Raw genomic sequence first — 230,686 nt, 5'->3', positions numbered from 1 at the left:
TAAGCTCTGGGCAGTGCCTTTTTCATGTTCACGTGAGTAATCACTAACGTTCAGCATCATGGTGCTGTAAATACCCAGGAATAGCATGGTAGCGCCCCAGAATGGCATGCCCCAGGAGCCTTCCATGGTGAGCAGGCTGGCAGAGAGTTCATCCCCGTAGCGCTGAACCGTGGCATAGAACATATACATCAAGGAAAGCAGAATGAAGGCGCTACCAATGTTTTCCAGCCACTTGATGCCCTGAAAGCCCATCACAGACAGGCCAATCTGTAAAAACTGGAAGGTAACGAAGAAGAAAATCAGGTTGTCGAAGCCAAACAGGGTGGCGGATACCATGTTCAGAGCGCCGGCACCAATCCAGCTTTGAAAGCCATACCAGACGATGGCTGGCACGGCACGCACCAGCCCCGGCAATCGCGTGCCAGCGAAACCAAACGCACTGCGCGCCTGGACCATAAAAGGAATGCCGTACTTATAGCCCGCAGCGCCATTTAGCGCGAGAGCAATGCCGATCACAAAACAGCCAATGGCAATCGCCAGCGTGGCTTGCAGAAGATTAAGCGTACCGACCACACTGGACCCCATGGCAAAAGTGCCGATGGAAACGCAGCCGCCGAACCAGGCAAGAAAATAGGATGCCCGTCCCATGATGCGGGTTTGTTGGGGAGCCAGAGACTCTTCCCCGGGCGCTTTACTGGATGCAATCTCCGACCCATTTATAGCCGCATCGGAAGCCGCCAGGTTGGATGGTGTGGAGTGAGTCATGAGGTTTTCCTCGCAAGAGATTATGGTTGTCTTCCGGTCTGCCTGACCGGGAATGCTTGCGGCTGGCGTGCTCTTTAAGCGTTTGTATAAATTATTGTTAATTTTGTTTTGCAGCTAATGCGCCTCTCAGCGCTTGGGTTGCCAATTGGAAAAATGCTCAAAGTGTCCGGTGAAACGTTTGGGGCGAGGGAAATCCAGGTCACCAAATTTGCTGGTACCCAATCCAAGGCCAACCAGTGCTTCGGCAAGTTTGACCGCCGCGGTGACGCCTTCTATCACGGGCAGCCCTACCTCGTTTGAGATTTTGCCGGTCAGGTCGGCCATGCCGCCACAACCCAGTACGATGGCCCCGATATTGTCCTCGTCACGGGCGCGCTTACATTCGGCAATCAGGCGTTTCAGTGCGGCATCGCTGTCGTCTTCAAGGTCCAGAACGGGAATTTCCGCTGCTCGAATGCGTCGGCAGTGATGGGAAAAACCGTATTGCTCCAGGAGATGTTCGGCAATGATTCCTGTGCGCCCTAACGTGGTGACGATTGAAAACCGTGTGCTAATCAGTGTGGCCATATGAAAAGCAGCTTCTGCAATGCCGATGACAGGGGCGCGGGTGAGCTCTCGTGCTGCCAGTAATCCAGGGTCACCAAAGCAGGCAATCACATAGGCATCTGTGTCATCGCGTTCGCCCGCCATAATTTCTTCAGCCACGCCAACCGCGCTGATTGCCTCATCGAAATGACCCTCGATAGATACCGGGCCAGCGCTTGGTTGAGTGGCAATAACCTGGGTGCCGGGAGCCGCAATATTTTTTGCGGCATCACCAATGGTCTGGGTCATGCCGCGTGTCGTGTTGGGATTGATGATGCGTAGCTTCATGACGTTCTCAAGTTGGTAGAATGTGTCTTGAAAAATATCTTGTATACAAAATAGATAGCTTTGATGTGCAAATCAAGCCTTTGAGCTGCTAGTGATATACCGAGAAAACACATGAAAAATACATTAGATTTATGTTTTTGATTGATTTTTTGACATTGGCATAAACGTCGATGGAGGCTGTTTAAAATAGTTTATTTTTTGATTTGTATACAAAGATGTCGCTATATTGACGCTATCCGGCAAGCGTTGACTCAGCAAAACGCTGGGCGCCACGTTTTTATAGAAGTGGTGGTCTGAGGGAATCGGATTGCCGCACAAGCTTGATTATCTAACCTGTTGAGAGTTCTCGTTATGTCTACACACCTTTCCTCACAATACCCTCGTGATTTGGTGGGTTACGGTCGTCAGCCGCCTCACGCAAAATGGCCGGGAAAAGCAAAAATTGCCGTTCAGTTTGTACTGAATTACGAAGAAGGCGGTGAGAATTGCATCCTGCACGGCGATGCAGGTTCAGAGCAGTTTCTTTCTGAGATTATCGGTGCTGCCAGTTACCCGGATCGCCACCTAAGCATGGAATCGATCTACGAATATGGCGCCAGGGCAGGTGTGTGGAGGATTCTGCGTGAATTCGAAAAGCGTGATCTGCCGCTGACGGTGTTTGGTGTCGCGATGGCGCTGGAACGTAATCCGGACGTTGCGCAGGCATTCAAAGCGCTGGGTCACGAGGTTGCCTGCCATGGCTATCGCTGGATTCATTACCAGGAAACACCTGAATCGGTTGAGCGTGAGCATCTGCAAAAAGCCATGGAGATTTTTCAACGCCTTTACGGGGAAAAGCCGGCAGGTTGGTACACCGGACGTGATAGCCCGAATACGCGACGGCTGGTGGTGGATGCGGGCAGTTTTCTTTACGACAGTGATTACTACGGCGACGATTTACCCTTCTGGACACAAGTCGCGGATAGCCAGGGGCGACATCACGATCACCTGATCGTGCCTTACACGCTGGATACCAATGATATGCGTTTTGCCGCGCCTCAAGGCTTCAACACGGCCGATCATTTCTTTACGTATCTGCGTGATGCCTTTGATGTGCTTTACGCCGAAGGGGAAGATTCCCCGAAAATGCTGTCAGTTGGCATGCATTGCCGACTGCTTGGTCGCCCAGGCCGTTTTCGTGCTTTGCAGCGTTTTTTGGACTATATCGAAACCCATGACCATGTCTGGGTTGCCCGGCGAGTTGATATTGCTCGCCACTGGGCTGAACATCATCCCGCTCCTGCTCGTTAATAGGCTGATTCATGAATACCTCTTCTTATTACGCTGCTGTTGGCGGACATCCGCCGCAAACCCAGTTGACCGCCGACCGGGCAGTGTTCACTGACGCTTACGCCCTGATTCCCAAAGGCGTGATGCGTGATATCGTCACCAGCTATTTACCCTTCTGGGACAAAACCCGTCTCTGGGTACTGGCTCGGCCATTATCCGGGTTTGCAGAAACCTTTTCGCAATACATCATGGAAGTGCAGCCAATGGGCGGCAGCCAACAGCCCGAGCTGGACCCGAGAGCAGAAGGCGTGCTGTTTGTTGTTGAGGGGGAGTTGACACTGACGTTAGCAGGGCAGCCGCATGTCATGGGGCCGGGAGGCTATGCCTATCTGCCGCCAGGCAGTGATTGGCAGGTGCTGAATGCGTCTGAAACGCCTGTGCGGTTTCATTGGATACGTAAAGCCTATGCCTTTGTTCAAGGGCTTGATGTACCCGCCGCGTTTGTGACCAATGAGCAGGAGATTGCCCCTATCGAAATGCCGGGTACGGAAGGACGTTGGGCAACGACGCGCTTTGTGGACCCCACTGACGTACGCCATGATATGCACGTCAACATTGTGACCTTTCAGCCCGGTGGCGTGATTCCATTTGCTGAAACCCATGTCATGGAACATGGCCTTTACGTGTTGGAAGGCAAGGCGGTTTATCACCTGAATCAACAGTGGGTAGAAGTGGAGGCGGGGGACTTCATGTGGCTACGTGCCTTCTGCCCGCAGGCCTGTTATGCCGGTGGCCCTGGGCCGTTTCGCTACTTGCTGTATAAAGACGTAAACCGTCATGCAGCGCTAACTTTGTAAACGTGCGTGTGTTTTATGAGGAAACGTCAACTATTACCAGGAATTCACCATGCTTGAACTGACAGCACAACCGCTGACGGCCGAGGCCTTTGCGCCTTTTGGCGACGTGATGGATGCCCGCACATCAGCATCATTTCCGATTAACGCCGGTCGCACCCAGCGTCATCACGACCTCGCCAAGGTGGAAACCCTGGGCGAAAATGCCTGCACGCTGATGAGTATTTTTGTCAGCCAGCCTGTCACTTTGCCGCTGGAGTTGACGTTTCTAGAGCGCCACCCTCAAGGCAGTCAAGCGTTTATGCCATTGCACCGGGAGCGGTTTATTATCGTGGTGGCACCGCCGGGTGAGAATATTCATCCTGAAGAAGTGCGTGCTTTCGTGACTGATGGTCGGCAGGGCGTCAATTATCGTGCGGGCACGTGGCACGCTATCCAATCGATGCTTGAGCGTGAAGGCGAGTTTCTGGTGGTAGATCGCGGGGGAGACGGTAATAATTGTGACGAGTTTCCGCTTGATATCAGGGTGATACTTGGCGAATAACTTGCGCTAACGGCATACGGTTGTCATCTTTCTTAGATTAACTCTCGACTGAACGAGCAAAATACATACAGCGCGCCTTGCGTGCTAGGAGACCGGCATGTCCCGAACAAACCGCTTGCAAGACCTTCTCAAAATGCTTCGCCACCACGCTGATCCTGTTGGTGGTTCAGATCTTGCCAACGCCCTGGGCGTACCCTTGAGTGCGCTTTACAAAGATATCGCTGCCCTCCGGGCAGTGGGGGTTGAGGTGGTCAATGAACCGGGTAAAGGCTATCTGCTGCCGCCGGGTGTTCAATTACCACCGCCTGCGCTGCGGGAGCCCACTTCCGTGCCCTCCGCTGATCTGGTCTTCTACACGAACCCTCTTTCGCGGGGTGGCATCGTACACTGGATGTTGGAAGAAATCGGCGTTCCTTACCGCCTGGTTGTGCTGGAGTACGGTACGGCGATGCAGTCGCCGGATTATCTGGCAATCAATCCGATGGGCAAGGTGCCTGCGATTTGTCACGGCGAACAGGTGATCACTGAAACGGCGGCTATCTGCGCTTATCTCGCCGATGTCTTCCCTGAAGCCGGGTTGGCGCCACCGCTAGCGGAGCGAGGGGAGTACTACCGTTGGCTATTTTTTGCCGCAGGCCCCCTGGAGGCCGCTGCCGCGCTGGAAAGCCTGGGCTTCCATCCCACGGCTGAGCAGCGAATGCGATTGGGCTCGGGCGATTATATGTCGGTCATCGATACGCTGGCAGCAGCCGTCAGGGGACGCGATTACATTGCAGGAGATAAATTCAGCGCCGCTGATATATACGTCGGTTCCCATATCGGTTGGGGGTTGCAGATGGGGACTCTGCCCTGGCGCCCTGAGTTTGAAAGTTATTGGGCCGGGTTGCAGAGCCGTCCGGCGAGACAGCAATGTGACATCTTTATCCAGCAGGCACTGGCACAGTAACGGCGCTCACTCATGGCAGTGCTCAATGTGTCTGTCATGATTAACGGCTAAGACACTCTCCCGATTGATGATTTAGGAAACATTATGAACGCACTGCATTACTCCTCGATTCGACGTACCAAAATTGTGGCGACATTAGGGCCAGCCAGTGATCGAGACGGTGTGCTTGACGCCATGTTGGCAGCGGGAGTGGATGTCGTGCGGCTTAATTTTTCCCATGGCAGCGCGGCAGACCACCAGCGTCGCTTGCAGGCGGTACGCGAAGCCGCTGCCCGCCTTGGCCGCAGTGTGGCCGCGCTGGGTGATCTTCAGGGGCCGAAAATCCGTATCGCACGCTTCAGTGAAGGCGCGGTCATGCTCAAGGAAGGTCAACCATTCATTCTGGATATGATGCTGGACAGTGACGCCGGTGATGCGCAGCGCGTGGGGTGTGATTACAAGACACTGGCCGATGATGTCACGACAGGTGACCGCTTGCTGCTTGATGATGGCCGCCTGGTGCTGGACGTGACAGGCGTTGAAGGCAAGCAGGTACACACCCGTGTGGTGGTCGGTGGCAAGCTTTCCAATAATAAGGGCATTAACAAGCAGGGCGGCGGCTTGTCGGCACCGGCACTGACGGAAAAAGACAAGGAAGACCTTAAAACCGCCGTGGCGATTGGCGTGGATTATCTTGCGATTTCCTTTCCGCGCTCAGCGGCAGATATGCACGAGGCTCGCGAGCTGTTAGGGGAAGCTGGCGCTGAAATTGGCCTGGTGGCAAAAATGGAACGTGCCGAGGCCGTGGCTGACGAGGCCACGATGGACGCAATTATTGAAGCCTCCCAGGCGGTGATGGTGGCGCGTGGCGATTTGGGCGTGGAAATTGGTGATGCCAAGCTGGTCGGTATTCAAAAGCAACTGATTAAACGTGCGCGCACCCTCAATCGTGCGGTCATTACCGCAACACAGATGATGGAAAGCATGATTAACGCGCCGTTGCCGACGCGTGCTGAGGTGTTTGATGTTGCCAACGCCGTGCTCGATAGCAGCGATGCCGTCATGCTCTCTGCGGAAACCGCTGCTGGCGATTATCCGGTGGAAACCGTCGAGGCAATGGCACGGGTTTGTCTGGGTGCCGAGCGGGAAAAAATCGCCCAGGAGTCCGGCCACCGTATTCACGAAGGCTTTGCTCGCGCCGATGAAACTATCGCGCTTTCCGCCATGTACGCCGCCAATCACATGCAGGGGGTAACTGCAATCGCCTGCATGACCGCGTCTGGCTACACGCCGTTAATTGCCTCGCGGATCCGCTCCGGCTTGCCGATTGTCGGTCTGGCTCACAACCCGATTGGGCAACGCCGTATGGCGCTGTATCGCGGCGTTGTTTCGTTGCCTTTTGATACCTCGGAAATGACCGCGACCGAACTGAATGATCGCGCCTTGTCATTGCTGGTGGCACAAGGAATTGTCGCGCTGGGGGATCATGTCATCCTCACCCGTGGTGACCATATGAATGCCCATGGTGGCACTAACACCATGAAAGTCATGACCATTACTGAGCAGCACCTTCGTTGATACGTATTGAGGAAGCGGCCATGCATGTAACCCGTAGAACCTTTCTGAAAGCCGCCCTGGCGTTGCCATTGGCGGTGGCAGTACCGCTTTCCTGGCATTTGCCAGCGATGGCGACGCCCGAGGAAAAACGCCTTGAGCGTATTGCGCTGGCCGTGCATACCCCCCAAGGGCCACACCGTCTTGATGTGGAAGTGGCTGACACTGCGCCTCTGCGTCAGCGAGGTTTGATGGGTCGTGCGAGCATGGAGGAAGATCATGGCATGCTGTTCATGTACTCCCGCGAACAGTCTGCACGAAGCGGTTTCTGGATGTACCAGACATTAATTCCCCTGGATATTGCATTTATCAACAACGCTGGCGCCATTGTGGCGATAAAAACCATGCTGCCGTGTGAATCTGCTTCATCAAGCGATTGCCGAACGTATTCTCCTGGCGAGCCGTATCATGCGGCGCTGGAAGTCAATGCCGGTTACTTTGCTGAGCGTGGAATTCGGGTAGGCGATTGTGTCGCGATAGCAGGCGTCGATGGCCACTGCGTAAACGGAGTACCCTGACACGTTTGGATAGCTGTCTTTCGGGCGTGAAGTCCTTACAATGAATTGCAATTGTTTCAGAATATTGACTCGTACGGTGCAAAAAGGCGGTATGAGTCATATCAACGCCGCTCAACAATACAACTGATAAAACAAAAAGGATCCATCATGACGCTGACACGCAACATGGCGCATTTGACTGCTGGCCTCGCTGGCGCGGTATTTCTGGCGAGCGCGCTCTCTGCTCAAGCAAGAGAACTCTCGGTTTCTACCGTATTATCGGACGCTTTCCCATGGGGTCAGGCCGCTGAGAAGTGGGCGGAACTGGTTGAGGAAGGCAGCGACGGTGAACTGACGCTTCGCGTTTACCCAAACTCCCAGCTGGTTTCCGGTGACCAGACCCGTGAATTTTCCGCCATGCGTTCAGGATTGATTGACGCCGCGGTGGGCTCGACCATCAATTGGTCGCCACAGGTGCCTGAACTCAATCTGTTCTCACTGCCGTTTTTTATTCCTGATGAAGCGGCGGTGGATGCAGTAACGGGTGGAGACGCGGGCACAATGGTGTTTGAAGCGATTGAATCTCGTGGCGTTGTGCCGCTGGCCTGGGGCGAAAATGGTTTTCGTCAGGTATCCAACTCGAAAGGGCCAATTAGCGAACCCAGCGATTTGGACGGGCTGAAAATTCGTGTTGTTGGCTCACCCTTATTCCAGGATACCTTTTCCGCTCTGGATGCTGACCCGACACAAATGAGCTGGACGGATGCTCAGCCAGCGCTGACAACAGGGGCGGTCGACGGTCAGGAAAACCCTCTTTCGGTCTTTGATGTGGCACGGATCGACCAGGTGGGCCAGGAATACCTGACGCTCTGGAACTACATGAATGATCCCCTTATTTTTGCGGTTAACCAGAATGTCTGGCAGTCCTTGAGCGATGAGCATCAGACGCTGCTGCGGGAAGCTGCGGTTGAGGCAGGTGCCTGGGAAATTGCCATGACCCGCGAACAAGAGTCCGAGCGTCTGGCCGCTATTCAGGAACGTGGTGTCACCGTCACTGAGCTTACGGATGCGCAGTATCAGAGTTTTGTGGATGCCACGCAGTCTGTTTATGAAAAGTGGGTGCCGCGTATTGGTGAAGAACTGGTTGAGGCTGCTCAGGAAGCCGTTGATGCGCGTTAAGCGTTGATGCGTATCAGGTTGGATAGATTGATGACCGGCCCAGGTGGCCGGTCATCCTGTTAATAAGGTGAGGTCGTCATGAAAGAAACACCTGATGCGCGCCCTGAACGCTGGCTGGGGGCGTTGGCGCTGGTGGTGATTGCACTGATCAGCCTGGGTAATGTGGTCACCCGTTACCTGACCGGTGGGTCATTTTCGTTTACCGAAGAGTTTTCTGTCTTTTTGCTGGTTGTGTTGACCTTTGCTGGCGCTTCCGTCGCGCTGCGGCGTAATCGTCACATTCGCATCAGCCTGCTGGAACGCCATCTTCCCGCACGGTTTCGGTCGCTGCTGATCGGGTTTCAGGCCCTGTGTGGTGCGGTGGTGTTGGGGTTGATTGTCTGGTTTGGTGGACAGCTGGCCTGGCAGGAATATCAATGGGAATCCCTGTCGCCAGGGCTTGGCTTACCGCAGTGGTGGTATCTGGTCTGGCTGCCTTTCCTGGCCTTTGCCATGTTGGTGCGCCTGGTTCAGCAAACCCACGATCGTTTGAAGGGGAAATGGCACGATGAGCCCTGATATATGGATGATTCTGGCCTTTGCAGGGCTGCTTATTGCAGGCGTGCCGGTGGCCTTTTCGCTCGGTCTGGCGGGAGCGGTGGGGATTGTGGTTGGGCTATCGCCCGACATGCTGGCCACCATGGGCACCAATACCTATAACAGCATTGCCAAGTATCCGTTGATTGCGATTCCGCTGTTTATTCTGACGGGGTTGATCTTCGAACGTGCCGGTGTCGCACTGCGCCTGGTGCGCTTTGCTCAAGCGCTGATCGGGCCGCGTCATGGTGGGTTGGCGTTGGTCGCCGTGCTGGTCTGCATGATGATGGGCGGGATGAGCGGTTCTGGCCCTGCCGATGCGGCTGCCGTGGCGATGGTCATGCTGCCGAGCATGACCAAGGCGGGTTACCCGAAGCCGTTTTCGGCGACGTTGATAGCAGCGTCAGCTTCCACGGCCATTCTGATTCCTCCTTCTGTGGCGTTGATTCTGTATTCCATTGTCGTGCCCGGCGTTGACCTGCGCGCCTTGTTTGCGGCAGGACTGTTCCCCGGCATTCTGGCCGGAATGGCGCTATTGGTGCCGGCGCTGCTGGTTTCACGCCAGCGTGGTTGGGAAGGAGGAGTGGCCAGCGCTGACAACACAGAGCGGCTGAGCATCCGCACGACGTTCAGGCAAGCCTTGCCCGCACTGTTTGCACCCGTCATCATCCTGGGGGGCTTGCGTTCAGGGCTTTTTACGCCGACTGAAGCCGCGGTGGTGGCGGTTGCCTATGGCGCAGCGGTGGGCTTGTTTCTAACCCGTGAAATGACGCTCAAGGACTTGTGGGAATTATTGGGGGAAGCGGCGATCATCTCCGGCGTTGTGATGCTGATTATTGCGCTGGCCGGTATTTTTGCCTGGGCAGGGACCATGTTAGGAACCTTCCGTCATCTGGCGGAGTGGATTATCGGGCTCACCGACAACGGTGTGCTGTTACTGGTGTTCGTCATGCTGGCTGTATTGGTGGCCGGCATGTTGCTGGATGCGATTTCGATTTATCTGATCATGATGCCGATTCTGATTCCTGTCATGCAGCATTTCGAGTGGAACCCTGTCTGGTTTGGCATCCTGTTGGCGATGAATATTGCCATTGGGCAATTTACCCCTCCCGTTGCCGTTAATCTGATGGTGACCACGGAAGTGGCCAAGGTGCGGCTGGAGCATACCATTGGCTGGGCACTACTGTTTGTTCTGGCGATGGCAAGTGCGTTGGCTCTGGTTGCCATTTTTCCGGGCATAGCGTTATGGCTGCCGACCGTACTGGGCTACAACGTCTGAGCGGGAGTCCTTCGCGGAGATGAGTGGTTTCTTGCTTGGTGTTTTGGTTATTAGTATATTTCTATTGGTTATTTCTTCTTGAGTAAGGGGTGTTGATGTTTTTTCCTCCTCGTTATGCGCGTTGGGTGTTTGCCGTTCTGATGTCAATTTATATGGTGACGTTGATGACGCTGGTGATTACCTGGGCTAACACGGGTTTGTCGGAAGGCTTCCTGGGACGTTGGTGGCGGGCTTTTTATATCGCCTGGCCGATTGCATTCACGCTAATTCTGATCGGAGCGCCACAGCTGCAAAAAGTGACGGCCAGACTGCTCAAAAAACCATAGGAATAGCCTTGGGTTGCTGAGAACCGTTGAATCCTGCCTGTTGAACAGACACCTTTCCAAAAAAGTATCGGCATGGTGAGGGCATTTTTGTATCAAATATAGAAAGTATTTGAAAAAACAGGCATCTATGCCATGCTAACTTTAGGTAGACGGCTGATGTGCTGATCTTGAAAAGCCGATAGGCGTCACCGGTGTCGTGTGTTCTTAAGGACAAGTTCTGATAGGTAAGTTCTGATAGACAAGTTCTGATAGACAAGTTCTGATAGATAGAATGACAGCATCAGACATCACGTGCGCCTTAAATTAACGCTTACTAAACGCTCTAAACCGCTAGACTCATTGGAACCACACGTAATTTTGCTTTAAGTATTGATAAATGTTTTGTTTGTTAATGCTTCAAAATTCGCCAATGGGTGTTTTTTCGTTACAGTAGTGTTTGTTGGCTGGAAACGCTGACATTGTTGATCCACTGTCTTGAAGTAACAGGTTTGTACCGGCTGGTTAACAGCTGAGCATTAATAATAATGGCCCTGCCAGTGTCTTTAGCCATTGAGCAGCGTCAGATGCATAACGCAGATAACATCAAGATAAAGAGGTAATTATATGAATCGTCACGTATTTTCTACTGCAGCATTTTCCGGTGCATTGGTTGCAGCGGCGACTTTTGCTTCGCCAGCGGTCGCTCAGGAAGAAAACTTCATCACCATTGGTACGGGTGGTCAGACGGGTGTTTATTACGTTGTCGGCCAGTCAGTATGCCGCTTGGTCAACCGTGGTAGTGACGAGCACAACATCCGTTGTAATGCCCCCTCCACAGGCGGGTCGGTCGCTAACGTCAACGGTATCAAATCTGGCGAGCTGGATATGGGCGTTGCTCAGTCTGACGTGCAGTATCAGGCTTACAACGGCACCGGCAACTTTGAAGGTGATGCTTACGAAGACCTGCGTGCGGTCTTCCGTATCCACGGCGAGCCTCTAACACTGCTGGCGCGTGCGGATGCCGGTATCGAAACACTCGATGATCTGGCAGGCAAGCGTGTCAACATCGGTAATCCTGGTTCTGGTCAGCGCAACACCATGGAAGTCGTCATGGAAGCCAAAGGTTGGGATCGTGATACCTTCTCACTGGTTTCCGAGCTGGATGCTGCTGAACAGGCGGCTGCGCTGTCTGACAACAACATCGATGCCATGGTCTACGTCGTGGGTCACCCTAATGGTTCCATTCAGGAAGCCACTACCACGGTTGATGCGCACCTGATTCCGCTCAACGATGAAGATATCGATGGCATTGTTGAGGAATTCCCCTACTACGCCAAGTCTGTGATTGCAGGCGGTCTTTACAAGAACAACCCGGATGACGTGGAAACCTTCGGTGTAGCTGCCACGCTGGTCACAACGGCGGAAACATCCGAAGAAGCTGTCTACCAAACGGTTAAGGCTGTTTTCGATGACTTTGATCGTTTCAAGCGTCTGCATCCAGCCTTTGAAAACCTTGATCCGCAGGACATGGTCACTCAAGGCCTGTCTGCGCCGCTGCATGAAGGTGCCGCACGTTATTACCGTGAGCAGGGCTGGATTGAGTGATTTGTCAATAAGCAGTTGCTAATTAAAATTAGCGAGCATTAATAGCTGAATAAACGAAGTAACTGCCTCAGTGGAAGTGATGCGCGGCCTCCCTGTGGGGCCGCGCATTGTGTTTGAGTGCCTTAAGGCATTGAATTAACAAGACGTTATGTCTTCTACTTATAGCAGGGCATGCTTATGACAGAGAACGACAAGTCCCCCGGTGCGGCTGTTGATCTTGATGATATGGTCGCCTCGTCCGACTCCGGGGCACGTAAGCCCAAGGGTATCCCGGGCAAGCTGCTAGTGAGCATTGCGGCCGTCTGGTCGCTGTTTCAGCTTTGGATCGCCTCACCGCTGCCTTATATGGTGGGGTTCGGAGTATTCAACGCAACCCAGTCTCGCTCTATTCACTTGGCCTTTGCACTCTTTCTGGCCTATATGGCCTATCCTGCGCTTAAACGCTCACCGCGTGACCGTATTCCAATTCAGGACTGGGTACTTGCCAGCGTCGCTGCGTTTTGCGGTGCTTACATGTTCCTTTTCTATGAAGGTCTATCAACACGCCCTGGCGCTCCTTTGCTTCAGGATGTGGTGGTTGGCGTCACCGGGATTTTGCTATTGCTTGAAGCCACGCGTCGAGCGCTGGGCCCACCCTTGATGATTGTTGCTTCCGTTTTTCTGATTTACTCGTTGGCAGGGCCTTACATGCCAGGGCTGCTTGCCCATGGTGGTGTCAGCCTGTTCGGGTTGATTAACCATCAGTGGCTGACCACGCAGGGTGTTTTTGGTATTGCGCTGGGGGTTTCAACCAGCTTTGTGTTCCTGTTCGTTCTGTTTGGTGCCTTACTGGATAAAGCTGGCGCGGGTAACTATTTTATCAAGGTCGCCTTTTCCATGTTGGGGCACTATAAAGGAGGACCAGCCAAGGCGGCGGTAGTGGCCTCTGGCATGACAGGTCTGATTTCCGGTTCTTCCATCGCCAATGTGGTAACCACCGGTACTTTCACCATTCCAATGATGAAGCGGGTAGGTTTTTCTTCGGAAAAAGCGGGTGCCGTTGAAGTGGCGTCATCAGTGAATGGTCAGATCATGCCACCGGTCATGGGCGCTGCTGCATTCTTGATGGTGGAGTATGTCGGTATTTCCTATGTGGAAGTTATCAAGCATGCCTTCCTGCCTGCGCTGATTTCCTACATCGCCCTGATTTATATCGTTCATCTTGAAGCATTGAAAGCCAATATGCAGGGGCTGGAAACCAGTAATCCGCCCAAGCCGCTGGTGCGTAAGGCGATTGGCTTCCTGGGTGGCTTGCTCATGATGATGATTACCGGGCTGGTGGTCTATTACGGCCTGGGTTGGCTAAAGCCCGCGCTGGGTGATGCCGCACCCTGGGTGATCGCAGTAGGTATTGCTGGCGTTTATATCGCCTTGCTTAAACTGGCAGCCGGTTATCCGGAGCTGGAACTCGACGATCCTAATGAACCGATCTACAAACTCCCCCAGACACGCCCGACGGTCATGGTGGGTCTGCAGTACATCCTGCCGGTTATCGTGCTTGTCTGGTGTCTGATGGTGGAGCGACTTTCCCCCGGGCTTTCGGCGTTCTGGGCGACGGTTCTGATGGTCTTCATCATGCTCACCCAGCGTCCGATTATCGCGATCTTCCGTGGTCATGGCGATATGAAAGCCGATCTGCGTGAAGGCGCGCTCGATTTGTGGAATGGCCTTGTCACCGGTGCGCGCAACATGATCGGCATCGGTATTGCGACCGCGACGGCAGGTATTATTGTGGGTGCCGTATCGCAGACGGGGGTAGGCCTGGTACTGGCGGATGTGGTGGAAACCATTTCGATGGGTAATCTGCTGCTGATCCTGTTCTTTACCGCTATCCTCAGCCTTATTCTGGGGATGGGTCTGCCAACCACGGCTAACTACATTGTGGTTTCCGCGCTGTTGGCGCCGGTCATCATCCAGTTGGGGCAGCAGAATGGCTTGCTTGTGCCGCTGATCGCGGTGCATCTCTTTGTGTTCTATTTCGGGATCATGGCGGATGTGACACCCCCGGTGGGGTTGGCATCCTTTGCAGCGGCAGCCGTATCCGGCGGTGACCCGATACGCACCGGTTTCCAAGCGTTCTATTATAGCTTGCGGACAGCCGCTTTGCCGTTCCTGTTTATCTTTAACACAGACCTGCTGCTGATTGATGTGACCTGGCTACAGGGGATAGTGATATTTATTATCGCCACCATCGCCATGCTGATATTTGCCGCCGCGACTCAAGGCTTCATGATTACCCGCAGCCGTTGGTATGAGTCCATTCTGTTGCTGTTGGTGGCCTTTGCACTGTTCCGCCCTGGTTTCTTCATGGATATGCTTCATGATCCCTATCGTTCTGTGCCACCGTCTGAGTTCGTTCAGGCGCTGGGTAATGTTGATGAAGGCTCAACCTTGCGTATACAGATTGAAGGGCTTGATGATTTTGGCGATCCGATGACGACCTATATGCAAGTGCCGGTGCCTGAGGGTGAAACAGGCCAGGAGCGCCTGGACAACATGGGCTTGACGCTGCTGGTTGATGGCGATAGAACCATTGTGGATATGGTGGCCTATGGCAGCCAGGCATCTGATATCGGCTTTGACTTTGATCAGGAAATCATTGAAGTGCTGGCCCCTGTCGAACGCTGGACGAAAGAGCTGATGTGGATTCCGGCATTTCTGGTATTTGGCTTTGTGGTCATGCTTCAGCGCCGTCGGCGTTCGAAGACTGAATCACAGACCGCAACGGCATAGGAGACGTACTTATGTACAAGAAAATTTTATTGCCGGTTGACCTGAATGCAGAAGAATCCTGGCAGAAGTCTTTGCCGACGGCGATAACGCTGTGTGAAACCTTTGGGGCTTCCCTGCATGTGGTGACGGTGTTGCCGGAATTTAACATGCCAATGGTGGGCGCTTATTTTCCCAAGGATTTCTCCAAAAAAGCGCATGAAGCGATATCAGACGCGCAGCATGCCTTTATTGAAGAGAAGATTCCCAAGGAAATTCCTACCCAGAGTGTGATTGTTGATGGCTCCCCCTGGGAGGCCATCATCAAGGTCGGCAAAAAACTGGATGTTGATCTCATCATCATGGCGTCACACAACAAACGTAAGTTTGTGGACTACGTGCTCGGTCCTAACGCCGAGCATGTGGTTCATCATGCCAAAATGTCGGTCATGATTGTGCGTTAGGCGGGGCATCATTTTTTGATGCATCATTCCGTCTCGATACTGTGATACGTCAAGGTAAGACCCTCAAAACCCCAGTCGCCTGACTGGGGTTTTCTTATTCGATTGAGCAGGTTGGGTGGTGCTATTTGACTGACCTGACCCGTGAGATGACGTATTCTGATGGTATACAAGTTTGAAAATGACGTTTGGAAGGGGGGCTTGCCGTGAAAGGAAAGTTATGGATAGCCAGCGTATGGCTGTTGGGTGCCCTTCAGGCGAATGCGGGTGGCACCGAAGAAACGCTTCCTGCGCCGGAAGGGCCGGTGATTCTTAAAGTGTGTGGCAATGTAGGGCGCACCAATGTAGGGGATGAGGCGCATTTTGATAGTGCGATGATCAGTGCATTGCCTCAGCACCATTTTTCGACGGGTACACCATGGACGGATCAGTCTTCTGACTTCAGCGGACCCCTGGTACGTGAACTGCTTGATTATTTGCAAGTGGACAGTGAAGAGGTGCATGTCTCCGCCTTGAATGGCTACGAAGCACATATTCCGGTTCAGGATTTCATGGATTATGATGTTCTGCTGGCCTTTAAGCGTGACGGAAAGGCCATTCCCATTCGTGAGTATGGTCCACTCTGGGTGCTGTATCCTTTCGATCACGATGCTGAGCTGCTGAGCGAAACCTTTCGTTTTCGCGCTGTCTGGCAGGTCATGCAAATAGAAGCGCTTTAACGCAGTGTCTTCTCCTAAGCGTCGTCTTTTACGCTATCCACGACGGATTAAATTTGTCGCTATCGTCTCGGTGATGCTGTTTGCCTCTGCGCTAATGGTGGCGGCATTAACGACCTGGCGTCAGGACAGCTTGACGCAGAGCCTACGCGAAGACACCACCTGGGTAGTCTACAAGCTTGACCGCGACACGGTTCAATTGCTCAATGCGTTGCTGGTCGCAAGCCAGGAATCAATAACGCCGGATGAACAGGATTTTATTAATCTGCGCTTTGAGCTGCTCTATAGTCGCATCAACGTGCTGACCAATGGTGAGGTCAGCCGCTTGCTGAGGCAAATTCCCCAGGTACCGATGCTGATAAGTGATATCCAGGAGCAGCTTGATGCTCTGGATGACTTGATTGTGCCTCATGGGGCGCAGGGGCTTTTGGCGTTAACGGATATTCAGTCAAGGCTGCAGGCGCTGGCACGCCTTACCGAACGCCTGATGATTGCCATCAATGGACATTTAGCTGAAGCCGCGACGCAGGAGCGTGCTCAACTGAGTGCTTTGTACCGCCTTCTGATATCGCTGCTGGTGGGTATGAGTTTTTCTGCCTTGCTGGTCGTGGTGTTTCTGGTGCGCGAGATGCGTGAAAACGTGGAAGCACGCCGCGAGCAGGAGTTACTTGGCGACCAGCTGGAAGAAGTCGCGAAACAGGCGCAATCCGCCAATCAGGCCAAGTCGGATTTTCTGGCGATCGTCAGCCATGAAATTCGCACGCCGCTCAATGGGGTGCTGGGGATGAGCGAGCTGCTCTGTCAGCCTCAACAACAAGATTTCCAGCAACAGGGTTTCCAACAACACGACGTGCAGGACTACGCACGGACGATTCATGACAGTGCCACTCAGTTGCTCAACATGCTCAACGAAATTCTGGATTTTTCCAAAATTGAAGCAGGGTATCTGACGCTGGAAGAAAGCCCCGTCGAGCTCGAGGCACTGATGAGCGGCGTGATTGCTCTGTATGAACCCCGTGCACAAGCGAAGGGCATTACCCTGCAGATGCAAATTGATGCCGACGTGCCCGCCTGGGTCATGCTTGATGCCTATCGGGTTCGTCAGGTGCTATTGAATCTGGTCGCCAACGCACTCAAATTCACGGAGCGCGGACGCGTTCTGCTGAGCCTGAGCGCCAAGGAAGATGGTTTACTTTTTAATGTCACCGACACCGGGGATGGCATTTCTATCGCCCAACAGCAGCGGCTGTTTGAACCCTTCCAGCAAGCTGATACCTCGGTAACGCGACGCTACGGCGGGACCGGGCTTGGATTGGCAATTTGTAAACGCTTGTGCGAGGCGATGCAGGGGCGTATCGGGGTGGAGAGTCAACCTGGAAGGGGAAGTCGGTTCTGGATGACGTTGCCTCGGGTGGATGCTGAACCTCAGGCGGACAGCGTTACGCCTGACATCAGTGATTTCAGCCATAGTTCGGTCTTACTCGTGGAAGATGATGTCGTCAATCAAAGAGTCGCGGTCGGCATGCTCAAACGCCTGGGCTGCCAGGTAAGTGTCGCCGAGAATGCACGCCAGACAGTGGCCCTGGTGAGACAGCAAGTTTTTGATGTCATTCTGATGGATATCCAGCTGCCTGATAAAGATGGCCTTAGCCTGACACGGGAGGTTCGTGAACTGGCGGGCTGGCTGTCAAAGGTGCCCATTATTGCCATGACCGCAGGTGGAGGCATTGATGACCGGCCACGCTGCCTTGATGCGGGAATGAATGATTACCTGACCAAGCCGCTGACGCTGAATACGTTAAGTCAACTTATGGGGCGTTATATTGGCGTTGAGCAATCGTCTGAAACGCTAACCAGCATGCCATCAAGCTTCACAGAGCATCTGATCGATACCCATGTACTGCAACAGCTGGAAATAACCCTTGATCCACCCGCCGTCACTGAGCTGGTTGCGTTGTTTTTGCATCATGCCTCGCGCTACCTTGAGCAGATAGGAGAAGCCATGAAAGCAGAACCAATTAATGTGACCGATGTTCAGCGGCTGGCTCATCAACTGCGTGGTGAAGCTTCCAGCGTCGGTGCCTTTGAAATGGCCAAAGCTGCGCATGCCGTTCAGCAGTCAGCGATACACGAGCCCGTTCTGATGGATCACTGGCTCGTCCTCGAACAGGTGGCGCAACGCACCTTTGATGCGTTTAAGGCATGGCAATGACATCGCGCTTTCCAGAAAGCGTCGCCCCTGCCAACGGGATTATCACAGCCGCTAGCGACTCTCATGAAGCGACACTGGCGGTTGCTCATCTGGCAGCGGAAATGAAGCATGTCTCCCTCGGAGGAGTGCTGTTTTTCTGTAGTGCCGAGTATGATCTGGATGCGCTGGGCGAGGCATTATCGGATGCCTTTACGGATATCCCGGTGTGTGGCTGCACCACTGCTGGGGAAATAACCCCGTCGGGTTACGGGCGTGGCTGTATCGTGGCGATTGGTTTTGACCGCCGAGTCTTCAGCATGGTGCCTGCTCTGGTGGAAGATCTGGTCGGTTTTGACCTGCCTCGCGCCCAGCAGCTGGTCGATTCATTATTGGAACGCTGTCGCCCGCAAGCGGTAGCGCCGCTAAACGAACACAGTTTTGTGCTGACGCTGCTGGATGGTCTTTCCAGTCGTGAGGAGCAGGTGCTTGCCACGCTGGATGCCGCCCTGGGGCGAATCCCCAGCTTCGGGGGCTCTGCTGGTGATGATAACCATCTCACTCATACCCATGTTTTTGCTGAAGGTGCTTTTCATACTCAGGCGGCGGTCATGCTGATGATCAATACGCGCCTGCCATTTGATGTGTTTTCTACCCATCATTTAACGCCACGCGCTGAAAAATTCGTCGTGACGGCAGCCGACCGGGAAAAGCGCCGGGTAATAGAACTCAACGGCGTGCCAGCCGCGACCCTGTATGCCGATTGGGTCGGCGTGCCGGTCGCGTCGCTAACATCAGAACTGTTTGCCCGTTATCCCTTGGCCGTGCGCCTGGGAGAGCAACATTTTGTGCGCTCCATTCAGCGTGCCAATCCGGATGGCAGTCTGAGTTTCTACTGTGCCGTGGAAAATGGCATCGTACTCAGCGCCATGCGTCCGTCACCGCTGTTAGTGGATCTGGAAAACATGCTGGCCAGCGTCACGCAGCGGTTAGGGCCGCCCTCCTTGATGATTGGCTGTGACTGTTTTCTACGCCGTATGGAGCTGGAAGCGCTGGGTCAGCTGGAGCCAGCATCCGCGTTATTGCGGCAGGCACAGGTAGTCGGTTTTAACACCTATGGTGAGCAACACCATGGCATGCACGTGAATCAGACGTTTACGGGGGTGGCATTTGGTGCTCTTTCAACTTGATGACAGCCAGGCCGCCAGCAGTGACCCAGAGGCCCTGGCGGAAGAAAACCGCCGTCTGCGACGCGTTTGCCAGGCGCTGATTGAGCGCGTGGAATCAGGTGGTGCGGCCAACGGTGCGCCCTATGCGGCGTTCGAGCATGCGGTGCTGCTGGCCGAGCAGGTGCGTGAACGCACCGATGCCTTACATCGCGCCCTGGATGAACTCAGTCAGGTCAATGCGCAGCTGCGGGAAGCCCACACCCAGGCAGAAGCCGCCAACCAATCGAAAAGCAAATTTCTGGCGGCGGTGAGTCATGATCTGCTGCAGCCGCTGAATGCGGCGCGGCTGTTCGCCAGTGCGCTGGAAACTCATGCGCTGGCGGATGACGCCCAGTCACTGGTGGGGAATATAGGCCGCTCACTCAAAGATGTGGAATCGTTGCTCGGCACGCTGGTGGACATGTCACGCCTGGATGCCGGTGTACTGCATGCCGATAAGGCACCATTTCGCGTTAATACCCTGCTGGATGCGCTGGCAGAAGAGTATCGCCAGGTGGCGAGTGTCCGCGGGTTGACGCTAAATTACGTGACCTGTTCGGTTGTGGTGGAATCGGATCTGTCGCTACTGGCGCGGGTGATCAGAAATTTCCTTAGCAACGCGGTGCGCTATACCGAGCAAGGCAGCATTCTGTTGGGCTGTCGGCGGCGTAAAGACGGGCTTGAAATCATGGTGGTTGACACCGGCCCTGGTATTGACGAACAGCAGCGTGAGCGCATATTTCAGGAGTTCCAGCGGGCCGCCAAGGGTCATGAGCAGCACAGCCGTGGGCTAGGATTAGGGTTGGCGATTGTCGATCGGATCAGCACCATGCTGTCTCATCCGGTGACGTTAGTCTCTGCGCCGGGAAAAGGTGCCTGCTTCTCTGTGACGGTGCCTTATGGGCAGCAATCGCCACGCCTGGCGGGGCCGTATCTGGCGGGGTCGCTATTGGCGGCAGACGCTGATTTTGCTCATCTGGTGGTGTGGGTGATTGATGATGACCCTGCCATTCTGGAAGGCATGCAGGCGCTGTTAGGGCAGTGGGGCTGCCGCGTGCGGGCGGCAGCAACCGTTACTGCGCTGGAGGCGACCAGTGATGGTGAGCAACCTCACGCGCTGTTGGTGGACTACCATCTTGGCCAGCAGCGTGAAAACGGCCTGACCTTAGCCAAGCGGATGGAAAGACGCTATCCGGGGCTTACAACGGTCATTATTACGGCTAACCACGATGCCGAGATCAGTCGTCAAACCCGAGAGGCTGGCATGCACTGCCTGCTCAAGCCATTGAAACCCTTACGGTTGCGCATGCTGCTGACGACGTTGTTGACGTAGCGATTCCAGGTCCGTGCTACCCGCCATCACCACCGCATGCACGCGGCTGGTCGCGCCCAGTTTGCGCAAAATGGCTGACACATGGGTCTTGACCGTGGTTTCTGCGATATAAAGCTCGCGGGCTATTTCCTTATTGGAGCTTCCACGCCCCATATAGAAGAGTACATCCAGCTGTTTGTCGGTCAACTGGAGCACTGGGCTGTTGATAGCTGGGGAGGGCGTTTCGCTCGCAGGGGGCGTGTCGTGGTTGGGACGCCGCATGATGTCAGAAGGCAGATAGATTTGCCCGCCAAGAATCTGCTCCAACGCATTGAGCAGCGCATCACGCGAGGTTGATTTGGGGATGTAACCGACGGCGCCTAATGCCAGCGCATCAAGCACGTGCTGACGCGTCTGGCTGGCAGAAATAATCGCTACCGGCAAACCGGGATGTTGCTCACGAACCTGCTGCAGCCCTTCCAGGCCCTGAGCATCCGGCAGGCTGAGATCAAGCAGTAACAGGTCCAGTTCGGGAAGCTGCTCGGCCTTCGCCAGCGCGGCCATCAGCGAGTCCGCCTCGTGTAGCTGGCAGTCCGCCAGCCCACCCAGAATCACCGCCTGCAGCGCCTCACGAAACAGCGGATGGTCATCAGCAACCAGCAGTGAAACCATGCGAACTCCTACCAATGAATGAGGGTGACTACTGCCAAAGGGCGATGTTGTTGGCACCCTGCATGACTAACACTGTAAATGCACCTTTAATAATCATAATACTCAGGAGCATTCCAATGATCTACGCCAACCCCGGCGCTGCCGGTTCCGTTATCACTTTTGAAAAGCGTTATGGTAACTATATTGGCGGTGAGTTTGTCGCGCCAGTCAAAGGGCAGTATTTTGACAATGTCAGCCCGGTTAATGGCCAGGTATTCTGCGAAATTCCCCGCTCGACTCAGGAAGATATCGACCTGGCGCTGGATGCGGCCCATGCCGCCGCACCGGCTTGGGGGAAAACCTCTGCCACCGAACGCAGCAATATCCTGCTGAAAATCGCCGACCGTATGGAGCAGAACCTTGAAGCCCTGGCGGTCGCCGATACCTGGGACAACGGTAAAGCCGTTCGCGAAACGCTGAACGCCGACTTGCCGCTGGCTGTTGACCACTTCCGCTACTTCGCAGGGTGTATTCGCGCCCAGGAAGGCACCGCTGCCGATATTGATGCCAACACCGTAGCCTATCACTTCCATGAGCCGCTAGGCGTGGTGGGTCAGATTATCCCGTGGAATTTCCCGATCCTGATGGCTGTGTGGAAGCTGGCGCCAGCGCTGGCCGCCGGTAACTGCGTGATACTCAAGCCTGCTGAGCAAACACCGGCCTCGATTCTGGAAGTGGCCAAACTGGTGGGCGATCTGCTGCCGCCGGGGGTGTTGAATATCGTCAATGGTTTCGGCCCTGAAGCCGGTCAGGCACTGGCCGCCAGCAAGCGCATTGCCAAAATTGCCTTTACAGGGTCAACGCCGGTAGGCTCGCATATCCTCAAATGTGCCGCTGAAAATATTATCCCCTCCACCGTGGAACTGGGCGGCAAGTCTCCCAATATCTATTTCGCCGATGTCATGAACGCGGAACCCGAGTTCATCGATAAATGTGTCGAAGGCCTGGTGCTGGCGTTCTTCAACCAGGGGGAAGTCTGTACTTGCCCATCACGTGCCCTGGTTCAGGAGTCCATGTACGACGAGTTCATGGCCAAGGTGCTTGAGCGTACCAAGTCAATCAAACGCGGCAACCCGCTGGATACGGATGTGCAGGTGGGGGCTCAGGTATCTCAGGAGCAGTTCGACAAGATCATGTCATACATGGATATCGCGCGTGATGAAGGCGCAGAGTTCCTGACCGGCGGCGACAAGGAAACGCTGGATGACAGCATCAACGACGGCTTTTATATCCAGCCGACCCTGCTCAAGGGTGACAACAAGATGCGTGTCTTCCAGGAAGAAATCTTTGGCCCCGTGGTGTCGGTGACTACGTTCAAAGACGAAGCCGAAGCGCTGGAAATTGCCAATGACACCGAATTTGGCTTGGGTGCTGGCGTGTGGAGCCGTGATATGAATGTTGCTTTCCGTATGGGGCGTGGCATTCAGGCGGGGCGTGTATGGACCAATTGCTACCATCAGTATCCGGCACACGCGGCGTTCGGTGGTTATAAGAAATCCGGTGTTGGGCGTGAAACCCACAAGGTCGCCCTTGAACACTATCAGCAAACCAAGAACCTGCTGGTCAGCTACGACATCAATCCGCTGGGCTTTTTCTAAGCCATCTTTTCCTAACGAGTAAAGACGCAAGCAAAAAAAATCCCGGCCCCCGATATGCGAAAACATCAGGGGCCGGGATTATTGCTTTATGGAAAACGCTCAATGTTGCGGATATTACGTCTGCTGAGAGTCTTCCGGCGGTTCACCAATGGTACCGGGCATAGCCTGAACGTGGCCCATCTGCTGGCCTGCCAGGGTGAGGAAGTGGATGTGGCGTTCATATTCAGCCACCAGATCACCAATCACCTGACCCCGAGTGTAGCCGTTGAGGTCCTTGTCCTGGCCACCTTCAGCAAGATACACATCCAGCCGCACGTAGAAGTCGTCATCCACCGGTAAAAAGCTCGGCGTGCGCATACGCAGCGGGCAAACCTGATAGACAAAGCTTGCCGAGCCTTCCAGCTCTACCTGAAGCGTCAGGCGGGGCAGTGACTCACCTTCCAGGGTTTCTTCTGTCACGTTGGCGGTTTGGCCACGGCTTTCAAGCTCCTGGGCAAACTGGGTCATGGCCGGAAGAATGGAGTGCTCAATCGTGGCGGCAGCCCCGGCGCGGTTGGACGTGTCCAATGCGCGGTCAAGCCGTTCACGCCAGTCACCGCCAGGTGCGCTACCGGCGATCATGCGGCGAGCATCCGCTTTGCTGCCTTCCAGCTTGAGGGCTTTATACATGCCTATCATGATGGCAAAAATCACCACCGAGAATGGCAGGGCGGTTATCACCACGGCACTTTGCAGGGCATTCAACCCCCCCGCCATCAATAGCGCGATAGTGATCAGACCAATCACGGCTGCCCAGAAAATACGTAATTTGATGGGTGCATCATGGTTAACGTCAGACAGAATCGAGGTGAAATTAGCTAATACCAGCGCGCCGGAGTCAGCAGAGGTAATGAAGAATACGATACCCAGAACGGTAACCACGGCCGCCGAAATTGTCACATAAGGGTAGTGCTCCAACAGGGTATACATGGTGGTTTGCGGCGTGTTGAGTGCCTGCTCGCCAAGTTCGGCAATGCCATGGTTGGCGACTAAATCAATGCCGCTGTTACCGAAGATCGACATCCAGACCATCATGAACGCCAGCGGGATGAACAAGGCACCGGCAACAAACTGACGAATGGTACGTCCACGGGAAATGCGTGCCAGGAAAAGGCCAACAAACGGTGTCCAGGCAATCCACCAGCCCCAGAAGAAGATCGTCCACCACATTTTCCATTCCTGAGCACCTTCATCCGCATAGGCATAGGTATCAAAACTGGCGGCGACAAAGCCTGAGAAGTAATCACCTGCGTTATTGACGACTTTATCCAGCAGCATCAGGGTGTTGCCGTTGAACAGCACAAACAGCATCAGGCCCAGCGCCAACAGCATGTTGAATTCGGATAAGCGACGGATACCTTTGTCGACACCGCTGACCACGGAGATCGTCGCCAGTATCACCACCATCACGATCAGGATGATTTGTACGCTCAGATTTTCCGGCACGTCGAACATATGGTTCAGGCCGTAATTCAGCTGCAACACGCCAATCCCCAGGCTGGTGGCAATCCCGAATACGGTGGAAATCACGGCGGTAATATCGACAGCGTTGCCGATTGGGCCATGAATACGCTTGCCCAGCAGTGGATATAAAGCGCTGCGAATCGCCAGCGGCAGACGGTGACGGTAGCTGAAGTAGGCCAGCGCCATACCCATCAACACGTAAAGGCCCCAGCCGGAAAGCCCCCAATGCAGATAGGTTTGGACGACGGCATTACGCATGGCCGCCTGGCTTTCCGGGGTCAGATCCGGCGGTGCCAGGTAATGGGCCACGGGCTCAGCAACACTGAAGAACAGAAGATCAATGCCGATACCGGCAGCAAACAGCATCGCCGACCAGGAGAGTAGCGAAAACTCCGGCCGGGAATGGTCTGGCCCGAGGCGAATACTGCCAAAACGGGACATGCCGATCATCACCACAAACACCAGGTAAGCCACAATCGCCAGCATGTAATACCAGCCAAAGGTCTTGCTTACCCAGGCGAGGCCTGCATTAAAAAAAGCGCCTGCCTGTTCGGTAAACAGCAGGGTCAGGACAAGAAACACGAGGATACCCGCCACGCTGCCGTGGAAAACGACAGGATTCAAGCGGTCTCGCGAAGGAAGGTCTGAATTTTGATGCGCCATAAAGACGATCTCCTTGGGTCGCGGTTCAGGGTGAATGTTCTTATTTTGAATGAACGTTCAAATAAAATACGCGGTTTACGCCAAGGCTTCAAGGTAGATAAGGACATTCACAGGTGAAGGTATGCGGGATTGCGTCACGACCAGACATAAAAACGCCCGGAAAACCGGGCGTTGGGAGAATATAGTAAAATATTGGCCGTCTTCGTTAAATCAACGCTTGGCCGCTCAATAGGTTACTCGTCGTTGCTCTCAGGATTCGTATCGTCCTGACCTTGACCCTGATGTCCGCGCTGGCCACGTTTTTCGTGAAATTCCTGGCGCATTTCGTGCATGGTGGCTTCAAGCGCCTGCTGTTCTTCGTCGCTTAAAATTTCATGCACGCGCGCCTGATGCTCTTCGCGCACCTCGCGCATGGCGTTGTAATGCGCTTCCTGCGCTTCATCCAGCTGCATCTGCTTTTCCTCGCTGATACCTGCACGCTGATACAGTTCTGCACGACGTTCTTGCATGCGTTCCTGCATCTGTTCGGCTTTGTTACCGCGCTCGCCACCCTGATGTCCGTGCTGATCCGCCTGAGCGGTAAAGGCCAATGGCACCAGTGTCACTGCCAGCAGTGCAGGCGCCAACGAACGACGTATCGTATGAGAAAGCGTTGAGGTCAATGATGATGTTTGCATGGGGACTCTCCTGTTGAAAGGGGGCGACAAAATGACAACGGCCCCTGGACACCTGAACAATCGCAGCAGGCCGTGCAAAGGGTTTGCACACAGTGTGCAACAAACGTGACTTTAACAAGGCGTCAGGTCAGACTGTGCGAATGGGGAGGGAGCTTACTCAAGGAGTCATATCATGAAGTTTGCGAAACCGCCGCGCGTTCCATCCGCAACCAGCCACCAGGCTCGCTTTACCTTAAACGCTTTGCTTAAGCCGCTCGGCCGTTATACCGGGCTGGGAATGGTCACCGCCTTTCTGATCGGTTGTGGCGGGATTCATCAGGCAAGCCAAGGCGAACCCGCATTAACCCGCAAGGCCCTGCATGAACCGATGGATTTTACCCGCCAGCTTGCCCAGCGTTACTCGCCCGATGAGTGGCCGCAGGTGCTGCGCGCGGATGTTTACCTGCCTGAGCCAGACGGCGCGTTGCGCCCGGCAGCGCTGGTCGTGCACGGCGGCGGTTGGCGCAATCGCGGGCCGGAGGATATGACCGATATTGCCGAGCAGCTGGCGGCACAGGGTTATGTGACGATTAATATCGAACACCGCTTTGCGCCGCAGTATCGCTTCCCGGCGCAGCTGCATGATTTACAGCAGGCCATGGCCTGGATTCATGCCAATGCCGATGACTGGCAGGTGGATACCCAGCGCATTGTTGGCGTGGGCTTTTCCTCCGGGGCCCATCTGGTCAGCCTGTTGGCCCTGGCGGGAGCGGATGGCCCTCTGGCCGAACCTCATGGTGGTGAGCACGCGCAGCTGGCAGCGGTGATGGCGGGAGGGCTGCCAAGCGATCTGCTCAAGTTTGATGATGGCCGCCTGGTGGTGCAGTTTATCGGCGGCACCCGTGCCGAGAAGCCTGACGCTTACAGGTTGGCTTCCCCTGCCCGCCAGATCACGCCGGATGCCCCGCCATTTTTTGTCTACCACGGCCGCTGGGATCAGCTGGTGCCGGTTGACCACGCCACGGATTTTTATGCGCAATTAAAAACACAAGGCGTGGAAAGCGAGCTTTATCTGCTACGTGGGCGTGGCCATTTTGCCAGCTTTGTGCTGGACGGAGAGGCCGTTGACGCTGGGATTGCCTTTCTCAATCAGCAGGTCAATCCGCATTGAAGAGCGTTACCCCAACGGCTGGTATTTGTAACCTACGCCATAGACCGAGCGGATGATTTCCTTGTCAGGCAGAGTATCGGCGATTTTGCGACGCAGTTTCTTGATATGGCTGTCGACGGTACGCTCGGAAACGATGCGGTTATCGCGGTACATGTGATCCATCAGCTGTTCGCGGGTAAAAATCCGCCCTGGTGCTGCCATCATGACGCGCAAAAGCTGAAACTCCACTGCTGTCAGGCCCAGGTCTTCGTCATTGACCAACGCCTGCCAGCCATCTTCATTGAGCGTCAAAAAGGCCGCGTCAGCGGTGCTCCCGGGCGTAGCACCAGGAGAAGTGGCAGGCGGCCCGCGGCGCAAAACGGCCTTCACCCGCGCGACCACTTCCCGAGGGCTGAACGGTTTGCAGATGTAGTCATCGGCGCCCAGCTCCAGCCCCAGCAAACGGTCAACTTCTTCCACTCTTGCGGTCACCATGATGATCGCTATCTGCGGGTAGTGCTGACGAATCTCTCGACACAGTGTCAGGCCGTCCTTGCCGGGCAGCATCAGGTCCAGCAGGACGAGCGCCGGTGAATGCTGGCTCAGCCAGGGCATAACGTCATTGCCGTTTTCCAGGCTGTTGGTCGTAAATCCGTCTGCCTGAAGGTAATCCGCCATCAGGCGGGCTATCTTGGGTTCATCTTCGACAATCAGTAAGCGGTTGTCATCTGCCATGGGAGTGCCTTCTTGAAAGAGGATTAATCGGCCTGCAATAGCGGTAACGTCAGCCGCCAGCGTAATCCGCCCAGTGGGGAGGTGCTGGCTTCCAGATGCCCGCCATGGGCATGTGCCAGCGCCTTGGCAATCGATAGGCCCAGCCCACTGCCACCGCTGGAGCGGCTGCGTGACCCTTCTACCCGATAAAGACGCTCGGTCAGGCGGTGAAGTTCACTGTCAGGCACTCCCGGTGCACTATCTTCCCATGTCAGTTGTGCCTGTTGCGGGTCACGTTTCAGGGTAATGCGCAGCTGACCGGGGGCCTCGGTGTAGGCGCAGCTGTTATCCAGCAGGTTGTTCCACAGCTGGCGCAGGCGCTGGGCGTCCCCACGGATCATGATGCCAGCCTCTATCCGGCATTCCAGCGTGAGGCCTGACGTTTCCAGCCAATGGCGGGCATCGTCCAGGCGATGTTGCAGGTTATCGCTCAGGTCCAGCGGGGCCAGCTGGATGTCGAGAGCGCCTGCATCACTTTGTGAAAGTAACCGCAAATCCGTTACCAGGCGTTCCAGCTGAGCGACTTCCTGGCCCAGTGAACCGAGGTTTTCCTGGCTCAACGGGCGAATGCCATCCTGCATGGCCTCAATTTCACCGCGCAGCACGGCCAATGGGGTACGCAGTTCATGGGCGGTGTCCGATACCCAGCGGGCGCGGGCTTCACGGTTGGCCTCAAGGGTGGCGGCCAGCACGTTGAAATCGCTGGCCAGGCGCGATAACTCATCGCGACCGCGCTCCGCAAGGCGGGTGTGGTAATGCCCTTGGGTAAGGCGCTGGGTGGCGACTGCCAGTGCTCGGGCACGGCGGCCCAGCCACCAGGAGAGCCCACCTGCCAGCAGTAACGAGGCAATGCCCAGTGACACAACAATAATCATCAGATTACGTTGCTGGCGTTCCAGAAAACGGTTTTCCATGCGCTCCATTATCTGGCGGGGCGGCCGATAACCCAGGGTGCCGATCGACTGGCCGTTCACCTCAAGGGGTAACCATTGCCAGTCGTCCGAGACGTGCTCGCGTTCGGGCTGAATGATGTAATGCCCCGTTGTGTCGCGCAGTACAAAGTCCCGCGCTTCGCCCAGCGGTGAGGGGCGTTCGCGATGGGAACGCCCCAGGGCGTGGCGCACCACGGCTGGCCAGCGCGAGGGCTCGCTGGCCAGCCATTCCCAGCCCTGATGATACCGCCAACGGTTCTGTAGCCCGTCGGCCAGCACAGTGGCACGATTTTGCTGAGCCTGGCTCAGATAATCCAGAAAGCCGCGATCAATGCTATGCGAAACGGCCAGGAAGACGCCTGCGGAAATGGCCACGTTAACGCTTAAAATAATCGCAAACAGTTTGACGCCCAGTCGCGAGGTCGGGCGCAGTGCGGCGATGGATTTCATGAGCTCACCTCGGCATTGGCGGTGGGGCGTTGCAGGCGTTCACGCAGGTTTTCCAGCCCCAGATAAAGGCAAGGCACGAGTATCAGCAGAATCAAGGTGGCAAACAACATGCCAAAGCCCAGTGAAATGGCCATGGGAATCATGAAACGTGCCTGACGGGAGGTTTCCAGCATCATCGGCGCCAGCCCCAGAAAGGTGGTCAGCGTGGTCATCATGATCGGCCTCAGGCGACGGGTGGCGGCAGCCACAATTGCCTCGCGTGCCGCCATGCCTTCACGGCGTTTGCGGTTGGCATAGTCAATCAGCACCAGGGCATCGTTGATCACCACGCCGGATAGCGCCAGCATGCCGAGCAGGCTGATGATCGACAGGCCAAAACCCAGAATGATATGCCCGCCAATCGCGCCCACGATACCGAACGGAATGGCGGCCAGCACCAGCAACGGCTGGGAGTAACTACGAAACGGAATGGCCATTAAGGCGTAAAGCGCGGCCAGCATCAGCCACATGGCGGTTCGCAGGGTGGCAAGGTTGTCGGCGGTATCCTGCTGGCGGCCACCCAGGCCGATTTCCAGCCCGCTGAATTGTGCCTGCAACCCCGGGAAGACGTCTTCGCGTAGGGTCGCCAGTACCTGGTTGATGGCCACATCGCTTTCGCTGTCAGCGGTGACGGTGATGATTCGCCGTCCATCGATACGCTGGATGCTGCTGGAGGCCTGGCTCAGGGAGATATCTGCCACGCGGGAAAGCGGAACGCTCAGCCCATCGGGTGTGCGTACCGGCAACCGGTAAAGCTCTTCAAGGCTGTCGCGGGCATCAGGGGGCAGGCGAACGTCAACGCTGACTTCGCTGCGCCCGATAAACTGCTCTAACGCCGTGGCACCCTGCAAGGGCCCGCGCAGGGAACGCGCCAGGTCGCTGCCGGTCAGCCCCAAGGCTCGGCCTTCGCTGGAAAGGCGCATTTCCAGCTGAGGCTTGCCATCGCCCAGGCCACTGTCGATATCGATCAGGCCGTAATTGCCCAGCGTCACGGCAAGCTGTGCGGCGGCGCTTTCGAGCACCTGAGTGTTGGGATGGGAAAGCCGTAGACTGAGTGCCGCCCCGCTACCCGGGCCACCCACATCGGATTCAAAACGCACCGACTCAGCGCCTGCCAGTTCACCGCTCAGCTCACGCCAGGCAGGAGCAATCCGTGAGGGAGGCCAGTCCTTGAGGCTTTCCGGGGCAATGTCCAGGCGCACGCTAAGGCTCGCGCCATCCAGTTGGGTGCGGGTGCTGGTGAAGCTTAGCCCTTCTTCGCGCTCGTCGAGGGTGTTGGCCGCATCCAGCAGCTGTTGGCTGAGGGAGCGGCCTAGCGCCATCGGGCTGCCAATCGGTACGCTAACGCTGGCCTGTACCTGATCAGACTCCACGCGTGGCATGAGAGAAAAGCCCATTCGGCCGCTCATTGCCCAGGCGAGGGTGACGGCGAGAACCACGGCACTGATGGAAATCGTCAGCATCCGTTGGTTCAGCGCACCTTGCAGGAAAGGCTCGAAGCGCTGATAGATAAAATGCTTCAACCCCGCCTGCATGCGCTGGCGCAGTCGATCCAGCCAACCGGCAGAGGTTTTTTTGTTGACCCGACTATGGGCCAGATGATTGGGCAGAATAAACAGCGCTTCGACCCAGGAAATCAAAAAGACAGTGATTACCACCATGGGCACAGTGGCAAAAATGATCCCGAGGAAACCGGGCAGAAACAGCAACGGCATGAAAGCGACGATGTTGGATAAAATCGCAAAGGTCAGCGGGGTGGCAATTTCACGGGCCCCCAGAACGGCGGCATCACGCAGGGGGTAGCCTTGCTCGCGGTAGCTGTAGATATTCTCGCCGACCATAATGGCATCATCCACCACGATGCCGAGGGCGATGATAAACGCGAACATCGAAATCAGGTTCAGCGAAACGCCGATCCAGGGCAGGAACAGCAGCGCACCCAGAAAGGCAATCGGAATACCCAGCGTTACCCAGAAGGCCAGCCGTGCCTGAAGAAACAGCGCCATCAACACCATGACCAACGCCAGCCCCAGCCAGGCATTCTTGAGCAGCAGATCCAGACGACCCTGGTAGACCTCCGAGCTATCGCGGGAAACGTCGAGGCTGACTCCTTGCGGCAGGTTGGTTCGCAGGCGTTCAAGCTCGCCCTGAACCACGCTGGAAAGCCCGGTGGGCGTCTGATTGCCAACCTGATAGACATTGACGGAAAGGGCGGGAACCCCGTTATACAGAACTTCGCGGCTGGTGTCGGCAAACCCCGCCTGCACCCTGGCAATATCTCCCAGCCGGACCGGTGCACCCTGGGTGCTGGTGATGACCGCTGACTCGGCAAACGACGGCGCATCATCTCGCCGCCCCTGATAGCGGATCAGCCACTCGCCTTCGCGGGTGGTCAACTGGCCGCTGGCCAGGTCAAGGGCTTCCTGGCCAATAATGGTGGCCAGTGTCTGGTGATCGATTCCATAACGCTGGATGGCTTCGTCATCCAGCAGCACCTGAATTTCACGCGCTCGGTTGCCGGAAAGCTCCACCCGTGAAATACCCTGAGCGGCAAGGAGTTCGGCGCGAACATTTTCGGCCGCATCGTGAAGGGCACCCAGCCCAACATTACCGTAGACCTGCAGGCTAAGTACGCTACGCGACCCGCCTGCCAGGGTAAAGCGTGGTGGGTCGGCGGCGTCCGGCAGCAGGGTGATGGCGTTGACTGCCTGCTGAATGTCCTGATAGACCCGCATGATGTCCACGCCATCAGTAAGTTCCGCGCGTACCTGGCCGCTGTTTTCGCTGGCGGTGGCGGTCAGCTCATCGATACCCTCGACATCGGCAAGTGCCGCTTCAACGGGAAGCAGAATGCTTTGCTCGATGTCTTCAGGCGTGGCACCTGGGTAGCTGATGCTGACATTGACCACTTCCATCTCGAAGTTGGGAAACAACTCCTTCTTGATGCTCAGTGATGCCAGCAGGCCACCCGCAATCAATATAATCATCAGCAAGTTAGGGGCGACACCATGGTCGACCATCCAGGCAAGCGGGCCACGACGGTTCATTGTGTTGCCTCGCCGAGTCGCACGGTTTGCCCTGCACGGGGCTGCGCCAGCCCGGCCACAACGACCCGTTGGCCGTCTTCCAGCCCACTTCGCACTAACACCGTCTCTTCGCCACGATGGGCCAGCTGTACTTTTTGCTGCTGTAGCTGATTGTCGTCATCCACCCACCAGACAATATCCCCCGGATGTAATGCCGCGGGCGGCAGGGCAATCAGTGTTTCCCGAGGCGTCGGGCGCAGCTCGGCGCGAACCACATCGCCCAAACGCAGAGCCGGGCCTTGGCTTTCCAGTGCCAGCGGGTCATTCACGGCAATCAATAGCTGCGCTTGCAGGCCGTTTTCTTCAAGGCTCGGCAGTAAGGCGAGCAGTTGCCCGGCACGCTTTTCGTCCTCTGGCCAGCCTCGGCTGGTCAGGGTGACGTCGTCGCCAACGGTAAGCCAGGCTAACTGATCACCCGGCAGCGATGCCCGTATCCAGAACTGCTCCACGCCAATCAGGCTGATGACTTCACTGCCCTGGCTAAGCAGGCTGCCCGCACCGACAAGCCGCGCTTGAACCATGGCACGCCAGGGCGCACGCAGGGTGGCGCGCTCCAGATTAAGCGCTGCCTGATCGCGGACGACCCGTGCCTGGGTAAGTTGCGCCTGAACCTGACGTAACTGCGGTTCGCGAAGGACCAGCGCACGGCGCTCCGCCGAGAGCTGGCGACCAAAGGACTCATATTCGCTACGTGCCCGCTGCTGCTCCGCCTGCTCAAGGGCGAGCTGTGCCTGGGCATTGGCCAGCTGAGCCTCGGCATCTTCCAGTGCCAGGCGCAGATCGGCCTGATCAATACTGGCTAGGGTAGCGCCTTTCTCGACCACGCTACCGGGTACGACATTATCGGCAAAATGCTCAAGCGTTCCTGACACACGGCTGGCAATGTTGGCCTGCTGTTCCGCCTCAACGCGGCCGAAGGCGTGCAGCACCGGTGCCTGCAGGCTTGCCTCAACGCGCTCCACCTCAACACGAGGCGGCGTTGGCTCGGCGGGCGGGCGGCGCTCAACACGGGGCGGCTCATTGAGCAACCACCAGGCAAGCCCGAAACCGCCGATCAGCACCAGCAGAGCAATCAGTATTCCAGGGCGAAAACGGCCCTGTTGGCGCGAAAGGCGCAGGCGAGCAGGAGGCATAGGCGTGATAACTTCCGTGATTCAAAATAACGTCAGGCGAAAAAACCATAAAGATAACATGCCACCAGCATGCGCGACGCAGACGCAACCAATCGACACGCAATGTGCAAAGAGTGTGGAAGGTCAGCAAGAAGATTAAGATAGCTCAGCGGCTTGGCATTATTATGTAAGTTGCAACACCGAGTCTGTCAGGGATTGAACCACTTAAGGAGAAGTATGTGAGAGCGATTGGTAATTTGCTTTGGTTTTTGTTGGGTGGCGTCTTCATGGGGCTCATGTGGTGGCTGATTGGGTTAATTGCCTTCATAACCATTGTGGGGATCCCCTGGGGGCGAGCCTGCTTTGTGATAGGAACGTTTTCTTTTTTCCCCTTTGGTCAGGAAGCGATCAACCGCAACGAGTTAACCCAGAAAGACGACCTGGGTACCAGTGGGCTTGGCTTGCTGGGGAATATCATCTGGTTCATTTTTGCGGGTTTTTGGCTGGCATTAGGCCATGTGGCATCGGCGATAGTGTGCTTTGTCACCATTATCGGCATTCCTTTCAGTATTCAACACCTCAAGTTGGCGGGTATTGCGCTCTTTCCCATCGGTAAAACCATTGTATCGAAAGAAGTCGCGGCTGCAGCAAGGGCAGCGAATTCGGAAAAAACGCTGGAAGACAGGCGCAGCGACTAACGGACATACACAATCCCTACGCGAAAGCGAGGGAATGCACTGCGGCACATGGCGCAATATTAACTTAGCTGCTAGTCTCATTTTGAAACATAGTAGTGAAAGGAGCCACCATGATGCAGGACGCGACGAACAAACACCTTCCAGCTTGCTCGGCACACCCAGGCCAACGTTTTTATGGGCGCAAGTTGGTGGGGAAGTGGTTTGGGAGATGACTGCTTGCGACGCTGAGCGGTCATTCTTGGCAATACAACAGGAGCGCGAATTTTGGCCATACGGCCTAATGGAAATTAATAGGCAAAAGTATCATAGGCTTGGAGTATCTGGCAGGCTGCATTTGCCGGGAAAAGTGTCAGCACGATTGTTCAATCATAAAACGCGCTGTCTAGTACCTGTTAACTGTGCAGATGCAGGATGAAATTGCGACTTTAGGAAGGAATCTTAAATGGATGCTGAGATATTTTTTCTATTAGCTGGCGTGTGGGTGCTTGGTGGATTGGGCATAATGTTTTCTCTACTTAAAGCTAAACCGGTCAATCTCTTATTCGGCGGAATAGTGCTGCTTCTATATGGATCTTTGGCCGCCATAGGTGCAAGCATGAACGGTGGGCATATGAATTTTCCAGCGCTCGAAATGGCGGGCAATCTCTTGACCGTCTTTTTCTCAGTGATCAGCAGCGTCATGATTGGTTCAGCTTGGGCTGAATTGCGTGCTCGTTATCATGCCAGTTAACAAGGTGCAGCATCGCGGCCGCCGGACGCCCTTTCCGTGTATCCTTCGTCGCCACTCCAGGGTCGCCGCTGTGCTTCGGCGTCAGCATAACAAGCCATAAATCTAAGGAGGAATTAATGGAGAATTTTAAAGCGTCAGTTCAGTACAACGATTTAAAAGGTAGCGCAGCAGCTGATAATGCTGATATGACTGATGCAACCAAGTGGTTGAAAATAAACGGTTATATCAATGATGAATTTGTTGTTGGTGTTTCTATGTGGGTTGGCGAAAACCATGGAACACACAAAGACCCAGTAAGCGTTAAATTCTTAGTCGCTGAATTGATTGGTTACGAGAATATCCCAGAAATGCTTCAAGCCTCTGGAGAACCAGTCGAGGTCAAAGAAATTCGCGTGAATATGAATATCGCTGACTTCTTAGCACTATTTAAGCGATTAGAAATCACTCTCTCAAATGGCGGGTTGTTAGAAGGCAAGACCTACACATCGAATTAAAGGAAATGATAACAAGGCTAGTCAGAGATAGCTTAACCGCCTAGAGTTAGACATATGAGATAAACCTTTAAGGATAGGTGTGATGTACCCAGTCTACGAAATTGACAGAGAGCAGGCAGAAAAGATAATCAATGTAGAAGAAGGATTTCTGAACGACGTAAAGGCAAAAGAAATCAAACCGGCTAAGCTCTCAGAAACAATCTCTGCGTTTGCAAATGCCGGCGGAGGAGATGTCTATATTGGAATTTCTGAAACTGGGGAAGAGAAAAGTAGAGAGTGGAAGGGATTTGGCGATGTAGAAGCTGCAAACGATATTATTCAAACATTGTTTCAAGCACATTACTTTGGAAACCATTTGTTTTTTGAATATTACAAATGTCTTGGTTTAGAAGGCTATGTGCTGCATATTGCGGTGAAAAAGGTAAAGGAAGTAGTCAGGTCAAGCAAAGGTGAGGTTTTTGTTCGCTTGAATGCCGGAAAAGCAAAAATTATCACAGATGATCAATTAAGGCAGCTTGAACTTGATAAGGGTATTGTTACTTTCGAAGATGAGTGGGTGAACGTTGATTTAGCGAAGATAGAAAATAGTATTTCAATTATTAACTTTATGATGAACGTTGTGCCTAGTGCCGAGCCTTTGTCCTATTTGAATAATAAGGAGCTAATTAGGGAAGGTCAGTGTAAAGTTTGTGGTGTTCTTCTTTTCTGTGATGAGCCTGCAGTTTACCTTCCTAAAAGATGCAGCGTTAAAATAATGCGATATCGGACGAAAGATGAGGATATCGGAAGAGAGTTTCTTGACGGAGTGCCGCTAACAATTGAAGGTGATAGTTATACTGTAATCTATTCTTCAGTTGAAGAAACTGTGAAAATTGTTGAAAATATTCAGCGGCTTGGGCCAAAAGGTATGGAACCCATTATATACCCAAATGAAACTCTACATGAGATAATAACTAATGCTGTTTTGCACAGAGACTATAGTGTTGCTACAGATGTTCAAGTGAGAATCTTTGACAACCGTATCGAAGTCGAGAGCCCCGGAAGGCTTCCTGGTCATGTAACTACGAAAAATATTTTGGATGCACAAGCTTCTCGGAACCCAATGCTGGTTAGTTTAATTAATAAATTTCCGAACCCTCCCAACCAAGATGTCGGTGAAGGTTTAAACACAGCATTCAGTGCAATGGAAGCACTGAGATTGAAGCCTCCCTTTGTAAATGAGAAGGAGAACTCAGTGTTGGTTGTTATACCTCATGAATCCTTGGCATCACCTGAAGAGTTAGTGCTGGAATATTTAGAGGATAATGAGGAAATTACCAATCGTATTGCTCGTGATATTACTGGAATAAAAAGTGAAAACACTATGAAAAATGTTTTCCTTCGTTTAAAAGATAGAGAATTAATTGAGCCGATACCTGGACGAAAAGGAGCGGCATCGGCATGGCGCTCGAAAACAGTTTAACAATAGGCTGCACTGCGAAAATTGCTTCACCGCTCTGCGACTCAAAACTGAAGCATGAGTCGATCATTATATTATGTATTATTAAAGTGCAAATCTTGGCCGATAGCGGCCAAGTCATTTGCATTGATGAAGATCCTTTCCATTTGTTACGGCGATGAGCTTACCGTGTAGATAAATCGTTAATCTTAAAAAGAGGCGAGTTGGCCAAGCATGAGGCTGAGCAAACCGCAGTATAGTGGGGCACTGATCCGTCATTCCCGAGTGGGGTAATCGGGAATCCATCTTGACCTTTCTTGCCAATTCCTGAAAACCAAGATCAACATGGATTCCCGCTAAAAGCATGCGGGAATGACGCGGTGGCGGGTCGTGTGGGAATAACCGATCACAAGCATAGAGGGGACGTGATTTTGCCCCACCCTCCTATCTACTAACATTCTAATCATTAGTATTAATTTATCGCGCCCTTCCATATACTAATCTGACTAAAATTAGTAACAGAGGTGGTCTCGATGAAGGTACCTGTCTCTCCACCACCCAAAGAAAGGCTGCTTGAGCTGCTTAAAAGTGGTGATATTGCGAAAATAGCGTTGCTATTCGGTGGCACGGTGGGGCCGACAGACAGCAAGGGGCGTTACCTGCACTGGGACAAGCTCAGGCATCTGGCGATGCCAGAAGGCTATGATGCCGAGCTTTACTGGCTGGCCATGCGCCACGCGCGTGAGAGCATTTCAAAAGATCTACCCTTCAAAGACAAGCAGGGGGCGCCCTTTCGGTTTTGCGTACCGGATATCGTCATGCGCGACATTCTCTGGATAAGCGAAAATGCCACGGGCGCTATCCAGGCGGACAGCCGCATCTCAGACCCGCAAACAAAGCAAACCTACCTGATCAATTCGCTGATTGAAGAGGCGATTAGCTCCAGCCAACTGGAAGGCGCTGCAACCACCCGCCAGGTGGCCAAGGATATGCTGCGTTCAGGCAGAGCCCCAAAGGATCATTCAGAAAAAATGATTCGTAATAACTACAATGCCATGCGCTTTATTCGCGAGTACAAGGATGAAACGCTCACGAAATCAATGATCTGTGAACTGCATAGAATAGTAACAGAAGATACGTTACCTGCTGGAGACGAAGATAAAGCAGGTGTTCTTCGCGGGCAGGATGACGATATCAGGGTTTACTCACTGGATGACAAGCTGCTACATACGCCGCCAGCCTATCAACAGCTTGATGACCGTATTCAACAGCTATGTGACTTTGTTAATTCAGAAAATGACAGCGAGACGAGTTTTATACCGCCTGTTATCAAGGCCATTGTTGTCCACTTCATGATTGGCTATGACCACCCCTTTGTGGATGGTAATGGTAGAACGGCGCGAGCGCTTTTCTATTGGGTGATGGCGAAGGAAGGGTATTGGTTGATGGAGTATATCTCCATCTCCCGGGTGTTGAAGCAGGCGCCGGCACAGTACATGGCGGCTTATCTGCACACAGAAACGGATGGTAATGATGTGACCTATTTCATTATCCATCAGCTTGAAGTGATCAAAAAATCGATTGCTGACCTGCATCGCTATCTTGCAGATAAAGCAGGCGAGGTCAGAGAGACTGAAAAAATTCTCAGGAAATCAAAACTCAACGGACTACTTAACCACCGTCAACTGGGGCTTTTAAAAAATGCGCTGGATAATCCAGGCATGGAATACACGATCAAGTCCCACCAAAATGCGCATGGCATCGCGTATCAGACGGCACGCACCGACTTGCTGGCGCTAGCAGACAAATACCATCTACTGAAAAAATACAAAATCGGTAAAAAAGACGTTTTTATCGCGCCTGCTAATATGTTGAATCTGATAAAAAAATGATGGAAGGCTGTACACAATGGCAAGCATGGATGACGGGGCGGCACGCGGGATTGATGGAGGCACGCCAGTCGGCTGATGTTCGCCTGATAGGCGTTGGATATTTCGTCCGCTCGCCACTCACCCCGAGACGGGCCGGGTCAAAAACTGGATAATGGCGCCATTCGCCAATGCAATGGCGCACCTCATTCATTTATCCGGGTATCCGCATGGAAATTAAAGTCAATTATCTCGATAACCTGCGTCTGGAAGCCAAGTTTGATGACTTCAGCGTTATCTCTGATCAGCCGATTCGCTATAAGGGCGATGGCTCGGCACCGGGGCCGTTTGATTACTTTCTGGCGTCGTCTGCCATGTGTGCGGCGTATTTCGTCAAGGTCTACTGTAACGCTCGGGATATCCCCACCGAGAATATCCGTCTTTCCCAGAACAACATTGTCGACCCGGAAAACCGCTACAAGCAGATCTTCAAGATCCAGATCGAGCTGCCGGAGGATATTTCCGAGAAAGACCGCCAGGGCATGCTGCGCTCGATAGATCGCTGCACGGTCAAAAAGGTCGTACAGACCGGGCCTGAGTTTGTGATTGAAACGGTCGAAAATATTGATGAAGACGCCCAGGCACTGTTGATGGGCGCGCCGGATGGCCAGTCGCGTACCTATATTGAAGGTAAGGACAAGCCGCTGGAAGACACTATCGCCACCATGAGCGGCTTGCTGGCCGACCTGGGCATGAAGATCGAGATTGCCTCGTGGCGCAATATCGTGCCCAACGTGTGGTCGTTGCACATCCGCGATGCGGCCTCACCGATGTGCTTTACTAACGGCAAGGGCGCGACCAAGGAAGCGGCCCTGTGTTCGGCGTTGGGCGAGTTTATCGAGCGCCTGAGCTGTAACTTTTTCTATAACGACCAGTACTTCGGGCCGGACATCGCTGCCAGTGAGTTTGTGCACTACCCCAACGAGCGGTGGTTCCAGCCAGGGCCGAATGACGAGCTGCCGGCGGAAATTCTGGATGAGCACTGCCTGGCGATCTATAACCCGGAAGGGGAGCTGTGCGGTTCGCACCTGATTGATACCAATTCCGGCCGGGCCGATCGCGGCATTGTCTCATTGCCCTTTGTTCGTCAGTCCGACGGCGAGACGGTGTACTTCCCCTCCAACCTGATCGAGAACCTGTTCCTCAGCAATGGTATGAGCGCTGGTAACACCCTGGCCGAAGCCGAGGTGCAGTGTCTTTCAGAGATTTTCGAGCGGGCGGTCAAGCGTGAAATCATCGAGCAGGAAATGACCCTGCCGGACGTGCCGCCCGAGGTGCTGGCGCGTTACCCGGGCATTGTGGAAGGTATTGAGGCGCTTGAGGCTCAGGGCTTCCCGGTGCTGGTCAAGGATGCCTCGCTGGGCGGGCAGTTCCCGGTCATGTGCGTCACTCTGATGAACCCGCGTACTGGCGGTGTGTTTGCCTCCTTTGGCGCGCATCCGAGCTTTGAAGTAGCCCTGGAACGTAGCCTGACCGAACTGCTGCAAGGGCGCAGTTTTGAAGGCCTGAATGATTTGCCGCTGCCGACGTTCAACTCACAGACCGTCAGCGAGCCGAACAACTTTGTCGAGCACTTTATTGACTCCGTTGGCGTGGTGTCCTGGCGTTTCTTCAGCGCCCAGGCGGATTTCGACTTCTGCGAGTGGGATTTCTCCGGCACCACTCAGGAAGAAGCCGATACGCTGTTCGGCATTTTTGAAGATCTTGAGGCAGAGGTCTATGTGGCCGTGCATGAAGACCTCGGCGCGCCGGTCTGCCGTATTCTGGTGCCGGGGTATTCCGAGGTTTATCCGCTGGAAGACCTGGTCATGGATAACACCAACAAGGCGCTGGTGTTTCGTGACGATATCCTCAATCTGCATCGTCTGGATGATGAGCAGCTGGCGGCACTGCTGGAGCGCTTGGAAGACAGCGAAGTGGATGAGCATAGTGACATCATCACCCTGATTGGTGTCGAGTTTGACGAAAACACGGTGTGGGGCCAGCTGACCCTGCTGGAGCTTAAGCTGTTGATCCATCTGGCGCTTCAGGAACATGAAGCGGCGCTGGAGTACGTACAGATGTTCCTGCAGTACAACGACAACACCGTTGAGCGCGGGCTTTTCTACCAGGCGGTGAACGCCGTGCTGGAAATTGTCCTCGATGACGAGCTGGACCTGGATAACTACCTGCCGAACCTGACACGTATGTTTGGCGAAACCACCATGATCGCCGTGGTTGGCTCGGTTGCGGGTGAGGTGCGTTTCCATGGCCTTGAACCTACGAGCATGGCGCTGGAAGGGCTGGAGCGCCACCAGCGCCTGATCGAAAGCTACCAAAAGCTCCACGCCGCGCGGGCAGCACGGGCCAGCTGATGCCTGACTCTGGGTAGCTGTGTTGAGGCCGTCAAGAAGAACATACCCGCGCATATCCTGAAGTCTATTCGTGAGGTGCTGGAAAATGAGTGATGAGATTCTGAGCGCTGAGGAACTTGGCAACAAACTGCTGCAGTCTGTTCAAGAGATGAAAGCAGGCAATGCCGCGCGCATTAGTCGTGTAGAGCCAAACGAGGTCGCGGAGGCGCGTAGCAAGACGGGGCTTACACAGTTGGAGTTTGCCAGGGTGCTGCACATTTCGCCGCGTACCTTGCAGGAGTGGGAGCAGGGGCGGCGTCAGCCTTCCGGGCCTGCAAAGGCGCTTATCGAAATTGCGTTTCGCCATCCTGAGGTGATTCAGGAAGATCTGGCACTGAGGGGTTAAAAACCTCAGCAGGACTGTTATCCATGGAAATCCCCGCTCCTAACCAAAGAACCAGTAGCACACCAGAATGGCGGTGATGATGCCTGCAGCATCGGCAAACAGGGCGCAGCCGAGGCCGTGGCGTATGCGGCTGATGCCGACCGCGCCAAAGTAAACGGCCAACACGTAGAAGGTGGTTTCGGTGCTGCCCTGCATGGTGGCGGCGAGCAGGCCGGGGAAGCTGTCGACGCCGAAGGTGTTCATGGTTTCGATCATCATGGCGCGGGCGCCGCTACCGGAAAGCGGTTTGACGAAGGCCGTGGGCAGGGCATCGACAAAACGGGTGTCTCCGCCCAGGCCTTCCACCATCCAGCGAATCACCTCAAGCCCGGCATCCAGCACGCCGCTGGCGCGCAGTACACCGACCGCCACCAGCATGGCAATCAGGTAGGGCAGCAGGGTGATGGTAAAACTGACACCTTCCTTGGCCCCCTCGATAAAGGCATCGTAAACCCTGACGCCGCGCAGCGCGGCCACACATAAAAACAGCATGACAATGCTGAAAAGGGTCAGGTTACCGACCAGGGTGGAAGCGGCCGCCAGTGCCTGTGCCGACATGCCTGCCAAGGTGGTCAGCAATATCCCCAGCGCCAGGGCGGCGGCCAGCAGATAGGCGAGAATCACCGGTTGCCAGAGCTTGATGCGTTGAACAATGGCTACAGCAATAAGCCCCGCCAGGCTGGAGGCGGTGGTCGCCAGCAGAATAGGCAGGAACACCAGAGTCGGGTCCTCGGCACCCTGCTGGGCGCGGTACATGAAGATGGTCACCGGCAAGAGCGTCAGTGAGGACGTATTGAGTACCAGAAACAGAATCTGGGCGTTGCTGGCGGTTTCTCGGCTGGGGTTGAGTTCCTGCAGGGAATGCATCGCCTTGATGCCGATGGGGGTGGCGGCGTTGTCCAGGCCGAGGATATTGGCGGCAAAGTTCATGCTGATTAGCCCCATGGCGGGGTGGCCGGGGGGAACGTCCGGCATCAGACGGCTGAACAGCGGATCAAGCGCCCGGCCTAACAGGCGTATCAGCCCGGCTTTTTCGGCAATCGCCAGAAACCCCAGCCACAACGTCATGGTGCCTATCAGCACCAGAATAATATCTACACTGATCCGCGCCATATCAAACAGGGCTTCGACCAGGCGCGCGAAGATTTCATGGTCGCCACCCACCAGCCACTGCCACAGGGAAGCAGCAAACGCCGCGATAAAAAAGCTTAACCAGATGCCGTTTAACATGGTGCCGACGCGTCCTTGCATGAGGTGAGCAGAGTCATTAAGCATCCATGCTAAGACATTTGCCCCCTCACGTTCACCCTGAGAGTGACAAAAAGAACAGAATCAGCGGTGGGGAAAGCAGTGACAGAATAAAACCGCTTACCACCGCGACGGGGACACAGGCAACGCCGCCGTGCTGTTGAATTACCGGCAGAGTGAAATCCATGGAGGTAGCGCCTCCGTAGCCAATCGCCAGTGCGGTATGACGGTGAATGACCAGTGGAATCAGGATAAAAGCCAGCAGCTCGCGGGTCAGGTCGTTAAAAAATGCCACACCGCCCATCAGCGGGCCAAGCTGGTCGCCAATTAGAATCGCCGAGAGTGAATACCAGCCGAAGCCAGCGGCCATGGCAAGCCCTTCATTCCAGTTCAATGATAACAGCGGCGCGGCCACCAGGCCGGCTAATAGCGAGCTGGCCCCAAGTGTTAACGCGATCGCCAGCCCCATACGGTTAAGCAGAATTTGCTTTAGAGGCATGCCGGAGTTGCGAAGCTGGCAACCAATCAGCGCCAGAAGCGCATACAGCACCCATTCCGCCAGGCGGTCGGCTGTATCAAACAATCCCTCCCCAACGGAAGGGCCAAGCAGTAATCCGAGCACCACGCCTGCCATCACCACGCCAACCAGTAGCAGTGAGCCCTGCATGGCGGCCAGTTTGCTGGTGGGGGCGTTTTTCACCACAGGAGAGATACCGGCCTTGAGCTTTAGGCGCTGTGATAGCCACCAGAGGGCTGACAGGTTGAACAGCGTGGTGATGGTGAACAGTAGCAGCGCGTTACCGCCCAGCGCAGAGAGTTGAGAGGAAAGGTTCTCAAGTCCGGCCAGGCTGATCCCCATCAGCAGCAGAATGGCGTACACGGAGCCGTTAACGGCGTGATTGATCACTGTCTGCCAGCGTACCTCGCGCACGGGCACCAGGTAACCGAGCAACAGCGGCAATAAAACGATAATAAGTCCGGAGAGCATAAATCAGTCTATGAGGTCACCGAGCGAATCCAGCCGGGTGAGGGTGATATGGGTATTGCGCTTACCGTCTTTCCGGTAGAGCGCTTCGAGAATCAGGCCGGGATAGTCCGCATGAAAACTGATGCGCAACTGGCGGTCAGGTTTTTCGCTATCAAAAAGCATGACAGAACGAGCGTCAAATTCACCGGCAGGTACGCGAAGGCGGGTGGTATCGTCCATGTAGTACTGGAAATGCTCGTCGCGACCACGGTGATCGGCAAAATATACATCGCAGGGCGCTAGAGCCGTACATGTCTCACTACCGGCCCGTCTGGCCAGATCAATAATCGCGGTTTGACGATCCAGCGAGGCAAGGTCGCTTTCCCTGAGCTGGTAGCTGTCACCAATTCCGAGTACTGAGTAGTTGCTATCGTACATCAGCGAATGTGTCGCTGTTTCGTCAGTATGAAAGCGACTGCGCTCTTGCCCGCGTGCAACAGTGATCGAGAAACGCATGTCGCTAAGCCAGTGATGCCCTTCATTTGTCAGGCTGTGTTTGATCGTCGCGCCAGGCCAGCCGCGCACATCGAGGCGGTATTGGGCTTCAAAGGGTATCAGTGGCCGCAATTGGGAGTTCTCCGGCGTATTTCCCATTGCCGCGCCGGGTGCTGTGGCGAGTGCTGCTGGTAGCAACAGCCGGGTCGCGTAAGTGGGTAGCGTTTTCCAATAACGTGAGAACGTAAGCTTGATAGCTTTCATTGCGTGCGTGTCCCTGAGTGATAATCACATCCTGTTGTGAGCCCGGCAGGTGCAACTAGGTTCCTGAAAACCGGTCTCTGAAAATCTGGTTCTTTGAAAAACGCTTGCTGAGCACGTCAGTTCAGGCCTGCTTTCAGCCCCACGGGAGTATAGCGCCAGCCGGGTTGCCCGTCAGTAGCCTTCTTCAGGGTTGATGGTCGTCACCGTCTCGCCTGCTTCAAATGCCCGTATTGTGTCGATGACCTGATCTATTGCTTCGTTCAGCGGCGTAGGGGCTGAAATATGAGGCGTTACGATAACGCGAGGGTGGCGCCATAGTGGACTGTCTTCCGCCAGCGGCTCTTCGGGGAATACATCAAGCAGCGCGCCGCGTAGTCGGCCCGGTGCGGTGTTACTACCCAGGGCGTCGAGCAGGGCATCATGTTCTATCAAGGTGCCACGGCCGGGGTTGATCAGGCTAGCACCTTCGGGTAGTAGCGCTAAGTTGTCGGCGTTAATTAACCTGCGGGTGGCGGCCGTGTCAGGTAGCAGAGTGACCAGCGTCTGAGAGTGACGTAATACCTCCGTTAAGCCCTCTTCACCGTGGTAGCAGGTGACGCCATCAATCTGCTTGGCGGAACGGCTCCAGCCGAGCACGTTAAAGCCATCGTCACTGAGCGCTTGCGCCACATGACTGCCGATGGCTCCCAGCCCCAGAACGCCAATCGGCCAGTCGGCTTTGTCCGGCACATCATGGGGCTGCCAGTGAGCATTGGCCTGCTGAGTCAGGTAATGGTCAAAACTGCGCAGGAAATGCAGGACGCCATAGCGCACATAGTCTGCCATCAGATCGCCCATTCCAGCATCGCGAAGTTTGACGATAGGCACATCACGAGGCAGCCCAGGCGTGCGCAACAGGTAATCCACACCGGCCCCCAGGTTGATGATGGCTTTTAATTGCTTCTGTTCTCTCAGCAGCGGCTCGGTGGGTTTCCAGGCCGCCAGATAGTCGGCATTTACACGCTCTTCTGGCGGGGCATCACTGGTAAGAACCTGAGCGTTTGAAAAGGCGCTGGCAAGTGCGCTGCGCCATTGCTCGGCAGCCTCGATATGGACGACAATTTTCATGTGTTCTCCCATTTCACTGTTAACGATGGTTTCCGTTTCATGACTTAAGCGATTTTTTGTCATAAAGGCTTTGACCCGCAACCGCAGTGGGGTGCTAGTATCGCTTTAAGACGACATTGGCGGGCCTACTGCGGGGGTGGCCAGGTCGATCCGGTGGTCCGAGAAAGCGACGAAAGTCGCTTTTTCGGTTCTTGGTGATCCCTTTGATGACGAGTTGCCCGATGACGACTCAGGTTTCCCTGCCCTTCACACGTGAAGAGTACGCTAATCGACTTTGGAAGGTGCGCGCTGACATGGCGGGCCGCGGTATTGACGTTCTTATCGTCAGTGATCCTTCCAATATGGCCTGGTTGACTGGCTATGATGGCTGGTCCTTTTATGTGCATCAGTGTGTGCTCGTTGGTCTTGAAGGCGAGCCCGTCTGGTACGGTCGCCGCATGGATGCAAACGGCGCGCTGCGCACCTGCTGGATTGATCCGGACAATATAACTTACTACCCGGATCACTATGTTCAAAACCCGGATATGCACCCGATGGAGTATCTCGCTCAGTCAATCATGCCGGATCGTGGTTGGCATGAAGGCGTCGTCGGGATGGAAATGGACAACTACTATTTTTCCGCCAAAGCCTACCTGAGCCTGCTGCGTGAGCTACCGCATGCGCGCTTTATGGATGCTAACGGCCTGGTGAACTGGTGTCGGGCGATCAAGTCACCTCAGGAAGTGGCTTACATGCGCTGTGCGGCAAAAATTGTCGAGGGCATGCATTCGCGTATTCTGGAAATGATTGAGCCAGGTTTGCCAAAGAGCAAGCTGGTGTCCGAGATATATCGTGTGGGTATCGAAGGTTATATCGATGACAACGGCAAGGTGTTCGGCGGGGATTATCCTGCCATTGTTCCCATGCTACCCACCGGAAAGGACGCAGCAGCCCCTCACCTGACCTGGGACGATACGCCGTTTCGCGAAGGTGAAGGCACTTTCTTCGAGATCGCCGGTGTTTATAAGCGCTATCATGCGCCGATGTCGCGGACGATTTTTCTTGGCACACCTCCCAAGGACTTTTTGCGGGCAGAGTCGGCGCTGCTGGAAGGTATCGAAAATGGCCTGGCGGTGGCCAAACCTGGCAATCGCACTGCTGATATCGCCATGGCGCTGGGTGCGGCGATGGATAAATATGGCTTTGACCGTGGCGGTGCCCGCTGCGGGTATCCGATCGGGATTTCCTACCCGCCAGACTGGGGTGAGCGTACCATGAGCTTACGCCCTTCAGATGTCACCGAGCTGAAACCTGGCATGACCTTTCATTTTATGCCTGGGCTCTGGGTGGAAGACTGGGGGTTGGAAATCACGGAAAGTATCCTGATCACCGAAGACGGGTGTGAAACGCTGGCGAATTTCCCGCGCCAGCTGTTCGTCAAATAATGAGCGGTTAGTGAAATCTAAAACGCTGCTGTCACTCGACACAATGACTGACGCTGGCCACTGAGTTAGCATTCGTCGAAATTGTTAAAATATGGTTCAGAGAATAAGGAAACCTTATGAGCATGCGTCCCAGTCCGATTTCTGCCACCGTGGATTTTGATGCCGAAGGTGTCCAGCACGGTTTTTTGAAGCTGCCCATTTCCACCGATGAATCTGCCTGGGGAGCGGTGATGATTCCGCTGACCGTGGTGAAAAACGGTGACGGCCCTACCGCCCTGTTGACTGGCGGCAATCACGGCGATGAATACGAAGGCATTACCTCTTTGCTCAAGCTGTCTTCCACGCTGAAAGCCGAAGACGTCAGTGGTCGTGTGATCATTGTGCCCTGCATGAACACGCCCGCCGTGATGGCCGGTAAACGTACGTCTGGAATGGATAGCGGCAATCTTAATCGCAGCTTCCCCGGCGACCCTAACGGCGGGGTGACCGAACAGATTGCGGACTATTTCACTCGTGTGCTGGTGCCCATGAGTGACGTGGTGCTGGATCTGCATTCCGGTGGGCGCACCCTGGATATTCTGCCGTTTGGTGCCTCCCACGTGCTGGACGATAAGGATCAGCAGCAGGCGGCGCTGGAAGGTGCTAAAGCCTTTGGTGCGCCCTATGCCATGGTCATGTTCGAGCTTGACGCAGAAAAACTCTTTGATACAGCCTGCGAACGTCAGGGCAAAGTGTTTGTTGCGACGGAGCTGGGCGGTGGCGGCACCTCTACGCCGGAAAGTATGGCGATTACCGAGCGTGGCGTACGTAACTTCCTGATTCACTATGGTTTGGTAGCAGGCGAGGTTGAGATGCCTGCGGGAGGCCAGCAATACCTGGACATGCCGGATGCCAGTTGCTATGTGCAAAGCCAGCATTCTGGCGTGCTAGAGCTTGCGGTGGCGCTGGGCGACGCCGTTAAAAAAGGCCAGCCAATTGCGCATGTTTATGATATGACGCGCAGCGGTACGGCTCCTGTGACTTATTACGCAGAGCGTGATGGTGTGCTGATGGCACGACGCGCCCCGGCACTGATCAACATGGGGGATACTCTTGCAGTGATCGCCGACGTGGTGGAGACTCTTGACGCCTAAGCGCGACAGGCAACCACCATGATGAAACTTGACCGATACGATCTGAAAATTCTGGAAATTCTTTCGCGCGATGGGAGGATCACCAAATCCAAACTGGCCGACGCCATCAATCTCTCGGTGAGCCCCTGCTGGGAGCGGGTAAAGCGGCTCGAAAAGGCCGGTGTTATTCAGGGCTACAGCGCACGGATTGATACCCAGGTGCTGGTGCCACGCAATGCCGTCTGGATGCAGCTTGAGTTAAAAAAGCACGATGCTGAGAGCTTCGCCTGTTTTGAAGCGCTGGTCATGGAAACCACAGAGGTCACCGAGTGTATTGCGGTAGGTGGCGGGGTGGATTACCTGGTTAAGTTTGAGGTGCTTTCAATCGACAGCTACCAACGATTGATTGATCGTTGGCTGGTCTCGGACGTTGGCATTGAGCGCTATTTTACCTATATAGTGACGAAGCTAGTCAAAAAGTCCGAGCCTGATATCGGGCCCAAGGATTTTTTGTAACTTTTACGTTTGTCAGTAATTTTTACGTCTGTCAGTAACTTTTACGCCTGTAAATAGTTTTTAATGGTTTATCCATGTGTATGGTCAACGCCAATTCAGCGTTGCGTTGGCTTAACATACGGAAATACACTCACCAATTGCTTAGTGGAGTTCGAACAACCAAGTCTGCCCGCTAAGCTAAAACAGTCAGATCGCCTGACGCAGAGAGAAGCTAATGTCTTATTTCACCATTGCCGGTGTTCAAATGCATGCCCTGCACCACGGCGACAATACCGAAGCCATGCGTCATCGAGTTGACGCCTTGATGAACCGTTTTCCGCAGGTTCAGATGGTGCTTTTCAGTGAATTAATGCCAATGGGGGCTTCGCCACTCAATGCTCAGGTATTACCCAGTGATACCGAAGCAATGTTTTGTGAGCTGGCAGCCAAGCACCGCATCTGGCTAATTCCTGGCTCAATGTTTGAGCAGGTCGGTGAGCATATTTACAACACCCTGGTTGTGATCAACCCGCTTGGGCAGATCGTGACACGCTATCGCAAGATGTTTCCTTTCCGTCCCTATGAAGCCGGTGTTGAAAGCGGCACTGAATTTGTGGTCTTCGATGTGCCCAACATTGGCCGTTTCGGCGTGTCGATCTGTTATGACATGTGGTTCCCTGAAACCACCCGAACGCTGGCTTCCATGGGCGCAGAGGTGATTCTTCACCCCACCATGACAGATACCATTGATCGGGATATCGAACTTTCCATTGCTCGCACCAATGCGGCGATCAACCAATGCTACTTCTTTGATATCAATGGTGCAGGCGCACTAGGTAATGGCCGTTCCATCGTTGTCGGGCCTTCGGGTGATGTGATTCACCAGGCCGGTATCGGAGAAGAAGCCATGCCGATCGAGATTGACCTTAACCGTGTGCGCCGCGAGCGGGAAACGGGGTTGCGTGGATTAGGCCAGCCGCTCAAGAGTTTCCGGGACCGTGATGTCGATTTCTCGCTTTATCGTAGCGAAAACGGTTCTTCGCCTTTTCTGGATACGCTTGGGCCACTGGTAAAACCGGTACGCAACGACCAAGACACCTTCTAGGAGGCTTTAGAACTTGACTGATCGCCACGAGAAGACTGGTGATTCTCCCCCCAGATGGATGAATCCATTCAGGCGAATCATGCGCTATTTAGCACAACGATTAACCCGCACTGGCTTACCGTGGCCTTCAGTGCCCGTCACACAAGGAGCGAAAACAATGACTAAAATCACTTCCATTGCAGATGTTCGTCGTCACTTTCTTAACAACAAGGAACCGATTTACTTCATTTCCGCGACCAACTTCAACCTTCTCGGTATCGGTGACTGGGTCGGTGGTTTCCGTCACATCAACTACATTGACTGCTTTGAAGGCAAGCAGCGCAATGTGTTTGTGCCCAAGGAAAAGTTTCCGCGCGATTTTGAAAGTATTGAAGACATCAACAACTATCTGCTCGAACACAAGGAAGTGATCGACTTCATTCAATCACGCGCCGACGGCGGAAACGCCGGTGTGGCGGCGTTTTTGATGTTTGACGAGCACACCGAAGAAATCTGCAAACAGTTAGGTCTGCGGATTGCTTTTCCGCCGGATTCGCTACGTCGCCGGATGGATAACAAGATTGAAACCGTGCGCATTGGCAACAAGGCGGGCGTGCCAAGTGTCCCTAATGTGTTGACCAAGGTCGGCAGCTATCAGGAACTGCTGGAAGTGAGCAAGGAGCTGGGTAGCGATCTGGTAGTACAGACGGCTTTCGGTGATTCCGGCCATACCACCTACTTTATCTCCAGCGAAGAAGACTACTACAAGCACGCCGAAGAGATCGAAGCTGAATCCGAAGTTAAAATCATGAAGCGCATAAACTGTCGTGGTTCGGCAATTGAAGCTTGTGCTACCCGCTGCGGTACCGTGGTTGGCCCCTTGATGACTGAGCTTGTGGGTTTCAAATCCCTGACGCCCTATAAAGGCGGCTGGTGTGGCAACGAGATGTTTGTGGATGCCTTCAGCCCGGAAGTCAGCGATCTGGCACGTGAATACACCTTTAAATTCGGTGAAGCACTGCGCGAAGAAGGGTATCGCGGCTACTTTGAACTCGACTTCCTGATCGACACAGACACGAATGAAGTCTATCTGGGCGAGCTTAATCCCCGAGTTACGGGCGCAAGCTCCCTGACCAACGTGGCGGCTTTTGCTCACTCTGATGTGCCACTGTTCCTGTTCCACTTGCTGGAATTCTCGGATGTCGACTTCGATCTGGATATCGATGACATCAACGAGCGTTGGGCACACCCTGAAAGCATTGATAGCTGGAGCCAGCTGGTCATCAAGCACACTGATGAAAGTGTTGACCTGTTGACACAGGCACCCAGCACGGGCGTCTGGCGCATGCATGAAGGCGGCGAGATCACCTACGATCACTACAGTTATCACCCGCATGCCGCAGAAAACGAGAGCGAAGCCTTCTTTTTGCGCATCAGTGGGGCGGGTGATTTCCGCTATGAAGGCGCGGATCTTGGTATCCTGATTACCCGAGGCCGGTTGATGGACGATGACTTCCAGCTGAACGAGCGTGCCAAAGCTTGGATCAATGGCATTCGTCAGCAATACACCGGACAGGCGTTGCAAGACCCCGTGGTGGAGGAGGTTGCCGTTAGCCATGCCATCGGCGGTGGCAACTTCAAAATACTGTGATGAATGGCAAACTGGGCAAAGGCCGGGCGCCAGTTGTCGAGTCGGAAAAGGCGCTGACGTTTCGAACCGTGCATGAAGAAGTGGCGGGAAGTAAATGGCAGTCGCTTTTTCATTACCACTGGCCTGCCTATGAAGCCTGGTATCTGGCGGAAGGTGAGCGCGAGCGTCCATCGTATCTGGAATGCCACAACGCCTTGCGCCACCATATGCCAGAGCTTCTGGATACCTACCGTGCCTTGTGCACGCTGGCCGGTGGTGGTGATCTGGCATCACGCCTGCTGAGCCTGTACCGCCCACCGCCGTATATTACCGGCTGCTCTCAGGCCGTGCTGGCAAGTCCGACCTCGACGGTGCTGGCGCGCAACTACGATTATCCACCGGAGCTGTGCGAAGGCACTATTCTCTATACCCGCTGGAATCAGCGTCGTGTGATTGCGATGACTGACTGCCTATGGGGTGTGCTGGATGGCATGAATGATTCAGGGCTTGCCGTGTCGCTGGCCTTTGGGGGGCGCAAAGTGGTTGGGGATGGTTTTGGTGCTCCGATCATCCTGCGCTATATTCTGGAGTTCTGCGATACTGTGCCTGAAGCATCGGCAGTACTGTCCCGAGTGCCGACTCACATGGCTTATAACATCACGGTGGCAGACGCCAGTGGACGCTATGTGACAGCCATGATTGCACCAGACCGTGCCGCCAGCATTCGACGGGTGGCGGTGGCAACCAATCATCAGAAGAAAATTGAGTGGTATGCCCACGCGCTGGCCTCTGAAACCCTGATTCGCGAGCGTCAACTGTCAATTCTGGTAGATGATGACGCCACGACCGACGAACGGCTGGTGTCGGCTTTTTCTGCGCCGCCTCTGTTTCGTCACGATTACCGGCGTGGTCTGGGTACCGTGTATACAGCGGTCTATCGTCCGAACGAAGGGCTTACCCAGTTTCTCTGGCCCGGAAAAGTGCTGGATTTACGCTTTGATATGTTTGTTGAAGAACAATTTATTGTGCGCTATGGCGTACGCGGCCTGAATAGCTGATCAGCACTGCCGACGCAACCAGTGCATTTTCAGATAAATACCGACAAAGGATGGGTGTCGTCATGCAAGATAATAGTCCCACTGAAACGCCTTACACCGCCCTGGGTTTTTATCACAAAATTTCCCAACTTCGCGCCGATACCTGGAATGCACTCAAGCGTGACTTGGGCATCCTGACCCGCCTTGAAGACGAAAGTCGCGCCAAGAATCTGATCAAGTCCATCGATATCAAGCTGACACGCCTTGAGATTATTGAGGACTATCACGCGTTTCCGTCGAAAGAAGACTTTCGCTATCTGTGGACGCTCTTCAACCGCGGCGAATACTCGGTGTTGGATAAAATTATCAAACGTCTGGTTCGCGCCTTGATCAGTGAGTCTTACCGGCGGCGCCATGTGGATCTCTCCGAGACCGATGCCGGTGCGGAAGATATGGAAAATCGTGATGCGCTCAGTCAGCTTCGTCGAGGGCATCCTGCTTCTAACAGTTCCGCACAGCCGTATTTTGAACTCTTGATCGTCGATAACCTTTCCAACCAGGAAGAGGAGGTGGTGCGTGAAGCGTTTCATAATATGCGCCGCCCCGAGGACCGGTTTGTCTATGACGTGGTAACGGTGAAAAGCTTTGAAGATGCCTTGATCGCCGTTCTGGTCAATCCCAATATTCAGGCGTGTCTGATCCGTTATGAATTTCCCTATAAATCAAAATATAACCTGAGTGCGCTGCGCAATTATCTGGAAGGTCTTTCGGAGAAGGAGCTGGAACATCAGTCCGAAGCCGAGCGTAGTATTCTTCTCAGCTCGATGATTCATGAGCTGCGGCCTGAAATCGACCAGTTCCTGGTCACCAGCGGCGATGTTGAAGCCACCGCCAGCCGGGATATCAAGCATTTCAACCGCATTTTCTATCGTGAAACGGATTACATCGAACAGCACCACACGATTCTGCGGGCGATTGATAATCGCTACCGCACACCGTTTTTCGATGCCCTGCGTGAATACAGTAAAAAGCCCACCGGTGTCTTCCACGCCATGCCGATTTCACGTGGTAAATCGGTGACCCGCTCCCACTGGGCGGGGCACATGATCGACTTCTACGGCATCAATATTTTCCTGGCTGAAACCTCAGCGACTTCCGGCGGGCTTGATTCCCTCCTGCAGCCGTTTGGGCCGATCAAGAAAGCCCAGGAATATGCGGCTCGTGCCTTTGGCGCGCGGCGCAGTTTCTTTGTTACCAACGGGACCTCAACCGCCAACAAGATTGTCGTGCAGGCGCTGATCAAACCCAAAGACATTGTGTTGGTGGACCGGGACTGCCACAAATCACATCACTACGGTATGGTGCTGTCTGGCGCTCATGTCAGTTATCTGGATTCCTATCCGCTGGATGACTACTCCATGTACGGTGCCGTGCCGCTACGTGAAATCAAGAAAACACTGCTTGCCTACAAGCGTTCCGGTGAGCTGCACAAAGTCAAAATGCTGCTGCTGACCAACTGCACCTTTGATGGCATTGTGTATAACGTGCGTCGGGTCATGGAAGAATGTCTGGCAATCAAACCGGATCTGGTCTTTTTGTGGGATGAAGCCTGGTTTGCCTTTGCCGGTTTCAACCCCACCTATCGACCGCGCACCGCCATGAACTCGGCGCGTACGCTGCGTAACCGTTACCGTAGCGAGAGTTATCGCGAGGAATATGCGGCCTGGAAGGCTGAGTTTGACCTGCTTGACCCGGATGATGATGCCACCTGGCTGGATCGGCGCCTGATGCCAGACCCGGATGCCGTTCGCATTCGCACCTATGCCACTCACTCAACGCACAAGACGCTGACGTCCCTGCGTCAGGGTTCGATGATTCACGTATGGGATCAGGATTTCCGCCAGAAGGTCGAGGCGTCTTTCCACGAAGCCTATATGACGCATACTTCGACGTCACCCAACTATCAGATTGTGGCGTCACTGGATGTGGGACGTATGCAGGCCGAGATGGAAGGCTTCGAGCTGGTACATGCGCAGGTCGAGACGGCACTTTCGCTACGTGAACAGCTCTATAATAACCCCTTGCTGCAGAAGTATTTCCGGGTGCTCAAAAACAGCGATATGGTGCCGGAAGCCTATCGAGAATCCGGGGTCGAGTCCTATTACGATCCGGTGATCGGCTGGAACCAGATGGAGGAAGCCTGGGCACGCGATGAGTTTGTGGTTGACCCAACCCGCATCACCATTGCGATTGGTAATACCGGCGTTGACGGCGATACCTTCAAGAATGAGTACCTGATGAACAAGTACGGTATTCAGATCAACAAAACCTCACGCAACACCGTGCTGTTTATGACCAATATCGGCACCACGCGCGGGGCGATCGCCTACTTGCTGGATGTACTGATCAAGCTGGCCAAGGAGTTCGAGTACCGTCTGGAAGACAGCAGCCGCCCTGAGCGCAAGATCATTGAGCATCAGGTGGATTCCCTGAACAATGACCTGCCGCCGCTGCCGGATTTCAGCCGCTTCCACGATGCTTTCCGGCCTAATCCCGAAACGCCTCAAGGCGATATCCGGTGTGCCTATTTTCTCAGCTACGATGAAGAAAATACCGAGTACCTGCGCTTTGACAATGGCAAATTGCAGGCGCAGATGCGTGACGGGCGGGATGTCGTGTCAGCCAGCTTCGTGATTCCCTATCCACCAGGATTTCCGGTTCTGGTGCCAGGGCAGGTGATCAGTGAAGAAATCCTGTATTTCCTGCAAGCGTTGGACGTTACCGAGATTCATGGTTATCGGCCAGAGCTGGGGCTGGTAGTCTTTACCGAGGAAGCGTTAATCAATCCGGTGGAAGGCTAGAAAAACCGCGTTGCCAAAAAAAACCACACTCAAAGCAGGCTAGACAAAAAAAGTGCCGGAATAATCCGGCGCTTTCAAAAACACTTCGTGCACGATCTCCCTTATTCTAGACGCACTGCAACAGCCCAGCTTACTGCTGGGCTGTTTATTTACATTGCAACAGGTTGTCGCTCAGGGTGAGCTTCAATCAGGGGAGGTGCCTATGACCACACTATCGACCACGCTGACCAAGCGTCTGGAAGATCCGCGTTTATTCCGTCAGTACGCTTATATTGATGGTAAGTGGACACACGGTCATCGCGAAGAAGCTGTCACTAACCCGGCAACGGGAGAAGTGCTGGGCCATATCCCGCTGCTTGATGCGAACCAGATTACCGCCGCTGTCGACGCCGCTGAAGCCGCCTTTGTACATTGGCGTGCGCTACGTGCTGATGAGCGCTGTGAGCGCTTACTGGCCTGGTATGACCTGATTCAGGCCAACCGTGAAGACCTCGCCACCATCATGACGCTGGAACAGGGCAAGCCGATGCCGGATGCCCGTGGTGAAGTGGAATACGGTGCCAGCTTTGTGCGCTGGTTTGCAGAAGAAGGCAAGCGTACCTACGGCGAGACGATCCCTAGCCATATTCCCAATGCGTCGCTGGGTACGATTAAAGAACCGGTGGGCATTGCCGCGCTGATTACCCCGTGGAATTTCCCGCTGGCGATGATTACCCGCAAAGCGGCAGCGGCATTAGCGGCCGGTTGCCCGGTGATTGTCAAACCGGCTAACGAAACGCCGTTTTCCGCGTTGGCCCTGGCAGAACTGTCTGAACGTGCCGGTATCCCGAAAGGTATTTTCAACGTTGTGCTGGGCGAGCCGCCGGAAGTTTCCAAAATTCTGTGTGCTGAGCCACGTATTAAGGCATTATCATTTACCGGTTCCACCCGTGTTGGCCGTCTGTTGATGGAGCAGAGTGCGGGCACCGTCAAGCGTCTTTCGCTGGAACTCGGCGGCAATGCGCCCTTTATTGTCGGTCCGGATATGGACCCGAAGGAAGCCGCGTACGCTGCTGTTGATGCCAAGTTCCAGACCTCGGGTCAGGACTGCCTCGCTGCCAACCGCATCCTGGTGCATGAGTCGATTCACGACGAGTTTGTTGAACAGTTTGCAGAACGCATGGCGGCGCTAAGTGTCGGAGACGGCATGGAAAGCGAAGTCGATCTCGGTCCGCTGATTCACCGTCAGGCGGTAGAAAAAGCTACCACGATTGTTGATGATGCCATCGCGCGTGGGGCGACCCTGGTAGCAGGTGACCAGAGCCAGGCTCCAGGAGAAAACTTCTTCATGCCGGTCATGCTTACCAATGTTACCGCTGACATGCAGGTATGGCGCGAAGAAAACTTTGCTCCTGTCGCTGGCATTACTGCCTACGGCAGCGATGATGAAGTCATCGAAATGGCCAACGATACCGAGTACGGCCTGGCCGCTTATGTCTATACCCACGATATACGGCGTATCTGGAAGTTGATGCGCGCCCTGGAGTACGGCATGGTCAGCGTCAACTCAGTGAAAATGACCGGGCCGCCTGTGCCTTTCGGCGGGGTCAAGCAATCCGGCCTCGGTCGTGAAGGTGGCGCGACGGGTATCGAAGAATACCTGGAAACTAAATACTACTGCCTGGGCGCCCTGGGTTCCGTATCAGGTAGCTAATCGCCCTGTATTTACAGAGACCGTACGTTATAAACCGTACGTGACATAAAAGCACCACCTGTGTGGTGCTTTATAACGAATCGTTGAAACACGAACACGCCCCCGGCAAACGCCACGGATGGGGTGAGTTATCAGCACAGAGAGAACACTATGAGCTTGCATCAGGATTTGATCGAACGTGACCGTAAGGTGACTTTTCACGCCTCTACCCACCTGCGTGATTTCGCCCAGGGCGATATGCCGGGCCGTGTCATCACCGGCGGTAAAGGCATCAACATCGTGGACAAGGACGGCCGTGAGTTCATTGACGGTTTCGCTGGCCTTTACTGCGTCAACATCGGCTATGGCCGTACGGAAGTTGCCGAAGCGATCTACAAGCAGGCGCTGGAAATTTCCTACTATCACACCTATGTAGGCCACTCCAACGAGCCGCAGATCGAACTTTCCGAGCGCATCATCAAGGCAGCGGGCATGAACATGTCCAAGGTCTACTACGGCATGTCCGGGTCTGATGCCAACGAAACGCAGCTCAAAATCGTGCGTTATTACAACAACGTGCTGGGTCGTCCGCAGAAGAAGAAAATCATCTCGCGTATGCGTGGCTATCATGGTTCCGGCATCGCTTCCGGTTCACTGACCGGCCTGAAAGCGTTTCATGACAAGTTCGATCTGCCGATTGAAACCATTCGTCATACAGAAGCGCCGTATTACTACCATCGTGCCGCTGAACAGCACGGCATGACCGAGCGTGAATTCTCCGCGTTCTGCGCGGAAAAGCTCGAAACCATGATTCTGGAAGAAGGTCCGGACACCGTCGCGGCCTTTATCGGTGAGCCAGTGCTGGGTACTGGTGGTATCGTGCCGCCGCCGGAAGGCTACTGGGATGCGATTCAAGCCGTACTGGTCAAGTACGACATCCTGTTGATTGCGGATGAAGTGGTCTGTGGCTTTGGCCGTACCGGCTCTGAATTCGGCAGCCACCACTACAACATGAAGCCCGATCTGGTCACCATCGCGAAAGGCTTGACCAGTGCTTATCAGCCGCTTTCCGGTGTGATCGTGGGTGATCGCGTATGGAAAGTGCTTGAGCAGGGCACCGGCGAATTCGGCCCGATCGGTCACGGCTGGACCTATTCCGGTCATGCACTGGGCTGTGCCGCTGGCATCGCTAACCTGGACATCATCGAGCGTGAAAATCTGGTCGGTAACGCGGCAGATACTGGCGCTTATTTCCAGCAGCAACTCAAAGCGACCTTCGAAGGTCATCCGCTGATTGGTGATGTTCGCGGTGTTGGCCTGATGGCTGCGCTTGAGTTCTCACCCGATGCCAAACAGCGCCTACACTTCGATCCGGCGCTGAAAGTCGGCCCGCGGGTGTCCGCTGCCGCTATGGAAGAGAATCTGATTGCGCGTGCCATGCCGCAAGGCGATATCCTCGGCTTTGCGCCGCCGCTAACCATCAACCGTGCAGAGGTGGACGAGGTGATCCGTCGTGCCAAGCGCGCTGTGGATAACGTGGCTGATGAGCTGGTGCGTTCAGGGGATCTCAAAGAAGGTCATAAAGCGTCTGAAATGGCTGTTTAAGTTAAGATTTTTCCTGACGTGATAACGCCGTTGCCTGTTTCGACAAGCAACGGCGTTTTTGTTTGTGAGCACCTTGGCTATGCTGTAAAAATGGGTGATATCGCTTTATAGCAGGAGACAATCAACATGCATCCCGTGATGGCTTTTGATGTGTACGGCACCTTGATTGATACTCAAGGGGTCACCACAGAGCTTGAAAAACGCCTGGCAGAGCCTGAAAAAGCGGTAGAGTTCGCTCGCCGTTGGCGCGATAAACAACTGGAGTACAGTTTTCGACATACCGTGATGGGGCATTATGTGCCCTTTGCGGAATGTACCCGTGAAGCGCTGGAGTTTACCAACCGTGCCCTGCAAGCCGGATTGAGCGAGAACGCCTGCGATCATCTGATGGCAGTGTATGCCGAACTCCCCGCTTTTCCCGATGCGGCGCCGGCACTGGAACGCCTGAAAGCGGCCGATATCCGCTGCGTTGCCTTTTCCAACGGTACCCACAACGCGGTTAGCCAGCTACTGAAGCGAGCCAATCTGAGCACCTATATGGATGACATCATCAGTGTCGACGATGTTAAGCGTTTCAAGCCCGACCCTGCCGTCTATGCTCACTTGCGCACCCGGCTGGAAACCCGCCCCGAACATACGTGGCTGATTTCGAGTAACGCCTTTGATGTCATCGGTGCTGCCCACGCTGGTTTGCGCAGCGCCTGGGTACGCCGTCATGCCGATGCGCCTTTTGACCCTTGGGGAATCGAACCGGATATGACCGTGGTTGATCTCCAGGCACTGGCGGAACATCTATTGGCCTAGTGTTGCCAAACGGAAAGCACTTTCCGGTGCAAGAGTGAACATGGCCTGTTGTTTGCGCCATGATATTAATTAATAAAGACAACGTCAGGAGACGTCGATGTCCGTTTTTTCATTACGTAAAGTGTTGTTCGCTACGGGGTTGCTCGGCTGTGCAGCGTTTGCCCAGGCTGATGAGACAGAAAACTACGGTATTGAACACGTTATGTCAGATAGCGCCTTTGGGGCCGTTGTGGAGCGTCTGGAAAACACCCTGGATGAAAAAGGGCTGACGCTGATGACGACCGTTGACCACGCGGCCAATGCCGCCAACATCGACATGACGTTGGCACCGACGACACTGTTTATTTTTGGCAACCCCAAGGTGGGTACACCGATGATGCAGTGTCATGGCAGTGTGGGTATGGATCTGCCACAAAAAATGCTGGTACGTGAGACGGATGAAGGTGTGCGGATTGAGTGGAACGATCCACATTTCCTGGCCCAGCGCCATGGCCTGGAAAACTGTGATCTACCGCTGGATAAAGTATCGGGCCTGCTGCGTACTGTGGCAGAAACGGCCGCTGAAGAGTAAGCTATTAACCTTGTTTTCCCCTTCATGACAAGGCGTTGAAATGTCGAAAAAGATCTATTGTATTGCAAGCTTTAAACCCAAGCCCGGTAAAGAAGAAGCGGTTTTCCAGGCGTTGCAGGCGCTAGAGCCGAATACACATCGCGAAGATGCCTGCCTGCATTACACAGTCACCCGTCAAATCGATAATCCTTTTGCTCAAGGGACCAGCTACCCGATTGTTTTTCATGAAATATGGGCAAGCCGGGAAGAGTTTGAGGCCCACTGCCAGCGTAGCGAGATTCAGGCCTTTTTTGCTAAGCATGTGGAAGCCGAAGACGGTGATATCGAAGATGCCAACGTATGTGTTTACACAGATGAGCCGTCGAACTTTGATGCTCCCAAGGTGTGAACGGCAGGTCATCCAACCTGAATCGTACGTGTAGAATGGCCATCAGTATTTAACAACAGTATTTAAAAAACGGAGCGAGCATGACTGAAAAGAAAATGAACGTCGAAAGCTTTAATCTGGATCATACCAAAGTTAGGGCTCCTTATATCCGGCTGGCTGATATCAAGGAAGGTCAGAACGGCGACCGTATCCATAAGTACGATTTGCGTATCTGTCAGCCTAATAAAGGCCACATGGAAATGCCTGCGCTGCATTCGCTTGAACACCTGCTGGCGGAACTGTCGCGCAACCACTCCGACAAGGTAGTAGATATCAGCCCCATGGGCTGCCAGACCGGCTTCTATATCGCCATGATCAACCACGATGATTACGACGATGTGGTCAACATGGTAGAGCAGACCCTCAAGGACATTCTTGAAGCCACTGACGTACCGGCCTGTAATGAAATGCAATGTGGCTGGGCCGCAAGCCACAGTCTGGAAGGGGCTCAGGAGCTGGCGCGTGCGCTTCTGGATAAGCGCAGCGAATGGACAGAAGTTTTCTGATACCGGCAAGTGAGATGACTGTCATCAAAACGCCTCCCGCGAGTTATAACGCGGGAGGCGTTTTTTTAGCGTGCTTCAAAACACGGCTTCAAAAAAGAGATTTATAAACAGGGCTTCACAAACAGAGCTTAAGATTGACGGCAAACTGTGCGGTGGTTGCCTGTACGTTCCGGCGAGTCAATAACTGCTCGGACCTGCAAAACTCGTCTATAGTAAGGTGAATCGTAATTTGCTGTGAAAGTGGCCGCTAAATTGCCTGCTCAACACTCTTTTCGCTTCAAGGATATCTTTCATGGCGAATGCCCATTCAATATATTCTCCTGTCTCTGCCAGCGCATCCGGCCATCAGCATCACGGCCCATGCTGCTGTGGTTCTCCTGTGCTTCAGCGCTTTCACAACCGGGTGATGGCGGAAATCACCCGGCGACAGATGCTGGGCGGCACCGCCGCTGTGATGGCCATGTTTGCGGGCTTGCATACACCTTTTGCCATTGGTCAGCAGGCGGAGCCGCGCGATGGCCCCATGCTGCTGACCAATCTACAGCTGTTTGATGGCAATGGTGGTGCGCTTCAGCATGATGTGGCGGTACGCATAGAAGACGGCAAAATCGCTGCTATCCTGCCTGCAGGCAGCGAAGCCGAAGGCGCCGATGTGATCGACTGCGGCGGGCGTGTGCTGATGCCCGGCCTGATTGATGCTCACTGGCACACCACGCTGGCCGCCATTTCACAGGTTGAAGCCATGACGGCAGATATTGGCTATGTGCATCTGGTGGCCGCTCGCGAAGCCGAGCGCACCCTGATGCGCGGCGTTACCTCAGTGCGCGATGTCGGCGGGCCGTCGTTTGCGCTCAAACGTGCCATTGATAACGGTGTGGCAGTAGGGCCACGAATTTTTCCGGCTGGCGCGATGATCTCCCAAACTTCGGGTCATGGGGATTTCCGTATGCGCCATGAAGTGCCGCGTGGCACGACAACGCCCCTTAGCGAAGCTGAACGCCAGGGCGTTGCCATGATTGCTGACGGTGAAGTGGAGGTCTTACGGCGAACCCGTGAGCAGTTGATGCTTGGCGCTTCTCAGATCAAGCTGATGGCCGGTGGCGGTGTGGCATCCTCTTACGACCCTTTGGATAGTACCCAGTTTACGGAACGCGAATTGCGTGCTGCCGTCGAAGCGGCTGATGACTGGGGCACTTATGTCATGGTGCATGTCTATACCCCGAAGGGCATACAGCGGGCGCTGCGTGCTGGCGTAAAATCGATTGAACATGGCCAGTTAGCCGACGAAGACAGCGTAAGAATGATGGCTGATCATGATGCCTGGTGGAGCCTGCAGCCTTTCCTGCAGGACGAGGATTCCAACGTTTACCCGGATGCGGAACGTCATGAATCCCAGCGAAAAGTCGCTGAAGGCACGGTGCGTGCTTATGAAATGGCCCAGCGTTTCAATGTGAAGACGGCCTGGGGAACGGATATTCTCTTTAACCCCAGAAACACGCCCAACCAGTTACGCCACCTGGCGAAGCTGACGCGTTTTTACGACCCATTGACGGCGCTCTCCATGGCGACAGGCCGCAACGGCGAACTGCTGTCGCTTTCCGGGCCACGCAGTCCTTATCCGGGTGTCCTGGGCAAGATCGAACCCGGTGCCCTGGCGGATGTATTGCTGGTGGATGGTAACCCAAGCCAAGGGTTGGATTTTCTCAATGATCCTGAACGTAACCTGACCATGATCATGAAAGCAGGGCGGATCTATAAGGATCAACGTTAAGGTTAAGAAAACAATCACTGCACAAGGAGGTGCTAATAATGAGGTGGTGTTCAACAGCGCAAAGCAAGGCTGCGAAGGTAAAAAAACGCCTGTTTGCTCGAGGTACGGCAGGCAGAGGCTTAATCTGTATTTTTATTTTTCCGCTGTTGTTTGCGGCGATTTGGAGTATTGGCGATTCACTGCAATTCTATAATCTGCTGATGGGTATCCTGACGATGTTCCTCCTCTTGCCGGATAACTTTGGAAAAGGGAATCGTTCCGCTGTGCTCAACGGCCCGTATTGGGTGTTGCGACGCATTCAGTGGGTGCTGGGCCTGGGAGCCATTCTATGGATAGCAGGAGCCTGGGAAGGCTCTGCATTACGTCTGGAAAGCTGGGATGGGTGGCCTTTTATACCTGCAATGATGTTCATCATTCTCGCCTGGTCATTGATGTTCGGCTGGTGGCGCTTTGATACTCGCCCTGTGATCAGGCGCTGGTTGATCCGCCGCACTCTGATATGGCTGTCAGTTCCTGTATGCGCCGGTTTGGTGTTGGGGGGCTTGCGTGGCGACGGAATTGTGCCGGTGCTGGGGTGTGTTTTTATATTGACGGGAGCCTGGACTAATCTGCTTTTGCCGTTCTCGCTACCACGCCAAGGAACTACACAGGCAGGGCGCAAGGTATTGATCCTGGCTGAAGTGGTCTCAATGGCGGTGTTTGCAGGCGTGGTGGTGATGCTGATTGGCCCTGAGACGCGTTATGGCTACAGTATTCTGACCATGGTGGCGGTTGTGCTGTTGATTGGCGCCTGGTGTTTGGCATCGGGCTCGCGCGATTCTAGCGCCTGAGAGCCCGACTCTTTATGCATGAGGCTTGTGCATGAAGGGTATTTATTGCTGATTGATCGATTTTTTTGGCCCATGGTATCTGCTTCATGGAATTTTTGTACATGATGCGAAGGAATGCTTCTGCGATCCACCGAATCATCTATATTGGGTTAAGTGGATATTAAAAAAATAATAAAATTTCATTATTTATCACTTAAATAACAAGCGAATTGATATAAGCGTGACTCCTCCTGAAGGCAAATGCTTGGCGAATAGCGTTAGTGGCTGACAACTGAAAAAGGAATCATTCAATTATTTCAAAGCATTGATGGTATTAGCCTTGGTTGAGAAGGTTCTACTGGCGAAAAAATCGACGTATACCCAGCAAGATCAGGGATCGATAACAATAACGGAGTACTGCCATGAACAATTCTGCAACAGATGCAGTGAAAGATACGACCACAGCGGCAACTGCAACACCTGAATCTGACGCCAGCTCAAGCGGCGATGGAAATTCTTCCACCGAGACCATAACCAAGATCTATATCAACACCATTGATATGCAGCGTCCCAAAGCATGGCTACTTGCCGGTGTGGAAGATTTTCGCCACGCGCCTGTTGTCAGTCTGGTCTATGGTCTGTTTTGGGTAGGTCTAAGCCTTGCTGTGACGGTGGGCGCTGTTCAAATGGGATTCTGGCATGTGCTGTTACCATTGATTGCTGGTTTCATGTTCATTGGTCCGCTGGTGGCGGTCGGCACTTACGGCATTAGTCAGGCGCTTGAACACGGAAAGACCCCGCATCTTGGGCATGCATTGGGTAGCTGGCGACCCCATTTCGGTCAACTGGCCATGATGGGGCTGATGATGATGATCTTCTTTCTGGCCTGGATCCGCCTGGCGACACTGCTTTTCGCGCTGTTTTTCGGCATGAATGTGCCAAATGTCGATACCATCTATCTGGCTCTGTTCACAACGACTCAAGGAATCAGCATGTTGGTCGTTGGTACGCTGATTGGAGGCGTGCTGGCCTTTGGTGCCTTCACGATCAGTGTTGTGGCCATCCCCACCCTTATGGATCGCGACCTCACCTTCATGGAAGGTATTGAGGCCAGCATTCGGAGTGTTGCCAATAATTTTCGGCCAATGTTGCTATGGGCCGCCATTCTTACCGGCTGTGTCATCGCTGGCGTGTTGACCTTCTTTATCGGGTTGGCACTGGTGCTGCCGGTTCTCGGTTATGCCAGCTGGCATGCCTATGAAGATCTAGTGCGCTATGACAAAGCTGAAAATACGCAACGCTGAGTTTTTCAGGGCGCTCATGGAGCGCCCATTAGCGCAATAGTAACAAACCAAACCTACCTCACTTCTTCATCAGTTTTATACAGACTGGCCGCATTTCCTTATGCATAACAATAAAGGGGAGGGATGAATGGGCCACCTCATTCGCACCGTTGTCAGTGCCGTGCTGCTGCTACTTACAGGTTTTGCACAGGCGTCGTCAGTTAATACCTCATCCGGCTGGAATATGCCGATTGGGGTGACAGAAATCAGCCGGGAAGTTTATGGGCTACACATGATCATTTTCTGGATCTGTGTCGCCATTGCCGTGGTTGTGTTTGGTGTCATGTTTTACTCACTGATTGCCTATCGGAAATCCAAAGGCGCTAAAGCCGCCCATTTCCACGAAAACACCTTGATCGAGGTGATCTGGACGGCTGTTCCCATGGTTATCCTTGTGTTGATGGCCGTACCCGCAACCGCCACGCTGAAAAAAATGTATGACACCTCGCAAGCTGATATCGACATATTAGTGACGGGATATCAATGGCGCTGGCGTTACGAGTATATCGAAAGCGATATTGGCTTCTTCAGTAACATGTCGACCCCAAGAGAGCAGATCGATGGAACACAGGCCAAGGGGGATAATTACCTGCTGGAAGTGGATGACGCCATGGTGGTACCAACCGGCCAGAGAATTCGCCTGCTATTAACGGCGAATGATGTTATCCACTCCTGGTGGGTGCCTGATCTGGCGGTCAAGAAAGACGCCATTCCAGGGTTTATCAATGAGACCTGGTTCGAAGTGGATGAACCAGGGGTCTATCGTGGGCAGTGCGCTGAGCTATGCGGCAGCGGACACGGCATGATGCCCATCGAGGTCAGAGCGGTTTCGCCGGAAGATTATGCCATCTGGATGGAAAACCAGCGTGAAGCGGCGGCCTCTGAAGCTGCTGGCTCTGACCGTGAATGGGCAATGAATGAACTGATGGAGCGTGGCGAGGCAACTTATAAAACCTATTGTACTGCTTGTCATCAGCCGGATGGTCAAGGGGTGCCGCCGATGTTCCCGGCACTGGCAGGGGAAGGCATTTCAGTAGACCCCAATGCACTGGAAGACCATAAATCTATCGTTTTGTATGGCAAGACAGGCACCGCCATGTCGGCGTTTGGTGACACGCTTTCAGCGGCTGAAATCGCGGCGGTCATTACCTATGAGCGCAACGCCTGGGGTAACGAGACAGGTGACATGGTGCAGCCATCTGCCATTAAAGCCATGCTGGAATCACAATAATAAGAGGTCAATGTTATGGCGTCTGATACATCGCAAGCGCATGTCCAGCAAAGTGCCAGTGGGGTCGCACACAGTGGCGGTGAGTCACATACAAGCCATGGGCCGACGGGCATTTTGCGCTGGGTCGTTACCACCAATCACAAAGAAATCGGATCTCTGTATCTGCTGTTTTCACTGCTGATGCTGTTTATTGGTGGCGCGCTGGCACTGATTATCCGTACCGAACTCTTTCAGCCGGGCCTGCAGTTTATTCAGCCTGAATTCTTCAACCAGATGACCACCATGCATGGTCTGATCATGGTGTTTGGCGCGATCATGCCAGCCTTTGTCGGTTTGGCTAACTGGATGATTCCCATGCAGATCGGCGCGCCCGATATGGCGTTGCCACGATTGAATAACTTCAGTTTCTGGTTACTGCCGGTAGCGTTCGGCATCCTGCTCTCTACCCTGTTCATGGAAGGGGGCGGGCCGAACTTCGGCTGGACGTTCTATGCGCCGCTGTCGACGACGTATGCGCCGCCCTCCACCAATTTCTTCATTATCTCGATACACCTGGCCGGTATCAGCTCGATTCTGGGGGCAATCAATATCATTGCTACCATCCTGAATCTGCGCACGCCCGGGATGCGTCTGATGGACATGTCGCTGTTTGTCTGGACCTGGCTGATCACCGCGTTTCTGCTGATTGCGGTGATGCCAGTGCTGGCGGGTGTTGTCACCATGATGCTGATGGATATCAACTTTGGCACCAGCTTCTTCAATGCGGCTGGCGGGGGAGACCCGGTGCTGTTCCAGCATCTGTTCTGGTTCTTTGGTCACCCGGAAGTGTACATCATGATTCTGCCCGCGTTTGGCATCGTGTCGCTCATCGTGCCGACTTTTGCCCGTAAACGTCTGTTCGGCTACGCCTCCATGGTCTACGCGACGGCGGCCATTGCGTTACTGTCTTTCCTGGTGTGGGCTCACCATATGTTTCTGGTCGGGTTGCCGCTCACGGGTGAGCTGTTCTTCATGTATTCGACCATGCTTATCGCCGTGCCAACCGGGGTGAAAATCTTCAACTGGATCGCTACTCTGTTCAGAGGGTCGATTTCATTTGAAGTCCCCATGCTGTTTTCACTGGGCTTTATTGTCATGTTCACTATTGGCGGTCTGTCCGGGGTCATGCTGGCGATTGTGCCCGCCGATTTCCAGTATCACGATACCTACTTTGTCGTGGCGCATTTCCATTATGTACTGGTGCCTGGTGCGCTGTTTGCCATTATGGCCGCTGCCTATTACTGGATGCCGAAATGGACGGGTCATTATGCCGACGAAACCCTGGGTAAATGGCATTTCTGGCTGTCGGTAATCGGTGTCAACCTGACCTTTTTCCCAATGCACTTTTCCGGCCTGGCCGGTATGCCCCGTCGTATACCGGATTACGCACTGCAGTTTGCCGATTTCAATATGCTGTCATCGATTGGCGGTTTTATGTTCGGGTTCTCTCAGCTGATTTTTGTCTGGGTATTGATCAAAGCCATACGGGGTGGAAAAAAAGCCCATGCTCATGCCTGGGAAGGCGCAGAAGGCCTGGAGTGGACGGTACCCAGCCCGGCGCCGCTGCATACTTTTGATACACCGCCGCCTTTTGATCCACCCACTGAATCGCCAAGCCGACACTAGTCGGTATTGAGCAGGAGGTTGCGATGAGTACAACAGAAAAACAGGCGGGTGTTCGAAAAACGGTCGGGAAAACGCTTTTGGCGCTGGTGGCCATGGTGGGGTTTACGCTGGCGCTTATTCCCTTGTACGACGTTTTCTGTGAGGTCACTGGGCTGAATGGAAAAACAGCAAATTCGGCTCAGGTGGTTAGCGCCGAAGACGTGGACGAATCGCGCGAAATACGCGTTCAACTGGTCACCCGGGCAGGTAGTGGGCTGGCCTGGCAGCTCAAGGCACTGGATCCGATCATCACAGTTCATCCAGGAGAAATTACGCAGGCCCAATTCCGCTTTACCAACCTTGGTGATGTCACCAGCTCCGGTAAGGCGGTGCCTAGCGTCACGCCATCGGAAGGTGCTCAGCACTTTCGTAAAGTGGAGTGTTTCTGTTTCCAGGAGCAGTCGTTAATGGCAGGCGAGTCTTTGCAGTTGCCGTTAGTGTTTCAGATCGACCCTGATTTACCCGATCACATCACAACATTAACACTGGCTTATTCCCTTTATCCGATTGAAGACGAACCAACCGTAGCCCTGGGAGGCATGCATGACTAGCCAATATTATGTTCCCCCGACAAGTAAATGGCCGATTATTGCTGTGCTGGTGATGGCTGTCCTGGCCATTGGTGCCGGTTCATTATTGAGTTATGGAACCGGCTTACCGCTCTTGCTGGCGGGGCTTGTGGGCATCGCTCTGGTCATGTTCGGCTGGTTTCGCGATGTGGTCAAAGAATCCATGGGCGGCTTGTACGACAGTCAGATGGACCGTTCTTTTCGCCAGGGAATGGCCTGGTTCATTTTTTCGGAAGTGATGTTTTTTGCCGCTTTTTTTGGTGCCCTTTTTTATGTCCGGGTCTTCGCCTTACCCTGGCTGGATGGCGAGGGGGCGAAAGGCGTGACGGCACTTCTCTGGCCTGACTTTACCGCCAGTTGGCCGTTAATGCAGACGCCAGACCCGAGTATTGGTGGCCCTCGTGAAGTGGTGAACCCATGGACGCTGCCGTTGATCAATACGTTATTGCTAGTGACATCCAGTGTGACCCTGACCATTGCCCATCATGCCCTGAAAGCGGGCGAACCCGGCAAACTGCGCAAATGGCTGATAGTCACCCTGTTGCTTGGGCTGGTTTTTCTGGTCATCCAGGGCATTGAGTATGTGGAAGCCTGGAATCATCTCGGGCTGACCTTGCAGGCAGGCATCTATGGGTCGACCTTCTTCATGTTGACAGGGTTTCACGGCCTGCACGTCACCATTGGCGCCATCATTCTGGCCGTGCTGCTGATCCGCGTCCTGCGCGGTCACTTTAGTGCTGACAACCACTTTGCCTTTGAAGCAGGTGCCTGGTACTGGCACTTTGTCGATGTGGTATGGATCGGGCTGTTTCTGTTTGTTTATGTGTTCTGATCGCGTGAAAAATCAGGTGAGAATGCCCTGTGAAAACCCATAGATCAGCAGCAGCATTAACAAAACCGCCAGAGAAATCCGCAGTTTCAGTGAGGTCAGAGTGCGTTTGGAGGTGGACGCATCCTTGAGCAGAAAGCCGGCACCCGCTGCGAGACTAATCAACATGGCAATAAAGGTGATGGCTATCAGGAGCTTTAGCATGGCGAACTCCGAAGCGCTAACGCGCAGGGATGAAGAGACACTCAGTCGACCAAATAACACGCGACAGGTCAAACGACTTATTAGCCTGATGTTATGGTGGGGATTCTGGATGACGCTGATAGTGGTCGGTGTGGCGCTGGCATATTGGCAATGGCAGCGGGCCGATGAGAAAACGCAACTGCTCGAAAACTGGGCGGTTACTGCCGAGTTGCATAACCCTGTGGTAGCGCCTGACAACCTGGCCAACGTGAGCCTGACAGGCCATTTTCTGGCCGAAGAAACCCTATGGCTGGATAACCGGATTCTGGACGGTCAGGTGGGCGTTGCTGTTTTGACCCCCTTTGTCGCAGACACAGGACACTGGTGGCTGATTCAGCGTGGTTTTATTCCCACCGACGTTGATCGGCGTATTGAGCCTGAAGTGAGTACGCCGTCCGGCAGGGCGCTTGAAGTGAGTGGCCGCTGGCAGGAAACACAGGACAATCTGGTGTTTGGCGACAATCGTGAAGGTAACCGTCTGCAATCCATTGATTTAAGCCCCTGGCATCATCTTTCTCAGCCATCCTTTGAAGGGGTAATACATCAGGAAGCGGGTGATGGCCATCTGGCAGATTGGTGGAAACCCAGCCAGATGCCGCCACAACGGCATATCGCCTACGCGGTTCAGTGGCTTTGTCTGGCGTTGCTGGCTCTGGTGGTCGCGGTGATAGGACACCGGGTGCTTTACCGTAAAAACAATGGGCAGGAAAGCTTATGAAAAAGCGGCTTCAATTGATTCTCTTGATCATTGTCCTGGGTGCCCCGATGCCGGTTGCCTGGGCGATGCTGCACTGGCAAATTGGCATACCGGATACCCATGTTGCCAAGGGAGAACTGGACCATCAGCTTCCGCCCTTGAGCGCGTGGCCGTTAGAGTGGCAGGACAGTGATCGCTGGTCATTGGCCTGGAGCGCTCCTGATCAATGTAATGCTGATTGTCAGGCTCAGGCGGATAAATGGTGGCGCATGCACCGCGCGCTGGGGCGCGATGCCATCCGTGTGCAGCGCCTGCGCTTAACCGGCCAGGATCAGAAGGTTTTACCAGGGGAAAGCCGTCTGTTATGGCAGGAAACCCGGCCAACGTGGGTCGAAGACTTTCAAGTCTGGTTAGTGGACCCGCAAGGCATCGTGGTGACCCGTTATCCGGCGTTTGCCGAGGTGGGGGACGTGCATAAAGACCTGGAGCGTTTGCTAAAACGTAACCCGGAATGATATTCCTGCTATTGTGATTCTTATAACAGCACTCGTAATAACGCTCATAATATCAAGTTCGTAATAACACGCTCATAATAACAAGAAGGAATGGCGCATGGGGCGAGCAGGTGAGGCCGTTACACCTCGTGACCGTAAGGTGGTTCAGCGTGCCCAGTGGCTGGCTGCACTCGGTGTAGGGTTTACGTTCATTGTCATACTGGTCGGGGTATGGACGCGTCTGGTGGATGCTGGCCTGGGCTGCCCGGACTGGCCAGGTTGCTATGGCGCGCTGGTCGTGCCCGACGCACAACGGGCGGCGGGCTTTGCCCCAGATGCCCCTCTGGATGTGTTTAAAGCCTGGATGGAAATGTTTCATCGCTATATCGCCTCCGGGTTGGGGCTGGTGGCGTTGGCTCTTGCCTGGCTGGGATGGAGAAACCGGCATATTTCTGGTTATCCGGTGTTGGCCAGCGCTGTCCTGCTGGGTGTTATCTGCCTGCAGGGCGCTTTTGGCGCCTGGACCGTCACCCTCAAACTCTGGCCACAGGTGGTAACGCTGCACTTGCTGGGCGGTTTTAGTGTGTTAATGATTTTTTTCTGGCTTTATAACCGGCTAAAAGCCTGCCGCGACGGTAAACAGCCTGACGTACGCCCGCCTGGTCTCTGGTGGTTGGTGATGCTGCTATTGGTCGCTCAGGTAGCTCTGGGAGGCTGGACATCGAGTAACTATGCAGGCGTTGCCTGTCTCGGATTTCCCACCTGCAACACGCAGTGGTGGCCAGCTGGCATGGACTTCAACGAAGGCTTCCATCTTACCCAGGAAGTCGGCCCCAATTACCTCTATGGCCAGTTGCATGCGGATGCCCGCACTGCGATTCACTTCACTCACCGCCTGGGAGCCCTGATGTTGGGGCTGGGGCTGATTGTTCTGACATTACATTACAAACACCATGCGCAGGCGCGCCCCTGGCTGCTTGCCGCATTGGGAACCTATCTGGTGCAAGTGTCACTGGGCATTATTCTGGTAATGAATGCGTTGCCTCTCTCCGTGGCCTTGCTGCACACCGCAGGGGCTGCCCTGCTGATGTTGCTGCTATTGCGCAGCGGCTGGTTGCTTGGCAGTCATCACGCCGCTTTACAGGATTTTTCGGACAGGAAGGTGGTGCATGCGTAATACACAATGGGTCATACAGCCGAAGCAGGAACTGACGGCATCTCTTGGCCTGGCCAAGGATTACTTTGAACTCGGCAAACCCCGCGTTGTTCTGGTCATGCTGGTCTGTGCGGCTGTTGGCATGGCGCTGGCTGTACCAGGTATACCGAACATGCAGCAGGCCATCACCGGCCTTGTGGGTATCGGGTTGGCGGCGATGGGGGCGGCCGCCTTCAATCACCTGCTGGATCGACGCCTGGATAAACTGATGCTGAGAACATCGCGGCGCCCTGTTGCTGAAGGGAGGGTTCGTGATTGGCAAGCGGCGGGCTATGCCACCTTCCTGTCGTTTGCCGGGCTGGCGCTTTTATGGCTGGAAGTGAATCCGCTGACCGCCGTACTGACCGCCTTGGCTTTACTCGGTTATGCGGTGGTTTACACCGCCTTTCTGAAGCATGCTACCCCGCAAAATATCACGATTGGGGGGCTCGCTGGGGCATCTCCACCCCTGCTGGGCTGGGCTGCCATGACAGGCCAGCTCCACCCGGATGCCTTTCTGCTGGTGCTAATCATTTTTGCCTGGACGCCGCCGCATTTCTGGGCACTGGCCATCCATAAGCGTGAGGAATATGCCGCTGCGGGGGTTCCCATGCTGCCGGTCACCCACGGTAACGATTTTACCCGTCTGCAACTCTGGTTATACGGATGGCTGACGGTCGCGGCCACGCTTCTGCCTTTCGCCACAGGGATGAGTGGCTGGATCTATCTGCTGGGCGTCATGCTTCTCAACGCTCAGTTTATGTACTGGAACTGGAAAGTCTGGCGGGGTAAAGATCCTAAAGCGCCGCTGGGAGCCTTCTGGTACTCCATCCGCTATATCATGTATCTCTTCGGGTGGTTGTTGCTCGACCATTATCTTCTACTAATGGGCTAGACAATTATGCCGCGACGTTATTGGTACGTTACCGTTGTACTGGTGCTGGCACTGAGTGGTGCGGGGGTCTGGGGAATGCAACATCTCAACCCCGAACGCCGCCTGCCGGACGCTTTGATATTGTCCAGCCTGCATGGCCAACCGGTTAATCTGACGGATTTTCAGGGCCAGCCGGTGATCGTCAGCTTCTGGGCCACCTGGTGTACCTTCTGTCGGCGCGAAATGCCAATGCTGGAAACCTACGCCCAGCACGAAGGCCTGACACTGGTGTTGATCAACCAGGGGGAAACGGTCAACGCCATTAATGACTACATGAAGAGCGCAGGCGTAACGTTTGACAATATCCTGCTGGACCCCCGCTTTGCCGCCCGGCAGGCCATGGAAGTACGCGGAATACCCACCACGCTGTTTTACGATGCCGAAGGGCGCTTGATCACGGCACATGAGGGCGAACTGCACGAGGAACAGTTAGTGCAGTTCGTGCAAAAGTACGTCAATTAAGCCATCACTGTGACACTTGCCGACATGGGTGAGGTGATGAATACCACTGGCACTGCACTACCGCTCAGGCCCTGATGTTGCGCCCATTTACGTATCAGGTAAAGTAAAGCCATTCTTATGCAAGACAGGCCCTCAGGATTGCCAGGGTGTCAATCAACAAGGTGTTCTGGGCACCTCAGCACACCGTCAACAAAGTCATGGATTATGACCCAAGAACTCGTTTCCCAGTTGCAACAAAGTTACAACAGCGTGCCCTATGACTCACGTCCTTTCCAGCAATCGGCACCAGAGCACCTGCATGCCCTGGCCTGCCTGTTCGGGCTGGATGCCCCTGAGCCAGCAAAAGCCCGTGTGCTGGAAATCGGCTGTTCGGAAGGCGGAAATATCCTGCCGTTTGCTGCCCGTTACCCAGACGCCGAGGTGGTCGGGATTGACCTTTCGGACGTTCAGATAACGGCCGGGCAGGCGCGCCTGAAGGAAGCTGGCCTCACCAACATGCGCTTGCAGGCGGCCAATATCGAAGATATCAGCAAGGACGCCAAACCCTACGACTACATCATCTGTCACGGCGTTTTTAGCTGGGTACCCGCTTCTGTGCAGCAAGCGATTTTGCGCGTCTGCTCGGAAAACCTCAGTGACAATGGTATTGCCTATATCAGTTACAACACCTACCCGGGCTGGAAAACCAAGGAAATCATCCGCGATGCCATGCTGCTGCGTGGCGCCGAGCGCACCACGCCAGAAGAAAAGCTCTCCTATGCCGTGGGAATGGTTGATTTTCTCCAGCAGGTCAGCCCGGAAGGCAGCGTGATGCGCCAGGTGCTGAATGAAAACGCTGACATGATCCGCCAGGGAAAACCCAGCTACCTGCTCCATGAGTTTCTTGAACCCTGCAATCAGCCCCTTTACTTCAAGGATCTTCTGGCAATGGCGGGAGAGCATGGCCTTGGGTATCTGGCGGAAGCCGAGCCAAATAGCATGTTCCTGAGCAACTATGCCCCCTCTATTGCCAAGCCATTAAGCAAGGAAGTAAAGAATCAGGAGCAGTTGGAACAGTATCTGGACTTCGTGCATAACCGCGCGTTTCGGCAAACGCTGTTGGTGCGCAAACCCAACCAGGCCAAAATCCGCTACGCTGTGGGAGCTGAACAACTGAAAAAACTCCATGTCGCGGGCCTGTTTTTTGAGCAGAATATTGACCATCAAATCAATCAAACCAAGGTATACACAGACTGGCGGGGCGGTAACCTTACCCCAGTCAATGCGTTGGAATATGCCTTTATGGAAGCGATTTCGAAAGCCTACCCGGCCACGCTCAACGTTAGCCAACTGGCGGCTGCGCTGAAAGAAAGCGGCCAACTGTCTGCCGGAGAAGACGCCGAGGCCGTTGCGCTGGCATTGCTGGAAATCTACGTTATCCGCGGCCATGTGCGGCTGCGCGCCGACGACCAGACGGCCATGACGAAGCTGGCGAAAACTTCAGCCATTGCCGCCAATCTCGACGCTGAAAACCAGCAATGGCAATGGCAAGCCAGCGCTGTGCGTCATTCCAGCGGTTGGGTAGCCACGCCCTGGCATGAAGCGTTGCCACTCGGACCGCTGGCACTTGTGCTGGCGGAAACGCTGGACACCCCGTGCCGTTTCGCCGACTTATATCAGCGCGGTTTGGAGGCGATAAAAGAAGGCGAAATTACCCTGATGGAGAAAGGCCAACCCGTTAATACGGCGGCAGATGCCGAAGAAACCGCGCAACGGCTTAAGGAAGTCCTGGTCAGTATGTTGAATAACCTTTATCGCGCAGGCGTTTTAGAAATGGTTAACGCCGACTAATGCATTGAGGCGGATGCATTTAATGCAATGCGCCGCTCGTTTCTCTCAGCTTGACAGTGAAAGGCAAGCTAACAAGCTTGATAGGCATCGACGAGCGGTCTGTTACACCGGCCTTGGCGCAAACATGATAATCGCCATGCCGGTCAGGGCTACGGCCGAACCCAGCAGATCCCAGCCGGTAGGGCGCACACCATCCACTGCCCACAACCACACAATCGCCATAAAGATATACACCCCGCCATACGCCGCATAAACCCGCCCTGATTCCGTAGGGTGCAGCGACAGCAACCACGCAAACGCTGCCAGGCAGAGTGCCCCCGGCACCAACAGCCAGATGGTTTTACCCTCCCGCAGCCACAGGTAAGGCAGATAACAGCCCAGAATCTCCATCAAGGCAGTGACCAGAAACAGCCCGAGGGTTTTAAGGTCTATTGGCAATGGTGTGACTTCTCTTTAAATAGTAGTGATAAAGGCTCTAGGCTTAGTACAGAAAATTATATTCTTAATGTCTGTGTGTTTTGGCGTTTAGCCGTCCGTGTGCTGGGAAAGAAAAACTCGTAACTGTTGATGTAAGGACGCAATATCTCATAGTACTCTGAGGATACACCCTCGTAATGCAATTGGATGGCTCCCGCAAGCATGTCGGCAAATTGGATACCAAGTTCTGATTTACTGTCCGCTTGTCTGACACCCAGCTCAGTTGTGGACTGGCCTGCGACCTTTCGCTCAAAAATTGCTCCCTGGAGATAAATATGCAGCGGATGGCCTGCATTAGGAGAAATACCGCGAGGGTCTGGAATCAACGTAACCTGACGATGCCTACATAGCGGTTCTAATAGAAGCACTTTTATAAGGTAGTTATAGAGCATGGCATCATCATGCCTGAGCCGTTCAAATACCCCCTCTTTTGCTAGAATAAGGGATTGGTACTCAATGGAAGGGTGCTTATGACAGATGTTAGCAGCTCTTTCACAGAACTCAGTACGAAGACTCCGGGGCATATCCACCCACTTTAATTCTTCTTTTGGAGGCCACTTAGCTCTTTTTTTAATATCCTTCACCGTCCGGCAAAGATACTTGTTTGTTTCCAAGCTAGTGAATGCGCTGGCAATGGTTAGATGTTTTGATGACCCGCCTTGACCAAAAGGCGCGTCAAATTTCCAGCCTAAGTCTCCGCTTTCATCAAGATATATCAAACGCTGCATGGATGGAATCTAGCGTTAGGAACATAAAAAAAGCCACTGTTACTTACAGTACAGTGGCTTAAAGTTGGGTGCGAACCCTGGGGCCGGCGCACATATCAGTACGCTTACGATGCTTGCGCTGTCGCGGTTGTCCAGGCCTTACTCGCACTTATTCATGATGGCTTAGCCTGAATATTTCGTCAAGCTAAACTACCAACGTCTTTGTGCTAATCATGGTTGAGCGTTACCACCATCACCTCACCAATCGCCATTGTTCGTTTTCCTGCTGGGCCTGGCCGAGGGCGGCCAGCGCTGAGAGCACTTCGCTTACACCCTTAACCGGTTTGCGTTTGAACTGGGCGGCCAGGCTTTCCGCGCTGTGGGGGCTGGCGGCAAGCATATCGCGCAGCAGGGTGACCTGGGTGGCGAGGTCTTTGGGCCAGCTGGCTTTGGTTTTGTCGGCGGTTGGGGCGGCGTCCGCTGTTGCCGCGTTGGCCATTTCGGTTTGGGTGGGGGCGGCTTCTTCGGGGGCCTGATATGCCGGGCGCAGCCAGCGCACCTTGCCCTGGGCTTCTTCGGCGGCGCGCTGTTTGTTCAGCGCGACTAACCGCATCAAGAGTTCCTCTTCGGCTTCGGCCTGGGCAGCGGGTTTGTCCGGCAGCGGGGTGGTGGCACCGGGCAGGCCCACCAGTTGTTCGGCGAGGTCATCCCAGCCGTAGGCGCTGAACACGGCGCGGTCGAGCTGGTCGTGGTCATCCAGCAGGGTGCTGACCAGCCCTTGCTGGTTAATGGTTTGGTCTTTGGCGTTGAGGGCTTCACCGGCGCGGAGTTTTTCCATCACGTTATAGATGCCGGTCAGGGTGAGCGTTGGGTGCTCGGCCTGCTGGCGCTTGCGGTGGGTGTCGATCTGCTCGGCAAGCGCGCCGATCTGCGCCGCCTGTTTGTCGGTAAGATCAGGGAAGGGGAATTTTGTAAAGCATTCAGTGTGATTATAAGTTGCATCATTGCCTGCACCTAGCCAACCCCCAGCAGAATTTGCCCAGCAAACATGTAGACGTGAAGATATAACTCCCAAGTCTTTAGCAGAGTCCACGCCGAGTGTTATCAGTTTACTTTCAGGAACCACGTCTGAGGAGGCAAATTGAAACAAGCGATGCTTAGCGGTTCTTACACTTAAAATGAAGCGGGTTAGGTCAGCTACTGACTTTCGCATCAAAATGTTGTTTTCACCAAAGATCCACCAATTTCTTCGGTATGATGCTCTTTTATTCTGTTCTCTTTCAGGCTTCACCTTCTCTAAAATCCATTGATAAATAGCTGGATAAAACTCGCGAGTTTCATCAACTGTAAGGCCAAATAAATCAATAACCATCATATCTCTTGATCGCTGAGCAAGGTCGCGACCATTTTTGAAAGGTCGAACTACTTTTTTTATGTTGGAATTTTCTGGATAACCAAGTTGATTTGCTTCTTCTTTGCTTACAATGAATCCGCTACCCATTAGCTGGACACCTCTTGATGCAATCGCTGAGTTTGCGAGCAACGGCTTTGCCCCTGCCACATCTGCGCCAATCGTTAAATCCGCAAAGACTTTACCTTCACGGCGGGTAAGCGAAACGCTGCGGGCTTCGCGGTGTTCGTCGCTGCTTTCCTGAGTCACTTGCTGCAGCAGCCCCGGCGCTTCGCCCGCGCGGCCTACCGTCATGGCGATGCGTACGGCGGCACCGTCGTTGCCATCCACCCAGGGGTGGTCAGGGATCGCAAAGGTCAGCGAGAGCGGCTTTTTGGCATCATTCAGGTGGGGTTCCAGCACCCGGCGGTTAAAGGTCTGGCGCAGGCTGTTGGTGGTGATAAACCCAAACTGCTGGGCGCTGCCGCTGCGCACCATTTCGGCGGCGATATGCCACCAGTACATCACAAAATCCGCTGATTCCGGCACCTGGCCTTTAAACACCTGACGCACGGCATCCACATAGCCATCGCCCAGGGCGCGGCGCATGGTGGAGGCGCCAATAAACGGCGGGTTGCCGATGATGTAGTCGGCTTCGGGCCATTCGGTGCGCCTGGGGTTGTGGTAGCGGTACACCGGAGTGCGGGCAGCTTCATCCGGTATCAGCTCGCCGGTGGCGGGGCTTTTCTTCATGCTGATGCCGTCCCAGATGGTCACCGGCTGGCCTGCGTTATCCAGCAGCGCTTCGCGGTGTTCAAACTCGATCAGCGCATCGCGGTGTTCAATGTTGTGGAAGTCTTTAAGAATCGGCTCGGGTAAATCCAGGCTGCCGTTGATGCGGTAGTGCCACTGCAGGTAACCAATCCACAGCACGATTTCGGCAATGGCGGCGGCGCGTGGGTTAATTTCCATGCCTAAAAATTGCTGGGGCGAGACGGTAAAGCCTTCGGCTTCCAGAGAACTCTGGCCGCCGCTTAAGTCGGTAATCAGGTTGAGCACTTCCCCTTCCAGGCGCTTCATGTGCTCCAGCGCGACATACAGAAAGTTGGCGCTGCCGCAGGCCGGGTCCAGCACCCGCACCTGGCAGAGCTTGTGGTGAAAAGCGCGCAGGCTTTCCAGCGCTTTATCGGTTTTGCCTTTCTGGTTGTGGGCTTCCGCAACCACCTGGGCGGTGGCCCATTCGCGGCGCAGCGGGTCAATCAGGGTGGGCATTACCAGGCGTTCGACGTAGGCGCGGGGCGTGTAGTGGGCGCCCAGCTTGTGGCGTTCGCGGGGGTCCAGGGCGCGTTCCAGCAGGGTGCCGAAAATCGCCGGTTCGACAAAGCGCCAGTCGGCCTTGGCGGCATCAATCAGCAGTTGAATCTGCTCGGCGTTGAGCGGGATGGGGTCGATGCCTTTAAACAGGCCGCCGTTAAAGCGCATCACTTTGGCGGTTAACACGCCGCTGAAACCGCCGCTGTTCATGCTTTCCCATAGCGAGCCGATGGCATCGGCAAAGTGCTCGGGGCTTTCCTTCATGCGCTCCAGAAAGGCAGTAAAGCTGCCCTTGGGCAAAAGCTCCACGTCTTCACTGAACATGGTGAACAGGCAGCGCTTCAAAAAGTGCGCCACCCGGTCAACCTCAAAACCGTCGGCTTCCAGCGTTTTGGCCAGCGTCGCCAGCTTGGCGCTTACCGCTCGGGTCACGCGGGCGGCGTACTGGCTGGGGTCGAGGGTGTCCGGCGCTTCCCATAGCGCTTTCAGGCGCTGTTGTATCTCGGGCTGGCGCAGGTCGTCGAGCTTGATGCGGTAGTTGCGCGGGTCGGGGAAGGGCACATAGGTGCCGCCGGAGCGGGAAAATTCCGAATACAGCGCCAGGGTGCGGCCCACATCGGTCACCACGATAAACGGCGGGCGGCCTTCCTTGGCGGGCAGGGCGCGCACGTACTGGTCGGCCTGGTTATAGGCGGCCTGCATGGCTTTATCCCAGCCTTTGGTTTCCAGCCCCTTGCCGGTCTGCTTGGCCTCCAGTACAAAAGCGCCGCGCTTGTAGAGGTCAATAAAGCCGCGATTCTCGCTGCCGTCCGGGCTTTGAATATCCACCCGGCGCTCAAAGGTGTAGGCGTTTTCGCGGTTGTCCTTGCTGGCTGGCTCCGGCGTGGGAAGTGCCAGCAGGGCGCAAAGCTCGGAAAGGAACAGCTGATAGTTGGCTTTCTCGGTGCCGGTGGTGCCCTTCCAGCGGGTGATAAAGGTCTCAACGGCATCTGGCGTGGCAACCGCAGCGTGTGAATCGAACATCAACAAGCATCCTTTCCGGCAGGTTTTAGGCTGGAATAAATGGTAGCACGCTGGAACACGTCGTGGGTGAGAGGCGGGGGATTACCAATAAAAATGATAACAATGATCATTTACATTGGTTTTTTGTTTATCTACAATATTTCTGTTGTAAAGTTCATAAATCAACAAATATTTTCCACTGGCCCAACGCTAGCTTTGTGGCCTGCAGAAGCCAGTTTGTCTTAGCAAGGGAGCTAATAATGAGTTTTTGTCAGAAAAAAGCGCTTAATAAAGCATTGGAAAAAGTATCCCCGACATCAAAAATGTTTGTGCTAGGACGCAATGTGCTGACAGCAGGGGCATGTATGCTGACTGCGCTCAATGTTCAGGCTCAGGGGCAGCAAGCAGATGCAGTGCCAGCGGCTGAGTTGGGTACCGTTACGGTGACAGGGTATCGCGGTACTTTTATGGAAAGCGTCAAGTACCAACGCCCTGTTCAGGAAACACCGCGTATTGTCACTGTATTAACCAGTGATCTGCTGAGCGACCAGAACGTGACAGAGCTGCGTGATGCCATGCGCAACGTCTCTGGTATCAGCCTGCAGGCGGGCGAAGGTAACCCACCCGGCGGAGACCAGCTGAAAATTCGCGGCTTTAATGCGCGTGATGATATCAACGTTAATGGTATGCGCGATCTGGGTAACTATTTCCGCGATCCCTTCTATGTGGATCAAATTGAAGTTATCAAAGGCCCTAATTCATCTTTCTCCGGGCGTGGTTCTGCGGGTGGTACGGTTAATTTCGCAACTAAACAACCCATGATGGAAGACCGTAACCGTGTCGAAGCATCGGCGGGTACGGATGAGTTGATTCGCGTTACGGGGGATTTTAACCGACGCATCGATGACAATAGTGCGCTGCGCCTTAACATGATGACCCACAGCCAGGATGTTCCGGGGCGGGATGTCGTCAATCAGGAGCGTCATGGCTTTTATGGTGCTTATGCATGGGGCCTGACTGGTGATACGCAGGTGGATGTTGATTTTCTGCACACCCGTCAGAACAATCTGGAAGATAAAGGCCTGCCGATTGACCGGGCTGGCTTTAGTGGCGATACAGCGGAACTAACGGAAAGAGGCGGCGAGCGCACGCCGGGCGGGCAGCGTGCTCCCGATGGCTACTATACCGGTGAAATTCCTCCCGGCATCGACTACAGCAATTTTTATGGTCACAAAGATGACTATCAGAACATTGATGTTGATCAGCTCGGTGTGGCGATTGAACATCGATTCAGTAACAGCGTTGCATTACGCAATCAATTCCGAGCGAGTCGGGTAGAAAACGATTCGATTACGTCATCACCCCGTTTGATTGTGCCGGAAGCGGCTCGCGGCAGCGGTGATTTTTCTCAGATGCAAGTACGAGGTGATCTAAAGCCACGCGATCAGACGGATACTTCGTTCTTTAATCAGACGGACCTTTTGCTTTCTTTTGATACCGGTCAGGTGAGCCATGATCTGGTGTTGGGTGCTGAAGCGGGTTACGTTGATATCGAAAACGTTCGTCGCCCAGATGTTAAAGGGCCAGCGACTGATCTTTATAACCCTGAACTGCGTACGCGACCCGAAGCGCCTTACGATGGTACAAGCCATCGCCTGGAATCCGAGCAGTTTGGTCTTTACGCATTGAATACCATGGCGCTTTCACCCAAATGGGATCTGCACAGTGGCGTGCGCTGGGACAATGTTGAATCGACCGCGACCGATTATGGTTGGGATGATCCGATTGGGCCAGCGTCGCGTACGGATAGCGTATGGAGCGGTAACCTGGGTCTGGTATTCAAGCCGACGCAGAATGGCAGTATTTATGCCTCTGTCGGCTCGGCGTTTGACGTGACCGGGACTTTCGACCGCGGATTGGTTCAGTTAGCGGGCGGTGGCAGTGCCCTGGAAAATAATCGCGAAGACATCATTGATGAAGATGCGTTTAATACTGACCCGGAAAAAACCATTGCTTACGAGCTGGGAACCAAATGGAATGTTGCAGACAACCTGTTGATAAGTGCTGCTTTATTCCGCACGGATAAAACCAATGCACGTACCCCCGCTCAAGGTGGTGGTGATCTTTTGGATGTGCTTGATGGTGAACAGCGTGTAGAAGGGCTTGAAGTCGGCGCGATGGGTAGCCTGACGCCAGGTTGGGATCTTTATACAAGCTATACGTACATGGATTCCGAGGTGATCAGTTCCAATAACCCGTGGGAAGTTGGTTCACGGCTCGGTGGTACGCCTGAGCACACCTTCAACTTCTGGAGCGACTATGACGTTACTGCGCGGTGGAGTATCGGCGGGGGAATGGAGTACGTCGCCAGTCAGGTAAATAATGTGGCTTCTAAACCTGGCTCTCGCCGTCGTCAGGTAGAAATCGACAGTTACGCTGTGTTTCATGCGTCAACGGCATACCGTTTTACCGACCAGCTGCAGTTAAGAGTGAATGCCTTTAATCTGGCAGATAAAGAGTATATTTCACAACTGGCAGAAGGTGGAGCGCAAGGCATTCCCGGCCCGGGGCGGCATGCTATTGCAACACTACGCTACGATTTTTAAGAGCTGACGTTATGATTGTAAGCTTTGAAAACGTTCTGACACCTGATGAAATAACGCTGATGCGTCGTCAGTTATATAGTGCTGAATGGGCCAGGGGCATTAGTGCTGGCCCCCAGGCCAGACAGGTGAAAAAGAATCTGCAGATTCCTGAAAGCGCACAAGTGTTACAGGATTTGCGGGCGCAGGTAATGCGTGCATTAAACCGCACGCCGGATGTCATGAGTGCGGTATTGCCATTTAAGATTATTCCGCCGAACTTCAATCGCTATACCGTTGAAGATAATCATTATGGCAAACATATCGACAGCACACTGCGTCCATTGCCGGATGGTAGTTATCTGCGTACTGATGTATCCGCCACCCTGTTTCTCTCTGACCCAGAGGAATATGAAGGCGGCGAACTGAAAATCATCGATACCTTTGGTGAACAGACGGTCAAGCTGCCTGCGGGCAGCCTGATCACCTATCCTTCAGGCTCTTTACATGAAGTAACCCCGGTAACCAAAGGCGAGCGTATGGGTTGCTATATGTTTATGCAGAGCCTGATACGGGATACGGAAAAACGTCGCTTGTTATATGAAATGGATAACTCGTTACGGCACTTGCGTGCAGAGTATGGAGAGGCCAATGCGCAATTGGTAACACTGACGGGAAGCTACAATAACCTGGTCAGAATGTGGTCTGAGTGTTGAGAGATTAACTCGCTATCACTGTTAACTCGATCTTATGCCGGTGTATAACGCACCGGCTTTTTTGTGTTGAGCACAAAGCGCATGATCAAACTGACTTGGCCGATTGATTTTGCCTGCGTTTCCCCCTATAACCTTCTTAGGTTTTACTCTTCATTCTTTTCTAATGGACGCTTATGTTCCTGCTTGTTCTGACCGCGACGCTGTCGATTGGCTTTTCCTTTGTGTGCTCGATTCTTGAGGCAGCGCTGCTATCGATTACGCCCAGCTATATTGCCAAACTTAAGGAAGAGCAGCCTGCGCTGCACGCTTCCCTAGCGGCGTTGAAAGCCAACATCGACCGCCCGCTGGCATCCATCCTCACGCTGAATACCATCGCTCACACCGTAGGCGCTACCGCCGTTGGTGCTCAAGCCGCCGTGGTGTTTGGTGAAGCGTCCATCGGGATTGTTTCAGCGGTGATGACAATGCTGATTCTGATTCTTTCAGAGATCATTCCCAAAACTATCGGCGCTACTTATTGGCGCGGCCTGGCGCCTATGCTGCCCAAGGTGCTCAAACCGATGATCGTGATGCTGTTGCCGTTTATCTGGCTGTCTGAGCAGATCACACGGCGATTGGGTAAATCCGAGCATGATGTGGACCTGCGCGATGAAATCAAGGTGCTGGCCCGCGTGGGGCTGGAGGAAAAGGTGCTGGATGCCGATGAATCGCGCACCATCACCAATATGCTTAACCTGCATGAAATTCCGGTCAGCAAGGTAATGACCCCGAGAACCGTGTGCGAAACCGTGCCGCCGCACATGACCGTGGCTGAATTCGAGGTAGCCTATGCTAATGCATCCTTTACGCGTTTCCCGGTCATGGACAACGGTGAGCAGGCGTTTGGCTACGTGCATAAGGCGGATATGTACCCGGCGGATGAAGACCAGATCATGAAGGAACTGATGCATCCGATTGCCAGTGTGGATGTTTCCCACAATGTTGAGCAGGTATTTGCCGCCATGTTAAGCGACCGCCTGCACATGCGGGTGATCTATGACGAACACGGCACCTTTGTTGGCCTGATTACCCTGGAAGATATCATCGAAACCATCCTTGGCCAGGATATCGTTGATGAAACCGACCGCGTGGATAACCTGCGCAACTACGCCAAGAAACAATGGCTCAAGCGCATCAAACATGCACGGGGTGAGGGTGTAGACGAAGAGAGGTAGATAGTCGTCAGTATCGTCTCAAGGCCTTAGCGCCAGCAGCTGCGTCTGCCCGGCGGTCACCGTTTGCAGTTGGGCGGCATAGGTGCTGGCGATGACCTCAGGGGTGAGTACCTGTGATGGCGTTCCCTGGGCGATGCGTCTGCCCTGGTGCAGGAGCCACACACGGTCGGCGAAGAGGCTGGCCAGGTTAAGATCGTGAAGTACGCAGACCACGGCCATGCGGTGGTGAATGGCCCAGCGGCGCAGTTGGCGCATCAGGCGTTGCTGCTGGCCGATATCCAGGGCGCTGGTGGGTTCATCAAGCAGCAGCAGGCTGCCATCTCTGGTGGTTTCCGTGCGACGAGACAGTAGCTGGCAGGCGCCGCGGGCAATCATTACCCGTTGGCGTTCACCGCCGGAGAGCGATAGTACCGAACGCTTGGCCAGGTGAATCAGGTCCAGGTCATCCAGCACTTCCGCCAGCAGCGCGGGGCCTGGCGCGCTGCCCAGGCTAACCAGTTCCTCCACCTGCCAGGCAAAGCCGGGGATTTCCTGTTGTGCGACCAGAGCGCGGCGGGTGGCCAGGGCGTCGATCTTCCATTGGCTGAGATGTGTACCATCCAGGGTGATATGCCCAAGCTCACAGGGACGAAAGCCGGAGAGCAGGCTCAACAGGGTACTTTTGCCCGCGCCGTTGGGGCCAACAATGGCAAGCAGCTGACCCGGTTCCACCGTGCCATCCAGAGGGTGCAGGGCAGGCACCGCCTTCAGGCCCGCTTGATGAAGTGTCAGCATGTGGCGGGTGAAACATCTACTACGGGTTCGGAAGCAGCAAGTTCTGGCGCCGGAAGTGCGGATACCGAAGCTACAAGTACTTATAATTTATCTAATTTTCATGAGGCTGATGTTGAAGGTGGTGGTGATGGTGGCGGTGAGTAATTCCTGATTGGTTGACTAGAGTAGGGTGCGGGCCTTGCTGGTGCTGCGCCCTACTCTTTGTGTTTAGAGCTAAATTGTTGTGGGTGGCGTTTTCAGTAAGTATGAGCCTGTCTTGTGCTGTGGTTTCTGCGTGTTTTCGCAACAGCTTTTTGTGATAAATCGATGGCTGATCATGATTTCTGTTGTGAGCCTAGAGGTCTTCAAAAAGTTAGGTGAAAAGGGCGCTCTGTAAAAAGCCAGCCGATCGCGAAGTAACTTTATCCTTTTTCAAGAGCTTGGATGATCGCCATGAATGTTGAAACCAAGGGCTCAGGTCAGTTCCCCAGTTCAGTGGTGGTTGCTTCTGCTCGTCGTCAGTCTGGACAGGTAATGCCAATGACAGCCGTACTGATCGTTGCGGTGCTGTTGGCTTTATGGACGATGTTCGATTCCGGTCAGGTGATGACCGAAAAAATAAAACTGCAGAACACGGCAGACAATGTTGCTTACAGCAGTTCTGCGTTAGTCGCCCGTGATCTCAATTTCTCGGCATATACGACCCGTGCCATGGTGGCTAACCAAGTGGCTATTGGGCAGATGGTGGGGGTGAGTTCTTGGGCAACTATGATGGAGCGGCTCGGGCAAAGCCTTGGGGTGTTTGGCAAAGTGGCCGGTTTTGTGCCAGTTGTAGGCACAGCCATTACCGCTATAACACAAGCCATCCAAAATGCTACCAGTTTTCTTTCTACAGCAGTTGATACTGTAACAAAGACAGTTATTCCATTTAATGACGCAGTCAATTTGGCGCTTTCGAAAAGTCAGTTTCTGCATCGTTCAGCAACTATCGCCGCGCTACCCAACTTTACAAAATCCGTCATGGCGGCTAACGACCCTGAAGCTGAACTGCTGACTGATGGGCTGGGGGAAACAGCCCAAGCGGTTGTTGAGTGGGCGGACGATATAGGGCGCTATGCTGGAAACGATGCCCGTGTGATTGACGCATTTAGCAGTGACGAAGATATCGCGGCGACTGCACGTGTTAATGAATTTGCAAATGTTACCAATGCCTCTAGAGATGTATTTTCCAGTGAGCGCTCCTATGAAATGGGATTTCCTTTAAGTGGTGATATTTTCCTTGGGTCTTGGGAAACCCGTAAACGGGGTGGTTCTGATTTCAAAGCGACTCCAAAGGTGGACGGTAGCTATGACTGGGACTGGTCGGCGATGGATACCGTCTCACTCGATGTGCGTTTTGAAATAGGCTCGGGCATTTTTTCGACATGTGTTTTATGTTTTGACGTGCCACTTGGCTGGGGAGGTGCCCATGCCTTGGAAAAATCTGGATCCTATTACGATTATGAGTCAGGCGACGACTGGGGCGGTGCCTGGGACAATGACAATGCGGCAGAACTGGCGGCGGGTTTGAATAGTCATGACAACCTAAGCAATACGAATGGCATACCTGAATTTTATGCGTTTCGGGATGAGAGTCGCTCTCACATGTCTGGCCCCAGTATGGTGTTGCTGTTTCGCAAGAGTGTTGATGCCATTTCACTGACTGAAGACCTGGGTGCAACCGGTGATAATCCGCTCAATACCGGTACCGCAGGTGGTTGGTTGGCAGCCGCCGCCAAGGGGCAGCCGTATTACGCACGGCCGACCGATGTTCAGCAGTTTGCCCGCCGCGACGGCAATGTAGAATATGGCAATTTATATAACCCCTTCTGGCAGCCGCGGCTGGGCAAGCTGTCGGATGCCGAGAAATCCGCCGTCGCAGCAATCTCGGGAGTTTTCTGATAAAGGTGATGTTAATGGCATATTTACGCTATCAACGCCATTTTATGGCGCTTCTGTTGGGCCTTTGGTTGCCTATGGCTGCCAGTGCAAACGATGCTGATTTGATTCCTGACCACTGGCAGGCAGAACATTGCCCAAAACACGTGCCGGAAGGGAAAAACCCTTATATGGAGATGAACGGCGCGCATATCGACTCGGTGTTGGCAGGGGATGGTGGGCTGCTTGAGCAAGAAGAATTGGACGCTAATGTAGCATTTATGAACCGTTATCAAACGTGCCTTTCGGTGGTGTCGTTGGTGGCAATGTCGGCATACAGATCACGAGATGCATTGTTAGAAACACATGGTGTGACACAAGCCCAGTTGGAGTATTACAGCCTGCCAGCCTTAATTGAGCGTTATAAAGAAATCTTCGGCGGGTCCGAACCCGTGTTTGAATTACTAACAGAGCTTTTTACCGAATCTTATACCGAAAAAATGGCCTATATGGATAGCGAAAAAAGTTCTCATATTCTGTATGACAAGTACTTCTGCGAGTGTATGAAGATCCCTATCTCAGAATTCAAAAAACTATAGCGCAGAAACAAGATGGCCCGGAGCGCTCAATCGCGGGCAGGCTAAAAAGAGAAGGAACCAGGGATGGAAAAGGAACTCTTGCCAGGAAGCAAGGCGCCAGGTGCTAGCCAGTTGCAGGGCCACCGTGCGCCTCTCAAAGTGCCGCGGATCGCCCGCCAGGGTGGTGCGGGTACCGTCGAATATTTGCTATTGACCGGGGTCACCGTTGCTGCACTTCTGACACCTTTTGGCGAGGAAGGCGAAAGCATTCAGCAGCGTCTGATGAATGCGATCCGTGATCAGCAGGAAGCCTTCCACTACGCCGCCAGGCTACCGGCCATGCCCACCCTGGATGCCGAAGGTAATATCATTGGCAGCGATGAACCACTCAACGGTGGGCCCTTTGATCAAGCACCTACCGAAGACGAGGCGTCTGACTCGGATGAAGAGCTCGGCGCCGCAGAGGAAAGTGAATCCCCTGATTCTGGTGAAGACAGCGAAGTTGTTGAAGATGTCCTGAAGGCTGCAGTGATAGCTGCTGGTGGGTGGGAGGCTGTTAAAGCAGCCTCGCAGTATATCTGTGGCCAGATGATGGATGAAAATCCGATCTGGACGCGTGAGGATTTGTTGGGCTACCAGGCAGCTGATGCCGCCTATCATCGAGACCTTCCTGGCGGTGCCTCTTATAATAAGTCGAAGGACAGCTTTGCTCAGGTAGGGGTTGAATACCCTAAAATAACTGAGCTTGATGGTTTTTCTGCCACCCTGTACAAGATGGACGGCACTTATGTTCTGGCATTTCGTGGCAGCGATGATTTTAGAAATGACTTCGGTAAAGCCAATATACCGCAAGGCCTATGGGGCAATGCCACCCAGTACGATCATGCGGTAGAGTTGGCTAGTGAATTAAAAGAATGGCTTGGTGAAGACTTTCTGATTGCTGGGCACTCTTTGGGAGGTGGGCTGGCCGCGGCAGCGGCTTACGAAACAGGTATGGATGCCATTACCTTCAATGCCGCCGGCCTGCATGATAACTACAAGAAGGGGATTGTTGATGAATTGCTGCCATTCCCAGATTTAGAGGCCACCAGCAACAAGGAGCCAGGGCATATACGTCACCATTATATCCGTGGTGAAGTCTTGACAGTGCTTCAGAAAATACCGGGCACACCAACTGCAGGCGGCACACAGATTGCCCACTCGGCACCCTGTGATATGTTGCCACTTGAAAGGCATGGGCTAGATGCTTTCAGCCCACCGGCCCAGCCGGGGCCAGAGCGGCCATGGCGGCTGGAAGACAGTGCCGCCACCCTACACAATGAAACCTTTATGGATAATCTTGAATTATGGGGCGAAAAATGACGTTATTAAAAACAGGCATATTGATGATGGCTCTCTCGTTAACCTTGGGCTGCTCGGCGCTGAAGGCGAACAGTTTAACAAGCGCTGTTGAGAGCGGGCCTGATCGCGACTTAATGAAGGCAGTCATCGCAGGGGATAAGAATGCCATGGATAGGGCCTTGCGCCAGGGGGCTGATCCCAACTTCGGGGTGCCAAACCCCGAGTATCCTGATATTGATAAGGTGTATGTACTTGAGCTGGCATATGAAAACTACCCGGAGACCACCGAGTATTTACACACCTTGCTGGAAGCCGGAGCTGAACCGAACTTGCCTGTGACTGAAGAGGATAACACCCTTCTATTCAAACCATTATCAGATACCTATCTGGAACATATCAAGCTGCTGATCGAATATGGTGCGGATGTCAACTACCGCAATACCGAGTACAACTCGACGGCTCTGTTAGGGATGTTTTTTTCAAAAAGTCATGCAGCGGCGACGGTGATGATTGAGGCGGGGGCCGACCCTACTCTTGAAAATAAGTTTGGCCGCTCTCTTATGTTGGCACTTGACAGCATTAAAGAAAGGGGGGGAGCTTCAGATTATAGTACACCTGATTTTTGGAAGCTGATTGATGCGTTAAAGGATAAGGGGTATATCGACCCTGGTGACCCGTATTGGCAGCGTTAAGGAAAACGTATGAAGCTATGGAAATTAGGCATACTGATGATGGCTCTCTCGTTAACCATGGGCTGCTCGGCGCTGAAGGCGAACAGTTTAACAAGCGCTGTTGAGAGCGGGCCTGATCGCGACTTAATGAAGGCAGTCATCGCAGGGGATAAGAATGCCATGGATAGTGCCTTGCGGCAGGGAGCTAACCCCAATTTCGGGGTGCCAAACCCCGACTATCCTGATATGGATAAGGTTTATGTGCTTGAACTGGCGTATGAAAACTACCCAGAGTCCACCGCGTATTTACGCACCTTGCTGGAAGCGGGAGCCGATCCGAACTTGCCAGTAAGTGGTGAAGATAACACTCTCCTATTTAACCCGCTATCAGATACCTATCTGGAGCATATCAAACTGCTGATTGAATACGGCGCTGATGTTAATTACCGCAATACCGAGTACAGCTCGACGGCGTTAAGGAGAATGCTGACCTCAAGAAGTCATGCAGCAGCGACGGTGATGATTGAGGCGGGGGCTGACCCAACCCTTAAAGATAAATTTGGCAAATCGCTCATGTCAGCACTTGATGCCATTAAAGAAATTCAAATTACTAAAGAAAACGACATAATTGCTAGGTATAGCTCAGCCGATTTTTGGAAGCTGATCGATGCGCTAAGAGACAGGGGCTATATCGACCCAAATGACCCGTTTTGGCAGCGTTAAGGAAAACGTATGAAGCTATGGAAATTAGGCATACTGATGATGGCTCTCTCGTTAACCATGGGCTGCTCGGCGCTGAAGGCGGTTCAAGCGTTTGTGATCGGGCCTGAGAGGTTATTTCGATGGCTCATGACACAAAAGTGCTGAAATGCCGGGCACCACGTACTCAGCAGGGACAGGCGCTGACAGAGTTTATCATCGTCAGCGTCTTTCTACTGGTGCCTTTATTTTAATAAATGCGCCATAGACGTGGACCTTGGTTACCGTGAAAGAATAGTGAGTATTATACGAGAAAATACGGCACGTGAAGCATATGTTGAGAAAGAGTTAACTGAAAAATCGCTGTCTTGCTTGTTACCAACGCCGGGTGATCTTCCGTTTCCAAGCAAATAAGCTTTTAGATATTTCAAGGTGAGTAAAATGAAGCTTTTACTAAAAATTATTACGAATAAAGTATGCGGTATCTTAGTTGCTGGTGTCATCACATTAGTGATGTCACCATCCGTTGTAATGGGGGCTTCCACCGTGTTTCAGGCTAATCTGGAAAGAACCGGGGTGTATGAGGATATAGGCCCAGAAAAAACACCAGCACTTGTTTGGAAGTTTGATGCGGGTGCGCCTGTAATCAGTACGCCGTTAGTTGATAATGGAATGGTGTATTTTGTTGATTTTGAAGATGGTATTTATGCATTGAATCAAGCTGATGGCTCTGTGGTATGGGAAAAAGAAATTGATGGGCAGCCCAGTTATCAGATTGCTATTTCTGAAGATTCTCTATTGGTAGGCGTGTACCAACCAGACGATTTTAATGGTCACTTACTTGCCCTGGATCGTTTGACGGGCGAAGAGCATTGGCGGTTTGAAATGGACTATTCAGAGTATGCAGTAAGAATGACAACTCCCACAGTTTATGGGGATACAGTGTTATTGACCTCAGATGCCGGTTATTTGGTGGCTCTGGATGTAGCAACGGGTGAGTCATTTTGGGGATTTGCTGTAGATGGCAATGGAGCGCAGCCAATTATATCAGATGACGTTGTGTATTATCGTGATGGATCACAAACACTTTATGCACTTCAACTAGACTCTGGAGAAGAGATATGGCGAATACCTTCACCTATTGATTATGATATTTCTTATGGTACTCCATCAGTAAACGGGTGCTGTGTTTTTGCGATTGTTAGAAATGATGAAACTGCGTTGGTAAGAAAAATTGATAAGAAAAGTGGAGAGCTGGTTGCTGAATTTGTACATGATTTTTCTGTGACGTCTTCGGTGAGTTTAGCGGATGGTGTTGTGTTTTTTGGTGACGATGGCGATGGCAAGGCAGGCTCACATGGCCATATGAATACCTTGGATATGGAAGCAAGAGAATTGATCTGGCGATTTAAAACAGAAGGCTTTATGAGAGGTCCCGCTTCTATCGCTGGAAATACGGTGTACTTTGGTAGTGCAGATACCTACTTATATGCCGTTGATCGTCATACGGGTGATCTCAAGTGGCGCTACAAGACTGACGGCATTGTCAACTCAGCCCCTGCCATCGTCGACGGCCGGGTATATTTTGGAAGCCTGGACGGGCATGTGTATGTATTGGAATAGCCTCTACGCCCTAGTTGCTGGTGTCATCACATTAGCAATGTCGCCATCCATCGTGCTGGGTTCTTCCACCATGTTTCAGGCGAACCTGGAAAGAACCGGCGTGTATGAGGATATAGGCCCGGAAGAGGCTCCGGAACTTGTTTGGAAGTTTGATGCGGGTGCGCCTGTAATCAGTACACCATTAGTTGATAATGGAATGGTGTATTTTGTTGATGTCGAAAATGGTGTGTATGCTCTTAATCAAGATCATGGCACAGTGATATGGGAAAAAAAAGTTGATGGTAAACCTAGTTTTCAGATTTCTCTTTCTGAAGATACTCTATTAGTAGGGGTGTACCAAGCAGATGACTTTAATGGGCACTTGCTTGCCTTAGACCGTTTGACAGGTGAAGAGCGCTGGCGGTTTGAAATGGACTATACAATAAGAATAACTACTCCGACAGTTTATGAAGATAAAGTATTATTGACTTCTTCTGCTGATTATTTGGTTGCTCTGGATTTAGCAACGGGCGAGGGTGTTTGGGGGGTTGCTATAGATGGCAGTGGAGCGCAGCCTGTGATTTCTGATGATGTTGTGTATTATCAGGATAATTCACAAACACTCTATGCGCTTAAGTTAGACTCTGCAGAAGAAGTTTGGCAAATGCCTCAGTCCCTTTATTACAGTTTTAATCGTGCTACACCAGCTGTAAATGATTGCTGCATTTTTGTGATAAATAGAGGTGACGGAGTTGCGATGGTAAGAAAGATTAACAAACATAGTGGAGAGTTGATTGCTGAGTTTATGCATGAGTTTTCTGTTTCATCTTCCGTTAGTTTAGCGGATGGGGTGGTGTTCTTTGGTGACGATGGTGATGGCAAGGCGGGCTCTCACGGCCATATGAATGCTTTGGACATGGAAGCAGGAGAATTGATCTGGCGATTTGAAACAGAAGGCTTTATGCGCGGCCCCGCTTCTATCGCTGGAAATACGGTGTACTTTGGTAGTGCAGATACCTACTTATATGCCGTTGATCGTCATACGGGTGATCTCAAGTGGCGCTACAAGACTGACGGCATTGTCAACTCAGCCCCTGCCATCGTCGACGGCCGGGTATATTTTGGAAGCCTGGACGGGCATGTGTATGTATTGGAATAGCCTCTACGCCCTAGTTGCTGGTGTCATCACATTAGTGGTGTCACCATCCGTTGTAATGGGTGCTTCCACCATGTTTCAGGCCAATCTGGAAAGAACTGGCGTTTATGAGGATATAGGACCAGAAGAAACGCCCACGCTTGCTTGGAAATTTGATGCGGGTGCGCCTGTAATCAGTACACCATTAGTTGATAATGGAATGGTGTATTTTGTTGATGTCGAAAATGGTGTGTATGCGCTTGATCAAGATGATGGCAAAGTGATATGGGGAAAAAAATTGATGGTAAGCCCAGTCTTCAGGTGACTCTTTCTGGACATGCTTTATTAGTAGGCGTGTTTCAATCAGGTGGCTTTAATGGGCACTTGCTTGCATTGGATCGTTCGACAGGTGAAGAGCGCTGGCGGTTTGAAATGGACTATTCTGTGAGGATGGCCACCCCTACAGTTTATGGTGATAACGTGCTATTGACCTCAGATGCCGGTTATTTAGTGGCGCTGGATGTAGCAACGGGTAAGCCATTTTGGGGAATTGCTATAAATGGTGTCGGAACTCAGCCTATGGTATCTAATGATTTTGTGTATTATCAGGATGGTTCGCAAGCACTCTATGCGCTTCAACTAGACTCTGAAGAAGCAGTTTGGCAAATGCCCTCACCGCTTGATTACGGTTTCTCTTACGGTGCTCCAGCAATCAATGATTGCTGCGTTTTTGCAATATTTAGAGATCGTGACCATGCTGTGATAAGAAAGGTTGATAAACATAGTGGAGAGCTGGTTGCTGAATTTATACATGATTTTTCTGTTACGTCTGCAGTTAGTTTAGCGGATGGAGTGGTGTTTTTTGGTGACGATGGTGATGGTAAGGCTGGCTCTCACGGCCATATGAATGCTTTGGACATGGAAGCGGGAGAATTGATCTGGCGATTTGAAACAGAAGGCTTTATGCGCGGCCCCGCTTCTATCGCTGGAAATACGGTGTACTTTGGTAGTGCAGATACCTACTTATATGCCGTTGATCGTCAAACGGGTGATCTCAAGTGGCGCTACAAGACTGACGGCATTGTCAACTCAGCCCCTGCCATCGTCGACGGCCGGGTATATTTTGGAAGCTTGGACGGACATGTGTATGTATTGGAATAGCCTCAATCTTCGTTGAGACAAAGTTACTCGCCGTTTTTACCAGATGATTTACAGCAGCGTGATAAATGCATATGTGTCCAGCAGAGACGTTGGCTCAATAACTTAAAGAGAAACACGGATGAAAAAGAAGTCGTTGCAGGGAAGCAACGCGCCGGGTGGCAGCAAACCACCTGAGCGTAATGTATTGGTCAATCCTCGTCGGTTTTACCGGCAGAAAGGTGCCGGAACCGTTGAGTACATGCTGCTCACCGGTTTAATGGTCGCTGCCCTGTTAACCCCCTTTGGTGAAGAAGGCGAGAGCGTTCAGCAGCGCCTGATGAATGCCATCCGTGATCAGCAGGAGGCTTTCCACTACGCCGCCAGGCTACCGCACATGCCCACCCTGGATGCTGAAGGCAACATAGTGGGCAGCGATGAACCGCTCAACGGCGGCCCGTTTGATCAACGTTTGCCAGGTGGAGAGACGGGCACCAGCTCTAATGTCGGCGGTGCAGGAAACGGCGCTAGTAATGGTGGCCCTTACGGCGGCGATGGCCCCTACGGCGGTGGCGAATCTTCCTCTAACGGCATCTGGGGTAGCGATGGAATAGAAGGGCAAGGCCAGTCCTCCGTAGAAGGAGGATTTTCAGGGCCGTCGATTGAAGATATCTTGCAGCAGGCCGATCAATCAGCACTTGATGACAAAGCCCAGTTTATGCAGTGCCGCCAGGAGCGGGTGGTGGCTGCTCAGCAAGAAGCCAACCGCATGCCCGCCAACTCCGCTCAGCAAACCGAATTGCAGGCAACGGCTGAGCGGCTAAGGGCGAATACTGTCGCCCAAGAGCATTACGGGCTGTTTGAACACCTGCATAGCCCTGGTCAACCGGCCCCGGCAGGGTGGCAGGAGGTGGGCAATAGCCAGGCATCACTTAATCAAGCGAAACTGTCGCCTAGCCGCCTGACGTCCAAGCAGAGTGACTTTCGGGCAGGTATGTACACACCCGACCGAGACGTGTTGGGTGGGGATTTTTCTCCCACGCTAAAGGCCACAGGCTCAAGAGCTTCCAATAAGAACTGGCATAACACGGTGCAGCACGCCACTCGCTCTCAGCCGGATGATCACGAACGGATTGTTCAATTAGGCACTAAGGTGCATATGGCTCGCCCTTCACAAGCAACCGGCGGGGCGGGGATTACGCCCTTGACCAGGGGGCTGAGCGCTAGTGCGATTGAAGGCGATGATGCCAATGGCAAGGCAGGATATAGCGTTTTAGGGGCTGACTTAAGCGATCTGGTAGGGGCGGAATCTTCAGATAGCTCTCCGTGCTCTGATATAGCCCCAGGTGATATGGATGACCCACAAGGATCGCCACAGCAATGCCAAGGCAGTTGGGAGCATATTGAAGCGGTGACGGGTTATGGTGAGTCAGAGACAGCACGAGACGTGACCGGTTCATTGGTGAGGCTGCGGGCGGCAGATGCTCGTGCCGCACTCCATGTTATTTCGTTTCACTATGAAGTCACGTATACCAATATTGATGAGAACGGCGATCCGATAGCTGGTGTTTATCCCATTCACTCAGGTGAATTTAGCACCTTCCCAGCAGGCTTTGGCACCAGTAAGGTTTTCAACAATACTTCACCGTCAGACTGGACGGTTTCAATACTTAATCAACAAAAAGCATGTGACAACTGCGGGGAGCCACAAATCCGTGTTCAACAATGTATTGAATAAAGCGCCCATTATGCTGGCGGCATTCACCTTACTCGGATGCAGCCAGGAAGAAGAGAAATACTACCGGGCTGACTGTATTGTCAGGATCAATATAGATTGGTTCGGATATGATACTGAAAGAAGGCTAAAAGTACAAAACCATGTTTTGCCAGAAGCAGCATTTGCCTATCACCAAACCCTTGGTTTTGATAGTCCTGTATCAGGACCAAATGCCTCGGTTAAAGGAGAGCAACGAGAGTATTATTACCTACAGTTTAAAGGCATGTGCGATAGGCGTTACGAGTTTGCTGAGAACATTATCACGTATTTTGAAGATAATTTTGATGATGTGCCGCCAATGGAAGTGGATCCGGGCCGCTTTGAGCCGGGAAGAGACACAATAGAGTCGTGGGGCCCTTCATGGATAGATGGTAAGCCTGGCTACCAGCCACAGTAAGCATGCGACAACTGCGTGAAGCCACAAATCTGGAAGGTGTTCAAAACTCTGTGTCACGCTAACCACCGACCATCAACAAGGAGCTTTACCCAGATGGAACTACTCCCCGTACGATCACGCTGTCTGATGATTGCCTTGCTGTTCGCCGTGAGTTTAGTGATGGTCGGCTGGCCAGTAGGTGCGCTTGCCGACGACCGCACCTATCCCGCCAGCGAGTTTTTCAGCGGCCCGCCGCTTGAAATGGCTGAGGCCATTGAACGTAATGACATGGCTGCCTTGCGCCAGGGTGCCGAGCAGGGCGTTGACCTTCACGCCCGAACCAGATCACCCTGATGTGGTTTGCGATGCTGAAACAGAACCCCGCTGCTGTTTGATGCCATCACTATGGGCACTCTGGATCACGTCAAACTACTGGTAGAAAGGGGCGCCGATATCCACTACCGCACCCATAACGGCACCGGTTACAGCCCCTTTGCTCACAGCGCCACAGGCACCAAGCCGGATATTGCCATCTACCTTCTTGAACAAGGTTCAGAACCCAATTTTCGTATGAATAATGGGGTCACCACGGCCTGGATCGTTCACTATAAGCTGCATAATCTGCAACCAGATGACGATCGCAATCAGTTTATCCAGCTACGCGATAGGATGATGGAACGCGGCGTAGACTTCCCGCCACCTCCCCCGGTTGAAGTGCGCGAACAAATGCGGGCGCAAGGCTTAACACCGGTTGTCCCAACGGCCTTTGGGTATGAGCGCTGATCCAGCGGATGCTGAGGTGCGGTAAATGGAACTTATCTAACATAAAGAGAAACACGGATGAAAAAGAAAGCGTTGCAGGGAAGCAACGCGCTGAGTGGCAGCAAGTCACCTGCGCGCAGGTTGGTGGTCAACTCCCGCCGCCAGAAAGGGGCTGGCACTGTTGAGTACATGCTGCTCACCGGTTTAATGGTCGCTGCCCTGTTAACCCCCTTTGGTGAAGAAGGCGAAAGCGTTCAGCAGCGCCTGATGAATGCCATCCGTGATCAGCAGGAGGCTTTCCACTACGCCGCCAGGCTACCGCACATGCCCACCCTGGATGCTGAAGGCAATATAGTGGGCAGCGATGAACCGCTCAACGGCGGGCCGTTTGATCAACGTTTGCCAGGTGGAGAGACGGGCACCAGCTCTAATGTCGGCGGTGCAGGAAACGGCGCTAGTAATGGTGGCCCGTACGGCGGCGATGGCCCCTACGGCGGTGGCGAATCTTCCTCTAACGGCATCTGGGGTAGCGATGGAATAGAAGGGCAAGGCCAGTCCTCCGTAGAAGGAGGATTTTCAGGGCCGTCGATTGAAGATATCTTGCAGCAGGCCGATCAATCAGCGCTTGATGACAAAGCCCAGTTTATGCAATGCCGCCAGGAGCGGGTGGTGGCTGCTCAGCAAGAAGCCAACCGCATGCCCGCCAACTCCGCTCAGCAAACCGAATTGCAGGCAACGGCTGAGCGGCTAAGGGCGAATACCGTCGCCCAAGAGCATTACGGGCTGTTTGAACACCTGCATAGCCCTGGTCAACCGGCCCCGGCAGGGTGGCAGGAGGTGGGCAATAGCCAGGCATCACTTAATCAAGCGAAACTGTCGCCTAGCCGCCTGACGTCGAAGCAGAGTGACTTTCGGGCAGGTATGTACACACCCGACCCGGACGTGTTGGGCGGGGATTTTTCTCCCACGCTAAAGGCCACAGGCTCAAGAGCTTCCAATAAGAACTGGCATAACACGGTGCAGCACGCCACTCGCTCTCAGCCGGATGATCACGAACGGATTGTTCAATTAGGCACTAAGGTGCATATGGCTCGCCCTTCACAAGCAACCGGCGGGGCGGGGATTACGCCCTTGACCAGGGGGCTGAGCGCTAGTGCGATTGAAGGCGATGATGCCAATGGCAAGGCAGGATATAGCGTTTTAGGGGCTGACTTAAGCGATCTGGTAGGGGCGGAGTCTTCAGATGACTCACCGTGCTCTGATATTGCCCCGGATGATATAGATGACCCACAAGGGTCGCCACAGCAATGCCAAGGCAGTTGGGAGCCTATTGACTCGGTAATTGGGTATGGTAAGTCAGTGTCTGCAGAAGGCGTGACCGGCTCATTGGTGAGACTGCGGGCGGCAGATGCTCGAGCAGCGCTCCATGTTAATTCGTTCCACTATGAAGTGACATTTACCTATATTGATGAGAACGGCGATCCTATATATGGCGTTTATCCCGTTCACTCTGGTGTATTGACCACCTTTCCTGGTGGCTTCGGCAGCAGTAAGATTTTCAACAATACTTCACCGTCAGACTGGACGGTTTCGATACTTAACCAACAAAAAGCATGCGACAACTGCGGGGAGCCACAAATCCGTGTTCAACAATGTATTGAATAAAGCACTCATTATAATGGCGGCATTCACCTTGCTCGGATGTGGCCAGGAAGAAGAGAAATACTACCGGGCTGACTGTATTGTCAGGATCAATATAGATTGGTCCGGGTACGATGTTGAAAGAAGAATTAGAGTGCAAAATGACGTCTTCATGGAAGCTGCATATGCATACCATAAAACGCTTGGTTTTAGTAGCCCCATCCCAGGCCCAAGTAGTTCATTCAAAGGAAAAGGGCGAAAATTCTATTACCTTCAGTTTGCAGGAATGTGCGACCAGCGTTACGAATTCGCTGAGAACATTATTACGTATTTTGAAGAGCACTTTAATGATGTGCCGCCAATGGAAGTAGATCCAGAGCGCTTTGAGCCTGGAAGAAATACGATAACGGTACACGGTGATTCGTGGATAGATGGTAAGCCTGGCTACCAGCCAGAGTAAGCATACGACAACTGCGGGGAGCCACAAATCCAGAGGGTGTTCAAAACTCTGTGCCATGCTAACCACCCATCAACAAGGAGCTTTGCCCAGATGGAACTACTCCCCGTGCGATCACGCTGCCTGACGATTGCTTTGCTGTTCGCTGTGAGTTTACTCGCTGTCGGCTGGCCAGTAGTTGCGCTTGCCGACGACCGCGCCTACCCCGCCAGCGAGTTTTTCAGCGGCCCGCCGCTTGAGATGGCTGAGGCCATTGAACGCAATGACATGGATGCCTTGCGCCAGGGTGCCGAACAGGGCGTTGACCTTCACGCCCGTGGCAACAACCAGATCACCCTGATGTGGTTTGCGATGCTGAAACAGAACCCCGATGCGGTGCGTACCCTGGTGGAACTCGGCGTGCATCCTGATGCGGGGTCAGTTGAAGGAGGTGGCGCACGCACGCCGCTGGGTCTTGCTCTGGGGTCACCGGATACGCGTTTTCTGGAGGCCATGCTGGACGGCGGACTATCGCCCAATGAGGGCACCGAAGACGACAACCCGCTGCTGTTTGATGCCATCACCATGGGCACTCTGGATCACGTCAAACTACTGGTAGAAAGGGGCGCCGATATTCACTACCGCACCCATAACGGCACCGGTTACAGCTCCTTTGCTCACAGCACCACAGGCACCAAGCCGGATATCGCCCTCTATCTTCTTGAACAGGGTTCAGAGCCCAATTTTCGAATGAATAATGGGGTCACCACGGCCTGGATCGTTCACTATAAGCTGCATAATCTGCAACCAGATGACGATCGCAGTCAGTTTATCCAGCTGCGCGATAAGATGATCGAACGCGGCGTAGACTTCCCGCCACCTCCCCCGGTTGAAGTGCGCGAACAAATGCGGGCGGAAGGCTTAACACCGGTTGTCCCTACGGCCTTTGGGTATGAGCGCTGATCCAGCTGATGCTAAGGCCTGGTAAATGGAACTTATCTAACATAAAGAGAAACACGGATGAAAAAGAAGTCGTTGCAGGGAAGCAACGCGCCGGGTGGCAGTAAACCACCTGAGCGTAATGTATTGGTCAATCCTCGTCGGTTTTACCGGCAGAAAGGTGCCGGAACTGTTGAGTACATGCTGCTCACCGGTTTAATGGTCGCTGCCCTGTTAACCCCCTTTGGTGAAGAAGGCGAAAGCGTTCAGCAGCGTCTGATGAATGCCATCCGTGATCAGCAGGAGGCTTTCCACTACGCCGCCAGGCTACCACACATGCCCACCCTGGATGCTGAAGGCAATATAGTGGGCAGCGATGAACCGCTCAACGGCGGCCCGTTTGATCAACGTTTGCCAGGTGGAGAGACGGGCACCAGCTCTAATGCCGGCGGTGCAGGAAACGGCGCTAGTAATGGTGGCCCTTACGGCGATAGCCCCTACGGCGGTGGTGAATCTTCCTCTAACGGCATCTGGGGTAGCGATGGAATAGAAGGGCAAGGCCAGTCCTCCGTAGAAGGAGGATTTTCAGGGCCGTCGATTGAAGATATCTTGCAGCAGGCCGATCAATCAGCGCTTGATGACAAAGCCCAGTTTATGCAGTGCCGCCAGGAGCGGGTGGTGGCTGCTCAGCAAGAAGCCAACCGCATGCCCGCCAACTCCGCTCAGCAAACCGAATTGCAGGCAACGGCTGAGCGGCTAAGGGCGAATACCGTCGCCCAAGAGCATTACGGGCTGTTTGAACACCTGCATAGCCCTGGTCAACCGGCCCCGGCAGGGTGGCAGGATGTGGGCAATAGCCAGGCATCACTTAATCAAGCGAAACTGTCGCCTAGCCGCCTGACGTCCAAGCAGAGTGACTTTCGGGCAGGTATGTACACACCCGACCGAGACGTGTTGGGTGGGGATTTCTCGCCCACGCTTAAGTCTACCGGCTTCCCAGAGGCCACTAAGGGGTGGCTCAACGGGGCGCAGCAAGCTAACCGCTTTCAGCCGGATGCTTACGACCGGCATGTGCAATTAACGTCTAAGATGCGGGTAGCAAGCCCTTCCCAGGTGGCCGGTGGCGCCGGGGTAACACCTCTGACCAGCGGCCTGAGTGCTACGGCGATTGAGCGCGAGAAAACACCAGTGGTGCATAGCGTTTTAGGCGCAGATTTCAGCAACCTTGCAGGGTCTGATATGCCAACAGACCCGACAGCAAATGCCCTTGCGGGAGATTCGTCCGCTAACTCGCCGTGCTTTGAGGATGGTGTGGTTGAGGTGAGTCAAAGCACCAGCACGGCCGGGCTTTCCGCGCGTAGCAGGCCTGGTGCAGAGCGCATTCAAGAGATCGACCAACAGCTTGAGCGCGATGGGGAAGCCCTCTCGGAATCTGAGCGCCAGGCGTTGGAAGAAGAGCGGCAAGCGATCTTTACCTTACGCCGATCGCGCAATGAGGCCTTGGAAACCGCCTGTCACTATTGGGCTGGCAGTCGCGAAGCGTGTCAATTTGAGCGTTCATTACTTTATTATGAATTTCTGACCTGGGGGGAACCTAATGATCTTGACGGTGAGATCTTTCATTACTACCGCCATACAGCGACCTTGTGGGGAGATGGCGAACAAGACCGCATAACGAGCATTGCTCGTCAAGCGCTGACCGATATTGTGATCGACACGGTGACCGCTCCCTTGGTGATTGGGAGGTTAGTCGGTCAAGCCTACGCGATGGATGACGAAGAATTCCGAGCGATCCTGCGCGAGATGGGCGACGAGATCAAAGCGTTTAAGGACAACCCTGCAGCATACATCAGCGAGAGCATCCGAGAACAATTCGCCTATGCGGATGCCCTGGAGCAAGCCGGGCAGCGAGATGAAGCCGACCTTGTGCGTATGCGGGTCATACTGCAAAACCACCCGGTGATCTTTGGTATGCAGGCGGCCTCGGGCGTTGGCGCAGTCAAACTAGCAGCGGATCTGCCGACATGGCTGATTAGGGTGGTAAAAAGGCGGGGGAGTGCCGAAGCGGATGGCAATGATGGTGATAGGAATGATGGTGATGGGAGTGATGGTGATGGGAATGAAGCACTGTCCAACGTTCCGGGCCGAGTTCAGTCACGTATTAATCTTGCAACCGGCGACAGCAGTAGTGGATGGATACATGTGGTGGGCAGGCACTTCAATCCTGACAGAAATGCAAGCCAGTTTACCGTTTCGCAGAGCGATCTGAGAACCACGCTTCAAAGTCCAGAGGTTGTGAACACACCTGTTACGAGGACATTGGACAGTGCGGAGCATGGTACCTTATATGTCCGAGAGATTGATTTAGGTCGCGCAATTGGAACCGACAAATTCAATAGCTTCCAGACAACTTCCACAATGACGGTTATGACGGATAGGTTCGGAAACTTGGTTACAGCAACCCCGGGGAGTGTCAGATGAAATTGATCGGCAGTGCAGTTGAAGAAGAGTACAGAAAGGAACTGAAGGAAGGGGCTCGGTATCTTCTGGAAGAAGGAGGGAATCCTAGATTGCTAAGCTTGCTTCATCGAGAGATCGGTACCGTTGAAAGCGCTTATTTTTTGAGTGGCTACAAGCTCTCAGACTATCATACCTGTAACTTGCTGGTGAATGGTGCCACTGTTTGTCACATAGAAATGTCTGATGACCGGATTGAGGCTTTTGATACGATCAGTGTCTCCGAGTACAAAAAGGGCCTGAAGAAGCAAAGTCAGATTAAATTGGAGGTCGCGTTAGAACTAGCTGCTTTTAAATGACCTTGCTCTGCCGCATAATCCGCTTCTTTATCGTGCTGCTATTCGCGGTATTCTGGTCGTTCTCAGCCTTTGCTGTGCAGGATGATTGGTCACGAATTAGCTATCATGTTGTGGCGCTGCAGCAAGGCGGACAAACTCCTGATCTGGCGTTTGCCGCCCGAGCACTATAGACAACCAGTGTAAATCTCACGTATACCGGCACTTGGTTCGCGCAGGCGGGCAAGGTGCACGTTTTCGATGGTGCGGAAATAAGTGTCGCCTCTCTGGCTCGTATCGGCGATTTTGTTGCCCCAAATAGGGCACAGCTGATCGATGATCTAGCGGCGAGAGTAATCAAGATCACCCCCGAAAAAGTTGTCGACATCCGCAACATAAATGGACGGACAGTTTGGCTGGAAACGGGGATTCAAATGCTGGGCTGCGCCACATTGTTGGTGAACACGGTTCTGAACTCGCCCAGCAAGGCATCTCAGAGGCGGAGATACCCGGTGTGCTCTTCACTGCTTTAGCGCAACATCGTCGTTGATGGCGTCCGGCTACAGTATAACGCTTTCAAATTGCCAGATGGCACCGTGAATATAGGACGGATTCATGAGGGAAATTGATCCAAAAGAGGAAGGGCTTATTGCTTTTTTGGCGCTAATCGGTGGTGTACAGCTTTCTTTGCCTGCTAAACAGCGTGTTTGGGTCGTGAACCCTGGGATGGGATCGATCCGCGCTGATTATTGTCTTGCGGGCTGTCGCGTACGCTCCGTTGCTTCCTACGAGTTTGAGGATGACGACGGGGTTCCCATTGTTGCCACTTTGCTCCTCACAGAAGATGGACGTTTCGGAGAGCTCGATTTTTGGAAAGTGAATGATGGACCCATCACGAGCTGGCCAGTCGTTCCTTCCTCATGATTCTACGGCTTCAAACTTTCCTGACGGGTCTTCTGCGCTGCCGTTGGCAGCGCTTCTGGCTTTTGTACCTGTGGGCGCAAAACCCGCGTCGGGGGGGCAGCTTTTGAGCCAGTCGCGTCGGGGCATAAGGCCGATATCCCATTGGCTGCATCGGGAGATTTTGACTACTACGCCAATATCGCGCCGGAGTGCTGCAAGAAAACAATCAATCAGCGCGTGATGACAAAGCCCAGCTTATGCAGTGCCGCCAGGAGCGGGTGGTGGCTGCTCAGCAAAAAGCCAACCGCATGCCCGCCAACTCCGCTCAGCAAACCGAATTGCAGGCAACGGCTGAGCGGCTAAGGGCGAATACTGTCGCCCAAGAGCATTACGGGCTGTTTGAACACCTGCATAGCCCTGGTCAACCGGCCCCGGCAGGGTGGCAGGATGTGGGCAATAGCCAGGCATCACTTAATCAAGCGAAACTGTCGCCTAGCCGTTTGACGTCGAAGCAGAGTGACTTTCGGGCAGGTATGTACACGCCTAACCGGGGCGTGTTAGGTGGGGATTTTTCTCCCACGCTAACGGCCACGGGCTCTCCCTCTTCCAGCGAGGGTTGGCTCAACAGTGCACAGCAAGCTAACCGCTTTCAGCCGGATGCTTACGACCGTAGTGTTCAAATAGCTGCTAAGGTGCAGGTAGCAAGTCCTTCACAAGTAACTGGTGGGGTTGGTGTTACGCCTCTGACCAGTGGCCTAAGCGCTACTGCGACTGAAGGCGATGATGCAAATGTCACGGCAGGGCATAGCGTTTTAGGCGTTGACTTAAGTGACCTGGCTGGGTTGGGTACCACCATTAATCAGTCTTGTTCAACCACTGATATGAACGACAGCCACGTCGGGCTGGAAGGAGAAGAAAGTGCACAAGAGGGAATACCTATTACTGATGCAGAGCGAGCACTCGCTGAAGAAGGTAAATACGTAGAGTTCTGGCGCTCTCGTCATCAGGCGGGTGATCCCGTTGCCAGAACGGCATTGATTGGCTGGAAGGACCCTGAGTTTGAAGATGCAAGTTCAGTAGATCGGTTTTTAGCAGCGTATACATGGTGGAGACTAGAATCGTATATATCTGATAATGGACTTGGCGTGTCAATGGAGCAACTAGCAAAGGAATTGGTTAATGCTCACGTCGCTTTCGTTGATAAGGATAAGAAGGGAATACCCAACCTTTTAAGCCCGAAACAAGTGGCGAACTATCACCATGGGGTTTTTCGTCACTACGGTATTCCTGATCGACTTTTCGGAGGCACTCATGAAATTGTTTTTGTTCATGTTCCTGCCGAAGGTGGTGTGTGGGTCCAGCCCATTTTTGATGCTGCTTCTTATAGCGGCTTGTGGTGTAAAGGCTGCGATACTACACCTTGAGGGAAAGTTAAATGATTAGATTATTAGTAATGTTTGTGTTGTTTTTTGGGTTGCTGGGTTGTGATCAGCCGGTAGCTGAGAAAGAAAATAATGCCAAAGAAGTGACATTAGGAGATGCAGTGTTATCGATACCTCATAACTATTTTTTGTCTGTTTCTTCAGCATTGATACCTGAAGAGGGGATGGATGAAAATAGTGGCGTGTTAATAGGTGTTCCATATGAAGATGTAGGGTTGCCACCAGAGTCGGTCGCTGGCTTACCCCAACGATTGACCATTTTAATGTATCCTTTCAGTGATCAGGTTAATCCATCGGCTTTAAAAGCCTGGAACGGTACAGGAAGATTTGATGACCGTATTGTTGAGTTTGATGAACAGGTGGGTCTTTATAGGGTCTACCCGAAAATTGCTCACCCTCGCTCTTGGGAATACTTTAAAAAATCCCCATTAGACGGTGGTGATTATGTAACAAGCTGGGTAGCAGGCTGTAGGTTAGGGCAATTGGCGGAGAATGGTAATGACCTTAAAAATGTATTTTGTTCGGTGTCTAGTCGTTATAAAACGATTGACAGTGAAATTAGTTTAAGAGGTGATCATATCAAGAACTTAGGTTCTATCAAAGATGAGTATCATCGCTTATTATCAAGTTGGGAATAAGCATGAGCTACCGTGGATAAATGAATAGTCTTTCGCTGTTACTAGTTTGCTAATATCAGCATACTCGGCGCATCACTGCTTACCAACAAGGAGCTTCACCTAGATGGAACTACTCCCCGTGCGATCACGCTGCCTGACGATTGCTTTGCTGTTCGCTGTGAGTTTACTCGCTGTCGACTGGCCAGTAGTTGCGCTTGCCGACGACCGCGCCTATCCCGCCAGCGAGTTTTTCACCGGCCCGCCGCTTGAAATGGCTGAGGCCATTGAACGCAATGACATGGCGGCCTTGCGCCAGGGTGCCGAACAGGGCGTTGACCTTCACGCCCGTGGCAACAACCAGATCACCCTGATGTGGTTTGCGATGCTGAAACAGAACCCCGATGCGGTGCGTACCCTGGTGGAACTCGGCGTGCATCCTGATGCGGGGTCAGTTGAAGGAGGTGGCGCACGCACGCCGCTGGGTCTTGCTCTGGGGTCACCGGATACGCGTTTTCTGGAGGCCATGCTGGACGGCGGACTATCGCCCAATGAGGGCACCGAAGACGACAACCCGCTGCTGTTTGATGCCATCACCATGGGCACTCTGGATCACGTCAAACTACTGGTAGAAAGGGGCGCCGATATTCACTACCGCACCCATAACGGCACCGGTTACAGCTCCTTTGCTCACAGCACCACAGGCACCAAGCCGGATATCGCCCTCTATCTTCTTGAACAGGGTTCAGAGCCCAATTTTCGAATGAATAATGGGGTCACCACGGCCTGGATCGTTCACTATAAGCTGCATAATCTGCAACCAGATGACGATCGCAGTCAGTTTATCCAGCTGCGCGATAAGATGATCGAACGCGGCGTAGACTTCCCGCCACCTCCCCCGGTTGAAGTGCGCGAACAAATGCGGGCGGAAGGCTTAACACCGGTTGTCCCTACGGCCTTTGGGTATGAGCGCTGATCCAGCTGATGCTAAGGCCTGGTAAATGGAACTTATCTAACATAAAGAGAAACACGGATGAAAAAGAAGTCGTTGCAGGGAAGCAACGCGCCGGGTGGCAGTAAACCACCTGAGCGTAATGTATTGGTCAATCCTCGTCGGTTTTACCGGCAGAAAGGTGCCGGAACTGTTGAGTACATGCTGCTCACCGGTTTAATGGTCGCTGCCCTGTTAACCCCCTTTGGTGAAGAAGGCGAGAGCGTTCAGCAGCGCCTGATGAATGCCATCCGTGATCAGCAGGAGGCTTTCCACTACGCCGCCAGGCTACCGCACATGCCCACCCTGGATGCTGAAGGCAACATAGTGGGCAGCGATGAACCGCTCAACGGCGGCCCGTTTGATCAACGTTTGCCAGGTGGAGAGACGGGCACCAGCTCTAATGTCGGCGGTGCAGGAAACGGCGCTAGTAATGGTGGCCCTTACGGCGGCGATGGCCCCTACGGCGGTGGCGAATCTTCCTCTAACGGCATCTGGGGTAGCGATGGAATAGAAGGGCAAGGCCAGTCCTCCGTAGAAGGAGGATTTTCAGGGCCGTCGATTGAAGATATCTTGCAGCAGGCCGATCAATCAGCACTTGATGACAAAGCCTAGTTTATGCAGTGCCGCCAGGAGCGGGTGGTGGCTGCTCAGCAAGAAGCCAACCGCATGCCCGCCAACTCCGCTCAGCAAACCGAATTGCAGGCAACGGCTGAGCGGCTAAGGGCGAATACTGTCGCCCAAGAGCATTACGGGCTGTTTGAACACCTGCATAGCCCTGGTCAACCGGCCCCGGCAGGGTGGCAGGAGGTGGGCAATAGCCAGGCATCACTTAATCAAGCGAAACTGTCGCCTAGCCGCCTGACGTCCAAGCAGAGTGACTTTCGGGCAGGTATGTACACACCCGACCGAGGCGTGTTGGGTGGGGATTTTTCTCCCACGCTTAAGTCTACCGGCTTCCCAGAGGCCACCAAGGGCTGGCTCAACGGGGCGCAGCAAGCTAACCGCTTTCAGCCGGATGCTTACGACCGGCATGTTCAATTAACGTCTAAGATGCGGGTAGCAAGCCCTTCCCAGGTGGCCGGTGGCGCCGGGGTAACACCTCTGACCAACGGCCTGAGTGCTACTGCGGTTGAGCGCGAGAAAACACCAGTGGTGCATAGCGTTTTAGGCGCAGATTTCAGCAACCTTGCAGGGTCTGATATGCCAACAGACCCGACAGCAAGTGCCCTTGCGGGAGACTCGTCCGCTAACTCGCCGTGCTTTGAGGATGGTGTGGTTGAGGTGAGTCAAAGCACCAGCACGGCCGGGCTTTCCGCGCGTAGCAGGCCTGGTGCAGAGCGCATTCAAGAGATCGACCAACAGCTTGAGCGCGATGGGGAAGCCCTCTCGGAATCTGAGCGCCAGGCGTTGGAAGAAGAGCGGCAGGCGATCTTTACCTTACGCCGATCGCGCAATGAGGCCTTGGAAACCGCCTGTCACTATTGGGCTGGCAGTCGCGAAGCGTGTCAATTTGAGCGTTCATTGCTTTATTATGAATTTCTGACCTGGGGGGATCTTGATAATAGTGACCGTGATATCTTTCATTACTACCACCATACAGCGACCCAGTGGGGAAATGGCGAAAGAGACCGCATAACGAGCATTGCTCGTCAAGCGCTGAGCGATATTGTGATCGACACGGTGACCGCTCCCGTGGTGATTGGGGTGGTAGCCGGTCAAGCCCTGATGGGTGACGAAGAATCTCAAGCGATCCTGCACGAGATGGGCGACGAGGTCAAAGCGTTTTTTACGACGACTCCTGCAGCCCACTTAGCCCACATCAGCGAGAGCAACCGAGAACAACTCGCCCATGCGGATGCCCTGGAGCAAGCCGGGCAGCGAGACGAAGCTGACCTTGTGCGCATGCGGGTCGTACTGGAAAATCAGACAATGGTCTTTGGCGCAGGCGGCGTAGCAGCGAGCCTGCCGAAGTTTGTGCGTAAGGTGGTAGGCAGGCAGACCACGAGGCTACTTCAAACCAGAAGCGCTGAAGCGGTAAATGAAACAATGATCGCGGCTGGAAATAAACCGGCTTGGCTGAAAGGAACACAAGTAAACACTGAAATCGTTCCAAGCGGAACTCGGTATCAGATGGTAGTTAATGCAGGACAAGCCCAAGCTTTGATGGAAGGAAAACCAGCGTTTGGTGGCTTTGCGACTCCGGAAAATATTCCAAGTCAGGAATTTGCACGCGATAAGCTTGTGATTTTGGAAGAGTTTAAGCCAGATGTTTCATATGCGATTACAGTCGAGACGACCGCAGCCCAAAAATTAAATAGCGGGTTTACTGGACCACTGGGAAATTATAGTGGCGGAGTTAGGCAGGTAGAATTCTTGGATCAACGATCCCTGAAAATGATTGGTAACCCAAAACTATTGCCTTTGGAGTAGTGGAATGACTTCTATAACTAATTTCAAGAAAATACGTAGAGACGGCAAGGTGATAGATGAGGCTATGACAGCTGCTCAAATGATTTCATTAGGTTGGAATCCAGAAAAAGTAATAGAGCTAGAGTGGGATGCTGACGGCAGGCGATTGATCTTCAAATGCAAACATGGGTTGCTCGCTGTCGTCGTGCCAAATAGACGAACTATTGCAGTATTGAAGGAGAATGATGATTCGGACTCAAATAATTCGTTGCTCTTTTTGGATGCCAGTGGTCGAGAGAAATTCAGAGTTAACAATCAAGTTATGGTCGGTGAAAAGGAAGTGAGTGGAACATTCTGTTGGTTTGAGCCATCTCGAGATAGTTCGCCTGATGTTATTGGCGTCACGTTTCGACTAGATGAAGATCAGTCAATGGTGCAAGTTGATATTGATGCAAATACAGGCGGTTCTGTTGGGGTTTACCGTATTAGATGAAGGTGTTGTTCCAAACAAAACGCCATTGATTAAAAGTCTGTGTCACGCTAACCACCGACCACCAACAAGGAGCTTTACCCAGATGGAACTACTCCCCGTACGATCACGCTGCCTGATGATTGCCTTGCTACTCGCTGTGAGTTTAGTGATGGTCGGCTGGCCAGTAGGGTCGTTTGCCGATGACCGCGCCTATCCCGCCAGCGAGTTTTTCAGCGGCCCGCCGCTTGAAATGGCTGAGGCCATTGAACGTAATGACATGGCTGCCTTGCGCCAGGGTGCCGAACAGGGCGTTGACCTTCACGCCCGTGCCAACAACCAGATCACCCTGATGTGGTTTGCGATGCTGAAACAGAACCCCGATGCGGTGCGTACCCTGGTGGAACTCGGCGTGCATCCTGATGCGGGGTCAGTTGAAGGAGGCGGTGCACGTACGCCGCTGGGCCTTGCCCTGGGGTCACCGGATACGCGTTTTCTGGAAGCCATGCTGGACGGTGGCCTGTCACCCAATGAGGGTGCTGAAGACGACAACCCGCTGCTGTTTGATGCCATCACAATGGGCACGCTGGATCACGTCAAACTACTGGTAAAAAGGGGCGCTGATCTGCATTTCCGCACCCACAACGGCACCGGTTACAGCCCCTTTGCTCACAGCACCACAGGCACCAAGCCGGATATCGCCCTCTATCTTCTTGAACAAGGTTCAGAACCCAATTTTCGAATGAATAATGGGGTCACCACGGCCTGGATCGTTCACTATAAGCTGAATAATCTGCAACCAGATGATGATCGCAGTCAGTTTATCCAGCTGCGCGATAAGATGATCGAACGCGGCTTAGACTTCCCGCCACCTCCCCCGGTGGAGGAGCGCGAGCAAATGCGGGCGGAAGGCTTAACACCGGTTGTCCCTACGGCCTTTGGGTATGAGCGCTGATCCAGCTGATGCTGAGGTGCGGTAAATGGAACTTATCTAACATAAATGCTGACAGGGGAGGCGGTCTCTGCCCTGTCGACGTCACCCCCCTGTTTGGGGAATCTTCCTTCTGCTAGCTTTCCTGTAATGGCCTCAAGGCCTTAACGCCAATAGCTGCGTCTGCCCGGCGGTCACCGTTTGCAGTTGGGCGGCATAGGTGCTGGCGATGACCTCAGGGGTGAGTACCTGTGATGGCGTTCCCTGGGCGATGCGTCTGCCCTGGTGCAGAAGCCACACACGGTCGGCGAAGAGGCTGGCAAGGTTAAGATCGTGAAGTACGCAGACCACGGCCATGCGGTGGTGAATGGCCCAGCGGCGCAGTTGGCGCATCAGGCGTTGCTGCTGGCCGATATCCAGGGCGCTGGTGGGTTCATCAAGCAGCAGCAGGCCGCCATCTCTGGTGGTTTCCGTGCGACGAGACAGCAGCTGGCAGGCGCCACGGGCAATCATTACCCGTTGGCGTTCACCGCCGGAGAGCGATAGTACCGAACGCTTGGCGAGGTGAATCAGGTCCAAGTCATCCAGCACTTCCGCCAGCAGCGCGGGGCCTGGCGCGCTACCCAGGCTAACCAGTTCCTCCACCTGCCAGGCAAAGCCAGGGATTTCCTGTTGTGCGACCAGAGCGCGGCGGCTGGCAAGGGCGTCGATCTTCCATTGGCTGAGATGTGTACCATCCAGGGTGATATGCCCAAGCTCACAGGGGCGAAAGCCGGAGAGCAGGCTCAACAGGGTACTTTTGCCCGCGCCGTTGGGGCCAACAATGGCAAGCAGCTGCCCCGGTTCCACCGTGCCATCCAGAGGGTGCAGGGCGGGCACCGTCTTCAGGCCCGCTTGATGAAGTGTCAGCATGTGGCGCTCCGGCGCATCAGTAGATACAGGAAATAGGGGCCGCCGAGCAGGCTGGTCAGCAGGCCAACGGGAATCTCGGCAGGCATGGCCAGGGTTCGCGCCAGCGTATCGGCAATGACCAATAACAGGGCGCCACCCAGCATGGAGGCGGGAATCAGCAGACGGTGCCCCGGCCCGAGCCATAACCGCAGGCAGTGGGGGACGAGTAACCCCAGAAACCCGATCACGCCGGTCAGTGCGACGCTTAACCCGACACCTAATGACGTGGCGATGATGATGCGCCGCTTGAGGCGTGGGGTGTCCAGCCCTGCGGCGTGTGCCGTGGCCTCGCCGAGTTGAAGGAGGTCAAGCTCCCCGGCGCTGCGCCATAGCCACCAGAGCCCCAGCGGAATCAGCAGCAGCGCCAGGCCGACGGTTCGCCAGAGTGCGCCGGTTAAGGTGCCCATGCCCCAGAGGCTGATCTGGCGCAGCTGTTCATCACTGGCGATAAATGCCAGTACGCCGCCAGCGGCGCCGGCCAGGGTGTTAATCGCCAGGCCTGCCAGCAGTAATGTCATCACCGCTCCGCTACCGCCACCCTGACGCCGGGCGATGGCAAAGACAATAACGCACACTGCCAACGCGCCCAGAAACCCGGCGATAAACTGGCCATAGAGGCTGACACCCGCCCGAGGCAGTGCGATGCCTTGCAGCACCACAATCCACAGCGCGACAAATAACCCGGCGCCGCTGGCCAGGCCCAGCAGGGTCGGGTCGGCAAGAGGGTTGCGGAACAGGCCCTGCATGGCCGCACCGCTACTCGCCAGCATGGCCCCCACCAGCACACCGAGTAACAGGCGAGGCAGACGCAGCTGCCACCAGGCCTGTTGGGCAATGGGTTCAAGCCCGCCACTGATCAGTGCCCAGGGGGAGACGCCAAGCGCGCCGGTAGAAGCCCCTGCCAGTAAAGCGACAATCAGTGCCAGCGAAAGCCCTACCAGAATCCGCGTCTGACGGCTTGGCGAGCCTGGGCGTCGGTAACGGCTCAGCGACAGGGTATTCATAAGGAGGGACCCTCTTCTGCGATGAGCAAGCGGTTCAGCTCAGCACGCAGCTCAAGCAGTTGTTCCGGGGCGCGGGGGCCAAACCCGAGCAGCGCCTGGTCGTCAATTAATACCAGTTGCCGTTGCTTTCCGGCGGGTGTCAGTGCCATACCGGGCAACGCCCATAACGCTTCTTCACCGCCGATGGCTTCCAACCCCCGCTGAGAGGCGATGATCAGCGCCGGTGCCTGACGAACCAGCGCTTCGGCACCCACCGCCTGGTAGCCCTGCATATCGGCAAAGGCGTTGTTAAGCCCGACGGCTTCAAGCATGGCATGCGCACCGGTGCCAACTCCCGCCAGGCGTGGAGTAACGCCACTGTGACTGAGTAAAAAAGCGGCCTGGGTGGCGGGCAGTGCGGGCTGGTTGGCGAGCGTGTTCAGCTGTTGCTCAATGCGCTTTGCCAGCGCTTCCCCTGAGGCTGGCTGGCCGATCCGTCGGGCCACGTCGCGCACTTTACCTGCAATGGCATTGAGTTGGTGGGGGCTGGGGATGATATCCAACCTGACGCCCACTGCGTCCAGTTGTTCCAGCACTTCATCAGGGCCTGCGTACTGGTTGGTCAGGATTCGCGTGGGGGAGAGCGATAACACGCTTTCCGCTGATAGCTGGCGCAGGTAACCCACTGAAGGCAGTTCGGCCACCGGCGGCGGATATAGGCTGGTGTCATCACGAGCGACCAGAGGGGCGTCAGCGTCCAGTTCTGCGACAATAGCGGCGATATCACCGCCGATGGCTATCCAGCGTTCATCGGCGTGTGCATCTGGCACGCTGGCACACAGCCAGCTGATCACCACCAGTTTCCAGGGGCGCTTCATGCCACGGCCTCCTGACGTGAAAGCCCCGCCAGTAGGTCGCGCCATGGCTGGCGTTCACGGCGGCCTTCCTGGCGTTCGGCGTAAATCTGCAGGATCAGATCGCCTTCTTCATCAAAGGCTTCCACGCTGGTGACACCACCGTCGCGGTTAGGTTTTTCCACCACCCACAGCGATGCTATCTGCGTGTCGTTTAAATGTAGCGTAAAGGTATCGCCAAACAGGTTCAGCCAGCCACCGGCGCGCAACGGGGTCGGCAGGGTGCCGGTACGAATCTGCACGCAGCCCTGGCTGGCCACAAACAGCATCAATGGCAGCACTTGTTGGCTGGCCTGGCGCAGCAGGGTCTCCAGCGCATGGGTGGGTAGGGCGTGAGTGTAGTGGCCACGCATCAGCGTATTGGCTTCCAGGCGGCGTAGATGGTGGCGTTTGAGTAATCCAAAGAACTGGTGAACGTCCTTCATGGCGGCCCATTCGCTGGCCAGTGTCGGGGCGTCAGGTAATGGGCGCGTCACTTGGGGCGAGCGCTGCGTAAAAGCGGGAACATCGTCACTGCTCTGTTGGTAGAGCGTTTCCCAGCTATCGGGCGGTGCCAGGGTTTGCGGGTTGGCCTTATGGGCAAACACCTTGTGCATGGCCTGGCCGTGCTGGTTGAAAATCTGCAGGCTCCAGCGTGCAGCGGGTGTGTCTGTTTCATCGGGCGTGTCGTTTTTATCGGGCATCAGATCACGAATCAGACATGCCCAGTACCAGTGGCTATAGATCAGGCGCAGATCAAGGCCACCGGGGTCGAGCAACAGCCCGGCATGCTGGCCACCGCTGAGGGTCGGGTAGGTGCCGTTCTGCTCAAGCACGGCCAATGATGAGCGGGTCAGGCATTTCACCTCCCCCAGGGTAGAGAAGCGTTCAGCCAGCGCGTTGGGCGTCAGGGGCAGCGTCCAGACATCGCGGCCAACTCTGGCGGCCTGCAGTTCTCCTTCACTGATGCCCAACTGCTCGGCAATACGGATGGCGTTCAAACGCGGATTGGCAAGACGTGCGGCATCAAAGGCTTCCAGAATCGCGATGTGTTGGCTTGATGGTGTCATGCTGAATCTCCTGATCGGGGTGGTTATTACCATTGCCAATGGATGCTGGTGAGCAGGCTGCGGCCATCGCCAAGGCTGCCATCCGGGCGGTACCAGACTTTGTCGGCGACGTTGGCGAGTCTCAGTGCGGCTTCAAGCTGCGGCATGACCTGCCAGCTCAGGTGAAGGTCGTGGCGCCCATAGCCGGATAGACGTTCCTCGCCACCGGCTTTTTCGTAAGCATTCGCGAAGCGGCCCTGCCAGCCCAGGCGAATGTCGTCACCGGTAAGGGCAAGGCTGCCGCCCAGAGTGAGTTCCAGCGGTGTCTGGCTGCCCAGCGGGTCGCCAGTGTTACGGTCCTTGCCGGAAACTTCCGAGAGGCCTAACTGGGTTTGCCAGGGCTGATCCAGCGGCTGCCAGCTGACGCGGGCATCAAACCCCCATAGCTGAGCGCGACTGACATTGACGGCCTGGGTGGTGCCGGCCTGCAGGTCGACGTTGGAATCGATGAAGTCATCAGCGCGGGTATCAAAGTAGCTGGCACGTAGTTGCCAGTCCGGTAACTGCCAGACAAGGCCACTTTCCCAGCTGTAACTGGTTTCCGGTTCAAGCGCGGGGTTAGGTACCCAGAAGTTATCCGGCATGCAGCGCCCAGGCCCCATGCAGAAACCGCCGAAATGACGCTCGTTGGCGTACAGTTCCGACAGTGATGGGGCGCGAAAGGCTTGGGCATAGCCGGAGTAAAGCATCAGGCCATTATTGGGGCGCCAAGCCAGACGAATACGCGGTGAGGTGCGGTCATGGACGCTATTTTGCTGGTCTTGACCGCTGGCATCGTAGCGGTCATAGCGGGCACCCAGGCCAAGGTCGAATTCACCACCACCGCCATCGCTCATAAAGCGCCCAGCCGTGAAGGTGTTATCCAGGTACAGCGCCTGGGTGTCGATATCGGCGCTGGGAAAGCCGTTAGCATTTCCCGACGGGCGCTGGCGGGCCTGCTCCAGTTCAGCGCCGAATACCAGCGTCTGGCTCAGCCAGCCATGCTCAAGGCGGTGATAACCATCGCTCTGCAGGCCAATGCGTTCCAGCTCACGGTTGGCTTGCGGGTCGTCAATCTGCTGGCTGCTCAGGCTGGCGCGGGTGGTGATTTGTGTGTCAGCACCGGGCGACCAACGGTGCCCCAGTTGCGCGTTATGGCTTTCCACCTCGCGCGAGCGTAACGGGTTACTCTCGGAACTCTGCAGCTGCTGCGGGTTGGCGGGCTGAGTGCTGTCTTCGTGGTAGTACTGCCACTGGGTAAACCAGCGATGCTGAGCGTTAGGTTCCCAGCCGCCCTTTAGCAGCAGGCTATCCAAGCGGGCATCGTCTTCGGCCTCCTGGCCCCCGGCACGACGAATATCGCCGGATTCACTGCGCCCCAGCGAGATCAGGCCATCCCACTGGCCATTGGGGTTCTGGCGCTTGCCGAATGCGGTGACCGCAGCACGGCCTTCTTTGCTGGCCGTCGCGCCGCCCAGTGAAAAACGCATGCCCTGTTGTTCACTTGGTGCAAGCAGATCCTCGGCATCCACGCTGGTGAAACTCACCACCCCGCCCATGGCATTACTGCCATACAGGCTGGATAACGCACCGCGGGCAACCTGCACTTCCTGAATCAAACCAGGATCCAGGAAAAAGTTACCCACATGACCCGTATTAATGTCCTGGCGAACACCGTCCAGGCGAACCAGCACGCCATCACGGCTGAAACCACGCAAGCTCAGCGTCTGGCCATTGCGTCGCCCCTGACCGCCAACATGCAGGCCGGGCTGCTGGCTGAAAATATCTTCGATCCGGCTTGCCGTCGCTAACGCCGGATCATCGCGGTCGATCACATCAATCATCAAGGGCGCTCGCGTGATATCGGTCGGGGCGCGGGTGCCGGTAACCGTGATCGCTTTCAGTTGGCGCTGTTCGAATAGTTGGCGCTGTTCGAATAGTTGGCGCTGTTCGAATAGTTGGCGCTGTTCGACATCGGTGTGGGGAGGTGTTGTCCCGTTCTGGCTGGTGGTTTGTGCGTGCAGCGGGCTGCTGAGGGCGCATAGCATCAGCGTGGTGAACGGAGTTAACAGATGAGTGGAAAATGCTGTCGTTTTCATGGGCCAGGGTTCCAACCTTCAGGAGGCGATATCGCTTCGCTGGCTGGGCCGCAGGGCCTGGCTGGCTAATGCATGAAATGTGTGATCAGGCTGTCAGAATCAGTTTGCCGCTTTTGGTGCGACGTAAGAGGTAGCGTTTTTGCTGGTGAATAATCACCAATTGTCCGGCGTCCCCCAATAGCTGCTCGCTGTGGGCTTCGTTGGCTGGCATCTCGCCGTCAACAGGCGCACCCGGTTTGTTTGCAGCAGTAGCGCCAAAGAGGGTTTCAGAGGAGTCTTTCATTGCAGATGATATTTCACCTCTTTAAGTAATGATAAGCATTATCATTAAATTTACCAGAGGAATGCAACAAGTGCAATAAGTGATAGCGTTTCAGAAAGGATGGCGGTAGAGGATGTTACCGGGGCTCAGCCTGTGTGTAACGCCAGCGTTCAGCTGGCGCTGGTTAATAAAGTCAGGCAACCCCGTCAGGCGGGGTCGATGGTCATTAACAGGCGTGTTTCACCTTCTGTCATGGCGGGGCTGCGGTGCACCAGGCCGTGTTCCTCACAGCCTTCCCAGCCGCTTCCCTTGATCAGGGCAATATCACCCGCCGCCAGGCGTTGAATGGCGCTATCGTCGGTGACAATTTCCGGGCGGTTCGGGTTAGGGGCGCCCAATCCAGCACGGTTCACTGCGTATTCTGGAAGCCATTCACTGCCGGGGCCGTGGTAGGTCGTCACCATGCGTACCGGCAGATTATCGCAGTGAAAACGCGGGCACATGGCACTGTTGAGCAAGCGCAAGCGAATCCCGACGGTTTCGGTATCGAACAGGAAGGCGATGGCCTCAGCAATGGTCGCCATATCCTCCAGCAGCGGCGTGGCGGCCTCCGGCGCGGGCAGCTGGCGGCGCAGGTCTGCCGTGAAGGTTTCATCCGGGCTGCCTAGCCAGCTGTATTGCCAGGGGCGCTGTGTCTGGCATTGGGCCTGGGCGCTCAAGGCAATGTCGGCAGGAAGGTGGCGTTGAAGAATGGCAATGTTGCAGGCATCTTCAAAAATACGCGGCAAAACGCTGATATCCGTATCAGCGGCGGCATGTTCCGGCAGAATAGGTTGAAAGGCAGCAAGAGGCGGCATGAAAAGCTCCTGAAGATTATGGATCGCTAAGCAGTCGGGTAATGAGATATCATATGTTATGTTATAACGTTCAATAAGGCTAAGGGTCAATCCATGTCACCATCAGAAGTACAGGAAAAAGCACAGGAAAAGGTACAGGAAAAAGCACAGGCAAGCGTTCAGGTTCAACAAACAGATACCGAGTTAAGCGAAGCCGATATTCGGGCGATGCCTGAGACGGATTATATGAATGCCGCGCAGCTGGCCTTTTTTCGTCAGCGTTTAATGGCGGAACGCGCCGAGCTGGGAGAGCACTTAAGGGAAGTGAAAGCTGCTATTGCTTTTCATAAGCGTGAAAAACCGCGCTGGCTGCCTTTAAGGCGGCCAGCGCGGTTTTATAATTGAGTTGAATGAGGTACTGTATTACTTGCGTTTATTGATTATGATTCCTTTCCTTATAGAATTGATTAGTAAGAGCTTAGGTACCTGTCCAGATGTTGAGAGCCACTTCATCTTTCCATTAATGGCAGATCGTTACGGCATGCCTTTAGTAATGATCACCCCCGCCACCACCGGTTTCACGCTTTAAATCCGCTATATCAAAATTAGTTGTATGTTTACTAATGGAGTCACTTCCACTGTTTAAAAAGTCCTGGTCGGATTGACGGTCACCTTTGTCGTACATGAATTCTTTGAGTGAATAGCTAGCAGGGCCTGATGTCCTCTCTGACGAGGCCTGAATGATATTTCCCACTGAGCGGTCTTGATTAATCTCAATAGAACTATTTGCAAAGGCGACAGGGCTAGCAGCAAGTGCCATTAATACACCCAGTACACTGATTTTTTTAATTGCATTGGTAAATAACATGATTATCTCCTTTCCTTTATGGATGCTGCTAAATCCCGCTACGCCAACAAGGCGTTTTATTTCGCAGCAATGTGTCTCAAGGTAATAGTGTTTTGGCAGACACATTCATTACACTTTTTTTTAGGTTATTGAACGATAAGAAGCTAATGTCGGAGAATAAAGAAGCCAGCTCAAAGGTTGACCTTTAACAGAGGTTGCTATGTAAAGCAGACAACACGAATTTCTTGACATCTTGGCCAAAAAATGGGGCGCAAGCTTGCACTGCGCCCCTTTCCATTAATGGCAGATCGTTACGGCATACCTTTAGTAATGATCACCGCCACCACCACCGGTTTCACGCTTTAAATCCGCTATATCAAAATTAGTTGTATGTTTACTAATGGAATCACTTCCACTGTTTAAAAAGTCCTGGTCGGATTGACGGTCACCTTTGTCGTACATGAGTTCTTTGAGTGAATAGCTAGCAGGGCCTGATGTCCTCTCTGACGAGGCCTGGATGATATTTCCTACTGAGCGGTCTTGATTAATCTCAATAGAACTATTTGCAAAGGCGGTAGGGCTAGCAGCAAGTGCCATTAATATACCCAGCACACTGATTTTTTTAATTGCATTGGTAAGTAACATGATTATCTCCTTTCCTTTATGGATGCTGCTAAATACCGCTACGCCAACAAGGCGTTTTATTTCGCAGCAATGTGTCTCAAGGTAATAGTGTTCTGGCAGGCACATTCATTACACTTTTTTTTAGGTTATTGAGCGATTAACGCTTAGCTTTGGGTAATTCATCTATCTGGTGTCGTGAAGCGACTATATTCAGGTCGTGGCTTTTGAGATATTGGCTGTCTTCCACGGCGTTATCTCGGCTTTCCGCCGATCAAGAGAATCGTGTCTGGTAAGGTACTTCAGCAGGCTGAGTTCTATTAGGGCGCCGATAAGGCGCCCTTTAACGTTGTGCTGGGGTGACGCTTAACACTTACTCCCAGGCGGGGAAGGGGTCGGGGAGCTGGCGCCAGGCTTCCATGCCGTCGAGCACTTGTTCCTCACTGAGCAGGCAGTTGTCCAGCGCTTCTATCATGCGTGTTTTATCCATATTCTGGCCGATAAACACCAGTTCCTGGCGCATATCACCGAAGGGCTCCTGCCATTTTTCCATGATGTAGCCCCGGTATTCCGGATCGTCCGGCCAGTTGGCCTCGGGGATCGCCTTCCAGAATACGCCTGCTGGTGAGTAGTGGGCGATACCGCCAGCCTGGCTCCATTGCCCGGCAATCTGCGGGCGGGTGGCCAGCCAGAAAAACCCTTTGGAGCGTAATAGCCCTTCGCCGAACCAGTCGGCATGCAGCAGGTCGTGGAATTTCTGCGGGTCAAAGGGGCGACGGGCATGATAGGCGAAGCTTGCAATGCCGTATTCTTCGGTTTCCGGCACATGCTCACCGCGCATTTCCTTGAGCCAGCCGGGGGCGAGTTGCGCCCGTTCAAAACTGAACCGGCCAGTATCCAGCACTTTATCCAGTGACACCTGGCCCTGGGTGATCGGCACGATCTCGGCCTCGGGGTTAAGCGAACGCAGAATGGCGTTCAGCGCGGCCAGCTCGTTTTCGTTGATCAGGTCGGTCTTGCTGACCAGCAGCACATCACAGAATTCGATCTGGTCGACCAGGAGGTCCGCGACGTTGCGCTCGTCGTCCTCACCCAGGCTTTCACCGGCCTCGGCCAGGCTTTGGGCTTCGCGGTACTGGGCCAGGAAATTGGCACCATCGACCACGGTGACCATGGTATCCAGCCGGGCGACCTGGGAAAGGCTCTGGCCATCTTCGCCTTCAAAGGTAAAGGTCTCCGCCACTGGCAGCGGCTCCGAAATTCCGGTGGATTCGATCACCAGATAATCGAATTTACCGTCCCTGGCCAGCTGGTTGACTTCAATCAGCAGGTCTTCGCGCAGGGTGCAGCAGATGCAGCCGTTGCTCATTTCCACCAGCTTTTCTTCACGGCGGTTCAGGGATACATCCTGCTCGCTTTCAGCATTGCCGCGCAGCATGGCGGCGTCAATGTTGATTTCACTCATGTCATTGACGATCACGGCGACGCGGCGACCTTCGCGGTTGGCGAGGATATGATTGAGCACCGTGGTTTTACCGGCCCCCAGAAAACCGGAAAGCACCGTAACGGGAAGTGGGTTAACGAGATCGGTCATGGCATTGGAACCTTATAATAATAAACGTGATATGAAGCGGTTGTGCGCGTTCAGCGTTGGCGGGCCAGGCGTTGCCAGCCTTGGGAAGCCAGGGTGCTGAGCACAAAAAACATCGCGGCCAGGCTGACGATGGTGGGGCCTGTCGGGGTATCAAAGGTGTAGGCAGCGCGAAGCCCGCCGGTGGTGGCAGCCATGGCAATCACGGCGGCGATCAAGGCCATCTGTTCGGGGGTGCGGCTGAAGGGGCGCGCCGTTGCAGCGGGAATGATCAGCAGGGCAGCAATCAGAAGCGCGCCGACCACCTTAAGCGCCACGGCCACCACAATGGCAAGGGCGATGGTCAGGACCAGCTGTTCACGGCGTGGGTTAATGTGGCTGGCATAGGCCAGTTCTTCATTCAGTGTGGCGGTTAACAGCGCCTGCCAGCGCCATACCATCAGGCCGATGACCAGCATGGCCCCGGACCAGATAACCACCAGATCGGTTTTCCCTACGGCGAGAATGTCACCAAACAGATAGGCATGCAGGTCGATTCGCACGCCTGCAACAAAGGAAACAGCCACTAAGCCGATGGCCAGAGCGGAGTGAGCCATCACACCCAGCAAGGTGTCCATGGCATAGCCTTTGCCACTCAGTGTCGAGACGCTGATGGCCATCAGCAAGGCGATAGAGACAACGCCAGCAAAGATCGAAATATTCCACAAAAGGGCCAGGGCTACCCCCAGAATGGCGGCGTGAGCCGTGGCATCACCAAAGTAGGCCATCCGTCGCCAGATGACAAAACACCCTAGCGGCGCGGCGGCCAACCCAACGCCCAGCCCGGCCAGTGCGGCACGCCACATAAAATCATCCAGCATGGCGTAGCGTCTCCTTATCGTGATGTTCTGCGTGTTGATGGCGATAAAAGGCCAGGGTACTGGCGGTTTGATCGCCGAAAAGCTCATGGTACTGGGGCGATGATGCGACTTTGTCAGGCTGCCCCTCACAGCAGATATGCCCGTTCAGGCAGATAACATGGTCGGCCGCGCGCATCACGACATGCAGGTCATGGCTGACCATCAAGACGGCACATTGAGAGCGCTGGCGGATCTGTTCAATGCGCTGATAGAAATCGGCCACGCCACGGTGATCCAGCCCCTGAGTGGCTTCATCAAGCAGGAGTAGTGACGGGCGGGTCAGCAATGCGCGGGCCAGCAGAACACGCTGAAGCTGGCCGCCGGAAAGGTGGTTCATGGCAGCATTTAACAGATGCCCGGCACCCGCCTGTTCCAGCGCCTCGGCAATGTCGCGGCTGGCATGCCGTCTGGGCAGGTTAACGAAGCGGCGTACCGTCATTGGCAGGGTGGGGTCCAGATGCAAGCGCTGGGGGACATAACCGATCCTGATGTCAGGGGCACGTATAATTCGCCCGGCCGCTGGTTTGATGGCCCCCACCAGCGTCTTGACCAGGGTGGATTTACCGGAGCCGTTGGGCCCGATCAGCGTGACAATCCGACCGCGCTCAAGCACTAGATTGATATTATCCAGCACGCGCTGTTTCCCGAAACGAACCCCTAGCTGCTCTGCCTGCAGCAGTGGGGAAGCTGGTGTCGTTGAATAGTCCGTCACTGAAACAAGCGGTTCTGGCGCGGTAAAACGCGTGGGCATGTTGGCCTCCGGGTTGCTTTATTGTTATGTTATAACATATGTTGCATGGGTGCCAAGTGCTGAACGACACAATGAAATGAAACCGCTTAAAAGGAGTGCTTTTAATGAAAAAACCGCTTGTCCGTATGACGTTGCCGTTACTGGTGGGATTTCCATTGGCTGCGCTGGCCGATGTGCCGAAAGTTGCCGTGGATCTTCCTCCGGTGCATTCGTTGGTTAGCAAGGTGATGGGTGACCTGGGAGAGCCTGAGCTGTTCATGCAGCAGGGTGCGTCTCCGCATGGTTATTCGCTGCGCCCTTCGGAAGCAGAAACGCTGGATAATGCTGAACTTGTGGTTTGGGTCAGCGATGACCTGGTGCCCTGGTTAGCCAGCCCGCTGGCCTCGTTAGCCTCAGAGGCTGAGCACCTGGAGCTGATGGCGCTGGAAGAGACACAGGTATTGCAATATCGCGATAAGTCGACCTCAGTTCATGATCACGACGATCACGACGATCACGACGATCACGACGATCACGACGATCACGACGATCACGACGACCATGGCCACGACGACCACGGCCATGATGATCACGGCCATAGTCACGAAGGGGAAGACCCGCACGGCTGGCTTGATCCGGAGAACGCACGTCTCTGGCTGGATGCCATTGCTCGCCGGTTAAGCATGCTGGACCCGGAGAATGCCGACCAGTATCAGACCAACGCAACCCAGGCCAAAGCTGACTTGCTGGATTTGCAAAATGAACTCGAACAGCAGCTAACCGCGCAGCCAGCGCCGCGGTTTGTGGTGTTCCATGATGCCTACCAGTATTTCGAACATCGCTTCAAGGTGCCGTCGGAAGGCGCCATTTCCTTGGGCGATGCTTCCAAGCCCAGCCCGGCGCGTATCGAAGCGCTTCAGCAGCATGTACAGGAAAACGCCATTCAATGCGTGTTTAGCGAGCCTCAATTCAACCCGGATATGGTAGAAATTGTGTTTGGTGACACGCCTGCCATGATGGGTGTGATTGACCCCTTGGGTGTTGAATTGCCGATTGGCCCAACACTTTACGACCAGCTATTGCGCCAGCTTGCCAACTCGCTTGAAGCCTGCAGCGCACAGCAGGGGTAAGAAGCGTGCGTTAGTAGAAATAAAGCAGTAACAACATAACAGGGCGGCCCTTAACGGTGCCGCCCTGTTGGTTTATTTCATCCTGATATCAAAACGCATGCCGGATCAGTGCATGATGGATTAGTGATTGTGCCCGGCGTGGCTACCAAAGGTTGCATTGAATTGCAGCATGCCCACCCAGCTTTCTTCCTCACCTGCATAATCTTCCTGAGTGACCTGAGCGCGCAGGAACATATCCTCGCGCAGGTGCCAGGTTAGCTGGCCGCTGTGCCGCCAGCTAACATCTTCCGACACGATAGCGGTGGGGTGAGTGCCCATCACATGGTTGCTCATGCCCAGAGCTTCACTACGCAGGCCGATTTCCCAGCTTGGCGCGACGCCATAGGTGGTTTCCAGATAAGCGCCATCCTGTTTCTCGGTATAGGCATCCCGTGCATGAAAGTGGTCGTCATGCTGAACGTGTTCACGCAGGTCACGCTCGGTATAAAAGTACTCGCTCCCCAGTTGCCAGTCGCCCTGCACACCCGGTTGGCCACCATCTCGCAGGTAGCGGGCATCTAGCCCGGCAAACCAGTTGTCGCCTTCGGCGCTGTGGGCATGGTGACCATGGTCATCCACACGCACGAACTGGCGGTTATAGCCCGCCGAAGCCCCCAGGTTAAGGGTCTGGCCCGCGCCGATATCAGGCTGGAATTTGGCAAAAACGGTGCTGACACGTGGGCCGCTTTCGCGTTCTTCATAACCGCCTTCGCTAAACTGACTGAAACCTTCGCCTTCTCCCTGGAAAAGCTCGGTGCCGATTTGTACATCAGGTGCCGGCGCCCAGCTGAGCTGTATGCCCGTATCCAGCAGGCCGTGCTCGTCGAGGATATGCTGGTTGACCAGCGGGCGTTCGATAAAGTCCCAGGCATGCGGGTGGCGGCTATTCATATAACCCACGTCAGATAAAAACTTACCGGCTTTAAGCGTCAGGTTAGCGGGCAGTTGGCGCGTGCTGAGGTAGGCTTCTTCCAGGGTGATGTCGTCTTCGCTCAGCGAAACCACGGCCGTACCATCCAGATAGTGGCTACTGCCTTGCAGAACGACTTCCGAATGCCCCAGATTAAAGCCACCTTCCAGTGCATGAGCGTGGCCTGCGTGTCCATGCTCGCCATGCCCGTGGTCATTGTGCCCGCCGTGGCCAAAACCGGCAGGCGAATGCGCTTCACCGGAAAAGCGGTTGTGGTAGATGCCTTCCAGCGTCAGGGAAATATCCAGCTCGAAATCCTGTGCTTTGTGGCCGTTGTCAGCATGTTCTGTCGCATGGTTGTGATTGCTGTGGTCATGATCGTGACCAGAATGATCATGTTGGTGGTCAGCGGCCCAGGCAGGGGTGGCCATCAGTACGGCAGCAGCGATAGGGGCGAGGGTTAACAAACGGCGAGACATGCAGAACTCCTGAAAATGTCAGAATGCGAATGGAAGGGAAGTTGTTGAGAGCACAAAATGTTATGTAATAACATATCATTAATCAAGTGGTCAGATGATATTTGTGTCGAACGCGATGTGCCAGGGAGTCACGACAGCCATCTCCTTTTTATGCTGGAAAATAGTCGTGCTGGGTATAAGGTCATGCGTTGCTGTGCCATTCTTGGAGTGAATGCGTTGTTTTCTTCAGGAGTTTTGCCATGCAAAAACGTCATGTTGATATTGCTGTTATCGGGGCGGGCAGTGCCGGGTTGAGCGCCTGGCATGCGGCACGCAAGCATAAGGATGATGTGTTGTTGATTGAGGCGGGCGAATACGGCACGACTTGCGCCCGCGTGGGGTGTATGCCCTCCAAACTGCTGATTGCGGCTGCCGATGCCGCTCATCGTGCCCGTCACGCTGACATCTTTGGTGTCAAAGTCAGCGAGGTTGAGATTGACGGAAAGGCGGTCATGGCAAGAGTCAAACGTGACCGTGACCGCTTTGTGGATAGCGTGCTGAAATCCATGCAGCGTATCCCTGAAGACCAGCGCCTGCGCGGCCATGCGCGGTTTGTGCAACCGCATACATTACAGGTGGATGAGCATACCCAGGTCATTGCCAATGCCATCGTGATTGCCACCGGTTCGCGGGCGACCTGGCCGGGTATGTTTGAAGCCGCTGAAGACCGTTTGATCATCAATGATGATGTGTTCGATTGGGATACGCTGCCTGAATCAGTCGCTGTCTTCGGCCCTGGGGTCATCGGGCTGGAGCTGGGCCAGGCGCTTAGCCGTCTGGGCGTGCGCACGCGTACTTTCGGTGTGGGTGGGGCCGTTGGGCCGCTGCAGTCAGATAAGGTACGCGAGGTTGCGGATAACCTGTTCAACGCCGAGTTCTACCTTGATCCGGATGCGGACGTGCAAAAGATCGAACGTAGTGCCGAGGGTGTGACACTGACTTTTGTTGAGCGTGGCACTGGCAAGGTGCTGACCGAAACGTTTGATTACCTGCTGGCCGCCACTGGTCGGCAACCGAATGTTGATCAGCTGAATATTGAAAACGCTAGCATTAAGGTTAGTGAGCGCGGCGTGCCGAGCTTTAACCGCTTTACCCTGCAATGCGCCAACCAGGATGGCAGCCCTAGCCATATCTTTATTGCCGGTGATGCCAACCAGGCCGTACCGCTGCTGCACGAAGCCATTACCGAAGGCCAGATAGCCGCACGTAATGCCGCTAATCTTGACGATATAAAAGCAGGGAGGCGCAATGTGCCCTTAGCGATTGTGTTCACCGAGCCACAAATGGCAAGCGTAGGGGAAAGTCGCGCAGCATTGGAAGCGCGCTACGGCGGCTGCGATGGCATCGCTGAAGGAGGCGTGTCCTTTGATGACCAGGGTCGTGCGCGTGTCATGGGGGAAAATCACGGCTATCTGGCACTTTATGCGGAACACGGCAGTGGGCAGTTTCTGGGCGCTGAGCTGCTGGGGCCAAGGGTTGAGCATATGGCGCACCTGCTGGCCTGGGCGTTGGAACAGAAAATGACGGTCAGCGAAATGCTCGCGATGCCGTTTTATCACCCGGTGCTGGAAGAAGGGTTACGCTCCGGGCTGCGTGATTTGAACGCCAATCTTCAGCAGGGGCCAGCCATCAGCTCCCGCTGTATGGAATGTGGGCCGGGTGACTGATCGCTTCTGCTCATAGAAGTGAAAAATTGTCGCATTCGCATTAACTAACGCTTCTCATTTGCGCAAATGGTTGCTATGGTCTGTTAACGATAATCGTTATCAAACGTAGGCGCTAATTGTTTACGCAACGATATGCTGACGTATCGATATGTTTAAGTACTGGCATGTATAGGTACTGAAATGTGTGAGTACTGAAATGTGTAGGCACTGAAATATGTAAGTATCAGCATCGGATTAGCGCCTCTACCTATCCAGGCCCAAAGAGGAATGTGTAATGAAGCGTACAACCAAATATTTGCTAAGCGGGCTTTTGCTAGCCGGTTCGATGACCAGCGGTATGGCAATGGCCGATAACCATGATCACGAACGTGCTGAACATTTTGAAGGCAAGCCCTCGGAAACCCTGCAGGAAGCCGTCACCAATTTCTCACAAGGCAATCAACAGCTGGCCGAACTGTTGGCTTCTGACGAGTTGACCAACGAACAGATGGGTGAGTTACACTTGCTGACCTATACGATTGAAAACGCCTTGCAGAAGATTGATACCGAGGTTGAGGCCATGGCCGTTTCACTGGAAGAGGTGCACCTTGGCTCGGAAACCCTCGACCAGCAGCGTGTGGCGGAAAACGGCGCAGAATATCTGGAAGCCGCTCAAACGCTGGTCAAGTAACCACCGCGTTACCTAAAAACCTGTTCTCCCATCACGTTCTCTCGCCGTCGCCCTTAGGTGGCGGCGTTTTCTTTTCATGAGTGTAAAGGCTATAGGTGAACAGGTTATAGATGAACAGATTATAGGTGGACAGGATTTTGAGAGGTTAACTTGCAGGGCAGTCAAGTGGTGTCGGGTCGGCAGAAAAAGTCAGGGTGCTGAACCAGGCGGTGGCGTCGCCTCCGGCGTTATCGCCATCGCTCATTAGCGCAACGCCATTGATGCTGTCCGGGCGTTCTCCAAATAGCTGCTGGTAGTCGTCACGCACATGGCGCACTTCTGCCACCCAGCGCCCCAGGTTTTCCTGGCCGCCTTGCAAAGCGAGAAGTTGCGCGCGCTCGGTAAAGGCATTGGGCCAGGTACTGCCCGCGGGCTGGTTGGATGACCAAACGTAGTTGACAGATTCCACCTGCCACGGCAGCAGGCCCGTCTTGCGGGCGACATAGACGCGGGCGGGATAGTCATCACCGGCCTTGGTGGTTTCATCCAATCCGGCGTAAAGAGAATCTACCTGCCAGCACCATTTTAGATAAGGCGTTTCAGTCAGATTGATGTCGCGCTCCAGATACAGAGCGGATGCCTGACCATTCGCGCGGGCCTGTAATACCGCTTGCCCGTCTTTCTCGATCACCTGATAGTCGGTTTCGCCTTCAAAGCTGCGGGTCGGCCAGTTTTCCATATGAAAAGGCGAAAAGCGGGCGTCATCGGCACTTAATGCCGGGGCGGCGATAATGGTTAGGCAAGGCAACAGCAGCCAATGGCGCACAGATACACATGGGGAAGAGAGAAATGGCATAGCTAGCTTCTTGATGAAGGAGGTGGGGTATCGTTGGTGTCTTCTGTCTCTGGCAACTCGTCACCCAGACGATGAAGAAGCTCGAACTGTGCTTCACAACGCTTACAGGCACTGCACATCAGAGTGTGCATACGTAATTGCAGCTGTTCACGGCGAGTGAGCGAGCGGTCAAGCTTGAGCGACATCAGCTTGGTGGCCTCGCGGCACATGATCATCATAGTGGCCCCTTGGTAACGTTGCATTCAGGATACTTCACCGCACAAGACGGCTTATGAATCCGCCAGCCAACCTTTTTCGATGCATTGGCGAAGACGCAAACGCGCCCGATGCAGGATGACCCAACAGTTAGTTTCCGTTACGCCAATTTCCTTACAGATGTCATCCGTCGACAGGCCCATGAATTCTCGCAGGGTAAAAACGCGGGCAATGGTTTCCGGCAGAGCGATTATGCAGGCATCAAGGGCTTTCCAGAATTGACGGTTTTCCAGCACCTGATCCGGTTCGCCCCAGGGTTGCGGGCGTGATGCCGCCTGCCAGCGGCCATTGGCCTGAAAAGGCGCTTCCTGAAACAGCGCATCCAGGGCTTCATCCTGGGTCTGGTCATCATCAAAATGCCCGCTGACAAATCGTTTCTGCTGGCGGAAACGCTCCAGAATCTTGTTTTTCAGGATGCCGAAGACCCAGGTTTCAAACGCTGAACGGCCTTCAAAATCCGTCTGCTTTTCAATCGCTACCACATAAGTGTCCTGCACGACATCTTCGGCGGCAGAGTTGTCACGCAACTGCAGTCGGGCAAACGCCAGTAGCCTTGGGCGCATCGCGGTCAGATGCTCCATGGGCGATGCTGTGACTTTGGTCATGGGGTGTCACTCTCCTTGTAAACCCGCTGGCTCTGCAGCGGGTAGCTTGCATGTCAGGCGCTGGGTGCTTCCCAGGCTAGCGGAGCGAGCTCTTCATTGAGCGGCGTTTCAGCCAGGTGATTAGTGTAGTTGGAAAGTGTTTTCAGCGCACAGGCAATAATCAACTCCAAGGCTTGCTGCTGAGCGTATCCAGCACTTATGAAAGCGTCCAGTTCTTCCTGGTCAGCCCAGCCGCGTGTGGTATTCAAATGGCGGGCAAAGCTCACCAGCGCGGCCAGTTTCGGGTCGTTGGGAGACTGGCGGTTGCGTAAATCTTCCACCAGGGCGTCGTCGGCACCGGCCTGCTTGATGCCACCGGTATGGGCGGCTACACAGAAGTTACAGTGGTTATCGGCGCTGATGGCCAACAACGCCGCTTGCTGCTCCACAGGCGACAGGCTGCTTTTGGCCAGAATGCCATCCAATGTCAGATAGGCCTCCAGCAAGGCGGGTGACTCTGCCATTTTAGCGAATAGATTCGGCACAAAGCCCATTTTCTGCTTAGCGGCTGTCAGGTTGGCCTGGGCTTCGGCAGGTGCAGTTTCAAGGGTATGTAGTGTGAATTGCGTCATTTTTTTACCTTTTTTTAGCGATATTGTACTTACCTTTTTGATTGTGGAACATTCAGTACAAAAATGGCAAATCCGTTGATGGATCGGCCTGGAGGAAAAAACAAATCCGCGCTGTTAGCCGTGGAAAAAACAGTTAATGAGATATGAAAAACCGGCAAAGAATATAAGGGGAGTGTAAGGAATGCCTTAAGACGCTCACTGAAGGAGGATTGCCAAGTGTAATCATATTAAGTGGCTACGCAGATGCCTAGTAGTGTATGTGCTTAGCAAAAAAGAATAAAACCATAAAGAACAGGTGGTTATTATGTCACTAAACAATCAGAAACGCCGCGATATGTTGAGCAGGCTAGGTCGTCAAGTACGTTATACCGCGCCAGCGTTAGCATTGATTGCCAGCGGTGCAGCGCTGGATGCGGTAGCGGATGATTCGTTCGTTTATGCCGAGATGGCTCACGCACCGGAGTCTCTGCTGTTGGCCAGCCATCATGGCGAAGGCCAGGCAGAGGGTGAAGCTGAGGCAGAAGGTGAAGCTGAGGCAGAGGGTGAAGCTGAGGCAGAGGGTGAAGCTGAGGCAGAGGGTGAAGCTGAGGCAGAGGGTGAAGCTGAGGCAGAGAGTGAAGCTGAGGCAGAGGGTGAAGCTGAGGCAGAAGGCGAAGCTCAGGCAGAAGGCGGTGCACCTTCTGGCGAACGCACTGCTCTGGTGAAACGACCGGATAATTATACGCCGGGTTACTCAGCCTCAGGCGATAACGCTGACGCGATGATAGAGCGCGGTAAAGCGCTGTTTAATGACCCTTCCTTGAGTGCCAACGGGCTTTCCTGTTCAACCTGCCATGGTGCAGATGGCCAATCGGGCTATCAGGGAACCTTCGATCAGGCCTACCCACATAGCGTTCATATGGGGCTGAATCAGTTCGGGATGGAAAGCGTTCATGCCGACGAAATGGTTCAGATCTGCATGGTCGCCCCGATGGGAAGCGAGCCGCTGGCGTGGGATTCTGAAGAAATTGCCTCGCTGTCAGCCTTTGTGGTGGACGCTCAGGCGCGTTATGCAGAGGAAAACTGAAGAACGGGGCTGCCTAAACACCTTGTAAACCGCCTTGCCAGGTTAAAGCCTGGCAAGGCGGTTTTCTTTCAAGGGGTCGCTTTCAGGGCATCCTGGCCAATTTCAAGAAACAGCTCATCAAGCTCTGTGGCTATCTGCGTCAGCTCGCCGGTATTGGCGTTGATGTAAGGGGAAAATACGGCGCTGGGCTCTTTCCAGGCGAGGGTAGCGCTACCATCAGCATCTTCTGTGACATAAAAACGCAGCGGCGCTTCAATCATGGCCGGAACGCTCTGGCGCAGAATGTTTACCGCATAATCGTTGCGGAACACACCGATAACGCGGTTGCCGGGGAGTTCAATACCGCGCTGCGCGGCGGCGTCAGTCGGCCCAGCTTCGGTGACAATAAACATGTTGGCTTCACTGACCGCACTGCGCAGCTGTTCAAGGAGCTGCGTATAGCTGTGTTCGCTGGGCATCACCTGCCAGCCGCTTTCAGGCCAGTCATCGGCCATGGCGGGGGTGGACAACAAGATGCCCGCGCCAAGGAAAAGTGGGGCTAACAGTCGTGTTCGATTCAGCGTGTAGCCTAGGGGGAAAGACATACGGCGTCTCCTGTCCTGGTGAAGGCGGTGAGATACCGCCAGGGAATATCAGAAGACTTGGTGTTGGCGGTAAGAGATACCTTACACTCGATACTTTACACCCAAACGAAAAATTGCTGTGGGGCGCAAATCAAACCGCCGTTAAGACGCTTGCTGGGTTTGCCAGTAGCGCAAAGTTGACGGGTGAACGCCAAAGTGCTCAGGCAGTGCAATATTCTGGTGGGCGCATAGCAGGCTGATCAACGCCATGTGATGAATGCTATGGCTGGTCAGAAATGCCAGCTCTCGGCCCAGGCTGCTGGGCAGGGCAGTGGTGTCTTGCCCGCTGGGTATATCAAGTGGGTAGTGAAGCGTCAGTGCAGTATTGGCCGGTAGGTCAGCGATGGTAGCCAGCCCGTTATCAAGGTCTTGCAGGCGAGCCAGTGCAGCCTGTGGGTCGGTTTCCAGAGCAATTTCTCGAACGCGCTGTTCGTAATCCATGCTAGCGTTGGCGTTAAAATGGTTCAGCAGTGTCTGGTAATGTTCAAGAATATGCCGCACATGTTTGCCCACTGACTGGGTCGCATGAGGTGCGCTGAGTTGCTGATAGGCGGCAGGTGGCAGGTTTTCGAGCAGCGCTGCCAGTTGGCCAAGGGCCTGACGGTTTTCTTCGGTCAGTGTGCGGGCATCGGGCTGTGCAGCAGACATGATGTTCAACCTCGGTCATCACTGTGCCAGCGCATGGGCTGGCACAGTGCGTTGTCAGTTAAAAAAAGGCGGTTTAGCCAGCTTCCGGGCTACCTTCGGCGCTGCCTTCACCCTCTCCTTCGCCTTCTCCTTCGCCTTCTCCTTCACCCTCATCTTCGTGCTCTCCTTCGCCTTCGGCCTGATGAGCTTCAGCCAGCATGTGCGGTGCATCTTCGAACTGGCTATAACCGCTTTGTGATTCATCAGCGTGGACCTGCATGGCCAGGCCGCTGGCAGCAAGTGCCAGCGCCGGTGCCGTATAGGCGAACTGACGGCCAAGACGGCTTAACAGGCGACGTTTGCTTTCTTGTTGAGACATGATGTTTTCCTCTTTATTTTCGGTCGATCTGAGTGGTGCAATGCCATAAAGCTTTATGGCACGGTTAAGCGCCCGTGGGCGCGGTTTCCGTCCACCTCAGGGTGGCAGGAAAGTGAAGATGGCGCTGTGGTGCCCAATGCTTGCTGGCAGGCGTCATCAAAAGCGGCCGGGTCGCTGGCGCAGGCAATGTGTGGCAGCGGCTGACAGATCTCATGTAGCAGGCTTAGCGCCTGCGCCTCCAGCGCATGGCGTTGGCCCTGATAAGTGCAGGGCAAACATTCGCTCAGGGTGGTAAACGCTGTGTTCGTCGAAGCGGCGTTTTGACTTTCTGCCGTCAGCGTCACCAAAGCCTCTGGCTGACATTCTTTTATCGCTGCATAAGGCGCGTGTTTAACCGGCAAATTCAGCGGCTCCAGACCAGCGGAAGCTGCCGGGTTAAGGCGAATACCGCGGGTAACAGTCGCGCCATGGCGGTTGGCAAAATCCGCCAAAAGGGCAAGCTGGTCATCGTCCTGACTGATTCGCACCGCTATCTGCTGGTTGGCGATTGTGACGACGGCGAGATCGATGATCACGGCGTGTTCGCCAGCGGCCTGATTGAGCAGGCACTGTTCAATGGCTGACCGGATTTCATTGAAGTGCAGGCGCGAGCGCAGCAGCTTGCTGTCATCGGCCAGACAGTAGCCGTTGGCACTGGCCAGAACATGCAGCCTTTGATCGGCAGTATCTGGCGTTTTATGGGGCTTCAGTGGTGTGAAGTCCGCCTGCAGCTGGTCGGCCACGGCACCCTGCGGTGCAGTGATCCGCCAATCGCATTGATCAATGTTTAGCCATAGCGTTTGCTGCGCTGGCGTTCGCTCAGCGTCGGCTTGTAAAGGCTCGGGTGAGGTGCTGTCCTGAGGGGCCAGCAGGCCATATTGCTGCCACACGGCCAGCGTTGCCCACACGTCCTGCTCAACGTGTTCACGCGGGGTATCGGTCATGGTCAGCAATTGTTCAATAACGGCGTTAATCGGTTGCCCGTCGCCTAGCAGCAGCCAGATCAGCGCTGCGCTATCGTTGAGTTGGATAAACTGTCCGCTGTCATGTTGGTAGAGTGCCAGCTGGTCGTTATCGAATAACTCGCTGACGCGATGTGGGCGCACGCTAACAAGCCGCTCAGGTGTGAGCTGACTGTCGGCAGAGCTGGGTAGGCCGACAAAGGGGGTATAGTCGCTGAGGGCACTGGGGTAAAGCGTTGCAAAGTTACCCGTGCGCTGATGCTCGGCGCTGAGCGCGGCGGCATCAAAGTGAGTGGGTGCCTGTTCCAGCTTGTCCAGACCCAGGAGCTGAATCATGTCGCGGATCAAGTCCCCCTTGACCTGTTCTTCGACGATGCCGCCATGCTCTGGTCGAGCGCACACGCCCAATGACGGGCTGAGGTTGCACTCCAGAATCCAGGGCTTGAGCTGATCATCCACCAGGCAATCAAGCCCGATCAGCTCGTAGCAGCCCAATGGGTCGGCGCCGTTTTCACGGCTGCGTGCTCGCATGGCATCTACGCCGCTAAGGGCGGTCAGGGTCGCCAGATCCTCAAGCTTGTCGAACAGTGCCTGATCATCATGGCCCTGTTCTTTAAGCCATTGGCGATAGCGCTCGAAATCAATGAACTCGACCGGCACTTCGGCCGCCTGATTGCGAGCATTGATATCCGGGTTGGTCAGCTGGCTGTAGACGTTGTCGATATCGTCCGGGTCCCAGGGGGCTGATGCCAGTTTGGCAAACCCCTGGCGATACAGGTAGATACGTAATGGGTCAATCCCGGCAATCAGCATATACAGGCGCAGTACATATTTGTGGCCACGGATAGTATGCGGGTTACCAACATATTCCTGCACCAGCCAGTTCGTTGCCAACGGTGCCTGAGTAGGGTCGCTTATCACGCGAATGCCCTGGCCTTTTGAAGCGTTGGTAGGCTTGAGAATCCAGCGCTTCTGCGGGTTGGCGGCCGCGTCTTCGACCATTGCCGGATAGTCATGAGGCATTTCATAAGCCCGTGGGAAAAATTCCAGCCGCTGAGCGTAGGTGTGATCTTCTCCGTAGTGGGCGATGATGCGTTTACGCATCCGGCTCAGACTGTCGTGCAGGCGACTCTTGACGGTTAGCGCCGCATTGCCGGGGATATGGTTCATCCTGCGTTGCGGCGACGTAGCTTGAAACGCCGCTTTTGGAGGCATACCCGTGACCCAGGCCGCTTGCCAGTCTGTGTCATCGCCTTCCTGCCAGCCGCTGGCTTCAAGCGTGGTGCGAAAAAAATGGTCCTGCTCGGCATGGCGTTGCCCGCTCAACCAGAACTTCAGTGAGGTGGGTGAAGGTGATGTCATCGGGTAGCCTCGTGTTAGCCGTATAAAAGACTGTGTTCAAAAAACTGTGTTTTAAAACCTGTGTTCTAAAAACCGTGCTCGAAAAGCCAATTAATGTAATGGCTTTGTGTTGGCGGTCCGTTTTTCCTTACAAAAAAATTCTACGCCGGTTGAATACCGTTATAGACGGGCTGGTGCCGCACGGCAAACCAGTTAATCGTCAGCTGTTGCTATATCCATATATCAAAAAAGAACTTTAATGTCGCTTATATATGCCACAATATTCTATTAAATGTAGATCATTCTTTAATAATTGTGCGTATCCCAACCGCGTGGCGCCTTACAGGCGTTCGGAGGAAATATGAACCGTACTATCATCAGTCTGGCGGCTATTTTCAGTTTTGCCACCCAGGCACAAGCCCATGAAATGACGCCGCTGGTAGACGCCAGCTGGCTGAATGAGCACCTGGATGCCGATAATCTGGTGGTGCTGGATGTGCGTTCTTCGATTGACGATGGCGGAGATGCCGACAGCTTTCGTGCAGAGCGTATTCCTGGTAGCCGATATTCGAGCTACACCGAGGCAGGTTGGCGGGAAACTCGCGACGATGTGCCGGGGTTAATGCCAGCGGTGGATGCGCTGGAAACCTTGATTGGTGGATTGGGCATTGGCAACGACAGCCAGGTGGTCATTGTGCCTGCAGGCACGGGAGCCACGGATTTCGGCAGTGCGGCCCGGGTTTACTGGACGTTCAGAATGCTTGGCCATGAGGATGTCGCGATTCTTGATGGTGGTTTTGCTGGTTGGCAGCAGCAGGGTTTTGATGTGGTCAGCGGTGAGCCTGCCAAGCCTGAGGGTGTTGATTTCAGCGCCTCGCTTCAGGAGGCGTTGTTTGCTTCCAGTGAAGACGTAAAAGCAGCCATTGATTCGCCAACTCAGCTGGTCGATGCGCGTCCGGCAGGTTTTTATACGGCAGATACCCAGTCCTCGGCGACGCTTGCTGCCGGCACCATTCCCACGGCGGTGAACCTGGAACATCAGAAGTACATCAGCGAGCGCGATGGTGCCTACTATCTGGAAGAAACGCCGCTGCTGGAACGTATTGATGAGCTGGGCTTAGACGCTGACACGCCCACTATTGCGTTTTGCAATACCGGTCACTGGGCCGCCATTGGCTGGTTTATGCTTCAGGAAGTGGCAGGGTTTGAAAACACCTCCATGTACGATGGTTCCATGGCAGAGTGGACGCGCCAAAACGAGTTGCCGTTGCAAGTGGCCGGTGGCAGTGTGACCACGGTAGGTGAACAGGTTAATTGATATTGGTTATACATTGCGCAGGGACGCGCTGCCTTCTAAGATGCCCGTATGACCCTAGGACGACCTCTTTCCCATCATCCTGATACTGCCCTTGCGGCGGCCATGCAGACCTTCTGGCAGTCAGGCTATCACCATGCCTCGCTGAAGGTTCTGCTGTCTGCCATGAAGGTGTCCCGCAGCACGCTCTATCATTCCTTCGGTAATAAAGAAGCCTTGTTTCTGGCAGCGCTTGAGCGTTATCGGCAGCGCCAGCTGGCGCACCTGGCGGATATGCGCGCAGAAGCATCATCACCCTGGGCGTTTATTGAGCAGCTATTGTACAGCGTTGCAGAGAATGCCGAAGGTGAACAGGCAGCATTGGGGTGTCTGATTTTTAACTCGGCGACGGAACTGGGTGGTGAAGATTCGGTGCCTGCGCGGGCGGCAAACGAAAGCGTTGAAATGATTACGCAGTTTTTCTGCCGAGTGGTAGAAGACGCCCAACAGGAAGGAACGATACCCGCCGACCGGGAACCGCTTGGCGCTGCACGCTTTATTGTTCAATCCATCTCTGGCCTGCGCCTGTTGCTGAAAACGGGTATCAGTCAGGCGCAAGCCAGGGATGTGGTGACTTACATGCTCAAGGGGTTGCGTTGATCAAGCGCTAACAACTTCGACCAGCGCCTCGGCAAAGGTATCCGTGGTGCCGCTGCCACCCATATCCGGCGTGACCATATCCTGGCGGGTTTCCAGTACCGTGCGAATGCCCTGACGAATGGCCATGCCTTTTTCGACCATGCCCAGGTGATCCAGCATCTGCGCGGCTGCCAGAAGCAGAGCGCAAGGGTTCGCAATCTTCATGCCTGCAATGTCAGGTGCTGAGCCGTGAACCGCCTCGAAAATTGCCGCGTTCTCACCAATGTTGGCACCGGGTGCCAAACCAAGACCGCCCACCAGGCCCGCGCACAGGTCGGACAGAATATCGCCGAACAGGTTAGTGGTGACAACGACATCAAACTGATGCGGGTTCATCACCAGCTGCATGCAGGCGTTATCAACGATCATTTCCTGGAATTCGATCTCGGGGTATTCCTTGGCGACTTCCCGTGCTACGTCCAGGAACAGGCCAGAGCTGGTTTTGATGATGTTGGCTTTGTGTACGGCGGTGACTTTCTTGCGACCGTTATTTTTCGCCAGCTCAAACGCATAGCGAACGATCCGCTCTGACCCTTTGCGAGTGACCTTGATCACCGAAATGCCGGTGTTGCCATCATCAGTAAATTCCTGGCCGTCCGACAGATAGGCGCCTTCGGTATTCTCGCGCACGGTAATCATGTCGATATCGTCGTAGCGCGAACGTGTGCCGGGGAAGCTGACAGCAGGCCGCACGTTGGCATACAGATCAAAGTGCCGACGCATCAGGACGTTGATCGAGGAGAAGCCTTTACCGATCGGCGTGGTCAGCGGGCCTTTCAGGGCAATACCTAAACGCTCAATGGTATCCAGAGATTCCTGAGGAACCAGGGTGCCGTGGGCTTCCAGAGCGGCTAAGCCAGCATCAATAAACTGATAGTCCAGACCGCAGTCGAGTGCATCCAGCACGCGCAGTGTGGCGTCCATGATCTCCGGGCCGATACCGTCGCCCTTGATGACCGCGATAGACTGGCTCATAGTTTGCTCCTTTCAGGAAATGATGAAGAATTCGGCGGGGTGTGCCGAACCTTTTGGATAGACCGAATTTCTCTTGTGAATCGATTTTACGTCAAAAGGTGGTAAAACGTCACCCTGCCAAGGGTGTAAACTTCCGGCTTATCAGCGTTTGAACGTTAACCATAAGGCTATAAATGAACACAACGCTCTCACGTCGTCAGCAAGGGCTTTTAATGACCGCTGGCGGCGCCCTGATCATTTCTCCTGATGCGCTTTTAATCAAACTGATCAACTTGCCGGACAGCGATATCCTGCTGTGGCGAGGGTTGCTCACGGCAATAGGGTTTGCGCTGATTGTCTGGCTACGCCAACAGCGGGGCTTTTTCCGTGCCTATTACCGTTGCGGTTGGGTCGGCGTTGGGGTGGCGGTGCTGTTCAGCCTGTCGACTTTCGGGTTTGTGCTCGGTAATCAATACACCAAGGGCGGTAATGTCTTGATGATTCTGGCCGGCGCGCCCTTGATTGCCGCTGCGCTGTCACGGGTGTTTCTGCATGAACGTCTGCCGTTGCGAACCTGGCTGGCTATTGGCCTGTGTTTGCTGGGCACCTCGCTGATTGTGCTGGATGATACGGGGGTGGGGTCATGGAAAGGCAATGCTTTTGCCCTTTTGGCCGCCACCGCCCTGGCGGCGAATTTTACCCTCTGTCGGGTGCGCCCGGGCGTGGATATGAGCCCGATGCTGACCCTGGCCGGATTAATTGTGGCGCTGGTTGCCTTTGTCTCTGCCAGCCTGGGAGCGGGGCTTTCTGCCGTGCCGGTGATGAGTGCCGTCTGGCTGGTGCTGCTGTGCCTTGTGTTGTTACCACTGGGGTTTACGCTAATCCAGCGTGGGCCACTGTATCTGCCCGCCGCCGATGTGGGGCTCTTGATGCTTTCAGAAGTGGTGGTCGGCTCGGTCTGGGTGTGGGTGGTTCTCAGTGAGCGCCCGGCGCCGGTGGCGTTAGTGGGCGGCGCTATCGTGCTGGGTACTCTGTTGACAAAAGGCGTGATGGAACGGCGAATGGAAATGCGGCAGCGCAGCAGGGTGCAGTGACGGCTTTTTACTGCTAAAATCTTATGCTTTTCGCTAATAGTGTTGGCACGCGTTGTGCACGCTTAGCTTCATTCGGCAGAAATGGCATCCATGATGGCACCGATTTTCCGCGTTAAGGCGTTTTCAGGGTTGATGACTCCACCCTAGCGCTTTCCTTCCTTGTGTTTAGCGGTACCTGCCCAGCGTTCACTGCGCTGTCACGGTAGAGTGCCATGCTTTGTCAATAATCCTGGCTTTCACCCGATAGCTTGGCTTTTGCCCACTGTAATGGCTTGTGCACATCATTGTTGCTTTTTATAGGCCGTTTAACGCGATCTTGATACGTCTTTAATAAAGGCGGCGTCATTGGTCGTCCCAATAACCGCTTGATAACTCTGGACCCCCTGATGTACGAAAAATTCAAAATCTCCTGGCTGTCTAACCTCAAAGGCGACACCTTAGCGGGTATCGTCGTTGCATTGGCACTGATTCCCGAAGCGATTGCCTTCTCGATTATTGCCGGTGTTGACCCTAAAGTCGGCCTGTATGCCTCTTTTGCAATCTGTGTGATTATTGCCTTTGCGGGTGGGCGTTCCGGGATGATCTCCGGTGCGACGGGCGCCATGGCGCTGTTGATGATCACCCTGGTCAAAGATCACGGGCTTGAGTATCTGCTGGCAGCGACATTGCTAACCGGTGTGCTTCAGATTATTGCCGGTTATCTGCGTCTGGCAGATTTGATGCGTTTTGTGTCGCGTTCGGTAGTCACCGGCTTTGTTAATGCCCTGGCCATTCTGATCTTTATGTCGCAGTTACCAGAGCTGACCGATGTGACCTGGCATGTCTATGCCATGACGCTCGTGGGTCTGGCGATTATCTATGGCTTTCCTCTGATACCGGTGATTGGTAAATCGATTCCGTCACCGTTGGTGTGCATCGTTGTCTTGACGGCGGTTTATATGCTGACAGGCATGGAAATTCGCAGTGTGGGGGATATGGGTGAACTGCCGGATACCTTGCCGATCTTCCTGTGGCCGAACGTGCCGCTGAACTTTGAAACCCTGATGATTATCCTGCCCTATTCGTTAATGCTAACTGTTGTCGGGCTACTGGAATCAATGATGACCAGTACGATCATTGATGATTTGACCGATACCAGAAGCGATAAAAGCCGTGAGTGTAAAGGCCAGGGGATTGCCAATATTGGTTCGGGTCTGATCGGTGGTATGGCGGGCTGTGCGATGATCGGTCAATCGATCATTAACATTAAGTCTGGCGGGCGTCGGCGTACCTCTTCATTGATCGCCGGGGTGGTATTGCTGTTGATGGTTGTCTTCCTGGCGGACTGGGTATCGCAGATTCCCATGGCGGCGCTGGTGGCAGTCATGATCATGGTAGCGATTGGTACCTTCAGCTGGGAATCCATTCGTGATCTGAAAAAACACCCGATGAGTACGAATCTTGTTATGGTGGTCACTGTGGCAACAACGGTGCTGACCCATAATCTGGCGATTGGTGTCTTTGTCGGTGTCTTGCTGGCCGCCATGAACTTCGCCAACAAGGTCGGCAATATTCTCTATATCGGTTCAAAACAGCTGGATGACGGCAAAGCGCGTGAATATGATGTGGTCGGACAGGTGTTTTTTGCGTCTTCAGAACGCTTTATGGAAAGCTTCGATTTCAAGGAAAGTATTGATAAGGTGACCATTAACCTGACGCGCGCCCACTTCTGGGATATTAGTGCTGTTCAGGCGCTTGACCGGGTGGTGATCAAGTTCCGCCGTGAGGGTACCGAGGTGGAAATGATTGGCTTGAACGAAGCCAGCGCTACTATCGTTGACCGCTTCGCGGTGCATGACGACCCGGAAGCCGTCGAGAAGCTGATGGGCGGCCACTAAGCTAACGTTCCGCTAGGAGTTTTAAATGACAGATCATGTAATGGCCGCCATTGACGGTTCTCACTTTTCGGAAAACGTGTGTGACTACGCCGCCTGGGCCAGTCTTGCAATGGATGCCCCGCTGGTATTTGTTCACGTCGTGGATAACCACCCGCAGAACGCAGAGGATGCCAATCTATCGGGCAATTTGCGGTTTGGTGCTCGCGAGCGGCTGATGAAAGAACTGTCCGACCTTGATGAACAACGTGCCAAGGTCAACCGTGAGCAAGGCAATTTGATGCTGGATGCCGCCAGGGAACGTGCGATTGCTGATGGCGTCAGCGACCCGGAAATGCGCCAGCGCAACGGTACTCTGGTAGAAACTCTGGTCGAGCTGGAAAAAGACGTACGCCTGTTGGTATTGGGTAAGCGCGGCGAAACATCGGGGCACTCCTCGGGCCATTTAGGGTTGAATCTTGAGCGTGTGGTGCGTGAAATGCACCGCCCCATTCTGATGGTGCCCAGCGCCGAGTTCAAAGCGCCACAAAGCGTGATGATGGCCTTTGATGGCAGCAAGACCGCCCGTAAAGGCGTCGAGATGCTGGCCAAAAGCCCGCTTTTCAACGGCGTAGCCTGCCATGTGGTGATTGTCGGCGCTGATACTGCTGAACATCGTTCGGAACTGGAGTGGGCACTGACGACCCTGCGCGACGGTGGGCATGAAGCTGAAGGTGCAATTCGCGCCGGTGAGGTTGAAGTCACGCTACACGCCTACGAGAAGGAAAAAGGCATCGACATGATGATCATGGGAGCCTATGGACACTCACGTATTCGTCACATGCTGATCGGCAGCACTACCACTGAAATGCTGCGTAATAGCCACATTCCGGTGTTGATTCTGCGTTAAGCCATTCATGGCGTATTAAACCTGTGTACAGGAAACCGGCGCTTGAAAGAGCGCCGGTTTTTTAATGGATGGCTTCAGTGTCTGCTAAATCGGTCATGGCAAAAAAACCGAGGGTTGGCCGGTATGGGTCAGAGTCAGCTGGTGCATGGCGCGTGTACAGGCGACATAGAGCAGGTTGCGTTCCATATCAGTGGCATAATTTTTTTCGCTGACCTCAGGTACGATCACCCGGTCAAACTCCAGGCCTTTGGCCATATGTGCGGTACAGATGATAATGCCCAGGCCGAATGCCGAGCTTTGCTCACTGAGTAGCTGCAAGCGGTCGAACGCTCCATCCAGGGTGTCAAACAGCTTTTTGGCCTGTTTCTGCGTTTTGCACACAATCCCCAGCGTCTTGTGTTCGGAATGGGTGAAATCCTTGACCAGGGCGGTAATGGCGTTCACTTCTTCCTTGCGGCTGCGATAGGGCTCAACCCTGGGCGGTTCACCGTGACGCTCAATGGCCTCCAGGTCCGGGTTATAGGCAATCTGCTGGGCGAAGTTGGCGATCTCGATGCTTGAGCGGTAGCTCTTGTTCAGCGTGACGCACATTGCCTGACGTAACACCTGACGGATTTCGTCGGCCTTGGAGGCGCTATACGGATTAACGGCCTGATAGGCGTCGCCGAGGATGGTTTTCTTGCACGGAAACAGCTGACCGATCACGGCGTATTGCACTGGCGTGTAGTCCTGCATTTCATCGATCAGCAGGTGCTTGACGTTACGCCAGCTGGAATGAATGCCCTCCAGACGCATCTTGAGATAAATCAGCGGAAAGACGTCAGCGTATTCGAGTCGCCCGCGTGATGCGCTTTTAAACAGCTCAGGCTGACCCAGCCAGTCGTAAAAGCCTTTGTAGGTTTCGCGCAGGGTTGCCTGTTTGAGCATTTTTTTGACCGCTGCCTTGAGCACGTTACGTTCATCGCGTTCCAGATCATAGTTGTACTGGTTGGCGATCTTGCGCTCAATTTCCCAACAGACCTGTTTGAGGCGTTCATTGGTGGGCAGGCGGCGGTGCTTGCGAAACACCTCTTCAAACAACCAGCCGGGTATCAGCCGTCGAGCGATCCAGATATCTTCAGCGGTGAAGCGGTTGGCTTCTACATGCGCGGCATAACGGTCCATCTGCTTGAGAAATTCCGGCGTTGCCTTGAAGCGTAAACGGGCTTTCATGGCATCATCGTTTTTTTCCAGCAGGGCCGCTGTCTGCTCGAAGAAACTTTCAAACCGGTACTGGCTGTCCAGCAGTTCGTCGGCGAGGTCTTCCATTCCGATTTCATTCACCGTCTCTTCGCCAAGCTCCGGCAGTACGTTGGAGATGTAATCGGCAAATACACGGTTAGGCGAAATGATCAGGATGTCTTCTGAACTGAGAGTGTCCTTGAAGCGGTAAAGCAGGTAAGCAATCCGGTGCAGGGCAATGGAGGTCTTGCCGGAACCTGCGACCCCCTGAATGATTAATACGTTGGCTTCGTCATTGCGGATAATCGCATTCTGGTCGCGCTGAATGGTCGCCACAATATTTTTCATGCCTTCATCCGAGGCGCGGCTGAGTTCCTCCTGAAGCACATCATCGACCACATGTACGGCACTGTCGATCATCAGCTCAATGTGATGCCCTTTGATGCGGAACTGGCGCTTGAGGGTGATTTCACCGGCCACATCGCCTTCGGGGCTTTGGTAAATCGCCGGACCCGTTTCGTAATCATAAAATAATGACGCAATCGGCGCGCGCCAGTCGTAAACACGGTTGGCTCCGGCAAGGTCGTCGCGAAAATGGTGAACCCCGATGTAGATGGGCTGTTGCTCGCCCTGGCGGGTGAAATCAAAACGTCCGAAATAGGGGGAGTGCTTGAGTTTATCCAGCCGTTGGCGTCTAAGCAGGGTATTGTCGCCGGTCATCACCGCCTGTTGAATCGACTCCCGTGCGGCGATTTTTTCGATGTGATCCATCTCGTCGCGGCTGTTCCAAAGATATTCCTTCTGCGTCTGAATATCGTCGGCATAAGCCTTCAGCCGATCATCAAGCTCGCTGATATTGGCATCAATGCGCTGATGGATGTCGCTCAGATGGCGCTGTTCTGCATCGCGTGGGGAGGTGTCTGTTGTCGCCATGATGCCTGTTAATAGAAGAGGTTGAAGTAAGTGCCGGCGTGGATGAAACCACGGCTGAACCTGAGGCTCTATGTATCAGCCGACTTTAACGGGAAATGCCAGGAAGCGCTAACTGCCTGGCATTAGTCTTGTTTCCCGGCAATAAATCGAATTCTTTCAATAAATCCATTGCCGTGTCAGGTTATCACTAAAGCGCAAGTGCTTACGCTCTTAAAGCCCGGCTGCCTGACGAAGCGTTTCGGCTCTATCCGTTTTTTCCCAGGGAAAGGCGGTAAACGTTTCTTTATGTAGCTGACCCTGGTCATCAGTCCACTGGTAACTATGCTCAAAGGGTTCGCGGCCAAAATGACCATAGGCAGCGGTGAGTTGATACATGGGGTGGAGGAGGTCAAGCATCCTGGTGATAGCAAACGGACGTAAGTCAAAACATTCACGTACCAGCGTCACTATGCTGGAATCCTCGATTTTGCCTGTACCGAAGGTGTCGATACTCACCGAGGTAGGCTCAGCAACACCGATGGCATAGGAAATCTGTATCTCGCATTTATCGGCCAACCCTGCTGCGACAATATTTTTGGCAACGTAACGTCCGGCATAGGCTGCGCTGCGGTCTACTTTTGAAGGATCCTTGCCTGAAAATGCACCACCACCGTGTCTTGCCATACCACCGTAGGTATCAACAATGATTTTTCTTCCCGTTAACCCGCAATCACCCACAGGCCCGCCGATAACAAATTTGCCCGTTGGGTTGATGTGGTACTGAGTGTGTTCATCAAGCCACTCAGCGGGAAGCACCTGTTCGATGACTTCATGCCTGATAATGCTGCGCAGTTCCTGCTGATCAATCTGCGGGTCATGCTGGGTTGATAGCACGATGGCATCTACGCCACAGGGCTGTCCGCTCTCGTTATAACGGAAAGTGACCTGACTTTTGGCATCCGGGCGTAACCAGGGCAATAACCCGTGCCGACGCAGTTGTGCCTGACGCTCAACGAGCCGGTGTGAATAGTGGATAGGCGCGGGCATGAACGATTCGGTTTCATTGGTCGCATAGCCAAACATGAGCCCCTGGTCACCGGCGCCCTGATCTTCCGGTTTGCTACGATCAACCCCTTGGGCGATATCTACACTCTGCTTGCCAATCAGATTGACAACCCCGCAGGTAGCACCGTCAAAGCCAACATCGGAAGAGGTGTAGCCAATGCCTGTGATAACGTCGCGAACGACCGCTTCCAGGTCTATCCAGGCCGACGTGGTGATCTCACCGGCAACGATGGCGACCCCTGTTTTTACCATGGTTTCACAGGCCACACGTGCCTGCTTGTCACGTGCAATGATGGCATCAAGAACCGCATCTGATATTTGGTCGGCAATCTTGTCAGGGTGCCCTTCAGAGACAGACTCTGAGGTAAAAAGAGAAAACGCTTTATGCATCGAAGTTCCAAAAGTTAACTGATTTAAATAATGCGGCTTTAATAAATAGTAACGGCTTTAAAAACGCTTAGCTAACGCGCTCATACCCACCCAGTACGCCTTTCTTGCTAAGCACAAATTGCCAGAGTTGAATATCACGTGCACGAAAGGCACCGGCACAGCTCAACAGGTAATAGCGCCACATACGGTAAAAGCGTTCATTGAATTGACCCTGAAATTTTGGCCAGTTAGCTTCAAAGTTAGCGTGCCATGCCATTAGCGTGCGGTCGTAATCGGCGCCAAAGTTGTGAGTATCTTCAACGACAAAAAGGGATTCCGCCGCATCAGTTACCTGGCTAAGCGCGGGGAGTTCGCCATTGGGAAAAATGTACTTGTCAATCCAGGGGTCAGGTGAGGTATTGCGTACATTTTTACCAATCGTATGCAGCAGAAACAGGCCGTCATCTTTCAGACAGCGGTTAGCCATCTGCATGTATTCCCGGTAATTCTTGCGACCCACGTGTTCAAACATACCGATGCTGACAATGCGATCAAACTGTTCGTGTTCATCACGGTAGTCTTTCAGACGGAACTCTACCGGGAGGCCGCTTTGCATGAGTTGTTTACCGTACTCTGTCTGCTCTTTCGAAATCGTCAGACCAACGCATTCAACGCCATAATGTTCAGCCGCATAGGCCATAAAACTGCCCCAGCCACAACCGATATCCAGAACGCGCATGCCCGGCTCTAATTCCAGCTTCCGGCAAACAAGGTCAAGCTTGGCTTCTTGTGCTTCGTCAAGTGTCTGAGCGTCTTTCCAATATCCGCAGGTATAGGTCATGCGTTTATCAAGCATGGCCGCGTAAAAGTCATTGCCAAGGTCGTAGTGAGCTTCACCTACATGGAAAGCGCGCTTGACAGTTTGAAGGTTGACCCAGCGCGCTTTAAGGTGGTGAAGTACGAGCTTGCTGTGGTTGACCTGGTCCGGAAGGCGTGCGCGCATCAGGCGGAAAAAAAACTCATCCAGTTTGTCAGCGTCCCAGTCGCCATCCATATAGCGTTCGCCGAGGCCCAGATTGCCTCTGGCCAGCGCATCGTCAATAACGCCGTGTGCATTCAGCTGCATATCCCAGGCGCGGTCACCATTGATATGAATGTCGGCTTTTTCGAGCTCTTTTGCGATGAATTTTTGTGAAGATGATGTTTCATCAAAAAAAGCAGTGTGGAAGGAAGATGCGTTTTGCAATGTAGAATCCTGTTTGAAAGTGGGAGCCTCTGCCGAATAAAACGGCAGCCATATGTGGGGCAACGTATCAAACACATTCAGGGTGGGTCGGTAGACATGGATGCCAGCGCCTGTTCCAGTAGCCAAAAAAACAATTGATTTTTAATATCAACTGATTACGTGGTAGCTGTACGTGCAGGCAGTGAGCTAGGGGGGAGTCATCAACTCTGAATAGGGAATCATAAGCGCTACGATCCTGTTGGATATTGCTGGTTGGAAAGACTGTCAGCCAGTAACTATTAATCAGTAACAGTGAAACAGCGGATGATGCATGAATCATGATTTATATGCATATGTTAGCAGATCAACAAAACTGAATCACGTCAGAAGTTTGTTAAGCCTTGTCAATGCCTGGTGTTGATTTGTCGCACTTCACGCAACACCGGTTGAGCCAGCAGCCAGCTGGCAATAATAAATACCAGCATGCCAGCGAGAATGGTCTCGAAGCCAATGCCCGCCCCCAGTACAACCCCAAGAACGGCGGGCGCGATACCGGTTGAAAACACCATGGAAGCGCTGAGTGCTGAGCGGACACGGCCAATATGCTCGGTGCCCCAAAGCTTGATCAATAAGCCTGCCGACACCAGTTCCTGCATGCCGGTGGCAATGCCGCCGCCGATCATCAATGCCCAGATGCTAAGATCACCGCCCCACACAAGTGCCATGACAATCGCCAGGCTGTAGGGTAGTAAGTAATAACGGGCCAGTTTGACGGGGCCGAGCTTGTCCATCCAGCGTCCGCCGAGCAATGCGCCGGGAAGTTTGGCCAGCCCCATGCCGGTCAGTGCCAGAGCGTAAACAGCGAGTGAGCTTTCGAGGGTCTCGGTAAGCTGCGCCTGATAGATAAACAGCCCGGTAATGGTCACCGGAGAGGCCATTAACAGGGGTAGCAGCATCCAGAATCGCCGCTCGCGGAAGGGGCGTGGGCCTTCAATGGTTCGGTTTTCGGGTTTTTTGCCGGGGGCTTTCGGCCAGGGGGCTTTGATAAGTAACCAGCACCAGGGAAGGGCGATCAACAGGGCCAGCAGCCACCAGAAACCTTGCCAGGCCAGCCAGGCGAGGGCTAAAGCCGCTACGGGCGGCAGCAGCGCTTCCCCTAGCGGAATCCCCAGCCCGACAAGCCCGATGGCACGCCCGCGCAGATGATGGAACTCTCGCGCAGCCAACGTGTTACCCAGATGGCTCATCATCCCCTGGCCGCATAAACGTACCAGGCCAAGGCCGAGAAGACCCAGTAGCCACCAGGTGGAGAGTGTCAGCAGTAAAATGCCAGCGACAAGCAAGAGCAGAATAGTGAGCGCAAAGCGCCGCGGCGAGACCCAGTCAATGCTGGGGCCAAAGCGCAGCATGATAAAACCGGCGCTCAGGGTTACCATGGCATAACCGGTACCAAACTGGCTGATAGTCAAGCCCAGGTGATCGGAGATAGGGGCTTGAAACAGACCAATAAAAAAGCTCTGGCCCAGGCTAGAGGTGAACATGGCCAGAAAAGCGATGCTGAGCACCGTGCGATGTTCGCGTAACAGCGTTCGATATCCCATGCAGCCTCTCAACAAGTGAACGAAAAGCCGTTAGTGTATCAGGCAGGGCTCTGGTGGACAGACTATAAAAGGAGACGTCCATGAATCATCCAGAACTGGATATGACAGTAATTCAGCATAAGCTGCTGGCGCTACGTGAGGAGTTACAGGCTGACAGTGCAAACAGCGAGTCATCGCGTGATACGGTCGTACTTGACCAAACCTCAGTGGGGCGTTTATCACGTATGGATGCCATGCAGGGCCAGGCCATGGCGAAAGCCGAAGAAGAGCGTCGGCAAATGCGTCTCAAACGGATTTCTGGGGCATTGCAGCGTATTGAAAAAGAAGAGTTTGGCGAATGCATCGAATGCGGTGAGTGGATCAGTGCCAAGCGGCTTGAATGGGATCCGATAGTGCTAAAATGTATTGAGTGTGCCGAGTAACGGTGATGGCTGACAAGGAAGAGGGCACTATGGCGAACTTTGAAGTTCACAGCCGCAATCTGACGCCTGAGCCTGTGGCCCATAGCCATGATTTCCACCAGCTGATACTCGCGACCAGTGGAGCGACCGAGCTTGCCATGGAAGGGCAGGAAGAGCGGGTCACGGCGCGCCGTGGCTGTTTGATCCCCAGTTCCCGCCATCATGAATATCAGGGAGATGGTGGGAATCGTACCCTGGTGCTGGATATCCCCGTTGCGCACCTTGCCACGCTTGAGAAAGGTAGCGAGATTGAGCGCCTGTTCGATAAACCGCGTTTTTTCAGCGTGCCGCCCGCGCTCAATCAGCTCACTCATGCGCTTTCTCAACAGCTTGAACAGTGCCCCGCACTGCAGAACGAGATTGCCGTGCTATTGCTGCGTGCGCTGACCATGTATCTGCAGGATGAGCCGGAAAGTGTCGTCAGTCAGCTTGGCAAACCCATCGGCAAGCGTTGCATCAGTGAGCGTCTGGATCTGGCGAGGCTGGATAACTGGATCGACCAGCACCTGGCCGATGCCATTCATGTTGAGCAGATGGCGGCGCTGTGTGCGCTTAGCCTCGGACATTTTCACGCCTGCTTCCGTGAGCTGACCGGTGTTACACCACTGGCCTATGTTCAGCGCCGTCGCCTGGAGCATGCGCGCACCCTGGTGCGCCACAGCGCCCTGAGTCTGGGCCATATTGCCATGCTGGTAGGCTTTCGAGACCAGGGGAGTTTCTCACGGGCTTATCGGCGTTATTTTGAGATTTCCCCCTCCACAGACCGTTAAACGCCAATCCCCTGAATTAGGGTCTGTTGACGTTTCATCGCGGCCGTGAATGAAACGTCAACAGACCCTAGCCCCACTTGCGTCTCTGTTCTTGAATAAAAGACTTTCGGGCAAATCTTCCTGATTTTGAGGCAAGCGTTAATAGCGCCAGCTTCGTATGCTCAAAGAAGCAGTACCCGAACGTATTTATCTCAGGAGAGACACCAATGGGCGTTACCTACCACGATAGCAATGCACGCATGAGCCAGATTGCCATTCACAATGGCAGTGTTTATCTGGCGGGCCAGGTACCGACGGATGCTTCTGCCGACATGGGCGGCCAGACCGAACAGGTGCTGGCACGCATCGACCAGCTGCTGGCAAAGGCAGGTACCTCCAAGGAACACCTGATCTCAGCGCAGATCTGGGTCACCAGTATGGCGGAATTTGACCAGATGAACGCTGCCTGGGATGCCTGGGTCGTGCCGGGTCGTCCGCCCGTGCGTGCCGCAGTGGAAGCCAAGCTCGCCAAACCGGAATGGAAAGTGGAAATCATGGTCGTGGCTGCGTTGCCGGAGGCGTGATATGCAGGTTATTTCTGCTGCCGATGTCGAACGTCACCTGGGTTGGAACGGCCTGATCCAGCGTTTGAAAACCACCTTTGTGGAGGGCGTGGAATCGCCGCCGCGCCATCACCACGCCATGCATCGCCCGGATGGTGAAGCCACCATGCTGTTGATGCCTGCCTGGGAAGAGGCGGGCTATATCGGTGTCAAGATCGTCAATGCGTTCCCGCAGAATGCGGATCACGGCATTCCGGCGATTTCCGGTCTGTATCTGCTCAGTGAAGGCAAGCATGGCCAGCCGCTGGCGTGTATCGATGGTAGTGAATTGACCCGCCGCCGCACGGCAGCGGCCTCCGCGCTGGCAGGCGATGTGCTGGCCAAAGAAGATGCTGACACTCTGCTGGTAGTAGGCACCGGCAAGCTGGCCCCCATGGTGATTGAAGCTTACGCCAGCGTACGCCCGATCAAGCGGGTGCTGGTGTGGGGGCGCAGCAAAGCCAAGGCAGACGCCGTGGCAGCTGAATACGCAGACCGCTTTGCAACCGAAGCCGTGACAGACTTGGCATCCGCTGTGGCTGAGGCCGATATCGTCAGCTGCGTGACGCTTTCCAGCGAGCCGCTGATCAAGGGCGAATGGTTAACGCCGGGCACTCACCTTGACCTGATTGGTGCCTTCCGCCCGACCATGCGTGAAACCGATGGCGAATGCCTGCGACGTGCCGACGTTTACGTAGATACCTACGCGGGTGCCAAAGGCGAAGCCGGGGATATTCTTCAAGCCATTGAAGAAGGCGCTTTCCAGTTTGACGACATCAAGGGCGACCTTGCCGAGGTGTTGAAAGGTGACAAGCCCGGGCGCACCTGCAGTGATGCCATTACGCTGTTTAAATCCGTTGGCGCCTCGCTGGAAGATCTGGCCGCGGCGATTGAAACCTGGGAAAGCATGGCCAACGCTTAAAAGTTGGCAGTAAAACGTTTTACATAATTATAAAAAGCATGACGACAAGGATGTCGCTTCCTCAGGAAAGGCATCTCTGTTGCAAGAGTGGGAACGCTAGCCACATAAACGCTGTTCAACCCACTTGCTAGACTAACAAGTTCAATAAATAAAACGAGGTGACTCATGAAATCCAACAAAACCCTGCTGATCGCTGCCGTGGCAGCTCTGCCGCTCGCCATTGCCAGCGCCAATGCCCAGGCACAGTCTCACGAGATGGTGATTGCGACCCAGCTACCCGAAGACATGGCCAACAACGCCATTTATCCGGCGCTGGCGCATTTCAAAAACCTGGTGGAAGCGCGTACCGAGGGCGACCTTGAAGTGACAATCTTCGGCGGCGGCCAGTTAGGTTCTGAAACCGAGAACGGTTCCGAAGTGCAGGGCGGGCGGACGTTACAATCAACCATACTGTCAGCGGGCGCCATGTCCTCATTTTACGGTGATTACCAGGCGGTCACAGCCCCGTTCCTGTTTACCAACTGGCGCCAGGCCTGGACCTTCTTCGACAGCGAATGGTTTGCTGACTTTATGTCCGGCACCATCGAAGAGGCCAGCATGCGTTATCTGGGAACCTTCGATGACGGTGGTGGCTTTGTCGCCTTCACTAACAACGAGCGCCTGATCAAGACCATGGAAGATCTGGATGGGCTGAATATTCGTACCGAGGAAAACCCGGCCCACGTTGCCATCATGCAATCCCTGGGGGCTTCCGCTACGCCGCTGCCCTGGGGTGAGCTGATTACCGCACTGGAAACCGGCCTGGCCGATGGTCAGTTCAACGCGCCGGTGCTCAACACCACGTTCAACTTTGATGCGGTGACCGATTACACCACGCTGACCGGCCATGTTTACAACAGTGCACCCTGGGTTGTCAGTGAAGACTGGTTCCAGTCACTGCCGGATTCGCACAAAAAAGCCGTGATTACCTCTGCCCGTGAAGCCATTCAGATGAGCCACGGTATGTCAGGTGCGCTGTCGACGGCCAGCTGGATTGAATCCTGCGAACGCTTTGAAGAATGCTATCTGATGCCTGCCGAAGAGCGTGAACGCATGGCAGAAGTGGCACGCCCGGCATGGCAGAACTGGATCGTCAACGACTTCGGTATGGATGAAACCCGCATCCAGGGGCTTCTGGAAGAAGTCGACCGTGTCGGCCAGGAGCTGGCGGAAGAAGACATGCGCGTTTATGGTCAATAACCTCTGCCGCTAATTAACGTGAGCAACAGATAAAGCGCCGGGGTAGTACATCTGCCCCGGCGTAGGGGATAGCCATGGACGTTCTACAACCCTTACGCCGCCTGAGCGACATCGTCAATCAGGTGGCCATTGTTCTGTGTGTCGGCTGCATTCTGGCCATGCTTGGCATTTCGTTTACTGCTTTCATCTACAAACTCATCACCGGCAGCACCCTGAGCTGGACCTATTCGCTTGCCCGACTGTTTCTGCCGTGGATCGGTTTTCTCTCCATGACCATTTCATTGCGCTATGGCGAACATGTCGCCATGACGCTGCTGGTCCGCAGCCTACCGCGTCTGCTGCTGCAGATTGCTGCCGGTTTCTGTCTGGCCGTGATGGCGCTGTTTGCCCTGATGCTGGTGTGGTACGGCTGGGATTACTTTATTTCCTCGACTCAGACGTATCTGGTCTCGGATCAGATCCAGATTTCCAGCAAAGTAACCGCGGTGGTGATCCCGATCAGTGGCGTCATCATGCTGCTGCATCTGGCACACGGTTTTGCCCTGTTGGAGCACTTTATCGATGAGCGTGAATTCATCGACGAGCTTATTGAAACGCCAGAAGAGGAGTCACGCTCATGACACCTGCGATTATTGTTTTTGTTCTGCTGCTTTTCGTGGGCGCACCGGTGGCGATTGTCATGGCCATGTCAGGGCTGGCGGGTGGCTTTGCCCTCGGTGGCGAGCGCATGCTGGGTATTATCGCTGACCGCATGTTCTCTGGCGTTTCCGGCTTTCTACTGATTGCGGTGCCGTACTTTATCTTTACGGCTGAACTGATGAACCAGGGCGGCCTGACCCATAAGCTGATTGCCTTCAATAATGCCCTGTTCGGGCGTATTCGCGGCGCGCTATCTCATGTCAACGTGACCGTTTCGGTGTTTTTTGCAGGCCTGACAGGTGCGGCGGTAACCGATACGGTAGCGATCGGTAAAATCATGATTCCTGAGATGAAAAAGCAGGGTTACGATGCTGACTATGCCGCCGCCGTGACCGCCTGTTCATCCATTATCGGTCCGATCATCCCGCCCAGTGTGGTCATGGTGGTTTATGCCACCTTGCTGCGTGATATTTCCGTTATCGACCTGTTTGCCGGTGGTATTATTCCAGGGCTTCTGATGGCATTGGCGCTGCTTGTTGTCAGTTTCTTTCTGGCCTGGAAACGTGGTTACCCGAAGCAGACGCCAACGCCGTTCAAGATGGCCATGGTGGCGCTTCTGGTGGCCCTGCCTGCCATGATCGTGCCGCTGGTGATTCTGGGCGGGATTCTTTCCGGCCTGACAACCATTACCGAGGCCTCGGGTTTCGCTGCGGTCTACACCATTGTGATTGGCGTGGTGTTTTACAGGAACCTGACCTGGCGCAAAATCTGGGATTCCCTGGTCACCACGGTGCGTTTTTCCGGCGTGGTATTTTTCCTGCTGGCGACGTCTGCCGTGCTTGGCTGGTTCGTCACGCGCTCGGGGGTAGCCCGCGATGCCGCCAGTATTATCACCAGTTTCAGTGATGCCGCTTTCGTGCAGTTGATGCTGGTCTGTCTTCTGCTGATCGTGATCGGTACCGTGATGGATGTCTTGCCTGCCCTGGTGGTTATGGCACCGGTTCTGGTGCCCGCGATGATCCAGCTTGGGTTTGATCCGTTACACTTCGCCATTCTGATGATCGTGGTGCTGAATATCTCCAATGTCACGCCACCGGTGGGGATGACCCTGATGACGGCGGCACGAATAGCAGAAGTGCCTTATGAGCGCGCGATTGTCGCTTCCTTGCCATTCTATGCGGCGTTTATCGGGGTCATTATTCTGTTGGCAGCGTTCCCAGCGCTTTCTACCTGGATTCCGTCATTGCTTTAACCTGGCAATCTTTGCCAGGTACCTAACCTTGGGGTGAACGATTAATGAAATGCTTCTACCATCCTGACCAGTCTCAGCATGCACCATCGACGTTTCTGTTGCGTGGCCAACCGGCCCCTTCGCCTGAAGGGCCGGTGCGCGCTGAGTTGCTGAGCGAAGGTCTGGCGGCAGCAGGCTTGAGCCTGACCGCCCCGATGGAAACAGACTCGCCGACGCTGCGTAAACGTCTTGAGCAGGTTCATACGTCGCGCTATCTGCAGTTTCTCGAAACCATCTATGAACGTTGGCAGGCGATACCCGGTGCGTCCGCGTTAGTGGCGCCCAATGTTCATCCGTGTGGAGGCGCTCAGCATTACCCGCGTCATCCTGTGGGCCAGGCGGGGTGGCATCTGCACGACATGGCCTGCCCGATAAGCGAAACCAGTTTTCGTGGCGCGATGGCCTCGGCCGCCACTGCCGTGGCGGCAGCGGAAGATGTGCTGAGAGGTGCGTCAAACGCCTACGCCCTGTGTCGTCCGCCGGGCCACCATGCCGGGCCGGATAATGCCGGTGGCTTTTGTCTGATCAACAATGCAGCGCTGGCCGCCAGCGTGCTGCGTGAGAAAGTGTCCAAAGTCGCCATCATTGACGTGGATTTACACCACGGCAACGGTACTCAGGATATCTTCTATCAACGCGGTGATATCTGGACCGGCTCGGTGCATGTCGACCCCAGCGATTTCTATCCCTTTTTCTGGGGTGGGGCAGACGAAACCGGTAGTGGTGACGGGGAAGGGGCTAATGTTAATTTGCCGCTTCCGCTGGGCAGCGACGGCGACACCTACCTGAGCGCCGTCGCTACCCTGATCAAACAGCTCAACCACTTCCAGCCAGAGGCTGTGGTGGTGTCATTGGGGTTGGATGTCCACAAGGATGACCCGCTGGCCGGGTTAAGCGTGGAAACGGAGGCATTTGTGGCCTTGGGCGAGCAGTTGAGCGCTTTGTCACAGCCCACCGTGGTGATTCAGGAAGGCGGCTATCCGACGGAACATCTAAGCGCTAACCTGACCGCTTTTATGCGCGGTTATCTGCGAGGCTGAATGAGCACGACAGGGTTAACAAAAACCGGGTTTACAAAAACAGGGGTAACAAAAACAGCAACAGGCTTTTACTGGCATGAACGCTGCTTCTGGCATGACCCGGGCGCCATCGGCGTGTTCTCCGCCCCTGGCGAATTTCTGCAACCGCAGCCCGCCTCGGAAAGCCCCGAAAGCAAGCGGCGGTTGAAAAACATTCTCGAAGTCAGCGGCCTGATTGACGAACTGCAGGTCATCAAGCCGCCAGTGGCTACTCAGGAAGACCTGCTGCGCTTTCATACTCCACGCTACCTTAAAATGCTGGCAGAAGACGATGCGCAAAGCGGTGGTAACGGCGGCGATTGCGCCCCCTTCATGCCGGGCAGCTGGGCAGCCGCCAGGCAGTCGGCGGGGCTTGCCGTGGCGGCGGTGGAAGACGTTGCTCTGGGGAACGTCGCCAATGCCTATGCGCTGTGCCGCCCACCCGGCCACCATGCCGAGGCCGACCAGGGGCGTGGGTTCTGCCTGCTGGGCAATATCCCCGTCGCCGTCATGCGCGCAAGGGCGCTGGGGCAGGTGAAGCGAGTGGCGATCCTTGATTGGGATGTGCATCACGGTAACAGTCAGCAATCGGCGTTCTACGCGGACCCTGAAGTACTGACCGTTTCCATTCACCAGTCGGGTAACTACCCACTGGACACAGGCCGCTTTGAAGAACAGGGCGAAGAGGCTGGAAAAGGGGCTAATCTCAACCTGCCTATGCCGCCAGGCTGTGGTTTGGGAGCTTATCAGTACGCCATGGAAACCTTGATTCTGCCCGCGCTGGAAGCCTTTGCGCCGGACATGATCGTGGTCGCCTGCGGTTATGACGCCTGCGCCAAGGACCCGCTGGGGAAAATGCTGCTGAACAGCGGCGCCTTTGGCGAGATGACCGCACAGCTCAAGGCGCTGGCAGAGCGCTGCTGCTCAGGCAAGCTGGTGCTTGTGCATGAAGGCGGTTATTCAGAAGGCTATGTGCCGCTTTGTGGCCACCGCGTTATTCAGACCCTGGCAGGCAGTGATATTGCGGTGTTTGATCCGCAGAACGATGAAATTGCCGCCTGGGATTATCAGGCGCTACAGCCGCATCAGCAGGCGCTGATAGATGGCTGGCGCCAACAGTGGGAGCAAAATGCATGACACCGCTTTATGATCGTGATGGCTGGATCTGGCAGGATGGCGAATGGCTGGACTGGCGTGAGGCCAAGGTTCACGTATTCACTCATACCCTGCACTACGGCATGGGCTGCTTTGAAGGCGTACGCGCTTATGAAGGCGAGCAGGGCACGGCGCTGTTTCGGGTTGCTGAACACACCCGCCGCCTGGCAGAAAGTGCCCACTCGCTGGATATCCCGATGGATTTCAGCGAAGCCGCGCTGATTGATGCCCAGCAGGAATGCCTGCGTAAAAACCAGCTCACCAATGCCTACCTCAAGCCGACTGTTTTTCTTGGTGCAGAAGGACTTGGCCTGCGCGCCAAGGGGCTGAGCACCCATGTGATGATTGCCGCCTGGGATCTTGGGCCTTATCTCTCGCCGGAAGCCAAGCGTTGCGGGCTGCGTGCGCTGACCTCCTCATGGGCGCGCCATCACGTCAATATCAGCCTGTGCCGCGCCAAAACCAGCGGCCATTACGTCAATTCCATGCTGGCGCTGAATACTGCCGTCAAGGCCGGGTTTGATGAAACCATCATGCTCGACCCGGAAGGCTACGTGGCCGAAGCCTCTGCCGCCAATGTCTTCCTGCTGCGCGACGGCGTGCTGCACACCCCGGAAGTTACCTCCTGCCTGCAAGGCATCACCCGCGACAGCGTGATTCAACTGGCCCGCGAAGCGCTGGGCATTGAAGTGCGCGAGCGGCGCATCACCCGCGATGAACTTTACACCGCCGATGAAGCCTTCCTGACCGGCACCGCCGCAGAAATTCTCCCGCTACGTGAACTGGACGGGCGCAAAATCGGTTTCAGGGCAGGTGCCCCCGCCGTGGATGCCCCGATTCCCGATGACAGCGTCACCGCCCGGCTGCAGCGAACCTATCAGCAAGCTGTACGTGGTGAACTCCCTGCGTTCAAGCACTGGCTGACGGCTATTTGAGCTTGTGTCAGTTTTAACATAAGGTAAATAAGGAGAAGCGAAATAACGTAGGTGTGAAAAAAATATAGACGTGAAAGAAAGTAAAAATGAAAGCAAGGAGAAGTAAAAACAGGGAGGTGGGAAATGGGGAGAGCACAATTTTCTGGGTTTTTTGGTGGGCTGATTCGCCAGTTATGGCAACGCCTGGAAGAAGCGGTGATGGACCACTTTGCCCCACGTTTTGAGTACCTGCAAGTCATTACCGGCCCTGTCTACGGAGAAGGGGTCAGTAATGTGATGGACCGCGTGGGTTTTGTAGCCTACTACAAAATCATTGTCGCCCCAGACCCGGATGCTCCTAGCGCTGGCGTTTATCATGCCGCAAAACGTGCGGGGCAACGGGGGCAACGGGGGCAACGAGCCGCTGGATGATTATCTGGTTTCCATCGACGAGGTGGAGCGGCAAACCGGTTTGAATTTCTTCCCGGATATCACCCCAGCAACCGAACAAACTCTGGAAGGGCAGATACGCACAAACGGCTGGGCGCTGGAGGAAGTCGCAAGCAAGCCCGGGCGGTTTCAGTAACCCCCTGAATTCCCGATTTCCTACCAATAAATGAAGGCCCGCTCATAGCTTGTGAGCGGGCTATTAGCCAGTTTTCCTCTCCAGCATCCCATTCTCTCTAGCAAAACCTTCAGTCGGTTATCATCTTCTGAAGCCCTGGCAGATGTAGCATTTGTTTAGAATGTAACGTTCTGAAATGCGATAGGTTAGTCGATTGTATTTGTTTTTATTGCTTATATTCGTCAAGAGACAACCATTCCAGAGGAAGGAAAATGGCATATCCAGAAATTGAAAACGGCACGGTGACAGATTTAAGCGAATGGTTTAAAGGTGGCATAGACCCTGACGGCAACCCCATTCCTGATATTACCGGCTGGGATACGTCCAGCGTGACGAATATGGACGAGATGTTCTGGTCCGCTTATGCCTTTAATCAGGCTATCGGCGGCTGGGATACGTCTAACGTGACGGATATGGGTTGGATGTTCAACGGCGCTGATAATTTTAATCAGGCTATCGGCGGCTGGGATACGTCCAGCGTGACGAATATGGGCGGTATGTTCTGGAGTGTTGATACCTTTGATCAGGATATCGGCGGCTGGGATACGTCCAGCGTGACGGATATGGGCGCTATGTTCGCGTATGCTGATGCCTTTGATCAGGATATCGGCGGCTGGGATACGTCTAGTGTGACGAATATGTACGCGATGTTCCGCGACGCTGATGCCTTTAATCAGGATTTATCGGGCCTTGAGATCCAGAACGTAATTAAAATGCGAGCTATGCTGGAGAATTCTGGCCTTACGGTGAGTAACTACGATGCCACGCTTAACGGTTGGTATCAGCAGGCCCTGACAAGCGGTGTGCAGGAAGGCGTAACCCTGGGTGCGGAAGGCCTTCTGTATTCTAGTGAATCACAGGCCGCCCGTGATGCGCTGATCAACGATTATGGCTGGACGATTGAAGGCGATGCACTCTGGACGCCAGGCGAAAACCGCGATCCGAATGCCATTATAGATTTTATTAAAGTTTCTGGGGCGGGTGATTCCGTTACCTTTGACCCGCTGGCCAATGATCGCGATCAGGATGGCGATGCCCTGACCATTGACAGCTGGACCGATCCAGAAAATGGAACTGTCGTGGCCAATGACGATGGCACCCTGACCTACACCGCCAACGCCAACAACTGCGATGATAGCTTCACCTACACCGCCGATGACGGTAAAGGTGGTACCGATACTGTGTCGGTCATTGTTGACGGTACCATGACTCTTGAACCAGAGTTGCCAGGATGGCCTGGTGAGCAGCAGCCGGTGGCTTCCAATGAAAATTCTTTGGCTTCTGCAATTGCTGCTGGAGAATTCAAAACAGCAAGTGACGCGATTAAAGCAGGTTTTGGCGATTTTTTCGATTTTGAGGCCGACAACATAAGTTATTCGGGCTCGTCCGAAGCTGCTTTCTTGGTTGACGACTTCCATATCGAAGCCTTGCAGCCTGGTTTGGACTCTTTTAGCTACGGAACCGGCATCATGCTATCTTCCGGCGGCTTCCCCGGAACTTCTAACACTGAATCCTTCTTTAGCGTATATCATGAGACAGATGGAGACCCGGATTTGACGGCCACCGCGCTCGAGGCCTTTCCCGGCGCGGGGGGTACCAATGATGCCTCTGTCATCGAGTTCACTGTTGATGTCACTGATCCAGGCGTGGACGCCCTTCGCGCGAGTCTTGTCTTTGGGTCTGAGGAATTTTCAGAGTTCGTGGACAGCAGCTTTGTCGACATCGCAGGTTTGTATGTGAATGGTGTCAACTATGCTGCCTTCGAAGCTACGGGAAAGCCGCTGAGTGTTATATCAGATAACCTCGAATCGGGTGTGTTTATAGATAATGAACCAGCGGGCTCTGCGCCTTATGGCATTGAATGGGATGGGTTTAGTAAAGAAATATCGGTGCGTGCACCTCTTGAACAAGGTATAAATACGGTCAAGATCGGCGTTGCTGATACCGGCGATACTGCTTATGATTCCGGTCTTTTTATTGCGGATCTTGCTTTACTCGGCGGTGGAGGCACTGGCGGTGGTGCTCTCAGTGTCGTCAAGCCTGATGACACAGGCAAAGCAACAGCATCTATTGCTGCAGAAGAATTCGTGCTTGAAAGTGGTGCGGGATCAACGATCTCAGGTTCTCCTGGCGACTTTAATGGTGACGTGATCACCGGTTTTGATAGCTCTGACACCGTGAAGTTTCTCGATACACTGTTTGGCGTATCAGACGTTACATTCAGCAGCGGTTCGGTGATCATGGACATTGACACGAATGGTGACGGCGAGCCTGATACCAACCTGACCTTCGCTGGACAAGACAACCCTGAGAGTTTCGTCTTCTCGCAGGAAGACGGGGCAACGATTATTGGTCTCGAAGGTGATCCCGTCGATAACGACGCCCCGGTTGCCGAAGACGACACCGCCACCACCGTCGAAGACACCGCCGTGACAGTAGATGTGCTGGCCAACGACAGCGATGTAGACGGCGATGACCTGACGGTGACCAGCCTGGGCGTAGCCTCCAACGGCGAGCTAACCAACAACGGTGATGGCACGGTGACCTACACCCCCAACGCCGACTTCAACGGCAGTGACAGCTTCACCTACACCATCGACGACGGCAACGGCGAAACCGCCACCGCCACGGTGAATGTTGACGTAACGCCTCAACCGGAACCAGAGCCACAGCCAGAACCAGAACCAGAACTAGAACTAGAACCAGAGCCGGAACCAGAGCCGGAACCAGAGCCGGAACCAGAGCCGGAACCAGAGCCGCAGCCAGAGCCTGAGCCAGAGCCGGAACCCGAGCCAGAGCCGGAACCACAGCCGGAACCAGAACCAGAACCAGAACCAGAACCGCAGCCTGAGCCTGAGCCAGAGCCGGAACCCGAGCCAGAGCCGGAACCACAGCCGGAACCAGAACCAGAACCAGAACCGCAGCCTGAGCCTGAGCCAGCACCCGAGTCGTCAGGTAACGATTTCTGGCACTGGTGGCAAGGCGTAGGGGGAGGTAGCGTTAATCCAGGTTCGTCGCCAGTGGTCAGTAACGATGAGATGACGGGGAACTTTGGTTGGCTGGTGAGCGGAAACCTTTTTGCTGATAACGGCCATGGGGCTGATCAAGCGGCACGTGATGATGCCATCACCGTTACCGCCATTGACGGCCAGGATGTCATGCCGGATGAAGAATTAATGCTGGAATCCGGTGCCAGCGTGGTCGTGCAGGAAAACGGTGACTTTGTTTATGACCAGGGCGCAGCCTTTGCCGGTATGGCAGGAAGAGAAACGGTCACGGATAGCTTTGAATACACGATTACCAACAGCCAGGGTGATGTATCGTCCGCGGTGGTGAGCGTTGAACTTGGTAATGCGAGCGACAGTGTAGAGGTGTCGGCTATCGAGGCACTTTATCAGGTGGCGTTTGACCGCGATGCGGATGCTGGCGGGCTGGAATACTGGACCGGTATTCGCGAAGAAGGTAGCAGCCTGTTTGACGTGGCGGATTTCTTCTTCGGGTCAGAAGAGTTCGTCAGCGAGCATGGCGATAACCTGAGCGATGAAGACTTCATCACGCTGCTCTATGACAACGCCTTTGACCGCGCCCCGGATGCAGAAGGACTCGAGCACTGGTCGGAAGGGTTGGAAACCGGGCAGGTCGATCAAGGCGATGTGATGGCGCATTTTGCCTCATCGGATGAAATGCAGACCAAGTACCTGGCGGAAGGATTTATCTTCGCCTGATAGCGAATGCTTGGTAGTTAAACGTCGTCATCAGCTAAGCGGCTATCCTTCTTCGGTATTTGAAAGCAACCGAGAAGGGTAGCCGTTTTTTTAGGTTCATCGCGGTGATGCAATTCTGTCACGAGTCGATTAACAGGGATACGTTATGGCGACTCACCACCACGATACCGGCTGGGCGCTGAGGTCAATCTGGGAAGGCTCGACAGCCTGATGGAAGACAAAGACATGCTGGCAAAGAATTTGGAAAACCTGGTCAAGAAAGAACGCCTGGAAGGACGTCAGGAAGGGCGCTTGGCTTAAGCGCATGAGACTATGCGAAACAGTTAATCTCGGTCGACCTCACGGCCCCCAGCCTCCCCTGCACCGTTAAATCAGAATGGAAGGCCACCTGCGCCGATGGCTACCTGCTCTTTCCTGATAAAGCCCCGCTTTACTGCATCGCCAAGGTGTGTCTGCTGTAATAGCCCGCTTCAATACCATCGTATAACGCTTATTTAGTAAAAATTTCTAATGTCCAACCCATTGGACATTTTTGTTGCTAGTTTTCGGAAGAGTTTACTTGGCGCACTGAACCACAGGAGAAGGCTATGGCAACGCAAAACGGCCCCGGTGTCACGGATTTGAGCGGATGGTTTGCTAACGGCAGCGACCCCGATGGTAACCCTATCCCGGATATCACCGGCTGGGATACATCCAGCGCGACAGTTATGCGCGCGATGTTCGTCGGCGCTGACGCCTTTAGTCAGGATATCGGCGGCTGGGATACCTCCAGCGTGACGGATATGGCCTATATGTTCCAAGTCGCTTACGCCTTTGATCAGGATATCGGTGGCTGGGATACCTCCAGTGTGATACGTATGAACAATATGTTCTCTCAAGCCGAATCGTTTGATCAGGATATTGGCGGCTGGGATACGTCCAGCGTGACGACTAGTATGCAGAGTATGTTCAATGGAGCTGTAGCTTTTGATCAGGATATTGGCGGTTGGGATACCTCCAGCGTACCCAGCGTGAGCGGTATGTTTTTGGACGCTGAAGCCTTTAATCAGGATATCGGCGGCTGGGATACATCCAGCGTAACGGACATGGGCCAGATGTTCTTTCGGGCTGTAGCTTTTAATCAGGATATCGGCGACTGGGATACGTCAAGCGTGTCGGAGATGAACGGTATGTTCTATCGGGCTGATGCCTTTAATCAGGACTTATCGGGCCTTGAAATCCAGAATGTAACCAGAATGCGGGGTATGCTGAATGATTCTGGCCTTACGGTGACTAACTACGACGCTACGCTTAACGGTTGGTATCAGCAGGCGCTAACAAGCGGTGTGCAGCAAGACGTGACTCTGGGGGCAGAGGAGCTGCTGTATTCAAGCGATTCACAGACTGCCCGCGAGGCGTTGATCAACGATTACGGCTGGACGATTGAAGGCGATGTACTCTGGACGCCGGGTGAAAACCGCGACCCGAATGCGATTATAGACTTTATCAAGGTGACTGGCGCGGGTGACTCCGTTACCTTTGACCCGCTGGCCAATGATCGCGATCAGGATGGCGATACCCTGACCATTGACAGCTGGGCCATCCCGGAAAACGCAACCGTAGTGATCAATGATGACGGCACAATGACCTACACGGCCGGTGCGGATTTCGACACCACGGAACGTTTTACCTACACGGTAAGCGATGGCAACGGCGGTACAGATACCGCTGCTGTTCGGGTGAGGTTGAACGACGCCCCGGTGGCTGAAGACGACCCCGATGTCACTGATTTGAGCAGATGGTTTGCTAACGGCACCGATCCCGACGGTAACCCCATCCCCGATATCACCGGCTGGGATACCTCCAGCGTGACGGGTATGGCCTATATGTTCGCTTACGCCGATGCTTTCGATCAAGACATCGGTGGCTGGGACACGTCCAGCGTGACGGATATGGCCTATATGTTCGCTTACGCCGATGCTTTCGATCAAGACATCGGTGGCTGGGACACGTCCAGTGTGACGCATATGATCTCTATGTTCTCATCCGCTGATGCCTTTAATCAGGATATCGGCGGCTGGGATACCTCCAGCGTGACGGATATGAGAGATATGTTCTTTTCCGCTAATGCTTTTAATCAGGATATCGGCGGCTGGGATACGTCCAGCGTGACGGATATGTTCCAGATGTTCTTGGATGCTGATACCTTTAATCAAGATATCAGTGGCTGGGATACGTCCAGCGTGACGGATATGAGCTCTATGTTCTATGAGGCTGACGCCTTTAATCAGGCTATCGGCGGCTGGGATACGTCAAGTGTGACGGAGATGAATCAAATGTTCCTTGATGCCGCGGTGTTTAATCAGGCTATCGGCGGTTGGGATACCTCCAGCGTGACGGATATGGGCGTGATGTTCGCTTACGCTGATGCCTTTGATCAGGATATCGGCGGCTGGGATACGTCCAGCGTGATCTCTATGTACGGTATGTTCGCGCGTGCTGATGCCTTTAATCAGGATATCGGCGGCTGGGATACGTCCAGTGTGACGGATATGGAATTTATGTTCTCAGCTGCCGAAGCGTTTGATCAGACTATCGGCGATTGGGATACGTCCAGCGTGACGGATATGAGATGGATGTTCAACGGAGCTGATGCCTTTAATCAGGATATCAGCGACTGGGATACGTCCAGCGTGACGGATATGGGGTGGATGTTCCGAAGGGCTGATGCCTTCGACCAGGACTTATCGGGCTTTGAAATCCAGAATGTAAGTCGAATGGACGATATGCTGAATGATTCCGGCCTTACCGTGGCTAACTACGACGCTACGCTTAACGGCTGGTATCAGCAGGCGCTAACAAGCGGTGTGCAGGAAGATGTGAATTTGGGGGCAGAGGGGTTGCTGTATTCAAGCGATTCACAGGCCGCCCGCGAGGCGTTGATCAACGATTACGGCTGGACGATTGAAGGCGATGCACTCTGGACGCCGGGTGAAAACCGCGACCCGAATGCGATTATAGACTTTATCAAGGTATCTGGCGCGGGTGACTCCGTTACCTTTGACCCGCTGGCTAATGATCGCGACGAAGACGGCGATACCCTGGCCATTGACAGCTGGGCAGACCCGGACAACGGAACCGTAGTGGCCAATGATGACGGCACCTTGACCTACACGGCCGGTGCGGATTTTGACACCACGGAACGTTTTACCTACACGGTAAGCGATGGCAACGGCGGCATCGATACCGCTGCTGTTCGGGTAAGGTTGAACAACACGCCGGTGGCCGAAGACGATACCGCCACCACTGATGAAGATACCGCCGTGACGGTGGATGTGCTGGCCAACGACAGCGACGTAGACGGCGATGACTTGACGGTCACCAGCCTGGGGACTGCCACTAATGGTGAACTGACCAACAACGCCGATGGCACGGTGACCTACACTCCCAACGTCGACTTCAACGGCAGTGACAGCTTCACCTACACCATCGACGACGGCAACGGCGAAACCGCTACCGCCACGGTGAATGTTGACGTTGCCGCAGTGAATGACGCCCCGGTGGCCGAAGACGACACCGCCACCACCGATGAAGACACCGCCGTGACGGTGGATGTGCTGGCCAACGACAGCGACGTAGATGGCGATGACTTGACGGTTACCAGCCTGGGCGAAGCAGCCAACGGCGAGCTAACCATCAACGCCGATGGCACGGTGACCTACACCCCCAACGCCGACTTCAACGGCAGTGACAGCTTCACCTACACCATCGACGACGGCAACGGCGAAACTGCCACCGCCACGGTCAATGTTGACGTAACGCCTCAACCGGAACCAGAGCCCGAGCCACAGCCAGAGCCGGAACCCGAGCCAGAACCCGAGCCAGAACCCGAGCCGGAACCCGAGCCAGAACCCGAGCCAGAACCCGAGCCAGAACCCGAGCCAGAACCCGAGCCGGAACCCGAGCCAGAACCCGAGCCAGAACCCGAGCCAGAACCCGAGCCAGAACCCGAGCCGGAACCCGAGCCAGAACCCGAGCCAGAACCCGAGCCAGAACCCGAGCCAGAACCCGAGCCAGAACCCGAGCCAGAACCCGAGCCAGAACCCGAGCCAGAACCCGAGCCAGAACCCGAGCCAGAACCCGAGCCAGAACCCGAGCCAGAACCCGAGCCGGAACCCGAGCCGGAACCCGAGCCGGAACCTGAGCCGGAACCGCAGCCCGAGCCAGAACCTGAGCCGGAGCCGGAGCCCGAACCTGAGCCAGAACCCGAGCCAGAACCGCAGCCACGTCCAGAGCTGCCTGGCATCACTCCGCCGATTTTGGTGACGCAGAATGTGGAACCGGTAGCGGGCGATGATGCCATTGCTGGCCGGTTCGGCTGGCTGATCAGCGGTAATCTGCTGGCTGATAATGGTAGCGGTGCGGATCAGGATGCCGATGGCGATACCATCTCCATCACCCGGATCGAAGAGCAGGCGATTGTTTTCGATACCAAGATGGAACTGGCATCTGGCGCGACGCTGATCGTGCAGGAAAACGGCGACTTTGTTTACGACCAGCGTTCAGCCTTTGACGGTTCCTCAGAAGCGTCAGCAGTAGATACTTTCGAATACTCTGTTGAAGACGGTAAGGGCGGCGAATCCTCAGCCGTTGTGACTGTTGAGCTGGCGGATGTAACGGATGGCGTTGAACTGTCGGCTATCGATGCACTTTATCAGGTAGCGTTTGACCGCGAAGCGGATGCTGGCGGGCTGGATTACTGGACCGGTATTCGTGACGAGGGCAGCAGCATTTTCGAGGTGGCGGATTTCTTCTTCGGTTCAGAAGAGTTTGTCAGCGAGCATGGCGATAGCCTGAGGGATGAAGACTTCCTCACGCTACTCTATGACAATGCCTTTGACCGCGCCCCGGATGCGGAAGGGTTCGAGCATTGGTCGGAAGGGCTGGAAACCGGGCAGCTCGATCAAGGCGATGTGATGGCGTACTTTGCCTCATCCGATGAAATGCAGACCAAGTACCTGGCGGAAGGCTTTATCTTCGCCTGATAGTGAATGCCTGGTAGTTAAACGTCGTCATCAGCTAAGCGGCTATCCTTCTTCGGTATTTGAAAGCAACCGATAAGGGTAGCCGCTTTTTTATGATAATAGGCTTGGTAGAAACCCAGAATTCGAACAAAGATTCTGGTTTTGCGGCATTTTAATCGTGTGTTTTTTTGTGTATATTTATATCTTTATATTATATTTTAGAAAAATATAGTTTAAGGATGCTTGATGTTGTAAAGGCGCTCAGGAGTGGCGATAAACAAAAGGAGCTTTGTGATGAGTGAGCTAAGATTCCCGGAATTTCTGGGGTTATTAATCAAGAAGTCTAACCTCACCAAAAGCCAGCTGGCTGAGCGGGCCGGTATCTCACGAGCTAGCCTCTATAACCTGATCAATGGCGATGTGGCAGAAAGTAAGCTCTCTACCTTGATTCGGTTGTCCTCAGCGCTAGGGGTGCATCCACTGGATATTCTTCAACCTTATTTTAAAGGAGCCATGCGAACCTGCACGGGCTCATCCCAAAAAACGGGAACCTCATTTATTGAAGATATCACTTACCCTGACTACTCGACCGTGCTGCCCAGTCAGACTTTTACCAAAACCTGGGCAGTGATGAATACCGGTAAAACTGCCTGGGACGGGCTGTTTCTCACCTGTCAGGACTTCCCATTAGCAATTCGTGATTTTTCCACCGGGCTTACACCTACCCATCGCAACGTTCCCATTCCGTTCACTGCCCCCGGTGAAAAACGGCTCGTTTCAGTGAATCTCACTGCTCCTAGCTTACCCGGTACCGTTCAGTCCGAATGGAAAACTACCCGTGCCGATGGTTCTCTGGTGTTTCCTGATAAAGTTCCGCTCTACTGCATTGTCAAAGTTTGTTCACTGTAATACTCCAGCGTTTTCATAAAATTTGCTTCTATAACGACAAAAAAGGCGGCTGTATGAAAAAAGCTCCGCAAGTTCTGTTTACCTCTTTAGCAATCTTTCATGCAGCCAGTCCGGCGGCTAGTGAACCTATTGCAGGACATAGTCTGAAGGATCAGGTTGTCGTTGCGCCTTCATGGATCAATTCGGTTCAGGGGCCTATCAATAATGCAGGGCACAATTATCAGACTCAAAGCCAACTTAATTCGGGTTTTCTCAACCGTTTCAACGCGTCATCAGCCTCTCGCCTGATTGATTATATTCCCGGCGTGCAAACCAGCCGTAATGGAGCCGGTATGGGGGAAGACTACACCGTGCGTGGCTTTCCTCTTGGAGGGCGGCTGTTGCTGGATGGCGTACTGGATAATCAGAGCCACTTTATTCGTGACCCGGCAACATATGAACGCCTGGATGTTATCAAAGGGCAAAGCAGTGCCTGGTACGGCGCAGGTGTGCCGGGCGGTTCCGTCAATTTTATTTCAAAACAACCGGAGTATCAGCCCGCTACTCAGATAACCGTTGGGGTCGGCAACGATGATGACAAAACTTTTGTTGTCGATTCTACCGGCCCTCTGGCCAAGCAAAACCAGTGGGCATACCGCAGTATTCTGGCGGCCCGCCAGGTCGATAGGGAAAAACGCCATGTCGATTCAAAGCCGCTAACGCTGATGAACAGTGTCGCCTGGCGTAATGATACCGCTGGATTAGTCGGCACCTGGGAATATAGTCGCCAGAATGCCCCCTATGATTTTGATAGTGTCTACGCTCACGGCGCCCCGGTTTACGGAGTATCCTATGTACATCCGGATTCCTATGCAGAAAACACCTACCACCGTTTGGAGTTGCAGGGGGAAACCCAGCTTTCCTCGCACCTTCGTCTCAAAGGTATTTACCGCTTTATTGATGGCCAGCGCGAAGAGAAGCGCATCGGCTTCTGGTTTATGCAGGATGAAGATAGCCCTTTACCCGGTTATTACCGTGAGGTGGATGAAGGCTTTAATCAACATACCGCCCAGTTAAGCCTGCACCATGATTACCAGCTCGGTAACAGTCAGCATGAAACTGCCCTCGGCGTTGCTCACCACAAAACCCGCACTGTCTATGATGATGCGGTGTCTTCTTACGACTTTAACCTGGACATCTATCAGCCTGATTTTAACGTCACACTGCCACAGGCAGATCAGCTTTACCCGCTCAAGGGAAATGTTCACTGGGAAGAGTTGGCACTCTTTCTCACACAGCAAGGCCAGTTGGCCAATAATCTGGAGATGACGCTCAGTGGCCGAATGACCGATTACCGGTTGGCTAACCAGCGTAACAACACGCGCCAGAGTGAAACGGATAACCACACAATAAGCTATTCCGGGGGGCTTGCGTGGTCACCCGCTGAGTCGTTTACGTTACGCGCCAGTTATAGCCGTTCCTGGTTGGCGAACCGGGGGCAGGATGATAATGACAACTACTTTTCTCCTAGCCAGGGGGTGCAGCATGAACTGGGCATCAACTGGCAGGTTACGCCTGCCGTGCTGGTCGATGCTGCTGTTTTTGCGATACAGCAGGACAACTTGCTGATTCGCCATCCTGAGATTGAAGACCGCTTTGAGCTGGCTGGCGAAAAAGCCGTTAAGGGGGCTGAGATCAATGTGGATTTACATCTGAATGATCAATGGCAAGCCAGTATCGCCAGTACCTATATGGACGCCAGGCTAGAAAAAACCAACGACGAAAACGCGGGCAACCGCTTTGCCAGCATTCCTACCCACCAACATGCCTTTCTCCTGCACTACCAACCTATCAGTCAGCTTGAGTCAACAGTGGGCGCTGTTTATATGGGGCGCCGCCCCGGCGACCGCGCCAACGAATTTTATGTCGGCAGCTACACCCGCTTCGACGCCAGCGCCCGCTGGCAAGCCACGCCTGACCTTTCATTTCAGGCCAGTATCCTCAACCTGACCGATATCGACTATGTAGCCAGCAGCACGGCCAACGACTTTCTCCGCCTGGGCGAATCCCGAAGCTTCCGAATCAGCGCCACACAGCGATTTTAAGACTATCGTCTAGTGCTAATTGAGGAAAAGTTTTCCGAGTGTCCAGCATGTTGGACATTTTTATCTATAGCATTAAAGAGTCAGATCATGAGTGTAACCCTAAACTAGTGTCATATGTTTTGCGTCCCATATGTGCTAGTAATAATTTCTTGGATGCTGAGGAAGGAAAATGAAAAGTATTCTTGTTTTAGCGCTAGCCATAGGTATTGCATCAACGTCTGCATTTGCAGGTGTTTCACATATACAAAATAATGGAAATATAAGTGGCGTGCCATCTTGGAGCGTAAGTTGTTCGTCAGGAGGAAGTTACGTAATTTATAAAAAAAATGGTACTTGGTATCGTGGCGATATAGGGCATATGGGAAACCGCTACGACTCTTGGTCTCTTGATGATGTTGCATCATTCGTCTGTAGTTAATAAAAATAAGCGATGAACACTTATCCTGGGTTATTCATGAGCCAGTCCTAAAACGGCTACTTAAGACTGAAGCCGGCAACACAGGGCTTCAAAACGCTTAATCGGTACTCTCATGAATGAGGCGGGATGATTTCTAGCCCGAAATACACACCCAACGACGAAACTTAATAAAATATGAGGTTGCAGATTATGTTTACTATTAAGAAAATATTGCTCTTCCTTTTTTTAAGCTTTCTTTCAGTGCCAGCAGTCGCAGAGCCGTCAAAAGCAGAAACTTTTTCTTTTTTAAAAGAAAAATTAACGTTTAGTTATAAGTATGGTTATGGTAGTTATTCGGAAAAGTCGCTGTCAGCTTCAGAGGATTTTTGCACAATAACAGCCAGCTCGGAAGTGTTTCCTCATGACTATGGTATTCACTCTCAATATTTATGGCAAGAAACTATAAAGTTAAAGGAAGTTGACCCTACAGAGATAAGAGAAGTATATCGTAGTCATAACAATAGTGATAATGTATACATTATGATTCGAGAGGGCAGGGAGTTGATCAATGTAAAAATAACTTACAGTCGATTTGCACTGCAGAGAGCCCCTGATGAATTTAAAAATAAAGAGTTTAATAAGTCAGAGACTGAGCTTAAAACAATAGGTGAAAGAGATGCGGAGAAAGTAGCAAGAGCTTTCACCCACCTTGTGTCGTTATGTGGGGGCACTGGGGAGTTATTCTGAGCCTGTATGAGGATTTTTTAGTATTTCATGTCATCCCGCCTTAATTCCCATGTCCTGATACCTGACCTTGCCATGGTTCAGCTTTTCGTAGCATATTATATTCTTGAGGTTTCCACTGTTACTGGGACAAGATCAAGGTGTTTGAATACACTTATCTAAACGACAACAAGCAATGACGGCACAGTTTCATAAGGATGATCAGCCTAGAAGCGTTTGAAGTCCGAATGATCGCTTAAAACCAGTCTTCGCTGTTGCTGGGAAAGATCAAGCCACCTGTGCCGATGGCCACTTGATCTTTCCCGATAAAGCCCCGCTTTACTGCATCGTCAAGGTGTGCTCGCTGTAACAGCGGTTGGCAAATCCCCACAGTCTACCTTCTCTAGGCCAGCACCCTGAACCTTCCCGCTATCGACTTTTTAGCTAGCAGCACGGCCAACGACTTTCTCCGCCTGGGCGAATCCCGAAGATTCCGAATCAGCGCCACACAGCGGTTCTAAGACGATAGTTTAATTCTTGGTTAGTGAGAAAAATCGGAGTGTCCAACCAGTTGGACATTTTTATTTATAGTATCTAAGAGTCATGCCATTGATGGAATGTGATTTTTTTAATTTGATATATTGATTTTAGTAGTGAGGAAAGTGTCATGGAAATAAAAAAATTCGAAGATTTTTGGAATGGTTTAAACAAAGATGAGCAGGAACTTGCTCGGTCTGAATTTTTTCAAGCAAAAATAACAGGAGATGACTTGCAGGGAGTTGTTGAGTATTTTGAATATTCTAATGGACTTTTAAGTTCGTTGTTTTCGAAACACTTGAAACAGTTGGAAAAGACTGTTGGGTTGAATACGTTGGAGAACTTTCAGCGTTTTGATGAAATGGGAAATTTCGATGAGCTTTTTTCCCATATCGAGTCAATTCAGACAAAAGATGGTTTGCTTGAGGTTGATGGTTATTTTATTGATATAAAATCCTTTGTGAATGCAGATAAGCTTGATGAGAACGGTAGGTTCTTATCTGAGAAATTTTCGTTTGAAGGAATTTCTGAAGTCGCCTTCGTGCATTTTGCTAGGAATGTTTTGAATGAAAAAGTTGATTATAAAGACGTTGTTTTAGATTTTGATTTGTCTAGTGAAGGTCATGGTTATAAGTGGGTTGAACAAAAAAAGAATGCATATCATCGTTATGGGGATGAAGGTCATAAAAATTTCAAAGTGCTTTCCAGTGATGATGCAATTGAACATATATTTCGGTATGATAAAAAAGAGGGAGGCTTTGTTTTAGTAACCGATTCTAAAAGTGCGGGAAGCTATAATTTTGCTACTGGTTATAGTGAGTCTTCAGGTATTGCTCATTTAGAGCTTGATGTTTTTCCTTGGGCTATATTTGGGAATAATCTTGACGACAAGTCCTCGGTTTTAGAACGCCCTTTTTCTTTGGTTGAACTTGGGGTTGGTAAAGGTGCTGCTCTTAGTTCTGGCTTGCCCGCTGATCGAGTTGATGAGTCTGATAGTCCAGTTTTAGGTAGTGACGGAGATGATAGGCTTGGTGGAGATGAAAACTTCCGAGGTGAGATAAAAGGTCTCAAAGGAAATGACTTTATAATTAGTAATCCCCAAGAAGATTTGATTGATGGCGGTGAAGGAAACGATACGGTTTCCTACGAAAAATCTAATAGTGGTGTGGCAGTTAACTTAATACAAGGTTTTGCGCATAACGGATATGCTTCTTATGATAATATCCACGAAACTTTGATAAGCATTGAAAATGTAGTTGGCTCCAGTCATGGCGATATAATTTACGGCAATGGGCAATCTAACATTCTTACTGGTGGGTTCGGTAATGATTATTTAAATGGTGCAAATGGAGTAGATACTGTCGTTATGGAAGGTGAGTTTGCTGATTATGCTTTTGCTTCAGCGAAAGATGGTGGTGTTTTGCTTACTCACATCCCAACAAAAGAAGTTGATACGCTTGTTAATATAGAGCGTATCCAGTTTGCGGATACTTTAACTGATGGTCGAGGTAATCTAATAAACGGTCCTGATCATTCAAAAAGTTCTGTACTTACAGACGGTGAAGGAGATAATGTTGGCTCTGTTTCGCTTAAAACACCTACCTTTTCTGGGGATAGTGAAGTCAGCTATACAGTTTCACTCGGAGGTTTGGGTAATGGAACACAGTATAACATAGCTTATATTGTTGATGTGTCCGGTAGTATGAGTGGTAGTAGGTTAACTGATGCACAGTCAGCTTATGTTGAGCTGACTAATCAGTTGAAAGATCTTGGTATTGCTGATGTTTCCTCTTTTGCCGTTATTCCCTTTACAAGCACTTCTACTCTGAATGAGAACTTGTCAGCCGACGAGGTTATTGAGAAAATTAATGCGCTTAATGCCGGTGGTGGGACAAGCTTTGGGCCTGCATTAAATGATGCACAAACATTTTTTGATCAAGGGCAAGGGCAAACAAATGTTGCCTTTTTCCTTTCTGACGGTAATGGTAATGGAGCCTCTGATGCCTTAACGTTAAGTGCCAATGTGCAGGCATTTGGTATTGGATCTAACGCTAAGCTTAGCTCTCTTGATCTTATTGACTCTGATAATGCAGTGGCACTATCGGACTCTTCGCAGCTTGTTGATGTGTTAACTGGTGCTTCAATCGATCCGAGTAAAATTGAAAGAGTTGAAATCCAAGTTGACGGAAATCTTGTGGAGACAGTGACTGCTGATCAGCTAACATCAAGTCCGCTAGGCCTTCAATATAGCGGTACATTAACAGGTCTGGACATATCTAAAGATGCTCAGAATAGCGTTCAGGCGAATGTCTATCTTCAAGATGGCACTAACGCTGGAATAGCTGAAACAGTTGTTTCTTCATCATTTGGTGACACCAGAGTGTCGCAAAATAATGGTGTTACAGACATTGTTTTCGGAGGGCAGACCGTGAATTATTCAGCTGCTCCTTCAGACATAAACTTACATAACTTGACTGCAAACAATCTTGATAACACAATTAGTGCTGAAAATGTTGGTGGTACTTTCCGAGGTACGGGTGGTGATGATGTCTTTCTCCTGGGTGATTATCAGTCGAGTACTGTAGATAGAATTATAGACGGGGGGAATGGTAATGACTCAATTATTTATAAAGGCAATTTTAATAGTGAACTAGTTAGTCAGAGTGGTGGTTTTTTAAAAATCGGTGCTAACACCGATTCTATAACTAATGTAGAAACTATAATTTTTGATGACGTTATACTGAACACATCTGATATGACAATTACCGCACGGGTAGACTATTTAGGCTCTAATGAAAGTGACGAAGTAAAAGCTAATAGCGAAGATAACTTTATTGATGTGGGCGATGGTAACGATGTTGTTTACAGTGGACTTGGTAATGACGAGGTTATATTAGGGTATGGTGAGGATTCACTCCGTGGAACATTAGAAGAGCTGAACGGCGATACAGTCAAAGATTTATCTCGTGATGATGAAATATTCGTTCAGGGTGTTGTGTTTGGAAAATCAGCATTAAATTTTGATAATGAAAGTTCTTTATTAAATATAGATGTTGATGGTGATAGTAATTTTGATGCGTCTTTAAAAATCTTGGGAAATTTTAAAGAAGGTGGTTTTGATGTGACTTCTGAAGGAGGGGGTTCTGCGATAAAGTATACTCATGTCAATACCCCGCCTAAAGCTGTAAATGATTTTTTTAAAACGAAAGCTGGGGAAGAAGTTGTTATAGATTTTCTAGCCAATGATGAAGGTGTAGATGGTGATACATTGGCAGTTACGAGCCTGAGTGCAGTAGAAAATGGTGAGCTAAGTTTCAATGAAGATGGTGCTATTACATATGTATCTAACGATAATTTTAGTGGCAGCGACAGCTTCAGCTATACCATCGACGACGGCAGCGGCGAAACCGCCACTGCTACGGTGAATATTGACGTAACGCCTCAACCGGAACCAGAGCCCGAGCCACAGCCAGAGCCGGAACCGGAACCACAGCCGGAACCCGAGCCGCAGCCAGAGCCTGAGCCGCAGCCAGAGCCAGAACCGGAACCACAGCCAGAGCCGCAGCCGGAACCCGAGCCAGAGCCGCAGCCAGAACCAGAGCTGGAACCCGAGCCGGAACCCGAGCCAGAGCCAGAGCCGCAGCCCGAGCCACAGCCTGAGCCTGAGCCTGAGCCAGCACCCGAGCCGTCAGGTAACGATTTCTGGCACTGGTGGCAAGGCGTAGGGGGAGGTAGCGTTAATCCAGGTTCGTCGCCAGTGGTCAGTAAAGATGAGATGACGGGGAGCTTTGGTTGGCTGGTGAGCGGAAACCTTTTTGCTGATAACGGCCATGGGGCTGATCAAGCGGCACGTGATGATGCCATCACCGTTACCGCCATTGACGGCCAGGATGTCATGCCGGACGAAGAATTAATGCTGGAATCCGGTGCCAGCGTGGTCGTGCAGGAAAACGGTGACTTTGTTTATGACCAGGGCGCAGCCTTTGCCGGTATGGCAGGAGGAGAAACGGTCACGGATAGCTTTGAATACACGATTACCAACAGCCAGAGTGATGTATCGTCCGCGGTGGTGAGCGTTGAACTTGGTAATGCGAGCGACAGCGTAGAGGTGTCGGCTATCGAGGCACTTTATCAGGTAGCGTTTGACCGCGAAGCGGATGCTGGCGGGCTGGAATACTGGACCGGTATTCGTGAAGAAGGTAGCAGCCTGTTTGACGTGGCGGATTTCTTCTTCGGATCGGATGAGTTCGTCAGCGAGCATGGCGATAACCTGAGCGATGAAGACTTCCTCACGCTGCTCTATGACAACGCCTTTGACCGCGCCCCGGATGCAGAAGGACTCGAGCACTGGTCAGAAGGGCTGGAAACCGGTGAACTTGATCAAGGCGATGTGATAGCGCATTTTGCCTCATCCGATGAAATGCAGACCAAGTACCTGGCAGAAGGCTTTATCTTCGCCTGATCGCTGATGCTTGATAGTTAAGCGTGTCAGCAACTAAGCGGCTATCCTTTCTCGGTGCTTAAAAAAACCGAAGAAGGGTGGCCGCTTTTTTAGGTTCATCGCGGCGATGCAATTCTGTCACGAGTCGATTAACAGGAATGCGTTATGGCGACTCACCACCTGTACCGGCTGGGCGCTAAGCCGTTGTCAACTTTTACCGCATTACGATAAGGGTGCCAGCGTCTCCACCTCAAATGCCACTATCTGGCGTTCAACGTTGGAAAACTCTACGCCCACCAGGTGAATAGGCTTGCCACTTGCACGGTATTTGTCGGCGTAGCCTTTGGCCTTGATCTGTTCCAGTGCCTTGCCCTGGGGTTCCTGCTCGACCACCTTGAACTCAAAAAGGTAGACGTGGCCACCAAAGTCGACGCTCATGTCTACCTTACCGTGGTTGCTGGCATCTTCCACAGTCACGTCTACGCCAAGTGCCGCGAAGTGGCTGTAAAAAACGCTGGCATAATGCCCTTCATATTGGGCAATCGGGTTGTTGCGATACCAGTCATGGGGAAGGCCAGCGAAGAGTGCTTTCAGATGTGTTTCCAGCGCACTGATGTCATGGCGTTGCAGAACACGCAGCAGCGTTAAACGTTCTTTGGTAGGCTCTTGTACGCCCAGGGCAGGTAATAGTACCTGATTAAGGCTGGTGGCCACTTCATGATTGGGGTAGCCAAGTGTATAGAGCCAATAACCCGTCATAGGCTCTTCTACTGAATGCACGGTGAGATAGCCGGTCTGGAACAGCAAGGCTTCGGTGGCGATATGGTCAACATCGAAGCGTCCCAGCAGTTCAGCCTCTGTCTGTAACTGGTTGAGTGCTGGCGTAAACACGCCGCGCTGTTTCAGGATATCCACCAGGAAAGTGGGCGTGGCAGTTTCGAACCAGTAGGGGCTGAACTTGCGCTCTTCCAGCAGAAGCAGCACATCGAAGGGGTTATAAACCGCCGTGACTTCCCGCCCGCCCCAACGGTAGCCGTTATACCAGCGGCGGATTTCCTCGCGGTCAAGGCCGGGTAATTCCGGTGCAAACACCGTATCGATATCGTGATCGGTATAGCCACAGATGGCGGCATAGTTGGGTGAGAGGGTAATGTCTCTGAGGTTGTTCAGCCCTGAAAACAGGCTGACCTTGCTGAATTTGGAAACGCCAGTGAGAAGCACAAAATGCAGGTGTGGGTCGGCGTCCTTGAGCACGCTGTAAAGGTTTTTCAAACCCTCACGCAGTTCGCGGGCCAGCTCAGGGTTTAGCAGGTTATCCAGAATCGGCTTGTCGTATTCGTCTATCAACACAACAACCCGTTGGCCTGCCTGCGCATGGGCCTGGCGGATCAGGGTTTCAAACTCGCCGGCAATGTCAGTGTCATGGTCAAGCGTCAGCCCAAGCCGTTCACGTTCGGTGCGAAGCTGCTCGCGGATGCGAACATCAAGCTCCTTACGGCTTTGCAGCACGCCACTGCCAAAACTCAGGCGCACCACAGGGTAGCGTTTCTGCCAGTCCCACTTGTCGTGAATATACAGCCCTTCAAACAGTGCTTCCCGGCCTTCGAACAGGCAGCCCAGGGTATCCAGCAGCAGACTTTTGCCAAACCGCCGTGGGCGGGAGAGAAAGTAGTATTTGTTCTGGTTGATCAGCGTTTCGATAAACGGCGTTTTATCAACGTAGTAATAGCCATCTTCACGAATATCCGAGAAGGTCTGAATCCCGATGGGGAGCTTGCGACGCTGAACAGATGGCATACGGGCCTCCCGGAAGACAGGGCAGAGAAACGGCTGATAGCGTTATAGGCGCGAGTTTAACATGTCGCTGCACGGAGGGAACGAATAGGGCTTTTTATCCATCTGCTGACGAACCCGGATCCTGGAACCCGAATACCGGCATTCTCTTGCATGAGAGTGTTGTCTGACGGAGTGATGGCGTAAACTGTCTGGTCAATGAATTCGATGTATCAGACAACGACATGACCAGGGATGCGGCATGGCTCACTTATTACGTATCGTGATGATTCACGGCCACCTCGACGGTGTGGTCGAGTTGAGTCTGGATGGTCACACCAATATCTGCGGTACCAACGCTTCCGGCAAAACGACCCTGCAACGTCTGGTGCCGGTGTTTTATGGCGAGCTACCCAATCGGGTGGTGCCACGAACGCGTATGAAGTTCGATGCGTTCTACCTGCCCAACAGCAACAGTTACCTTGTCTACGAGTATCGCCGTGAATCGGGCAGCCTTTGCCAGGTGGTGCTGACCCGCAGCACCAGCGGCGGCGTGGAATACCGTTTTGTGGCTGCGCCTTACCGGCCTGAAGATTACCTGCTCGAAAGCGAGGGCAGTGTTGTCGCGCGTGATTACCCGCAATGGCTCAACGGCCTGCGCCATGACGGCATTGCCACCTCCAGCAAGCTGACGGCCACCTCGGAATATCGCGCGGTGATTCAGAATGACTTCACCCCGATTCCCGGTATGGCTTCCCACGGCAACCGCAAAGAGGCGCTCAGGCTGCGCCAGATGGCGGCACAGTTCAGCCTGGTCAAACCGGAACATCGCATTCGCCATATGGAAAAGCTGGTCTCGGCGGTGCATGCCAAAGAGGGCAAGATGGATACCCTCAAGACCATGCTGGCGGCGATTTTCGAAGAAGACGGCGTGGAATTGCCAGTGACCCGGATTCGCAGCACCAAGGCGCGGGACTGGATCGCCCAGATGCGCCAATCCATGCGCCTGACGCCGCTGCAGCGCGCATTGGCGGAGCTGAATGATACAGATGCTGAGCTTGCCCGTCTGGATGCCGTGCTATGGCAACTCAAGCCCCAGCTGGATGCCGACCAGCACCGTACCGAACGCACAGCGGCGGATACCGACGCCGAAATAAACGAGCAGAAAGCGCTCTTCAAGGCCCGGCAGGAAGACTACGAAACCGCACGCGATGCGTTAAACGACCAGCTCAGCGCCCAGGAAAGTGAGCGCAAGCAGGCCGAGCGCAGCCTGGAAGACCTTCAGCAGCGCTATGAAGCCTATGAAGCGGCCGACATGCCGCAGCTTGAACATGACCTGCAAGCCCTGCCGCAACAGCGCGAAAAACACCAGCAGCTGCGCGAACATCTGACCCTGATGCAGGAAGCCGCCGAGGCCAGCCAGGCGCGTAAAGATGCCCGTCTGCGCGAGCTGGGCGAGACCCTGGCTCGCCAGAGTGAAGAGATTCAGGCTCAGATGGACGCGGTCGGTGAAGCGCTGGCGGCGCGGCGCGAAACGCACTGGGATGACCAGCAACGCCTGAGTAACCGTTACCAGCAGCAGCGCCAGACGCTGGACGCCAGCTTTCAGGAGCGCATGGCGGAAGGCGTTGAACGCCTGGCTACGCTCAAGGCTGCCTTGGCACACCAAGGCCCCAGCGCTGACGAAACCGCCGAGGCCGAACTGGCTCAGGCGCGGCTGGATCAGGCACAAAGCGAACTCAGTGCCGCCCGCGATCATCACAACAGCGTGCGCCTGGAACTGGATACCCATAAAAAGGAACGCGAGAACGCCGACAGCGCCTTCAATGCCGCCCGCCAACGCCTGGCAGCGGCGCAGCAGCACAGCCGTGAGCTGCACCGCCAGAAAGACCCGGAACAAGGATCCTTACGCCACTTTCTGCGTTTTCATCGCCCCGGCTGGGAACAGTCCCTGGGCAAGGTGCTGGCGCCGGAACTGCTGGAACGCCGCGATCTCGCCCCTGCCATGCTGGCAGCAGAAAACGCAGGCGACAGTGCGCCAGATAACGACAGCCTTTACGGGCTGCAGGTGAATCTCAACGCCATCGCGCTGCCGGACTACGCTCAGGATGAAGCCAGCCTGCTGGCTGCCATCGAGGCCGCTGAAGCCGCTGTGCTGCGGGCAGAAACCGACGTTGAAAGTAGCGAGAAAGCCCTGCGCCGTCAGGTCGAACGGGTAACGCTTGCTGAGCAAACGCTGGGCAAGGCGCGGCTGGCGATTACCAGCGCAGAAGAAAATATCGAGTATGCCCAGCAGGCCCGCCACCAGCTGCAGGAGCGCCATGCACGAGCGCAGCAGCAGCGTCGCACCGAACAGGAAAAAGCCCTGGCCGAGCAGCAGGCCATTCAGCAGGCCCTGCAGGAAGAACAGCAGGACGCCCGTGCCAAACTGGAGGCGTCTCATCAGGCGGAGCTGCTGGAACTCAAGGCCGATGCCGAAAGCCAGCTGGACAGCCTGAATGCACGTCTGAAACAGCATAAACACCAGCTGGCCGAACTCAAAAGCGAACATCAGCGCCAGTGCAAGGAACTGGAGCAGGCCTTTGACCAGGAGCTTCAGGCCAGCGGTGTTGACCCCGTCACCCTGCGTGATACCCGCCATCGGCTGCAGCAGCTGGAAACGCATATTCGCGAAACGGCTGCCCGGCAGGAAGAGCTGGAGGCCTACCAGCGGTTCATGCGCGTTGAATGGGAAAAGCAAAAGCCGGAACTGATTGAGCAGCTGAGTGAACTGACCCGCCGCTGTGATGAACTCAAACGCGAGCAGAAAAACCAGCAGCAGGCTTTCAAGGCTACCCAGGCGAGCCACCGCCAGGCCCTCGACAAACTGCAGGAAACCTATCAACAGGCCCAGGCGCTACTGGAAGCCCTTAAACCTCTGATCAAACAGTTGGATGAGCTGGCTTTGAGCGCGGATGCGTCGCCTCAGCAGGAAGCACCGGGGGATGTCAGCGAACGTCTCGCACGTGCCCGCCAGGCCCTCAAACAGCGTGCCGAGGCCAGAGATAACCTGCGCCGAGGCTGTCAGGACGTGGAAAGCCAGCTGATCAAAGGAGCCAGCAGCGGGTTTATCGAGATGCTGGAAGGCGAGCGTGAAAAACTGCCGGACAGAGACGACCCACGGCGCTTGCTGCCATTGCTTGGCGATATGCTCAAGCTGCTTGAAGACCAGCAACAGCAGCTGGTGCAGCAAGGGCGCAATATCGGCGATGATCTGGTCAAGTTCTTTACCGTGTTTCGCGATCTCAACCGGCGCATCAGCGCCCAGAGCCGCCGGTTGTCGGACGAAGTGGCGGACGACTTGCGTCTGGAAGGCATCACCAAGGCCGAGGTGCAGATCCAGTCAACCATTGATGAGCTGGGCTTCTGGGAGCCGCTCAAGGATTTCGCCCAGCGTTATGACGAATGGACGAAGTCGGGCTATGACCTGCCCAGTGATGACTACCTCAACGCCTTGACCGAGGTGGTGGATTTACTCCGCCATGATCAACAGTACAGTTTTGAAAGCCTGTTGCGCCTGGAGTTGCACCTGAACGAAGGCGGGGCGGATCTGGTGATCAAGAACGACCGCCAGCTACTGGAATCATCCAGCCACGGCATGGCCTACCTGATTCTGTGCAAGTTTCTGCTCGCCTTCACCCGCCTGTTGCGCGGCAAGGCCGAGATCGCCATCCACTGGCCGATTGATGAAATTGGCACGCTGGCCTATCACAACGTCGAGAAACTGTTTGATGCCTGCGACAGCAACCGCATCCTTGTGGTCGGCGCCTTCCCGAACCCGGAATCGGATGTCCTGATGCTGTTCCACCACCGCTACCTGATCGAACAGGATGCCAAGCTTCCCGATATCCGCCGACTGAAACGCATTGAACCACGCCTAAGCCCACTGGCCGCCCGCATCAAGGCGCGAAGCGAGGAGGTGCCCGCATGAGCGAGATGAACCACCCCAACATGCTTAGCCACGGCCCCTTGCTGGAACGCCTGCTGGCTGGCGAGTTCGTTTGCGCGGTCAGTGATGAAAGCGCGTTTCGTCAGCTACAGGACGACACACTGCGCGACGCCCTGGACGATTACCTTCGCCCGCTCAACCGTCGCCTGGCCACCAATCAGGATGCCAGCGTGTACTTCCTGGCCTGGCGGCAGGTCGATGATGCCGCCCGCGAGCAACTTTCCCGCCAGCTCAACGACACGGTAAACCACCTGCTGCCGCTGCTGGAATGGTTGCAACTGGTGCAGGAAGCCCTGGGGCGCGACGCTGTGCTGGCACCGGGAGACGTCCTCAAACCCGGTGAGCTACAGGCCAGAAGCGAAGACAACCCCAGCCTGCGGGAACGCATCGAGCGGCTGGCCACCGACAGCTTTTTCGGCTCGCAGAGCGAACAGCTTGATGCCCAGGTCAAGCAGGTGTTCAAGCGGTTAAAAGAGCACGGCTACCTGCTGCAGCCGCATGGCGACCGTCAGGTCTATCTGGTCACCGGCAAGATCGACTACCTGATTGACTGGGTGCGCTTTATTCGTGATGAAGAGCAGCTGCCCATCGACAGGGAAGACGAGGCTAGCCAGGAGGCGCTGCTGTGAGCCAGTTCAACGACGCCCAGAATGTGCCGCTGGAAAGCCGTTTAATGACCACCGGCGTAGAACGGCTGGCACTGCTCGGCCGCCACAGTGAAACCCTGATGCAAGGCTATGTCAGCGATGATGTGCCGCTGGAAGGGCTGAGCAGTAACGCCCTGCGCCGCTTGTTTGCGGCGCGCATCGTGTGGCGGCCGGACGAGCAGAGCGGCGTCAAACTGACGCCCAGAATGCGCGAACTGATTGCGGAAATGGTGGCTGATGAATCGCGTCGCCATGTGAACGCGGATGTGGCCGATACCCTTGAGCTGGTGCGTACCCAGGTCGCGAGTTACCGTGAATCCAGCCAGCTGGGCGACTATTGGCAGCAGGAACAGCAGCTATTGCGCCTGCGCCAGACGGTGGACGACCTTAACGGCCGCTTTGCGGATGCCATCGACAGCCTGTGGCAACGGCTTAACAGTGATTTCGGCTTTGTCAGCCGCTTGAATGACAAGGTGCGCGAAAACGAACGCGCCCAGAAGCAGGTAGTGCGCCTGCTGGATGGCCTGGCGTTGATCGATTTCAACGAGCTGATTGATCTGGTCGGAAACGACGGCACCTTGCGCAAAATCCTCATCAGCCAGCTTCAGCAACAACTCAGCCAGCACTTCACCAGCCTGCGCGAAGTGCAAAGCCGCCTGACCGAACTGATGGCGCGTTTCCGGCGGATGCAGGCACGTAGCCGCCTGGTGGCTGGTATGGCCGCGTTTCTGCGTGAACACCCAGGCTTCACGCCGGGCAACTACGCCCGCCGCAGCGAGGTGCCTGAGCTTTGTAACCATGCCACCGCGCTGATGCCCGCCGGTGCGGCAGCGCTGGATCATCATCAGGATATCAACCTGCTGGGCGCCTTGCTCAAAGACCTGCCCAGTGTGACGCGCCCCGCAGAAGTGACCGCAGCGGCCAGCCCGGCGTTAGTTGCGGAAAGTGCCATGGTCGCCGCTCGGCAACAGGCGCTGAAACAGGATGTTGAAGCCTTCTACCTGCATGTGGTGGATAACAGCGCTGATGAACCGCTCAGCGCCCTGGCATATCTGCAGGCGAGTGAACTGACATGGCCCGAGGAAATCTGGCTGTTTCAGGTCATCGCCGAATACCAGGGGTTACCGCGTCAGGAGCAGGGCGCTTTTCAATGGCTTCCTGAAGAAAGTCCCGCGAGCGTATTCAATGACGTGCGCCTGATTCATGATGTGTCACTGCGTTTTGAAGGTGTGGCATGAAAGGAAACTCTATGAAACTCTCCGGCCGGGCGCGTAAAAGCCTTAACGAAGTGGACCACCTGCTGCGCCGCCATGCTGAGGTGGTAAGACCGCGCCGCCAGTGGGTGGACGATGTGGTGGCCTGGTGCCATGAGCATTACATCGACCCCGGCCTGCGCCTGAGCGGCAAGGAGCTGCATTTCGACCAGGAGCTGATCAAACAGATCAATAAGACCCTGCTCAGCCAGGGGCAGGCACCGGTCGGGCGCTCGTTGAGCGGGCTATCCAGCCTCGAACAGGCCAAGGAAGGGCTGGAAGAAGACAAAAGCCTGGGAGAAAGCCCGCGTACCCACCGTGTGCTGGTGAACGTGCCTTCAGAACATCCTGGCTGGCTTTCCCACGCCCCCCGTGCCATTGCCGATGTGGATTGGCGCGGCATTCAACTGGAAGTGTGTGATGCGCTGATTCAGGTGGAAAACCTGGACTGTTTTTACCACTTCGACCCCGCATCGCTTGCGCTGCAACACAGCCAGCAACCGCTGGTGGTTTACCGGGGCGATAGCCAGTACGGCGGCGCCTTCCGCCCCTTGGCCGAAGCCTGGCGCAACACCCGCAAAGCGCATTACTACGCCGGGGATTTTGACGTAAAAGGCGTCAGCCTGGCGCTTTCCAGCGGTGCCACAGCGCTTTTGGTGCCGCCGCTGGAATGGCTGCAGCACCACGCCACCGGCTTCCACGACCCGGCAGAGCAACTGCCCTTTCGCCCCGCGCTGGAACGCCACCGCAACGCGCTCCCCGCCGCCCACCCTCTGCAACCTTACCTCGCGATTCTACTCGGCTCACACAAAGGCCTCCGCCAGCAATGGTTCGAAACCCTGGTAAGCGTGCCGCTGCACCAGGAGTGAATATGCACCTAAAATCGTCATTCCCGAAAGCATCGCAACATCGTCATTCCCGAATGGGGTAATTGGGAATCCATTTTGACCTTGCCAAAAGAGGCGCAAACGTAGGGTGGCTTCGCGAAGCAAGCCACCAACTCGCCGCAGGCGAGCCCGGTAAGCGGCCTGCTAGATCAGCGAGCATCCACCTAAAGAGAGAAGCCAAAGGCTGGGATTAAAATAAATTAACTGCTAGTCTCGAAGTATCAAGGTTAAAAACAGCAGGGATGACCATGCAGCAGGATGCGCAGCACACATCGCTTCACCCGACCCATCAGCATATATCAGCAGGCATTATTAACCGTGTGCCGTGCATACCCCTGCGCGCCATATCACCCTGGCTGGCGAGAGATAACGGGAATAGATACATCGAGGCTTACTTTTTATACAGGGTTATTGAAACAGCAAATACTGCACGCACGCGAATTCTGCAAATGCAGCTTAAGAAATATTAATTTTATTGCTAATCATGCGGTTATGTAGGAAAAGTCAGGCTGCATTTGTCCGATAAACGTGGTGGCCCGTTCAATTAATAATATAAGAGTCATATAACAAATTTTCGACTATTAAGAGAGCTCTATGCCATATCCAATTGAAAGGAAGTTAGTTGTAGCAGTTTCATCAAGTGCACTATTTGATTTGTCTGAGTCTCATTCGGTTTTTTCTGAAAAAGGACCAAAAGCATATAAAGAATTTCAAGAAAGAAATCTGGACAAGGTTCTTGGTAAAGGAGTTGCTTTTCCTTTTATTAAAAGGTTCTTGAAAATTAATCAGCGTTTTCCGGAAAAACTTCCAGTTGAAGTAGTTTTGTTGTCAAGAAATTCAGCAGCAACAGGGAAAAGAGTTTTTAGGTCAATCAAACATTACGAGCTAGATATTTCTCGGGCAGCTTTTATGGAGGGGAAGTCACCCTTCGAATATATTCCTGCGTTTAATGCGTCTTTATTCTTATCAGCGAATGAGGAAGATGTGAAAAATGCTATTGATGCCGGCTTTCCCGGTGGAGTGGTTCTGCCTAGCAAGGTTGTTAGTGATGATGAAAATGAAGAGCTAAGGATTGCATTTGATTTCGATGGTGTCATTGCTGACGATGAATCGGAGGCGATATTCAAAGGAGGTGATCTACCCGAGTTTCATGCATATGAGGCGGCAAACTCTGAAATACCTCACAAGCCTGGACCATTAGCCGATCTTTTTAAGAAGCTTTCTTTTCTTCAAAAACTTGAAGATCGCGAAATTGAAAAAAACCGGAGCTATAAACGGGCACTAACTACCGCAATCGTTACAGCTAGAAATGCGCCAGCTCATGAGCGTGTAGTTACAACACTTGAAGATTGGGGAGTAAGTGCTAACGAAATGTTTTTTCTTGGAGGCATGGAGAAAGACAGAATCTTATCAAAACTAAAGCCACATATGTTTTTTGATGACCAAAGAAGCCATTTAGAGTCAAAAGCTGGTGATATACCAATGGTGCATATACCATTTGGTATCGCAAACACAAAAATTGAATAAAAAATAGCGGCCATTTGAAGTCGCATGTTGCTTTGGCTTTTAGTCCTTAGGAGTGTCAACTAAGTGGAGATTAAAGAGGTAAGAAAGGTAACCGGCCGGGTTACACCGGAAAAAGTTAAAGGGTGGTTTTGGCGGACGTTGTCATTCTTGGTGTCCTCTATATATTTTTCAAATCTTCCGGTCATATTATTTTTGGTCTACATGCACGAAAATGGGTTTTTCTCGTATGACTTCTACGAGAGAGGGGTATTTGGGATGAAGGCGTTTTTTGGTCTTCTTGTTCTCATGATTTTGATTACTTCCTTCATGCTGTATGCATTCGTGTTTCCCTTTATTAAGTGGAAAGTAAAAAATAAGCTTGAGGTGGTGAACCTTGTCGGGATGTCGATATTGTCTGGGGTTATGTGGTTATTCTTCGGCCTGATGGTGTACTTTTCCGAATGGCTTGACTGGGAGCTATTTGTTTATGTAGGTTTAGTGTGTTTATTGCTTGTCATTCACATTGCTATGATACTTTATGCTGTGCCCAAGCTTCAATTCGTTTCGCTTGCAGTCATAGCTACGCTATCTTTAGTGCTAACTTTCCATTTTCGCGAAGCAGCGGCAAACCTTGTCGGATCCGCTTTACACGGATTCGGAAGCGGTGGAGGCGTGTGTGTCAAAATCACTGATACTGAGGAGCGCTATCACATAGCTGGACGTCTGATCTTAGCTTCTCCTGAGTACGTGTATATACAGAGAGCGAATAATACTTCGGTAACTGCGGTTAAGGTGGATAGCAGAACACTATATAGCGTTGGTGCTGACGAATGCGAAGAGAAAGTCGTTGAAGATGAGACAGCCAACCTTGATATAGAGCCGACAAGCTAGTGCGTGCAGCTCATATTTTACGTTGAGACTGAAGCCCTCCTCTGATGCTTTTTTGGTAGTATCGAGGAAACAGACACGGAGTTGTCAGCCTGCCGCGTTTCAGTGCTTATCACCATGCTCAGAGCGTTTATAGTGGTGATCAACTAAGACCAACTAGCTCCACCTGGTTCCACTGACATGTCTCGCATTATCTGTCTGCTCACCGACTGAGCTCTCTTTGACATTGAGCGGGTGATGGCAACTGAGTATATGGCTGCTATTGGCAGTTTTTTGCTACCTCGCTTTATACTGTTTCTGAATCAAGGCGTTAGATACGCCGAAGTGAGGACGACCTCACCTCTCGATCTCGTCAGGGGACGGCCCCATATTCACTGAGAGGTAGGGTAGGTATGAGCTGGATTATTCTGTTTGTGGCGGGTCTCCTGGAGATTGGTTGGGCTATCGGATTGAAGTACACGGATGGCTTTACGAAGCTCTGGCCTACTATCGGAACGATTTTTTCATTGGTTGCCAGCTTTCTACTGCTTGGCTTGGCTCTGAAAACGTTACCTGTCAGTACCGCCTATGCGATATGGGTGGGTATTGGTGCCTTAGGTACGGCATTTCTGGGCATATTATTATTTGGTGAGTCAGCGGATGTTCTTAAACTAGTCAGTTTAGGACTGATTTTTGCGGGCATTGTCGGCCTTAAAGTTGCCAGTGCCTGAATAGGCAAATTGGTTTATTAGGTGCAGGAACATCTGCTTTACCAGCCGTCATAGCTGCCTGACTTCAGGATAAGGGAAGGAACCTGATATGAATTTACTCTTCCTTGGAACATCCGCCGGTGTGCCAACCAAAAGCCGCAATGTCGCCGGGGTCGCGTTGCGCGAGAGCAAAGGGAAGGGCTGGTATCTGGTGGACTGCGGTGAGGGCACTCAGCATCAGGTCTTGCACACCAAGCTTTCGCTGTATTCGCTCAAAGCCATCCTGATCACCCACGTACACGGTGACCATTGTTATGGGTTGCCGGGCCTTCTGGCGAGTGCCGCCATGAGTGGCCGTAAAGCGCCGCTGACCATCGTGGCACCCAACGGCATCAAGGCATGGCTAGAGGCCACCTGTGAGACCACCCAGCTTTGCTTGCCCTTTGCGTTGACGTTTATCTGTTCAGATGACCTGCCAGAGGTTGAATTTGAGAGTATCGCAGTTAACACCTTCAAGCTGTCACATCGGGTGCCGTCCTATGCCTATGGGTTTACGGAGCGCCATCCCGCCGCTGATCTGAACATTGAAAAGCTCACCCGCCAAGGTGTTCCCAGAGGCCCTTTGTGGGGGCAGCTCAAGCAGGGTGTTGATATTGAGTTTGAAGGTGAAACGCTGAAAAGCCGTGACTATTTAGTTTTCAGGCATCCGCCGAGGAAAGTGGTCATTGCGGGAGATAATGACCAGCCTGAGCTGTTGTCTGCAGCGTGCGAAGGGGCGCAGGTGCTGGTGCATGAAGCGACCTACACAGCAGAGTTGGCACAGAAGGCGGATGAAGTTGGGCATAGCGACGCCCGCCGTGTGGCTGCTTCTGCAGAAAAGTGGCAGCTGCCGAACCTGGTGCTGACGCATTTCAGCCCGCGTTACCAGGGGAACCCTGATGCGTCTCCCTCCATTGAGGATATCCGCAAAGAAGCCCAGCGCGTTTATTCAGGCTCGCTGTATCTGGCACGGGATTTTGAAGAATACACTCTGGATAAAACCGGCCACTTTTCTGAGCTGGCGGGGGAGTAGTCTTTTGCGCGTTGATCAATAGTGATAACGAAGCTGAGCTTCATTCCAAAAGCCCCTGCTCCTGGCCACCACCTTGCTCTAGCTCTGCAATCGACTCAAGCAAACGTTGAGCATTTCTGGGAGCGCGCAGCAGGTAAGCGGTCTCTTGCAGCGCCTCATAATCGGCTAAAGAGATCATAACCACAGATTGCGCCTTATTACGGGTAATGATCATGGGCGCGTGATCTTCGCAGACCTGTTGCATTGTTTTCGCCAGGTGGGTTTTTGCCGCTGTGTAGCTAATGGCATCCATTTCTCTGTACCTGTACAGGATATTGTCATATACAGAATGGTGTACGCATTTGGTTTTGGCAATCGGCTGAGTGATACCTGTGTCTTCGAGCGTCACTTTGGTGCCGTTTCTATATAACATCAGTTGGGGGCGCGGGGTTGGTGGAACTCAGCCATTATAAAATTTTATTGTTGCCCAGTGCGCAACGCGCTATGCTATTTTTATGATTAAATCATTCCGTCACAAAGGACTGAAGCGGTTCTACGCGAGTGGCAGCACTGCTGGTATACAGGCGGGTCATGCCAGAAAATTGCGTATGCAACTTGCTGCCTTGGACACAGCGGTGTCAGTAGATGATATGGATATCCCCGGTTTTAAACTCCACCCATTAAAGGGGAAAGAAAAAGAGCGGTGGTCAATTTGGGTCAATGGAAATTGGCGCATGACGTTCGAATTTCGAGATGGAAATGCTTACATTCTTGATTATGAGGATTATCACTAATGACGATGCATAATCCGCCACATCCCGGCGAATTTATTCGGGAAGTGTATCTGGAGCCTTTTGGCATCAGTTCCCGGCAGCTTGCTTCTCGTCTGGGCGTTTCTCCTTCTACGTTGTCTCGGCTTCTCAAAGGCCATAGTGGTATTAGTCCTGAAATGTCTCTGAGACTGTCCAGGGTGCTCGGGCGTACCCCTGAAAGCTGGTTGTCGATGCAGGATAGATATGATCTCTGGGTAGCCCGCAGTACGGTTAATCTTGAGGGGCTTCATCCTCTGGATTTTGAAGCCGCTTAGCTTCGTGGTTAACGCTACACACCGTTGAGCTTTAAGCAGAGCCCCTTGGGGCTCTGCCTGCTAAAGGTCAGTTAACGCAGAAATTCGCGCAGCGTATCGCTGGCCTGGTCGATGGATACCACGCCGTCCAGATGCCCCCGGTTACCTTTCAGCGTTTCAAGGGTTACGTCGCTGCCGCCTTCTTCAATCAGATCAGCGGTCTGGCGTATATTTTCAGGCACGAAGGCAAGATCATTTTCGCTGTAGAGCATCAGCGTAGGGGCGTCGATGGCGGCAAGGCCAGCGTCTAACGAGTCGCCGTGGCCCGCCATAAAGGTCTGGTTGGCGCGCACCAGATACAGGAAGTGGTTGGCATCGGATGCCGCTGCCCGAGCGGCGGCAATGTCATCCAGCGTCTGCTCGACCGCATAGAGGGCGTTGATATCCTTGGCGGGGTCGCGTGATTCGTCGGCCCAGTCGCGGTTAAAGGTCTCGTTGGCCCACTGCCAGTGGTTGGCATCGAGGGTGACGAGCTTAAGGGATTCTTTCAGCCCATCGGTGGGTGGTTCACCGTCGTAGTAATCGCCTTCATTCCAGTTGGCATCCAGACGGATGGGCGCTGCCCAGCGGTTCAACCGAGACAATATCCAGGGGTCGGCAACGCCAGCGCCGATAACCGGTATCAGCCTGTCCACTTTGTCAGGGTAAGCGCTGGCCCATTCAATCGCCTGAAGGGCGCCCATGGAAGCCCCCATGACCGCATGAAGCGATTCAATTCCCTGGCTTTCCAGCAAGGCGCGCTGCACCTCAACAAAGTCGCGGATGGTCACAACAGGGAAGTCCATGCCCCAGGGTTCGCCGGTCTCCGGGTTGGTCGAAGCTGGCCCTGTGGTGGTCACATTCGGGTCATGGGCATTGAGATTCACCAGCGTATCGGATGCAATGATGTAGTACTCATCAGTATCCAGGGGCTTGCCGGGGCCGATGATGGCATCCCAGTAGCCGGTGGGTTCGCCATCCGGGTCATAGCGGCCGGCGGCGTGGCTGGTGCCGGAGAAAAAATGAGTGATCAGAATGGCGTTATCACGGGCGTCGTTTAATTCGCCGTAAGCTTCCCAGCCCACGCTGAGCTCGGGGATCGTTTCGCCACCCTGGGTGGTAAAGTCCTGCATCGAAAAGACCTGCTTCTCGACAAGCCCGTCCCAGGCATAAAGCGTTGATGCCGGAAGTAGGCTGAGGCTGGCGAATGCCGCCACGGTGAATAACGCGTGTTGTTGTTTACGTACCATGCGTTTTCCTTTGATAGGGATGTCTGAGGCCACCTTGAGTGATGGCCCGGTTTGTCATGCTCACGTTTGTCATGACCGAGCTTGTGATGACCTGGTTTGTGATAAATCGGGCTGTCATGAACAAGCTGGCAACAGCTCGGTTGCCACCCTATCAGCGTAGCGGGTTTTAGCGCATTTTAAAGAGGGCGGCTCCGCCGCTGCAGGCTGCTAATCTCACGGATGATGGTGCGGCCAAAGTCTACAAACAGGCAGCTTGCATCAACGTTATAACATTGCTATTTTTATTCGATAAAACTTATTAAGTTTTTATTGTTTTAATCTATACAGCCCTCAAATTTCAAGGACGAAAAAGAGGAAAGCGAATGCATGCATGTGCGGGTTGGTTAATGCTTCACGGACTCGAAGCGCCCAAAATGAATAGCTATGTAAAAGCGCACCTACCTCATCTCCATACTTCGCTATTAGATGCTCGGCATAGCGAAAATGGTTTTTATCTTGGTGACTGTGTCGACGCACTGACAGATACTTTAAACCACCCTGATATCCCTTATCACTATTGTCAGAATTATTCGCTTGCGCGTTTAGCTGCTGAGAAGTCTGGAGGCTTTATGTGGAAGCCTGGAAAAAAATCAATAAAAACTGCAGCTGTGCTTACAGCATTGTCTATGCTTTTTGACTTTGGCGATGGAGGCGGAGTTGACATTATTCGCTGTCTGTTATTGTTTTTTGTTACAGTTTTAGTGTTTGAGTTTTTTATATTTTTTGAAATTAAGTTAAATAAAAAGTGAGAGAGTATGGCTCTGTATGATCTTGGCTGGAGGTTAAATGAACAAAGAAATAAAAGGTGGATTAAAGACCGCTATCCTGTGCGTTTTGCTGACAATGTTTTTTGATTTTATGGATGGTCAAGGTTTTTCACTTATTAAAGCTTTGGTGGTTTTTTTAGGAGCATTTGCGGCGTATGAAGCCCTTGGCTTTATGGGAAAGCTGTTAAAAAAGCAGTTCGACTCATGATGGTTGCTAAGACGTTAAAAAGGTTTTCTGGATGGTGGGTAGTCGTCATTATCATTTTGTTTCTACTTTCCTGGCGTTTCAATGCCCTTTTCGCGAGCCAGGAGCATCATGTCTATGTCCAGAATACCGAGTCTCGGGAGGTTTATGCTCATGTCATCTTTGGGCATGAAAACCCGGCCCCCGGCTTGGCGCATTATGTGGAGCATCTTGCCTGGTTAAACACAGTGGGTGCCAAACAACGCAGTGCAGACCGGCACACCAATGCCTGGACGAACCGCTATGCCGCCGGTTATTGGCTGTCCGGTAAACCCGATGAACTGGACGATATACTGCAAACCCTTTCAGGGCTTTTTGAGCCTCTTGAGATTCCTGCTGAGTTTGCTGCCGAAGAGCGGGAGATCATTTTGCGCGAATATGAATCACATATGGTCAATCAACCGGATGCACAAGCTGCTGAGGCGATGAATGCGTTTCTCTATGCCGGGAATGCCATTGCATCCTCGGTGCTGGGCACGCCAGATGACATCCTTGGGTTCAGTTACGAAGATGCCCGTGCGTTGCATGCTGCTACCCACCGTCCAGAAAATGCCGCCTTGGTGGTTACCGGTGGTGTGACTGAGAGAGAAGTGGGCCGAGCGCTGAAGGCTGTCGATTGGCCTGAGAAACAAAGCCCTGATGCTAAGAGCCAGCCTCCAGCGTTTGAACTGGCTGGGTCTGCTGATACTGTGCTGCGCTATCCGGAAAAGAACGCTTCTGCGCGGGTTATCTTACGGCGAGTAATGGCGCTGCCTGAGCCGGTGGCGTTTGATCTGCTGGAGGCACATACGTCGCTGCTTGGAAGTATTCTTAACACCAGACTGGCTGGCGGTCTTGCAGGGCCTTTGCGTTTTGATGCCGCCATTGCACGCGGTTTTGATGTGCACATATGGCCCCTCGACGAGCGTCATATTGAGTTGAGTTTTAGTGCTGCCCCTGACCGTGAGGTATCACTGGCGAATTTAAGCAGCGCCTTTGAGAAAACGCTGGCAAAGGTTTCAGCTGAGGGTATTCCTGATGAGACCTATCAGCGGGTTATCAACCGTTTTGAGGACTTCTGGCCTGACTGGGAGGACGACGACGAGACCGCCCGCTGGATGGCAGATTACACCCTTGAGCGGGTCGCTGTGCTGCGTCAACCCTTGCCACTCTCTGATGTGAAGCGCCTGGAGCAACAGCTTTCACATCAAACAATTAATACCCTGTTAAATGAAATAACAGGGGAAGGACGAACGGCCGTTGCCTTTATCGGCCCCAAGGAGAGGTTTGAATGATTCGACTTGTACCACTGACGGCCATGATTGTCAGTTTAGCTGCCTGTTCTGCAGAAGAAACCAATGAAAGTACCCCTTCTGCCAGTAATGAAGTCAGCCCGGAGGGCATTGAGTTTACCTTGCTTGCTATGCCCGAAAGTGACGATGTGGCTGTTAATGTCGCCTGGCCAACTGACTGGAATTATCGTGAGAATACCAATCCGGCCGCAGCAATGGTGGGGGCGAAATTGATACTTGCCGGAGGTGCCGAGGGATACCCGGCTGGTGAGGTCAATGAGCAGCTGGCGGACCTGAAAGCAGAAGGCAGTTTATATGGGGCGGCAAACGATCATATTGTGGGCGCAATGGTTTTGGAGCGTGATGATCTTAGTGAAGTGGTCGAGATTGCCAATGCCCACTTGCGTGCCCCCTTGCTGGGGCAATCTTGGTTGAATCGGATAAGCGATGGTGGCAGGCAGGCGGTGACGGAAGAACGTGCACAGCCTGTGGCCGCCGGGTTTGAGGCTGTCCGTTGGGCGGTCTTTGGTGAACACCCCTTGCGTAATGCTTTATCGTTGTATGATCTGGACGCACTGGATGAGCTTACCCGAGACGAGATTGCTGCCTGGCATGACGAGACGTTTACGCGTTCTCCTGATGTCGTCACCGTGGCCGGTGATATTGATGCACGTTCAGCTGGGGCAGCATTGGATACGTTATTCGCAGGATTGCCGGAAAAAGGACGGGACGTTCAACGAAGCGTCTCGCCAGATTTCACACCACGCCGGATTCTCCTCCATATGCCAGAGGCGGAAGTATCAACGCTGGCGTTTATTGCGCCGTTACCGCCGACCCGACAGGGAAGCGAAGTTGAAGATTTGCTCCTGACGCATGCCCTGGGGGGTGATGACCAAAGCGTTCTCTTTGATGCCGTCCGCACTCAACTACGTGCCAGTTATGGCTTTGGAGCGGGGGTGAATAATTACACGCGTGAGCACCGGATTTTCTTAATGGCCGGAGAGATTGATACCAAACAGGTGGCAGAGACCGAAGCGGTGGTTCGTGAGGCGTACGCCTCTTTCCGGCAAAACGGCCTGAAGGGCGATCTGGCCGATCACAAAGCGCCGCTGGCGTCTTATTTCTCTGAGGTGGCCGATCTTGTGACGGTGCAGGCCAACAGCGCACTGGAAAGTGCCCTGGATGGGTACCCTGCAGAGCGTTCGCCAAAGGAGGAGCTTGAGGCGGTAACAGAAGCGTCGCTGCATGAGCGACTGGATACCGCCTTCCCCAGCGTGGATGAGTTTATCGTTATCGCCGTCTCATCAGACGCGGATGCGTTGCTGGAAGCGTGTGTGATCACAGCCCCGCGTGAAGCAGTGGACTGCTGATAAGGTGGGAAAGGCCGCTGCGCTGCCACCCTATCAGCGTAGCGGGTATCAGCGCATTTTAAATGGATTCAGGCCATTGGCTTGCTGCATCATCATGCGTTTGGCCAGTGGGAAGCGTTCCGCCAGTTGCAGGCTGGCGTCGCCCAGGCGGCGAAGCGGGGCGGCACCGGTAAACAGGTGGTGGAAGCTTTCGGTGGCGGCGATCATGGCCTGGTTCGCCAGACGGCGCTGAATTTCGTAACGGTGCAGGGCTTTGCTTTCGCCTACGTCACGCTGGGCGAGGAGGATGTCGGCCAGCGCATCGGCGTCGTGCAGGCCGATATTCAGCCCCTGGCCTGCCAGTGGATGGACGACGTGAGCGGCATCACCAATCAACACCAGCCGTTTGGCGATATAGCGCTTGGCGTGCTGGCGTTTGATTGGGAAGCTGGCGCGGCCGGTCACGCGAATCAGGTTGCCAAGGCGCTTGGGAAAAGCCGCTTCAATGGCGGTTTTGAGCCCGTCATCGGTGAGCATTTCCCGCTCGCGAGTGGCGCTATCGGTGTCATACCACACCAAAGAGGCATGTTGGCCGGGCAGGGGCAGCATGGCCATTGGCCCTGTCGGCGTAAAGCATTGCCAGCTGACGTCCTGTTGAGGCAGTTCGGTTTCGACATTGATGATCAGGGCGCGCTGGTGGTAATCGTAGGTGCTCACCTCGATACCCGCCAGTTCACGCAGCGTCGAGCGGGCACCGTCGGCGCCCACGACCAGCCCCGCGTTGAGAATTTTGCCGTTATCCAGCTCGACAACTCGGGCATCAGTGGCGGCCATAGTGGAAACAGGGGCACAGTGCGTGTAAATCGTGACGCCGGGTAAGCGCGCCAGACGTTCCCACAGCGCATATTGTAGAGTGCGGTTTTCGATAAACACACCGAACTGATCCATCCCGCTGTCTTCTGCCGAAAACAGGCTATGGCCCTTGCCGCCCTGATTCCATACCTCTATATGCCGGAAAGCACAGCAGCGCTTTTCGGGTAAGTCAGTATCACTGGCTTCGATAAAGGCCAGCGAGCGGGCATTGAGCGATGAAATACGTAGGTCAAAATCGCCTTCAGGGGGTGTTGGGGGAGCGCCCTGTTCCACCAGGCCGACATTTATTCCGGCATAACCAAGGCGTGCCGCCAGTGCTGCACCGACCATTCCACCGCCAATAATTACCACTTCATGATCACGCTGCATGCTGGTTCTCCAACCTAAAGACATTACGCAGGCCCATTACCGAGCCTGAAGTTGTTAAACTGATCAATACAGTATCGTTGAGATGTACAAGCCTTGCATAGGGGTTAACATTATTCTGTGACTAAATCTTGATACAGGTAAATAAAATGCAGGTAAACGTCGAGGAAGCGGGGGAAGCACTTGCCGCTTATATCGCTCGCTACCAGAAGCTATGGGTGATTAGCGGGGCTGGGGTCAGTACCGATAGCGGCATTCCCGATTATCGCGGCGTTGATGGCCAGTGGAAGCGCTCGCCGCCGGTTCAGCATCACGACTTCATGGCCTCCGGCGACGTTCGAAAGCGTTATTGGGCGCGAGCACTGGTCGGCTTCAAGGCGCTGAGTAATGCGCCGGTCAGCGGCGCCCATCGTGCCCTGGCAGCGCTGGAACACATGGGGTATATCGAGCAGCTGGTGACCCAGAACGTTGACCGCTTGCATCAGCGCGCGGGTTCCCGGCGGGTGGTTGACCTGCATGGCCGTGCTGACATGGTCAGCTGTATGTCCTGCGGCTACCGTATGATGCGCCACGCCATGCATGCCGAAATGGCGCGCATGAACCCTGTGTTTGCAAAGCTTAATGCCCACCATGGGCCGGATGGCGATGCGGATCTGGAAATGGATTTCAGCACCTTCAAGGTCATGGATTGCCCGCGCTGCAGCGGTATCCTGAAACCGGAAGTGGTGTACTACGGTGACCTGGTGCCGGCGGAGCGCCGCCGTGCTGCGGAAGAGGGCTTGCAGCGTTCGCGCGCCGTGCTGGCGGTGGGCACGTCGCTGATGGTGTTTTCCGGCTATCGTTTCTTTCGCCAGGCGCATGCGCAGGGCTTGCCGCTGGCGTCGCTCTCATTGGGCGTTACCCGTGCGGATGACTTGTTAAGCCAGCAGTGGCGAGCGCCGCTGACCCCGGTTCTGGAACATGCTGTTGCTTGCCTGACGCGGGGTTAGCGCGCTTTCGACACCCAGGGGTTGCCATCACACCACAGCCGCCAGGGGGCGTCGCGATGGATGGGCTGGGCGTAATCAATACCGACGCGCGGGCCGGTGGCAATATGCTCGGGCGGTTCGCCTGCGCTGATCCATAGCGCATCGCAGTGATCATCAAGCGCTACGGCTTGGGTGATATCGTGACCATAGAGTGCCTTGTCAACCTGTAACGCGCGCGTCAGCTTGCCAGGGCCGTTGCTCAGGTTGTAGCCGCGTACATCCCGCACCGCCCGCATCGCCGCCTCCCCATTGAGCGGTTCCACCGCACGAATCAACACGCCGCAAGGGTTGCCTTCGGGCTGGGTGACGATGTTGAGCAGCCAGTGCATTCCATACACCAGATAAACGTAAGCATGCCCCGGCGGTCCGAACATGACTTCTGTTCTGGGCGTTTTACGCCGATGCGCATGGCAGGCGGAATCTTCGGCGCCGCAATAAGCTTCTGTCTCCACAATCCGCGCTACCATCAGCTCGCCCTGATGGTAGCGCACCAAGTGGCAGCCGAGTAATTCGCGAGCCACTGCAAGGGTATCGCGATTGTAAAAGTCACGTGGCAGCGGGGTTGGTAGCGCAGTCTCGGGCGTGGCCGTGCGCCTGGTTAACGTATTCGCGTGATTCATGTTGTCGCCCATTACCTGAGTCAAATGATAGGGTATTCTGTCGTCATTAATTTTAAAAGCGGAGTTACCCGTGCTGTCATTTGAACATTCGTTTGCAACGCTCCCTGAGCCGTTGTGGGTTGCCTGCCAGCCCACGCCGGTCGAAGCGCCCACGCTTATTGCGTTCAATCAGTCGCTTGCCGAAAGTCTGGGTATGCAGGAAACACCGGATGAGACCCGCCTGGCTGAGTGGTTCAGCGGCAACCAGCTGCCCCCCGGTGCTGAGCCGCGTGCACTGGGCTATGCCGGGCATCAGTTCGGAAGCTTTGTGCCGCAGCTGGGGGATGGGCGTGCTCTGCTACTGGGCGAGGTAGTCAATCAAAACGGTCAGCGTCGCGATGTGCAGCTGAAAGGCAGTGGCCGTACGCCGTTTTCCCGCGGCGGCGATGGGCGCTCGCCTCTTGGCCCGGTGCTGCGTGAATACCTGGTCAGCGAAGCCATGGCCGCGATGAATATTCCCACGACCCGCGCCCTTGCCGCTGTGGCAAGCGGTGAGCGGGTGAGGCGTGAAATGGTGGAGCCTGGCGCCGTTTTTACGCGCGTGGCCAGCAGCCATATTCGGGTGGGATCGTTTCAGTTTGCAGCGGCCCGCCAGGATGAAACGGCGCTGAAAGCGCTGGCGGATTTCGTGATTGATCGCCATTACCCGGATGCCAGACAGGCGGAAGCACCGTATCTGGCGCTACTGGAAGCGGTGTTGCAGCGTCAGGCGCAGCTGGTCGCCAAGTGGATGGGCGTTGGCTTTATTCATGGGGTGATGAACACCGATAACATGAGCATTGCTGGGGAAACCATTGATTATGGGCCCTGTGCCTTTATGGAGCAGTTCGACCCGCAGAAGGCTTACAGCTCGGTAGATACCGGTAAACGCTATGCGTTTTCCAACCAGCCGTTAGTTGCCCAGTGGAATCTGGCGCGTTTCGCCGAGTGCTTGATGCCCTTGCTGGATGGCGATCAGGAATCCCGCATCTCTCAGCTGACTGATATTCTGCGTGGCTTCGATGCGGAATTTGATGCGGCCCGTCAGGTGATCAGTGCAGATAAACTGGGGCTAGCGGCAAATAGCGAACATGCCCCCCAGCTGATGGCCGGGCTGGAGGCGCAGATGCAGAAGGGGCGTATGGACATGACCGCCACCTTTGATGCCTTAACGCAACTGGCTCGCCAAGCGGATGACGATAGGCGTCAGGCGTTGCTGGCGCTCACCACGACCCCCGAAGCGCTGGCCCCCTGGATTGACGAATGGCAACACCAGCAGCAGGCCAGCCAGAGTGAGCAGCGCTGGCAGGCAATGCGGAACGCCAACCCGGCCATTATTCCCCGCAACCACCGCGTTCAGGAGGTGATTGATGCCGCCTATGACGGCGACTTTGCGCCCTTTCACAAGCTGCTTGGCGCAGTAGTACAGCCCTTTGAGGCGTCCACCGATGCGCGCCTTCTGGCCGCGCCCGCGTCTGACAGTGAACAGGTACTGAGGACTTTCTGCGGCACGTGATCACGCCACACCCTGTGATAGGCTGTTTTTGATAAACTGTGCTTTTTTACAGGGCTTAGGCAAAAGGGCTTAGGCAAAAGGGCTTGGGCGAGGGTAACCTGTGCGCAAAATTATTCATTGCGACTGTGACTGTTTCTACGCAGCGGTAGAGATGCGTGACAACCCGGCGCTTGGCGACGTGCCTATTGCGATTGGTGGCAGTGTGGAGCGCCGTGGCGTCGTGGCAACGTGCAATTATCCGGCCCGCGAATTTGGTATTCACTCTGCCATGCCGATGGCTCAGGCACTGAAACGCTGCCCGCATCTCACCGTGATCCGTGGCGATATGGCCAAGTACAAGGCTGTCGCCCGCCAGGTGTTTGCGATTTATCGTGATGTGACCGAGCTGATTGAGCCGCTCTCACTGGATGAAGCTTTCCTGGACGTTACCGATGTCACCCTGTGCAATGGCAGCGCCACTCGCATGGCCGAAGCGATTCGTCTGCGGGTCAAGCAGGAAGTCGGTATTACCGTGTCGGCGGGGGTTGCGCCTAATAAGTTTCTCGCCAAAATTGCCAGCGACTGGCGCAAGCCTGACGGCCTGTTTGTGATCACGCCAAAGGATATTGATCACTTTGTTCAGCAACTATCGGTCAAGAAAATTCACGGCGTTGGCCCGCGTACTGCTGAAAAACTCGCGGGGCTGGGTATTTATACGGGCGCAGACTTGCGCGCTCGTCCGCTCACCGAGCTGGTCGAACAGTTTGGCCGCTTCGGGCACCGGCTGTTCGAACTCAGTCATGGTCGTGACGAGCGGCCAGTAAAAACCCACCGTGAGCGCAAATCCGTCAGCACCGAACAGACCTACCCCCAGGACCTTCCTACTCTGCAAGCCTGCCACGAGGCCTTGCCCGCTCTCATTGCGGACCTTGAGCAGCGCTATGCCCGGCTTGACCCACCGCCCGGTGTGCGTGGCGTCATGGTCAAGGTCAAATTCAAAGACTTTACCCAGACAACCGTGGAACACGCCGACCCCGCGCCGGATCTTGCACAGTTCGAAACCCTGCTCAACGTAGGCTGGGCAAGAGGCGAAAGGCCCGTGCGGTTATTAGGCGTTGGCTACCGCCTGGCAGAAGAAACCACCGCGCAACAACTGACGCTGTTTTGATGAGAAAAATAATGTTTATTCAATAACGTCTGCCCGATATGCCATTGGGTGATAGGAAGCAAGGAGCGCACGATGAAAAATGAATTGATTCAAACGCTAACAGAAAATTTCGAAGGGCATGCCCAACAGACTGAAAATGGCGTGGAATACTGGCTGGCAAGAGATGTGCAGCATTTATTGGGTTATGGCGAGTGGCGTAACTTCTTGTCTGTGATTAGTAAGGCAAAGACAGCTTGTGAAATTTCCGAACACGACGTCAGTAACCATTTTGTTGAGGTTAACAAAATGGTTGAACTGGGTTCCGGCAGCCAGCGGGAAGTCAGCGATGTCATGCTGACACGCTACGCTTGCTATCTGATTGCCCAAAACGGCGATCCCAGAAAGCAGGAAATTGCCTTTGCTCAAACCTATTTTGCTATGCAGACCCGCAAGGCTGAACTTATTGAGCAGCGCCTACTGGAAGCTGAGCGAGTATCTGCACGCAAGAAATTGTCAGCCACCGAAAAAGAACTCTCGGATGTTATTTATGAGCAGACCGGTGGTAACCAGAATTTTGCCTTGATCCGTAGCAAAGGCGATGCTGCCTTGTTTGGCAAAAATACAAAAGCAATGAAAGCTCAGTGGCAAGTGCCAGATAGCCGCCCACTGGCGGATTTTGCTCCCACGATTATTCTCAAAGCCAAGGACTTCGCTGCCGAGATTACTATTCACAATGCCCGTGAGCAGTCTATGGACCAAGAGCCGAAAATTTCTCAAGAACATGTCACTAACAACCAAGCTGTTCGTCAGACTCTGATTGACCGTGGGATCCGTCCGGAAAACCTGCCTCCTGCCGAAGATGTAAAAAAGGTGGAGCGCCGCCTGACATCAGCCGAAAAGAAAGCAATCAAGAATCCTGGCGGTCTGGAAGAGTGATAAATATCGACTTTCGCACGCTTGACGCTTCTCAAAGGGCGAGTTAAAACAGATGTATGATAGATTGTTTAACAATTATAACCTACGTCCAGTGACTAACTGACGACTTTGTGAGCCTTGCCATGTCTGCCGATGTTACCCAACGCCCTCGTTTAGTGTTTGCGCATGCCAACGGTTTTCCGGGAATGAGTTACCGCAGTTTGCTCGCACCGCTGGCGGAGCAGTTTGATCTGCATCCGCTGGATCGGTTGGGTCACCACCCGAATTATCCGGTGAATCATAACTGGGCAAACCTGGTGGATGAGCTGCTGGCAGAGTTGCCTGATACTGAGGCGCCAGTGTTTGGTGTTGGGCATTCGCTGGGTGGTACCCTGATGGCGATGGCCGCTGTCAGAGCGCCGGAGCGCTTTCGCGGTATTGTGATGCTGGACCCGCCTTTGATGCTCGGAACCGATGCCCTGGTGATGAAAGCGGCCAAGCGGTTTGGCTTTATTGACCGCATTACACCGGCTGGCAAGACATTGGGGCGGCGTACGGTGTGGCCAGGGCGCGAGGCGATGGCCATGTATTTGCGCCGACGTGGGCTGTTTCGTCAGTTCACCCATGAGGCGCTGAACGATTATATTGAGGCGGGCACACGGGTGCTTGATGATGGTCGTGCCGAGCTGACCTTTGATACGGCGGTTGAAGTGGAGATTTTTCGCCATTTACCGGACCACCTGACCCGGTTGCTCAGACGCCTGGATGTACCGGTCACGTTAGTCGCCGGTGAAGGTTCTGACCTTCTGACAGCGTCGCGCATCAAGCGGTTGAAACGCCACGGCCTGCGTATTGATCAGGTGCCGGGTTCGCATATGTTTCCGATGGAGTTTCCTAAGGAAACCCGCGAGGCTATCCTCAAGGCATGGCGTGCATATCAGGCGTGATGTATCCCGAAACGTTATAGACCCTGGGAGGTCACATGTATCTTTCCGTACAATTGAGCTTTTATCCGCTGACCGACGATTTTAAACCGCCGGTGCGTGAGGTGGTCAAACGCTTGCAAACCACCGGGCTTGAAGTGTATCCCAACCGCATGAGCACCCAGGTATTTGGCGAATTCGATGCGGTAATGGCGGCACTTGCTGATGTCATGAAGTGGTCGTTTGAGACCTATGGCAAGGCAGCATTTGTAGCGAATTTTCTGGAAGGTGATCGTCGCCCTGACGGTGCCTGAAAGTCGAGGTCGTTGTTGTTCTGCCATAAAAAAACCGCCCCGTAGGGCGGTTTTTGCGTAGATGGCCAAGCCCTGTCATTCAGGACCGATCATCCAAAACGTATCATCAGGTCAATGCATCCAGGCAGGCTTCAACAATATCGAGGCCTTCGTTGAGTACGCTGTCTTCAATCGTGACAGGCATCAAGAAGCGGATGGTGTTGCCGTAAAGACCACAGGAAAGCAGGATCAGACCGTGCTCACGTGCCTTGGCACAGATTTTCGCCGCCAGTTCAGGATCTGGCGTGTGGTTGGCTTTATCCTTGACCAGTTCGAAGGCTGCCATGGCACCCATGTTGCGGGCGTTATCGACGCAATCGAACTTGCTTTCCCAGCGGCCGAAACGCTCGGCCAGTTTATTACCCAGTGCCTGGCTTTTCTCGAGGATATTTTCTTCCTCGAAGACTTCCATGACGGCCAGTGCAGCGGCACAGGACGTCGGGCTGCCGGTGTAGGTACCACCCAGAGAGTTAGCGCCGGACGCATCCATGTGCTTGTCTGTGCCAACAACCGCAGAGATCGGCATGCCATCGGCCATACTCTTGGCCATGGTCATCAAATCCGGTTCTACGCCGCTGTGTTCAATGGCGAACATTTTGCCGGTACGCCCGAAGCCTGACTGAACTTCGTCAACGATCATCAGGATGCCGTGTTCGTCACAGATCGCACGGATTTTTTCGAGGAAGCTCTTCGGTGCCGGGTAGAAACCGCCTTCACCCAGAACCGGCTCCAGCACGATGGCAGCCGTGTTGTTAATGCCCGCATCGGTTTTCAGCGCCATGTGAAGGCCGCGCAGGGCTTCATCTTCACTGACACCGTGATAATCGACCGGGTAGGGCGCACGGAACACTGTGCCCGGCATCGGGCCAAAGTCGGTCTGATAGGGCGCGACCTTGCCGTTCATGGCCATGGTGTAGAAGGTACGGCCGTGGTAGCCGCCATCAAAACAGATGATGTTGGAACGGCCAGTGGCAGCACGGGCAATCTTGATGGCATTTTCCAGGGCTTCTGCACCCGAGTTTGCCAGCATGACTTTAGCGTGCCCACGTACCGGTACGATCTGGCTGAGCTTTTCGGCAACGCGCACATAACCTTCATAAGGCATGACGGTCTGGCAGGTGTGCATGACCTTATCAAGCTGAGCTTTCACCGCAGCGACGACTTTAGGGTGGCGATGGCCAACGTTCAGTACGCCGATACCCCCGGCAAAGTCGATGAAGCGGTTGCCGTCAGCATCCCATATTTCAGAATTTTCAGCGCGATCAGCAAAGGCTGTGGCGGGGCTCGCCGCGCCAGCAGCAACATACTTCTTTTTTAGTTCGTTCAGTTCTGCGTTACTCATAATGTATCCTCTTGTGAGTGACGTCTCGATGGAAGTGATGCTCTAGCATAGCGCCCAAAGCGCGCAAACACACCCTTGCTGATAGGCCAGAATGTATTGGCTGGCTCCCATGAATATGTCCCCGATTGTAACGCTTTCAGTGATATTTATATACGTTTGGTATAAGTATTTGTTTCTTTTGATTTAAAGGTTGTGTTTGGCCTAAAAGTTCTGTTTGGTTAAAACGTGGCGTTTGATCCCGCTCAGAGAATCCCTAGCGCTTTCAGTCCGTCAATCTGTGCGTCATCCAGCCCCAGCTGTTCCTTGAGGACGACGTCAGTATGTTCACCTAGCGTGGGAGGCGCGCTGTTGGCGCTCACCGATACGCCGTTGAAACGGATCGGATTGCTGACAAGATTCACCTCGCCGCTGGCGGCATCGGGGTGAGCAAGACGCTGTTTGAGCTCGCGTGCCTTGACGTGCGGGTCATCGAAGACGCGGTCAAGAGTATTGATCGGCCCGGCAGGCACACCAACGGCTTCCAGTGCGGCCAGCCAGTTATCCGTTGAACGGGTGGTCAGTACGGCTTGCAGCTCAGGTATCAGCTGGTCACGGTTGGCGACTCTGGCGCCATTGGTGGCAAAGCGTTCATCCTGAGCGAGTGTCGGTAGCGAAAGTACCGAGCAGAAACGCTGGAACTGAGCATCGTTGCCAACGGCAATGATCATATGACCATCGGCTGTCGCAAAGGACTGGTAGGGCACGATGTTGGGGTGAGCGTTACCCAGGCGCTGCGGTACCTTGCCCGAGGTCAGATAATTGAGCGCCTGATTGGCCAGTACGCCCACCTGAACATCCATCAGTGCCATGTCGATGTGGGTGCCTTCGGGGCTTTCGGCTCCGCTTTTATCACGCGCATAAAGAGCTGCCAGAATACCGTTAGCGGCATACAGGCCAGTAAAGATATCAGTGAGAGCGACGCCGATTTTGACCGGGCCGCCGCCGGGAGTGCCGTCGGGTTGGCCAGTCAGGCTCATAATGCCGCCCATGGCCTGAATCATGAAGTCATAGCCTGCACGATGGGAGTAGGGGCTTTCCTGGCCAAAGCCGGTAATTGAGCAGTAAATCAGCGCGGGATTAACGGCTTTCAGGCTGGCGTAATCCAGCCCGTACTTCTTGAGCCCACCGACTTTGAAATTTTCAATCACAACATCAGAGGTGGTCGCCAGCTCACGCACCAGTGCCTGGCCTTCAGGGCGGGAAATATCGACGGTGACGGAGCGTTTGCCGCGATTCGTCGACAGGTAATACGCCGACTCGCCACGCTGTTCGGCATCTTTGCTGGCAAGCCAGGGAGGGCCCCACTGGCGTGTATCGTCACCGTTGCCGGGACGTTCGATCTTGATCACCTCGGCCCCCATATCGGCAAGCATCTGACCACACCAGGGGCCTGCCAGTACACGGGATAGGTCGAGCACCTTGACGCCAGCCAGTGGCGTCGGCGGTAGACTTGTCATGTTGACGTTCCTCGCAAACCGTTATCGAAGCGCTTTGCCAAGGCAAAGCGCTGACAAATGCATGGATCGCGGTTTAGAAAAACGCCTGAAGACCGGTCTGGGCGCGACCCAGAATCAGGGCGTGGATATCGTGAGTTCCTTCGTAGGTGTTCACCGATTCCAGGTTCACCATGTGCCGGATCACGCCGTATTCATCGGAAACGCCGTTACCACCGTGCATATCCCGTGCAACTCGAGTGATATCCAGCGCTTTGCCACAGTTATTACGCTTGATCAGCGAGACCATTTCCGGTGCCCAGTTGCCGCTGTCCATCAAACGACCCACCTGCAAGGCGGACTGCAGCCCGAGGGTGATTTCGGTTTGCATATCGGCGAGTTTCTTCTGGATCAACTGGTTCTGAGCCAGCGGGCGGCCAAACTGTTTGCGGTCCAGGGTGTATTGGCGCGCGGCATGCCAGCAGAATTCAGCGCTGCCGATGACGCCCCAGGCAATACCGTAACGCGCCTTGTTAAGGCAGCCGAAAGGCCCTTTCAGACCGCTGACGTCAGGCAGCAGGTTCTCTTCGGAAACAAAAGCGTTGTCGAGAACGATTTCACCGGTAATAGAGGCCCGCAGAGACACCTTGCCTTCGATTTTTGGCGTGGTGAAGCCTTCGGTGCCGCGTTCAACGATAAAGCCCTTGATCTGATTGTCGTGGGCGGGCGATTTGGCCCATACCACGGCCAGATCAGCGATCGGGCTATTAGTGATCCAGATCTTGGCGCCGGTGAGGCGATAGCCGCCATCGACTTTTTCGGCACGGGTTACCATGGAACCCGGGTCTGAACCGTGGTCGGGCTCGGTGAGGCCAAAACAGCCGACAAGCTCGCCGGTCGCCAGGCGTGGCAGAAACTTCTGCTTCTGTTCTTCACTGCCGTAAGCTTCGATCGGGTACATCACCAGCGAGGACTGCACACTCATGGCGGAACGATAGCCGGAGTCGACGCGCTCAACTTCACGGGCAATCAGGCCGTAGGCCACATGATTGATGCCAGCGCCGCCGTACTCGGGAGATACCGTGGCCCCCAGCAGACCCAGTTCGCCCATCTCCGTCATGATCTCACGGTCAAAACGTTCTTCGCGGAACGCTGACAGCACACGGGGCTGCAGGTTTTCCTGGCAGTAGTCGTAGGCGGCATCGCGAATCTGGCGTTCTTCGTCGGTCAGCTGTTGCTCTAGAAGAAGCGGGTCATCCCAATTAAAGCGGCTCATGGCGTGTCCTCATCATTATGGTGTCTTGTAGGTTCGGATTTATTAATATCCTGACAAACACAATTTATCGTTGTTATTAGAAAATTTCTACATTTTTTTAATAGTCGTTGGAATTCTTTTATGTAAGTCCCAGACGATGCATGGTATCGGTGATGATCGGAACCGGTGTCATCAAGTGGTCGTGCATCATCGCCATGGCCTGTGTCTTTTTTCTGGCCAGCGTGACGTCGACGAGCGCTGTGTGTTCCTGGCGTTTCTGTTCCAGCGCCTCTTCAGAAAACACCGTTTCTTTCAGCCATAGATGACGGTAGCGTTGCACCTTGTCAAACAGCCCGGCACGAACCTGCAGTAGATGAGAGGAATTGCAGCCGCTGACCAGTGTTGTGTGGAAGGTACTATGGCGCTCGTCCCAAATATTCAGAAGCTCATCGGGCGTATTGCTGGCGCTGACAATGCTGAGATGGTGTGCCTTGGCAACTACCTCGGATTCCCAGGCGTCATCACCACGCTCAATCGCCAACCCCAGCAGCATGGCTTCAAGCTGTGCACGTGCATCATAGATATCATGCAGTTCTGCCAGCGACATGGGGGCAACGCGGTAGCCACGCTGGCTGATGGCCACCACCAGATGTTCCGCGACAAGTTGCGAAAGGGCCTCACGTAACGGGCTGATACCCAGGTCGTAGTGGGCTTTGAGGGCGTGCATACGAAGCTTTTCACCCGGTGAAAAAACCCCTTTGATGATGTCGTTCTTGAGCTGCTGATAGGCGCGAATGCCGAGATTTTCTCGCACGCTGCTGTCCGGCGTTTTAGTGGACACTGGTTTGGCGTCGACAACCGACGCTTGATCCATCGGTGAAATAACAGGAGATGACATAAAGAAGAATCCATAAATCGGAAAATATACGAAACTTTAACTCATCATAAGGGATTCTGAAGAAAGATAGCAGGCAGGTAGTGTCATCACACCTGATGGTGTTTGTTACCTAACGTTTACGCAGACGTTAATTGGCAGTGGTCATTAGCGTTTAAGACGTGCTAGGTTTCATGGCAGCCGGGTTAGCTGTCGCGACAGGGTGGCAGCTGGCTTCAACGACGGTTTATAAAGACGGTTGACAGTGACGCTTGATGAACGACTTCATCATCGTCATTGATAACAACAAGCGATAATTACCCATTAAGCCCTGATAAGGGCGGAGGAATTGGCATGCGAACTCAAAAAACCTTGATGGCAGCGACTACGCTGGCAGCAGCATCCATGCTGGCAGTGGCAGTACCTGCCTCAGCGCAACAGCTTTCGATTGCAACCGGCGGTACCGGCGGTACCTACTACCCGATGGGTGGCGGTTTTGCAGAAATGATCAATAACCATATCGAAGGGGCTCAGGCCACGGCGGAAGTGACGGGCGCCTCGGTCGAGAATATGGGCTTGATCATGCGCGGTGATGCAGATATGGCATTGGCGCTTGCCGATACGGTGTATCAGGCCTACACCGGCACGGGGGATTTCGAAAGCCGTCAGATCGAAGATACTCGTGCATTGGCATCGCTTTACCCGAATGCCATCCAGTTGGTAACGCTGGCGGATTCGGACGTTCATTCCATTGCTGACCTTGTAGGTAAACGTGTGTCTGTTGGTGCACCGGGAAGCGGCACGGAACTGAATGCCCGTGCACTGCTGGAAGCCAACGGCGTTAGTTATGATGACTTCACGCCCCAGCGCCTGAACTTTAATGAAACCGCCGATGGGATTCGGGATGGTGATATCGATGCCGGTTTCTGGAGTGTCGGCCCACCGACCAGCTCGATCATGAACCTGGCGGCGACCCGTGATATTCGTCTGGTTGGACTTTCTGACGAAGAAATTGCCAACGCTCGGGAAGATGTGGCTGTTTTTGCCCGTTACTCGCTGGGTGAAAACCTTTACGAAGGCATGGATGAAGCCGTGCAGACGATTGGTATTCCCAACGTTCTGGTCGTCAATGCGGCCATGGATGAGGAACTTGCGTACCAGCTGACGCAGCTGCTGTTCGAACATACCGATGAGCTGATCGCGGTGCATCCGGCGGCCAACGACACCACCATTGAATTCACGCTGGAATCAACGCCTGTGCCACTGCATCCGGGCACTATCCGCTATCTGGAAGAAACCGGTGTTGAAGTGCCAGACCGTCTGCGCCCTTAACCTCATCGTGCTGAAACATTAACGTTGAACGGTACTTTTAACGGTACTTTTAACGGCACTTTTCACAGTATGTTGAACAGTACTTTTGACAGTACTTTTGACAGTACGTTGAAACCGTAAAGGAGTCAGGCAACCATGATCACCATCGTGCCTTGCCTGCTTCCCCGCATAAAAGGCTGGCGAGGGCACCGCGTGCTGTTTGCCCTCGCCATATCTCTTGCTATGACGCTTCCCGCCGGAGCAGAGGTTTCCTCTGCTCCGGCGGGCGGTTATGAGCTGGTCGTTGAACGTTATGGCTCGTCGTCTGCCACTTCTGACACCTCACGACTGGTAGCGATACCCATGCCCCAGGGGGAGGGGTGGTGCGTCAAATGGCGCCATTCGGTTGCCCGGTTTCTGGTGCTTGACTGTTATCGCAATGTGGCTGGCCGAATGGTATTGGAGCGTAGCCATCAGCCGGATTTTGCGGCGGGTCTTGGCCATACACCAGGGCGCGGTGTGCAAGTGTCGGATGGGGAAGGCGGCTATTGGATCAATCGTATTGATGAGCCTGTACCAGGTAACGGTTACGTGCTGCGTGCTGGCGCAATGCGAGTGGATCATCGCCTGACATGGCCACGCCAGAGTGCCACCGAAACCTTCAGTATCAGCGAACATGCAGCGGGTGAGCGGGTGATGATTCGGCTACAGCAAACGGATCAATAGCGTTGTGTTATGCGATCAAGCAAGTCATAAATCCATGAGAAAATAAAAGTGTGTCTGGTGAGGATTCCATGAACGAACCCATGCAACCTGCGGTGGTGATGCCCGGCGGCAACATCCCGCACACGCGCCCCATCTTGTGGTGCATTACAGCAGTGGCCGTCGGGCTGTCACTGTTCCAGCTTTATTCCGCCGGTATCCAGCCGCTGGGGCTGTTTTATCAACGCAGTATTCACCTTGCACTGATCATGATGCTGGCGTTTCTGATGTTTCCTGCCTTTGGGCCTGGGCGAAAGCGTGGCGTACTGGCAGCTGCCATTGATTGCGTGTTTTTCCTGGGGGCTGTGATTACCGGCGGCTATCTGGTCCTTTTCCTGGATGACATTATCAATCGCGCCGGTTTCTGGAGTGACACGGATATTATCGTGGCCTGCATCGCCACTTTCACTGTTCTGGAGGCGAGTCGTCGCGCGGTTGGCGTCAGTATGACGATTATCGGCACCATCGCTATTCTGTATGCAATGGCGGGGCCGCGTGGGGATCTTGCCTGGCTGGGGGAGTGGCTACCGGGCATTCTGGCGCATCGCGGCTATAGTCTGGACCGTATCGCAGGCCAGCTGTATCTGGGGCAGGAGGGGATTTTTGGTCTGCCGCTTGGGGTGGCCGCCACCTATATCTTTATTTTCGTACTCTTTGGCGCCTTTCTGGAAAGTACCGGCGCTGGCAAGTTCTTTATTGATATGGCGTATGCGGCGACCGGCCGGCAACGCGGTGGACCTGCCAAAGCCTCGGTGCTGGCATCTGCGGGTATGGGGTCTATTTCGGGTAGTGCGATTGCCAACGTTGTCACGACCGGTGCGTTCACTATTCCGCTGATGAAGAAGCTTGGCTATCAGCCGAAGCAGGCGGGCGGGATTGAAGCGGCCGCTTCCACCGGTGGGCAGATCATGCCGCCCCTGATGGGTGCCGGTGCCTTTCTGATTGCGGAATATACCAACACGCCCTATCTGGATATCGTCAAGGTCAGTATTTTTCCGGCGGTTCTATATTTTTCCACGGTGTATCTGTTTGTTCATATCATTGCCCTCAAGCAGGGGATGCAGGGACTGGCGCGCAGTGAACTGCCACAAATGCGCAATGTGATGCGCGATGGCTGGCATTTTTTGTTGCCCCTGCTGGTATTGGTGTGGCTTCTGGCAATGAGCATGTCGCCCATGCGTGTGGGCTACTATGCTGTTGTGACAATGGTGGCCGTTGCTGTGCTGCGCTATCTGGTGTGGTTCTTCTTTGTGGCACCTAATCAGGGCGAGCCGGTGTCGGTCGAGCGCATGAAAACGGCCTCTGCCAATGGCCTGCGTAAGTTGATCGAGGGCCTTGAGCTGGGGGCACGTAACGCCGTGGCGGTTTCCATGGCGTGCGCCGTCGCCGGGATAATTGTCGGTGTGGTGGGCCTGACCGGGCTAGGGCTTAAGTTTTCTTCCATGATGATGGCATTTTCAGGTGGCAACCTGATACTGGCGCTGGTGATGGTGTTGCTGGCGAGTCTGATTCTGGGCATGGGATTGCCGGTAACGGCCAGTTACATCGTACTGATTGTGCTGGTTGGCCCGGCATTGACCCAGGAGTTTGGTATTCCGCTGCTGATCGCGCACCTGGTGGTGTTCTGGTACTCGCAGGACTCCAACGTTACGCCGCCGGTGGCGCTGGCAGGGTTTGCCGGTGCCGCGATTGCAGGCAGCAAGCCGATGGAAACCAGTTTCCAGGCCTGGAAATTTGCCAAAGGACTTTACCTGATTCCGCTGTTTATGGTCTTCAATCCTGAAATTATTATGGGTGGGCCTGTTGAGGTCGTTATCTGGACAGGCTTCATTGCCTTGTTGGCGCTGGGGGCGTTTGCTGCCGCGCTGGAAGGTTACCTGTTTACCCACATGGGGATCATTTCCCGCCTGGCGATTGGCGGGGCGATCATCGCGGTCTTCTATCCTGACTTTGTGATTGAGGCAGCGGGGGCAGCTGTCATGGTAGTGGCCATCGTGGCTAACTGGATGGCGAGCCGACGTGAAGCGAACCCGAAGGCTGCCTGATAAAGTAAGATAAAGGCATAAAAGAAAAGCCCGATGCGAGCGCATCGGGCTTTTTCAGGTCTGCATAGACGGTAGTGGAACGCCCTGGGCTAGAAAATTGACTCGGGCGTTGCCGTACCTTGAGAGCCACTGACCTCTTCGACTTCACGGGTCACCTGGCGGCGTGCCTGATAGTTTGGTAGGTGATCGACATCAAACAGCTCAGAAATACCGCCAGACTGGTTATCACGCAGGCGCCGTCCAGTGTCGGCGTCAACGCGCAGGCTGATAACCGTCTCGGGTTGCTCAGGCCAGGCGGTCGGGCGGCCTTCCAGCGCATCGCGCATAAAGTCGATCCAGATCGGCAGTGCAGCATTGGCACCGTATTCTGCGATGCTTTCGTTGTTGTCCTTGCCGACCCATACAGTGGCCACCAGATCGCTATTGAAACCTGCGAACCAGGCGTCGCGCTGATCATTGGTGGTGCCGGTTTTACCTACAATATCGCTACGTTCAAGGCTTAATGCGCCTCTGGCTGTCCCGTTTTCAACAACCTCCCGGAGCATGTCGCGAATGATGTAAGCCGCTTCCGGATCAACCACGCGTGGTGCAATGGCGTACTCTCGCCCATCAATCTCAACGCTTTCCTGGTCGGCGCTACAGCTTGTGCAAACTACCTGTGGTTTTGCCTCGAAAACGACCTCACCGTCGACTTCCCCTTTAGTCACGCGATCGATGTACCAAGGGCGAACCTGGAAGCCGCCGTTAGCGAGAATCGCATAGGCATTGGTCATTTCCAGCGGTGTCAGACTGGCACTACCCAACGCCAGCGAGAGGCCGCGGGGTAAACGGTCAGAGTCAAAGCCAAACCCTTGCAGGTAGTCGATGGTGTAGTTGAGGCCCATTTCGCGAAGAACACGAATGGTAACCAGGTTACGCGAGCGAGCGAGCGCAGGGCGCAAGCGCATCGGGCCCATAAAATCGCGGCTGGAATTCATGGGGCGCCACAAGGTATCGCTGCCATCGGCCTGGACCAGCGGAGAGTCGTTAATCACGGTAGCTGCCGTCATCTCTCCGCTATCAAGCGCCGTGACGTAAACAAAGGGTTTAAAGATGGAACCTGACTGGCGTTCGGCCTGAACGGCACGGTTAAATTTGCTGGCGTTGAAATCAAAACCGCCTTGCAAGGCAATAATCGCGCCATTGTTGGGGTCCTGTACGACCAGGGACCCTTCTGCCTGGGGTTGCTGAGACAGGCGTAGATTATTGTCTTCATCTTCAATCACACGTACCAGGTCGCCACGCTTGGCGATCTGTTGGGCAGACGTCGGCGCGGCGCCACGGCTACGCGGGCTGAGGTAAGGCTGTGCCCAGGCCATGCCTTCCCAGGGAATGGTGAGAATCTCATTATTCTGGGTAATGACCTGCATTTCGCGACCTGACGTTTCCACAACAATCGCCGGCTTCAGAAGTCCATAGCTGGGCGTGTTCTGTAATACCTGAATCCAGTTACTGACGTCGCCGTCATAGCCTTCAACCACGGTCTGGCTGCGTTCCGCCGCCTGGCGCGCGGTCTCGCGAATCTCAGGTGATTCCGCAAGTTCTTCTTCCAGACCCTGAGTGGCGGTGTTTTCCTGCGCTTCAACAAGGCTTGCCGGAATATCGCTTTCTTCAGGCCCGCGCCACCCGTGGCGCTTGTCATAAGCTAACAGCCCCTGCGCAAGTGCTTTCTGTGCATAGGGCTGAAGCTCGCTATCCAGCGTTGTGTAAATCCGATAGCCGCTGGTATAGGCATCGTTATTGAATTCCTCGATAGCATACTGACGCGCCATTTCGGAAACATAGGCCGCATCAACTTCTGTCTGTGTGCGATGGCGTTGAGCGCTGATCGGCTCCTGCACGGCCAGCTGGTAGGTGTCCTGCTCAATGAAGCCCAGTTCGCGCATACGGAATAGAATCCAGTTGCGGCGGATCAGTGAACGTTCGGAGTTCGCCAATGGGTTAAAAGCAGACGGAGCCTTGGGCAGCCCGGCGATCATTGCCGTCTGGGCAAGGCTAAGCTCGGCAAGGGGTTTGTTGTAGTAGGTTTCCGCCGCTGACGCGATGCCATAAGCGCGGTTGCCGAGGAAAATCTTGTTAACGTAGAGCTCAAAAATTTCTTCTTTAGTAAGGACTTGCTCCATCTGCAAGGCCAGCAGAATTTCGCGGATTTTACGCGTAAAGGTCTGCTCCAGGGTCAGAAGATAGTTTCTGGCGACCTGCATGGTAATGGTGGAACCACCTGACTGAATGTTGCCACCGCTTTGCACAAGTTCCAGCGCGGCGCGTACCAGTCCTCGTGGGTCCACGCCGGTATGCTCGAAGTAACTCTGATCTTCCGCCGCAATCAGTGCGTCGATCATGGGCTGGGGAATCTCTGCAAAATCGACGGGGATTCGGCGTTCTTCACCAAACTCACCAATCAGCTTGCCGTCACGTGTGTAAATACGTAGCGGGGTGTGCAGTTCGAAATCCTGCAGCTGGCGAACATCCGGAAGCCCTGGAGAAAAGTACATTGCAGCGCCAACAACGGCGAGAGCAACGGTTCCCGCCAAGGACACCAGCAGAAAGAATAACGATAAAGTAATGTTACGGATCAACTTCATGGAAAAGCCCCTGTGGGCAACAAGGAGTGGCATCAGGCTTGATGATACACAGCACAATAATAATAGAAACAGATGATAGCCGAGCATTATAAGAAGCTAAGCCAGCTCTCACCAGTGTTGATGTGATAAAAGGTGTTGCGTGTGTCCCCCATTAAAATAATGTAACCTTCAAAAACGCCTTATGAAAGCGGGAGTCATATTCAATAATGCGCTTGCTAAAACCCGGTAAAGGGTTGATTGGCGTCGATATTACCTCGGCTACTGTCAAACTTCTCGAACTCAAGCCAACGGCGACCAATTACCAGGTGGCGAGCTACGCTGTCCGGCCGTTACGCGATGGTGCTGTCGTCGAACGTCGGATTCAGGACATTGATGACGTGGCTAACGTTCTCAGTCGAGCGGTTGAACATGCCAGACCGTCAACCCGTAAGGCTGCCGTGGCAGTGCCTGCCAGCGCTGCCATCACCAAAACCCTGACGTTTTCGGCGGGGCTGAGCGAAGAAAGCATCGAAGAGCGAATTATTGCCGAGTCTGACCGCCATATCCCCTTTCCGTTTAACGAAGTGGCGTTTGATTTTCACCTGCTAGGGCTATCGCCCTTCAATGAAGATGAACAGCAGGTGCTGCTTGTTGCCTGTCGACAGCAGGATGTCAGGCAGTTGACCGAAACGCTTGAGCGCGCAGGCCTGGAGCCCGCCGCCGTGGATGTGGAAACCTTTGCTGTCGAGCGTACCTTCGACTTGCTGCGGCGTCAGTTAAAGACGCAGACGGATGCATCCACTTGCGTTGGTCTGGTGGATATTGGTGCCAATATGAATGCTTTCCACGTCATGCGCGAAGGTCATATCGTCTATAGCCGCGATACGGTGTTTGGTGGGCGGCAATTAACCGATGCCATTCGTGAGCGTTATGACCTTTCCATGGAAGAAGCCGGGTTCGCCAAGAAGCGCGGTGGTTTGCCAGACGATTACCAGCGCCAGGTATTAACCCCGTTTTTGGAAACGGTGGTTCAACAGGTTGGGCGCTCCCTCCAGCTTTACTACACCGCCGGTCGTCACCATGAAGTGAAGGAGATTATTCTGGCAGGAGGCTCCAGTGTAATTCCCGGTTTGGCTGAGCGTATTGCACAAGACAGCGGTATGGCCGTGACCATTGCCAATCCATTTCAGCATATGCAGGTGAGCAAGAAGCTAAATCAGGAAGCGTTAAGCAATGATGCGCCCGCCATGTTAACCGCCTGTGGGCTGGCGATGCGAGCCAAACTGTGAGGAGGCCAGCATAGTGAGTGTGATGATAAACCTGCTGCCCTGGCGTGATGCTCGCCGAGAACAGCTGACACGGCGTTTTTATGTACGCCTTATAGCGACCTTGGTATTGGCAATGATTCTGGGCGGTCTGGCCACGTTTTATTATGACGCCGAGCTGAAAGCGCAGCAGCAGCGCAACGATTTCATTCGTCAGCAGATACTTCAGCTTGATGACGACATTCGCCGTGTGCAGGAATTCAAGGCGGATGCTGAGGCGTTAAGTGAACGGCTCACCTCTTTCCAGAATTTGCAGAATGCCCGTGGTGCGACGGTGGTGTTCTTCAATAATCTGTCGGCCAGTATAGTCGATGGCGTGGTTTATCAGCGATTATCGCGCAATGCTGATCTGGTGAGTGTCACCGCTGAAGCCGGGACGGATCGACAGGTATCCGAGCAACTTCGCCAGATTGAGAAAATGCCGGAGCTGGGAGTTCCTGCGCTTTCTGAAGTCGAGCGGGAGGCCTCTTCCACACGACGAATTTTCCGTTTTGATGTGCGTCAGATGTCACTTGCCGCGCCGGACGAGGTGAGTGATGAATAAGAACCGCTGGAACGAAGAGTGGGAACGCCTACGAGAGACGGATTTTCAGTCACTTGACGTAAAGGAGGCGGGCGCCTGGCCATTGTTGCTGAAAGTTATTACCTTTCTGCTGGTTTTTGTGGTGGCGTTGGCGGTGCTTTACTGGTTTGTCATCAAGGAGCGTATCGACACCTTATCGGATGCCCGTCAAACAGAAGCCAGATTGCAGGCTGAGTTCCGACAAAAAGCGGCAGAAACCACGTATCTGCCGGAAATTGAGCAGCAGCTGGCGGATATGGATAAACAGATCCAGCGCTTACGCGCCATGCTGCCCACCAATGCCGAGATTCCTTCACTGCTTGATAGCATCAGCGACGCAGCGCGGGATAATCGCCTGAGCGTGGAAAACATACGTTTGCAGGCAACGGCCAGTCAGACACACCATATTGAGCATCCTTTTGATATCGAAGTTCAGGGTAGGTATCACGATATTGCGCAGTTTGTGGCTGATATGGCCGCGCTGCCTCGCATCGTGACACAGCATGATTTTGTTCTTGAACCTGTTGATGGCGAATCGCCAACGTTGCGGTTGGCGATTCTTGCCCGAACTTACAGTGACCGTTTTCAGGCTGACAGTGTAGAAACTCGAGAAGAGGGCGAGCAATGAGCCGCTGGCAAGGTTGGGGGTTGCCTGTACTGGCTTTGCTGCTGCTAAGTGGCTGTGCGGATGCGCAGCTTGGCAGTCTGGCCCAACAACTTGAAAAGATCCGTCAGGCACCCGGTGTTCAGCAACCATTGGTCGTACCGAATGTGCCGGAATATCAACCGGTTGCCTATGTCCATGAGGATAAACGCAGCCCCTTTCTGGCACCGGAAGCGGTGGCAGGTTTTTCCGTGCCTGTACAAACGGTCAGTTATGAACTGGCGCCTGATACGTCTCGCGATCCGGAACCTCTCGAGCGATTCTCCCTGCAGGAGCTTCGGTTGGTGGGAATGCTGAAAATGAATGACCGTCAACGTGCCTTGGTTCGAACGCCTGAAGGTGATGTGGTGAGCGTTAGTGAAGGTAATTATATCGGTCCCGATTATGGGCGGATTGTTCGTATTGGTGATACGCATATTGAGGTGAATGAACGAATTTTCACCCAAACCAGCGGCTGGCAGATACGTGATGTGACGCTAACAATAGGTAATGGCGAATGAGCCGGGATATCGTCAGGCACCTACGGATAAGGGGTTGTTGAATGTTGAGTAAGACGCTAAACGTGATGCTGTTGCGCCGCATCCTCACCGGTATACTGTCGCTATTTGCCTGTCTGCCTGCATTGACCTATGCAGCGGTGTTGGCGGATCTGAGTGTTGAAAGTGTCAGCGCGGATCGCGTGGAGATTAATCTTAAGTTTTTCGGCGAAGCGCCGGTTATTCAGGAGTACCAGCTGACGTCACCCAACCGCTTGATGTTGGACCTGTCAGATACCCGTAGTGCCCTTGGGCAGCGCTATTTTGATGTTAATCAGGCCGGTGTCGAGCGCATTACTGCCGTCGAAGGTAATGGCCGCACGCGGCTGATTGTCAATATGGCCGGTGCTTACGACTATACAACCCAGCGCGATAGCGATTCTCTGCGGGTCTCAGTGGGAGCGGCGATCAATGACACAGATAATGTCCGCCCATCATTTGCCGAGAACACCGTTTCGGATCCTGGCGACACCAGCTTGGCCACCACCCAGGGGCCGCAGATTGAACGAATTGATTTCCGCCGTGGCGATGAGGGGGCGGGAAAGCTTGATGTGGTATTCAATCGCGAGAATATCCGGGTTCGTGTGGAAGAAGACGGGCGTAACCGTGTCGTGGTCGATCTGCGGGATGTGGCGATTTCTGACGCGCTTAACCAGATATACGATGTGACGGATTTCGCAACACCGATTCAGCGCATCGTGCCCAGAGCCACGCAGCGCGGTACGCAGTTAGTGCTGGAGACGCAAGGCCCTTATGCCATGATGTCTTCCCAGAACGGCCAGACGCTAACCGTGGAAGTTCAGCCAGCAAATGAAACCTCCCAGTCGCTATCTCAGCAACGTTCAGCAAACGGTGAAGAGGTTTACTCCGGGGAGCCCCTGAGTCTTAATTTTCAGGATATTGAAGTGCGTGCGGTACTTGCCACGCTGGCTGAATTTACGGGCCTGAATATCGTCGCCAGTGACAGTGTGACGGGGCGGGTGACTCTCAACCTCAACGAAGTGCCCTGGGATCAGGCGCTGGATCTGATTCTGCAGAGCCGGGGGTTATCAAGTCGCGAGAAGGGCAATGTCATTGTCGTGGCACCCGCTCAGGAACTGGCCCAGTTGGAACGTCAGGAGCTTGAAGCGCGCAATCAGCGCGATACGCTGGAACCACTGATTACTGAATTCGTTGAAGTCAAGTATGCCCGGGCGGAAGACCTGGCACAGCTGTTACGTGGTGGAGAGGGCTTTGGTCTGCTCACTGAGCGGGGGCGGGTGAGTATTGATCAGCGCACCAATACCTTGCTGATTCAGGATACCCGTGATCAGGTTGACCAGGTTCTGTCTACGCTGGATCGTCTGGATGTGGCCGTGCGTCAGGTGCAAATCGAAGCGCGCATTGTGATTGCCCGTGATACCGCCTCCCGCGAGCTGGGTATCAACTGGGGGATTTCCAGCAACCGGGGCTTTCAGCAGGCAGAGAATGGCAACTATACGCGGCGTAATGTCAATCCGGGTAATATCAACCGGGCGCAGGGTGGGTTAACCGTTGACCTGGGGGATAACTCAGCCGCTCAAAGTACCTTTGGCTTTGGTTATCTGTCCGGCGATATACTGCTGGACCTGGAGCTTAGGGCGCTGGAAAGTGAAGGTAAGAGCCAGACAATTTCCCAGCCGCGTATCATTACGGCCAACCAGCGAACTGCGATTATCAGCCAGGGTGAAGAGCGGGCCTTCCAGAGCGTTGATGGCAATGACAATCCGGATACCGAGTTCAAAGAAGCCCTGCTTTCGTTGGAAGTAACCCCCCAGATCACCCCGGATAACCGGATTATCATGGATCTTGTTATCCGTAATGACAGCTTCCGGGAGTCCGAGTTTGGGGGGGAGCCGCCTATCGATACCAATACCATTGAGACACAAGTGCTGGTTGATGATGGGCAAACCGTTGTTTTAGGTGGTATCTTGACAACAGAAGAATTGCGCCAGATGGCCAAGACGCCTTTACTGGGTGATCTACCTCTCATTGGAAGACTGTTCCGTTATACTGAAGAGAGTAGTGAAAAAGTAGAGTTGCTGGTCTTCATTACTCCACGATTACTTGATGATGGTTTGGCGGTTCGTTAATGCAGGATTTACCCAATCTTTTTTTGATCGGCCCCATGGGGGCAGGCAAAAGCACCATTGGTCGCTTGTTGGCGGCTGAGTTGGCGCGCGACTTTGTGGATAGTGATCATGCGATTCAGGACCGCTGTGGCGCCGATATCCCATGGATATTCGATGTTGAAGGCGAGTCAGGTTTTCGTCAGCGTGAAGTGCAGATGATAGATGAACTGACTCGCCGCGCCCCTATCGTGCTGGCGACAGGCGGTGGTGCCGTGTTGCGCGAAGAAAACCGCCGGGCCCTGCGTGATCGCGGGACGGTCATCTACCTGATGACTACCGTCGAACAGCAGCTCAGGCGAACCTCCAAGGACCGTAATCGGCCGCTACTGCAATGTGAAAACCGCGAGCAGGTGCTCTACGACATGTTCGCCAAGCGTGATCCGCTTTATCGTTCGACGGCTGACGTCAGCGTGCGTACCGATCGGCGCAGCCCGCGGGCGGTGGTCAATGAAATTCTGCGCCGTGTCCAGCGCCTGGTGGACCCACTTCAGCCAGATGAGAGCGCCCCTAAAAACACCACCAATCAAACCGTTACAAAGAAGGTATCGTCATGACGCAGTTACCGGACGCCCTGCGTACGCTGAATGTCTCCCTGGGTGAGCGTAGCTACCCGATCCATATCGGTGCTGGGTTATTGAGCGACCCGCAGGCCATCCTGCCGTATCTGGCAGGGCAGCAAGTCATGATCGTTACCAACGAAACCATCGCCCCCCTGTATCTGGAAACGCTCTGCGCGCAGCTGCCGGATACTCTGGACGTGAAGACCTGTGTGCTGCCGGATGGTGAGCAGTATAAAACCATCGAGCAGGTCAACCGCATCTGGGGAGCGTTACTCGAAGCGGGGTTCAACCGGCGTTGCACGCTGATTGCACTGGGCGGCGGCGTGATTGGTGATATGACCGGTTATGCAGCTGCCTGTTACCAACGTGGGGTGGCGTTTATTCAGGTGCCTACCACGCTACTGGCGCAGGTGGATTCCTCGGTAGGCGGTAAAACGGGGGTCAATCACCCGCTGGGCAAAAACATGATTGGTGCTTTCTGGCAGCCCAGGGCGGTTCTGGTCGATCTTGATACCCTGGTAACGCTGCCTGACCGGGAAATTTCCGCCGGGCTTGCCGAGGTTATCAAGTACGGTCTGATTCGCGATGAGGCGTTTCTCAGTTGGCTTGAGACGCACATGTTGGCGCTACGAGGTCACGACGCCCATCATCTGGCGGAGGCGATTGCCAGAAGCTGCCAGATAAAAGCGGATATTGTCGCAGAAGACGAAACCGAGCAGGGAGTAAGGGCATTACTGAACCTTGGGCACACCTTCGGGCACGCCATTGAAGCGCATCAGGGGTACGGTAACTGGCTGCACGGTGAAGCGGTAGGAGCGGGTATGGCGATGGCCGCTACGCTATCTCATCGCCTGGCATGGATTGATGACGCGGCGCTAGCCCGTTGCCTGGCTGTGATTGAAAGTGCAGGTTTACCGCTGGCAGCACCGCAAGACATGCAGCGTGATGACTTTCTGGTGCGGATGCGCCGTGACAAGAAAAACATCGATAGTCGACTGCGTCTGGTGTTGCTGAATGCCTTGGGAGATGCCTGTCTCAGTGATGAAACACCCGATGAGCAGCTCAATGCGTTACTGGATGAGTTTCCACGTCACTAAGCACTGCGCGTCATTAAGCACAGATAGCGATGAAGCCCGGCTGACTATATCAGGCGGGCTTTTCTATGCGTGTAAGGCGGTGTTTAGTCTTACCTGGGGCTGGCAGATAGAGATTCGAGAATCGATAATCAGAATGCCTTATGCGCTATCGGCATGGGATTTTCGTCTAATTGTAGACTAAAGTTTAAATTTGATTTTTTTCGTTAAATTATCGTTTTGCTGCGCTGCAAGTTATTGACGTGTATCGGTTTTTTATTTTTCATGTTTTGCAACCTGCGGATTTGGCAAGGTTTTTTGCATTCCTGCGGCGGAGATGTGATTGCACTACGCGGGTGCCAGTGGCTATGCTGAGCGGCCATTTTCCATTCTAGTGGTGGCCGCTTTTTCCCAAGGTAGACCAAGAAAGGTAGAAGTAAAAAATTCAGAAAACCTTCCTTTATACCATGGCGCCGCTGTAAATAAAACACGCTTTTTGAGGCACGCCCATGAACAGAGGTCTTCATCAACCCGGCGAGTTTCGTGACAATTGTGGCTTCGGCTTGATTGCCCATATGGAAGGGCAAGCCAGTCACGACTTGTTGAAAACTGCCATTGAGTCACTCACCTGCATGACCCACCGTGGCGGCATTGCAGCCGATGGAAAGACCGGTGATGGTTGTGGCTTGCTACTTAAAATGCCCGACCGCTTCATGCGCGAAGTGGCGGCAGAGACTTTCACTCAACCACTGGGTGAGGCATTTGCCGTTGGTGTCATTTTTCTGCCTGATGATGATGCCCGTGCTGAGCGTGCCCAGGCCACACTGGAGCAAACGCTGGAACAGCGGGGGCTGACGGTTGCGGGCTGGCGGGTCGTGCCAACCGATGCGTCCGTGTGTGGCCCGATGGCGCTTGATTGCCTGCCACGCATTCGGCAGATCTTTGTCACGCCTGGCAGCGGCGAACATTTCGATGTCGACCTTTTCATGGCCCGTCGCCGTGCTGAAGAGCAGTTACGTGATGAGCCCGATTTCTATGTGGCATCACTGTCATCTGAAGTAGTGTCTTATAAAGGGTTGGTGATGCCGGCAGACCTGCCAGCGTTCTACCAGGACCTGAACGACAAGCGCCTGGAAACGGCCATCTGTGTCTTCCATCAGCGCTTTTCGACTAATACGGCACCGCGCTGGCCTCTGGCCCAACCGTTCCGGTTGCTCGCCCATAACGGTGAAATCAACACGATTGAAGCCAACCGTGGCTGGGCTAACTCACGCAAGAAAAACTTCGTCAGCGATCGCCTGCCGGATATTGCCGAGCTTGATGAGATTGTTAACACCAGCGGCTCGGACTCCTCAAGTATGGACAACATGCTTGAAGTATTACTCACCGGCGGTATGGATCTGCACCGCGCCGTGCGCATGATGGTGCCACCTGCCTGGCAGAACGTGGAAACCATGGATGCCGAGCTGCGTGCGTTTTACGAATACAATTCCATGCACATGGAGCCTTGGGATGGTCCTGCCGGCGTGGTCATGACCGATGGTCGCCAAGCGGTGTGTATGCTGGACCGTAATGGTTTGCGCCCGGCGCGCTGGGTGATAACCAAAAACGGTTTTATTACGCTGGCATCGGAAATCGGCACTTATGATTACAAGCCCGAAGACGTGGTCGCCAAAGGGCGCGTCGGGCCCGGTCAAATGTTGGCCGTCGACACTCAGACCGGCGAAGTGCTGCATACCGATGAGATTGATGGCCGATTGAAAGCGGCGCACCCTTACAAGCGCTGGTTAAAGCAGGAAGCCCATTATCTTGAATCAGCGCTGACCGAACTGGCGCGCTTTCAGGCCATGGACGTTGATGTGTTGAACACGCAGCAGAAAATGTTCCAGGTCAGCTTCGAAGAACGTGATCAGGTGTTGCGTCCGCTGGCAGAAAGTGGTCAGGAAGCCGTAGGTTCCATGGGGGATGACACGCCGATGGCCGTGCTTTCCTCGCGCCCGCGTCTGCTGACTGACTATTTTCGGCAGAAGTTTGCTCAGGTGACTAACCCGGCCATTGATCCGTTGCGCGAAGCGATCGTGATGTCGCTGGAGACCTGTATCGGCGCGGAACGGAATGTCTTCAATGCAACGCCTGAGCATGCCCACCGAATCATTCTCACGACACCGGTATTGTCGCCGCGCAAGTTTACGGCGCTTGTTAATAATGATCAGGATCCGGCCTTCGTCAGCCATACCCTGTCGATGGGCTATGATCCTGCTGAACAGAGTCTTAAACAGGCGCTGACCGCCCTATGTGACGACGCTGAAAAACAGGTGCTGGCGGGCAAAGTCGTTCTGGTGCTTAGTGATGCGGATCTTCCTCAGGGGCAGATTCCCATTCAGTCCGTGCTTGCCGTGGGTGCTGTGCACACTCATCTTGGTCGGTTGGCGATGCGTCCTGATGCCAACATTGTGGTGGAGACGGGCTACGCTCGCGATGCCCACCAGATGGCCGTATTGTTTGGTGTCGGTGCGACCGCCGTGTATCCCTGGCTTGCCTACCAGGTCATGGCAGACATGCAGCGTGTCGGCGAGTTGACCGGTAATCCGGCGGACGCGCGGGAAAACTATCGTAAAGGCATGCAAAAAGGCCTTTATAAAATCCTGTCCAAAATGGGGATCTCTACCCTGGCTTCCTACCGTGGCTCAATGCTGTTCGAGGCGGTGGGGCTGGACAGCGACATCATGCAGATGTGTTTTGACGGCATGGCCTCGCGTATCCAGGGAGCAGGCTTTGCGGAACTCCAGTTACAGCAGGAAGCTCTTGCCCGTGATGCATGGATTCCGCGCAAAGGCATTTCCCAGGGTGGCCTGATGAAGTATGTGCATGGTCATGAGTACCATGCCTACAACCCGGATGTGGTTATGTCGCTGCAGCAGGCCGTGCAGGAAGGTGACTACCAGAAATGGAAAAAATTTGCCCAGCTGGTCAATGAGCGGCCCGTCGCCACCATCCGCGATATGCTGTCACTCAAGCCGTCAGATACGCCTGTGCCACTGGAAGAAGTGGAAGGCATTGATGAGCTGATTCCGCGCTTTGATAGCGCCGGGATGTCACTGGGTGCACTTTCGCCAGAGGCGCATGAGGCTCTGGCGCAGGCCATGAACGAAACGGGCGGCCGCTCAAACTCTGGTGAAGGGGGGGAAGATCCCGCACGTTATGGCACGGTGCGCAGTTCCAAGATCAAGCAGATTGCCTCAGGCCGCTTTGGTGTGACGCCGCATTATCTGGTGAACGCCGACGTACTGCAGATCAAGGTGGCTCAGGGGGCTAAACCCGGTGAAGGCGGCCAGTTGCCGGGGGGGAAAGTGAATGCCCTGATTGCTCGGCTGCGCTATGCCGTGCCGGGGGTTACGCTGATTTCACCGCCGCCGCATCATGACATTTACTCGATTGAAGATCTGGCGCAACTGATCTTTGACCTTAAGCAGGTCAACCCGGATGCCCAGGTTTCTGTGAAGCTGGTCTCGGAGCCGGGTATCGGCACCATTGCCACAGGGGTTGCCAAGGCCTATGCCGACCTGATTACCGTATCAGGTTATGACGGTGGCACCGCCGCCAGCCCGCTGACGTCCATCAAGCATGCGGGCTCGCCCTGGGAACTTGGCTTGCCGGAAGTTCATCAGGCGCTTCGTATCAATGGCCTGCGTAGCAAGATTCGTCTGCAGACCGATGGCGGACTGAAGACCGGCCTTGATGTGGTGAAAGCGGCAATTCTGGGGGCGGAAAGCTTTGGTTTTGGTACCGCTCCCATGGTGGCGCTGGGCTGTAAATATCTGCGCATCTGCCATTTGAATAACTGTGCTACCGGCGTCGCTACCCAGGATGATTACCTGCGCGGCGAGCATTTCCGCGGCACGGTCGATATGGTCAAAAACTACTTCCGCTTTATCGCTGAAGAAGTCCGTGAGCTGATGGCCATGCTGGGTGTGCGCCAGTTGACGGATCTTATCGGGCGTACCGATTTACTTGAAGTGCTGGAAGGCCAAACAGCGGCTCAGCGCAAGCTGGACCTGACGCCGCTGCTGGGGAATGACTTTGTGCCCTCGGATGCGCCGCAATTCTGCCAGGTGAGCCGTAACGTACCCCATGATCCAGGGGCCAAAAATCTGGAAGTCCTGGACGCGGTTAAAGACGCGATTGAAAGCAGATCAGGCGGCACCTTCACGTTTCGTATCACCAACTGCGACCGTAGCGTAGGGGCCTTGACGTCAGGGGTGATCGCCAAGCGCTATGGCGAGGTCGGCCTTGAAGAAGCGCCGCTGGATGTGCGCTTTACCGGTGTGGCAGGGCAGAGCTTCGGGGTATGGAACGCGCGTGGCCTGAACCTTCACCTCGAAGGCGATGCTAACGATTACGTGGGTAAAGGCATGAACGGCGGTCGGATTGTGATTATACCGCCGCGTGAAAGCCAGTTTGAAAGCCATAAAACCGCTATTGTCGGCAATACCTGCCTGTACGGTGCCACCGGTGGCCAGCTATTTGCGGCAGGTATTGCCGGTGAGCGTTTTGGCGTGCGTAACTCAGGCGCCCGCGCGGTCATTGAAGGCGCAGGCGATCATTGCTGTGAATACATGACCGGTGGTCTGGTCTGTGTACTGGGTAAAACCGGGGTTAACTTTGGCGCAGGCATGACCGGTGGCTTCGCCTATGTGCTCGACGAGGATCGCACCTTTGTTGATAAGTACAACCATGAGCTCGTCGAAATTCATCGCGTCAATACGGAAGTCATGGAGGCCTACCGCCGCCATCTGCGCGAGGTGATTGAAGAGTACGTGGCCGCAACAGGCTCGCAGCGTGGGGCCGATATTCTGGAGGACTTTGGTGATTATGTGCGCCATTTCTGGTTGGTGAAACCCAAGGCAGCCAGTCTGAGCAGCCTGCTGGACCAGTCGCGCCGACACGCTGAATAAGCGGCTTTGCCTGAATTGCTGATGCCGAATCACCGAGAGGACAATAATCATGGCCAACCGATTAAATAACGACTTTCAGTTTGTTGATGTGGGTCGTCAGGATCCGAAAAAGAAAGAGGCCCGTTCACGGGCGAAAGAATTTGCCGAAATCTATGAGCCTTACAAGCCCACTGATGCAGCCAGTCAGGCACACCGTTGCCTGCATTGCGGCAATCCGTACTGTGAATGGAAGTGCCCGGTGCACAACTACATTCCCAACTGGCTTCAGTTGGTGGTGGAAGGCAATATCATCGAGGCAGCGGAGCTTTCGCATAAAACCAACTCACTGCCTGAAGTCTGCGGTCGGGTTTGCCCTCAGGATCGCCTGTGTGAGGGTGACTGTACGCTGAACGATGGTTTTGGGGCTGTCACGATCGGTTCGGTGGAGAAATATATCACCGATACTGCCTTTGCCATGGGCTGGCGCCCGGATATGTCCAAAGTGGTGTGGACTGACAAGAAAGTGGCGATTATCGGCGCGGGTCCGGCTGGGCTTGGCTGCGCTGATATTCTGGCACGCAGTGGCGTCAAACCGGTGGTGTTCGATAAGTACCCGGAAATTGGCGGCCTGCTGACCTTTGGTATTCCCGAGTTCAAGCTGGAAAAAAGCGTGATGGAACGCCGTCGGGCGGTATTTGAAGAGATGGGCGTAGAGTTTCGCCTAGGTACCGAGATCGGCACCGATGTTGAGTTTGAAACCCTGTTGCAGGACTACGACGCGGTTTTTCTGGGCATGGGAACCTATAAGTACATGGAAGGGGGTTTCCCAGGGGAAGATCTGCCCGGTGTCTACAAGGCGCTGGACTTCCTGATTGCTAACGTTAACCGTTGTCTGGGGTTCGAGAAGGATCCGGCAGATTACATCTCGATGCAGGGCAAGCGCGTGGTGGTGCTTGGCGGTGGTGATACGGCGATGGATTGTAACCGTACGTCGATCCGGCAAGGGGCTGCCAGCGTCAGCTGTGCCTATCGTCGCGATGAAGAAAACATGCCGGGCTCACGCCGTGAAGTGGCCAATGCCCGGGAAGAGGGCGTGGAGTTTCTGTTCAATCGTCAGCCGGTAGCGGTTGTCGGTGAAGATAAAGTCGAAGGGGTGAAAGTGGTGCGCACCCGCTTGGGTGACGCCGATGAAAACGGTCGCCGTCGTCCTGAAGTCGTCCCTGGCTCTGAGGAAATCATTGCCGCTGATGCGGTGGTGATCGCCTTTGGTTTCCAGGCCAGTCCCGCGCCCTGGTTCAGCACCTCCAATATTGATGTGGACGAGCGTGATCGCGTGAAAGCACCGGAGCATGGTCAGTACGCCTTCCAGACCAGCAATGAGAAAATTTTTGCGGGTGGCGATATGGTGCGTGGTTCAGACCTGGTGGTCACCGCTATTTACGAGGGGCGCCAGGCAGCAGAAGGCATTCTGGATTACCTCGGCGTCTGATGAGTCTGCGTTTGAGGTATGCAGTTTCAGGCATGTAACCGGCAGGGAATCTGGTTACATGCCTGAAGGCATCGTCAGACCTAATTGAGCCTTTAGGCGTACTCTGCTATTCTGTCGTCCCATCCTGGTGTGGCTTTCTGCCGTGCCTTTTGATCACGTTTCGACAGGTTTTCCATGACACGATATATTTTCGTGACCGGCGGCGTTGTGTCCTCTCTTGGCAAGGGTATCGCGTCTGCTTCACTAGCGGCGATTCTCGAGGCGCGCGGCCTTAAGGTCACCATGCTCAAGCTCGACCCTTACATCAACGTTGATCCGGGCACTATGAGTCCCTTCCAGCATGGCGAAGTGTTCGTCACGGAAGATGGCGCAGAGACCGACCTTGATCTGGGCCACTACGAGCGCTTCATTCGTACCAAAATGACCCAGAGCAACAACTTCACCACGGGCCGCGTGTACGAAAACGTCCTGCGCAAAGAACGCCGTGGCGATTATCTGGGCGGAACCGTGCAGGTGATCCCGCATATCACCGATGAAATCAAGCGCCGCGTTTACGCAGGTGGCGAAGGGTTTGACGTGGCACTGGTGGAAATCGGTGGCACCGTGGGGGATATCGAGTCGCTGCCGTTTCTTGAGTCGATTCGTCAGATTCGCAGTGAACTGGGCGCCCAGCGAGCGCTGTTCATGCACCTGACGCTGGTTCCCTATATTGCCACTGCAGGCGAAACCAAGACCAAGCCGACTCAGCACAGCGTCAAAGAACTGCGCTCTATCGGCATTCAGCCGGATATTCTGATCTGCCGCAGTGAAGTCGAGCTTGAAGAAGCCGAGCGTCGCAAGATAGCGTTATTTACTAACGTAGAAGAACGCGCTGTGGTGCCGCTTCAGGATGCCGACACGATTTACCGCATCCCGTTAATGCTGCACGAGCATGGCCTGGATGAAATCGTCTGCAACAAGTTGCAACTGGAAGCCGGTGAGGCAGATCTTACCGACTGGGTCAGGGTGCTGGATGCCAAGCTCAATCCGCTAAAATCCGTCAGTATTGCCATGGTAGGCAAGTACATGGAGCTGCTGGATGCTTACAAGTCGCTGAACGAGGCCTTGATTCACGCCGGTATTCAGGACCGCATCAAGGTCAATGTCGACTACATCGATGCGGAAGATATCGAGCATCATGGCACCGAACGGCTGGCAGGCAAGGATGCTATTCTGGTGCCCGGCGGCTTTGGTGAGCGTGGCGTGGAAGGCAAGATTATGGCGGCCCAGTTTGCGCGCGAAAACCAGGTTCCCTACCTGGGGATCTGCCTGGGGATGCAAGTGGCCGTGATCGAATATGCGCGCAACGTGGCGGGTTGGGCGGATGCCAATTCGACCGAGTTCACCCATGAGACCCAGCATCCGGTGGTGGGCCTGATTACGGAATGGCTCAACGCTGAAGGCAAAATCGAGCTGCGTGATGCGGCGTCTGATCTTGGCGGCACCATGCGCCTGGGCGGACAGGTATGCCATCTGGAATCAGGCACGCGGGCGCATGCGGCCTACGGGGCAGACGAGATTGTTGAGCGCCACCGCCACCGCTTTGAAGTCAACAACCAGTTTATTGGTGAGCTGGAAAAAGCTGGCCTGGTGGTTTCCGGAAAAAGTGTCGATCAGTCACTGGTAGAAGTCATTGAGCTGGCCGACCACCCCTGGTATGTGGCGTGTCAGTTCCATCCGGAATTTACCTCCACGCCTCGCGACGGACACCCGCTATTTAGCGGTTTCGTCAATGCCGCCCTGGCGCACAAGACGGCTCGTATTCGCCATCAGTCAGCGGTCCAGACACCGTCAACCGCAGGGCATAACGAGGAGTAAGAGTCGCATGACTTACCCACAACCTGCAGAGCGTCATATCAACATTGCCGGCCTAACCGCCGGCAATTCTTTGCCGCTGATGCTGTTAGGCGGAATGAACGTGCTGGAAAGCCGCGACCTTGCCATGGAAGTCGCGGCCACCTATGTCGAGGTGACACGCAAGCTCGGCATTCCGTATGTTTTCAAGGCCAGTTTCGACAAGGCCAATCGCAGCTCGATCAATTCCTTTCGCGGGCCGGGCCTGGAAAAAGGGCTGGCGATTCTGGCTGAGATCAAAGAGCGCTTTGAGGTGCCCATCATCACCGACGTGCATGAGCCCTGGCAGGCCGAGCCTGCCGCCGAGGTGGCCGATATCATTCAACTACCGGCATTTATGGCGCGTCAGACCGACCTGGTGGTGGCCATGGCCAAAACAGGGGCAGTAATCAACCTCAAGAAACCTCAGTTTCTGGCACCCCATGAAATGCGTCATATCCTGAGCAAGTGCCAGGAAGCCGGCAATGACCAGTTGCTTCTGTGTGAGCGTGGTTCCAGCTTTGGCTATAACAACCTGATTGTCGATATGCTGGGTTTTGGAGACATGAAGCAGACGGGATTCCCGGTCTTTTTTGATGTCACTCATGCGCTGCAGCGCCCTGGTGGGCGGGCCGACAGCGCTGATGGTCGTCGTGCCCAGGTGGCTGAGCTGGCGCGTGCCGGTGTGGCTGTCGGCCTTGCCGGGATTTTTCTCGAGGCCCATCCTGATCCGGATAATGCCAAGTGCGATGGCCCTTGTGCGCTACCGCTGGATCAACTTGAACCGTTTCTTTCTCAGCTTGTTCAGCTGGATTCTCTGGTCAAAGGCTTTGTACCGCTGACCATTCGCTAAGGTGTCAGCAGAGCCAACTACCTGAACGCTGATAAAAGCTTTTTTGAACGCTAATAAAAAGGATAGATTCATGACGAAAATAGTCGATATTCGCGCGCTGGAAGTATTGGATTCGCGTGGCAACCCAACGGTATTCGCCACGGTTCGTCTGGAGAGTGGCGCACAGGGGGACGCCTGTGCACCCAGTGGCGCTTCCACAGGGTCGCGTGAGGCGTTGGAGCTACGCGACGGTGATAAGTCTCGCTATCTTGGCAAAGGGGTTTTGAAAGCCGTTGAAGCGGTTAATGGCCCGATTCGTGAAGCACTGCTGGGAATGGACGCTCGCGATCAGCGTGGCCTGGACGATGCCATGCTGAAACTGGATGACACGGAAAATAAAGCGAACCTTGGCGCTAACGCCATTCTGGCCGTATCACTTGCCGCCGCCAAGGCAGCCGCCAATGCCAAAGGGGTGCCTCTCTACGCACATATCGCCGAACTCTATGGTCAACCGGGTGAGTACAGCATGCCGGTGCCGATGATGAATATCCTTAACGGCGGCGAACACGCGGATAACAACGTAGATATTCAGGAGTTCATGGTTCAGCCGGTAGGCGCCGCCAATTTCCGTGAAGGTTTGCGGATGGGCGCTGAAATTTTCCATGCGCTGAAAAAAGTGCTTTCTGCCAAAGGGCTGTCGACGTCTGTGGGTGATGAAGGTGGCTTTGCGCCAAATCTGGCATCTAATGCCGATGCCTTGGCGATCATCAAACAGGCCGTCGCAGATGCCGGTTATCGTTTGGGTGATGATGTCACTCTGGCACTCGATTGCGCGTCCTCTGAGTTCTACAAGGATGGCCAGTACAACCTCTCCGGCGAAGGGAAAAGCTATGATGCGGAAGGCTTTGCTGATTACCTGGCCGGTCTGTGCGCCGACTATCCGATCGTCTCCATTGAAGATGGCATGGATGAGTCTGACTGGGATGGCTGGAAAGCGCTGACCGACAAACTGGGCGACAAGGTGCAGTTGGTCG

197 protein-coding genes and 1 pseudogene (2 of these 198 cut by a window edge) are annotated in these 230,686 nt (G+C 54.1%); 144 read left to right on the top strand and 54 right to left on the bottom strand.

Translation table 11 applies throughout. The features are described from left to right. Together ACU6TU_RS13955 and ACU6TU_RS13950 are read right to left on the bottom strand one after the other, a co-directional pair. Positions 1-765: the 5' portion of an NCS1 family transporter gene (locus ACU6TU_RS13955; protein WP_447142003.1), read on the bottom strand. It extends 612 nt beyond the left edge of the window; 765 of the gene's 1,377 nt are visible here — the first part of the coding sequence; its start codon is at positions 763-765; the stop codon falls past the left edge of the window. A 126-nt stretch (positions 766-891) separates the two neighbouring features. After that, positions 892-1,638, bottom strand: a complete 747-nt coding sequence (locus tag ACU6TU_RS13950) for an aspartate/glutamate racemase family protein (RefSeq protein WP_447142002.1) — start codon at positions 1,636-1,638, stop codon at positions 892-894. Positions 1,639-1,989: 351 nt separating this feature from the next. Here ACU6TU_RS13950 and puuE point away from each other — a divergent pair, with 351 nt between their 5' ends. From puuE to ACU6TU_RS13865, 17 genes are all read left to right on the top strand, one after another. After that, positions 1,990-2,928 (top strand): allantoinase PuuE, encoded by a 939-nt coding sequence (gene puuE / locus ACU6TU_RS13945; RefSeq protein ID WP_447142001.1) that lies wholly within the window; start codon positions 1,990-1,992, stop codon positions 2,926-2,928. An 11-nt stretch (positions 2,929-2,939) separates the two neighbouring features. Beyond that, complete coding sequence (locus tag ACU6TU_RS13940; RefSeq protein WP_447142000.1) at positions 2,940-3,764, top strand: bifunctional allantoicase/(S)-ureidoglycine aminohydrolase; 825 nt, start codon at positions 2,940-2,942, stop codon at positions 3,762-3,764. Positions 3,765-3,813: 49 nt separating this feature from the next. Continuing rightward, positions 3,814-4,305 (top strand): ureidoglycolate lyase, encoded by a 492-nt coding sequence (locus ACU6TU_RS13935; protein WP_447141999.1) that lies wholly within the window; start codon positions 3,814-3,816, stop codon positions 4,303-4,305. A gap of 97 nt (positions 4,306-4,402) precedes the next feature. Continuing rightward, positions 4,403-5,251: an HTH domain-containing protein gene (locus ACU6TU_RS13930; protein ID WP_447141998.1), complete on the top strand. Its 849-nt coding sequence runs from the start codon at positions 4,403-4,405 to the stop codon at positions 5,249-5,251. Positions 5,252-5,335: 84 nt separating this feature from the next. After that, positions 5,336-6,808: a pyruvate kinase gene (gene pyk, locus ACU6TU_RS13925; RefSeq protein WP_447141997.1), complete on the top strand. Its 1,473-nt coding sequence runs from the start codon at positions 5,336-5,338 to the stop codon at positions 6,806-6,808. 20 nt (positions 6,809-6,828) lie between these two features. After that, positions 6,829-7,362 (top strand): DUF192 domain-containing protein, encoded by a 534-nt coding sequence (locus ACU6TU_RS13920; RefSeq protein WP_447141996.1) that lies wholly within the window; start codon positions 6,829-6,831, stop codon positions 7,360-7,362. A gap of 147 nt (positions 7,363-7,509) precedes the next feature. Further along, positions 7,510-8,520: a DctP family TRAP transporter solute-binding subunit gene (locus tag ACU6TU_RS13915; RefSeq protein WP_447141995.1), complete on the top strand. Its 1,011-nt coding sequence runs from the start codon at positions 7,510-7,512 to the stop codon at positions 8,518-8,520. Between the two features lie 78 nt (positions 8,521-8,598). Next, positions 8,599-9,078 carry a TRAP transporter small permease gene (locus ACU6TU_RS13910; RefSeq protein ID WP_447141994.1) on the top strand — a complete coding sequence of 160 codons (480 nt, stop codon included), beginning with the start codon at positions 8,599-8,601 and terminating at the stop codon, positions 9,076-9,078. Next, complete coding sequence (locus ACU6TU_RS13905) at positions 9,068-10,375, top strand: TRAP transporter large permease (RefSeq protein WP_447141993.1); 1,308 nt, start codon at positions 9,068-9,070, stop codon at positions 10,373-10,375. Before ACU6TU_RS13910 ends, ACU6TU_RS13905 begins: the two co-directional genes overlap by 11 nt. A 95-nt stretch (positions 10,376-10,470) precedes the next feature. Further along, the gene (locus ACU6TU_RS13900) at positions 10,471-10,701 is read left to right on the top strand and encodes a DUF2798 domain-containing protein (RefSeq protein ID WP_100820977.1); all 231 of its coding nucleotides are present in this window, start codon (positions 10,471-10,473) and stop codon (positions 10,699-10,701) included. 603 nt (positions 10,702-11,304) lie between these two features. Next, positions 11,305-12,285, top strand: coding sequence for a TAXI family TRAP transporter solute-binding subunit (locus tag ACU6TU_RS13895; RefSeq protein ID WP_447141992.1), 981 nt, complete (start codon positions 11,305-11,307; stop codon positions 12,283-12,285). Positions 12,286-12,462: 177 nt separating this feature from the next. Further along, on the top strand, positions 12,463-15,057 hold the full coding sequence (locus ACU6TU_RS13890) for a TRAP transporter permease (RefSeq protein ID WP_447141991.1): 2,595 nt from the start codon (positions 12,463-12,465) through the stop codon (positions 15,055-15,057). An 11-nt stretch (positions 15,058-15,068) separates the two neighbouring features. Then, positions 15,069-15,497 carry a universal stress protein gene (locus ACU6TU_RS13885; RefSeq protein ID WP_447141990.1) on the top strand — a complete coding sequence of 143 codons (429 nt, stop codon included), beginning with the start codon at positions 15,069-15,071 and terminating at the stop codon, positions 15,495-15,497. Positions 15,498-15,700: 203 nt separating this feature from the next. After that, on the top strand, positions 15,701-16,213 hold the full coding sequence (locus tag ACU6TU_RS13880) for a molybdopterin-dependent oxidoreductase (protein WP_447141989.1): 513 nt from the start codon (positions 15,701-15,703) through the stop codon (positions 16,211-16,213). A 4-nt stretch (positions 16,214-16,217) separates the two neighbouring features. Further along, positions 16,218-18,422 (top strand): ATP-binding protein, encoded by a 2,205-nt coding sequence (locus ACU6TU_RS13875; RefSeq protein ID WP_447141988.1) that lies wholly within the window; start codon positions 16,218-16,220, stop codon positions 18,420-18,422. Next, complete coding sequence (nosP, locus tag ACU6TU_RS13870; protein ID WP_447141987.1) at positions 18,419-19,588, top strand: nitric oxide-sensing protein NosP; 1,170 nt, start codon at positions 18,419-18,421, stop codon at positions 19,586-19,588. The genes ACU6TU_RS13875 and nosP overlap by 4 nt, the downstream gene beginning before the upstream one ends. After that, positions 19,569-20,939, top strand: coding sequence for an ATP-binding response regulator (locus ACU6TU_RS13865; RefSeq protein WP_447141986.1), 1,371 nt, complete (start codon positions 19,569-19,571; stop codon positions 20,937-20,939). Before nosP ends, ACU6TU_RS13865 begins: the two co-directional genes overlap by 20 nt. Here the strand turns inward: ACU6TU_RS13865 and ACU6TU_RS13860 are convergent. Beyond that, the gene (locus ACU6TU_RS13860) at positions 20,901-21,590 is read right to left on the bottom strand and encodes a response regulator (protein ID WP_447141985.1); all 690 of its coding nucleotides are present in this window, start codon (positions 21,588-21,590) and stop codon (positions 20,901-20,903) included. The two genes, ACU6TU_RS13865 and ACU6TU_RS13860, sit on opposite strands and share 39 nt — an antisense overlap. Before the next feature lie 116 nt (positions 21,591-21,706). On the opposite strand from ACU6TU_RS13860, the gene exaC reads away from it, so the two are divergent. After that, positions 21,707-23,227: an acetaldehyde dehydrogenase ExaC gene (exaC, locus tag ACU6TU_RS13855; protein WP_447141984.1), complete on the top strand. Its 1,521-nt coding sequence runs from the start codon at positions 21,707-21,709 to the stop codon at positions 23,225-23,227. 114 nt (positions 23,228-23,341) lie between these two features. On the opposite strand, the gene betT is transcribed toward exaC, so the two are convergent. After that, positions 23,342-25,393, bottom strand: coding sequence for a choline BCCT transporter BetT (gene betT / locus ACU6TU_RS13850; protein WP_447141983.1), 2,052 nt, complete (start codon positions 25,391-25,393; stop codon positions 23,342-23,344). 233 nt (positions 25,394-25,626) lie between these two features. Continuing rightward, the gene (locus tag ACU6TU_RS13845; protein ID WP_447141982.1) at positions 25,627-26,070 is read right to left on the bottom strand and encodes a hypothetical protein; all 444 of its coding nucleotides are present in this window, start codon (positions 26,068-26,070) and stop codon (positions 25,627-25,629) included. A 277-nt stretch (positions 26,071-26,347) separates the two neighbouring features. Here ACU6TU_RS13845 and ACU6TU_RS13840 point away from each other — a divergent pair, with 277 nt between their 5' ends. After that, positions 26,348-27,220: an alpha/beta hydrolase fold domain-containing protein gene (locus ACU6TU_RS13840; protein WP_447144261.1), complete on the top strand. Its 873-nt coding sequence runs from the start codon at positions 26,348-26,350 to the stop codon at positions 27,218-27,220. 6 nt (positions 27,221-27,226) lie between these two features. Here the strand turns inward: ACU6TU_RS13840 and ACU6TU_RS13835 are convergent, their stop codons facing one another. The 4 genes from ACU6TU_RS13835 to ACU6TU_RS13820 are packed head-to-tail and all read right to left on the bottom strand — an operon-like array spanning position 27,227 to position 33,613. After that, a complete protein-coding gene (locus ACU6TU_RS13835) occupies positions 27,227-27,934 on the bottom strand; it encodes a response regulator (RefSeq protein ID WP_447141981.1) in 708 nt (235 codons plus the stop codon). Between the two features lie 23 nt (positions 27,935-27,957). Continuing rightward, positions 27,958-29,355 (bottom strand): ATP-binding protein, encoded by a 1,398-nt coding sequence (locus ACU6TU_RS13830; RefSeq protein ID WP_447141980.1) that lies wholly within the window; start codon positions 29,353-29,355, stop codon positions 27,958-27,960. Continuing rightward, positions 29,352-32,441: an efflux RND transporter permease subunit gene (locus tag ACU6TU_RS13825; RefSeq protein WP_447141979.1), complete on the bottom strand. Its 3,090-nt coding sequence runs from the start codon at positions 32,439-32,441 to the stop codon at positions 29,352-29,354. Before ACU6TU_RS13825 ends, ACU6TU_RS13830 begins: the two co-directional genes overlap by 4 nt. Further along, complete coding sequence (locus tag ACU6TU_RS13820) at positions 32,438-33,613, bottom strand: efflux RND transporter periplasmic adaptor subunit (protein WP_447141978.1); 1,176 nt, start codon at positions 33,611-33,613, stop codon at positions 32,438-32,440. Before ACU6TU_RS13820 ends, ACU6TU_RS13825 begins: the two co-directional genes overlap by 4 nt. 218 nt (positions 33,614-33,831) lie before the next feature. Between ACU6TU_RS13820 and ACU6TU_RS13815 the strand changes: the two genes are divergently transcribed. From ACU6TU_RS13815 to ACU6TU_RS13785, 7 genes are all read left to right on the top strand, one after another. Continuing rightward, a complete protein-coding gene (locus tag ACU6TU_RS13815; RefSeq protein ID WP_447141977.1) occupies positions 33,832-34,290 on the top strand; it encodes a YccF domain-containing protein in 459 nt (152 codons plus the stop codon). Positions 34,291-34,732: 442 nt separating this feature from the next. Beyond that, positions 34,733-35,020, top strand: a complete 288-nt coding sequence (locus ACU6TU_RS13810; RefSeq protein ID WP_447141976.1) for a hypothetical protein — start codon at positions 34,733-34,735, stop codon at positions 35,018-35,020. A 116-nt stretch (positions 35,021-35,136) separates the two neighbouring features. Beyond that, the gene (locus ACU6TU_RS13805) at positions 35,137-35,514 is read left to right on the top strand and encodes a hypothetical protein (RefSeq protein WP_447141975.1); all 378 of its coding nucleotides are present in this window, start codon (positions 35,137-35,139) and stop codon (positions 35,512-35,514) included. A gap of 82 nt (positions 35,515-35,596) precedes the next feature. Further along, entirely contained in the window at positions 35,597-36,976 is a 1,380-nt protein-coding gene (locus ACU6TU_RS13800; protein ID WP_447141974.1) for an ATP-binding protein, read from the top strand. A gap of 509 nt (positions 36,977-37,485) precedes the next feature. Further along, the gene (locus ACU6TU_RS13795) at positions 37,486-38,844 is read left to right on the top strand and encodes a Fic family protein (RefSeq protein ID WP_447141973.1); all 1,359 of its coding nucleotides are present in this window, start codon (positions 37,486-37,488) and stop codon (positions 38,842-38,844) included. Positions 38,845-39,050: 206 nt separating this feature from the next. Continuing rightward, positions 39,051-41,234, top strand: a complete 2,184-nt coding sequence (locus ACU6TU_RS13790) for an OsmC domain/YcaO domain-containing protein (RefSeq protein ID WP_447144260.1) — start codon at positions 39,051-39,053, stop codon at positions 41,232-41,234. 85 nt (positions 41,235-41,319) lie between these two features. After that, a complete protein-coding gene (locus ACU6TU_RS13785) occupies positions 41,320-41,619 on the top strand; it encodes a helix-turn-helix domain-containing protein (RefSeq protein ID WP_447141972.1) in 300 nt (99 codons plus the stop codon). A 39-nt stretch (positions 41,620-41,658) separates the two neighbouring features. Here ACU6TU_RS13785 and ACU6TU_RS13780 read toward each other — a convergent pair whose 3' ends face one another. The 4 genes from ACU6TU_RS13780 to ACU6TU_RS13765 form a co-directional block, all read right to left on the bottom strand. Beyond that, positions 41,659-42,888 carry a nucleoside recognition domain-containing protein gene (locus ACU6TU_RS13780; protein WP_447144259.1) on the bottom strand — a complete coding sequence of 410 codons (1,230 nt, stop codon included), beginning with the start codon at positions 42,886-42,888 and terminating at the stop codon, positions 41,659-41,661. Positions 42,889-42,961: 73 nt separating this feature from the next. Next, positions 42,962-43,894, bottom strand: coding sequence for a lysine exporter LysO family protein (locus ACU6TU_RS13775; RefSeq protein ID WP_447141971.1), 933 nt, complete (start codon positions 43,892-43,894; stop codon positions 42,962-42,964). Positions 43,895-43,897: 3 nt separating this feature from the next. Further along, entirely contained in the window at positions 43,898-44,632 is a 735-nt protein-coding gene (locus ACU6TU_RS13770) for a hypothetical protein (RefSeq protein WP_447141970.1), read from the bottom strand. 171 nt (positions 44,633-44,803) lie between these two features. Continuing rightward, positions 44,804-45,739, bottom strand: a complete 936-nt coding sequence (locus ACU6TU_RS13765; protein WP_447141969.1) for a 2-hydroxyacid dehydrogenase — start codon at positions 45,737-45,739, stop codon at positions 44,804-44,806. A 206-nt stretch (positions 45,740-45,945) separates the two neighbouring features. Between ACU6TU_RS13765 and doeA the strand changes: the two genes are divergently transcribed. From doeA to ACU6TU_RS13665, 20 genes are all read left to right on the top strand, one after another. Beyond that, positions 45,946-47,163 carry an ectoine hydrolase DoeA gene (gene doeA, locus ACU6TU_RS13760; protein WP_447141968.1) on the top strand — a complete coding sequence of 406 codons (1,218 nt, stop codon included), beginning with the start codon at positions 45,946-45,948 and terminating at the stop codon, positions 47,161-47,163. A gap of 116 nt (positions 47,164-47,279) precedes the next feature. Next, entirely contained in the window at positions 47,280-48,296 is a 1,017-nt protein-coding gene (gene doeB, locus ACU6TU_RS13755) for a N(2)-acetyl-L-2,4-diaminobutanoate deacetylase DoeB (protein ID WP_447141967.1), read from the top strand. An 18-nt stretch (positions 48,297-48,314) separates the two neighbouring features. After that, a complete protein-coding gene (locus ACU6TU_RS13750; RefSeq protein ID WP_447141966.1) occupies positions 48,315-48,791 on the top strand; it encodes an Lrp/AsnC family transcriptional regulator in 477 nt (158 codons plus the stop codon). 214 nt (positions 48,792-49,005) lie between these two features. Continuing rightward, the gene (locus tag ACU6TU_RS13745) at positions 49,006-49,875 is read left to right on the top strand and encodes a carbon-nitrogen hydrolase family protein (RefSeq protein WP_447141965.1); all 870 of its coding nucleotides are present in this window, start codon (positions 49,006-49,008) and stop codon (positions 49,873-49,875) included. Positions 49,876-50,032: 157 nt separating this feature from the next. Continuing rightward, complete coding sequence (locus ACU6TU_RS13740) at positions 50,033-51,505, top strand: biotin carboxylase (protein ID WP_447141964.1); 1,473 nt, start codon at positions 50,033-50,035, stop codon at positions 51,503-51,505. Then, the gene (locus ACU6TU_RS13735; RefSeq protein WP_447141963.1) at positions 51,505-52,542 is read left to right on the top strand and encodes a C45 family autoproteolytic acyltransferase/hydolase; all 1,038 of its coding nucleotides are present in this window, start codon (positions 51,505-51,507) and stop codon (positions 52,540-52,542) included. The genes ACU6TU_RS13740 and ACU6TU_RS13735 overlap by 1 nt, the downstream gene beginning before the upstream one ends. A 62-nt stretch (positions 52,543-52,604) precedes the next feature. Next, the gene (locus ACU6TU_RS13730) at positions 52,605-55,382 is read left to right on the top strand and encodes an aminotransferase class I/II-fold pyridoxal phosphate-dependent enzyme (protein WP_447141962.1); all 2,778 of its coding nucleotides are present in this window, start codon (positions 52,605-52,607) and stop codon (positions 55,380-55,382) included. 202 nt (positions 55,383-55,584) lie between these two features. Then, complete coding sequence (locus tag ACU6TU_RS13725; RefSeq protein ID WP_447141961.1) at positions 55,585-57,075, top strand: NAD-dependent succinate-semialdehyde dehydrogenase; 1,491 nt, start codon at positions 55,585-55,587, stop codon at positions 57,073-57,075. A gap of 150 nt (positions 57,076-57,225) precedes the next feature. Further along, complete coding sequence (locus ACU6TU_RS13720) at positions 57,226-58,659, top strand: aminotransferase (protein ID WP_447141960.1); 1,434 nt, start codon at positions 57,226-57,228, stop codon at positions 58,657-58,659. A 126-nt stretch (positions 58,660-58,785) separates the two neighbouring features. Then, positions 58,786-59,463 (top strand): haloacid dehalogenase type II, encoded by a 678-nt coding sequence (locus ACU6TU_RS13715; protein ID WP_447141959.1) that lies wholly within the window; start codon positions 58,786-58,788, stop codon positions 59,461-59,463. 97 nt (positions 59,464-59,560) lie between these two features. After that, positions 59,561-60,034 (top strand): DUF302 domain-containing protein, encoded by a 474-nt coding sequence (locus tag ACU6TU_RS13710; RefSeq protein ID WP_447141958.1) that lies wholly within the window; start codon positions 59,561-59,563, stop codon positions 60,032-60,034. 40 nt (positions 60,035-60,074) lie between these two features. After that, a complete protein-coding gene (locus tag ACU6TU_RS13705) occupies positions 60,075-60,422 on the top strand; it encodes a putative quinol monooxygenase (protein WP_447141957.1) in 348 nt (115 codons plus the stop codon). 80 nt (positions 60,423-60,502) lie between these two features. Continuing rightward, entirely contained in the window at positions 60,503-60,967 is a 465-nt protein-coding gene (locus ACU6TU_RS13700) for an S-ribosylhomocysteine lyase (RefSeq protein WP_447141956.1), read from the top strand. A gap of 292 nt (positions 60,968-61,259) precedes the next feature. Then, positions 61,260-62,738 carry an amidohydrolase family protein gene (locus ACU6TU_RS13695; protein WP_447141955.1) on the top strand — a complete coding sequence of 493 codons (1,479 nt, stop codon included), beginning with the start codon at positions 61,260-61,262 and terminating at the stop codon, positions 62,736-62,738. A 38-nt stretch (positions 62,739-62,776) separates the two neighbouring features. After that, the gene (locus ACU6TU_RS13690) at positions 62,777-63,568 is read left to right on the top strand and encodes a hypothetical protein (protein WP_447141954.1); all 792 of its coding nucleotides are present in this window, start codon (positions 62,777-62,779) and stop codon (positions 63,566-63,568) included. 401 nt (positions 63,569-63,969) lie between these two features. Beyond that, positions 63,970-64,851 (top strand): DUF2189 domain-containing protein, encoded by an 882-nt coding sequence (locus ACU6TU_RS13685; protein ID WP_447141953.1) that lies wholly within the window; start codon positions 63,970-63,972, stop codon positions 64,849-64,851. Positions 64,852-64,978: 127 nt separating this feature from the next. Further along, positions 64,979-66,121, top strand: a complete 1,143-nt coding sequence (gene coxB, locus ACU6TU_RS13680; RefSeq protein WP_447141952.1) for a cytochrome c oxidase subunit II — start codon at positions 64,979-64,981, stop codon at positions 66,119-66,121. Positions 66,122-66,136: 15 nt separating this feature from the next. After that, positions 66,137-67,786: a cytochrome c oxidase subunit I gene (ctaD, locus tag ACU6TU_RS13675; RefSeq protein ID WP_447141951.1), complete on the top strand. Its 1,650-nt coding sequence runs from the start codon at positions 66,137-66,139 to the stop codon at positions 67,784-67,786. 23 nt (positions 67,787-67,809) lie between these two features. Then, on the top strand, positions 67,810-68,376 hold the full coding sequence (locus tag ACU6TU_RS13670; RefSeq protein WP_447141950.1) for a cytochrome c oxidase assembly protein: 567 nt from the start codon (positions 67,810-67,812) through the stop codon (positions 68,374-68,376). Further along, entirely contained in the window at positions 68,369-69,226 is an 858-nt protein-coding gene (locus ACU6TU_RS13665; protein ID WP_447141949.1) for a cytochrome c oxidase subunit 3, read from the top strand. The genes ACU6TU_RS13670 and ACU6TU_RS13665 overlap by 8 nt, the downstream gene beginning before the upstream one ends. Before the next feature lie 12 nt (positions 69,227-69,238). Here ACU6TU_RS13665 and ACU6TU_RS13660 read toward each other — a convergent pair whose 3' ends face one another. Beyond that, positions 69,239-69,427, bottom strand: a complete 189-nt coding sequence (locus ACU6TU_RS13660) for a DUF2909 family protein (protein WP_447141948.1) — start codon at positions 69,425-69,427, stop codon at positions 69,239-69,241. Between ACU6TU_RS13660 and ACU6TU_RS13655 the strand changes: the two genes are divergently transcribed. The 6 genes from ACU6TU_RS13655 (at position 69,426) to ACU6TU_RS13630 (ending at position 75,078) form a co-directional block, all read left to right on the top strand. Beyond that, a complete protein-coding gene (locus tag ACU6TU_RS13655; RefSeq protein ID WP_447141947.1) occupies positions 69,426-70,184 on the top strand; it encodes an SURF1 family protein in 759 nt (252 codons plus the stop codon). The two genes, ACU6TU_RS13660 and ACU6TU_RS13655, sit on opposite strands and share 2 nt — an antisense overlap. Beyond that, positions 70,181-70,678 carry a hypothetical protein gene (locus ACU6TU_RS13650; protein ID WP_447141946.1) on the top strand — a complete coding sequence of 166 codons (498 nt, stop codon included), beginning with the start codon at positions 70,181-70,183 and terminating at the stop codon, positions 70,676-70,678. The genes ACU6TU_RS13655 and ACU6TU_RS13650 overlap by 4 nt, the downstream gene beginning before the upstream one ends. A 97-nt stretch (positions 70,679-70,775) precedes the next feature. Next, positions 70,776-71,834 carry a COX15/CtaA family protein gene (locus tag ACU6TU_RS13645; RefSeq protein ID WP_447141945.1) on the top strand — a complete coding sequence of 353 codons (1,059 nt, stop codon included), beginning with the start codon at positions 70,776-70,778 and terminating at the stop codon, positions 71,832-71,834. Then, a complete protein-coding gene (cyoE, locus tag ACU6TU_RS13640) occupies positions 71,827-72,747 on the top strand; it encodes a heme o synthase (protein WP_447141944.1) in 921 nt (306 codons plus the stop codon). The genes ACU6TU_RS13645 and cyoE overlap by 8 nt, the downstream gene beginning before the upstream one ends. 6 nt (positions 72,748-72,753) lie before the next feature. Beyond that, entirely contained in the window at positions 72,754-73,248 is a 495-nt protein-coding gene (locus ACU6TU_RS13635) for a TlpA family protein disulfide reductase (RefSeq protein ID WP_447141943.1), read from the top strand. Positions 73,249-73,452: 204 nt separating this feature from the next. After that, positions 73,453-75,078: a methyltransferase regulatory domain-containing protein gene (locus tag ACU6TU_RS13630; RefSeq protein ID WP_447141942.1), complete on the top strand. Its 1,626-nt coding sequence runs from the start codon at positions 73,453-73,455 to the stop codon at positions 75,076-75,078. A 102-nt stretch (positions 75,079-75,180) separates the two neighbouring features. Here the strand turns inward: ACU6TU_RS13630 and ACU6TU_RS13625 are convergent, their stop codons facing one another. From ACU6TU_RS13625 to ACU6TU_RS13615, 3 genes are all read right to left on the bottom strand, one after another. Further along, complete coding sequence (locus ACU6TU_RS13625) at positions 75,181-75,516, bottom strand: YnfA family protein (protein WP_447141941.1); 336 nt, start codon at positions 75,514-75,516, stop codon at positions 75,181-75,183. 56 nt (positions 75,517-75,572) lie between these two features. Beyond that, positions 75,573-76,283 (bottom strand): DUF3800 domain-containing protein, encoded by a 711-nt coding sequence (locus tag ACU6TU_RS13620; RefSeq protein WP_447141940.1) that lies wholly within the window; start codon positions 76,281-76,283, stop codon positions 75,573-75,575. 232 nt (positions 76,284-76,515) lie between these two features. Then, positions 76,516-79,989, bottom strand: a complete 3,474-nt coding sequence (locus ACU6TU_RS13615) for a class I SAM-dependent DNA methyltransferase (RefSeq protein ID WP_447141939.1) — start codon at positions 79,987-79,989, stop codon at positions 76,516-76,518. A 239-nt stretch (positions 79,990-80,228) separates the two neighbouring features. Here ACU6TU_RS13615 and ACU6TU_RS13610 point away from each other — a divergent pair, with 239 nt between their 5' ends. The 3 genes from ACU6TU_RS13610 to ACU6TU_RS13600 all read left to right on the top strand — a co-directional run bounded on the left by ACU6TU_RS13610 (position 80,229) and on the right by ACU6TU_RS13600 (position 84,480). Continuing rightward, a complete protein-coding gene (locus tag ACU6TU_RS13610) occupies positions 80,229-82,574 on the top strand; it encodes a TonB-dependent receptor (protein ID WP_447141938.1) in 2,346 nt (781 codons plus the stop codon). Positions 82,575-82,585: 11 nt separating this feature from the next. Next, positions 82,586-83,266, top strand: a complete 681-nt coding sequence (locus tag ACU6TU_RS13605; RefSeq protein WP_447141937.1) for a Fe2+-dependent dioxygenase — start codon at positions 82,586-82,588, stop codon at positions 83,264-83,266. A 173-nt stretch (positions 83,267-83,439) separates the two neighbouring features. Further along, complete coding sequence (locus ACU6TU_RS13600) at positions 83,440-84,480, top strand: CNNM domain-containing protein (RefSeq protein WP_447141936.1); 1,041 nt, start codon at positions 83,440-83,442, stop codon at positions 84,478-84,480. An 18-nt stretch (positions 84,481-84,498) separates the two neighbouring features. Here ACU6TU_RS13600 and ACU6TU_RS13595 read toward each other — a convergent pair whose 3' ends face one another. Beyond that, on the bottom strand, positions 84,499-85,254 hold the full coding sequence (locus ACU6TU_RS13595; protein WP_447141935.1) for an ATP-binding cassette domain-containing protein: 756 nt from the start codon (positions 85,252-85,254) through the stop codon (positions 84,499-84,501). A gap of 423 nt (positions 85,255-85,677) precedes the next feature. Here ACU6TU_RS13595 and ACU6TU_RS13590 point away from each other — a divergent pair, with 423 nt between their 5' ends. The 26 genes from ACU6TU_RS13590 to ACU6TU_RS13465 all read left to right on the top strand — a co-directional run bounded on the left by ACU6TU_RS13590 (position 85,678) and on the right by ACU6TU_RS13465 (position 110,822). Further along, positions 85,678-87,174 (top strand): TadE/TadG family type IV pilus assembly protein, encoded by a 1,497-nt coding sequence (locus ACU6TU_RS13590; RefSeq protein WP_447141934.1) that lies wholly within the window; start codon positions 85,678-85,680, stop codon positions 87,172-87,174. Positions 87,175-87,188: 14 nt separating this feature from the next. Next, the gene (locus ACU6TU_RS13585) at positions 87,189-87,749 is read left to right on the top strand and encodes a hypothetical protein (protein ID WP_447141933.1); all 561 of its coding nucleotides are present in this window, start codon (positions 87,189-87,191) and stop codon (positions 87,747-87,749) included. A gap of 63 nt (positions 87,750-87,812) precedes the next feature. Beyond that, positions 87,813-89,090 carry a hypothetical protein gene (locus tag ACU6TU_RS13580; protein WP_447141932.1) on the top strand — a complete coding sequence of 426 codons (1,278 nt, stop codon included), beginning with the start codon at positions 87,813-87,815 and terminating at the stop codon, positions 89,088-89,090. Continuing rightward, a complete protein-coding gene (locus tag ACU6TU_RS13575) occupies positions 89,087-89,761 on the top strand; it encodes an ankyrin repeat domain-containing protein (protein ID WP_447141931.1) in 675 nt (224 codons plus the stop codon). Before ACU6TU_RS13580 ends, ACU6TU_RS13575 begins: the two co-directional genes overlap by 4 nt. Before the next feature lie 9 nt (positions 89,762-89,770). Beyond that, a complete protein-coding gene (locus ACU6TU_RS13570) occupies positions 89,771-90,463 on the top strand; it encodes an ankyrin repeat domain-containing protein (protein ID WP_447141930.1) in 693 nt (230 codons plus the stop codon). A gap of 417 nt (positions 90,464-90,880) precedes the next feature. Beyond that, on the top strand, positions 90,881-92,062 hold the full coding sequence (locus ACU6TU_RS13565) for an outer membrane protein assembly factor BamB family protein (RefSeq protein WP_447141929.1): 1,182 nt from the start codon (positions 90,881-90,883) through the stop codon (positions 92,060-92,062). After that, positions 92,049-93,200 (top strand): outer membrane protein assembly factor BamB family protein, encoded by a 1,152-nt coding sequence (locus ACU6TU_RS13560; protein ID WP_447141928.1) that lies wholly within the window; start codon positions 92,049-92,051, stop codon positions 93,198-93,200. The genes ACU6TU_RS13565 and ACU6TU_RS13560 overlap by 14 nt, the downstream gene beginning before the upstream one ends. Further along, on the top strand, positions 93,187-93,501 hold the full coding sequence (locus ACU6TU_RS13555) for an outer membrane protein assembly factor BamB family protein (RefSeq protein ID WP_447141927.1): 315 nt from the start codon (positions 93,187-93,189) through the stop codon (positions 93,499-93,501). Before ACU6TU_RS13560 ends, ACU6TU_RS13555 begins: the two co-directional genes overlap by 14 nt. Beyond that, positions 93,462-94,337 (top strand): outer membrane protein assembly factor BamB family protein, encoded by an 876-nt coding sequence (locus ACU6TU_RS13550; protein WP_447141926.1) that lies wholly within the window; start codon positions 93,462-93,464, stop codon positions 94,335-94,337. The genes ACU6TU_RS13555 and ACU6TU_RS13550 overlap by 40 nt, the downstream gene beginning before the upstream one ends. Before the next feature lie 118 nt (positions 94,338-94,455). After that, on the top strand, positions 94,456-96,051 hold the full coding sequence (locus ACU6TU_RS13545; RefSeq protein WP_447141925.1) for a hypothetical protein: 1,596 nt from the start codon (positions 94,456-94,458) through the stop codon (positions 96,049-96,051). Next, positions 96,029-96,487, top strand: coding sequence for a hypothetical protein (locus ACU6TU_RS13540; protein ID WP_447141924.1), 459 nt, complete (start codon positions 96,029-96,031; stop codon positions 96,485-96,487). Before ACU6TU_RS13545 ends, ACU6TU_RS13540 begins: the two co-directional genes overlap by 23 nt. A 93-nt stretch (positions 96,488-96,580) precedes the next feature. Further along, positions 96,581-96,820, top strand: coding sequence for a hypothetical protein (locus ACU6TU_RS13535; protein WP_447141923.1), 240 nt, complete (start codon positions 96,581-96,583; stop codon positions 96,818-96,820). Between the two features lie 30 nt (positions 96,821-96,850). Continuing rightward, positions 96,851-97,249, top strand: a complete 399-nt coding sequence (locus ACU6TU_RS13530; protein ID WP_447144258.1) for a hypothetical protein — start codon at positions 96,851-96,853, stop codon at positions 97,247-97,249. A gap of 57 nt (positions 97,250-97,306) precedes the next feature. Continuing rightward, complete coding sequence (locus ACU6TU_RS13525; RefSeq protein ID WP_447141922.1) at positions 97,307-98,893, top strand: hypothetical protein; 1,587 nt, start codon at positions 97,307-97,309, stop codon at positions 98,891-98,893. Beyond that, the gene (locus ACU6TU_RS13520; RefSeq protein WP_447141921.1) at positions 98,871-99,329 is read left to right on the top strand and encodes a hypothetical protein; all 459 of its coding nucleotides are present in this window, start codon (positions 98,871-98,873) and stop codon (positions 99,327-99,329) included. Before ACU6TU_RS13525 ends, ACU6TU_RS13520 begins: the two co-directional genes overlap by 23 nt. A 90-nt stretch (positions 99,330-99,419) precedes the next feature. After that, on the top strand, positions 99,420-100,268 hold the full coding sequence (locus tag ACU6TU_RS13515; protein ID WP_447141920.1) for an ankyrin repeat domain-containing protein: 849 nt from the start codon (positions 99,420-99,422) through the stop codon (positions 100,266-100,268). A gap of 57 nt (positions 100,269-100,325) precedes the next feature. Continuing rightward, complete coding sequence (locus tag ACU6TU_RS13510) at positions 100,326-102,725, top strand: hypothetical protein (RefSeq protein WP_447141919.1); 2,400 nt, start codon at positions 100,326-100,328, stop codon at positions 102,723-102,725. Then, on the top strand, positions 102,722-103,060 hold the full coding sequence (locus ACU6TU_RS13505) for a hypothetical protein (protein WP_447141918.1): 339 nt from the start codon (positions 102,722-102,724) through the stop codon (positions 103,058-103,060). Before ACU6TU_RS13510 ends, ACU6TU_RS13505 begins: the two co-directional genes overlap by 4 nt. Before the next feature lie 591 nt (positions 103,061-103,651). Then, positions 103,652-103,960 carry a DUF6984 family protein gene (locus tag ACU6TU_RS13500; protein ID WP_447141917.1) on the top strand — a complete coding sequence of 103 codons (309 nt, stop codon included), beginning with the start codon at positions 103,652-103,654 and terminating at the stop codon, positions 103,958-103,960. 188 nt (positions 103,961-104,148) lie between these two features. Further along, positions 104,149-105,363 (top strand): hypothetical protein, encoded by a 1,215-nt coding sequence (locus ACU6TU_RS13495; RefSeq protein ID WP_447141916.1) that lies wholly within the window; start codon positions 104,149-104,151, stop codon positions 105,361-105,363. 11 nt (positions 105,364-105,374) lie between these two features. Then, positions 105,375-106,019: a hypothetical protein gene (locus ACU6TU_RS13490; protein WP_447141915.1), complete on the top strand. Its 645-nt coding sequence runs from the start codon at positions 105,375-105,377 to the stop codon at positions 106,017-106,019. A 103-nt stretch (positions 106,020-106,122) separates the two neighbouring features. Next, positions 106,123-106,971: an ankyrin repeat domain-containing protein gene (locus ACU6TU_RS13485; RefSeq protein ID WP_447141914.1), complete on the top strand. Its 849-nt coding sequence runs from the start codon at positions 106,123-106,125 to the stop codon at positions 106,969-106,971. A gap of 57 nt (positions 106,972-107,028) precedes the next feature. Then, positions 107,029-107,601, top strand: a complete 573-nt coding sequence (locus tag ACU6TU_RS13480; RefSeq protein WP_447141913.1) for a hypothetical protein — start codon at positions 107,029-107,031, stop codon at positions 107,599-107,601. A gap of 27 nt (positions 107,602-107,628) precedes the next feature. Next, on the top strand, positions 107,629-109,419 hold the full coding sequence (locus ACU6TU_RS13475; RefSeq protein ID WP_447141912.1) for a hypothetical protein: 1,791 nt from the start codon (positions 107,629-107,631) through the stop codon (positions 109,417-109,419). Between the two features lie 4 nt (positions 109,420-109,423). After that, positions 109,424-109,891 (top strand): hypothetical protein, encoded by a 468-nt coding sequence (locus ACU6TU_RS13470; protein ID WP_447141911.1) that lies wholly within the window; start codon positions 109,424-109,426, stop codon positions 109,889-109,891. An 82-nt stretch (positions 109,892-109,973) separates the two neighbouring features. Further along, positions 109,974-110,822 carry an ankyrin repeat domain-containing protein gene (locus ACU6TU_RS13465; protein WP_447141910.1) on the top strand — a complete coding sequence of 283 codons (849 nt, stop codon included), beginning with the start codon at positions 109,974-109,976 and terminating at the stop codon, positions 110,820-110,822. 132 nt (positions 110,823-110,954) lie between these two features. Here the strand turns inward: ACU6TU_RS13465 and ACU6TU_RS13460 are convergent, their stop codons facing one another. From ACU6TU_RS13460 to ACU6TU_RS13430, 7 genes are all read right to left on the bottom strand, one after another. Next, positions 110,955-111,710 carry an ATP-binding cassette domain-containing protein gene (locus ACU6TU_RS13460; protein ID WP_447141909.1) on the bottom strand — a complete coding sequence of 252 codons (756 nt, stop codon included), beginning with the start codon at positions 111,708-111,710 and terminating at the stop codon, positions 110,955-110,957. Beyond that, on the bottom strand, positions 111,704-112,753 hold the full coding sequence (locus tag ACU6TU_RS13455) for a FecCD family ABC transporter permease (RefSeq protein WP_447141908.1): 1,050 nt from the start codon (positions 112,751-112,753) through the stop codon (positions 111,704-111,706). The genes ACU6TU_RS13460 and ACU6TU_RS13455 overlap by 7 nt, the downstream gene beginning before the upstream one ends. Next, entirely contained in the window at positions 112,750-113,610 is an 861-nt protein-coding gene (locus ACU6TU_RS13450; protein WP_447141907.1) for a heme/hemin ABC transporter substrate-binding protein, read from the bottom strand. The genes ACU6TU_RS13455 and ACU6TU_RS13450 overlap by 4 nt, the downstream gene beginning before the upstream one ends. Further along, the gene (locus tag ACU6TU_RS13445) at positions 113,607-114,695 is read right to left on the bottom strand and encodes a ChuX/HutX family heme-like substrate-binding protein (protein ID WP_447141906.1); all 1,089 of its coding nucleotides are present in this window, start codon (positions 114,693-114,695) and stop codon (positions 113,607-113,609) included. The genes ACU6TU_RS13450 and ACU6TU_RS13445 overlap by 4 nt, the downstream gene beginning before the upstream one ends. A gap of 26 nt (positions 114,696-114,721) precedes the next feature. After that, positions 114,722-116,812: a TonB-dependent receptor domain-containing protein gene (locus ACU6TU_RS13440; protein ID WP_447141905.1), complete on the bottom strand. Its 2,091-nt coding sequence runs from the start codon at positions 116,810-116,812 to the stop codon at positions 114,722-114,724. Between the two features lie 85 nt (positions 116,813-116,897). Then, a complete protein-coding gene (hemP, locus tag ACU6TU_RS13435; RefSeq protein ID WP_447141904.1) occupies positions 116,898-117,095 on the bottom strand; it encodes a hemin uptake protein HemP in 198 nt (65 codons plus the stop codon). A 185-nt stretch (positions 117,096-117,280) separates the two neighbouring features. After that, positions 117,281-117,931, bottom strand: coding sequence for a DUF1826 domain-containing protein (locus tag ACU6TU_RS13430; RefSeq protein ID WP_447141903.1), 651 nt, complete (start codon positions 117,929-117,931; stop codon positions 117,281-117,283). A 93-nt stretch (positions 117,932-118,024) separates the two neighbouring features. Here ACU6TU_RS13430 and ACU6TU_RS13425 point away from each other — a divergent pair, with 93 nt between their 5' ends. Then, complete coding sequence (locus ACU6TU_RS13425; protein WP_447141902.1) at positions 118,025-118,315, top strand: hypothetical protein; 291 nt, start codon at positions 118,025-118,027, stop codon at positions 118,313-118,315. 142 nt (positions 118,316-118,457) lie between these two features. On the opposite strand, the gene ACU6TU_RS13420 is transcribed toward ACU6TU_RS13425, so the two are convergent. The 5 genes from ACU6TU_RS13420 to ACU6TU_RS13400 all read right to left on the bottom strand — a co-directional run bounded on the left by ACU6TU_RS13420 (position 118,458) and on the right by ACU6TU_RS13400 (position 122,619). Further along, complete coding sequence (locus tag ACU6TU_RS13420) at positions 118,458-118,778, bottom strand: hypothetical protein (protein WP_447141901.1); 321 nt, start codon at positions 118,776-118,778, stop codon at positions 118,458-118,460. A 303-nt stretch (positions 118,779-119,081) separates the two neighbouring features. Further along, the gene (locus ACU6TU_RS13415; RefSeq protein WP_447141900.1) at positions 119,082-119,402 is read right to left on the bottom strand and encodes a hypothetical protein; all 321 of its coding nucleotides are present in this window, start codon (positions 119,400-119,402) and stop codon (positions 119,082-119,084) included. A 349-nt stretch (positions 119,403-119,751) separates the two neighbouring features. Beyond that, on the bottom strand, positions 119,752-120,972 hold the full coding sequence (gene zigA / locus ACU6TU_RS13410) for a zinc metallochaperone GTPase ZigA (protein WP_447141899.1): 1,221 nt from the start codon (positions 120,970-120,972) through the stop codon (positions 119,752-119,754). A 50-nt stretch (positions 120,973-121,022) separates the two neighbouring features. Then, positions 121,023-121,829 (bottom strand): metal ABC transporter permease, encoded by an 807-nt coding sequence (locus ACU6TU_RS13405; RefSeq protein WP_447141898.1) that lies wholly within the window; start codon positions 121,827-121,829, stop codon positions 121,023-121,025. Beyond that, positions 121,819-122,619 carry an ATP-binding cassette domain-containing protein gene (locus ACU6TU_RS13400; protein WP_447141897.1) on the bottom strand — a complete coding sequence of 267 codons (801 nt, stop codon included), beginning with the start codon at positions 122,617-122,619 and terminating at the stop codon, positions 121,819-121,821. The genes ACU6TU_RS13405 and ACU6TU_RS13400 overlap by 11 nt, the downstream gene beginning before the upstream one ends. Positions 122,620-122,723: 104 nt before the next feature. Here ACU6TU_RS13400 and ACU6TU_RS13395 point away from each other — a divergent pair, with 104 nt between their 5' ends. Then, positions 122,724-123,728, top strand: coding sequence for a zinc ABC transporter substrate-binding protein (locus ACU6TU_RS13395; RefSeq protein ID WP_447141896.1), 1,005 nt, complete (start codon positions 122,724-122,726; stop codon positions 123,726-123,728). A gap of 120 nt (positions 123,729-123,848) precedes the next feature. Here ACU6TU_RS13395 and ACU6TU_RS13390 read toward each other — a convergent pair whose 3' ends face one another. Then, complete coding sequence (locus ACU6TU_RS13390; protein ID WP_447141895.1) at positions 123,849-125,156, bottom strand: TonB-dependent receptor; 1,308 nt, start codon at positions 125,154-125,156, stop codon at positions 123,849-123,851. Between the two features lie 239 nt (positions 125,157-125,395). On the opposite strand from ACU6TU_RS13390, the gene ACU6TU_RS13385 reads away from it, so the two are divergent. Together ACU6TU_RS13385 and ACU6TU_RS13380 are read left to right on the top strand one after the other, a co-directional pair. Next, positions 125,396-126,862 (top strand): dihydrolipoyl dehydrogenase, encoded by a 1,467-nt coding sequence (locus ACU6TU_RS13385; protein WP_447141894.1) that lies wholly within the window; start codon positions 125,396-125,398, stop codon positions 126,860-126,862. A 274-nt stretch (positions 126,863-127,136) separates the two neighbouring features. Continuing rightward, entirely contained in the window at positions 127,137-127,532 is a 396-nt protein-coding gene (locus ACU6TU_RS13380) for a DUF6746 family protein (RefSeq protein WP_447141893.1), read from the top strand. A gap of 145 nt (positions 127,533-127,677) precedes the next feature. On the opposite strand, the gene ACU6TU_RS13375 is transcribed toward ACU6TU_RS13380, so the two are convergent. From ACU6TU_RS13375 to ACU6TU_RS13360, 4 genes are read right to left on the bottom strand one after another with little or no spacing between them, the layout of a single operon-like run. Further along, positions 127,678-128,367, bottom strand: coding sequence for a DUF3047 domain-containing protein (locus ACU6TU_RS13375; RefSeq protein WP_447141892.1), 690 nt, complete (start codon positions 128,365-128,367; stop codon positions 127,678-127,680). Between the two features lie 2 nt (positions 128,368-128,369). Beyond that, complete coding sequence (locus ACU6TU_RS13370; RefSeq protein WP_447141891.1) at positions 128,370-128,585, bottom strand: zf-HC2 domain-containing protein; 216 nt, start codon at positions 128,583-128,585, stop codon at positions 128,370-128,372. 51 nt (positions 128,586-128,636) lie between these two features. Further along, the gene (locus ACU6TU_RS13365) at positions 128,637-129,227 is read right to left on the bottom strand and encodes a sigma-70 family RNA polymerase sigma factor (protein WP_447141890.1); all 591 of its coding nucleotides are present in this window, start codon (positions 129,225-129,227) and stop codon (positions 128,637-128,639) included. A gap of 53 nt (positions 129,228-129,280) precedes the next feature. After that, entirely contained in the window at positions 129,281-129,838 is a 558-nt protein-coding gene (locus tag ACU6TU_RS13360; RefSeq protein WP_447141889.1) for a carboxymuconolactone decarboxylase family protein, read from the bottom strand. A gap of 304 nt (positions 129,839-130,142) precedes the next feature. Here ACU6TU_RS13360 and ACU6TU_RS13355 point away from each other — a divergent pair, with 304 nt between their 5' ends. Further along, positions 130,143-130,904 carry a hypothetical protein gene (locus ACU6TU_RS13355; RefSeq protein ID WP_447141888.1) on the top strand — a complete coding sequence of 254 codons (762 nt, stop codon included), beginning with the start codon at positions 130,143-130,145 and terminating at the stop codon, positions 130,902-130,904. 68 nt (positions 130,905-130,972) lie between these two features. Here the strand turns inward: ACU6TU_RS13355 and ACU6TU_RS13350 are convergent, their stop codons facing one another. The 4 genes from ACU6TU_RS13350 to ACU6TU_RS13335 form a co-directional block, all read right to left on the bottom strand. Then, positions 130,973-131,488, bottom strand: coding sequence for a DUF302 domain-containing protein (locus ACU6TU_RS13350; protein ID WP_447141887.1), 516 nt, complete (start codon positions 131,486-131,488; stop codon positions 130,973-130,975). Positions 131,489-131,629: 141 nt separating this feature from the next. Continuing rightward, positions 131,630-132,175: a DinB family protein gene (locus ACU6TU_RS13345; protein WP_447141886.1), complete on the bottom strand. Its 546-nt coding sequence runs from the start codon at positions 132,173-132,175 to the stop codon at positions 131,630-131,632. Positions 132,176-132,248: 73 nt separating this feature from the next. Beyond that, a complete protein-coding gene (locus ACU6TU_RS13340) occupies positions 132,249-132,533 on the bottom strand; it encodes a hypothetical protein (RefSeq protein ID WP_447141885.1) in 285 nt (94 codons plus the stop codon). Between the two features lie 53 nt (positions 132,534-132,586). Next, the gene (locus ACU6TU_RS13335) at positions 132,587-134,896 is read right to left on the bottom strand and encodes a PqqD family peptide modification chaperone (RefSeq protein ID WP_447141884.1); all 2,310 of its coding nucleotides are present in this window, start codon (positions 134,894-134,896) and stop codon (positions 132,587-132,589) included. 340 nt (positions 134,897-135,236) lie between these two features. On the opposite strand from ACU6TU_RS13335, the gene ACU6TU_RS13330 reads away from it, so the two are divergent. Together ACU6TU_RS13330 and ACU6TU_RS13325 are read left to right on the top strand one after the other, a co-directional pair. Beyond that, positions 135,237-136,193 carry a sulfurtransferase gene (locus tag ACU6TU_RS13330; protein WP_447141883.1) on the top strand — a complete coding sequence of 319 codons (957 nt, stop codon included), beginning with the start codon at positions 135,237-135,239 and terminating at the stop codon, positions 136,191-136,193. Between the two features lie 48 nt (positions 136,194-136,241). Beyond that, entirely contained in the window at positions 136,242-136,829 is a 588-nt protein-coding gene (locus ACU6TU_RS13325) for a TetR/AcrR family transcriptional regulator (protein WP_447141882.1), read from the top strand. Here the strand turns inward: ACU6TU_RS13325 and ACU6TU_RS13320 are convergent, their stop codons facing one another. Beyond that, entirely contained in the window at positions 136,830-137,843 is a 1,014-nt protein-coding gene (locus tag ACU6TU_RS13320; RefSeq protein WP_447141881.1) for an isocitrate dehydrogenase, read from the bottom strand. It lies immediately after the preceding gene. 173 nt (positions 137,844-138,016) lie between these two features. On the opposite strand from ACU6TU_RS13320, the gene ACU6TU_RS13315 reads away from it, so the two are divergent. The 3 genes from ACU6TU_RS13315 to ACU6TU_RS13305 all read left to right on the top strand — a co-directional run bounded on the left by ACU6TU_RS13315 (position 138,017) and on the right by ACU6TU_RS13305 (position 141,679). Continuing rightward, a complete protein-coding gene (locus tag ACU6TU_RS13315) occupies positions 138,017-138,916 on the top strand; it encodes a DMT family transporter (RefSeq protein WP_447141880.1) in 900 nt (299 codons plus the stop codon). Positions 138,917-139,302: 386 nt separating this feature from the next. Further along, positions 139,303-140,793 carry a SulP family inorganic anion transporter gene (locus ACU6TU_RS13310; protein ID WP_447141879.1) on the top strand — a complete coding sequence of 497 codons (1,491 nt, stop codon included), beginning with the start codon at positions 139,303-139,305 and terminating at the stop codon, positions 140,791-140,793. Positions 140,794-140,818: 25 nt separating this feature from the next. Then, positions 140,819-141,679 carry a universal stress protein gene (locus tag ACU6TU_RS13305; protein ID WP_447141878.1) on the top strand — a complete coding sequence of 287 codons (861 nt, stop codon included), beginning with the start codon at positions 140,819-140,821 and terminating at the stop codon, positions 141,677-141,679. Between the two features lie 93 nt (positions 141,680-141,772). Here ACU6TU_RS13305 and ACU6TU_RS13300 read toward each other — a convergent pair whose 3' ends face one another. The 4 genes from ACU6TU_RS13300 to ACU6TU_RS13285 form a co-directional block, all read right to left on the bottom strand. Further along, on the bottom strand, positions 141,773-143,833 hold the full coding sequence (locus ACU6TU_RS13300; protein WP_447141877.1) for a HelD family protein: 2,061 nt from the start codon (positions 143,831-143,833) through the stop codon (positions 141,773-141,775). A 210-nt stretch (positions 143,834-144,043) separates the two neighbouring features. Then, on the bottom strand, positions 144,044-145,267 hold the full coding sequence (metK, locus tag ACU6TU_RS13295; protein WP_447141876.1) for a methionine adenosyltransferase: 1,224 nt from the start codon (positions 145,265-145,267) through the stop codon (positions 144,044-144,046). A 67-nt stretch (positions 145,268-145,334) separates the two neighbouring features. After that, on the bottom strand, positions 145,335-146,492 hold the full coding sequence (gene cfa, locus ACU6TU_RS13290; protein WP_447141875.1) for a cyclopropane fatty acyl phospholipid synthase: 1,158 nt from the start codon (positions 146,490-146,492) through the stop codon (positions 145,335-145,337). A gap of 383 nt (positions 146,493-146,875) precedes the next feature. Continuing rightward, on the bottom strand, positions 146,876-148,072 hold the full coding sequence (locus ACU6TU_RS13285) for an MFS transporter (protein ID WP_447141874.1): 1,197 nt from the start codon (positions 148,070-148,072) through the stop codon (positions 146,876-146,878). A gap of 80 nt (positions 148,073-148,152) precedes the next feature. Here ACU6TU_RS13285 and ACU6TU_RS13280 point away from each other — a divergent pair, with 80 nt between their 5' ends. The 18 genes and pseudogenes from ACU6TU_RS13280 (at position 148,153) to ACU6TU_RS13195 (ending at position 175,567) form a co-directional block, all read left to right on the top strand. After that, positions 148,153-148,494 (top strand): TraR/DksA family transcriptional regulator, encoded by a 342-nt coding sequence (locus ACU6TU_RS13280; protein ID WP_447141873.1) that lies wholly within the window; start codon positions 148,153-148,155, stop codon positions 148,492-148,494. A gap of 29 nt (positions 148,495-148,523) precedes the next feature. After that, positions 148,524-149,303 carry an AraC family transcriptional regulator gene (locus ACU6TU_RS13275; RefSeq protein ID WP_447141872.1) on the top strand — a complete coding sequence of 260 codons (780 nt, stop codon included), beginning with the start codon at positions 148,524-148,526 and terminating at the stop codon, positions 149,301-149,303. 206 nt (positions 149,304-149,509) lie between these two features. Further along, on the top strand, positions 149,510-149,866 hold the full coding sequence (locus ACU6TU_RS13270; RefSeq protein WP_447141871.1) for a RidA family protein: 357 nt from the start codon (positions 149,510-149,512) through the stop codon (positions 149,864-149,866). A 1-nt stretch (position 149,867) separates the two neighbouring features. Beyond that, complete coding sequence (locus ACU6TU_RS13265; protein ID WP_447141870.1) at positions 149,868-150,806, top strand: ornithine cyclodeaminase family protein; 939 nt, start codon at positions 149,868-149,870, stop codon at positions 150,804-150,806. 165 nt (positions 150,807-150,971) lie between these two features. Further along, on the top strand, positions 150,972-152,045 hold the full coding sequence (gene dctP, locus ACU6TU_RS13260) for a TRAP transporter substrate-binding protein DctP (RefSeq protein ID WP_447141869.1): 1,074 nt from the start codon (positions 150,972-150,974) through the stop codon (positions 152,043-152,045). A 74-nt stretch (positions 152,046-152,119) separates the two neighbouring features. Further along, positions 152,120-152,665 carry a TRAP transporter small permease gene (locus ACU6TU_RS13255; RefSeq protein ID WP_447141868.1) on the top strand — a complete coding sequence of 182 codons (546 nt, stop codon included), beginning with the start codon at positions 152,120-152,122 and terminating at the stop codon, positions 152,663-152,665. After that, the gene (locus tag ACU6TU_RS13250; protein ID WP_447141867.1) at positions 152,662-153,936 is read left to right on the top strand and encodes a TRAP transporter large permease; all 1,275 of its coding nucleotides are present in this window, start codon (positions 152,662-152,664) and stop codon (positions 153,934-153,936) included. The genes ACU6TU_RS13255 and ACU6TU_RS13250 overlap by 4 nt, the downstream gene beginning before the upstream one ends. Before the next feature lie 44 nt (positions 153,937-153,980). Beyond that, positions 153,981-155,015: a histone deacetylase family protein gene (locus tag ACU6TU_RS13245; RefSeq protein ID WP_447141866.1), complete on the top strand. Its 1,035-nt coding sequence runs from the start codon at positions 153,981-153,983 to the stop codon at positions 155,013-155,015. Further along, complete coding sequence (locus ACU6TU_RS13240) at positions 155,016-156,170, top strand: class II histone deacetylase (RefSeq protein WP_447141865.1); 1,155 nt, start codon at positions 155,016-155,018, stop codon at positions 156,168-156,170. After that, a complete protein-coding gene (locus tag ACU6TU_RS13235) occupies positions 156,167-157,123 on the top strand; it encodes a branched-chain amino acid transaminase (RefSeq protein WP_447141864.1) in 957 nt (318 codons plus the stop codon). The genes ACU6TU_RS13240 and ACU6TU_RS13235 overlap by 4 nt, the downstream gene beginning before the upstream one ends. A gap of 159 nt (positions 157,124-157,282) precedes the next feature. After that, positions 157,283-157,688, top strand: a pseudogene (locus tag ACU6TU_RS13230) (DNA/RNA non-specific endonuclease); the annotation flags it as partial. 251 nt (positions 157,689-157,939) lie between these two features. Continuing rightward, on the top strand, positions 157,940-161,452 hold the full coding sequence (locus tag ACU6TU_RS13225) for a BspA family leucine-rich repeat surface protein (RefSeq protein WP_447141863.1): 3,513 nt from the start codon (positions 157,940-157,942) through the stop codon (positions 161,450-161,452). A gap of 587 nt (positions 161,453-162,039) precedes the next feature. Beyond that, on the top strand, positions 162,040-166,476 hold the full coding sequence (locus ACU6TU_RS13220) for a BspA family leucine-rich repeat surface protein (RefSeq protein ID WP_447141862.1): 4,437 nt from the start codon (positions 162,040-162,042) through the stop codon (positions 166,474-166,476). Between the two features lie 273 nt (positions 166,477-166,749). Then, positions 166,750-167,364 carry an NBR1-Ig-like domain-containing protein gene (locus ACU6TU_RS13215; protein WP_447141861.1) on the top strand — a complete coding sequence of 205 codons (615 nt, stop codon included), beginning with the start codon at positions 166,750-166,752 and terminating at the stop codon, positions 167,362-167,364. Between the two features lie 53 nt (positions 167,365-167,417). After that, positions 167,418-169,448 carry a TonB-dependent siderophore receptor gene (locus ACU6TU_RS13210; RefSeq protein ID WP_447141860.1) on the top strand — a complete coding sequence of 677 codons (2,031 nt, stop codon included), beginning with the start codon at positions 167,418-167,420 and terminating at the stop codon, positions 169,446-169,448. Between the two features lie 169 nt (positions 169,449-169,617). Beyond that, the gene (locus ACU6TU_RS13205) at positions 169,618-169,866 is read left to right on the top strand and encodes a hypothetical protein (RefSeq protein ID WP_447141859.1); all 249 of its coding nucleotides are present in this window, start codon (positions 169,618-169,620) and stop codon (positions 169,864-169,866) included. Positions 169,867-170,055: 189 nt separating this feature from the next. Further along, complete coding sequence (locus ACU6TU_RS13200; RefSeq protein ID WP_447141858.1) at positions 170,056-170,592, top strand: hypothetical protein; 537 nt, start codon at positions 170,056-170,058, stop codon at positions 170,590-170,592. 643 nt (positions 170,593-171,235) lie between these two features. Beyond that, positions 171,236-175,567, top strand: a complete 4,332-nt coding sequence (locus ACU6TU_RS13195) for a DUF4214 domain-containing protein (protein WP_447141857.1) — start codon at positions 171,236-171,238, stop codon at positions 175,565-175,567. A 201-nt stretch (positions 175,568-175,768) separates the two neighbouring features. On the opposite strand, the gene ACU6TU_RS13190 is transcribed toward ACU6TU_RS13195, so the two are convergent. After that, complete coding sequence (locus ACU6TU_RS13190) at positions 175,769-177,343, bottom strand: ATP-binding protein (protein ID WP_447141856.1); 1,575 nt, start codon at positions 177,341-177,343, stop codon at positions 175,769-175,771. A gap of 238 nt (positions 177,344-177,581) precedes the next feature. Between ACU6TU_RS13190 and ACU6TU_RS13185 the strand changes: the two genes are divergently transcribed. The 8 genes from ACU6TU_RS13185 to ACU6TU_RS13150 all read left to right on the top strand — a co-directional run bounded on the left by ACU6TU_RS13185 (position 177,582) and on the right by ACU6TU_RS13150 (position 188,249). Next, a complete protein-coding gene (locus tag ACU6TU_RS13185) occupies positions 177,582-181,289 on the top strand; it encodes an ATP-binding protein (RefSeq protein WP_447141855.1) in 3,708 nt (1,235 codons plus the stop codon). Positions 181,290-181,309: 20 nt separating this feature from the next. Beyond that, complete coding sequence (locus tag ACU6TU_RS13180; RefSeq protein WP_447144257.1) at positions 181,310-181,936, top strand: condensin complex protein MksE; 627 nt, start codon at positions 181,310-181,312, stop codon at positions 181,934-181,936. 44 nt (positions 181,937-181,980) lie between these two features. Beyond that, on the top strand, positions 181,981-183,192 hold the full coding sequence (locus tag ACU6TU_RS13175) for a hypothetical protein (protein ID WP_447144256.1): 1,212 nt from the start codon (positions 181,981-181,983) through the stop codon (positions 183,190-183,192). Positions 183,193-183,203: 11 nt separating this feature from the next. Further along, entirely contained in the window at positions 183,204-184,076 is an 873-nt protein-coding gene (locus ACU6TU_RS13170; protein ID WP_447141854.1) for a DUF7281 domain-containing protein, read from the top strand. A 612-nt stretch (positions 184,077-184,688) separates the two neighbouring features. Next, a complete protein-coding gene (locus ACU6TU_RS13165) occupies positions 184,689-185,621 on the top strand; it encodes a 5'-nucleotidase (RefSeq protein ID WP_447141853.1) in 933 nt (310 codons plus the stop codon). A 63-nt stretch (positions 185,622-185,684) separates the two neighbouring features. Then, positions 185,685-186,491, top strand: coding sequence for a hypothetical protein (locus ACU6TU_RS13160; protein WP_447141852.1), 807 nt, complete (start codon positions 185,685-185,687; stop codon positions 186,489-186,491). Between the two features lie 389 nt (positions 186,492-186,880). Beyond that, positions 186,881-187,198, top strand: coding sequence for a quaternary ammonium compound efflux SMR transporter SugE (gene sugE / locus ACU6TU_RS13155; protein ID WP_447141851.1), 318 nt, complete (start codon positions 186,881-186,883; stop codon positions 187,196-187,198). Positions 187,199-187,286: 88 nt separating this feature from the next. Then, positions 187,287-188,249 (top strand): ribonuclease Z, encoded by a 963-nt coding sequence (locus ACU6TU_RS13150; protein WP_447141850.1) that lies wholly within the window; start codon positions 187,287-187,289, stop codon positions 188,247-188,249. 40 nt (positions 188,250-188,289) lie between these two features. On the opposite strand, the gene ACU6TU_RS13145 is transcribed toward ACU6TU_RS13150, so the two are convergent. Beyond that, the gene (locus tag ACU6TU_RS13145) at positions 188,290-188,541 is read right to left on the bottom strand and encodes a type II toxin-antitoxin system Phd/YefM family antitoxin (protein WP_447144255.1); all 252 of its coding nucleotides are present in this window, start codon (positions 188,539-188,541) and stop codon (positions 188,290-188,292) included. Positions 188,542-188,743: 202 nt separating this feature from the next. Here ACU6TU_RS13145 and ACU6TU_RS13140 point away from each other — a divergent pair, with 202 nt between their 5' ends. Together ACU6TU_RS13140 and ACU6TU_RS13135 are read left to right on the top strand one after the other, a co-directional pair. Continuing rightward, complete coding sequence (locus ACU6TU_RS13140) at positions 188,744-189,022, top strand: type II toxin-antitoxin system RelE/ParE family toxin (RefSeq protein ID WP_447141849.1); 279 nt, start codon at positions 188,744-188,746, stop codon at positions 189,020-189,022. Continuing rightward, positions 189,022-189,315 (top strand): HigA family addiction module antitoxin, encoded by a 294-nt coding sequence (locus tag ACU6TU_RS13135; protein WP_447141848.1) that lies wholly within the window; start codon positions 189,022-189,024, stop codon positions 189,313-189,315. The genes ACU6TU_RS13140 and ACU6TU_RS13135 overlap by 1 nt, the downstream gene beginning before the upstream one ends. Positions 189,316-189,386: 71 nt before the next feature. Here ACU6TU_RS13135 and ACU6TU_RS13130 read toward each other — a convergent pair whose 3' ends face one another. After that, the gene (locus ACU6TU_RS13130; protein WP_447141847.1) at positions 189,387-190,583 is read right to left on the bottom strand and encodes an E22 family MetX-like putative esterase; all 1,197 of its coding nucleotides are present in this window, start codon (positions 190,581-190,583) and stop codon (positions 189,387-189,389) included. Between the two features lie 362 nt (positions 190,584-190,945). Here ACU6TU_RS13130 and ACU6TU_RS13125 point away from each other — a divergent pair, with 362 nt between their 5' ends. Genes ACU6TU_RS13125 through ACU6TU_RS13110 form a run of 4 tightly spaced genes read left to right on the top strand, consistent with a single transcriptional unit; the run spans position 190,946 to position 194,274 of the window. Continuing rightward, positions 190,946-191,371 carry a hypothetical protein gene (locus ACU6TU_RS13125; protein WP_447141846.1) on the top strand — a complete coding sequence of 142 codons (426 nt, stop codon included), beginning with the start codon at positions 190,946-190,948 and terminating at the stop codon, positions 191,369-191,371. A gap of 37 nt (positions 191,372-191,408) precedes the next feature. Next, positions 191,409-191,597, top strand: a complete 189-nt coding sequence (locus tag ACU6TU_RS13120) for a hypothetical protein (RefSeq protein WP_447141845.1) — start codon at positions 191,409-191,411, stop codon at positions 191,595-191,597. After that, complete coding sequence (locus ACU6TU_RS13115) at positions 191,594-192,907, top strand: M16 family metallopeptidase (RefSeq protein ID WP_447141844.1); 1,314 nt, start codon at positions 191,594-191,596, stop codon at positions 192,905-192,907. The genes ACU6TU_RS13120 and ACU6TU_RS13115 overlap by 4 nt, the downstream gene beginning before the upstream one ends. Continuing rightward, a complete protein-coding gene (locus ACU6TU_RS13110; RefSeq protein ID WP_447141843.1) occupies positions 192,904-194,274 on the top strand; it encodes a M16 family metallopeptidase in 1,371 nt (456 codons plus the stop codon). Before ACU6TU_RS13115 ends, ACU6TU_RS13110 begins: the two co-directional genes overlap by 4 nt. Positions 194,275-194,322: 48 nt before the next feature. On the opposite strand, the gene ACU6TU_RS13105 is transcribed toward ACU6TU_RS13110, so the two are convergent. Further along, positions 194,323-195,495 (bottom strand): UbiH/UbiF/VisC/COQ6 family ubiquinone biosynthesis hydroxylase, encoded by a 1,173-nt coding sequence (locus ACU6TU_RS13105; RefSeq protein ID WP_447141842.1) that lies wholly within the window; start codon positions 195,493-195,495, stop codon positions 194,323-194,325. A 146-nt stretch (positions 195,496-195,641) separates the two neighbouring features. On the opposite strand from ACU6TU_RS13105, the gene ACU6TU_RS13100 reads away from it, so the two are divergent. Then, positions 195,642-196,481, top strand: coding sequence for an NAD-dependent protein deacetylase (locus ACU6TU_RS13100; RefSeq protein WP_447141841.1), 840 nt, complete (start codon positions 195,642-195,644; stop codon positions 196,479-196,481). On the opposite strand, the gene ACU6TU_RS13095 is transcribed toward ACU6TU_RS13100, so the two are convergent. Continuing rightward, a complete protein-coding gene (locus ACU6TU_RS13095; RefSeq protein WP_447141840.1) occupies positions 196,478-197,140 on the bottom strand; it encodes a DNA-3-methyladenine glycosylase in 663 nt (220 codons plus the stop codon). The two genes, ACU6TU_RS13100 and ACU6TU_RS13095, sit on opposite strands and share 4 nt — an antisense overlap. 70 nt (positions 197,141-197,210) lie before the next feature. Here ACU6TU_RS13095 and ACU6TU_RS13090 point away from each other — a divergent pair, with 70 nt between their 5' ends. The 5 genes from ACU6TU_RS13090 to ACU6TU_RS13070 all read left to right on the top strand — a co-directional run bounded on the left by ACU6TU_RS13090 (position 197,211) and on the right by ACU6TU_RS13070 (position 201,952). Then, positions 197,211-198,674 (top strand): protein adenylyltransferase SelO, encoded by a 1,464-nt coding sequence (locus ACU6TU_RS13090; protein WP_447141839.1) that lies wholly within the window; start codon positions 197,211-197,213, stop codon positions 198,672-198,674. A gap of 100 nt (positions 198,675-198,774) precedes the next feature. Then, entirely contained in the window at positions 198,775-199,821 is a 1,047-nt protein-coding gene (gene dinB / locus ACU6TU_RS13085) for a DNA polymerase IV (RefSeq protein ID WP_447141838.1), read from the top strand. A gap of 72 nt (positions 199,822-199,893) precedes the next feature. After that, entirely contained in the window at positions 199,894-200,736 is an 843-nt protein-coding gene (dinD, locus tag ACU6TU_RS13080; RefSeq protein WP_447141837.1) for a DNA damage-inducible protein D, read from the top strand. Between the two features lie 122 nt (positions 200,737-200,858). Continuing rightward, positions 200,859-201,662, top strand: coding sequence for an alpha/beta fold hydrolase (locus ACU6TU_RS13075; RefSeq protein WP_447141836.1), 804 nt, complete (start codon positions 200,859-200,861; stop codon positions 201,660-201,662). A gap of 35 nt (positions 201,663-201,697) precedes the next feature. Next, positions 201,698-201,952, top strand: a complete 255-nt coding sequence (locus ACU6TU_RS13070; protein ID WP_447141835.1) for a thiamine-binding protein — start codon at positions 201,698-201,700, stop codon at positions 201,950-201,952. Between the two features lie 106 nt (positions 201,953-202,058). Here ACU6TU_RS13070 and gabT read toward each other — a convergent pair whose 3' ends face one another. From gabT to csiR, 4 genes are all read right to left on the bottom strand, one after another. Beyond that, the gene (gene gabT / locus ACU6TU_RS13065) at positions 202,059-203,333 is read right to left on the bottom strand and encodes a 4-aminobutyrate--2-oxoglutarate transaminase (RefSeq protein ID WP_447141834.1); all 1,275 of its coding nucleotides are present in this window, start codon (positions 203,331-203,333) and stop codon (positions 202,059-202,061) included. 242 nt (positions 203,334-203,575) lie between these two features. After that, entirely contained in the window at positions 203,576-204,829 is a 1,254-nt protein-coding gene (locus tag ACU6TU_RS13060; RefSeq protein ID WP_447141833.1) for a CaiB/BaiF CoA transferase family protein, read from the bottom strand. A gap of 73 nt (positions 204,830-204,902) precedes the next feature. Beyond that, entirely contained in the window at positions 204,903-206,081 is a 1,179-nt protein-coding gene (locus tag ACU6TU_RS13055) for an acyl-CoA dehydrogenase (protein WP_447141832.1), read from the bottom strand. Positions 206,082-206,199: 118 nt separating this feature from the next. Then, positions 206,200-206,934, bottom strand: coding sequence for a DNA-binding transcriptional regulator CsiR (gene csiR / locus ACU6TU_RS13050; RefSeq protein ID WP_447144254.1), 735 nt, complete (start codon positions 206,932-206,934; stop codon positions 206,200-206,202). A 354-nt stretch (positions 206,935-207,288) separates the two neighbouring features. On the opposite strand from csiR, the gene ACU6TU_RS13045 reads away from it, so the two are divergent. From ACU6TU_RS13045 to ACU6TU_RS13035, 3 genes are all read left to right on the top strand, one after another. Further along, complete coding sequence (locus ACU6TU_RS13045; protein WP_447141831.1) at positions 207,289-208,266, top strand: TAXI family TRAP transporter solute-binding subunit; 978 nt, start codon at positions 207,289-207,291, stop codon at positions 208,264-208,266. Positions 208,267-208,401: 135 nt separating this feature from the next. Continuing rightward, the gene (locus tag ACU6TU_RS13040; protein ID WP_447141830.1) at positions 208,402-208,971 is read left to right on the top strand and encodes a DUF1850 domain-containing protein; all 570 of its coding nucleotides are present in this window, start codon (positions 208,402-208,404) and stop codon (positions 208,969-208,971) included. Between the two features lie 68 nt (positions 208,972-209,039). Further along, positions 209,040-211,052 carry a TRAP transporter permease gene (locus tag ACU6TU_RS13035; protein ID WP_447141829.1) on the top strand — a complete coding sequence of 671 codons (2,013 nt, stop codon included), beginning with the start codon at positions 209,040-209,042 and terminating at the stop codon, positions 211,050-211,052. 89 nt (positions 211,053-211,141) lie between these two features. Here ACU6TU_RS13035 and ACU6TU_RS13030 read toward each other — a convergent pair whose 3' ends face one another. Continuing rightward, positions 211,142-213,676: a penicillin-binding protein 1A gene (locus ACU6TU_RS13030; RefSeq protein ID WP_447141828.1), complete on the bottom strand. Its 2,535-nt coding sequence runs from the start codon at positions 213,674-213,676 to the stop codon at positions 211,142-211,144. A gap of 206 nt (positions 213,677-213,882) precedes the next feature. Here ACU6TU_RS13030 and pilM point away from each other — a divergent pair, with 206 nt between their 5' ends. From pilM to eno, 12 genes are all read left to right on the top strand, one after another. Beyond that, the gene (gene pilM, locus ACU6TU_RS13025; protein ID WP_447141827.1) at positions 213,883-214,944 is read left to right on the top strand and encodes a type IV pilus assembly protein PilM; all 1,062 of its coding nucleotides are present in this window, start codon (positions 213,883-213,885) and stop codon (positions 214,942-214,944) included. A 22-nt stretch (positions 214,945-214,966) separates the two neighbouring features. After that, positions 214,967-215,524 carry a PilN domain-containing protein gene (locus ACU6TU_RS13020; RefSeq protein WP_447144253.1) on the top strand — a complete coding sequence of 186 codons (558 nt, stop codon included), beginning with the start codon at positions 214,967-214,969 and terminating at the stop codon, positions 215,522-215,524. Continuing rightward, entirely contained in the window at positions 215,517-216,170 is a 654-nt protein-coding gene (locus tag ACU6TU_RS13015; protein WP_447141826.1) for a type 4a pilus biogenesis protein PilO, read from the top strand. The genes ACU6TU_RS13020 and ACU6TU_RS13015 overlap by 8 nt, the downstream gene beginning before the upstream one ends. Next, the gene (locus ACU6TU_RS13010; protein ID WP_447141825.1) at positions 216,167-216,706 is read left to right on the top strand and encodes a pilus assembly protein PilP; all 540 of its coding nucleotides are present in this window, start codon (positions 216,167-216,169) and stop codon (positions 216,704-216,706) included. The genes ACU6TU_RS13015 and ACU6TU_RS13010 overlap by 4 nt, the downstream gene beginning before the upstream one ends. 41 nt (positions 216,707-216,747) lie before the next feature. Further along, on the top strand, positions 216,748-218,853 hold the full coding sequence (gene pilQ, locus ACU6TU_RS13005; RefSeq protein ID WP_447141824.1) for a type IV pilus secretin PilQ: 2,106 nt from the start codon (positions 216,748-216,750) through the stop codon (positions 218,851-218,853). Further along, the gene (aroK, locus tag ACU6TU_RS13000; protein ID WP_447141823.1) at positions 218,853-219,446 is read left to right on the top strand and encodes a shikimate kinase AroK; all 594 of its coding nucleotides are present in this window, start codon (positions 218,853-218,855) and stop codon (positions 219,444-219,446) included. Before pilQ ends, aroK begins: the two co-directional genes overlap by 1 nt. Further along, on the top strand, positions 219,443-220,549 hold the full coding sequence (gene aroB / locus ACU6TU_RS12995; protein ID WP_447141822.1) for a 3-dehydroquinate synthase: 1,107 nt from the start codon (positions 219,443-219,445) through the stop codon (positions 220,547-220,549). The genes aroK and aroB overlap by 4 nt, the downstream gene beginning before the upstream one ends. 485 nt (positions 220,550-221,034) lie before the next feature. Next, positions 221,035-225,480 (top strand): glutamate synthase large subunit, encoded by a 4,446-nt coding sequence (gene gltB / locus ACU6TU_RS12990; RefSeq protein ID WP_447141821.1) that lies wholly within the window; start codon positions 221,035-221,037, stop codon positions 225,478-225,480. A gap of 49 nt (positions 225,481-225,529) precedes the next feature. Next, positions 225,530-226,948, top strand: coding sequence for an FAD-dependent oxidoreductase (locus tag ACU6TU_RS12985; protein WP_447141820.1), 1,419 nt, complete (start codon positions 225,530-225,532; stop codon positions 226,946-226,948). A 174-nt stretch (positions 226,949-227,122) separates the two neighbouring features. Next, on the top strand, positions 227,123-228,805 hold the full coding sequence (locus ACU6TU_RS12980; protein ID WP_447141819.1) for a CTP synthase: 1,683 nt from the start codon (positions 227,123-227,125) through the stop codon (positions 228,803-228,805). A gap of 7 nt (positions 228,806-228,812) precedes the next feature. Further along, entirely contained in the window at positions 228,813-229,673 is an 861-nt protein-coding gene (gene kdsA / locus ACU6TU_RS12975; protein ID WP_447141818.1) for a 3-deoxy-8-phosphooctulonate synthase, read from the top strand. A 70-nt stretch (positions 229,674-229,743) separates the two neighbouring features. Next, on the top strand, positions 229,744-230,686 hold the 5' portion of the coding sequence (gene eno, locus ACU6TU_RS12970; RefSeq protein ID WP_447141817.1) for a phosphopyruvate hydratase. Its footprint extends 347 nt past the window's final position; 943 of the gene's 1,290 nt are visible here — the first part of the coding sequence; the start codon lies at positions 229,744-229,746; the stop codon falls past the right edge of the window.

Source organism: Halomonas sp. LS-001, assembly GCF_052983955.1.
The sequence above is the reverse complement of the archived record's forward strand: the minus strand, read 5'-3'. Positions and strand labels throughout refer to the sequence as shown.

Coding starts and splice junctions, on each gene's coding strand:
- ACU6TU_RS13805 (WP_447141975.1), top strand. CDS start 35,137: ATGGAGAATTTTAAAGCGTCAGTTCAGTACAACGATTTAAAAGGTAGC.
- betT (WP_447141983.1), bottom strand. CDS start 25,393: ATGGCGCATCAAAATTCAGACCTTCCTTCGCGAGACCGCTTGAATCCT.
- ACU6TU_RS13920 (WP_447141996.1), top strand. CDS start 6,829: ATGCATGTAACCCGTAGAACCTTTCTGAAAGCCGCCCTGGCGTTGCCA.
- aroB (WP_447141822.1), top strand. CDS start 219,443: ATGACGCAGTTACCGGACGCCCTGCGTACGCTGAATGTCTCCCTGGGT.
- csiR (WP_447144254.1), bottom strand. CDS start 206,934: ATGGATCAAGCGTCGGTTGTCGACGCCAAACCAGTGTCCACTAAAACG.
- ACU6TU_RS13100 (WP_447141841.1), top strand. CDS start 195,642: ATGCAGGTAAACGTCGAGGAAGCGGGGGAAGCACTTGCCGCTTATATC.
- ACU6TU_RS13200 (WP_447141858.1), top strand. CDS start 170,056: ATGTTTACTATTAAGAAAATATTGCTCTTCCTTTTTTTAAGCTTTCTT.
- ACU6TU_RS13455 (WP_447141908.1), bottom strand. CDS start 112,753: ATGAATACCCTGTCGCTGAGCCGTTACCGACGCCCAGGCTCGCCAAGC.
- ACU6TU_RS13350 (WP_447141887.1), bottom strand. CDS start 131,488: ATGTCTTTCCCCCTAGGCTACACGCTGAATCGAACACGACTGTTAGCC.
- ACU6TU_RS13650 (WP_447141946.1), top strand. CDS start 70,181: ATGAAAAAGCGGCTTCAATTGATTCTCTTGATCATTGTCCTGGGTGCC.
- ACU6TU_RS13595 (WP_447141935.1), bottom strand. CDS start 85,254: ATGCTGACACTTCATCAAGCGGGCCTGAAGGCGGTGCCTGCCCTGCAC.
- ACU6TU_RS13910 (WP_447141994.1), top strand. CDS start 8,599: ATGAAAGAAACACCTGATGCGCGCCCTGAACGCTGGCTGGGGGCGTTG.
- ACU6TU_RS13610 (WP_447141938.1), top strand. CDS start 80,229: ATGAGTTTTTGTCAGAAAAAAGCGCTTAATAAAGCATTGGAAAAAGTA.
- pyk (WP_447141997.1), top strand. CDS start 5,336: ATGAACGCACTGCATTACTCCTCGATTCGACGTACCAAAATTGTGGCG.
- ACU6TU_RS13430 (WP_447141903.1), bottom strand. CDS start 117,931: ATGCCGCCTCTTGCTGCCTTTCAACCTATTCTGCCGGAACATGCCGCC.
- ACU6TU_RS13810 (WP_447141976.1), top strand. CDS start 34,733: ATGGATGCTGAGATATTTTTTCTATTAGCTGGCGTGTGGGTGCTTGGT.
- ACU6TU_RS13490 (WP_447141915.1), top strand. CDS start 105,375: ATGATTAGATTATTAGTAATGTTTGTGTTGTTTTTTGGGTTGCTGGGT.
- ACU6TU_RS13370 (WP_447141891.1), bottom strand. CDS start 128,585: ATGATGATCATGTGCCGCGAGGCCACCAAGCTGATGTCGCTCAAGCTT.
- ACU6TU_RS13360 (WP_447141889.1), bottom strand. CDS start 129,838: ATGACGCAATTCACACTACATACCCTTGAAACTGCACCTGCCGAAGCC.
- ACU6TU_RS13830 (WP_447141980.1), bottom strand. CDS start 29,355: ATGAAATCCATCGCCGCACTGCGCCCGACCTCGCGACTGGGCGTCAAA.
- ACU6TU_RS13380 (WP_447141893.1), top strand. CDS start 127,137: ATGAAGCGTACAACCAAATATTTGCTAAGCGGGCTTTTGCTAGCCGGT.
- ACU6TU_RS13915 (WP_447141995.1), top strand. CDS start 7,510: ATGACGCTGACACGCAACATGGCGCATTTGACTGCTGGCCTCGCTGGC.
- ACU6TU_RS13715 (WP_447141959.1), top strand. CDS start 58,786: ATGCATCCCGTGATGGCTTTTGATGTGTACGGCACCTTGATTGATACT.
- ACU6TU_RS13525 (WP_447141922.1), top strand. CDS start 97,307: ATGAAAAAGAAAGCGTTGCAGGGAAGCAACGCGCTGAGTGGCAGCAAG.
- ACU6TU_RS13325 (WP_447141882.1), top strand. CDS start 136,242: ATGACCCTAGGACGACCTCTTTCCCATCATCCTGATACTGCCCTTGCG.
- kdsA (WP_447141818.1), top strand. CDS start 228,813: ATGACTTACCCACAACCTGCAGAGCGTCATATCAACATTGCCGGCCTA.
- ACU6TU_RS13450 (WP_447141907.1), bottom strand. CDS start 113,610: ATGAAGCGCCCCTGGAAACTGGTGGTGATCAGCTGGCTGTGTGCCAGC.
- ACU6TU_RS13770 (WP_447141970.1), bottom strand. CDS start 44,632: ATGAAAGCTATCAAGCTTACGTTCTCACGTTATTGGAAAACGCTACCC.
- ACU6TU_RS13580 (WP_447141932.1), top strand. CDS start 87,813: ATGGAAAAGGAACTCTTGCCAGGAAGCAAGGCGCCAGGTGCTAGCCAG.
- ACU6TU_RS13485 (WP_447141914.1), top strand. CDS start 106,123: ATGGAACTACTCCCCGTGCGATCACGCTGCCTGACGATTGCTTTGCTG.
- ACU6TU_RS13905 (WP_447141993.1), top strand. CDS start 9,068: ATGAGCCCTGATATATGGATGATTCTGGCCTTTGCAGGGCTGCTTATT.
- ACU6TU_RS13375 (WP_447141892.1), bottom strand. CDS start 128,367: ATGCCATTTCTCTCTTCCCCATGTGTATCTGTGCGCCATTGGCTGCTG.
- pilQ (WP_447141824.1), top strand. CDS start 216,748: ATGTTGAGTAAGACGCTAAACGTGATGCTGTTGCGCCGCATCCTCACC.
- ACU6TU_RS13300 (WP_447141877.1), bottom strand. CDS start 143,833: ATGGCGACAACAGACACCTCCCCACGCGATGCAGAACAGCGCCATCTG.
- ACU6TU_RS13730 (WP_447141962.1), top strand. CDS start 52,605: ATGCAAGATAATAGTCCCACTGAAACGCCTTACACCGCCCTGGGTTTT.
- ACU6TU_RS13355 (WP_447141888.1), top strand. CDS start 130,143: ATGTCACTAAACAATCAGAAACGCCGCGATATGTTGAGCAGGCTAGGT.
- ACU6TU_RS13195 (WP_447141857.1), top strand. CDS start 171,236: ATGGAAATAAAAAAATTCGAAGATTTTTGGAATGGTTTAAACAAAGAT.
- ACU6TU_RS13800 (WP_447141974.1), top strand. CDS start 35,597: ATGTACCCAGTCTACGAAATTGACAGAGAGCAGGCAGAAAAGATAATC.
- ACU6TU_RS13110 (WP_447141843.1), top strand. CDS start 192,904: ATGATTCGACTTGTACCACTGACGGCCATGATTGTCAGTTTAGCTGCC.
- ACU6TU_RS13420 (WP_447141901.1), bottom strand. CDS start 118,778: ATGTTATTTACCAATGCAATTAAAAAAATCAGTGTACTGGGTGTATTA.
- ACU6TU_RS13785 (WP_447141972.1), top strand. CDS start 41,320: ATGAGTGATGAGATTCTGAGCGCTGAGGAACTTGGCAACAAACTGCTG.
- ACU6TU_RS13500 (WP_447141917.1), top strand. CDS start 103,652: ATGAGGGAAATTGATCCAAAAGAGGAAGGGCTTATTGCTTTTTTGGCG.
- ACU6TU_RS13605 (WP_447141937.1), top strand. CDS start 82,586: ATGATTGTAAGCTTTGAAAACGTTCTGACACCTGATGAAATAACGCTG.
- ACU6TU_RS13015 (WP_447141826.1), top strand. CDS start 215,517: ATGAATAAGAACCGCTGGAACGAAGAGTGGGAACGCCTACGAGAGACG.
- ACU6TU_RS13070 (WP_447141835.1), top strand. CDS start 201,698: ATGTATCTTTCCGTACAATTGAGCTTTTATCCGCTGACCGACGATTTT.
- ACU6TU_RS13210 (WP_447141860.1), top strand. CDS start 167,418: ATGAAAAAAGCTCCGCAAGTTCTGTTTACCTCTTTAGCAATCTTTCAT.
- ACU6TU_RS13590 (WP_447141934.1), top strand. CDS start 85,678: ATGATCGCCATGAATGTTGAAACCAAGGGCTCAGGTCAGTTCCCCAGT.
- ACU6TU_RS13600 (WP_447141936.1), top strand. CDS start 83,440: ATGTTCCTGCTTGTTCTGACCGCGACGCTGTCGATTGGCTTTTCCTTT.
- ACU6TU_RS13505 (WP_447141918.1), top strand. CDS start 102,722: ATGAAATTGATCGGCAGTGCAGTTGAAGAAGAGTACAGAAAGGAACTG.
- ACU6TU_RS13735 (WP_447141963.1), top strand. CDS start 51,505: ATGAATGGCAAACTGGGCAAAGGCCGGGCGCCAGTTGTCGAGTCGGAA.
- ACU6TU_RS13395 (WP_447141896.1), top strand. CDS start 122,724: ATGAAAAAACCGCTTGTCCGTATGACGTTGCCGTTACTGGTGGGATTT.
- ACU6TU_RS13690 (WP_447141954.1), top strand. CDS start 62,777: ATGAGGTGGTGTTCAACAGCGCAAAGCAAGGCTGCGAAGGTAAAAAAA.
- ACU6TU_RS13620 (WP_447141940.1), bottom strand. CDS start 76,283: ATGCAGCGTTTGATATATCTTGATGAAAGCGGAGACTTAGGCTGGAAA.
- ACU6TU_RS13245 (WP_447141866.1), top strand. CDS start 153,981: ATGAAATGCTTCTACCATCCTGACCAGTCTCAGCATGCACCATCGACG.
- ACU6TU_RS13655 (WP_447141947.1), top strand. CDS start 69,426: ATGGCGAACTCCGAAGCGCTAACGCGCAGGGATGAAGAGACACTCAGT.
- sugE (WP_447141851.1), top strand. CDS start 186,881: ATGAGCTGGATTATTCTGTTTGTGGCGGGTCTCCTGGAGATTGGTTGG.
- ACU6TU_RS12980 (WP_447141819.1), top strand. CDS start 227,123: ATGACACGATATATTTTCGTGACCGGCGGCGTTGTGTCCTCTCTTGGC.
- ACU6TU_RS13705 (WP_447141957.1), top strand. CDS start 60,075: ATGTCGAAAAAGATCTATTGTATTGCAAGCTTTAAACCCAAGCCCGGT.
- ACU6TU_RS13040 (WP_447141830.1), top strand. CDS start 208,402: ATGATCACCATCGTGCCTTGCCTGCTTCCCCGCATAAAAGGCTGGCGA.
- ACU6TU_RS13545 (WP_447141925.1), top strand. CDS start 94,456: ATGAAAAAGAAGTCGTTGCAGGGAAGCAACGCGCCGGGTGGCAGCAAA.
- ACU6TU_RS13765 (WP_447141969.1), bottom strand. CDS start 45,739: ATGAAAATTGTCGTCCATATCGAGGCTGCCGAGCAATGGCGCAGCGCA.
- ACU6TU_RS13095 (WP_447141840.1), bottom strand. CDS start 197,140: ATGAATCACGCGAATACGTTAACCAGGCGCACGGCCACGCCCGAGACT.
- coxB (WP_447141952.1), top strand. CDS start 64,979: ATGGGCCACCTCATTCGCACCGTTGTCAGTGCCGTGCTGCTGCTACTT.
- ACU6TU_RS13315 (WP_447141880.1), top strand. CDS start 138,017: ATGAACACAACGCTCTCACGTCGTCAGCAAGGGCTTTTAATGACCGCT.
- ACU6TU_RS13790 (WP_447144260.1), top strand. CDS start 39,051: ATGGAAATTAAAGTCAATTATCTCGATAACCTGCGTCTGGAAGCCAAG.
- ACU6TU_RS13560 (WP_447141928.1), top strand. CDS start 92,049: ATGTATTGGAATAGCCTCTACGCCCTAGTTGCTGGTGTCATCACATTA.
- ACU6TU_RS13250 (WP_447141867.1), top strand. CDS start 152,662: ATGACACCTGCGATTATTGTTTTTGTTCTGCTGCTTTTCGTGGGCGCA.
- ACU6TU_RS13170 (WP_447141854.1), top strand. CDS start 183,204: ATGAAACTCTCCGGCCGGGCGCGTAAAAGCCTTAACGAAGTGGACCAC.
- ACU6TU_RS13305 (WP_447141878.1), top strand. CDS start 140,819: ATGACAGATCATGTAATGGCCGCCATTGACGGTTCTCACTTTTCGGAA.
- ACU6TU_RS13045 (WP_447141831.1), top strand. CDS start 207,289: ATGCGAACTCAAAAAACCTTGATGGCAGCGACTACGCTGGCAGCAGCA.
- zigA (WP_447141899.1), bottom strand. CDS start 120,972: ATGACCGATCTCGTTAACCCACTTCCCGTTACGGTGCTTTCCGGTTTT.
- metK (WP_447141876.1), bottom strand. CDS start 145,267: ATGCATAAAGCGTTTTCTCTTTTTACCTCAGAGTCTGTCTCTGAAGGG.
- ACU6TU_RS13900 (WP_100820977.1), top strand. CDS start 10,471: ATGTTTTTTCCTCCTCGTTATGCGCGTTGGGTGTTTGCCGTTCTGATG.
- ACU6TU_RS13075 (WP_447141836.1), top strand. CDS start 200,859: ATGTCTGCCGATGTTACCCAACGCCCTCGTTTAGTGTTTGCGCATGCC.
- ACU6TU_RS13575 (WP_447141931.1), top strand. CDS start 89,087: ATGACGTTATTAAAAACAGGCATATTGATGATGGCTCTCTCGTTAACC.
- ACU6TU_RS13205 (WP_447141859.1), top strand. CDS start 169,618: ATGAAAAGTATTCTTGTTTTAGCGCTAGCCATAGGTATTGCATCAACG.
- ACU6TU_RS13340 (WP_447141885.1), bottom strand. CDS start 132,533: ATGTCTCAACAAGAAAGCAAACGTCGCCTGTTAAGCCGTCTTGGCCGT.
- ACU6TU_RS13335 (WP_447141884.1), bottom strand. CDS start 134,896: ATGACATCACCTTCACCCACCTCACTGAAGTTCTGGTTGAGCGGGCAA.
- dinD (WP_447141837.1), top strand. CDS start 199,894: ATGAAAAATGAATTGATTCAAACGCTAACAGAAAATTTCGAAGGGCAT.
- ACU6TU_RS13445 (WP_447141906.1), bottom strand. CDS start 114,695: ATGACACCATCAAGCCAACACATCGCGATTCTGGAAGCCTTTGATGCC.
- ACU6TU_RS13135 (WP_447141848.1), top strand. CDS start 189,022: ATGACGATGCATAATCCGCCACATCCCGGCGAATTTATTCGGGAAGTG.
- ACU6TU_RS13480 (WP_447141913.1), top strand. CDS start 107,029: ATGAAAAAGAAGTCGTTGCAGGGAAGCAACGCGCCGGGTGGCAGTAAA.
- ACU6TU_RS13235 (WP_447141864.1), top strand. CDS start 156,167: ATGACACCGCTTTATGATCGTGATGGCTGGATCTGGCAGGATGGCGAA.
- doeB (WP_447141967.1), top strand. CDS start 47,280: ATGAGCATGCGTCCCAGTCCGATTTCTGCCACCGTGGATTTTGATGCC.
- ACU6TU_RS13550 (WP_447141926.1), top strand. CDS start 93,462: ATGGGGAAAAAAATTGATGGTAAGCCCAGTCTTCAGGTGACTCTTTCT.
- ACU6TU_RS13670 (WP_447141950.1), top strand. CDS start 67,810: ATGAGTACAACAGAAAAACAGGCGGGTGTTCGAAAAACGGTCGGGAAA.
- ACU6TU_RS13890 (WP_447141991.1), top strand. CDS start 12,463: ATGACAGAGAACGACAAGTCCCCCGGTGCGGCTGTTGATCTTGATGAT.
- gabT (WP_447141834.1), bottom strand. CDS start 203,333: ATGAGTAACGCAGAACTGAACGAACTAAAAAAGAAGTATGTTGCTGCT.
- hemP (WP_447141904.1), bottom strand. CDS start 117,095: ATGAAAGACTCCTCTGAAACCCTCTTTGGCGCTACTGCTGCAAACAAA.
- puuE (WP_447142001.1), top strand. CDS start 1,990: ATGTCTACACACCTTTCCTCACAATACCCTCGTGATTTGGTGGGTTAC.
- ACU6TU_RS13255 (WP_447141868.1), top strand. CDS start 152,120: ATGGACGTTCTACAACCCTTACGCCGCCTGAGCGACATCGTCAATCAG.
- ACU6TU_RS13220 (WP_447141862.1), top strand. CDS start 162,040: ATGGCAACGCAAAACGGCCCCGGTGTCACGGATTTGAGCGGATGGTTT.
- ACU6TU_RS13665 (WP_447141949.1), top strand. CDS start 68,369: ATGACTAGCCAATATTATGTTCCCCCGACAAGTAAATGGCCGATTATT.
- ACU6TU_RS13270 (WP_447141871.1), top strand. CDS start 149,510: ATGGGCGTTACCTACCACGATAGCAATGCACGCATGAGCCAGATTGCC.
- ACU6TU_RS13330 (WP_447141883.1), top strand. CDS start 135,237: ATGAACCGTACTATCATCAGTCTGGCGGCTATTTTCAGTTTTGCCACC.
- ACU6TU_RS13385 (WP_447141894.1), top strand. CDS start 125,396: ATGCAAAAACGTCATGTTGATATTGCTGTTATCGGGGCGGGCAGTGCC.
- ACU6TU_RS13345 (WP_447141886.1), bottom strand. CDS start 132,175: ATGTCTGCTGCACAGCCCGATGCCCGCACACTGACCGAAGAAAACCGT.
- ACU6TU_RS13795 (WP_447141973.1), top strand. CDS start 37,486: ATGAAGGTACCTGTCTCTCCACCACCCAAAGAAAGGCTGCTTGAGCTG.
- ACU6TU_RS13700 (WP_447141956.1), top strand. CDS start 60,503: ATGACTGAAAAGAAAATGAACGTCGAAAGCTTTAATCTGGATCATACC.
- ACU6TU_RS13310 (WP_447141879.1), top strand. CDS start 139,303: ATGTACGAAAAATTCAAAATCTCCTGGCTGTCTAACCTCAAAGGCGAC.
- ACU6TU_RS13010 (WP_447141825.1), top strand. CDS start 216,167: ATGAGCCGCTGGCAAGGTTGGGGGTTGCCTGTACTGGCTTTGCTGCTG.
- ACU6TU_RS13165 (WP_447141853.1), top strand. CDS start 184,689: ATGCCATATCCAATTGAAAGGAAGTTAGTTGTAGCAGTTTCATCAAGT.
- ACU6TU_RS13425 (WP_447141902.1), top strand. CDS start 118,025: ATGTCACCATCAGAAGTACAGGAAAAAGCACAGGAAAAGGTACAGGAA.
- ACU6TU_RS13035 (WP_447141829.1), top strand. CDS start 209,040: ATGAACGAACCCATGCAACCTGCGGTGGTGATGCCCGGCGGCAACATC.
- ACU6TU_RS13725 (WP_447141961.1), top strand. CDS start 55,585: ATGACCACACTATCGACCACGCTGACCAAGCGTCTGGAAGATCCGCGT.
- ACU6TU_RS13285 (WP_447141874.1), bottom strand. CDS start 148,072: ATGGGATATCGAACGCTGTTACGCGAACATCGCACGGTGCTCAGCATC.
- ACU6TU_RS13320 (WP_447141881.1), bottom strand. CDS start 137,843: ATGAGCCAGTCTATCGCGGTCATCAAGGGCGACGGTATCGGCCCGGAG.
- ACU6TU_RS13565 (WP_447141929.1), top strand. CDS start 90,881: ATGAAGCTTTTACTAAAAATTATTACGAATAAAGTATGCGGTATCTTA.
- ACU6TU_RS13105 (WP_447141842.1), bottom strand. CDS start 195,495: ATGCAGCGTGATCATGAAGTGGTAATTATTGGCGGTGGAATGGTCGGT.
- ACU6TU_RS13780 (WP_447144259.1), bottom strand. CDS start 42,888: ATGTTAAACGGCATCTGGTTAAGCTTTTTTATCGCGGCGTTTGCTGCT.
- doeA (WP_447141968.1), top strand. CDS start 45,946: ATGACGAGTTGCCCGATGACGACTCAGGTTTCCCTGCCCTTCACACGT.
- ACU6TU_RS13120 (WP_447141845.1), top strand. CDS start 191,409: ATGAACAAAGAAATAAAAGGTGGATTAAAGACCGCTATCCTGTGCGTT.
- ACU6TU_RS13215 (WP_447141861.1), top strand. CDS start 166,750: ATGAGTGAGCTAAGATTCCCGGAATTTCTGGGGTTATTAATCAAGAAG.
- ACU6TU_RS13710 (WP_447141958.1), top strand. CDS start 59,561: ATGTCCGTTTTTTCATTACGTAAAGTGTTGTTCGCTACGGGGTTGCTC.
- ACU6TU_RS13950 (WP_447142002.1), bottom strand. CDS start 1,638: ATGAAGCTACGCATCATCAATCCCAACACGACACGCGGCATGACCCAG.
- ACU6TU_RS13570 (WP_447141930.1), top strand. CDS start 89,771: ATGAAGCTATGGAAATTAGGCATACTGATGATGGCTCTCTCGTTAACC.
- ACU6TU_RS13280 (WP_447141873.1), top strand. CDS start 148,153: ATGAATCATCCAGAACTGGATATGACAGTAATTCAGCATAAGCTGCTG.
- ACU6TU_RS13150 (WP_447141850.1), top strand. CDS start 187,287: ATGAATTTACTCTTCCTTGGAACATCCGCCGGTGTGCCAACCAAAAGC.
- ACU6TU_RS13440 (WP_447141905.1), bottom strand. CDS start 116,812: ATGAAAACGACAGCATTTTCCACTCATCTGTTAACTCCGTTCACCACG.
- ACU6TU_RS13835 (WP_447141981.1), bottom strand. CDS start 27,934: ATGGCAGATGACAACCGCTTACTGATTGTCGAAGATGAACCCAAGATA.
- aroK (WP_447141823.1), top strand. CDS start 218,853: ATGCAGGATTTACCCAATCTTTTTTTGATCGGCCCCATGGGGGCAGGC.
- exaC (WP_447141984.1), top strand. CDS start 21,707: ATGATCTACGCCAACCCCGGCGCTGCCGGTTCCGTTATCACTTTTGAA.
- ACU6TU_RS13125 (WP_447141846.1), top strand. CDS start 190,946: ATGCATGCATGTGCGGGTTGGTTAATGCTTCACGGACTCGAAGCGCCC.
- ACU6TU_RS13825 (WP_447141979.1), bottom strand. CDS start 32,441: ATGAACCGTCGTGGCCCGCTTGCCTGGATGGTCGACCATGGTGTCGCC.
- ACU6TU_RS13935 (WP_447141999.1), top strand. CDS start 3,814: ATGCTTGAACTGACAGCACAACCGCTGACGGCCGAGGCCTTTGCGCCT.
- ACU6TU_RS13365 (WP_447141890.1), bottom strand. CDS start 129,227: ATGACCAAAGTCACAGCATCGCCCATGGAGCATCTGACCGCGATGCGC.
- ACU6TU_RS13860 (WP_447141985.1), bottom strand. CDS start 21,590: ATGGTTTCACTGCTGGTTGCTGATGACCATCCGCTGTTTCGTGAGGCG.
- ACU6TU_RS13140 (WP_447141849.1), top strand. CDS start 188,744: ATGATTAAATCATTCCGTCACAAAGGACTGAAGCGGTTCTACGCGAGT.
- ACU6TU_RS13695 (WP_447141955.1), top strand. CDS start 61,260: ATGGCGAATGCCCATTCAATATATTCTCCTGTCTCTGCCAGCGCATCC.
- ACU6TU_RS13415 (WP_447141900.1), bottom strand. CDS start 119,402: ATGTTACTTACCAATGCAATTAAAAAAATCAGTGTGCTGGGTATATTA.
- ACU6TU_RS13940 (WP_447142000.1), top strand. CDS start 2,940: ATGAATACCTCTTCTTATTACGCTGCTGTTGGCGGACATCCGCCGCAA.
- ACU6TU_RS13190 (WP_447141856.1), bottom strand. CDS start 177,343: ATGCCATCTGTTCAGCGTCGCAAGCTCCCCATCGGGATTCAGACCTTC.
- ctaD (WP_447141951.1), top strand. CDS start 66,137: ATGGCGTCTGATACATCGCAAGCGCATGTCCAGCAAAGTGCCAGTGGG.
- ACU6TU_RS13060 (WP_447141833.1), bottom strand. CDS start 204,829: ATGACAAGTCTACCGCCGACGCCACTGGCTGGCGTCAAGGTGCTCGAC.
- dctP (WP_447141869.1), top strand. CDS start 150,972: ATGAAATCCAACAAAACCCTGCTGATCGCTGCCGTGGCAGCTCTGCCG.
- ACU6TU_RS13275 (WP_447141872.1), top strand. CDS start 148,524: ATGGCGAACTTTGAAGTTCACAGCCGCAATCTGACGCCTGAGCCTGTG.
- ACU6TU_RS13225 (WP_447141863.1), top strand. CDS start 157,940: ATGGCATATCCAGAAATTGAAAACGGCACGGTGACAGATTTAAGCGAA.
- ACU6TU_RS13405 (WP_447141898.1), bottom strand. CDS start 121,829: ATGCTGGATGATTTTATGTGGCGTGCCGCACTGGCCGGGCTGGGCGTT.
- ACU6TU_RS13630 (WP_447141942.1), top strand. CDS start 73,453: ATGACCCAAGAACTCGTTTCCCAGTTGCAACAAAGTTACAACAGCGTG.
- ACU6TU_RS13240 (WP_447141865.1), top strand. CDS start 155,016: ATGAGCACGACAGGGTTAACAAAAACCGGGTTTACAAAAACAGGGGTA.
- ACU6TU_RS13895 (WP_447141992.1), top strand. CDS start 11,305: ATGAATCGTCACGTATTTTCTACTGCAGCATTTTCCGGTGCATTGGTT.
- ACU6TU_RS13180 (WP_447144257.1), top strand. CDS start 181,310: ATGCTTAGCCACGGCCCCTTGCTGGAACGCCTGCTGGCTGGCGAGTTC.
- ACU6TU_RS13840 (WP_447144261.1), top strand. CDS start 26,348: ATGGTCACCGCCTTTCTGATCGGTTGTGGCGGGATTCATCAGGCAAGC.
- ACU6TU_RS13635 (WP_447141943.1), top strand. CDS start 72,754: ATGCCGCGACGTTATTGGTACGTTACCGTTGTACTGGTGCTGGCACTG.
- ACU6TU_RS13175 (WP_447144256.1), top strand. CDS start 181,981: ATGACCACCGGCGTAGAACGGCTGGCACTGCTCGGCCGCCACAGTGAA.
- ACU6TU_RS12985 (WP_447141820.1), top strand. CDS start 225,530: ATGGCCAACCGATTAAATAACGACTTTCAGTTTGTTGATGTGGGTCGT.
- ACU6TU_RS13750 (WP_447141966.1), top strand. CDS start 48,315: ATGATGAAACTTGACCGATACGATCTGAAAATTCTGGAAATTCTTTCG.
- ACU6TU_RS13720 (WP_447141960.1), top strand. CDS start 57,226: ATGAGCTTGCATCAGGATTTGATCGAACGTGACCGTAAGGTGACTTTT.
- ACU6TU_RS13660 (WP_447141948.1), bottom strand. CDS start 69,427: ATGCTAAAGCTCCTGATAGCCATCACCTTTATTGCCATGTTGATTAGT.
- ACU6TU_RS13510 (WP_447141919.1), top strand. CDS start 100,326: ATGAAAAAGAAGTCGTTGCAGGGAAGCAACGCGCCGGGTGGCAGTAAA.
- ACU6TU_RS13845 (WP_447141982.1), bottom strand. CDS start 26,070: ATGCAAACATCATCATTGACCTCAACGCTTTCTCATACGATACGTCGT.
- ACU6TU_RS13055 (WP_447141832.1), bottom strand. CDS start 206,081: ATGAGCCGCTTTAATTGGGATGACCCGCTTCTTCTAGAGCAACAGCTG.
- ACU6TU_RS13020 (WP_447144253.1), top strand. CDS start 214,967: ATGATAAACCTGCTGCCCTGGCGTGATGCTCGCCGAGAACAGCTGACA.
- ACU6TU_RS13390 (WP_447141895.1), bottom strand. CDS start 125,156: ATGTCTCGCCGTTTGTTAACCCTCGCCCCTATCGCTGCTGCCGTACTG.
- ACU6TU_RS13400 (WP_447141897.1), bottom strand. CDS start 122,619: ATGCCCACGCGTTTTACCGCGCCAGAACCGCTTGTTTCAGTGACGGAC.
- ACU6TU_RS13115 (WP_447141844.1), top strand. CDS start 191,594: ATGATGGTTGCTAAGACGTTAAAAAGGTTTTCTGGATGGTGGGTAGTC.
- ACU6TU_RS13740 (WP_447141964.1), top strand. CDS start 50,033: ATGACTAAAATCACTTCCATTGCAGATGTTCGTCGTCACTTTCTTAAC.
- nosP (WP_447141987.1), top strand. CDS start 18,419: ATGACATCGCGCTTTCCAGAAAGCGTCGCCCCTGCCAACGGGATTATC.
- ACU6TU_RS13775 (WP_447141971.1), bottom strand. CDS start 43,894: ATGCTCTCCGGACTTATTATCGTTTTATTGCCGCTGTTGCTCGGTTAC.
- ACU6TU_RS13820 (WP_447141978.1), bottom strand. CDS start 33,613: ATGCCTCCTGCTCGCCTGCGCCTTTCGCGCCAACAGGGCCGTTTTCGC.
- ACU6TU_RS13470 (WP_447141911.1), top strand. CDS start 109,424: ATGACTTCTATAACTAATTTCAAGAAAATACGTAGAGACGGCAAGGTG.
- ACU6TU_RS13130 (WP_447141847.1), bottom strand. CDS start 190,583: ATGGTACGTAAACAACAACACGCGTTATTCACCGTGGCGGCATTCGCC.
- ACU6TU_RS13460 (WP_447141909.1), bottom strand. CDS start 111,710: ATGCTGACACTTCATCAAGCGGGCCTGAAGACGGTGCCCGCCCTGCAC.
- ACU6TU_RS13615 (WP_447141939.1), bottom strand. CDS start 79,989: ATGTTCGATTCACACGCTGCGGTTGCCACGCCAGATGCCGTTGAGACC.
- ACU6TU_RS13930 (WP_447141998.1), top strand. CDS start 4,403: ATGTCCCGAACAAACCGCTTGCAAGACCTTCTCAAAATGCTTCGCCAC.
- gltB (WP_447141821.1), top strand. CDS start 221,035: ATGAACAGAGGTCTTCATCAACCCGGCGAGTTTCGTGACAATTGTGGC.
- ACU6TU_RS13745 (WP_447141965.1), top strand. CDS start 49,006: ATGTCTTATTTCACCATTGCCGGTGTTCAAATGCATGCCCTGCACCAC.
- pilM (WP_447141827.1), top strand. CDS start 213,883: ATGCGCTTGCTAAAACCCGGTAAAGGGTTGATTGGCGTCGATATTACC.
- ACU6TU_RS13030 (WP_447141828.1), bottom strand. CDS start 213,676: ATGAAGTTGATCCGTAACATTACTTTATCGTTATTCTTTCTGCTGGTG.
- ACU6TU_RS13885 (WP_447141990.1), top strand. CDS start 15,069: ATGTACAAGAAAATTTTATTGCCGGTTGACCTGAATGCAGAAGAATCC.
- ACU6TU_RS13515 (WP_447141920.1), top strand. CDS start 99,420: ATGGAACTACTCCCCGTGCGATCACGCTGCCTGACGATTGCTTTGCTG.
- ACU6TU_RS13535 (WP_447141923.1), top strand. CDS start 96,581: ATGGAACTACTCCCCGTACGATCACGCTGTCTGATGATTGCCTTGCTG.
- cyoE (WP_447141944.1), top strand. CDS start 71,827: ATGCGTAATACACAATGGGTCATACAGCCGAAGCAGGAACTGACGGCA.
- ACU6TU_RS13185 (WP_447141855.1), top strand. CDS start 177,582: ATGGCTCACTTATTACGTATCGTGATGATTCACGGCCACCTCGACGGT.
- ACU6TU_RS13555 (WP_447141927.1), top strand. CDS start 93,187: ATGTATTGGAATAGCCTCTACGCCCTAGTTGCTGGTGTCATCACATTA.
- ACU6TU_RS13585 (WP_447141933.1), top strand. CDS start 87,189: ATGGCATATTTACGCTATCAACGCCATTTTATGGCGCTTCTGTTGGGC.
- ACU6TU_RS13685 (WP_447141953.1), top strand. CDS start 63,970: ATGAACAATTCTGCAACAGATGCAGTGAAAGATACGACCACAGCGGCA.
- ACU6TU_RS13465 (WP_447141910.1), top strand. CDS start 109,974: ATGGAACTACTCCCCGTACGATCACGCTGCCTGATGATTGCCTTGCTA.
- ACU6TU_RS13645 (WP_447141945.1), top strand. CDS start 70,776: ATGGGGCGAGCAGGTGAGGCCGTTACACCTCGTGACCGTAAGGTGGTT.
- ACU6TU_RS13145 (WP_447144255.1), bottom strand. CDS start 188,541: ATGGATGCCATTAGCTACACAGCGGCAAAAACCCACCTGGCGAAAACA.
- ACU6TU_RS13265 (WP_447141870.1), top strand. CDS start 149,868: ATGCAGGTTATTTCTGCTGCCGATGTCGAACGTCACCTGGGTTGGAAC.